The sequence below is a fragment of the Embleya sp. NPDC050154 genome (genome assembly GCF_044460165.1).
In the GTDB taxonomy this organism is placed as follows: Bacteria; Actinomycetota; Actinomycetes; order Streptomycetales; family Streptomycetaceae; genus Embleya.
This window is the reverse complement of record NZ_JBITJP010000004.1, coordinates 407,591-602,769: the sequence shown is the minus strand read 5'-3', so window position 1 is coordinate 602,769 and position 195,179 is coordinate 407,591. Positions and strand designations below refer to the sequence as shown.

156 protein-coding genes and 11 pseudogenes (1 of these 167 cut by a window edge) are annotated in these 195,179 nt (G+C 70.6%); 78 read left to right on the top strand and 89 right to left on the bottom strand.

The annotated features are described in order from the left end of the window. From ACIBSV_RS11955 to ACIBSV_RS11940, 4 genes are all read right to left on the bottom strand, one after another. On the bottom strand, positions 1-18,678 hold an 18,678-nt coding region (locus ACIBSV_RS11955), incomplete at its 3' end, for an SDR family NAD(P)-dependent oxidoreductase (protein ID WP_395861823.1). A gap of 172 nt (positions 18,679-18,850) precedes the next feature. After that, positions 18,851-19,045 carry a ferredoxin gene (locus ACIBSV_RS11950; protein WP_395861821.1) on the bottom strand — a complete coding sequence of 65 codons (195 nt, stop codon included), beginning with the start codon at positions 19,043-19,045 and terminating at the stop codon, positions 18,851-18,853. Positions 19,046-19,053: 8 nt separating this feature from the next. Continuing rightward, on the bottom strand, positions 19,054-20,244 hold the full coding sequence (locus ACIBSV_RS11945) for a cytochrome P450 (protein WP_395861819.1): 1,191 nt from the start codon (positions 20,242-20,244) through the stop codon (positions 19,054-19,056). 92 nt (positions 20,245-20,336) lie between these two features. After that, positions 20,337-20,726 carry a nuclear transport factor 2 family protein gene (locus ACIBSV_RS11940; protein ID WP_395861817.1) on the bottom strand — a complete coding sequence of 130 codons (390 nt, stop codon included), beginning with the start codon at positions 20,724-20,726 and terminating at the stop codon, positions 20,337-20,339. Between the two features lie 703 nt (positions 20,727-21,429). On the opposite strand from ACIBSV_RS11940, the gene ACIBSV_RS11935 reads away from it, so the two are divergent. After that, complete coding sequence (locus ACIBSV_RS11935; RefSeq protein WP_395861815.1) at positions 21,430-24,198, top strand: AAA family ATPase; 2,769 nt, start codon at positions 21,430-21,432, stop codon at positions 24,196-24,198. 100 nt (positions 24,199-24,298) lie between these two features. Here ACIBSV_RS11935 and ACIBSV_RS11930 read toward each other — a convergent pair whose 3' ends face one another. Together ACIBSV_RS11930 and ACIBSV_RS11925 are read right to left on the bottom strand one after the other, a co-directional pair. Further along, entirely contained in the window at positions 24,299-25,897 is a 1,599-nt protein-coding gene (locus ACIBSV_RS11930) for an ABC transporter permease (RefSeq protein ID WP_395861813.1), read from the bottom strand. Next, complete coding sequence (locus ACIBSV_RS11925; RefSeq protein ID WP_395861811.1) at positions 25,894-26,895, bottom strand: ATP-binding cassette domain-containing protein; 1,002 nt, start codon at positions 26,893-26,895, stop codon at positions 25,894-25,896. Before ACIBSV_RS11925 ends, ACIBSV_RS11930 begins: the two co-directional genes overlap by 4 nt. A gap of 68 nt (positions 26,896-26,963) precedes the next feature. Here ACIBSV_RS11925 and ACIBSV_RS11920 point away from each other — a divergent pair, with 68 nt between their 5' ends. Then, positions 26,964-27,500, top strand: a complete 537-nt coding sequence (locus ACIBSV_RS11920) for a GbsR/MarR family transcriptional regulator (protein ID WP_395861809.1) — start codon at positions 26,964-26,966, stop codon at positions 27,498-27,500. 835 nt (positions 27,501-28,335) lie between these two features. Here ACIBSV_RS11920 and ACIBSV_RS11915 read toward each other — a convergent pair. Then, a complete protein-coding gene (locus ACIBSV_RS11915; protein ID WP_395861807.1) occupies positions 28,336-28,494 on the bottom strand; it encodes a hypothetical protein in 159 nt (52 codons plus the stop codon). 189 nt (positions 28,495-28,683) lie between these two features. Here ACIBSV_RS11915 and ACIBSV_RS11910 point away from each other — a divergent pair, with 189 nt between their 5' ends. Then, complete coding sequence (locus ACIBSV_RS11910) at positions 28,684-31,899, top strand: transcriptional regulator (RefSeq protein ID WP_395861805.1); 3,216 nt, start codon at positions 28,684-28,686, stop codon at positions 31,897-31,899. A 121-nt stretch (positions 31,900-32,020) separates the two neighbouring features. Here ACIBSV_RS11910 and ACIBSV_RS11905 read toward each other — a convergent pair. The 8 genes and pseudogenes from ACIBSV_RS11905 to ACIBSV_RS11870 form a co-directional block, all read right to left on the bottom strand. Next, a pseudogene (locus ACIBSV_RS11905) lies at positions 32,021-32,234 on the bottom strand (NAD(P)H-dependent glycerol-3-phosphate dehydrogenase); the annotation flags it as partial. Positions 32,235-32,332: 98 nt separating this feature from the next. Then, a complete protein-coding gene (locus ACIBSV_RS11900) occupies positions 32,333-32,719 on the bottom strand; it encodes a hypothetical protein (RefSeq protein WP_395861803.1) in 387 nt (128 codons plus the stop codon). Positions 32,720-33,151: 432 nt separating this feature from the next. Further along, on the bottom strand, positions 33,152-33,649 hold the full coding sequence (locus ACIBSV_RS11895) for a GNAT family N-acetyltransferase (protein WP_395861801.1): 498 nt from the start codon (positions 33,647-33,649) through the stop codon (positions 33,152-33,154). A gap of 413 nt (positions 33,650-34,062) precedes the next feature. Beyond that, positions 34,063-34,206, bottom strand: coding sequence for a hypothetical protein (locus tag ACIBSV_RS11890; RefSeq protein ID WP_395861798.1), 144 nt, complete (start codon positions 34,204-34,206; stop codon positions 34,063-34,065). Then, positions 34,203-34,352: a hypothetical protein gene (locus ACIBSV_RS11885; RefSeq protein ID WP_395861797.1), complete on the bottom strand. Its 150-nt coding sequence runs from the start codon at positions 34,350-34,352 to the stop codon at positions 34,203-34,205. The genes ACIBSV_RS11890 and ACIBSV_RS11885 overlap by 4 nt, the downstream gene beginning before the upstream one ends. Positions 34,353-34,356: 4 nt before the next feature. Continuing rightward, positions 34,357-34,638 (bottom strand): hypothetical protein, encoded by a 282-nt coding sequence (locus ACIBSV_RS11880; RefSeq protein WP_395861794.1) that lies wholly within the window; start codon positions 34,636-34,638, stop codon positions 34,357-34,359. 807 nt (positions 34,639-35,445) lie between these two features. Continuing rightward, positions 35,446-36,504, bottom strand: coding sequence for a hypothetical protein (locus ACIBSV_RS11875; protein ID WP_395861792.1), 1,059 nt, complete (start codon positions 36,502-36,504; stop codon positions 35,446-35,448). 26 nt (positions 36,505-36,530) lie between these two features. Beyond that, positions 36,531-37,628 carry a serine hydrolase domain-containing protein gene (locus ACIBSV_RS11870; RefSeq protein WP_395861790.1) on the bottom strand — a complete coding sequence of 366 codons (1,098 nt, stop codon included), beginning with the start codon at positions 37,626-37,628 and terminating at the stop codon, positions 36,531-36,533. On the opposite strand from ACIBSV_RS11870, the gene ACIBSV_RS11865 reads away from it, so the two are divergent. Both ACIBSV_RS11865 and ACIBSV_RS11860 read left to right on the top strand, forming a co-directional pair. Beyond that, a complete protein-coding gene (locus tag ACIBSV_RS11865; protein ID WP_395861788.1) occupies positions 37,621-37,911 on the top strand; it encodes a hypothetical protein in 291 nt (96 codons plus the stop codon). The genes ACIBSV_RS11870 and ACIBSV_RS11865 overlap by 8 nt on opposite strands. A 276-nt stretch (positions 37,912-38,187) precedes the next feature. Beyond that, positions 38,188-39,633 carry a phosphotransferase family protein gene (locus tag ACIBSV_RS11860; protein ID WP_395861845.1) on the top strand — a complete coding sequence of 482 codons (1,446 nt, stop codon included), beginning with the start codon at positions 38,188-38,190 and terminating at the stop codon, positions 39,631-39,633. 73 nt (positions 39,634-39,706) lie between these two features. Here the strand turns inward: ACIBSV_RS11860 and ACIBSV_RS11855 are convergent, their stop codons facing one another. Beyond that, complete coding sequence (locus tag ACIBSV_RS11855; RefSeq protein WP_395861786.1) at positions 39,707-40,057, bottom strand: DUF1876 domain-containing protein; 351 nt, start codon at positions 40,055-40,057, stop codon at positions 39,707-39,709. Positions 40,058-40,575: 518 nt separating this feature from the next. On the opposite strand from ACIBSV_RS11855, the gene ACIBSV_RS11850 reads away from it, so the two are divergent. From ACIBSV_RS11850 to ACIBSV_RS11815, 8 genes are all read left to right on the top strand, one after another. Next, positions 40,576-40,848 carry a hypothetical protein gene (locus ACIBSV_RS11850; RefSeq protein WP_395861785.1) on the top strand — a complete coding sequence of 91 codons (273 nt, stop codon included), beginning with the start codon at positions 40,576-40,578 and terminating at the stop codon, positions 40,846-40,848. 941 nt (positions 40,849-41,789) lie between these two features. Beyond that, positions 41,790-44,021, top strand: coding sequence for an MMPL family transporter (locus ACIBSV_RS11845; RefSeq protein ID WP_395861783.1), 2,232 nt, complete (start codon positions 41,790-41,792; stop codon positions 44,019-44,021). 178 nt (positions 44,022-44,199) lie between these two features. Further along, positions 44,200-45,444: a sensor histidine kinase gene (locus ACIBSV_RS11840; protein WP_395861782.1), complete on the top strand. Its 1,245-nt coding sequence runs from the start codon at positions 44,200-44,202 to the stop codon at positions 45,442-45,444. Between the two features lie 53 nt (positions 45,445-45,497). Next, on the top strand, positions 45,498-46,190 hold the full coding sequence (locus ACIBSV_RS11835; protein WP_395861780.1) for a response regulator: 693 nt from the start codon (positions 45,498-45,500) through the stop codon (positions 46,188-46,190). A gap of 937 nt (positions 46,191-47,127) precedes the next feature. Beyond that, on the top strand, positions 47,128-48,285 hold the full coding sequence (locus ACIBSV_RS11830) for a glutamate--cysteine ligase (protein ID WP_395861779.1): 1,158 nt from the start codon (positions 47,128-47,130) through the stop codon (positions 48,283-48,285). Beyond that, positions 48,273-50,057: an N-acetylglutaminylglutamine amidotransferase gene (locus tag ACIBSV_RS11825; protein ID WP_395861777.1), complete on the top strand. Its 1,785-nt coding sequence runs from the start codon at positions 48,273-48,275 to the stop codon at positions 50,055-50,057. The genes ACIBSV_RS11830 and ACIBSV_RS11825 overlap by 13 nt, the downstream gene beginning before the upstream one ends. Positions 50,058-50,062: 5 nt before the next feature. Then, positions 50,063-52,123: a S9 family peptidase gene (locus tag ACIBSV_RS11820; protein WP_395861776.1), complete on the top strand. Its 2,061-nt coding sequence runs from the start codon at positions 50,063-50,065 to the stop codon at positions 52,121-52,123. A gap of 619 nt (positions 52,124-52,742) precedes the next feature. Further along, positions 52,743-53,063 (top strand): hypothetical protein, encoded by a 321-nt coding sequence (locus ACIBSV_RS11815; protein ID WP_395861774.1) that lies wholly within the window; start codon positions 52,743-52,745, stop codon positions 53,061-53,063. A 410-nt stretch (positions 53,064-53,473) separates the two neighbouring features. Here the strand turns inward: ACIBSV_RS11815 and ACIBSV_RS11810 are convergent, their stop codons facing one another. From ACIBSV_RS11810 to ACIBSV_RS11780, 7 genes are all read right to left on the bottom strand, one after another. Next, complete coding sequence (locus tag ACIBSV_RS11810; protein ID WP_395861772.1) at positions 53,474-53,971, bottom strand: hypothetical protein; 498 nt, start codon at positions 53,969-53,971, stop codon at positions 53,474-53,476. A gap of 168 nt (positions 53,972-54,139) precedes the next feature. Then, positions 54,140-54,298, bottom strand: a complete 159-nt coding sequence (locus tag ACIBSV_RS11805; protein ID WP_395861770.1) for a hypothetical protein — start codon at positions 54,296-54,298, stop codon at positions 54,140-54,142. Between the two features lie 287 nt (positions 54,299-54,585). Then, positions 54,586-55,026: a YdeI/OmpD-associated family protein gene (locus ACIBSV_RS11800; RefSeq protein ID WP_395861768.1), complete on the bottom strand. Its 441-nt coding sequence runs from the start codon at positions 55,024-55,026 to the stop codon at positions 54,586-54,588. 182 nt (positions 55,027-55,208) lie between these two features. After that, positions 55,209-55,622, bottom strand: coding sequence for a VOC family protein (locus tag ACIBSV_RS11795; protein ID WP_395861766.1), 414 nt, complete (start codon positions 55,620-55,622; stop codon positions 55,209-55,211). A gap of 157 nt (positions 55,623-55,779) precedes the next feature. Beyond that, entirely contained in the window at positions 55,780-56,445 is a 666-nt protein-coding gene (locus tag ACIBSV_RS11790) for a glyoxalase (protein ID WP_395861764.1), read from the bottom strand. Then, positions 56,445-56,966, bottom strand: coding sequence for a helix-turn-helix transcriptional regulator (locus ACIBSV_RS11785; protein ID WP_395861762.1), 522 nt, complete (start codon positions 56,964-56,966; stop codon positions 56,445-56,447). The genes ACIBSV_RS11790 and ACIBSV_RS11785 overlap by 1 nt, the downstream gene beginning before the upstream one ends. 307 nt (positions 56,967-57,273) lie before the next feature. Beyond that, on the bottom strand, positions 57,274-57,684 hold the full coding sequence (locus ACIBSV_RS11780; RefSeq protein ID WP_395861761.1) for a VOC family protein: 411 nt from the start codon (positions 57,682-57,684) through the stop codon (positions 57,274-57,276). Positions 57,685-57,976: 292 nt separating this feature from the next. Between ACIBSV_RS11780 and ACIBSV_RS11775 the strand changes: the two genes are divergently transcribed. The 3 genes and pseudogenes from ACIBSV_RS11775 to ACIBSV_RS11765 form a co-directional block, all read left to right on the top strand. Beyond that, positions 57,977-58,156 carry a hypothetical protein gene (locus tag ACIBSV_RS11775; protein WP_395861759.1) on the top strand — a complete coding sequence of 60 codons (180 nt, stop codon included), beginning with the start codon at positions 57,977-57,979 and terminating at the stop codon, positions 58,154-58,156. Positions 58,157-58,453: 297 nt separating this feature from the next. After that, on the top strand, positions 58,454-59,260 hold the full coding sequence (locus ACIBSV_RS11770; RefSeq protein WP_395861757.1) for a hypothetical protein: 807 nt from the start codon (positions 58,454-58,456) through the stop codon (positions 59,258-59,260). Positions 59,261-59,303: 43 nt separating this feature from the next. Beyond that, positions 59,304-59,486: pseudogene (locus tag ACIBSV_RS11765) on the top strand (Tn3 family transposase); the annotation flags it as partial. Positions 59,487-59,670: 184 nt separating this feature from the next. On the opposite strand, the gene ACIBSV_RS11760 reads toward ACIBSV_RS11765, so the two are convergent. Further along, complete coding sequence (locus tag ACIBSV_RS11760) at positions 59,671-60,237, bottom strand: hypothetical protein (protein WP_395861755.1); 567 nt, start codon at positions 60,235-60,237, stop codon at positions 59,671-59,673. A 238-nt stretch (positions 60,238-60,475) separates the two neighbouring features. Beyond that, positions 60,476-61,062, bottom strand: a pseudogene (locus tag ACIBSV_RS11755) (site-specific integrase); the annotation flags it as partial. On the opposite strand from ACIBSV_RS11755, the gene ACIBSV_RS11750 reads away from it, so the two are divergent. Then, positions 61,054-61,287, top strand: a complete 234-nt coding sequence (locus tag ACIBSV_RS11750; protein WP_395861753.1) for a hypothetical protein — start codon at positions 61,054-61,056, stop codon at positions 61,285-61,287. The pseudogene ACIBSV_RS11755 and the gene ACIBSV_RS11750 sit on opposite strands and share 9 nt — an antisense overlap. 245 nt (positions 61,288-61,532) lie before the next feature. Here the strand turns inward: ACIBSV_RS11750 and ACIBSV_RS11745 are convergent, their stop codons facing one another. Further along, positions 61,533-61,895, bottom strand: a complete 363-nt coding sequence (locus ACIBSV_RS11745) for a DUF4267 domain-containing protein (RefSeq protein WP_395861751.1) — start codon at positions 61,893-61,895, stop codon at positions 61,533-61,535. A gap of 43 nt (positions 61,896-61,938) precedes the next feature. Continuing rightward, complete coding sequence (locus ACIBSV_RS11740) at positions 61,939-62,595, bottom strand: TetR/AcrR family transcriptional regulator (RefSeq protein WP_395861749.1); 657 nt, start codon at positions 62,593-62,595, stop codon at positions 61,939-61,941. Positions 62,596-63,665: 1,070 nt separating this feature from the next. Here ACIBSV_RS11740 and ACIBSV_RS11735 point away from each other — a divergent pair. The 6 genes from ACIBSV_RS11735 to ACIBSV_RS11710 all read left to right on the top strand — a co-directional run bounded on the left by ACIBSV_RS11735 (position 63,666) and on the right by ACIBSV_RS11710 (position 68,736). Next, positions 63,666-65,405, top strand: a complete 1,740-nt coding sequence (locus ACIBSV_RS11735; RefSeq protein ID WP_395861747.1) for a TraM recognition domain-containing protein — start codon at positions 63,666-63,668, stop codon at positions 65,403-65,405. Between the two features lie 277 nt (positions 65,406-65,682). Next, positions 65,683-66,273 (top strand): hypothetical protein, encoded by a 591-nt coding sequence (locus ACIBSV_RS11730; protein ID WP_395861745.1) that lies wholly within the window; start codon positions 65,683-65,685, stop codon positions 66,271-66,273. Next, positions 66,266-66,799 carry an integrase gene (locus ACIBSV_RS11725; RefSeq protein WP_395861743.1) on the top strand — a complete coding sequence of 178 codons (534 nt, stop codon included), beginning with the start codon at positions 66,266-66,268 and terminating at the stop codon, positions 66,797-66,799. Before ACIBSV_RS11730 ends, ACIBSV_RS11725 begins: the two co-directional genes overlap by 8 nt. Then, on the top strand, positions 66,786-67,241 hold the full coding sequence (locus tag ACIBSV_RS11720) for a hypothetical protein (protein WP_395861741.1): 456 nt from the start codon (positions 66,786-66,788) through the stop codon (positions 67,239-67,241). The genes ACIBSV_RS11725 and ACIBSV_RS11720 overlap by 14 nt, the downstream gene beginning before the upstream one ends. Before the next feature lie 713 nt (positions 67,242-67,954). Further along, complete coding sequence (locus tag ACIBSV_RS11715; protein ID WP_395861740.1) at positions 67,955-68,416, top strand: hypothetical protein; 462 nt, start codon at positions 67,955-67,957, stop codon at positions 68,414-68,416. Next, positions 68,413-68,736: a transcriptional regulator gene (locus tag ACIBSV_RS11710; protein ID WP_395861738.1), complete on the top strand. Its 324-nt coding sequence runs from the start codon at positions 68,413-68,415 to the stop codon at positions 68,734-68,736. Before ACIBSV_RS11715 ends, ACIBSV_RS11710 begins: the two co-directional genes overlap by 4 nt. A 220-nt stretch (positions 68,737-68,956) precedes the next feature. Here ACIBSV_RS11710 and ACIBSV_RS11705 read toward each other — a convergent pair whose 3' ends face one another. Next, positions 68,957-69,565 (bottom strand): TetR/AcrR family transcriptional regulator, encoded by a 609-nt coding sequence (locus tag ACIBSV_RS11705; RefSeq protein WP_395861736.1) that lies wholly within the window; start codon positions 69,563-69,565, stop codon positions 68,957-68,959. Positions 69,566-69,769: 204 nt separating this feature from the next. Between ACIBSV_RS11705 and ACIBSV_RS11700 the strand changes: the two genes are divergently transcribed. From ACIBSV_RS11700 to ACIBSV_RS11690, 3 genes are all read left to right on the top strand, one after another. Further along, on the top strand, positions 69,770-70,594 hold the full coding sequence (locus ACIBSV_RS11700; RefSeq protein WP_395861734.1) for an EamA family transporter: 825 nt from the start codon (positions 69,770-69,772) through the stop codon (positions 70,592-70,594). 574 nt (positions 70,595-71,168) lie between these two features. Beyond that, positions 71,169-71,375 (top strand): hypothetical protein, encoded by a 207-nt coding sequence (locus tag ACIBSV_RS11695; RefSeq protein ID WP_395861732.1) that lies wholly within the window; start codon positions 71,169-71,171, stop codon positions 71,373-71,375. After that, positions 71,372-71,995, top strand: a complete 624-nt coding sequence (locus tag ACIBSV_RS11690; RefSeq protein WP_395861731.1) for a TnsA-like heteromeric transposase endonuclease subunit — start codon at positions 71,372-71,374, stop codon at positions 71,993-71,995. The genes ACIBSV_RS11695 and ACIBSV_RS11690 overlap by 4 nt, the downstream gene beginning before the upstream one ends. 238 nt (positions 71,996-72,233) lie before the next feature. Here ACIBSV_RS11690 and ACIBSV_RS11685 read toward each other — a convergent pair whose 3' ends face one another. Together ACIBSV_RS11685 and ACIBSV_RS11680 are read right to left on the bottom strand one after the other, a co-directional pair. Further along, a complete protein-coding gene (locus ACIBSV_RS11685; RefSeq protein WP_395861729.1) occupies positions 72,234-73,196 on the bottom strand; it encodes a GNAT family N-acetyltransferase in 963 nt (320 codons plus the stop codon). A 118-nt stretch (positions 73,197-73,314) separates the two neighbouring features. Next, positions 73,315-73,605: pseudogene (locus ACIBSV_RS11680) on the bottom strand (N-acetyltransferase); the annotation flags it as partial. A gap of 527 nt (positions 73,606-74,132) precedes the next feature. Here ACIBSV_RS11680 and ACIBSV_RS11675 point away from each other — a divergent pair. From ACIBSV_RS11675 to ACIBSV_RS11665, 3 genes are all read left to right on the top strand, one after another. After that, the gene (locus ACIBSV_RS11675; protein ID WP_395861727.1) at positions 74,133-74,585 is read left to right on the top strand and encodes a hypothetical protein; all 453 of its coding nucleotides are present in this window, start codon (positions 74,133-74,135) and stop codon (positions 74,583-74,585) included. A gap of 142 nt (positions 74,586-74,727) precedes the next feature. Further along, the gene (locus ACIBSV_RS11670) at positions 74,728-75,291 is read left to right on the top strand and encodes a transposase (protein ID WP_395861725.1); all 564 of its coding nucleotides are present in this window, start codon (positions 74,728-74,730) and stop codon (positions 75,289-75,291) included. Between the two features lie 283 nt (positions 75,292-75,574). Further along, on the top strand, positions 75,575-76,009 hold the full coding sequence (locus ACIBSV_RS11665) for a DUF6892 domain-containing protein (RefSeq protein ID WP_395861724.1): 435 nt from the start codon (positions 75,575-75,577) through the stop codon (positions 76,007-76,009). A 1,053-nt stretch (positions 76,010-77,062) separates the two neighbouring features. On the opposite strand, the gene ACIBSV_RS11660 is transcribed toward ACIBSV_RS11665, so the two are convergent. The 3 genes from ACIBSV_RS11660 to ACIBSV_RS11650 form a co-directional block, all read right to left on the bottom strand. Then, positions 77,063-77,434: a fic family toxin-antitoxin system, toxin component gene (locus tag ACIBSV_RS11660; RefSeq protein ID WP_395861722.1), complete on the bottom strand. Its 372-nt coding sequence runs from the start codon at positions 77,432-77,434 to the stop codon at positions 77,063-77,065. Positions 77,435-77,436: 2 nt separating this feature from the next. After that, positions 77,437-77,649 carry a hypothetical protein gene (locus tag ACIBSV_RS11655; RefSeq protein ID WP_331765759.1) on the bottom strand — a complete coding sequence of 71 codons (213 nt, stop codon included), beginning with the start codon at positions 77,647-77,649 and terminating at the stop codon, positions 77,437-77,439. A 340-nt stretch (positions 77,650-77,989) separates the two neighbouring features. Next, positions 77,990-79,261, bottom strand: a complete 1,272-nt coding sequence (locus ACIBSV_RS11650; protein WP_395861720.1) for an MFS transporter — start codon at positions 79,259-79,261, stop codon at positions 77,990-77,992. A 38-nt stretch (positions 79,262-79,299) separates the two neighbouring features. Here ACIBSV_RS11650 and ACIBSV_RS11645 point away from each other — a divergent pair, with 38 nt between their 5' ends. Further along, complete coding sequence (locus ACIBSV_RS11645; protein ID WP_395861718.1) at positions 79,300-79,926, top strand: helix-turn-helix domain-containing protein; 627 nt, start codon at positions 79,300-79,302, stop codon at positions 79,924-79,926. A 178-nt stretch (positions 79,927-80,104) separates the two neighbouring features. Here the strand turns inward: ACIBSV_RS11645 and ACIBSV_RS11640 are convergent. Then, positions 80,105-80,747, bottom strand: a pseudogene (locus tag ACIBSV_RS11640) (ATP-binding cassette domain-containing protein); the annotation flags it as partial. 108 nt (positions 80,748-80,855) lie between these two features. After that, complete coding sequence (locus tag ACIBSV_RS11635; protein WP_395861717.1) at positions 80,856-81,812, bottom strand: helix-turn-helix transcriptional regulator; 957 nt, start codon at positions 81,810-81,812, stop codon at positions 80,856-80,858. A 63-nt stretch (positions 81,813-81,875) separates the two neighbouring features. Here ACIBSV_RS11635 and ACIBSV_RS11630 point away from each other — a divergent pair, with 63 nt between their 5' ends. Beyond that, positions 81,876-83,138, top strand: a complete 1,263-nt coding sequence (locus ACIBSV_RS11630; RefSeq protein WP_395861715.1) for an epoxide hydrolase family protein — start codon at positions 81,876-81,878, stop codon at positions 83,136-83,138. Positions 83,139-83,754: 616 nt separating this feature from the next. Here the strand turns inward: ACIBSV_RS11630 and ACIBSV_RS11625 are convergent. From ACIBSV_RS11625 to ACIBSV_RS11580, 10 genes are all read right to left on the bottom strand, one after another. After that, complete coding sequence (locus ACIBSV_RS11625) at positions 83,755-83,910, bottom strand: hypothetical protein (RefSeq protein ID WP_395861713.1); 156 nt, start codon at positions 83,908-83,910, stop codon at positions 83,755-83,757. Positions 83,911-84,413: 503 nt separating this feature from the next. Next, a complete protein-coding gene (locus ACIBSV_RS11620) occupies positions 84,414-84,944 on the bottom strand; it encodes a hypothetical protein (protein WP_395861711.1) in 531 nt (176 codons plus the stop codon). A gap of 330 nt (positions 84,945-85,274) precedes the next feature. Then, the gene (locus ACIBSV_RS11615) at positions 85,275-85,541 is read right to left on the bottom strand and encodes a hypothetical protein (RefSeq protein ID WP_395861710.1); all 267 of its coding nucleotides are present in this window, start codon (positions 85,539-85,541) and stop codon (positions 85,275-85,277) included. Continuing rightward, positions 85,534-85,929 carry a hypothetical protein gene (locus ACIBSV_RS11610; protein ID WP_395861708.1) on the bottom strand — a complete coding sequence of 132 codons (396 nt, stop codon included), beginning with the start codon at positions 85,927-85,929 and terminating at the stop codon, positions 85,534-85,536. Before ACIBSV_RS11610 ends, ACIBSV_RS11615 begins: the two co-directional genes overlap by 8 nt. 1,434 nt (positions 85,930-87,363) lie before the next feature. After that, positions 87,364-88,653, bottom strand: a complete 1,290-nt coding sequence (locus tag ACIBSV_RS11605; RefSeq protein ID WP_395861707.1) for an FAD-dependent monooxygenase — start codon at positions 88,651-88,653, stop codon at positions 87,364-87,366. A 237-nt stretch (positions 88,654-88,890) separates the two neighbouring features. Then, a complete protein-coding gene (locus tag ACIBSV_RS11600; RefSeq protein WP_395861705.1) occupies positions 88,891-89,124 on the bottom strand; it encodes a hypothetical protein in 234 nt (77 codons plus the stop codon). A gap of 511 nt (positions 89,125-89,635) precedes the next feature. Continuing rightward, positions 89,636-90,217, bottom strand: coding sequence for a transcriptional regulator (locus ACIBSV_RS11595; protein ID WP_395861703.1), 582 nt, complete (start codon positions 90,215-90,217; stop codon positions 89,636-89,638). Between the two features lie 62 nt (positions 90,218-90,279). Beyond that, positions 90,280-92,754, bottom strand: a complete 2,475-nt coding sequence (locus ACIBSV_RS11590; protein WP_395861701.1) for a DnaB-like helicase C-terminal domain-containing protein — start codon at positions 92,752-92,754, stop codon at positions 90,280-90,282. A gap of 315 nt (positions 92,755-93,069) precedes the next feature. Further along, on the bottom strand, positions 93,070-93,507 hold the full coding sequence (locus ACIBSV_RS11585) for a hypothetical protein (protein ID WP_395861699.1): 438 nt from the start codon (positions 93,505-93,507) through the stop codon (positions 93,070-93,072). Positions 93,508-94,141: 634 nt separating this feature from the next. Continuing rightward, positions 94,142-94,441, bottom strand: a complete 300-nt coding sequence (locus tag ACIBSV_RS11580; protein WP_395861697.1) for a hypothetical protein — start codon at positions 94,439-94,441, stop codon at positions 94,142-94,144. 600 nt (positions 94,442-95,041) lie between these two features. On the opposite strand from ACIBSV_RS11580, the gene ACIBSV_RS11575 reads away from it, so the two are divergent. Together ACIBSV_RS11575 and ACIBSV_RS11570 are read left to right on the top strand one after the other, a co-directional pair. Continuing rightward, the gene (locus tag ACIBSV_RS11575) at positions 95,042-95,854 is read left to right on the top strand and encodes a hypothetical protein (protein WP_395861695.1); all 813 of its coding nucleotides are present in this window, start codon (positions 95,042-95,044) and stop codon (positions 95,852-95,854) included. Between the two features lie 859 nt (positions 95,855-96,713). After that, a pseudogene (locus tag ACIBSV_RS11570) lies at positions 96,714-97,031 on the top strand (alpha/beta hydrolase); the annotation flags it as partial. Between the two features lie 121 nt (positions 97,032-97,152). Here the strand turns inward: ACIBSV_RS11570 and ACIBSV_RS11565 are convergent. Next, a complete protein-coding gene (locus ACIBSV_RS11565; protein WP_395861693.1) occupies positions 97,153-97,338 on the bottom strand; it encodes a hypothetical protein in 186 nt (61 codons plus the stop codon). A 1,112-nt stretch (positions 97,339-98,450) separates the two neighbouring features. Here ACIBSV_RS11565 and ACIBSV_RS11560 point away from each other — a divergent pair. Beyond that, complete coding sequence (locus tag ACIBSV_RS11560; protein WP_395861691.1) at positions 98,451-100,031, top strand: hypothetical protein; 1,581 nt, start codon at positions 98,451-98,453, stop codon at positions 100,029-100,031. Then, positions 100,015-100,356 (top strand): hypothetical protein, encoded by a 342-nt coding sequence (locus ACIBSV_RS11555; RefSeq protein WP_395861689.1) that lies wholly within the window; start codon positions 100,015-100,017, stop codon positions 100,354-100,356. Before ACIBSV_RS11560 ends, ACIBSV_RS11555 begins: the two co-directional genes overlap by 17 nt. 196 nt (positions 100,357-100,552) lie before the next feature. Here the strand turns inward: ACIBSV_RS11555 and ACIBSV_RS11550 are convergent, their stop codons facing one another. The 4 genes from ACIBSV_RS11550 to ACIBSV_RS11535 all read right to left on the bottom strand — a co-directional run bounded on the left by ACIBSV_RS11550 (position 100,553) and on the right by ACIBSV_RS11535 (position 106,449). Next, positions 100,553-102,955: a patatin-like phospholipase family protein gene (locus tag ACIBSV_RS11550; protein ID WP_395861688.1), complete on the bottom strand. Its 2,403-nt coding sequence runs from the start codon at positions 102,953-102,955 to the stop codon at positions 100,553-100,555. Beyond that, complete coding sequence (locus ACIBSV_RS11545) at positions 102,952-105,330, bottom strand: dynamin family protein (RefSeq protein ID WP_395861686.1); 2,379 nt, start codon at positions 105,328-105,330, stop codon at positions 102,952-102,954. Before ACIBSV_RS11545 ends, ACIBSV_RS11550 begins: the two co-directional genes overlap by 4 nt. 403 nt (positions 105,331-105,733) lie before the next feature. Further along, the gene (locus ACIBSV_RS11540; protein WP_395861682.1) at positions 105,734-106,153 is read right to left on the bottom strand and encodes an HAD family hydrolase; all 420 of its coding nucleotides are present in this window, start codon (positions 106,151-106,153) and stop codon (positions 105,734-105,736) included. Continuing rightward, positions 106,150-106,449: a hypothetical protein gene (locus ACIBSV_RS11535; protein ID WP_395861680.1), complete on the bottom strand. Its 300-nt coding sequence runs from the start codon at positions 106,447-106,449 to the stop codon at positions 106,150-106,152. The genes ACIBSV_RS11540 and ACIBSV_RS11535 overlap by 4 nt, the downstream gene beginning before the upstream one ends. A 292-nt stretch (positions 106,450-106,741) precedes the next feature. On the opposite strand from ACIBSV_RS11535, the gene ACIBSV_RS11530 reads away from it, so the two are divergent. The 3 genes from ACIBSV_RS11530 (at position 106,742) to ACIBSV_RS11520 (ending at position 110,310) form a co-directional block, all read left to right on the top strand. Continuing rightward, positions 106,742-107,032 (top strand): hypothetical protein, encoded by a 291-nt coding sequence (locus ACIBSV_RS11530; protein ID WP_395861678.1) that lies wholly within the window; start codon positions 106,742-106,744, stop codon positions 107,030-107,032. A gap of 119 nt (positions 107,033-107,151) precedes the next feature. Next, the gene (locus ACIBSV_RS11525) at positions 107,152-107,472 is read left to right on the top strand and encodes a hypothetical protein (RefSeq protein ID WP_395861677.1); all 321 of its coding nucleotides are present in this window, start codon (positions 107,152-107,154) and stop codon (positions 107,470-107,472) included. Positions 107,473-109,290: 1,818 nt separating this feature from the next. Next, positions 109,291-110,310 carry a PQQ-binding-like beta-propeller repeat protein gene (locus ACIBSV_RS11520; protein ID WP_395861675.1) on the top strand — a complete coding sequence of 340 codons (1,020 nt, stop codon included), beginning with the start codon at positions 109,291-109,293 and terminating at the stop codon, positions 110,308-110,310. Between the two features lie 229 nt (positions 110,311-110,539). Here the strand turns inward: ACIBSV_RS11520 and ACIBSV_RS11515 are convergent, their stop codons facing one another. Together ACIBSV_RS11515 and ACIBSV_RS11510 are read right to left on the bottom strand one after the other, a co-directional pair. Then, a complete protein-coding gene (locus tag ACIBSV_RS11515) occupies positions 110,540-111,232 on the bottom strand; it encodes a response regulator (RefSeq protein ID WP_395861673.1) in 693 nt (230 codons plus the stop codon). Continuing rightward, complete coding sequence (locus tag ACIBSV_RS11510) at positions 111,229-112,488, bottom strand: sensor histidine kinase (protein WP_395861671.1); 1,260 nt, start codon at positions 112,486-112,488, stop codon at positions 111,229-111,231. Before ACIBSV_RS11510 ends, ACIBSV_RS11515 begins: the two co-directional genes overlap by 4 nt. A gap of 177 nt (positions 112,489-112,665) precedes the next feature. Between ACIBSV_RS11510 and ACIBSV_RS11505 the strand changes: the two genes are divergently transcribed. After that, the gene (locus ACIBSV_RS11505; RefSeq protein ID WP_395861669.1) at positions 112,666-113,280 is read left to right on the top strand and encodes a class I SAM-dependent methyltransferase; all 615 of its coding nucleotides are present in this window, start codon (positions 112,666-112,668) and stop codon (positions 113,278-113,280) included. A 198-nt stretch (positions 113,281-113,478) separates the two neighbouring features. Here the strand turns inward: ACIBSV_RS11505 and ACIBSV_RS11500 are convergent. The 3 genes and pseudogenes from ACIBSV_RS11500 to ACIBSV_RS11490 all read right to left on the bottom strand — a co-directional run. Next, positions 113,479-113,652: pseudogene (locus tag ACIBSV_RS11500) on the bottom strand (GNAT family N-acetyltransferase); the annotation flags it as partial. A gap of 304 nt (positions 113,653-113,956) precedes the next feature. Further along, positions 113,957-114,214 (bottom strand): hypothetical protein, encoded by a 258-nt coding sequence (locus tag ACIBSV_RS11495; RefSeq protein WP_395861668.1) that lies wholly within the window; start codon positions 114,212-114,214, stop codon positions 113,957-113,959. Positions 114,215-114,439: 225 nt separating this feature from the next. Next, positions 114,440-114,970: a hypothetical protein gene (locus ACIBSV_RS11490; RefSeq protein WP_395861666.1), complete on the bottom strand. Its 531-nt coding sequence runs from the start codon at positions 114,968-114,970 to the stop codon at positions 114,440-114,442. A gap of 173 nt (positions 114,971-115,143) precedes the next feature. Here ACIBSV_RS11490 and ACIBSV_RS11485 point away from each other — a divergent pair, with 173 nt between their 5' ends. Further along, positions 115,144-115,887 (top strand): SDR family NAD(P)-dependent oxidoreductase, encoded by a 744-nt coding sequence (locus ACIBSV_RS11485; protein ID WP_395861664.1) that lies wholly within the window; start codon positions 115,144-115,146, stop codon positions 115,885-115,887. Positions 115,888-116,230: 343 nt separating this feature from the next. On the opposite strand, the gene ACIBSV_RS11480 is transcribed toward ACIBSV_RS11485, so the two are convergent. Next, complete coding sequence (locus ACIBSV_RS11480; RefSeq protein ID WP_395861662.1) at positions 116,231-116,545, bottom strand: hypothetical protein; 315 nt, start codon at positions 116,543-116,545, stop codon at positions 116,231-116,233. 328 nt (positions 116,546-116,873) lie between these two features. Between ACIBSV_RS11480 and ACIBSV_RS11475 the strand changes: the two genes are divergently transcribed. The 3 genes and pseudogenes from ACIBSV_RS11475 to ACIBSV_RS11465 all read left to right on the top strand — a co-directional run. Beyond that, a complete protein-coding gene (locus ACIBSV_RS11475; RefSeq protein ID WP_395861661.1) occupies positions 116,874-117,461 on the top strand; it encodes a TetR/AcrR family transcriptional regulator in 588 nt (195 codons plus the stop codon). A 26-nt stretch (positions 117,462-117,487) separates the two neighbouring features. Beyond that, entirely contained in the window at positions 117,488-117,901 is a 414-nt protein-coding gene (locus ACIBSV_RS11470) for a hypothetical protein (protein ID WP_395861659.1), read from the top strand. A 134-nt stretch (positions 117,902-118,035) separates the two neighbouring features. Continuing rightward, positions 118,036-118,200, top strand: a pseudogene (locus ACIBSV_RS11465) (IS5/IS1182 family transposase); the annotation flags it as partial. A 98-nt stretch (positions 118,201-118,298) separates the two neighbouring features. Here the strand turns inward: ACIBSV_RS11465 and ACIBSV_RS11460 are convergent. Together ACIBSV_RS11460 and ACIBSV_RS11455 are read right to left on the bottom strand one after the other, a co-directional pair. Beyond that, positions 118,299-118,439 (bottom strand): hypothetical protein, encoded by a 141-nt coding sequence (locus tag ACIBSV_RS11460; protein ID WP_395861856.1) that lies wholly within the window; start codon positions 118,437-118,439, stop codon positions 118,299-118,301. A 416-nt stretch (positions 118,440-118,855) separates the two neighbouring features. Further along, complete coding sequence (locus ACIBSV_RS11455; protein ID WP_395861658.1) at positions 118,856-120,478, bottom strand: protein kinase; 1,623 nt, start codon at positions 120,476-120,478, stop codon at positions 118,856-118,858. 652 nt (positions 120,479-121,130) lie between these two features. On the opposite strand from ACIBSV_RS11455, the gene ACIBSV_RS11450 reads away from it, so the two are divergent. Both ACIBSV_RS11450 and ACIBSV_RS11445 read left to right on the top strand, forming a co-directional pair. After that, positions 121,131-122,054: an ArsR/SmtB family transcription factor gene (locus tag ACIBSV_RS11450; RefSeq protein WP_395861656.1), complete on the top strand. Its 924-nt coding sequence runs from the start codon at positions 121,131-121,133 to the stop codon at positions 122,052-122,054. Positions 122,055-122,078: 24 nt separating this feature from the next. After that, positions 122,079-122,459 carry an FtsX-like permease family protein gene (locus ACIBSV_RS11445; RefSeq protein ID WP_395861654.1) on the top strand — a complete coding sequence of 127 codons (381 nt, stop codon included), beginning with the start codon at positions 122,079-122,081 and terminating at the stop codon, positions 122,457-122,459. Positions 122,460-122,880: 421 nt separating this feature from the next. Here ACIBSV_RS11445 and ACIBSV_RS11440 read toward each other — a convergent pair whose 3' ends face one another. Further along, entirely contained in the window at positions 122,881-124,086 is a 1,206-nt protein-coding gene (locus ACIBSV_RS11440; protein WP_395861652.1) for a hypothetical protein, read from the bottom strand. 380 nt (positions 124,087-124,466) lie between these two features. On the opposite strand from ACIBSV_RS11440, the gene ACIBSV_RS11435 reads away from it, so the two are divergent. Continuing rightward, complete coding sequence (locus tag ACIBSV_RS11435; RefSeq protein WP_395861650.1) at positions 124,467-125,270, top strand: ATP-binding protein; 804 nt, start codon at positions 124,467-124,469, stop codon at positions 125,268-125,270. A gap of 13 nt (positions 125,271-125,283) precedes the next feature. Here the strand turns inward: ACIBSV_RS11435 and sigJ are convergent, their stop codons facing one another. Beyond that, positions 125,284-126,231, bottom strand: coding sequence for an RNA polymerase sigma factor SigJ (gene sigJ / locus ACIBSV_RS11430; protein ID WP_395861648.1), 948 nt, complete (start codon positions 126,229-126,231; stop codon positions 125,284-125,286). 169 nt (positions 126,232-126,400) lie between these two features. On the opposite strand from sigJ, the gene ACIBSV_RS11425 reads away from it, so the two are divergent. Beyond that, a complete protein-coding gene (locus tag ACIBSV_RS11425) occupies positions 126,401-127,390 on the top strand; it encodes an NAD(P)H-dependent oxidoreductase (RefSeq protein ID WP_395861647.1) in 990 nt (329 codons plus the stop codon). Between the two features lie 93 nt (positions 127,391-127,483). On the opposite strand, the gene ACIBSV_RS11420 is transcribed toward ACIBSV_RS11425, so the two are convergent. Continuing rightward, positions 127,484-128,728 (bottom strand): LacI family DNA-binding transcriptional regulator, encoded by a 1,245-nt coding sequence (locus ACIBSV_RS11420; protein ID WP_395861645.1) that lies wholly within the window; start codon positions 128,726-128,728, stop codon positions 127,484-127,486. 117 nt (positions 128,729-128,845) lie between these two features. Here ACIBSV_RS11420 and ACIBSV_RS11415 point away from each other — a divergent pair, with 117 nt between their 5' ends. Genes ACIBSV_RS11415 through ACIBSV_RS11390 form a run of 6 tightly spaced genes read left to right on the top strand, consistent with a single transcriptional unit; the run spans position 128,846 to position 134,858 of the window. Continuing rightward, positions 128,846-129,997 (top strand): glycosyltransferase family 2 protein, encoded by a 1,152-nt coding sequence (locus tag ACIBSV_RS11415; protein WP_395861643.1) that lies wholly within the window; start codon positions 128,846-128,848, stop codon positions 129,995-129,997. Further along, positions 129,994-131,256, top strand: coding sequence for an aminotransferase class III-fold pyridoxal phosphate-dependent enzyme (locus tag ACIBSV_RS11410; protein ID WP_395861641.1), 1,263 nt, complete (start codon positions 129,994-129,996; stop codon positions 131,254-131,256). Before ACIBSV_RS11415 ends, ACIBSV_RS11410 begins: the two co-directional genes overlap by 4 nt. After that, a complete protein-coding gene (locus ACIBSV_RS11405) occupies positions 131,256-132,290 on the top strand; it encodes a zinc-binding dehydrogenase (RefSeq protein WP_395861639.1) in 1,035 nt (344 codons plus the stop codon). The genes ACIBSV_RS11410 and ACIBSV_RS11405 overlap by 1 nt, the downstream gene beginning before the upstream one ends. Next, positions 132,287-133,564 carry an MFS transporter gene (locus tag ACIBSV_RS11400; protein WP_395861638.1) on the top strand — a complete coding sequence of 426 codons (1,278 nt, stop codon included), beginning with the start codon at positions 132,287-132,289 and terminating at the stop codon, positions 133,562-133,564. Before ACIBSV_RS11405 ends, ACIBSV_RS11400 begins: the two co-directional genes overlap by 4 nt. Next, positions 133,561-134,238: an HAD family hydrolase gene (locus tag ACIBSV_RS11395; RefSeq protein ID WP_395861636.1), complete on the top strand. Its 678-nt coding sequence runs from the start codon at positions 133,561-133,563 to the stop codon at positions 134,236-134,238. Before ACIBSV_RS11400 ends, ACIBSV_RS11395 begins: the two co-directional genes overlap by 4 nt. Then, positions 134,235-134,858 carry a DUF1349 domain-containing protein gene (locus ACIBSV_RS11390; RefSeq protein ID WP_395861634.1) on the top strand — a complete coding sequence of 208 codons (624 nt, stop codon included), beginning with the start codon at positions 134,235-134,237 and terminating at the stop codon, positions 134,856-134,858. Before ACIBSV_RS11395 ends, ACIBSV_RS11390 begins: the two co-directional genes overlap by 4 nt. A gap of 180 nt (positions 134,859-135,038) precedes the next feature. Here ACIBSV_RS11390 and ACIBSV_RS11385 read toward each other — a convergent pair whose 3' ends face one another. Then, positions 135,039-135,278 carry a hypothetical protein gene (locus ACIBSV_RS11385; RefSeq protein WP_395861632.1) on the bottom strand — a complete coding sequence of 80 codons (240 nt, stop codon included), beginning with the start codon at positions 135,276-135,278 and terminating at the stop codon, positions 135,039-135,041. Positions 135,279-135,982: 704 nt separating this feature from the next. Between ACIBSV_RS11385 and ACIBSV_RS11380 the strand changes: the two genes are divergently transcribed. Together ACIBSV_RS11380 and ACIBSV_RS11375 are read left to right on the top strand one after the other, a co-directional pair. Next, the gene (locus ACIBSV_RS11380; RefSeq protein WP_395861630.1) at positions 135,983-136,432 is read left to right on the top strand and encodes an SRPBCC family protein; all 450 of its coding nucleotides are present in this window, start codon (positions 135,983-135,985) and stop codon (positions 136,430-136,432) included. 229 nt (positions 136,433-136,661) lie between these two features. Continuing rightward, entirely contained in the window at positions 136,662-137,567 is a 906-nt protein-coding gene (locus ACIBSV_RS11375; protein WP_395861628.1) for an SDR family oxidoreductase, read from the top strand. Between the two features lie 338 nt (positions 137,568-137,905). On the opposite strand, the gene ACIBSV_RS11370 is transcribed toward ACIBSV_RS11375, so the two are convergent. Continuing rightward, complete coding sequence (locus ACIBSV_RS11370; RefSeq protein ID WP_395861627.1) at positions 137,906-138,295, bottom strand: VOC family protein; 390 nt, start codon at positions 138,293-138,295, stop codon at positions 137,906-137,908. A gap of 18 nt (positions 138,296-138,313) precedes the next feature. Here ACIBSV_RS11370 and ACIBSV_RS11365 point away from each other — a divergent pair, with 18 nt between their 5' ends. Next, the gene (locus ACIBSV_RS11365; protein WP_395861625.1) at positions 138,314-139,369 is read left to right on the top strand and encodes a YihY/virulence factor BrkB family protein; all 1,056 of its coding nucleotides are present in this window, start codon (positions 138,314-138,316) and stop codon (positions 139,367-139,369) included. A 264-nt stretch (positions 139,370-139,633) separates the two neighbouring features. Here ACIBSV_RS11365 and ACIBSV_RS11360 read toward each other — a convergent pair whose 3' ends face one another. Further along, positions 139,634-141,226, bottom strand: a complete 1,593-nt coding sequence (locus ACIBSV_RS11360) for a phytoene desaturase family protein (RefSeq protein ID WP_395861623.1) — start codon at positions 141,224-141,226, stop codon at positions 139,634-139,636. Then, positions 141,223-141,696, bottom strand: coding sequence for an SRPBCC family protein (locus ACIBSV_RS11355; protein ID WP_395861621.1), 474 nt, complete (start codon positions 141,694-141,696; stop codon positions 141,223-141,225). Before ACIBSV_RS11355 ends, ACIBSV_RS11360 begins: the two co-directional genes overlap by 4 nt. Positions 141,697-141,800: 104 nt before the next feature. On the opposite strand from ACIBSV_RS11355, the gene ACIBSV_RS11350 reads away from it, so the two are divergent. The 3 genes and pseudogenes from ACIBSV_RS11350 to ACIBSV_RS11340 all read left to right on the top strand — a co-directional run bounded on the left by ACIBSV_RS11350 (position 141,801) and on the right by ACIBSV_RS11340 (position 143,938). After that, on the top strand, positions 141,801-143,177 hold the full coding sequence (locus tag ACIBSV_RS11350) for an APC family permease (protein ID WP_395861619.1): 1,377 nt from the start codon (positions 141,801-141,803) through the stop codon (positions 143,175-143,177). Positions 143,178-143,232: 55 nt separating this feature from the next. Next, positions 143,233-143,487, top strand: a pseudogene (locus ACIBSV_RS11345) (hypothetical protein). Between the two features lie 130 nt (positions 143,488-143,617). Continuing rightward, on the top strand, positions 143,618-143,938 hold the full coding sequence (locus ACIBSV_RS11340) for a hypothetical protein (RefSeq protein ID WP_395861618.1): 321 nt from the start codon (positions 143,618-143,620) through the stop codon (positions 143,936-143,938). A gap of 330 nt (positions 143,939-144,268) precedes the next feature. On the opposite strand, the gene ACIBSV_RS11335 is transcribed toward ACIBSV_RS11340, so the two are convergent. Continuing rightward, complete coding sequence (locus ACIBSV_RS11335; protein WP_395861616.1) at positions 144,269-144,970, bottom strand: MerR family transcriptional regulator; 702 nt, start codon at positions 144,968-144,970, stop codon at positions 144,269-144,271. A 91-nt stretch (positions 144,971-145,061) separates the two neighbouring features. Between ACIBSV_RS11335 and ACIBSV_RS11330 the strand changes: the two genes are divergently transcribed. Continuing rightward, positions 145,062-145,538 carry a DUF6194 family protein gene (locus ACIBSV_RS11330; RefSeq protein ID WP_395861614.1) on the top strand — a complete coding sequence of 159 codons (477 nt, stop codon included), beginning with the start codon at positions 145,062-145,064 and terminating at the stop codon, positions 145,536-145,538. 181 nt (positions 145,539-145,719) lie between these two features. Here the strand turns inward: ACIBSV_RS11330 and ACIBSV_RS11325 are convergent, their stop codons facing one another. Continuing rightward, positions 145,720-146,628, bottom strand: coding sequence for a hypothetical protein (locus ACIBSV_RS11325; protein ID WP_395861612.1), 909 nt, complete (start codon positions 146,626-146,628; stop codon positions 145,720-145,722). A 396-nt stretch (positions 146,629-147,024) separates the two neighbouring features. Then, entirely contained in the window at positions 147,025-147,819 is a 795-nt protein-coding gene (locus tag ACIBSV_RS11320) for an MFS transporter (protein WP_395861610.1), read from the bottom strand. A 779-nt stretch (positions 147,820-148,598) separates the two neighbouring features. Between ACIBSV_RS11320 and ACIBSV_RS11315 the strand changes: the two genes are divergently transcribed. Next, positions 148,599-155,972: a LamG-like jellyroll fold domain-containing protein gene (locus ACIBSV_RS11315; RefSeq protein WP_395861607.1), complete on the top strand. Its 7,374-nt coding sequence runs from the start codon at positions 148,599-148,601 to the stop codon at positions 155,970-155,972. Between the two features lie 83 nt (positions 155,973-156,055). Here the strand turns inward: ACIBSV_RS11315 and ACIBSV_RS11310 are convergent, their stop codons facing one another. Continuing rightward, positions 156,056-156,229, bottom strand: a complete 174-nt coding sequence (locus ACIBSV_RS11310) for a hypothetical protein (protein WP_395861855.1) — start codon at positions 156,227-156,229, stop codon at positions 156,056-156,058. An 830-nt stretch (positions 156,230-157,059) separates the two neighbouring features. Here ACIBSV_RS11310 and ctaD point away from each other — a divergent pair. The 5 genes from ctaD (at position 157,060) to ACIBSV_RS11285 (ending at position 162,658) form a co-directional block, all read left to right on the top strand. Continuing rightward, entirely contained in the window at positions 157,060-158,781 is a 1,722-nt protein-coding gene (ctaD, locus tag ACIBSV_RS11305) for a cytochrome c oxidase subunit I (protein ID WP_395861605.1), read from the top strand. A gap of 156 nt (positions 158,782-158,937) precedes the next feature. Next, positions 158,938-159,282, top strand: a complete 345-nt coding sequence (locus ACIBSV_RS11300) for a hypothetical protein (protein WP_395861603.1) — start codon at positions 158,938-158,940, stop codon at positions 159,280-159,282. Between the two features lie 536 nt (positions 159,283-159,818). After that, positions 159,819-160,535, top strand: coding sequence for a neocarzinostatin apoprotein domain-containing protein (locus ACIBSV_RS11295; protein ID WP_395861601.1), 717 nt, complete (start codon positions 159,819-159,821; stop codon positions 160,533-160,535). Between the two features lie 596 nt (positions 160,536-161,131). Further along, positions 161,132-162,349: an aromatic acid exporter family protein gene (locus tag ACIBSV_RS11290; RefSeq protein ID WP_395861599.1), complete on the top strand. Its 1,218-nt coding sequence runs from the start codon at positions 161,132-161,134 to the stop codon at positions 162,347-162,349. Between the two features lie 126 nt (positions 162,350-162,475). Next, the gene (locus ACIBSV_RS11285; protein ID WP_395861597.1) at positions 162,476-162,658 is read left to right on the top strand and encodes a hypothetical protein; all 183 of its coding nucleotides are present in this window, start codon (positions 162,476-162,478) and stop codon (positions 162,656-162,658) included. Between the two features lie 134 nt (positions 162,659-162,792). Here the strand turns inward: ACIBSV_RS11285 and ACIBSV_RS11280 are convergent, their stop codons facing one another. Further along, on the bottom strand, positions 162,793-163,596 hold the full coding sequence (locus tag ACIBSV_RS11280; RefSeq protein ID WP_395861596.1) for an SDR family oxidoreductase: 804 nt from the start codon (positions 163,594-163,596) through the stop codon (positions 162,793-162,795). Between the two features lie 139 nt (positions 163,597-163,735). Between ACIBSV_RS11280 and ACIBSV_RS11275 the strand changes: the two genes are divergently transcribed. Continuing rightward, on the top strand, positions 163,736-164,086 hold the full coding sequence (locus ACIBSV_RS11275; protein WP_395861594.1) for a hypothetical protein: 351 nt from the start codon (positions 163,736-163,738) through the stop codon (positions 164,084-164,086). Between the two features lie 578 nt (positions 164,087-164,664). Here the strand turns inward: ACIBSV_RS11275 and ACIBSV_RS11270 are convergent. Then, on the bottom strand, positions 164,665-165,126 hold the full coding sequence (locus tag ACIBSV_RS11270) for a PH domain-containing protein (protein WP_395861593.1): 462 nt from the start codon (positions 165,124-165,126) through the stop codon (positions 164,665-164,667). 237 nt (positions 165,127-165,363) lie between these two features. On the opposite strand from ACIBSV_RS11270, the gene ACIBSV_RS11265 reads away from it, so the two are divergent. The 3 genes from ACIBSV_RS11265 to ACIBSV_RS11255 all read left to right on the top strand — a co-directional run bounded on the left by ACIBSV_RS11265 (position 165,364) and on the right by ACIBSV_RS11255 (position 167,445). Then, entirely contained in the window at positions 165,364-165,564 is a 201-nt protein-coding gene (locus tag ACIBSV_RS11265) for a hypothetical protein (protein ID WP_395861591.1), read from the top strand. A 737-nt stretch (positions 165,565-166,301) separates the two neighbouring features. Continuing rightward, positions 166,302-166,562: a hypothetical protein gene (locus ACIBSV_RS11260; protein ID WP_395861589.1), complete on the top strand. Its 261-nt coding sequence runs from the start codon at positions 166,302-166,304 to the stop codon at positions 166,560-166,562. 253 nt (positions 166,563-166,815) lie between these two features. Further along, the gene (locus tag ACIBSV_RS11255; protein ID WP_395861588.1) at positions 166,816-167,445 is read left to right on the top strand and encodes a hypothetical protein; all 630 of its coding nucleotides are present in this window, start codon (positions 166,816-166,818) and stop codon (positions 167,443-167,445) included. Between the two features lie 957 nt (positions 167,446-168,402). Here the strand turns inward: ACIBSV_RS11255 and ACIBSV_RS11250 are convergent. After that, positions 168,403-168,534, bottom strand: coding sequence for a hypothetical protein (locus ACIBSV_RS11250; RefSeq protein ID WP_395861586.1), 132 nt, complete (start codon positions 168,532-168,534; stop codon positions 168,403-168,405). Positions 168,535-168,806: 272 nt separating this feature from the next. Continuing rightward, positions 168,807-169,145 carry a MerR family transcriptional regulator gene (locus ACIBSV_RS11245; RefSeq protein WP_395861585.1) on the bottom strand — a complete coding sequence of 113 codons (339 nt, stop codon included), beginning with the start codon at positions 169,143-169,145 and terminating at the stop codon, positions 168,807-168,809. A gap of 1,374 nt (positions 169,146-170,519) precedes the next feature. Here ACIBSV_RS11245 and ACIBSV_RS11240 point away from each other — a divergent pair. Beyond that, positions 170,520-170,999, top strand: a complete 480-nt coding sequence (locus tag ACIBSV_RS11240) for an SHOCT domain-containing protein (protein ID WP_395861583.1) — start codon at positions 170,520-170,522, stop codon at positions 170,997-170,999. A 77-nt stretch (positions 171,000-171,076) separates the two neighbouring features. On the opposite strand, the gene ACIBSV_RS11235 is transcribed toward ACIBSV_RS11240, so the two are convergent. Together ACIBSV_RS11235 and ACIBSV_RS11230 are read right to left on the bottom strand one after the other, a co-directional pair. After that, on the bottom strand, positions 171,077-171,679 hold the full coding sequence (locus ACIBSV_RS11235) for a dihydrofolate reductase family protein (RefSeq protein ID WP_395861582.1): 603 nt from the start codon (positions 171,677-171,679) through the stop codon (positions 171,077-171,079). A gap of 108 nt (positions 171,680-171,787) precedes the next feature. Next, positions 171,788-172,378, bottom strand: coding sequence for a TetR/AcrR family transcriptional regulator (locus ACIBSV_RS11230; RefSeq protein WP_395861580.1), 591 nt, complete (start codon positions 172,376-172,378; stop codon positions 171,788-171,790). A gap of 331 nt (positions 172,379-172,709) precedes the next feature. Between ACIBSV_RS11230 and ACIBSV_RS11225 the strand changes: the two genes are divergently transcribed. Next, positions 172,710-174,050 carry a tetratricopeptide repeat protein gene (locus ACIBSV_RS11225; RefSeq protein WP_395861578.1) on the top strand — a complete coding sequence of 447 codons (1,341 nt, stop codon included), beginning with the start codon at positions 172,710-172,712 and terminating at the stop codon, positions 174,048-174,050. Between the two features lie 198 nt (positions 174,051-174,248). Here the strand turns inward: ACIBSV_RS11225 and ACIBSV_RS11220 are convergent, their stop codons facing one another. Together ACIBSV_RS11220 and ACIBSV_RS11215 are read right to left on the bottom strand one after the other, a co-directional pair. Next, on the bottom strand, positions 174,249-174,419 hold the full coding sequence (locus tag ACIBSV_RS11220) for a hypothetical protein (protein ID WP_395861576.1): 171 nt from the start codon (positions 174,417-174,419) through the stop codon (positions 174,249-174,251). Positions 174,420-174,782: 363 nt separating this feature from the next. Further along, the gene (locus tag ACIBSV_RS11215; RefSeq protein WP_395861574.1) at positions 174,783-175,601 is read right to left on the bottom strand and encodes a hypothetical protein; all 819 of its coding nucleotides are present in this window, start codon (positions 175,599-175,601) and stop codon (positions 174,783-174,785) included. A 197-nt stretch (positions 175,602-175,798) separates the two neighbouring features. On the opposite strand from ACIBSV_RS11215, the gene ACIBSV_RS11210 reads away from it, so the two are divergent. Together ACIBSV_RS11210 and ACIBSV_RS11205 are read left to right on the top strand one after the other, a co-directional pair. After that, positions 175,799-176,920 (top strand): IS630 family transposase, encoded by a 1,122-nt coding sequence (locus tag ACIBSV_RS11210; protein WP_395861572.1) that lies wholly within the window; start codon positions 175,799-175,801, stop codon positions 176,918-176,920. A gap of 155 nt (positions 176,921-177,075) precedes the next feature. Further along, positions 177,076-177,792: a VOC family protein gene (locus ACIBSV_RS11205; protein ID WP_395861569.1), complete on the top strand. Its 717-nt coding sequence runs from the start codon at positions 177,076-177,078 to the stop codon at positions 177,790-177,792. Positions 177,793-177,866: 74 nt separating this feature from the next. Here the strand turns inward: ACIBSV_RS11205 and ACIBSV_RS11200 are convergent, their stop codons facing one another. The 5 genes and pseudogenes from ACIBSV_RS11200 to ACIBSV_RS11180 all read right to left on the bottom strand — a co-directional run bounded on the left by ACIBSV_RS11200 (position 177,867) and on the right by ACIBSV_RS11180 (position 181,503). Beyond that, the gene (locus tag ACIBSV_RS11200) at positions 177,867-179,306 is read right to left on the bottom strand and encodes an IS701 family transposase (protein ID WP_395861567.1); all 1,440 of its coding nucleotides are present in this window, start codon (positions 179,304-179,306) and stop codon (positions 177,867-177,869) included. Positions 179,307-179,490: 184 nt separating this feature from the next. Then, positions 179,491-180,066 carry a hypothetical protein gene (locus ACIBSV_RS11195; RefSeq protein ID WP_395861853.1) on the bottom strand — a complete coding sequence of 192 codons (576 nt, stop codon included), beginning with the start codon at positions 180,064-180,066 and terminating at the stop codon, positions 179,491-179,493. 191 nt (positions 180,067-180,257) lie between these two features. Beyond that, positions 180,258-180,461: pseudogene (locus ACIBSV_RS11190) on the bottom strand (transposase); the annotation flags it as partial. A 222-nt stretch (positions 180,462-180,683) separates the two neighbouring features. Beyond that, positions 180,684-181,130 (bottom strand): DUF6210 family protein, encoded by a 447-nt coding sequence (locus ACIBSV_RS11185; protein WP_395861565.1) that lies wholly within the window; start codon positions 181,128-181,130, stop codon positions 180,684-180,686. Between the two features lie 181 nt (positions 181,131-181,311). Then, the gene (locus tag ACIBSV_RS11180; protein ID WP_395861563.1) at positions 181,312-181,503 is read right to left on the bottom strand and encodes a hypothetical protein; all 192 of its coding nucleotides are present in this window, start codon (positions 181,501-181,503) and stop codon (positions 181,312-181,314) included. A 37-nt stretch (positions 181,504-181,540) separates the two neighbouring features. On the opposite strand from ACIBSV_RS11180, the gene ACIBSV_RS11175 reads away from it, so the two are divergent. Then, the gene (locus tag ACIBSV_RS11175; RefSeq protein WP_395861561.1) at positions 181,541-182,023 is read left to right on the top strand and encodes a DUF4279 domain-containing protein; all 483 of its coding nucleotides are present in this window, start codon (positions 181,541-181,543) and stop codon (positions 182,021-182,023) included. A 1,104-nt stretch (positions 182,024-183,127) separates the two neighbouring features. Here the strand turns inward: ACIBSV_RS11175 and ACIBSV_RS11170 are convergent. Together ACIBSV_RS11170 and ACIBSV_RS11165 are read right to left on the bottom strand one after the other, a co-directional pair. After that, complete coding sequence (locus tag ACIBSV_RS11170; protein WP_395861560.1) at positions 183,128-185,299, bottom strand: zinc-binding dehydrogenase; 2,172 nt, start codon at positions 185,297-185,299, stop codon at positions 183,128-183,130. Continuing rightward, entirely contained in the window at positions 185,230-186,054 is an 825-nt protein-coding gene (locus tag ACIBSV_RS11165) for a hypothetical protein (RefSeq protein ID WP_395861558.1), read from the bottom strand. The genes ACIBSV_RS11170 and ACIBSV_RS11165 overlap by 70 nt, the downstream gene beginning before the upstream one ends. 1,111 nt (positions 186,055-187,165) lie before the next feature. Here ACIBSV_RS11165 and ACIBSV_RS11160 point away from each other — a divergent pair. Next, complete coding sequence (locus tag ACIBSV_RS11160; protein ID WP_395861556.1) at positions 187,166-188,497, top strand: hypothetical protein; 1,332 nt, start codon at positions 187,166-187,168, stop codon at positions 188,495-188,497. A gap of 354 nt (positions 188,498-188,851) precedes the next feature. On the opposite strand, the gene ACIBSV_RS11155 is transcribed toward ACIBSV_RS11160, so the two are convergent. Then, a complete protein-coding gene (locus tag ACIBSV_RS11155) occupies positions 188,852-189,274 on the bottom strand; it encodes a YidB family protein (RefSeq protein WP_395861843.1) in 423 nt (140 codons plus the stop codon). A 144-nt stretch (positions 189,275-189,418) separates the two neighbouring features. Between ACIBSV_RS11155 and ACIBSV_RS11150 the strand changes: the two genes are divergently transcribed. Beyond that, entirely contained in the window at positions 189,419-189,994 is a 576-nt protein-coding gene (locus tag ACIBSV_RS11150; protein ID WP_395861554.1) for a hypothetical protein, read from the top strand. 866 nt (positions 189,995-190,860) lie between these two features. Here ACIBSV_RS11150 and ACIBSV_RS11145 read toward each other — a convergent pair. From ACIBSV_RS11145 to ACIBSV_RS11130, 4 genes and pseudogenes are all read right to left on the bottom strand, one after another. Continuing rightward, positions 190,861-191,466, bottom strand: a complete 606-nt coding sequence (locus ACIBSV_RS11145; protein ID WP_395861552.1) for a dihydrofolate reductase family protein — start codon at positions 191,464-191,466, stop codon at positions 190,861-190,863. A 948-nt stretch (positions 191,467-192,414) separates the two neighbouring features. After that, positions 192,415-193,077 (bottom strand): hypothetical protein, encoded by a 663-nt coding sequence (locus tag ACIBSV_RS11140; RefSeq protein WP_395861551.1) that lies wholly within the window; start codon positions 193,075-193,077, stop codon positions 192,415-192,417. Positions 193,078-193,260: 183 nt separating this feature from the next. Beyond that, positions 193,261-193,462, bottom strand: a pseudogene (locus ACIBSV_RS11135) (DUF6009 family protein); the annotation flags it as partial. A gap of 362 nt (positions 193,463-193,824) precedes the next feature. Continuing rightward, positions 193,825-194,727: a LysR family transcriptional regulator gene (locus tag ACIBSV_RS11130; protein WP_395861549.1), complete on the bottom strand. Its 903-nt coding sequence runs from the start codon at positions 194,725-194,727 to the stop codon at positions 193,825-193,827. A gap of 187 nt (positions 194,728-194,914) precedes the next feature. On the opposite strand from ACIBSV_RS11130, the gene ACIBSV_RS11125 reads away from it, so the two are divergent. Beyond that, a protein-coding gene (locus ACIBSV_RS11125; protein ID WP_395861548.1) for a DUF1330 domain-containing protein crosses the window boundary here: on the top strand, positions 194,915-195,179 show its 5' portion. It continues 29 nt past the right edge of the window; only the first 265 of its 294 coding nucleotides appear in the window; the start codon lies at positions 194,915-194,917; its stop codon lies beyond the right edge, outside the window.

Below are 195,179 nucleotides of genomic sequence, written 5' to 3'. Positions count from 1 at the left end.
CAACCCCCACACCGCCGACCACGCCAGATCCGACACCACCGAACCCGGCCCGACACCCACCGCACCCCGCGTCACCACCACCAACCGCGAGGCGGCGAACCGCTCGTCGCCCAACCACTCCCGCACCACCGACAGCACTCCGGAAGCTGCGGCATGCACCCGCTCGGCCAATCGCCCGTCGTGGTCGGTGTCGTCCTGCGACGACCCGGCCCCGCACGGCAGCAGGACGACATCCGGTACCCGGCTCCCCGCGTCGATGGCCGCGCCGAGCGCCGCGAGGTCCTGGTGTACGGCCGGCGGCCCTGCGGCCGATTCCGCGCCGATCGCGGCGAGTACGGCCCATTCCTCCGGCAGCGACTCGCCCCCCGGGACAGCCGGGGCAGGCACCCAGTCGACGTGGAACATGCTCCGGTCACGGTCGCCCCGCGTGTCCTGGAACTCCTCGATCGAGACCGGCCGGACCACCAGCGAATCGACGGTCAGTACCGACCGCCCTGCCTGGTCGGCCAGTTCGACCGCGACCTCGTCCGGGCCGAGATGTGTCAGCCGTACCCGCAGAGCGGTCGCGCCGGTCGCGGTCAGGGACACGCCTGCCCAACGGCTCGGCAGCCGCAGGCGTCCGGCCGCGCCGTCACCGAGGGCGATGCCGTGCAATGCGGCGTCCAGCAGGGCCGGATGGATGCCGAATCGGGACGGACTCTCCTCGTTCGCGGGCAGCGCGACCTCGGCGTAGGTGTCCTCGCCGACGCGCCAGGCCTTCGACAGGCCCCGGAAGAGGCCCTCGTAGCCGTGGCCGGCCTCGGCGAGGCCGTCGTAGAAACCGTCGAGGTCGATCGGCTGTGCGCCGGCGGGCGGCCAGACCGCGAACTGCCCGGCCGCCCGGCCTGCGCCGGTTGCCAGTACGGCGGTGGCGTTTCGTATCCAGGGCTCGGTGGCATCCGCGTCGGCCGCTCGGGAGTGGATGCTCAGGTCGTACGTCCCGACGTCCGCCGACTCGTCCACGCGGATTTGGATGCGTACCGCGCCCTGGTCCGGCACGCGCAGCGGGGCTTCCAAGAGGAGTTCTTCCAGCCGGTCGCAGCCCACCTCGTCCGCGGCGCGGATCGCCAGTTCGGCCATGGCAGCGCCGGGGAGCAGTACCGAGCCGGCAACCCGGTGGCCGCTCAGCCACGGGTGCGCGGCCGACGAGAGCGATCCGGTGAGGACCAGGCCGTCGGAGTCCGCCAGCCGCAACGCGGCGCCGAGCAGCGGGTGATCGGCCGTTGTCAGACCGACCGAGCCGAGGTCGCCCGCGGTCGAACCGGCGGTCGCCGGCCAGTACCGCCGGCGCTGGAAGGCGTACGTCGGCAGGTCCACCGGCCCGGCGCCGCGGACGTTCGGCAACGGTCGCCAGTCGACCGACAGGCCCACGGCGAACGCCTCGGCGAGCGCCGAGGTGAAGCGGTCCGGACCACCCTCACCTCGGCGCAGCGTGCCCAGGGACACCGCTCGGGACTCGGCGGACTCGATGGTGTCCACGATCGAGCCGGTCAGGACGGGGTGCGCGCTGACCTCGATGAAGGTGTCGGAGCCCTGGCTCAGGAGGAGGCGGATCGTCTCCTCGAAGCGGACCGTCCGGCGAAGGTTGGTGTACCAGTAGGTGGCGTCCAGCGCGGTGGTCTGCAGCCGCTCCGCGGTCACCGCCGAAAAGAACGGGACGGTCGGCGCCATCGGTTCGATGTCGGCCAGTTCCGTCAAGAGCCGTTCGCGGATCGATTCGACCTGCACCGAGTGCGACGCGTAGTCCACCGGCACCCGACGCGCCCACACACCCCGCGCATCGCACTCGGCGAGCAACTCCGCCAGCGCGGCCGACTCACCCGCCACCGTCACCGACGCCGGGCCGTTCACCGCCGCCACCGACACCCGACCCTCGTAGCGCGCGATCAACTCCTCCACGCCGACAAGCGACAACGACACCGACGCCATCCCGCCGGAACCCGCCAACTCCAGGATCGCCCGGCTCCGCAACGCCACGACCTTCGCCGCATCCGCCAAGGACAACGCCCCCGCGACACACGCGGCCGCGATCTCCCCCTGCGAATGCCCCACCACAGCAGCGGGCTCCACCCCGAACGAACGCCACAACTCGGCAAGCGACACCATCACCGCCCACAACACCGGCTGCACCACATCGACCCGACCCAGCCACTCCTCCGACTCCGACCCCAGAACCGACGTCAACGACCAATCCACAAACGGCGCGAGCGCCCCCTCACACTCCGCGATCCGCCCGGCGAACACCGCCGACGAATCCAACAACCCCGCCGCCATCCCCAACCACTGCGACCCCTGACCCGGGAACACGAACACCGCGCGGCGCGCGCCCTGCGCAATCCCCTGCACCACATTCGCCGCAGGCACCCCCGCGGCCAACGCTGCCAGCCCGGCCGTCAGCTCCCCGAGGTCTGCGGCCAGGACAACGCTCCGGTGCGCCAGCACCGACCGCGAGGCGGCAAGCGAGAACGCCACCGCAGCCGGGTCCAGCTCCATCCGCCCGGCAAGGAACTCGGCCAGCCGGCCGGCCTGCGCCCGCAGCGCGGCTTCCGACCCGCCCGACACCACGAACGGCAGCGCAGCGCTCGACCGGGCCGTCTCCTCCGGAACGAAGGTCGGCACGACGGCCGTCGCGGGCACCTGCTCCAGCACCACGTGCGCGTTCGTACCGCTGATCCCGAAGGAGGAGACACCCGCCCGGCGCGGCCGGCCCGTGTCCGGCCACTCCCGTGCCTCGGTCAGCAATTCCACCGCACCAGCCGACCAGTCGACGTGCGAGGAGGGCGCGTCGACGTGCAGCGTGCGCGGAAGGATCCCTTCGCGCAGCGCCATCACCATCTTGATCACGCCGCCGACGCCAGATGCGGCCTGCGCGTGACCGATATTCGACTTCAACGACCCCAGGTACAGCGGCTGTTCGTCCCTCCGGTGCTGCCCGTACGTGTCGATCAGGGCCTGCGCCTCGATCGGGTCGCCGAGCGTCGTACCGGTGCCGTGCGCCTCGACGGCGTCCACGTCCTGCGCGCTCAACCCCGCATTCGCCAACGCCTGCCGGATCACCCGCTGCTGCGACGGTCCGTTCGGCGCGGTCAGTCCGTTGCTGGCACCGTCCTGATTGACGGCGGAACCGCGGACCACCGCGAGTACTCGGTGGCCGTTGCGCTCGGCGTCCGACAGCCGCTCCACCAGCAGTACGCCAACGCCCTCGGCCCAGGCCGTCCCGTCCGCGCCGTCCGCGAACGCCTTGCAGCGGCCGTCGTCGGAGAGTCCGCGCTGGCGGCTGAACTCGATGAACATGTCGGGGCTGGACATGATGGTGGCGCCACCGGCCAGGGCCATCGTGCACTCGCCCCGGCGCAGCGCCTGGGCGGCCAGGTGCAGCGCGACGAGCGAGGAGGAACAGGCGGTGTCGACGGTGACGGCAGGGCCCTCGAAGCCGAAGGAGTAGGCCAGCCGGCCCGAGGCGACGCTGCCGGTGGTCCCGGTGAGGCGGTAGCCCTCGACGGCTTCCGGCGTGCGGCTCAGCAGCGGCCCGTAGTCCTGCGACACGGCACCGATGAACACACCGGTCGCGCTGGCCTTCAGCGGCGCCGGGTCGATCCCGGCCCGCTCGAAGACCTCCCACGACGTTTCCAGGAGCAGCCGCTGTTGCGGGTCCATCGCGAGCGCCTCACGCGGCGAGATGCCGAAGAACTCGGCGTCGAAGTCGGCCACGTCGTCCAGGAATCCACCGGTACGGACGTAGGTCTTGCCCGAACTGTCGGAGTCGGGGTCGTAGATTCCTTCGAGGTCCCAGCCTCGGTCGGTGGGGAAGCCGGTGATCGCGTCGCGGCCGTCGGCCACCAGGCGCCACAGATCCTCCGGCGAACCGACCCCACCGGGGAACCGGCAGGCCATGCCGACGATCGCGATCGGCTCCTCGTCCCCGGCCGGGGACGAGAGCCCGGTCACGGCGGGCGGCGTCGCGCGCCGCTCGCTCAGGATCCGGGACCTGAGGTGCCGGGCCATCGCCGCGGGTGTCGGGTAGTCGAAGGTCAGGGAGCCGGACAGGTGCAGGGCGGTCGCGGCGTTGAGCCGGTTGCGCAGTTCGACCGCGGCCAATGAGTCGAACCCCGCCGCCTTGAACGTCTGTTCCGATGCGATCAGGTCCGCCGACGCGTGGCCCAGCACCATGGCGGCCTGCGTCCGTACCAAGTCGGTGAGCAGTTGGTCCTGTTCCGCGCCGGACAGCCCGGACAGCCGCTGCGACAGTGCTGATTCACCACCCGTCACCGTGGCCGCGACCTGTGCGGCACGGCGGACCCGGGCGCGGACCAGGCTGCGCAGCAGTGCGGGGGTCGCGCCGTGGGCGGCTTGGGTGCGCAGCGCCGTGTGGTCCAGCCGGACCGCGGCGAGGTTCGCGTCGCCGACGTGCAGGGCCGTTTCCAACAGGCCGAGGCCCTGTTCGGCCGTCAGCGCGGCGATGCCGGAGCGGCGCATCCTGGCGAGGTCCTGCCGGCCGAGTTGCCCGGTCATGCCACTCGCGTCGGCCCACAGGCCCCAGGCGAGGGAGGTGCCGGGGAGCCCGGCGCGCTGACGGTGGGCGGCGAGCGCGTCGAGGAAGGTATTCGCGGCGGCGTAGTTGGCTTGGCCCGGGGTGCCCAGCAGTCCCGCGATCGAGGAGAACAGGACGAAGGCGGAAAGGTCGTGGTCGGCGGTCAGTTCGTGCAGGTTGACCGCGCCGTCGACCTTGGCCCGCAGCACGCGTTCCAGTTGCTCGGGCGTCATGGACTCGATCAGCGCGTCGTCGACGACGCCTGCGGCGTGGACAACGGCGGTGAGTGGGGCGGCGTCCGGTATCCGCGCGAGGACTTCGGCGACAGCTTCCCGATCAACGGCGTCACATGCCTCGATGGTCACCCGGGCACCGAGATCGGTGAGTTCGGTCGCCAATTCGCCCACGCCGGGAGCGTCCGGGCCCCGGCGGCTCGCCAACACCAGGCTGCGGACGCCGTGTTCGGTGACCAGATGGCGAGCCACCAAAGCGCCCAGCGTGCCGGTGCCACCGGTGATCAGCACGGTCCCGTCGGGGTCGAGCGGCACCGGCATCCGTAGCACGAGCTTCCCGGTGTGCCGGGCCTGCGACATGAACCGAAACGCCTCCGGCGCGCGCCGCACATCGAAGGACCGCACCGGAAGCGGCGCCAGCACGCCCGACCCGAACAGCCTCAACACGTCGCCCAACAGCGATCCGATCCGCTCCGGCCCCGCGTCCAGCAGGTCGTACGCCTGATACGAGACCCCGGGATACCCGACCCGCACCGCCTCCGCGTCCCGGATGTCGGTCTTGCCCATCTCCAACAACCGGCCACCATCGGCCAGGAGCCGCAGCGAGGCGTCCACGAACTCACCCGCGAGAGAGTTCAACACCACATCCACACCACGGCCGTCGGTCGCGGCCCGGAATCGGTCCTCGAACGCCGGCGTCCGGGACGAAGCGATGTGGGCGTCATCGAGACCCAGCGATCGCAGAGTGTCCCACTTGCCCTCACTCGCCGTCGCGAACACCTCGGCACCCAGATGACGCGCGATCTGCACCGCCGCCATCCCCACCCCACCCGCGCCGGCATGAACCAACACCGACTCACCGGCCCGCAGACCACCCAGCTCGACCAAGCCGTAATACGCCGTCAGGAACACCACCGGCACCGACGCCGCCTGCTCGAACGACCAGTCACCCGGCACCGAAGCCACCGTCCGCACATCGGCCACCGCCATCGGACCGAACGACGGGAACATCCCGAACACCCGATCACCCACCGCGAACTCGGACACCCCCGGACCGACCTCGGCCACCGCACCCGCGCCCTCGCCACCCATCGACGCGGCACCCGGATACACACCCAACGCGATCAACACATCGCGGAAGTTGAGACCGGCGGCCCGCACCGCGATGCGCACCTGACCTGCCCGCAAGGGCTCCAGCGCCTCCGGAGCCACCACCAACGCCAAATCGTCCAGCGTCCCGCGCGCTACACCGTCCAGTCGCCACGCGCCGGATGGCGGCACCAACGTCCCGCCCCGACCTGCCCGGACGAGCCTCGGCACGAGTACGGCGCCCGCGCGCACGGCGACCTGGCTCTCGCCTGCGGCCAGGGCGATGCGCGCCACCTCCTCGGGGTCCGCCGCATCGGCGGCCAGGTCCGGGTCGAGGTCGATCAGCAGGAACCGGTCGGGGTGCTCGCTCTGCGCCGACCGCACCAACCCCCACACGGGGGCGTGCACGAGGTCGACGACCGGATCACCGGGGGCTGCCGCCACCGCGCCGCGCGTCACCACTACGAAGCGCGATGTCGCGGATTCGGCGGTCGCCGTCTCGGTCAGCCACGCCTGCACTGCCGTGAGGAGACGTACGGCCGCCGCCTCGGCGGCCCGCGCGAGGTCCGCGGTGACCACCTGTACCGGCGTGCAGTCATGGACGGTCACGTCCAAGGGAAGATCCAGGCCCGGTCCCGGGTCGGGGGTTTCGCCCGGTTCGGTGTCCGGCACGGGCCGGCCGACCGGTGTCCAGACCACCGGGTACAGGGAATCCGCCGCCGAGGAAGTGACGGCCGACCGTGCCGGGTCGGCTGTGCGCAGTTCGAGTGCCTCGGCGGAGAACACCGGCTGTCCGGTGCCGTCGGCGGCTTGGACCGCGATCGTGTCCGGGTTTCCGTCGACCATGGCCAGGCATACCCGGAGCGCGGACGCCCCGGCCGCGTACAGTTGCATGCCGCGCCACCCGAAGGGCAGCCGCATCGTCGGCTCCCGGCCCGGGCCGGCCGCGTCGAGATCATCCCCGACCAGAGCATGCAGGGCGGCATCGAGCAGGGCCGGATGGACCCCGAACCGGCCTGCGTCGTGCGTCTGTTCGGCGGGCAACTCGACCTCGGCGTACAGCTTGCCGTCCGGGCCCCGGTACAGCGTGCGCAGTCCCCGGAACGCGGGCCCGTAGCCGTATCCGGCTTCGGCGGCGCGGGCGTAGAAGCCGTCGATGTCGATCGGCTGTGCGCCGACCGGCGGCCAGCCGGCGAGATCGAACGCCGCTTCCGTGGCGTCCTCGGCGAGGAAACCGGTGGCGTGGCAGGTCCATTCGCCGTCCTCGCCCACCGCTTCGTCTCGGGAGTACACGCCGACTGCCCTGCGTCCGGCGGCGGTCGGCGGCTCCACCTGAACCTGGAGGGCGAGCGCGCCGTTCGCGGGGACCACGAGCGGTGCCTGGAGGGTCAGTTCGTCGACGCGGCGGCAGTCCATCCGGTCGCCCGCCTGGACGGCCAGATCCGCGAAGGCGGTTCCGGGCAGCAGTACCGTCCCCGCGACGGCGTGGTCGCGTAGCCAGGGCTGGGCTTGAAGGGAGATCCGGCCGGTCAGCATGACCGCGTCGGAGCCGGCGAGACGTACGGTCGCCGCGAGCAGGGGGTGTTCGGCCGCCACCAGCCCGAGTCCGGCGGCGTCGGCGGGTGCGCCCGCGGTGCCGTCGAGCCAGTAGAGCCGGCGTTGGAAGGCATAGGTGGGCAGGTCGAGGTGTCGGCGCGCGGCGGGCGTGAGCACCGCGGACCAGTCGGTCCTGTAGCCGCGCACGTGCGCGAACGCAAGCGCGGAGAGCAACGCGTCGCACTCCGCGCGGTCCCGGCGCAGTGCGGAGGTGGCCGCGATGTCGGCGGCGGTACCTTCCTCCGCAGCGGTCACCGAGGCAACGCAATCGTGGACCAGTGCGGTCAATACTCCCTCGGGGCCCAGTTCCAGGAAGGTTCCGACGCCGGCCGCGCGCAGGTGTTCCACGCCGTCGGAGAAGCGCACGGCCCCGCGCACCTGCCCTACCCAGTAGTCCGGGTCACTCAACTCCTCGATACTCGCGGGCCGTCCGGTCAGGTTGGAGACGATCGGCAGGGCCGGCCGGCCGAAGGTCACGGTGGCGAGGACGGCCCGGAATTCGGCCAGCATCGCGTCCATCCGCAGGGAGTGGAACGCGTGACTGACCGTCAGCCGCTTGGTCTTGCGCCCCCGCGCCGCGAAGTCGGCCGCCACCCGAAGCACCGGCTCCTCGTCACCGGAAAGCACGACCGAGGTCGGGCCGTTCACCGCCGCGAGACCCGCCGTATCGCCGACTTCCGCCGCCGCCAGCGCCGTCGTCACCTCGGCCTCGGCGGCCTGCACCGCGACCATCGCACCACCCGCCGGGAGCGCCTGCATCAACCGGCCCCGCGCGGCCACCACCACGGCCGCGTCCTCCAACGACCACACCCCCGCCACATGCGCGGCGGCCAACTCACCGATCGAATGCCCCAACAGGAAGTCCGGCCGCACACCGAACGATTCCACCAACCGAAACAGCGCCACCTCCACGGCGAACAACGCCGCCTGCGTGAACACCGTCTCGTCCAACAAACCCTCGGCACCCTCCGCACCGAACACCACATCCCGCACCGAATACGCGACATGCCCCACCAACCGACGATCCAACTCGACAACAGCGGCATCGAACGCCTCCGCGAACACCGGGAAGCGATCGTGCAGCTCACGCCCCATCCCGACCCGCTGGCATCCCTGCCCGCTGAACAGGAAGGCGAGATCGCCGGCGCCGAGGACCGAGCCGCGTACGACGCCCACCGCGGCTTCGCCCGCGGCGAGCGCGTCGAGCCCGGCCAACAGCGCGGCCCGCGAGGAACCGACCACAGCGGCGCGCTCTTCGAGAGCCGCACGCGAGGTAACGAGCGCCGAGGCGACGGCGGTGAGGTCGAGTTCGGGGTGGTCGTGCAGGTATCCGGAGAGGACGGACGCCTGGGCCCGGAGCGCGTCACCGGACTTCGCCGAGAGCAGCCAGGGCAGGACGCGCCCGTCGTCCGTCGCCTCCTCGTCGGCCTGCGCGAGTACCGGCTCGGGCCCCTGCTCCAGGACGACGTGCGCATTGGTACCGCTGGCGCCGAAGGACGAGACAGCGGCCCGGCGGAGGCGACCCGTCTCGGGCCACGCGCGGGCTTCGGTGAGCAGTTCGACCGCGCCCGCCGACCAGTCCACGTGCGGCGAAGGCTCATCGACGTGCAGCGTCTGCGGCAACACGCCCTCGCGCATCGCCATCACCATCTTGATCACGCCGCCCACACCCGCGGCGGCCTGGGCATGGCCGATGTTCGACTTCAGCGATCCCAGGTAGAACGGCGTCCGCGGGTCGCGGTCTTGACCGTAGGTCGCGATCAGGGCCTGCGCCTCGATCGGGTCGCCGAGTGTGGTGCCCGTTCCGTGTGCCTCCACCGCGTCGATGTCGGCGGCCGACAGTCCCGCACTCGTCAACGCCTGCCGGATGACCCGCTGTTGGGCGGGGCCGTTGGGCGCGGTCAGGCCGTTGCTCGCGCCGTCCTGGTTCACCGCGGTCCCCCGGACGACGGCAAGGATGTGATGGCCGTTGCGCTGTGCGTCGGAGAGCCGCTCCACGAGCAGCACACCGACGCCCTCGGACCAGCCGGTCCCGTCCGCGGCGGCCGAGAACGCCTTGCACCGCCCGTCCGGCGACAAACCGCGCTGGCGACTGAACTCGACGAAGACCTCCGGGGTCGACATCACCGTCACCCCGCCGGCCAGCGCCATCGAACACTCGCCGCCGCGCAGCGCCTGCACCGCCAGGTGCAGGCCCACCAGCGACGACGAGCACGCGGTGTCGACGGTGATCGCGGGGCCCTCGAACCCGAAGGCGTACGCGAGCCGGCCCGACGCGGCGCTGCCGGTGTTGCCCATCAGCAGGTAACCGTCGACGCCTTCGGGCACCTTCTGCATGCCCGACGCGTAGTCGTGGTACATCACCCCGACGAACACACCGGTTCGGCTGCCGCGCAGTGTGGCGGGGTCGATCCCGGCCCGCTCCAGCACCTGCCACGAGGTCTCCAGCAGGAGGCGCTGTTGCGGGTCCATCGCCAGCGCCTCACGCGGCGAGATCTCGAAGAACCCGGCGTCGAACTGCGCGGCGTCGTGCAGGAATCCGCCCTCGCGGGCATAGCTGGTTCCGGGGACCGCGGGGTCGGGGTCGTACAGGCCCTCCAGGTCCCAGCCGCGGTTCGACGGGAACGGCGAGACGGCGTCCCGGCCCTCGGCGGCCAGGCGCCACAGGTCCTCGGGCGACTCCACACCGCCGGGATAGCGACAGGCCATGCCGACGATCGCGATCGGTTCGTCGTCCGCCACCGGACCGGCCGCGGCGGTGGGGGTCGCGTCCTGGGCGCCGAAGAGTTCCCGCCGGACCTGGCGGAGCAGTGCGGTCGGGGTCGGGTGGTCGAAGACGAGGGTGGCCGGCAGGCGCAGGCCGGTCACCGTGTTCAGCCGGTTGCGCAGGTCGAGGCCGGTGAGCGAGTCGAAGCCGAGGGCCTTGAAGGTGGCGGAGACGTCGACGTCGGCGCCCGTGGGCAGGCCGAGTACGGCCGCCACTTGTTCGCGGACCACGTCCAGCAGGGCGCGTTCCCGTTCGGTGTCCGGCAGTGCGCCGAGCCGTTGGGCGAGGGCGGACCGCGACGGGGCGGCGGTCGCGCTGCCGGCGGTGGGGCGAACGGGCATGGGGACGAAACCGCGCAGCATCCCCGCCGGCGCGCCGTTCCCGGCGCGGGCGCGGAGCGCGGGTAGGTCCAGCGCGACGGGGACCAGCAGCGCTTCGGCCGAGCCGAGCGCGGCGTCGAACAAGCGCAGGCCCTGCTCGGTGGCGAGCGGCCCCACGCCGAGTCGGCTCATCCGCTGCCGGTCGGCGCCGCTCATCGCGCCCGTCATCCCGCCGGCCTCGGCCCACAGACCCCAGGCCATCGAGGTGGCGGGGAGCCCGTTCGCGTGGCGGGCGTGCGCGAGGGCGTCGAGGTAGGTGTTCGCCGCAGCGTAGTTCGCCTGTCCCGGGCCGCCCAGGATTCCGGAGACGGAGGAGAAGAGGACGAAGCCGGAGAGGTCGAGATCGCGGGTCAGTTCGTGCAGGTTCACCGCGCCGTCGACCTTGGCGCGCAGCACACTGTGCAACCGGTCCTCGGTCAACGCCTCGACCAAGCCGTCGTCCAGGAAGCCGGCGGCGTGCACGACACCGGTCAACGGAGTACGGAGGCGGGTCAATACGCCGCTCAACGCTTCCCGATCGGCCGCGTCACACGCCTCGACCACCACCGACGTGCCCAGTGCCGACAGCTCCGCCACCAATTCGGCGACGCCAGGGGCCTGTTCGCCCCGACGGCTGAGCAACACCAGGCTGCGCACGCCGTGGTGCGAGACGAGACGACGGGAGATCAAGCCGCCCAACAGGCCGGTGCCGCCGGTGATCAGGACTGTGCCGGCGCCGAAGGACAGCTCGGCGGGGGCAAGGAAAGCAGCGTCGACGGAGGTATCCGCAACGGCGGAGTCGACGGCGTGCCGGACGAGTCGCGGCACCAACACCGCGCCGCCGCGTATCGCCGTCTCCCGCTCGCCGCACGCCAGGGCGCCCGGCAACGCGGCTTGCCAGTCGTCGCGTTCGTCGACGTCCACCAGCACGAAGCGGTCGGGATGCTCCGTGGCCGCCGACCGCACCAGCCCCCACACCGCCGACGACGCGAGGCCGGACAACGCCGGCAACATCGACGCCGACGACGCCGCCGAGCCGGACGCGACACCCACCGCGCCCCGCGTCACCACCACCAACCGCGACCCGGCGAACCGCTCGTCGCCCAACCAGTCCCGCACCACCGACAGCACCCCGCCGGCCACCCGGTGGACCGCGGCGGCATGCTCCTCCTGCGGTCCCGGGTCGGCGAGGCAGGGCAGCACGACCACGTCGGGTACGCCGCCCCCAGCCACCTCCTCCAGGTCGGGCGCGTCGGCGTCCAGCACCCGAATACCGCCGATGCCGGCGGTGAAGGCAGCGCCGACCGGTCCGGCCGGAGTCCACTCGACGCGGCACAGGTCGTCCGCCGCGACGGGTCGGGTCGCCGTGAGCACCTCGGCGGCGATCGGACGCAGGGTCAGCGCCTCGATCGAGGCCACCGGTTCCCCCGTCGGGTCGGCCAGCGTCACGCGGACGGTGTCCGACCCGACGGACGACAGCCTTACCCGCAGGTGGGACGCGGCGCCCGCGAAGAGGGTCAGCCCCTTGAAGACGAACGGCAGTCGCACGTGCTCCGCCGCGCCGTCGCCGCCGTGCGCGAGAGCGGCGTGCAGCGCGGCGTCGAGCAGCGCCGGGTGCAGCCCGAAGCGGGCCGCGCTCGCCGCCGTGTCCTCGGGCAGCGCGACCTCGGCGTAGATGTCCTCGCCTACCCGCCAGGCGGCGCGCAGGCCCTGGAACGCGGGTCCGTACGCGTAGCCGCTCGGCACCAGGTCGGCGTAGAAGTGGTCGAGATCCATCGGCTCGGCACCGATCGGCGGCCAGGCGCCCGCAGCGAAGGCCACGTCCGGCGCCGATCCGCGCTCGGCCAGGATCCCGGCGGCGTGCCGGGTCCAGCCGAGTCGCGCGGACTCGTCCGCGCTCCGCGAGAAGACGCTCACGGTCCGGGACCGGTCGGCCTCGGCCGCGCCGACCACGACCTGGATCTGCGACGCGCCGTGCTCGGGGATCACCAGCGGTGCTTCCAGGGCGAGTTCGGCGATCCGGCCGCAGCCCACCTCGTCCCCGGCGCGGATGGCCAGTTCCACGAAGGCCGCGCCCGGCAACAGCACCGTCCCGGCGACCGCGTGATCCCTGAGCCAGGCGTGCGAGGACAGCGACAGTCGGCCCGTCAGCACCACCCCTTGCCCACCGCCGAGTTGCACCGCCGCGCCCAGCAGCGGATGGTCCGCCTCGGCCAGGCCCAGACCGCGCGCGTCACCGGTGGACGCCGTGCGTTCCAGCCAGTACCGCCGGCGCTGGAAGGCATATGTCGGCAGGTCGACGGCCACCGTGCCGTTGTCACGAACCCGCTCGGCCAACAGTGGGGACCAGTCCACGGCGAGCCCGCCGACATACGCCTCCGCCAGCGCGGCGGTGAACCGGGCCAGGCCGCCCTCCCCCCGCCGCAACGTTCCCAGAACCACCGCTGCGGCCTCGGCGGACTCGACCGTACCTTCGATCGGCGTGGTCAGCACCGGGTGCGCGCTCACCTCGACGAAGGCGTCGAAACCCTGGGTCAGCAGCAGGCGAATCGTCTCCTCGAAACGAACCGTCCGACGCAGGTTGGTGTACCAGTAGTCCGCGTCGAGCCGCGTCGTCCCCAGCGGTTCGGCCGTCACCGCCGAATAGAACGGCACCGTCGGCGCCTTCGGCTCGATACCGGCCAACTCGGCCAGCAGGCGATCTCGGATCGACTCCACCTGTACCGAATGCGAGGCGTAGTCCACCGGCACCCGACGCGCCCACACGCCTTGCGCGTCACACTCCGCGAGCAGTTCGTCCAACGCGGCCGACTCACCGGCCACCGTCACCGACGCCGGACCGTTCACCGCCGCCACCGACACCCGACCGTCGAACGGCGCCAGCAACTGCGCCACGCCGGCCGGGGGCAGCGACACCGACGCCATACCCCCCGAGCCCCCCAATGCGAGAATGGCCCGGCTCCGCAACGCCACGACCTTCGCGCCGTCCGGCAGCGACAGCGCCCCCGCCACGCACGCCGCCGCGATCTCCCCCTGCGAATGCCCCACCACGGCGGCAGGCTCGACCCCGAAGGAACGCCACAGCTCGGCGAGCGACACCATCACCGCCCACAACACGGGCTGCACGACGTCGACCCGGGCCGGCCAATCCTCCGACTCCGACCGCAGCACCGACTCCAACGACCAGTCCACGAACGGCGCAAGGGCCGCCGCACACTCCGCGATCCGCTCCGCGAACACCGGCGACGAATCCAGCAGCGCGGCAGCCATCCCCACCCACTGCGATCCCTGCCCCGGGAACACGAAGACCGTCCGACCCGAGGACCGCGCGCTATCCGGTACGGACTCCCCCTCGGCCAACTCCGCCAATCCGGACGCCAGCTCCGCCCGGTCGGCGGCCAGCACGACGCCCCGGCGCTCCAACACCGACCGCGACGCGATCAGCGAAGCCGCCAGGTCGGACAACGGGACTTCGGGCTCGTCCCGGACGAACCGCGCCAGTCGGGCCGCCTGCGCCCGCAGGCCGGGCTCGCCCCGCCCGGAGACGACGAACGGGAGCAGCGCGCTCGGCCCGCCCCGAGTCGGCTCCGTAAGGGACTTCGTCGCCGACTCCGTGACGGGTGCCGCCTCGGTGGCGGGTACCGGCTCTGCCCCCGCGACCGGCCGCGCGGGCTCGCCGTCCGCCTGCTCGATGATCACGTGCGCGTTCGTACCGCTGATCCCGAACGAGGAGATCGCGGACCGGCGCGGACGGTCGGTTGTAGGCCACTCCCGCGCCCGCGTCAGCACCTCCACCGCGCCCGCGGACCAGTCGATGTGCGGGGACGGCTCGTCGACGTGCAGCGTCTGCGGCAGTACGCCCTCGCGCATCGCCATGACCATCTTGATCACCCCGGCGACGCCCGCGGCGGCCTGCGCGTGACCGATGTTCGACTTCAACGACCCGAGATACAGTGGCTGTTCGTCGCGCCGGCCCTGCCCGTAGGTGGCGAGCAGTGCCTGCGCCTCGATCGGGTCGCCCAACGTCGTACCCGTTCCGTGGCCCTCGACCGCGTCGACGTCGGCGGCCGACAGTCCCGCACTCGCCAGCGCCTGCCGGATCACCCGCTGCTGGGAGGGGCCGTTGGGCGCGGTCAGGCCGTTGCTCGCGCCGTCCTGGTTGACCGCCGTGCCGCGTACCGTCGCCAGCACCCGGTGGCCGTTGCGCCGCGCGTCGGACAGCCGCTCCACCAGCAGCACACCCACACCCTCGGACCAGCCCGTACCGTCCGCGGCGGCCGAGAACGCCTTGCACCGACCGTCCGGCGACAGACCACGCTGGCGACTGAACTCGACGAACATGCCGGGTGTGGACATCACCGTCACGCCGCCGGCCAGGGCCATCGAACACTCGCCGGCACGCAGTGCCTGCACGGCGAGATGCAGACTCACCAGGGACGACGAGCACGCGGTGTCCACGGTGACGGCGGGCCCCTCGAAGCCGAACGTATAGGCCAGGCGTCCGGAGACGACGCTGCCGGTGTTCCCGGTGAGTAGATAGCCCTCGGAGCCGTTGGCGGCCTCGTCCAGCCGCGCGCCGTAGTCCTGGTTCATCGCGCCGACGAACACACCGGTCCGACTGCCGCGCAGCGCGGCCGGGTCAATGCCGGCCCGCTCGAAGACCTCCCAAGACGTTTCCAGGAGCAGCCGCTGCTGCGGATCCATCGCCAGCGCCTCACGCGGCGAGATCCCGAAAAAGCCCGCGTCGAAGTCGGCGACGCCGGCCAGGAAGCCGCCGTGCCGGGCGTAACTGGTGCCCGCCTTCGAGGAGTCCGAGCCGGAGTCGACCTCCGGGTCGTACAGTCCCGCCAGGTCCCAGCCCCGGTCCTCGGGGAACGGCGTGATGGCGTCCCCGCCCGCGGCCACGAGTCGCCACAGGTCCTCCGGTGAGCCGATCCCACCGGGCAGTCGGCAGGCCATGCCGACGATGGCGATCGGGTCGTCGTCGGTCGGCCGTCCGGCCGGGTGCTCCGGCCCGCTGTCGAGCCCGGGACTGTGGGCGGCGGCCGGGTCGACGCCCGGACGATCCCGCGCGGCGTCGACGACCAGCGCGACGAGGTGGCGCGCGACGGCGGCCGGCGTGGGGTGGTCGTAGGCCAGCGTGGTCGGCAGCCGAAGCCCGGCGTCGGTGTTGACCCGGTTGCGGAATTCGACGGCGCTCGGCGAGTCCAGGCCCAGGTCCTTGAACGTCTGCTCGACGTCGGCCGGCCCGAGCGCGGGACGCCCCAGCACGGTCGCGGCGTGCGCGAACGTCAGGTCGCGGACGGCCTGTTCCCGGCCCTCCCTGGGCAGCCCCGCAAGGCGGTCGGCCCACGCGGACCGTGTCGGCCCGGTGTCGGCGGGCGTCTCGGTCGTGCCGCCCAGCCAGTGGCGTTCGCGCTGGAACGCGTAGGTGGGCAGGTCGACCCGGCGCGCCCCGGCCCCGAGGACCGGGCGCCAGTCGACCGTGACGCCGCGCACGTGCGCTTCGGCCAGGGCGGTGCGGAAGCGCTCGGAACCACCGTGGTTGCGGCGCAGGGTTCCGAACGCGACGGCGTCCGACCCGGTGTCCTCGATCGTCTCCAGGATGCCCGTGGTCAGGACCGGGTGGGCGCTGGACTCGATGAAGACGTCGTGTCCCCCGGCGAGCAGGGTCCTGATCGCGTCCTCGAAGCGGACGGTCTGGCGCAGGTTGGTGTACCAGTACTGGGCGTCGAGGCGTGCGGTGTCCAGGAGTTCGCCGGTCACCGACGAGTGGAAGGGGGTGTGCGAGGTGCGCGGCTCGATCCCGGCCAGGGCTCGCAGCAGGGATTTGCGGATCCTGGAAACCTGGGTGGAGTGCGAGGCGTAGTCGACCGGGACGCGCCGTGCCCAGATTCCCTGTGCCGCGCAGATGGCGAGGAGTTCGTCCAGGGCGCCCGGCTCGCCCGAGACGATGACGGATGCCGGACTGTTGACCGCGGCGACCGACAGCCGCTTCTTGAACGGTGCGATCAGTTCGGTGATCCGGTCGGCCGAGACGCCGACCGACGCCATGCCGCCTCGGCCGGACAAGTCGAGGAGCGCCTTGCTGCGCAGCGCGACGACCTTCGCGCCGTCGTCGAGCGAGAGCGCGCCGGCGACGCACGCGGCCGCGATCTCGCCCTGGGAGTGGCCGACCACCGCGGCGGGCCGCACGCCGAACGAGGCCCAGAGCCCGGCGAGTGAGACCATCACCGCCCAGAGCACGGGTTGTACGACGTCGACCCGCTCCAGCCAGTCGTCGGACTCCGAGCGCAGGATCGAGGTCAACGACCAGTCGACGTACGGCGCGAGCGCCGCCTCGCAGTCGGCGATCCGCTCGGCGAAGACCGGTGCGGAGTCCAGCAGGTCGGCGGCCATCCCCAGCCACTGCGAACCCTGACCGGGGAAGACCAGCACCGTGCGGCCGGCGGATCGCGCCACCCCGGTCACCACGCCCGGCGCCGGTTCCCCGGCGGCGAGCGCGCTCAGGCCCTCGACCAGTTCGGCCCGGCCGCCCGCGATCACTACGCCGCGGTGCGCGAGCGGGGACCGTGCCGACAGGAGCGAGTAGGAGAGGTCGGGCAGGCCGAGTTCCGGCCGGTCCGTGACGAAGCGGGCGAGTCGGCCGGCTTGTGCGCGCAACGCCTGATCGGTGTGGCCGGAGACGACCAGGGGCAGGGCCCCCGCGGCCGAAGCCGGGACTCCGGCTCCGGTGCCGGTGGTTGTGTCCACCTCGGCCTCGGACAGCACGACGTGGCAGTTTGTCCCGCCCATGCCGAACGAGCTCACCCCGGCGATCCGCGATCCCGCTACGGCCGGCCACGCGGTCGGCTCCGTCGGCACCTTCAGGCGCAGTTCGGCCAACGGGATGTCGGGATGGGGCTCCGCGTAGTTCAGGCCGGCCGGGATTTCCCGGTGGGACAGTGCCAGGGCCGTCTTCACCAGGCCGATCACCCCGGCCGCGGCCTCCAGGTGGCCGACGTTGGTCTTCGCGGAGCCCACCGGCAGGGGGAAATCGGCGTTCCGGGCGGCTCCCAGGACGGCGCCCAACGCGGCGGCCTCGACCGGGTCCCCGAGCCTGGTGCCGGTTCCGTGCAACTCGACGTAGCCGACCCGGGCCGGGTCCACGTCCGCCTGCTCGTACGCCCGGCGCAGCACGTCCTGTTGCGCGGTCACGCTGGGCGCGGTCAGCGTCGCGCCGCCGCCGTCGTTGTTGACGGCGCTGCCGCGCAGGAGGCAGTGGATCCGGTCGCCGTCCGCGAGCGCGCGCCGCAGCGGCTTGAGCACCAGCACCGCGCCACCTTCGCCGCGGACGTAGCCGTTGGCCCTGGCGTCGAAGGTGTAGCAGCGTCCGTCCGGGGACAGCGCGCCGAAGCGCTCCATGCGGTCGGTGGACTGCGGGGTCAGGATCAGGTTGACCCCGCCGGCCAGGGCCGTCTCGGATTCGCCGGAGCGCAGGCTCTCGCAGGCCATGTGCACGGCGACCAGGGAGGAGGACTGGCCGGTGTCCACGGTCAGGCTGGGGCCGCCCGCACCCAGGAAGTAGGAGACGCGGTTGGCGATGATGCTGCGGTGCAGGCCGGTGGTGCTGTGCGCGGTCACCGCGTCCGGGCCGTCGGCCTGGAGCAGCAGCGAGTAGTCGTCGGAGAAGGCGCCCACGAACACGCCGGTTCGGGTGCCGGCCAGCGTGGCGGGCACCGTGCCCGCGTCCTCCAGGGCCTCCCAGCTCAGTTCCAGCATCAGGCGCTGGTGGGGGTCCATGGCGGCGGCCTCGCGCCCGGAGATGCCGAAGAAGGACGGGTCGAAGCCGTCGACCGAGGCGAGGAAGGACCCCCGGCCGGACACGCCGCCGATGCCCGGTCGATCCGCGGCGGGAGGCCCGATGGTGTCGGCGCCCTCGCGCAGGAGCCGCCAGAAATCCGCCGGCCCGTGCACGCCGGGCAGCCGGCACGAAATGCCGACCACGGCGATCGGCTCGTGCCGGCTTGGACCGGAATGCCCGTTCGCGGACGTTTCGATGCCGGGACGGTCCCCACGTACCATGTCAAGCCCCTCAGTTCTCAGCCGGTCGCGGTTGTGGCCCGCCGCAGGCCCGCCGGGTCCTCCCGGAGGCGCTTGCCGATCACTTCCCTGACGCACTGCCGTTTGGGCCGCGCCGTCGAATACGGCGATTCGCGGCGGCCCTGCCCACGACCCGCCCGATGGGGCCGGGGTTTTACTCGGCGAGCTCGACCGCCCCCGATGGGCAGAGCCTGGCCGCCTCGCGGACGGCTTCGTGCAGTTCGCCGGGCGGCTCCGCCAGGATCAGGACGACCAGGCCGTCGGTCTCGTCCTGATCGAACACCTCCGGTGCCTCCAGCGCGCACATCCCGGCGCCGCAGCACTGCTCGCGATCCACGTCGATTCGCATCGGCCCGGCTACCAGGCGACCGGCATCGAGGCGACGCCGTAGATCAGCATGGTGTCCCGCATCCGGACCTCTTCCTTCGGTACGGCCAGGTGCAGTCCGGGGAAGCGGTGAAAGAGGGCCTCGAAGCCGATCCGCATCTCGATCCGGGCCAGTTGCTGGCCGATGCACTGGTGGATGCCGTGTCCGAAGGAGAGTTGACCGCGGCCGCCGCGGGCGAAGTCGAGGCGGTCGGGGTCGGCGTAGTGCTTGGGGTCCCGATTCGCCGCGAAGGCCGACAGGGTGACCGTCTCGCCGGCCCGCATCGGACAGCCCTCGAACTCGAAGTCCTCGAGGACGCCGCGGATCGGACCGTAGTGATTGACCGTCAGGTAGCGCATCAGCTCCTCGACGGCGCTCTCCATCGTGGTCTCGCCCGCGCGCAGCATGGCGAGTTGATCGAGGTTGGTGAGCAGCGCGTAGGTGCCGAGCGAGAGCATGTTGGCGGTGGTCTCGTGCCCTGCGGCCAGCAGCAGGAAGCAGATGTTGGTGACCTCCTCCACGGTCAGCTCCTCGTGCGCGGCAAGACCGCCGAGCATGTCGTCGGAGGGCTCGGGGCCGCGGCGCCGCTCGACCAGTCCGCTGAGGTACTTCTGCATCGCCTCGAGTGCGGCGTAGGCCTGCTCGATCGGGGTGTTGGTGTCCTGGATGACGGTGGAGTTGTGCTGGAAGACGTCGCGGTCCTCGTAGGGGACGCCCAGGAGTTCGCAGATCACCAGCGACGGGACGGCCAGGGCGAAGGCGGGCACCAGGTCGACCGGCGGGCCGGCCTCCGCCATGGCGTCCAGCGCGTCGTCGGCGATCTCCCGTACGCGCTCGGCCAGTTGATTCATCCGGCGGAGCGTGAACAGGCCGGTGAGCAGGCGGCGATACCTGGTGTGCTCGGGCGGATCGGTGTAGACGAAGAACCCTGGTTTGGCCGGGGTGGGCTCCTGCGCCTGGATCGGCGAGCGCAGCAGGTCCTTTTGTGAGCTGAAGCGCAGGTCGGCCAGGGCCGCACGGACCTGGTCGTACCCCGTGATGAGCCAGCCCTCGCTGCCGTCGGGATAGCGCAACCGGTCGACGGGGCACGCGCGCTGACGCTCCAGCAGCTCCGGCGGCGGGTCCAGTGGCGTGGTGCGCGTGACGGGCAACGGCTGGGCCGCGGCCGGAACCTCGGTCATCTCGTGATCCTTCCTGTCGGCGGGGTGTCGCGGTCTCCGGCGATTGCTTCGCGGGTTCGCGCGTCGCGGGGCCGGGGTGGCCGGCGGCTCGGTCAGCCGAGCACCTTCATGTCCGTGTCGCCCCACAACGCGCGCAAGTCCTTGACCAGGCCGTCCTCCCGGAAGCGGACGATGCCGATGATCGAGATCGAGATCCGCTTCGGGTAGCTGCGCGGACGCAGTTCGACGGTGGCCGGCAGCACCACGGTCTCGCCGTCGTGGGCGGCCACCGGTGTGCCAGGGCGTTCCTGCGCGCGGTCGTCGACGACGGCCCGGGTGATGTGCGCGCGCAGCGCTTCCCGGCCCACCTGCTCGCCGGAGCCGACCGGGTCCTCGAACACCACGTCGGGGGCGAACAGTTCCAGGACGCCCTCGACATCGCCGGCGTTCATCCGGCGGCAGTATTCGAGCGCCAGGGCCTTGCGGGTCACCTCGTCGGGCACGCCGACTCCTTCCGGGCAGGGCAGCGGCGAAGTTGCGGGCGCGGAGACCGGACCGGTCGGCCCCTCGCCGGTGAAACGGTGCGGTCCGCGAGGCCGCGTCGCGCGGGATCGGCGGCTCGCCTGCGTCACCGCCGACCGTCGAACCGAGAAGCCGCTCTCACACGTCCCAGTGTTCGATCACCTGCCGATCGGGCACCACCCCTGTTTGCCACCCCTAACCACCCCGGGGCACACCGCGATGGGGGGTTGACCTGCACGGGAGCTCAAGGGGAGCAATGCGGGGGCGCGGTGGGACGGATGCCGCGCGCCGGTGACCGGCGGCGGCGCCGGACCGGCCGACCGGCCGGTGGAATGGGCGACATACCCGATCTGCGGACGTGTTTCGGCCCACATCAGGCTTACGTCAAGGAACCTCGAACGGCCCCGAGAGCCCTGCTACTGTGATCTCACGGTAACCCCCAGCGACCACAACGCGACCTCTGTCGAGGCAGTCGAGGGCCGGCTGCGCAGTCGGGCACCGGAACCTCGGTGCGGCAGCGTGGCACCCGTCGGCGTTTTCGTGTCCCCATCACTAGCGTGAAGGAAGGTACATGGAGACCATCGAGAGCCGATACACCCTGTGCGCGAGACTGACCCCGCTCATCAGAACCCGGACCCGAGACAGCCCCGTGTGGGTCCGCGCCGTCCGCGATGAGACCGGAACGTGAGCGCGCGGGAGCGTTCGGAAGCGAGCGCGATCATGGCCGGTCTACTGGCCGGATCGCTGGTCGGCGAAAGCGGGATCGCCGTCGTCAGCGGCCCCGTGGCCATGGGCAAGACGACACTGTTGGCCACGTTCACCCAACAGGTGCGTGCGGCCGGTGGGCTGGTGCTCCCAGCCGTGGCGTCCGAGTCCGAGGCCGGCATCCCATTGGGGGTGATCGCCCAACTACTCCAGGAAGCCTCGCCGTCGGCCCCGGTCGGCGAGCAGGTGAACCAGTTGCTGGCGATCGGCAGGGCGTACCTGACGGCCTCGCCGGGGGAATCGCCGGCGCGACTGTCCACGGTGGACGCCCAGATCGTCCAGTCCCTGTGCGGGGTTCTGCTCGGCCTGGCCGGACCCCGGCCGCTGGCCTTGGTGGTCGATGACGTCCAACACGCCGACCCGGCCTCGATCGCCTGTCTCGCCTATCTGGCACGCCGCATGCACAACACCCCGCTGCTCGCGGTGTTCAGTCACGGCGACCCTCCCGACGACCGATGCGCGGAATTCGTCGAGCAGTTGCTTCGGTTGCCGCACGCTCGCGAGGTCCGGCTGCCGCCGCTCGACCTGGATCAGGTGCGCGATACGGCGGCGGCCCGGCTCGGCACCGGCGTCGCGGAGCGGGCCGCGGTGTGGGCGCTGCGGGTGAGCGGCGGCAATCCGCTGCTGCTCGACGGGGTCCTCGAGGACTGCCGCCTCGGTGGGCACGCCGCGTCGACCGCGGGCTACACGCGGGCGATGCTCTCGTGTCTGCACCGGAGCCCGTCACCCGCCGAGCCGGTCGCCCGGGCACTGGCCGTGTTGGGTACGCCGGAGCCGATCGCCCGACTGTTGGGCCTGGAGGCGGGCGAGGTGACGCGGTGCCTGGCGGCGCTCGACACCGCGGGTCTGCTGGAGCAGGGTCGCTTCCGGCATCCCGGGGCGGCCTCGGCGGTGTTGGCGGACCTGGGCCCCGCGGCCACCGCCGCACTGCACCGGGACGCGGCCGAACTGCGCTACGCCGAAGGCGCGTCCGCCGCCGTGGTCGCCGAACACCTTCTGGCGGGACAGGGGTTGCGTACGTCCTGGTCGGTGTCCGCGCTCGACGCGGCCGCCTCGTCGGCGCTGTCCGAGGGTCGGGGTGTCAAGGCGATCGAATACCTGCGCCTGGCCTGCACGCTGAGCGGGAACCGGAAGGAACTGGCCCGGATTCGGGTGGCCTTGCTGCGCGTGGAGCGACGGATGGGGCCCGGCATCGCCGAGCAGCAGATCCCCGGCCTCCTGCAGGCGGTGCATACCGGCTGTCTGGGCAGCGGGGAGACGCTGGCCGTGGTCAGAGCGCTGCTGTGGGACGGTCGTTTCGAGGCCGCCACCGAGGCGTTGAAACATTTGACCGACTCGGATCGGTGCTCGGGCCCCGAGACGGTGATGGAACTGCGTGCCGCCCGGCTGTGGATGCGCTGTTCGTACACCCCGCTGCTGGGGCTGCTGCCGAGTACCGAGGAGAACCCGCAGGAACTCTGCGGCACGCCCTCCACCACCGAGAGCCGCCGCCGCTACGACGCGGCTACCGTGCTCGACTCGGTACTGACCCAGGAGGCTTCCCATCGCGCGGTACCCAAAGCCGAAAGGATCCTGCACGGCAGCCGGTTGCACGGCACCGACCTGGACACGATCGAGTGCGCGCTGCTCGCGTTGACCTACGCGGAGCGGCCCGCGCTGGCGCGGCCGTTTTGCGACGAGTTGATCGTCGCGGCGCAGGAGCGGGGCGAGCCGGGCAGCGAGGCCAGGCTGCACGCGCTGCGGGCGGAGATCTGCATCCGCCTGGGCGATCTGCCCGGAGCCGTCCTGCACTCGACCGCCTCCTTCGACGTCGTGCCCACCGGTGAGTGGGGACCGGCCGTCGGCTCTCCGCTGGCCAGCATGATGATCGCGCTCACCTCGATGGGGCGTGAGGACGAGGCCGCGGAACTGCTCTACCTGCCGATACCCGAGACCATGCTGCAGAGCCGATCCGGGCTGCATTACCTGCACGCGCGCGGGCGGTACTGCATGGCGGTCCGGGATTGGGACGGGGCACTGGCGGACTTCCAGAGCTGCGGTGAGCTGATGACGCGCTGGGGCATGGACGTGCCGGGTCTGATCGCGTGGCGCAACGACGCGGGCGAGGCGTGGTTGCGGATGGGTGAGCGGGACCGCGCCCGCGCGCTCCTGGAGGAGCAGTTGAGCCGCAGCGAGCGTGGCGGTTCGGCGCGCACCCGCGGGGCGACGCTGCGGCTGCTGGCGGCCACGCACGAGCCGCGCAGACGTCTGGTGCTGCTGCGGCAGGCCGTCGACGCGCTGCAAGAGAGCGGGGACCGCTACGAGTTGGCGCGGGCGCTGGCCGACCTCACCGACATGTACAACGCGGTCGGCGAGACGCGGCGGGCCCGGGTGATCGGCTCCCAGGCGCGGATCATCGCGGACAAGTGCCAGGCGGAGCCGTTGAGCAGGCTCCTTCCCACGGACCGCGACCAGCCCGACACCGAACCCAAGGCTCCGGCCGCGCTGCTCACCGATGCGGAACAGCGCGTCGCCGACCTGGTCGCGCTGGGGCATACGAACAGTGAGATAGCCAAACTGCTCTACATCACGGTCAGCACGGTGGAGCAGCACCTGACCCGGATGTACCGCAAGGTCGGAGTCAACGACCGGGCGCAGTTGGCCTCCGCGCTGTTCACCGGGCCGCACACGCAGGCGATCGGCGTGTAGGACGGACCGGCGGGCACCCGGCCGGGGTTCCCGGCCGGGCGCCTCTTGGCGCCGTGCTCTTTTCGAAGGGGAAGGGCTCAGGCGGGCTTCGGTATGCCGGTCACGCGAGCAGGTCGCGGCGGCGGAACGCGGCCAGGGCCGCGGCCAGTCCGACCAGCGCCAGCGCGCTCATCACCACCAGCGGCGTCGCGGCGACCGCGTTGCCGGGGAGTTTGGGCACGTGCGCGAAGGGCGAGATGTCCAGCACGTAGTGGCTGACCTTCAACTCCGGGCCGACCAGGGTCAAAAAGGCGAAGAGACCCAGGAGGCCCCACCCGACGCCGGTCCAGCGGGGGAACGCGGCGAACACCAGTACCGCGAGCGCCACGATCAGCAGGACGGCCGGGAGTTGCGCGAACACGGCGCCGAAGGTTCTGCCCGACATCCGTCCCACGTCGTGCGCGCCCAGCCCCGCGGACAGGCCCAGGCCGAATCCGGCGGCGGCCAGGATCACCACGGCGCCGGCCACCGCCAACGCCAGATGGCTCAGCAGCCAGCGCGCGCGACTCGGCGTGCCGGCGAAGATGAGCTCGATCCGGCCGGCGGCTTCCTCGCCGCGGGCCCGCACGATCACGCTGAGTGCGAAGACAGCCGCCATGATCGCGAACACGCCCACGACGGAGGACACATACGCGTCGGCCATGTTCTGCGAACCGCCGAGTTCGGACATGATCCGCTGCACCCGGTCACTGCCGGTGAGCACGTCCACGTCCCGGACGAAGGAGCCGAACACCAGCGCCGCCGTCAGGACGCCGATCGCCCAGCCCAGCAGGGCGCCGCGGTGCATCCGCCAGGCCAGACCGAAGGTGCCGCGGGTGTCGGCGCCCCCCTGGGCGGGTCCGGGTCGGGCGGGCAGTACACCGGAGCCGAAGTCCCGCCTATCCAGCAGCCGTAGCGCCAGCGCGATCAGCCCGGCGGCCGCGGCCGCGGGGACCGCCAGCACCTGCCAGCGGTCGCCCGCGTACGGCCGCACCTGCTCGGTCCAGCCGATCGGTGAGGCCCACAGCAGCCCGGTGGCGCCGTGACTCATGTCGGCCACCGCGCGCACCAGGTAGCAGACGCCGAGCAGAGTGAGCGCGACCGTGTTCGCGGTGCGCGAGGCCTCGAAGAGCTGGGCGCAGACGGCGGCGACGCCGGTGAAGACGATGCCGCACGCCGCCATCGAGAGGCCGAGGGCGAAGGCACCGGCCACCGGCAGGCCGAAGACGGGCAGGATCGCGCCGATCACCACGCCCACGCCGAGATTGACCGAGAGCACCAGCCGGAGCGCGGCGACCAGTGGCGCCTTCCGGTCCACGATGCCCGCGGCGACCAGTTCCTGACGGCCCGTCTGCTCCTCCGCCCGGGTGTGCCGGACGACGAGGAGGATGGACATCACCGCGGCCAGTACGGCGCCGAGCACCGCCGAGCGCCAGGTGGTGATGGCGCCGAGCGAGGTGTTCGTGATCCGCCCGTAGAGCGCGGCCGCTCCGGACGCGGCTCCGATCCCGTCGACGAAGGTCTGCCGCGACGCCTGGTCGGGGAACAGCCCCTTGATGCTGTACGCGGTGGAGGCCACGCTGCCGATCAGGGCGTACGCCCACAGGGGCAGGATGATCCGGTCGCGGCGGGAGGCGAGCTTGGACAGCTCGCGCAGGCCGGCCAGGCTGCCGCCGCTCACTGCTTGACCTCGGACTGCTGCTCGCCGCGCTGCTTTTCGACGGACTGCCGTTCCTCGGACTGCCGTGCCCCGGGCTGCCGTTCGCCGGGCTGCGCCTGACCGGACCGCTGCTCCCCGGAGTAGTAGCGCATGAACAGCTCTTCGAGCGTGGGCGGCCGGCTGACCAGCGACCCCAGACCCGCGTCGGTGAGCACGCGCAGCACCTTCTCCAGCGCGTCCGGGTCGACCTGGCAGCGCACCGAGAGCCCCTCGACCCGGAGGTCGTGCACGCCGGCGATGGTGTCGAGGCCGCTCACCGGCCGGGACACGGTCGCGGTGATGGTGGTGCGCGAGAGGTGGCGCAGCTCGTCGAGCGTGCCGGTGTCGACCCGGCGGCCTTCGCGGATGATCGAGACCCGGTCGCAGAGTTCCTCGACCTCGCTGAGGATGTGGCTGGACAGCAGGACGGTCGCGCCGCGGTTCTTGGCCTCGGACACACACGCGCCGAAGACCGCCTCCATCAACGGGTCGAGGCCGGAGGTCGGCTCGTCCAGGATGAGCAGTTCGGCCTCGGAGGCCAGCGCCGCGACGAGCGCCACCTTCTGGCGGTTGCCCTTGGAATAGGCCCGGCCCTTCTTCCTCGGGTCCAGCTCGAACCGCTCCACGAGCGCGTCCCGCCGCCCCTTGTCCAGACCGCCGCGCATCGAGCCGAGCAGGTCGATCGTCTCGCCCCCGCTCAGGTTGGGCCACAGGCTGACATCGCCGGGCACGTAGGCGAGTCTGCGGTGCAGCGCCGTGGCGTCCTGCCACGGGTCGCCGCCGAACAGGGTGGCAATGCCACCGTCCCGGCGCAGCAGGCCCAGCAGGACGCGAATAACGGTGGACTTGCCCGCGCCGTTGGGCCCGAGCAATCCGTGCACCTCACCCGGTGCCACCTGCAGGTCCAGGCCGTCGAGGGCGACCGCCCGTCCGAAGTGCTTCCGCAGTCCTGAGGTGTGGATCACATCGATTGCGTTCACGCCCCGGATGCTACAGTTACTTCACGTGTTTGTGAAGCTTCATAATGTAATGCACACAGGTCATCCGGATGGGTGTGCGAGAGTGGCGCACCACGACGGCGGAGGAGTTGGTGAGCGTGGCGGACGGCCGCGACGAGGAGGCCGCACGGCACTTCGTCGAACAGATGGCGATGCTGTTCGCCGACTGGGGCTTCCCCAGGATGAGCGCGCGCGTACTGATCACCCTGATGGCGGCCGAGGAGCGCGGGCTGACCGCCGGCGAGCTGGCCGACCGACTGGCCGCGAGCCCCGCCGCGATCTCGGGCGCGGTCCGCTACCTCACCCAGGTCGGCCTGGTCGCCCGCGAATCGGTGCTGGGCTCACGCAGCGACCTGTACCTGCTGCCCGACGACTCCTGGTACACCGGCACCGCGACCAAGCAGCACCTTTTCGCCCAGCTCATCGCCGCGACCGACAAGGGTATCGAACCCCTCGGCGGCCCCGACACGAAGGCGGGCGCCCGGATGGCGGAGATGCGCGACTTCTTCGCCTTCGCTCAGCAGGAGATGGCGGGCGCCCTGGCGAAGTGGAAGACCCTGCGCGGCCGGCCGCCGGCGCGGCCGTGACCCGACCGACCCCGCACGCGCACCGGATCGCCGATGCCGGGGCGACTCGATATGCACCAAGGCCCGGGACCGGTCCTTGTGTTCGTCCGTTGAGGTCGAAGCCGACCCGCGCCGGCTGCGAGGGTCGTCTCCTTGAACTTCGTCGAGCCGGTCTCCTCGGACTCCTCGAACTCGGTGCGTGGGCCACGCCTCGACGTCGGTGCCCATGGAAAATCGCCAGGTGGCGCCATACGCCTGGAGGGGTGAATCGACCGCCGATCGGTTTGTTGTTTGCTTCGGTGCGCGGTAGGAATTCCGCCCGGGGCGCGGCGTGTGGGACTCCTCCGCAGGCGCGTGCCCATATGAGGGGACGCGCTCGTGCCGAACTCGCCCGTGCGAAGCGCCGGTACAGCCTTGGAGGACGGGACGTTCGCGTTCTCGTTTCGCGGCGTGGGGATGACCGACGGTGCGGGCGAGTCCGCGTCCGTGCACCGATCCGGTCCTGGTGTTGAACAGCATCTGAGCAGTTCCTCCCACAACCGGGCGCTGGCGGAGGGAATCGCCCGATGGTCCGACGTGATGAGCCTGGTTGCGCGCCGCCGGCCGTCGACCACAGCGTTCCGTCACCGGCCCGCTCGCCGGGAACCGGCACCGGCACACACCCCGGAACCCACAAACCGACGACGAACGCGACCGGATCGCGGGGACCACCGGCCACATCCGCCAACGACAGCTCGGTGCGATGGTGAAGGTGTGAGGTTCGGGGTGAGATCGCGAGCCGGGGCGCGGGGTCGATTCCCCGCGCCCCGGCTCCCTCACCGAGTCGATACCGGTTCGACGGTGGTTCGGTGCCGGATCAGTGGTGGGTGATCCACCAGATGATCCAGGTGCCGGTGGCGCTGCCGGCACCGGTGGCAAGGCCGCGAGTGGCGCTTGCGGCGAGGGAGCGGGCGGCGCGCATCAGGCGGCTTCGGGTCGCGACGGTGGGGGCGTTGGTGGGTTGGACGTCGTTCACGGTGGTCTCCCCGAGTGGGTGTGAACCCCGGGCGGGTTCATGTCGCCCCATCGAGCACTCACGGACGTTTTTCCGGCGACGGTCCCCGGGCCGGTCGTCCGTCTCTAGGCTGCTGGGGCCGGGTGCGCGGGTTATCCGGTGGTCGTCCGGACCGGATCCGGACCGGACAACGCGAGAAGGTCGGGGTTCGTGGCGGGCGATGCGGGGGGCAAGGCGACGGAACTGGCGCGGTCGCTGTGGGAGTTGTGGAAACGGGCCGGGTCGCCCACCTACGAGAAACTCGTCCACCAGGGCGCCCTGCAACAGCCCGAGGTGGAGTTGAACACCACCTCGCTCGGGGACTGGTTCAACGGACGCGCCGTGCCCGCCGATCCGGTGCGGTTCGCGTTCCTGGTGACCTGGCTGGAGCACGAGGCCCGCGGGCGCGACCGCGCCTACGTTGCGACACCGGTCGCGGCGTGGGAGCGGCGGCGCGGCGAGGCGGTGCGCGAGCGCCGTCCCGCCGGACGCCCCCACACGACGCGCACCGTCGAACCTGCGTCCGGGGGCGGGGGTTTCGTGGGTCGGCCGGTTCGGGATTTCACGGACGCGTTCGCGTTGGAGGTGCACCGGGCGATCGACGCACCCGAGCACGCGCGGGATCGGTTGCCGGTGTTGCCGGCGTACGTCGCGCGCGACCACGACAGGGTGCTGGGCGAGGCGGTGCGGCGCGCGGCGGGTGGGGAGAGCGTGATGGTGACGTTGGTGGCCGGGTCCTCCACCGGCAAGACCCGCGCCTGCTGGGAAGCCTTGCAAGGTGTGCCGGACGGGTGGCGGTTGTGGCATCCCATCGCTCCGGGCCGTCCCGAGGCCGCCGTGGCCGAACTGTCCGCCGTAGGGCCGCGCACGGTCGTGTGGCTCAACGAGGCCCAGTTCTACCTGGAACCGGCCGGGATCGGCGAACGCGTCGCGGCCGAACTACGCGAACTCCTGCGCGACCGCTCTCGCGCGCCGGTCCTGGTCCTGGCGACGCTGTGGCCGGACCCGTACTGGATCACCCTCACGACCCGGCCCCCCACCGACCGGCCGGACCCGCACGAGCAGGCACGAGCCCTGCTCGAGGGCACCGACCTCCACGTCCCCGAGACGTTCACCGGTGCGGACCTGGCGGCCCTCCGCGCAAGAGCGAGCCAGGACCCGCGACTGGCGAACGCCCTCACCAGCGGGGACGACGGACGCATCACCCAGTTCCTCGCGGGCGCCCTTGCGCTGCTCAAGCGCTACAAGCTCGCCCCGGCCGGCGCGCGGGCCGTGATCGAGGCCGCCATGGACGCCCGCCGCCTCGGCCACGGACCCGCCCTGCGCCAGGCGTTCCTCGAGGACGCCGCCGACGCCTACCTCACCGACCACCAATCCGACGCCCTCACCGACGACTGGTTCGAACAGGCCCTCGCCTACGCGACCAACGTCGCCGGCGTCCACGGCGCGAGGGCGCCGCTGACCCGCATCCGCCCCCGACGCCGCACCCGCGACACCGCCGACGAAGGCGCGACCTACCGCCTCGCCGACTACCTCGAACAACACGCACGCCACACCCGCAGCCGCCTGTGCCCGAGCGCCTCGTTCTGGACCGCCGCCCACGACCACGCCCACACCACCGACGACATACGCAACCTCGCCGACGCCGCACGCGAAAGACTCCGGCTGCGCCACGCCGAACGCCTGTACCGCAAAGCCGCCGACGCCCGAGACCCACACGCTCTGGAACACCTGACCCAGCTGCGGGAGCAGGCCGGGGACCTGGACGGCGCCGAACGCATCGCCCACGAAGCCGCCGACGCCGGAAACACCACCGCGCTGACGCGGCTGGCCGCACTGCGGGCGAAAGCGGGGGACCGGGACAATGCCGAACGCCTGTACCGCAAAGTCGCCGACGCCGGAAACGCCTACGCGCTGACGACCCTGGCCCAGCTGCGAGAGCAGGCGGGCGACCTGGAGGACGCCGAACGCCTGTACCGCAAAGCCGCCGACGCCGGAGACACCTACGCGCTGACGCACCTGGCCCGGCTGCGAGAGCGGGCGGGGGACCGGGACAGCGCCGAACGCATCGCCCACGAAGCCGCCGACACCGGAAACACCTACCCGCTGACGCGGCTGGCCGCGCTGCGGGAGGAGGCCGGCGACCTGGACGACGTCGAACGCATCGCCCTCAAAGACGCCGACGCCAAAGTCACCGAGGCGCTTACGCGGCTGGCCGTGCTGCGGGAGCAGGCGGGCGACCTGGACGACGCCGAACGCCTGTACCGCAAAGCTGCCGATGCCGGAGACGCCGACGCGCTGAGGTACCTGGTGGAGCTGCGGGAGGCCGCGGGAGAGCGGGACAGCGCCGAACGCCTGTGCCACGAAGCCGCCGACACCGGACACCCCTACGCACTGGCGTACCTGGCCAAGCTGCGGGAGGCTGCGGGAGATCGGGACGGCGCCGAACGCCTGTGCCACGAAGCCGCCGACGCCGGAGACACCACCGCGCTGACGAACCTGGCCCGGCTGCGAGAGAAGGCCGGCGACCGAGACGGCGCCGAACGCCTCTATCGCGAAGCCGCCGACACCGGGGACACCGACGCGCTGACGCACCTGGCCAGGCTGCGGGAGGAAGCGGGGGACCTGGATGGCGCCGAACGCCTGTACCGCGAACTCACCGACACCGAAGACGCCGAAGACACCATCACGCTGGCGCACCTGGCCGGGCTGCGGGAGAGGGCCGGGGACCGGGACGGCGCCGAACGCCTGTACCGCGAAGCCGCCGACGCCGGAGACACCACCGCGCTGACGAACCTGGCCCGGCTGCGGAAGAAGGCCGGGGACCGGGACGGCGCCGAACGCCTGTGCCACGAAGCCGCCGACGCCGGAGACACCACCGCGCTGGCGGGCCTGGCCCGGCTGCGGGAAAGGGCCGGGGACCGGGACGGCGCCGAACGCCTGTACCGCGAAGCCGCCGACGCCGGAGTCACCACCGCGCTGACGAACCTGGCCCGACTGCGAGAGCAGGCCGGCGACCGAGGCGGCGCCGAACGCATCGCCCACGAAGCCGCCGACGCCGGATACCCGTACGCGCTGACGCACCTGGCCGAGCTGCGAAAGGAGGCCGGGGACCGGCACGGCGCCGAACGCCTGTACCGCGAAGCCGCCGACGCCGGAGACACCACCGCGCTGACGAACCTGGCCCGGCTGCGAGAGCAGGCCGGCGACCGAGGCGGCGCCGAACGCATCGCCCACGAAGCCGCCGACGCCGGAAACACCACCGCGCTGACGAACCTGGCCCGGCTGCGGGAGGCGGCGGGAGGCCGGGACGGCGCAGAACGCCTGTTCGTGTTGCTTCGTCGCGGTCTCGACGCCGACGACGACGTGCCACCCGTCGGCGGGTAGACCAGCGGACCGGGAGGGGGTGCCGTGGGGACTCCGGTCGAGACCCGATCGTCGGGGACAGCGAACCGACAACAGGCACCAGGAGGTGTAGGGCGGCCCCGACGCTCTCCGCCGGATCCCACGTACACCAGTCGGCGAGGTGGTGGCCGAAGGTCCGGTTACGCGACAGGGGCGAGGAACAGGTGGCGACCAGGTCGCCCAGGCCGGCGAGTCCGGCGGGAGTGGGCGCCCATATCGACGGCGAGGCGGGTGATCTCGGCGAGTCCGCGGGTGACGAGCATCGCGGTGGCGTCGTGGCCGGGGGCCATGCCGGAGGCAATGTGCACCGCCGGCGCGCAAGCCGGTTGTCATCGTGATTTGGCGGATGAGCGCTTCAGCCGGCGAACGGCCTGGCCCATCTGTCCGCCACGCCTTCTACCCTCTCCGCCATGCGCTACCTGGCAGATCCTTCGCCTGCGGTGCTTTGCGCCGCGGCCGGCCCGTCGAGCAGTTCCTCGGTCCGGTTCGAGCCGCCGACCGTTTGGGCATCCACTACGTCGAGATCCGGCCCGTCCGGTATCGATACGAGATCATCCTTCACGCGTGTGAGGACGTCGGCCACGAGAGCTTTTGTGATCCGGCGGAGTTCCCGTCGTTCCACGGCGAGGACGGCGAAGAGCACTTCGGGCTCGTGCTCGCCACATCCGACGAGCCTCTCGACGCGCTGAGGACCGCCGAGAACCTCACCGGTGCCGTTCGCGGCCGGTGGGTCAACGAAGGACTGGTCCAGGACGAATACCACGACTATCCACAAGCGGGACGCCCCGTGGACGCCGCGCACGACGGACACCCCTGGCCGAAACCACCGGCCGCTCCCCCGACACCTGTGACACGGACTTCGAGCACTTGATCTGGCGAACCCCGCCAACTGAAGTGCTCATCCGCCAACTCAAGCGCTCAGTCACACCGGTGTCACTCGCGGCGCAGGGCGAAGAGAACATGGTCCACGTCTGTGACTTCGACGGCCGACAGGTCGTCGGCACGGGTTCCACCATCCTGAATGTACGCCTCCTGCAAGCCGGCGGCGACGATGCGCTCGAGTTCGCGTTCGGAGGCTCGCCCGCCGGGCCTCGCGGTCCGGGGTCAACGCGGCGTGCTGTGGCGTCGGCGGACATGTGCCCGACCGCGTCGATCACCGTCGGATACTCCCACCCGAACGCGAGCTCGCCGAAGAGCGCGGTATGCGCGGCGCCGTAAGGGTCCGGGCGCACCCTTACGCGCACACGTCGAATGAGACCCATACGTCGGGTGGCAGGTCGGGCCGCCCGGGGACCGGCCTGCGATCCTCCGTCCACGCGTCGCCGGCGATCCCGGTCGCGACACGGCGCCAGAAGCGCACGGCGGCGATGTTGGCGTCCTGGAAGGCGACTTCCCACGGGCCCGGGTGCCTGGCGACCACCTCCCGAACGGCACGCATCCCGATCCCGGATCCCCGCGCCCCACGCACCACGAAGAAGCTGTTGAGCACGCGCGTGGGGCCGGTCAGGCCGCGGACGAGGGCGAGACCGACGGGGTGTTCGCCACTCGTCAGTAGGTACGGCGCCCAGTCGATGTCCTCGAAGGACGCCCGGAGCCGTTCGCTGCGAAACGTCCCGTCCGAGTCGGGAAACCTGCCGTCGAACTCGGACAAGTCATGGCGGAAGAACAGCCAGAGACGTTCCATCACGAAACGGTCGGCATCGTCCGCACGGCGCACGGATACCTCGGGCATGACACTCCTTTGCGCGACGAAGAACAAGGCTGTCGGCACCGCATGCCAAAACTGTCGGCACGCGGCGGCGCGAAACATGGACACCCATGCGGGCGGGAACACCGGCTCGAAGAACGAGGCGGGTCAGGACACAAAAAAGCCTCTCGGCCGGATGTGCACCCGAGCCCGAAAGGCTGATGACAGGATTATAGCAGGCGCCCTTTTACCCTCGCGTCACCGCCGAGGGAGACCCGGATACCTGATTCCCCGCGCGGGCTTCCGGGCCGGGCAACATCCTCTCGTCGACAGCGGCGCTCGACAGGTCCACGCGCCCGCGTGCTCCCGCTCGCCGCCGAGCCGACACAACGAACCGCTCCGCGACGTCTACGAGATCCTCGACATGGGCCTGGTTGGTCCTCGCTCGTGCGGTCCGATCATTCCCCGACGTCGAGGTCCCGTACGTCACGCCTGTGTGCCAGACCGGCGGCCAACTCCAGGAAGTCCTCGTGCAGTAGGCCGTTCGTGGCCAGGATCGTCATGTCGCCGGTCAGCACCGATTCCCCGTCGAGGTCCGTCACGCGCGGGCGGGTTGGCCGGCGGCGTCGGCGGCGGTTTCGATCGCGCGCAGCGCGGTGGGGCCCAGGCGGTTCGATCCGTGCCGCACCCCAGGCCGGAACACCGCACCCACACAACGCAGCCGAGACGACACATCCTCGGCAACCACCACTTCACGATCGCTGCTCCAATAGGGGACTTTCCAAAGGGATTTCGACCCAGCGGTTCGGCGGTCCCGTCACCTGGGCGGCCTCATCGATGGTGACGCCGCCCATGAAGGCCGCGTACGCGAGTTCGCAGGCCGGCCACATCCCGGGTTCGAGCCCCCGGTCCCAGAAGCGATAGAGCCAATGGCCCTCGGGCGACAAGTCGTGTGCGGAACGGCCGATCTCCTCGTCCAGCGACCGGACTCCGTCGACTGCCAGGTGGCCGGAGGAGCCGCTCACGAAGTCCACGTGGATCCCGTAGGCCCGCGTGCCCGCCCTGGCGCCGGGTGCCGGGCGCCGGGGAGGGTCGCGGTGCGGTGCCCGCCCGGTGGGCGGGAAGGGCGGGGGTGTTGACGGCGACAGCCTCGAAGAGCAGGGCCTTGGCCACCTCACGGGTCGGTCCAGGCATGGCGGTTAGTACCGCTTTCCCTGTTTCATCCTGCGAATTCGCCAGATCCCGATCGACAAGCTGATGACCGTGATGACGGTGAGGATGATCGCTCCCACCGGCCAGAAGGGAGTGGGGTCGTCGGCGGCCAAGTGGAGGGGCGGCATGGCGTGACCTCACTCGTCAGTCGTGCAAACGGCGCCGCCGGATGCGGCTCCCGGCGGACGACTGCCCGCGATCGACCCGGGCATGCTCGGGCTGCCCGTGCGAAGGTCTGCGGGTTGGTGCGCACCGACCGATGACGCGTGCGAGCGCACCCGGCCCAAGTGCGTGCGGTTCCCGATGCGCGCCGCGCCTGTCCGCAGCCGGATCACGGTGGGTGGTGTTCAGGCCGATGTGGGTGGTGTTGGGTTTTCCTGCGCGGGTGGACCAGCGCCGGGTTGTTGGAGTTGGTGTTGGCGGTCCGTAACCGCGAGGTGGAGGCTCCCGATCCGCTCCTACGTCGTGGCCCACGCCGAGCGGGAGGCGCGGCGCCGCCACCTCACCCCGAACCGCAGCCGCAGCCGGGCGGGATACGGACGGTACGCACCGATCGGCAGGTACGGCCCGACGAATTCCCGCTCCGTATCGGTCGGTTGTCCTCGCGTCACCACAGACGATCCACCGGATCAGGACTGCCCGGACGATGAATCCCACGGATTGTCCACAATCGGATACAAGTCGTGTTCGTTTCGGATTTGGTTGGCGCCTCGAGTGAACGCCGCGGCGAAATGGGTGTCCCCCAGGGCCGCCCGGGTGGCGGCCGAGATCCTGTCGATGTCGCCGCGCTCTCCGGGTGGCAATGGTGCCCTCACCGAAGCCCGGGTTTCGGTGGCCGCCCCAGGGAGCCGCGCTGCGTGCCCGTGTCTGCCGACGAGTGCCGACGCGCCCGCGAGCCCCTCCAAGGCCAGGGCCACGGCTCGCGGATCACCCGTGCGGCCGGCTGCTTCCAGGCCTTCGCTGTGCAACTTCATGGCCGTCTCGGCGTGCCCGCGCAGTTCGGCGACGAAGCCGAGTTCGGCCGGAAGCAGGGCTGTGCCGTTGTCGGCGTCGAATCGGTGGTTCCATTCCAACCGGGTCCGCAGATACTTTTCCGCGTCGTCGAGTCGCCCCTGCCGCCGAGCTCCCAGCGCCGGCCCCACTTCGGCGAATTCCTGGGCCGGTTTGTCGCCCTGTTCGAGGGCGAGCAGTCGGCCACGTTCGTGATACTGCTCGGCCAGTGCGTAGTTCTGCGTCAGCAGGGCGATTCTGCCGAGTTCGGACCATCGGGTCGACGCGTCGATCCAAAGGCCGAGGGTTTCGGCGATCCGCAGCCCTTCGCGATGCCACCGGCTTGCCTCGGAGTAGTCACCCGCGACCTCCGCGAGTCTGCCGAGCATCCCCATCGCCTGGAGCTGCCCCCACTCGTCGCCGATTTCCCGAAATGCGCGAGGCTCTCGTGGCCGTCGCGCCGGGACGCGGCGAGGTCGCCGCAGATGTGGCTCTGCGTGCCGGGTGGCCATGACCACGACGGTGCCCCGGTGGCCGGTGTCGGGCGCCAGGACGTTGCTGCCGCCGCCCAGGACCCAGGGGTGGTCGGGGAGTTCGGCGGCGAGGTCGGGCCAGGCGGTGGGGTCGGTGTGGATGCGGAGACGGTCGGCGGGGCCGCCGAGGCGCAGAGTGGTGTGGTCGGCGAGAAGGTCACCCATGGTGAGCCTCCGAGGTGGTGAAGGGGTCAGGTGGTGGTGAGGGTCTTGCGGGCGAGGGTGCGCAGTGGGGCGAGGCGGGGGCTGGGCGGGCCGTGGTAGACGGCGTTGGTGCAGATGGCGATGTAGCGGCCGGTGGTGGGGGCGAGGTACAGGCTCGTGCCGGTCCACCCGTGGTGGTAGACGACGTCGCCGTCGTCCGCGATGAGCCACGCGAGTCCTCGATCGAGGCCGGGTTCGACCGGTGCCTGGGGGGTGCTGGAGGCGGTGAGCCAGGCGTGGAGTGGGTGTTCGGGGTCGAGGAGGTGTTCGGCGTAGCCGGCGAGGTCTGCCGCTGTGGTGAAGACGCCGGCGTGGCCGGCGATGCCGCCGAGGAGCGCGGCGTTGTCGTCGTGGACGCCGCCCCAGATCCGGGGTGCCCCGGTGAGGCGCTGTTCGGTGGGTGCGACGTGTGGGCTCCGGGTGACGGGTCCGTAGGTGGTGTCGGTCATGCCGAGGTCGGTCCACAGTTCGGCGGCGAGTTCGTGCAGGGGTCGCCGATGAATGTGGGCGAGGGCCAGGCCGAGGAGGATGAAGCCCCGGTTGAGGTAGCGGTGGCGGCCCGGGAGTTCTTCCAGGGGTTCGCGGCACAGGAGTTCGGCGAGTGGGGCGGGGTTGCTGCGATAGCGGTCGAGGCGTGTTTCCGCGCGCAGTCCGCTGGTGTGGGTCAGGAGTCGGCGGATGGTGGCGCCGGCGCCGGGGGCGTCGCCGGTGATCGGGGGCAGGTAGGCGCGTACCGGGGTATCGAGGTCGAGGAGTCCGGTGTCGAGGGCGCGGCCGATCAGCGGCCAGGTGGCGACGACCTTGGTGAGCGACGCGGCGTCGTAGACGGTGTGTTCGGTGGGTGGGGCGTCGCCGCATTCGGGGGCGACGACGCCCGCGGTTGCCGTGTGCCGCTCCCCCGCGGCGGTCCCGCAGGCCTGGGCACGCGTCGGCGATCCACCGGCCACGGCGACCGAGGACCCCGCGCGGGACACGCTCCCGAAACTCGAACCGGTGGCCAGTGACGCCGATGGAGGAGCGGTGCTCGCGGATCCCGGCGACCCGGCACGCTCCACGTGCGCGCGGTAGGCGGCGTACATGTCCATCCCGGACACCGGCGCCGCGCCCGAGGACGGGCGGTTCGCGCCCGGCGCCCACACCACGGTGCTGCGTCAGGAGATCATCGGCGACCGGGACGCGCGGATCAGGCGGTCCGTCACCGTGACGGCGCGCGAGAATCGAATCGCGCCGGTCTTCCGCACCACGGCGGGCAGTTCGTTGGTGCCGTGTGCGCTGAACAAGATCGTCGAGACCGCGGTGACCGATCCCGAGGTGAAGCCGAATGCGGAGGGCCCGGACCTGGTGGCGTTGTTGGGGCTCCCCCGCTAATCTGCTCTGCTGGTTCGTGCGAATGGGCCGCCGACACGCCGGTCCGGGCGGGCGACCGCGGAGTCCAGATCGGAGCATCTCACGCCGTGCAGCCCGTCGATCCAGCCAATGTGAGAGCCCGGGTTACCCGGTTTCCGCTCTGCCCTCGGCCCACCATGCTGTCGTCGCGCACACCGCGCGCACCGCGCACACCGCGCGCACCGCGCCGGCGGGTGCCATTGTGCCTCCGGGGCCTGCGCGCCCACGTCGCACCCGCGCATGGGTTCGGTGACCACGATGGCAGGTGATCAGACGGCCGGGACCGGTCGGGGCGGCAGCGCGGGAGAGCGGTCGGGTGCGCACACCGGCACAACGACCGTTGCATGGCACAGTGCGTTGTCGGAGGCCGACATCGAGTCGATACACCGGCAGATCGATCAGGCGCGGACGCGCTGGTCGCCGGGACTCGACCGGGGAGCGGACGCGTCGACGTTCTTCACGCAACTACTGGACCGCTCGACGCTGCCGTCGAGCGTCAAGGACGCTGCGTACCGACGCGTGAGTCGGCGAGGAATTTTCCTGGACGGCTTGCGTCTCGGGCGCGGCGCCCAAAGCGCCGGCATTGTCGGGATGACCTCGATCGGTCCGGTTGTCGCACAGGTCCGCGCCGAGTACCACGAGCCCCGTGGACCGGTGCTCGCACCCTTCGAGATTCTCTCCACCCCGAACGCGCTGCGCCTGGTGAACGCTCAGTACCCAGGGCTGACGGCTCGGCTGCTCCACCACGAGGACGAACGTCTGATCGTCACGTCATATATCTCCGGTTCACATGCCGCAAGCAACGACGGAACGCGAGTCGACGCCTTGGCGCGTGCCACGATATTGAACAACTTGCCGCGCGCCCTCGCGGACTTGACCACGCTTCGCGTACCGGCGGAGGTACGTCGACATGGGCGCGTGGACTCGGTGGTCTCGGTGCTCGATCGGGCTGCCCATGTCCGGGCGGTACGGTACCCCTCGAACGATCCGCGGCTCGCCGAGTTCGGGATGACCACCTCCTTGTTCAGTCAACTGCGTGACGACGCGCGGGCGTTCACGAGGCGCAGACCGGGGATTCTGCACAATGACCTCCATTACGGCAATGTGCTTGTGCAGTTCGACTCCGCGGGTGTTCGCCCGACGGGCATCAAACTGCTGGACTTCCAGGGCTTGAGCGAGGGTGATCCAATCCAGGATCTGGCTCTTGCGGCAGTGAAATTCGGCTGCACGCCGAGCGAGATGCGGAGTCTGTCGGACGCTTGGAAGGCCGAAGTCGGGAAATCCGTATCCGCCGATGTCGACCGAGACTTGCCCATCGCCACGGCGGCGTACGGGGCTTCCCAGGCGTCGGTGGTGCTTCCGAATGCCGACCACGCCGTGCGGGGTACCGCCGTCCACCATCGAGCGTCGCTCGACCAGGTCATCGCCCGAAGTACCAGCATACTGAAGCCTCTGATCGGTGCGGTTCTCACGTACGCCGGCGAAACCGCGGACGTGGGGCGCTGGGTCCAGCACCGCTTGGAACGCGCGATTCCACCCAACGCCGCCTTCATCGCTGTCACCGGGATGCAGCCCGCCGTCCAGACTCGGCAGCAGCGTCGTCAAACGCCCGTCCAAGGCCCCGCGTCGATGCCGCCTCATGTGACCGAGATGAAGCGGGACAGCGAGAAGTCATCAGTCGTGCGGCGCTCACGCGAAGTGTGAACACCTACCTACCTGCCGGTGGAACTTCTCCCCGCCGTGGGCGCGGCGCGGCGGGCCCCTCGGGGGATCCGGTTCACCGCGCGGGGTCGACCCAACTCGCCGCCGGCTGCCCCGCCGTGGACTTTCCGATGACCGCCTCGATGTCCTCGGCAGCCGCGTGGAGCAGTTGGTGGGCGAGGTCCGACAGGGCCCGTGCCGCGGCGAGTTCGTCGCCGATCTCCGGGACATCCGGGTCGGCGGGGTGTTTGCGGGCGGCGCCACGGCCCCCCGGTCCGGTGGTGTCGTCGGTGCGCAGCCGCGCCTCCGCATGCGTCATTGCCGTTCCACCACCGTCGGGGTCGTCGACGGCCTTCTCGCTCAGGTAAATGTCCACGGTCCAGTGCCTGGTGGTGGCCATGACGTCCGCCTCCGTCCAGATCGGCATATGACTCGAGAGTCCACCGCGCTGGCGTGGGCTGCCACCGCTCGGTGGTACGCCGAGCCGCCGATCCACTCGGACAGTCGGGATGGGAATCCGGATGGTGGGGCAGGTCTGCGGGCGCACAAGCGGGCAGGCCACAGCCGGAGTCGAGGATCACCGTCTGCCCGTCCGCCCGGTGGCACGCTTTCGGCCGTCGGAATCCCGGGATCCGGCACCGATATCGCGCCGAAGGGCACCCGCGACCCTCCCGTCCACCGAAGAGGTAGATCACGCTTCGCCCTCGTGGACCCTGTGTGCGGTGGCGCGTGCCACGGCAGACCGGTGCCTCGCAGCGGGCACGAAACGCGGGGCCGAGCACGCTCGCCGGCTGGGGCTGGGACGAGGACCGTGTCGCGGCGGTCGTCCTGGTCGTCTCGGAACTGCTGACCAACGCGCACCTGGCACACCGACGGAGAGGTACGACTGGCCCTGCGCCGGCCCCGACGCGGCGTACGGCCGTCCGTCACCGACACCGTCACCGCATGCCGACGCGCCGCGACACCGGCCCCGACCACGAGGGCGGCTTCGGCCTGCACATCCTCGACACGGTCACCACCGGCTGGGGCGTCCGGGCACACCGAGCCGGCAAGACCGTCTGGGCCGACATCGACGCCCCGACCCCACCACGGACCAGCGCCCCGCGGCCGGTGCGCAGCCGATCCGGCGCCCCTCGATCCGAGCGACCCTACGCCGGGGCCACCCGGCCAGCCTGGCGGCGGCCCGCCGAGGGACGCGACCACGTCGATCGGCGGTAGGGGTGCGACGGCGGGTCGCCCCATCGGCGCGCGGGTGGGCGCCGACGAGGAAGCGGCGGCGAGTGCGCGAAACCTGTCCGACCACGGCGTCGAGCGGCTCGCGCAGGACCTCGCCGTGGTCGGCGACAAACCCCGCGAGTTGACCGCGCTGTGCGAGCGGCTCGCCCGCCTTCCCCAACCCACCATCGTCGTCCGAGCCTGGGACGACCGATACAGCGGACCCGGTCGAGGACCCGGGCCCGAACTCGGCTGGGACCAGGGCGGCCGGGTCGCAGCCCTGGCCCGACTCGCGGTGAACCCACACACCCCGCGCGACGCCGTCATCGGCGTCCTCGAACGACTCCACCCCGCGGAGACCGCCGCCCTCGCCGAAACCGACACCGGGCCAACCAGGTCGGCGAGCTGGTCTCGGCCGTTGACCGAGATGATCTGCCGGGGGCGGAGCAGGGCGAGGGCCTCGTCAATGCGACCCCAGCCCTCCAGCAACTCGACCGCAGCAACAACGGCCGTCCACCGCCCCGTTGCCACATACGGAGCGAGCACCTCCCACGCATCGGCTTCGCCGGTCCGGTCCGGACCGCCTCGCACCACCCGAACCCGCACCACGCGACTCCGGCGGGATCAGCAGCAACCGGCACCGGCCCACCCGCTATCACCGCGGGCTTCAACGCGTCCTCTCGCGCTCGACGAAAGACATAAAGTCACCCGTTTCCCACGGCTCCCCGCTCGCACCGCTACCGATCGGCCGTACTGACCCGGCTGTACCACGCGCCTCGTCGTAGTTCCCGGGGAGTACGGCCAGGTGCCATCCCGGGGCCGACGATCCACCGACCCCGATTCCGGGAATCTGGTGCCCGGCCCGGCAGCGCGGCCCCGCCCGAACCGCGAGTCCGGGCGTTTCGATCATCAAGCAGGTTGTCGCACAGGAGAGTTGGGTTTTCATGGCGCGAGGGAAGAAACAGCCTGCGAGCCGTGTGGGCGGTGGCCGGGCGATCGGCCGAGTGATCCCGTGGGCGGTCATAGGCCTGTGGGTGGCCGCGGTCGCCGTACTGGCACAGTTCGCGACCGGCCTGGACAAGGTCAAGTCCGACAAGGTCATCGACTATCTGCCTTCCGGGGCCGAGTCCACCACGGTCGCCGCGCTGGAGGACAAGCTCCCCGGCGGCGGGGTCAACGACTTCGTCGTGGTCTACCACCGGGCTGCGGGGATCACCGCCGAGGACCGCGCCACGGCCGAGCGTCACCTTGCCGTCCTCGATCGGAAGTACCCCGGCCCACCCACCGACAGTGCTCCGGGCACCCCGGCCGGTGGGAACGGCGCGCAGACCCTCGGCGCCGACGGCGACAAGACCACCGGTGAGGGTGACGGTTCGTCCGGTCGGGTCCAGGGCTCCGGGGACGGCAAGGCCCTGCTGTTCGCCCACTCGGTGGGCACGGCGTCCGGGCAGCCTCCCGAGTACCTGCCCGCGCTGCGCAAGCTTCTGGAGGACCGGCCGGCCGGCCTGGAGACCAAGGTCACCGGCCCGGGCGCCATCGAGGGCGACGTCGACGCGGTCTTCGACGGCATCGACGAAAAGCTGATGATCACCACCGTGATCGTGGTGACCGTCCTGCTCATCCTCATCTACCGGAGCCCGGTGCTGTGGCTGCTCCCGCTACTCGCCGTCGGCTGCGCCACGCTGATCTCGATGGCCGCCGTCCATCTGCTCGCCAAGAACTTCGGCGTGGTCGTCAACGAACAGAGCGCGGCCGTCCTGGTGATCCTGGTCTTCGGCGTCGGTACCGACTACGCGCTGCTCATCGTCGCCCGCTACCGGGAAGTCCTCCAAGCCGAGGCCGACACCGGCCGGGCCATGCTGGTCGCGCTGCGCAGCGCCGGCCCTGCCATCATCGCCTCCGCGGGCACCGTCGCGGCCGGCCTGCTGTGCCTGCTTGCCGCCGACCTCAACAGCACCAGCGGCCTGGGTCCGGTCGGCGCCGTCGGCATCGCCTGCGCACTGACCGCCATGTTGACCCTGTTCCCCGCCCTGCTGCTGGTGCTCGGGCGCTGGGTGTTCTGGCCGAGAGTGCCCAAGGTACTGGCCGCCGGCGTCACCGGCGCCGTTGCCGGGCAGGCCCGCTGGGACAGGTTGGGCGCATGGATCGCCCGCCACAAGGGCCTCGCCGCCGTCGGCTCGGTCGTCGTCCTCGGCGCGCTCGCGCTCGGCCTGCTCGGCGGACCCGGCCCCCTGCGCAGCCAGGACCAGTTCGTCAAGACGCCCGACTCCGTCAGCGGTTTCACCCTGGTCACCCGGCATTTCCCGGACATCGGCGGCCGGCCGATCACCGTCATCGCACCGACCGTCAAGAAGGACGCCGTGCTCGAGGCGGCCCAGGGCGTCAAGGGCGTCAGCCAGGTCGTTCCCGGGCGTTCCGGCGCCGAGCATGCCGAGATCACCGTCTTCCCCCAGGACGCTCCCGACAGCCCGGCCGAGCGGCGGACCATCAAGGCTCTGCGCGCGGCGGTCGACAGGGTCGACCCGGCGGCGGCCGTCGGTGGTCCGAGCGCGCAGAACCTGGACACCGCGACGACATCGGCCCGCGACGAGAAGATCGTCATTCCGCTGGTGCTGGTGGTCATCACCCTGATCCTCGGCGCGCTGCTACGAGCCGTCGTGGCGCCTGTGGTACTGATCCTCACCGTCGTGGTCTCCTTCGCCGCCGCGATCGGCGCCTCCACGCTGGTGTTCGAGCACGTCTTCGGCTTCAAGGGCATCGACCCCGGCCTTCCCCTGTTGGGATTCCTCTTCCTGGTCGCCCTCGGCGTCGACTACAACATCTTCCTGATGCACCGCGCCCGCGAGGAGTCCCTCCTGCACGGCACCCGCCGGGGCATCCTGGGCAGCCTCTCCTCGACCGGAGGTGTGATCACCTCGGCGGGCGTGGTGCTCGCCGCGACCTTCGCCGTGCTTGCCACCCTGCCGTTGGTGCCCATGGTCGAACTGGGCTTCCTGGTCGCCTTCGGCGTCCTGGTGGACACTCTGCTGGTCCGTTCGATCCTGGTCCCGGCCGTCGGCCTCCGGCTCGGCTCGAGCCTGTGGTGGCCGAGCGCCCTCGGTCGGCGTACGGACCCCGCGGACACCGACGGGCAGGCGTCCGCCCCGATCGGCCGGGAACGGCAGCTCCGGAACTGATCCGGAATCGAAAAGGCGGTCGAGGGCGTACTCCGGTGCCGCCCTCGATCGCCTTCGATCGCCCGAACGTGCCGGCCCCTGTCCCGAAGGCCCCACCACCGCACCATCCGCACCACCGAGAGCACCACACCACCCGCGTGCGCCGAGCAACCGGACCCGCCGACGGACGGAAGAGAAGATGACCACCGACTGGACCGGTCTGCTGCGCACAGCCTTCCGGCTGCGCGACATCGCCGTGGCCGCGGTACTGCTCGCCTACGCGGTCACCGCCCTCGCACTGTCCGATGGCGCGGCCGGCGCAACCCGCGGGCCCGACGTGCTCGCGCTCGTCGTGGTCGGGCTGATGACCGGGGCACTGGCGGTCCGCCGGCGGTTCCCGTTGCCCGTCCTGGTGGTCAATCTCGCCTGCGTGGCGGTCTTCCAACTGCGCGGCTACGCGGACGAACCACCGGTGGTCGCGATACTGATCGCGCTCTACACCGTGGCCGCGGTGGGTGAGCGGCGCCGCTCGGTGAAGGTCGGTGCCGTGGTCGCCGTCCTGGTGCAGGTCATGCTGGTCGGCACCGAACCCCAGATGCACTTCTCGGACGTACTCGACGCGGCGATGATGGTGGTGCTGGCGCTCGCGCTGGGCGAAGCCGTCCGCTACCAGCAGGCCTACCGGGCGGAAGTGGCCGAACGACACGCCCGCGAGGAGGTCCACCGGGCCGAGGAGGCCGAGCGGCTGCTCGGTGAGGAGCGCATACGGATCGCGCGCGACTTGCACGACGTGCTTGCCCACAGCATTGCCGCGATCAACGTGCAGGCCTCCGTAGCCGCCCATCTGCTGGGCCAAGACGCCGAGTTGGACGCGCGGACACGCACACTGCTGCGCAGCACCATGGACACCATCACCGAGATCTCCCGCTCCGGCGTCGCCGACCTGCGGGCCACGCTCGCCGTACTGCGCGGGCACGGCCCGGCCTCCCACGGGCCGTTGCCGGGGCTGGCCCGGCTCGGGGAGCTGGCCGACATGGTAACGGCCACCGGCGCCCGGATCGACGTGGACATCGTGGGATCGGCCCCGCCGCTGCCGGCCGGACACGACGTGACGGCCTTTCGGATCATCCAGGAGGCGCTGACCAACGTCGTCAAGCACGCCAGGGCCCGTAGAGTGCTGGTCCGGATCGAGTACGGCCACGGGCAGGTCGACGTGAGCGTCCGGGACGACGGGGTGGGCCGCGTCCGCCGGCGGGCGGACGCGGGCGCGGGCTTCGGCCTGTTGGGCATGACCGAGCGGGCGCACAGCGTCGGGGGGCGGCTCACCGCGGCCGACCGACCCGATGGCGGATTCGAGGTGGTGGCCGTTTTGCCCCTGCCCGACCACGAGCGGTACCGACCGGCGGCGGCCATGCCGCAGGTCGGATCGCCTGCCGCCGAATGACGCACCGACGCCCGCCATCGGCCGGGCGCCCAACAACCGAGGAGAGGCACGGCATGGACACCATACGAGTGGTACTCGCCGACGACCAGGTACTGGTCCGCGGCGCGCTTGCGTTGCTGGTCGACACCGCGGACGGCATGACCGTGGTCGGTGAGGCGTCCAACGGGCGAGAGGCCGTCGAACTCGCCCGTGCCAACAGGGCGGACGTCGTCCTGATGGATCTGCGCATGCCCGAGATGGACGGCATCCAGGCCACCCGCCTGATCGCCGCCGACGAGGATCTGGCGGGCGTCCGGGTGCTGGTGCTCACCACCTTCGAGACCACGGAGAACGTTCTGGAGGCCCTCCGGGCCGGCGCGAACGGTTTTCTCGCCAAGGACACCAGACCGGCCGAACTCCTCGTCGCCATCCGGACGGTGGCGCAGGGCGAGGCACTGCTCTCCTCCTCTGCCACCGCCTTCGTGATCAACCAGTTGCTCAGCCGCCCCGACCACGCGGCCCATCAGAGCGATCTGGCCGTCCTCACCGACCGCGAGCGCGAGGTTCTGGGCCTCGTCGCGGGTGGTCTGTCCAACCAGGAGATCGCCGAGAGTCTGGTGGTCAGCCCGCTCACCGTGAAGACCCACGTGAGCCGGATTCTGGCCAAGCTCGGCGCCCGGGACCGACCCCAACTGGTCGTCGCCGCGTACGAGTCCGGACTCATCAGGCCCGGCTGGACCAGGCCGGACGCCTCCAGGACGCCTTGAGCGGAGATCGAGCCCCGCCATGGAGGCCATCCATGGCGGCCCCACCGCCCCCTGCCGCCGCACCGACTGCCCACACCACCCCTGCCCCCGGCCGTCCCCGCGGCGACCGGGCCAGGCGGCAGCCCCCGCGCCACCCGGATCCAGGCGCCGGTCACTCACGCGCACGGCGACCCAACGTGTCGCCCGCGCGCCGTCTTGCCCGGGCAGAGGCCGAATACGGGGCCGTGGACGCCGGGTTCTGGACCGGCATGACGCTGGTCGGCTACCTCGGCCGCGCCGTCGTCACCCTGACCCACCCCACCTGCGAGGGTTGGGCTACGACCTGAACGCGCCCGTGATCGAGCCGTGCGGGCACTGCTGGGAATCCTGGGCTGGACCCAGCGCAGCGACGACCCTGGCGGATGACGGGTTCGGATTCGCCGGGGGTCCGGCGCTCATCGACACCTGCCCGACGTGACACTCTCGGCATCCGGTCGAACGCACCCAACCACCCCAGTCACAGGCGCTGATGAACTCGGTTGGAGCAGGGCACGGCCTGCACCTGAATCCCCCGAACTGCAAACCACCGGTGGCCCAACCAAATCTCACCCACGAATGAGCCACGGTGCTTCCACCTCGCGCCCTATGCGCGTCGCAGCCCGTGAACGAAGCACCTCCCGTCGCATGGCCCGGCACCCTCCGATCGGCCATCCCCCATTCGGGTGAGGCCCACGCGCTTCGTCACCGAGCCGAGGAGCACCTCGCCCTGCGGCCCGCCCGGTGCTGCGGTGCAGGTCACACGACTGGCGTGCGAGCAGGAGGCTTGTTTCCGTCGGATGCGGGCAGCAGGCGCCCACCACGAATCGCGCAACGCGAGCCCGGCGCGCGCGGACCCGCAGGGTTTATGCGGACACGACTGCGGTGAATCGTGCCGGTTATTGATGGCAAGGAGCTTCTGGTGCGTGTTTCGTTGGGAGTCGAAGAAGAATTCCATATCGTCGGAGCCGACAATCGAAGCCTGGTGCCGGAGGCGCCCGCCCTACTGGGGAAGTTGTCGAGCGACACCTACACCCAGGAGTTCCGGCGGTCCGTCATCGAGACGAACAGCGCCGTCCATCCGACGCTGGACGCGCTGCACCGCGACCTCAGCGAAACCCGTCGCACCCTCGCCGACGCGGCCGACGCCCTCGGTCTGGCCGTCGTGGCCGCCGGCACAGTGCCGCAGGCCCGCGTCGAGGACATCCAGGCCACCGACGAGCGCCGGTACACCGACATGGCCCGGGACTATCGGCTCGTCGCCGACGAGCAACTCATCTGCGGGGCCCAGGTCCATGTCGACGTGCCCGACCGGGACACGGCCGTGCGGGCGGCGGCGCTCGTGTCACCGTGGCTTCCGGTGCTGCTCGCGCTCACGGCCAGTTCGCCGTTCTGGCTCGGCGCCGACACCGGATACGCCAGTTGGCGCACGCTGTTGTGGCAGCGCTGGCCCACGGCGGGACCCATCGGCCACTTCGCGTCGGCCGCCGCATACGACGAAGCCATCGCGGATCTCGTCCGGTCCGGGGTCATCAGCGATCCCGGCATGGTCTATTACGACGTCCGGCCGTCCGCTCGGCAGCGCACCCTGGAACTGCGCATCACCGACTCCTGCCCACGCGTGGAGACCGTCGTCCTGGTCGCGGGCCTGTTTCGCGCCCTCGTCGTCGACGCGTGCGAGGCGGTTCGCGAGGACCGCACCGACTGGCCGATCGCCCGCACCGAATGGCTGCGCGCGGCAACCTGGCGCGCGGCCCGCTCCGGACTCGAAGGTGCGCTGATCGATCCGCTCACCCACGAACCGGCGTCCGCCTCCGATGTCGTACACAGCATGCTGACCCGACTGCGGCCCCGTCTGGAAGCCCTGAGCGACTGGACGACCGTGCACCTTCTGGCCCACGAACAACTCGCCCGCGGCAGTGAGGCCCATCGGCTGCGGCGCTACGCGCCCCGCGAGCGTTGGGCCGACGCCGTCGGCGATTTGATCGCCCTCACCCGCGGTGACCGCCCTCCGACCACACACCCGCGACCCGGAACCCGAGCGACCACGAACCGAGGAGACAAGCAATGTGCGGCCTGAGCGGCGAGATACGATTCGACGGCACCAGACCCGACCTCGCCGGCGTCCAGCGCATGACCGACCGCCTGGCACCACGCGGCCCCGACGGCCGCGGCATGTGGTGCCAGGCCGCGATCGCACTCGGCCACCGCCGCCTCCGGGTGATCGACCTGTCCGAACGCGGCGCGCAACCGATGACCGACCCGGAGACGGGCCTGACCGGCGTGTTCAACGGCTGTATCTACAACTACCGCGAACTGCGGGACCGGTTGCGCGGTTTGGGCCACCGCTTCTTCTCCACCTCCGACACCGAGGTGGTCCTCAAGGCGTATCGCGAATGGGGCACCGATTGTGTCGAGCATCTGTACGGCATGTTCGCGTTCGCGATCGCCGAGCACGCGAGCGGTCGCCTCGTGCTGGCCCGCGACCGCCTGGGCATCAAACCGCTCTACCTGGCCCAGGAGCCCGGTCGCTTGCGATTCGCCTCGTCCCTGCCCGCACTGCTCGCCGCCGGCGGCGTCGACACCTCGATCGATCCTGTCGCCCTACACCAATACCTGAGCCTGCACGCCACCGTGGCAACGCCGCACACCATCCTGACGGGTGTGCGCAAGCTCGCCCCCGCCACGATCCGCGTCGTCGAGCCCGACGGCGAGTATCGCGACCACCGCTACTGGCAACCGGACTACACCCGCCGCGCCGAGCACGCCGGCATGAGCGCCGCCGACTGGCGCGACGTTCTCCTGGACTCGCTGCGAACGGCCGTACGACGACGCACCGTGGCCGACGTGCAGGTCGGCGTCCTGTTGTCCGGCGGCCTGGACTCCAGCCTGATCGTCGCGCTCCTCGCCGAAGCCGGCCAGGAAAACCTGGCCACCTTCAGCGTCGGCTTCGAATCCGAGGGAGGTCAAAACGGCGACGAATTCCACTACTCCGACCTCGTCGCCCAGCACTTCGACACCGATCACCACCAACTGCTCGTCCCGTCCGACCGCTTGTCCGCCGCCCTGGACGGCGCCATCGCCGCCATGAGCGAACCGATGGTCAGCCACGACGTCGTCGCGTTCCACCTGCTCTCCGAACAGGTCGCCAAATATGTCAAGGTGGTGCAGAGCGGGCAGGGTGCCGACGAGATCCTCGCGGGCTACCGCTGGTACCCCGACCTCGCCGCCGTACCGCGTGACCACGAACCGCAGACGTACGCCGACGTCTACTTCGACCGATCACACGCCGACCTGTCCCACATGGTGCAACCGCACATGATGGCCAACCACGACGTCTCCACCGAACTCGTCACCACCCACATGGCCACACCGGGCGCGGAGACCGCACTCGACGCGGCCCTGCGCCTGGACACGCACGTCATGATGGTCGACGACCCGGTCAAGCGCGTCGACAACATGACCGCCGACTGGGGCCTGGAAGCACGCGTCCCCTTCCTCGACCACGAATTTGTGGAGCTCGCCGCAGCCTGTCCGCCCGAACTCAAGCTTGCCCAAGGCGGCAAGGGCATCCTCAAGGACGCCGGGCGCCGCGTTCTCCCGGTCGAGGTCGTCGACCGGCCCAAGGGCTACTTCCCACTCCCCGCCATCACCCACATGGCGGGCCCCGTGCTCGCGCGGGTACGCGACGCGCTGTCCTCGCCCCAGGCCGTCGAACGCGGCATCTTCCGTCCCGAATTCGTAGCCGAGCTGCTGACCGCGCCCGACACCCATCGCGCCCGTCGCGGAGCGAACACGCTGTGGCAGGTGGCCCTGTTGGAGATGTGGCTCCAGACCCACGGAATCGAGTGAACACGATGCGCGACCCGCACCGGCCCCGCCCAGGCGAGCGGGGCGGCGACCGGCTTGCCGGGCACGCGCCCGTCGCCATGGCGTTGCCCGACGCGGTCGGGGCACGCGACACCGCTCACCGGTGGACGCGGGCGCACGCCTGCGGCGGCCCGTCAGGTGACCAGACCGGCGAACACGTGGCGTTCGTGTGCGATCGGGCCGGGGTGCCCCAGGTGTGGACCGCGGCCGCCGACACCGACGAGCCGCACCTGCTCGACACCGGCTTTGACCCGGTGAACGAAGTGTCGTGGTCGCCGGACGGACGGTGGATCGCGTACACCGCGACCACCGGCGGAGGTGGACGCACGCGCGTGCTGTGCGTACGCCCGGACGGGTCGGGTCGCCGGGTGCTCGCCGACGCGCCCGCCGGCGGCTCCGCCTACCTGGGATGTTGGACACGCGACGGAAAGGCGGTAGCGGTCACCACCGAATCCGCCACCGCCGACACCCGGGCGGCCTCGGCCGCCTCGTCACCGGCCACGTCCCCCGGTGCCCGCCGCACCGGCGCACGACCGGCGCCCGGTCGGCTGATCCGGGCTCCCGCCGCCGAGCGGGGGGCAGGAGAACAAGCGGGTGAAAGCCTGTCGACCGCCTACCTCGTGGACCCCGACGGCGTCCGCTCGCCGACCCTGATCACCGCCGAGCAGAACGCGGCGACCCTGCGCGTATGCGACGTGTCGCCCGACGGACGCCTGGCCCTGCTGCGCCGCGGGCCGCGCGGGCGGCGCGAAGCGGCGATCGTGTCCACGTCCCGCGCCGAATCGGTGTGCGTCCTGCGTTCGGCGGACGGAGACCCGTGGATCGGCCGGTTCGCCCCCGACGGCCGCACCCTGTGGCTGCGCAGCGACGCCGACCGGGAGTTCGCGGCTTTGCTCCGCGTCGAACTCACCGCCACCGGTTCGCTCGCCCGTACGCACGTCGCCGCCGCACGCGAGGACGCCGACCTGGAGTTGCTGTCGGTCTCCAACGACGGCCGGACGGCTGCACTGTCCTGGAACGAGGGTGGCCGCAGCGAAGCCGAGATCGTCACGCTGCGACGATCGGGGGCCGTCACGCGCCTTCGCACCCTGCCCCTGCCGCACGAAGTGATCACCCGACTGGCACCGGCCGGCACCGACGGTTGGTGGATCGCGCTCTCCGGATCGCGGCGCCGCCCCGGCGTGTGGCGGCTTCGCGCCGAGGCGGTCGGCCCCACCCGCACTCCGTGGTCCTCGCGCGGTGCCGACGTCACGGGGCACGGCACGGCGCCGGTCGTGCCCCAACCGGTGCGGGTGCGCTCCCGGGACGGTCTCTCCTCCACCGGCTGGTACTACCGCGCCCCGGACCGCGACGAGGCCGGCGCCGCGCCGTGCGTGGTGTCGCTCCACGGCGGTCCCGAAGAGGAGGCGCGGCCCGTCTTCGACCCCCTGCATCATCGCCTGCTCGCCCGCGGCATCGACGTGTTCACGCCGAACGTGCGAGGTTCCGCCGGAGCGGGCCGCCGCTTCGTCGACGCCGACCTCGGCCGCGGACGATTCCGCGCCTTCGACGATGTCGCCGACTGCGCGGCACACATCGTCCTGGCCGGATGGGCGGACCCCAACCGGCTTGCGGTGATGGGTCACTCGTACGGCGGATACCTCACCTTCGCCGCCCTGACCTGGTATCCGGAACTGTTTCGCACCGGCATCGCGATCTGCGGCATGTCGGATCTGACGACCTTCTTCGCAGGCACCGAGCCGTGGCTCGCTCGCTCGGCCGCCGTCAAGTACGGTCACCCGCGACACGACCGAGAGCTCCTGCGGGAACTGTCCCCGATGAACCGCCTCGACGCCCTGCGCGTGCCCTTTCTCGCCGTTCACGGCGAACACGACACCAACGTCCCGGCGGACGAATCCCGTCGGATCGTGCGTGCGGCGCGCGAACGCGGCATCCCTGCACGGATCCTGCTCCTCCCCGACGAGGGCCACGAGTTCCTGCACACGGACAGCCGCGTGCGCGCGGGCAACGCCATCGAACACTGGATGTCGCGCCACCTGACGGCCTGAACGCCACCCGGAACGTCACGTGAGGAAAGGTCGCGGGAACCGGCGTGGACAATCCTGATCACTGAACCAATGACTTCAGGAGACTGCGGCACTGAGCGCGAATCGACGACACTCTCGTAGCCGTCGTCGTAGCCGTCGGAATCCATGACCTCCCGGCCCGGACTCGGCGCGGACCCAACGGGCGCATGCATCCGTCAAAACGGCGCCACGCACCGCTCCCGAATCGCACCGGGATCCACCTCTAGCCGGCGGTGCCGGAGAAGCCATCCCGACGGGGCGCTCAGCCTCATGTGGCCACTCGTCCTGCCCACTGTCGCCGAGGCGAGCCCCAGCGGGTGGGATGCGATATCGGCTTCCCGACGCCGGAGCTCGTGGGTTCCGCTACTTCCCATCGTGTCGGTGTTGACGTCGAGGACGCACTCGGTTCCGCGTTGAGTCTCGTGGTCCAGGATGGTGATCCCGGGTGGTGCCGGTCGAAGGCGGAACTTCGGAACCGGTCCGAGGCATGTCCGTGACTTGTGTGGCGGGGTGGGCAAAATGTCGCCCACTCAAGGAAGCGTCCGTAACCCCACGGGTCGTCGGCGGTGACCTTCTTGAAGACGCCCTGCGCGAGGCGGCGATGACACTACCGGTCAGCGACCTCGTGCTTCTGGCCGACCCGCTCAGCAACCCCACCCACGCCGATCAAGGCAGGCGCCGCGCCGAAAGAGGCGACCCGCACCGTCCGGACGTGGCGGCCGACCCGGGGAACACCGGCGCGTGGCCGCCCCCACCGCCCGCGTCCACCGCCCAGGCGTCACCGGAACGGACCTCCTCGACGGCCACGGACAAAGGCATGGCCACGGGTGCGGGTCTGCGGTGGGCCACCGGGGTCGGCCCGGCCGTATCCGGGCTCGCGCCGGGCAGCACGATTCCCGCGAGCGTCCGCACACCCCCGTGAGGGCAGCACCCGTGCGACCTGCAGCGGGTGGATCACCGACTACGCCTGATCGGAACCGCTCCGGACCCGCTCCGGCCGCACGCCGGCCGGAGCATCAGGACGCATCCCGCCGAGCGCGGACGCCGTCACAGGCGAACAGTTCCTCCACCGACTCCGTAGCCGGAAAGTCCGGGCATCGAGGGCCGTTGCAGTACGACGACCACCCATTGCCCTGCTTCGCCCGGGAGAAGCTCACATCGGCGGCGAGCACCCGGCGGCTTACAGTGCCGCGAGCGGACGAGTCCGGGTCCCGAGGCGCCACCGGACACGAGGGGTCCTGTAACACCGGTTGTTGAAGGCGGGCCATCCCGCTTTTTCCATGCCCGGTGGCGCTCTCGTGCGCTCCGCCTCGCTGCGTGGCAGCGAGCGCGTTACGCGACGCTGTACGGCCGTGGACCGCCGATCGCCTCGTTCATTCGCGCGGCCTCGTCGAGCGAACGCTGGACTCCCTTGCGGCTGAACACAGCGAGTTGGAGGGCGAGGCTGTAGACGGCCACGGTGTGGATGCGGTCGCGGATCTCCGTCGTGTTCGCGACCTCCTGCATCTTCACTTCGCCGTTGGCCAGGCGCAGGGCGGTGACGGCGACGGCGAACTCGTGCTCGGCCGGTGCGAGGCAAGCCACCGCCTCGACCTCCCGCCGCACGGTCGCCGGGTTGCACGGGCGCTCGGTGTCGTTCAAGACCTGGCGGGTGTCGTTGTACATCGTGATGAGCACGCCCGCGGCGTACTCCAGTTGGTCCGGCTCCAGGTTCGCGAGGTGCTCGATGATCGCGGCGCGGTCGCGGGCTGCGTAGGCGCGCATCAGGTCGAGTGCCCGCCACGCGGCCTCGTTCATCCGGGGGTCGGTGAGGTGCTGGAAGTGCTGCATCGTGTCTCCGTACGCGATCGGACGTCGGTGTCTGCCGGGGTTCGGGGTCGGGGCACGGCGGCGGTCCGCCCCGGGGCGAGGCGCTTGTCCGTGTCGAGGCGGAAGGTTCCGTACGGGTTGACGTTGGACCGGGACAGCGCGGCGGGGTCGCGCCGCGCTCCTCGTCGCTCAGCTTTTTCGCCCGGCCGGTTCGGCCGCGACCTGCTGCACCAACAGGTTGTCGACGCGCGCGAGCGCGCACCGGAGCGGATCCAGGGCCGGCACCGACGTCTCGGCGTGCTCCTTGCCCCGTCCGGTCAGGGCGCCGTCCCAGCCGTGGTGGAGCACAGCGTTCGCGCTGTTCCGGCTCTCGACGACCTGGGGCCTGCCGTGGATTGGCGGCGCGGGCCGGGGCCGGCCGGATAATCGCACGCGAAGCAGATCATCACGCCGTTGCCTCCGTAGCGGGCGTGGTACTCGGTCGATCATGAGGTCCGAGGACCAGGACCCGAACCTCTTCGAATCCGACGCGCAGACGGCGCCCCGTCCCACCAAGCGGTGTCGCCGGCGACGAAAGTGCCGTTGACCGGCCTGATGACGGCGGCCAAGTCCGGCGCAAGCTCGCTTCTCGGGTTTCAGCCCCGCAGAGTAACGATGGCCTTCTCGATGCGCCGACGGCGCGTCTCGGGCTTCTTCGCGCTCTCGATGGCGCGCACATGCTCGCGCTTGTGGCTGTACGCGAGGTTGTCGTACGCGGCGCGGGCGACCGGGTCGTCGGCCAGGGCCCGGGTGAAGTCCGCGTGCGCGACGACGACGCGCGGCTCGGCGTCGGGCTCCAACTCGACCTCGACCTCGGCCTCCTCGCCGATCGCGACACCGGCGGCCTGCCGGTTGGCGTTGCTCGGGACCGGCAGGTGGCGGCCTCGCAGGATGGCGACCCGGCTCTTCCAGGAATCCCCGTTGACCGTGATCGTCACCGGCGGCCGCACACCCCCGCCCAGCGCCGCTACCACCCCGGGCGGAACTTCCAGGCCCCGCATGGGCTCGGGTGGCTCGACGAGGGTGCGAAACTTCATGATCCTTCTCCTGTTGTTCTGCCGCCCCCTGCGGACGTAGTTCTGCCGGCCCACCGCGGATCCGGCCCGCCCGACTCCGATGGCCGCTCCCACTTCCCACACCGGGACCACCATCGCCGTACTCGGGACGGCTGCGGCACGCGCCGCGCCGTCCCGGACGGCTGTGAGGCAACAGATCGCGGCTATTCCGCGTAGGGCTGGTCGGTTCCCTCGGCGCTGTAGCCCAGGCTCCAGACGTAGCCGTCGGGGTCGGCGAAGGTGCCGCCGTATCCACCCCAGGGCAGGTCGCCGGCGGGCTTGAGGATGGTGGCCCCGGCCGTTGCGGCCTCCGCCATGATCTCGTCGACCCTCTCCTGGCTGCGGACGACGTAGGTCAGGACCAGTCCGCTGAAGCCGCTGCCCTGCGGGTCCGTACCCACCTGGTCGGCCAGACCCTCGCGGCCGTAGAAGCCGACCGGCGAGGCGCCGTCCGAGTCGAAGAACACCGAGATGCCGTAGTCGTTCCTGATCTTCCAGCCGAGGCCCTCGGTGTAGAACCGCTTGGCCCGGTCCATGTCCCGGACACCGAGGAGGATCGAGCTGACGTGCGCCTTCATGACATGCTCCTTGCACAGAGGGTGGATGGACGCGTGCCGGACATCCGGGCTGGGGGCCCGGCCGTCGCAGCGGCGCGTGTTCGCCGGTCGATGGGCACGACGGGGCGGGTCGAGCGGGCGGGAGGCGTGTCGAGCGGGCCGGGGTGGGGGCCGGGGGTCAGGACCGTGCGGGGGCGGGCGACGCGGCGGCCTCCCAGGCGAAGTCGTCCGCATCGGTGAAGGCGTCGGCGGTGCTGCCGAGGACGATGCGGTGCGAGCCGGTGCCATCGGCGGGGACACCGAGGTCCTTGGCGAGGGCACGGCGCTTGTACAGCGCCAGCGTGAGGGGACCGGCCCCGCCGGGGGTGAACTGGACGTACTTGCCGCCGAAGCTCTTGGCCACGGTCATGCCCCGGCCGACGTAGTCCCGCCTGGTGGCCTTGACGTCCTCGACGCCGATCAGCAGGACGACGTCGTCGACCTCGCGGGTGGCGGGGCCGGTGTCCTTCCTCGCCGAGGTCGCGATCTTCCAGATCGTCCCGTCCGGGGCCTCGACGACGCCGCTGTAGCCCCACAACGACTTCGCGGCGGGCTTCAGCACCGCAGCGCCGGCGTCCACGGCCGCGCCGACGAACGCGTCGACGGTGGACGGCCCGGACACCGTGAGCGCCAGGGTGAAACCGCGGAACCCGGTGGAGTACGCATCGGACGCCCGCAGGCGAATGTACGAGTCCACACCGAACGCACTGTAGAAGCGGCGAGCGGCCTCGAGATCGGCCACCTCGAGGGTGACGGACGCCAGGGACGTGTCGGCTGCGGGGGAAGCGGTGATTGCCATGACCATCACGCTAGGGGCCGCGCGGTGGCCGGGGCTTCTCGATTCCTGACCGGTCTCGCCACCTGCTTCGCCACACACGCCGGCATCCCCTCCACCACGAACGCCGACCCCCCGTCACCGACCGCACCCCCGGCATCGGCAGGGTCGGCCGCCGCATCCGCCGCCCGACGCCGAAAAGCCCCGGGCGGCATACCCACCAACTCGGTGAAACGAGTGGTGAACGTCCCCAGCGACGCACAGCCCACCGCGAAACAGACCTCGGTCACACTGACGTCACCCCGCCGCAGCAACGCCGCCGCCCGCTCGATCCGACGCGTCATCAGATACGAATACGGCGACTCACCGTACGCGGCCCGGAACTGCCGACTCAGATGCCCGGCGGACATGTTCACATCACGGGCGAGCGCCTCCACGTTCAACGGCTGCGCGTACTCCCTGTCGATCCGATCGCGGACGCGGCGCAACCGCGCGAGATCGGCCAGGCGCTGCGCCTGGACGCACGCACGCCGCCATTCAGGCTCACACATCAGACCCTCCCCCTCGTTCTTTCATTTCCCGTTGCCATCGACGTCTTCGAGCGTTCGGGGTGCCCGCCGAGGGGGGCACCCCGAACGCTCGGTGGTGTGGACCGGCCCGCCGGACCCTACCGGCCGCCGGTCGGACGACTGCCCAACGGCGGCGCGACGCAGTCCGGGCTCATGACCGATTCAACGAGACCCGCACGCGGCCCCGACGGGCGACCGGCAGGGCAGGCACATCCGCTCCGGTGCGCCGCCGCGTTCCTTATGGGTGGTCGCGATGTCGGCCACACGGCCACAGCAATACCCCCACAGCTCAGCGCAGTTCCTGGATGCGGACCAGGTTGCCCGCAGGGTCGCGGAACGCGCAGTCGCGGACGCCGTACGGCTGCTCGGTCGGCTCCTGGACGACCTCGGTATCACCGGCCTGCACCTTCTCGAACGTGGCGTTGAGGTCCGGGGTGGCCAGCAGGATCCAGCCGTAGGTGCCCTTGGCCATCATCTCGGTGATCGTGCGGCGCTCGTCCTCGGTGACACCGGGATCGGCGGCAGGCGGCGCCAGAAGGATCGACGTACCCGGCTGACCGACCGGGCCGACCGTGATCCAACGCATCCTGCCCTGCCCCACATCGCTGCGAACCTCGAAGCCGAGGACGTCGCGGTAGAAGGCGAGCGACGCGTCCGGGTCGTCGTGCGGAAGAGAAGTCGTGTGAATGGTGATGTCCATGGCGAGCAGGCTAGAGCCGGCTCCGTGGACCGCGCTTCTCGATCCCTGATCGATCAGGACACACCTGGACGCTCATGTCACGCGCAGCCCACTCGCTTCCCGCGACGGTGCACCCGATGCCCCGTCAGCCGTCGGCAGCAAGCGGTCCCTTCGAGCCCCGAGGGGATCTGATCGACGCGCGCGCCGCACCGCCGGCATCCCGACCGCCATCGCCTGGACGGCTCCCTCGACCACGAAAACGACTTCGCCAGCGGAGTCTGTTCTCATAGGAAGTGCTTTTTCGGCTCCGGGGTTGCTGTGCCTGGAGCAGCGGCCGATCCCGCTGCCCGGCGAGGACACCGCACCGACCGACGTCGACCAGGTCCTCGACGCCGCACGGCGCCTGGTCGCGGCCGGCGCGGTCGGCCACGACGACGAACACGGCGGGTACCTCATCGCCCGCTACGACCTCCCCGCCGCGTTCAGGAGATAGCCCCCGGGGCGCGTCGCCGGATCAGTATCGCGGCGAGCGACCCGGGACCCGGACAGCGCGAGTTCGGGTCCTGGCCTGTCAGGGTGGTCAGCAGTTCGATGATCCGGACGTTCGCGGCACCTGCGGCGCCAGGCGGCGCGTGTCGGGACGGTCCCGGATCGCGCGATCGTCTCGGGGAGGCACCGCCCCGTGGAACCCGTCACCGCGACCCTCGCCGTTCTGGGCGCCGCGGTCGCCCTCGCCGACCCGGGCCCTGCGCGGCCGACTGGCCCTGCGTCCGGAACGACAGCGCGAGTCATGCCGGCAGGCGCGCACGTTGCCCGACGGCAGCAGGCTGGTGGATCTGAGCACCGGACTGCTGATCGAAGTCGGTACGCCGCGTCCCGGGCCGTCACCGAATACTTCGCCTACGCCCGCGCCCACACCAACCCCCTCGACACCCTGTTCGCCCTGCACCCCACGGACCGCCCTTCGCGCATCCTGGATCCCGCGCCGTCCCGGGCGACCGCCGAAGCCTTCGACCACCGCGGCCAGGCGTTGCGGCTCCTCGGCTACCCCGCGAAGAACGCCCGTGCCCTCGACGCGATCGAGGATGCCTGGGACCGCAAGATCGGCCGCGCGAGCCGGATCGTCCTCGACGCCGGACGTCCCGTTCGCATCCTGCGGAACGGCATCGCGGGGGACGACCTCCGAGACAGAGCGGACGAGCCGGCGTTCGCCGAACTCGACTGGGCGGCGATGCCGTTCGACCACGTGGCCAAGCAGCGGAGCACCACCGAGGACCAGCCCCTGGGCGCCCTGCGCGTTCTGGCCCCGCTGCACCGCCACATGACCCGTCTGCGCGATTCCGCACAGCAGGCAGAGGGAATAGCGGCCAATCACGTGCGTCGGGCGTTCGAGCGAACCGTGGACGTCTCGGGCGAAGACCTCTCAGGGATGGAGTTCACCGACATCCGGGTGCTGGAGAACGTCCTCCGGACGGACGAAACCCGGTGGTCGCCCGTGGTCGCCCGCCTCGTCGGCAGGTCCTCCCGGCTCATCACCGAAGGCGTCTACCACGTGCAGTTCGACGGACTTCACGACCACGAACCCGCCTGGGCGTGACCCGACGAGCCGCCCACGCCTTCGCCTTGGGGTGGGGAACTCGGTGGACGCCGCCCTCACCCGGCTCCGCGCCGACGACTTCGAGGTCCGTGACGAAGACGTCGCCCGGCTCTCGCCGTTCGTGCGCCACCACATCAACGTGCTCGGGCGGTACTCCTTCCAACTCCCCGACCTGCCCGGCGGCCTGCGGTCCCTGCACGACAAGCACGCCACCGACGACGAGTGACCGCGGCCGGCCGGGGAAAGCCGCACCGGGCCTTCCCCGGACCTGGCTCGTTGACCAGCACAGACCGCACGGTGAACAGGGCGTCGGCGAGAGCGGGGAGAGGGAGATGAGAGAACGCGGAGCAGGCGACCACGGAGGCCCTCGACCCGGCCGATCGGGCGCTCTGCTTCTGGCCCCGATCTACTCATCCGAATTCGCATGTGACGATGACCAGGCAATGGCCTGCTCCCCGGCCGACGATCGCCGCGTCGGTGTCGGCGGTGGTGACCGGTACGCACCATCCGGCCCAGTGCCCGCCGGACAAGGTCAGCGACTCGTCCTCGGGGACAGGCCTTCCGCGTGGATCATGACGCAGGCCATAGCCGCCGTTGGATCGCCAGTCGGCGTCAGGGCCCAGCAATTCCGCCAAGTCGTGCGCCAGGGCGCCTGCTCTCGCCGCCCTGGCGTCCCCGTCGTCCTTCGGCGGCTTGTTGATCAACGTCGCCTGGATCCACAGGGCGGCGTCTTCGGCGGGGACCTTGCGGCCCAGTGCGGCGTTCATCGCGGCCGGGTTTCGCGGGCGGACGTCGTAGGGGTACTTGGAAGGCGTGCGCTGGAGCAGGCCGCTGGGTTGCAGTGCATCCCAGAGCGCCTCGCCGTGCGTTCGCGGGCCGTCCGGAAGCAAGGCGACGATCCGATGCGGTTCGTCTGCCCATGCGTTCAACCGCTCGCCTACCGCGGCTGCGGCCAGGGGTGTGCTCGGCTTGTCCATGAGTTCATCCTCCACCGCGGGCATCGTGGTGGGGTATCGCGGCGACGGGAGCCGGCCCAGTCCTGCGCGTTATGGATGCCGGACGGCTTGCTCACACCGGCCGCGACCACGGACGTCGTCGACCACGCGCGCATGTCCCGCATAGTCGCGGCACGGCGAACTCCGGCCGCGCATTCACAGACGGCTGCTGGTCCGCGGAGCTGATGGCGCTGCTCGACGAGGCCGAGCACCGGCAGGGTCAGCGGCGCGCGTCGCCGGGCGCGTGCAGGCTCGTCGGTTCCGCGATCGCCTCGGGGGACGGCTTGAAGTAGCGGCGGACGTTTTTCGGCTTCTTGTGCCGGGACTTCGCCATCAGCATCAGCAGGGAGGCGCCCTGCTCACCGAGACGGGTCAGGGGAATGGCGGTACTCGTGCAGGTCCCAGCCCGTTCCAGGACCGCGCGCTGCCGGTGTGCTCGTCCAGCAGGGCGCGAGCCTGGCCGTAGGAGGGGCGAGCCAGGCCGGTGTCCGGGCACACGTCGCGCGGGTTGACGACCTTCCGCAGGCCGGGGCGGCGGTGGGTCACGAATACCGGGCCGTGGGTGCGGCCGCGCAGCGGCCGGGGCAGAAGCCGGGCGGTGCCGGCGTCCCAGGAGACGGTCTCCAGCACACAATCCTCGCGTGCCTGGCCCCGGCGGCGAGCCTTGCTTCGGGCGCCCTTGGCCTTGACGGGGCAGCGGCGAGCGGCGAGGTCCAAGTCCTCGATGTCCGCACCGAGGATCTCCTCCGCCCGCCCGGCGGTTTCGTAGAGCATCCGCCACAGCGTCTTCTCCCGCAGATGGACCTCGCCGCCGCCGCGCTCGAAGACGGCCGGATCGACGACCACCTGCCACACGTCGCCGCCTACCTCACCGGCGTGGCCCTCGGCATGACCATGGAGGCCACGGGCTGGTTCGCCGACGGATCCCCTGCGGCCGAGCAACTGGTGATCGAGGCCCGACGGTTGCAATACACCGCCGCCCGACTTCGCGAACTCGCCCCCCGGGCCGCGCACGACGGTCACCGGGCCTGACCGCGACCCCGCGACCCCGCGGCCCGCCGAATCCTCGGCGCGGCCGCGCGGCGGGACGTCGGTCGACCACCCGTGCCGAGGACCGCTATACGGCACAGCCGCAGTGGGCGTACTCCCGAACGTCCCGACCGCCGGCGAACTTCCGGTCGGCGTCCGCGACGTCCCGTCCGGTGATCGACGCGCCGGCGTCGAGGGAACGCGTCAACGGCGGCGGTGGTTCGGCCGGCCGCCGGACGGAAGGCCCGTCACCGCGTACGCATCGACCATGAACGCGTACCCGCCGGGATCGCGCACCTGGTCCGATTGCACACGTATCCGCTCCTCCCAGCGTTGCACCTTGGGAGCCTGGCCCGGGGGGTCAACGTATGGGCCGGGACGTTCACGCGCGGGGTGGTCGGGGTGGGCGCGGGGGTGGTTGCCTGGGCCGGGCGTTCGCGCAGCAGCAGGCCGGCGGTCAGTGCCACCAGGCAGGCGGTCGGGCCGTGGACGCCGAGGGCCGTGGCGGCGGAGCCGTCGTTGCTCAGCACGATCGTCATGTCGCCGGCCGGGATGAAGGTCATGGCGAGCATCGTCCAGCCCAGTGCCCAACGACTTCCAAACCCAACCACCAGGGGTCACACCGTTCTCTTTTACAGACCCCGGGGCGCCGGGTCAGCGGCTTGAGTGCGGGGCCTGTGTGCGCGTTGCCGTGGTGAAGGTGTCGGTCAGTATTTGGAGGAGATCGCGTCCGCGGGCGGGGCCTCCTTTCATGCGGCCGTCGAGCATGAGGCTGACGAGGCCGTGCATCTGGGCCCAGAGCAGGTCGGTGGCCGCGTCGTCGTCGTAGGCGGTGGCGGGGTGGTCCGCTGCCGCCGTCTTGACCGCGGTCTTGAGGACCTCGAAGCATCGGGCCGCCGAGGGTGGGGCGTCCGGGGTCCCGAACGGGACGTCGGGAAGGCTGTGCATGAGCCGGTACAGGTGCGGGTTGCCGGAGGCGAACTCCCAGTAGGCGGCGGCGATCGGGCCCAGTGCGCTCGTGCTGCCGTGTGGGAGTTCGGGGCTTTGGGCTCGGCCCAGGCGGTCGGCCAGTTCGGCGAAGCCGACGTCGAGGAGTCCGATCAGGAGCGCCTGCTTGTTGGCGAAGGACTGGTAGAGGATCGGTGCGGTGTAGCCGACCCGGTCGGCGACCGCGCGCATGGTCACCTTCTCGAAGCCGCCGGACTCGTCTGCGATCTCCCGGGCAGCCGTCAGCAGTTCGGTACGCAGTTGGTGCCTGGCCCGGGCCCGCTGGTCCGCCGTGCCCTTGATCCTGTACTGCCCCGCCGGCATTCGCTGCTCCTCGTCCTCGCTTTCCAACGATGTTAGACAAGCCGGAGAGGATGATCTACTCTCGAAATCTAACGTTGTTAGAAAACGGGGGAACCATGCGTGCACTCGTCACCGGTGCGTCCGGAACGATCGCAAGCGCGTCACGCGGTCACTGCTGCGGCAGGGCCACGCAGTCGTCGGGACCACCACCTCAGGTGGCCGTTCCCCCACGCCGGAAGGCGTCGAGACGTTCACCGCGGACCTCTTCGAGGCCGGTGCGCCGACCGATGGGCAGCGTGGACGCCGCCGTGCACGCGGCGTCGAGGAACGACGAACGGGCGGGCGAACTCGACCGAATAGCGGTCGGCGCCCCGGTCGAGGCGTTCACGGGAACGACAGGCCGCTGGTCTACACCGGCGGCCTGTGGCTGCGCGGGAATGTGGGGTCGACGCCGTTGACCGCGGACTCTCCGCTCGCCCCGCCGATGGTGGTGGCCTGGCACCCGGCGCTCGAGGAGATCCTCGTCGAGGCTGCGTCGAGGCGAGTGCGTACCGTCCGGATCCGACCCGGCCTGGACTACGGCGGGGCGGGCTACGTTCCGCTGCTCCTGTCCCCCAAGCCACAGACGACGGAAGGGTCGTGCGGCACTTCGGCGACGAGTCGAATCGATGGGCGGTGGTCCACGCCGACGATCTCGGCGACCTGTACGCCCCGGCGGTGGAGCGCGCCCCGGCCGGCTCCGTCCACCTCGGCGCGAACGAAGAACCCGTGCCGGTGCGGGACGCCGCCAAGGCCGCGGCCGACAAGCACGGCGCACAGGTTCAGCACTGGAACCCGGCCGACGCACAGCGGTGTTGGAACGTCATGGGCGAGGCACTCATGGTGGACCGGGCCGCGAGCAGCGCCAAGGCGCGCGCCGAACTCGCATGGGACCGACCCGGCACAGCCTCCTCGACCAACCCACCGCGGCATGACCACATCCACACCCTGCCGCCGCGACCTGCGTCCCGTGCCGCCCGCGGAAAGGCGACACGACACATGAACCACCGACCGGTACCGCCATCGCCGCATTCCGGATCAAGGGGTAACGCATGAGCGCCACACAAAGGCGTAGAGGGCCCAACATCGAACTCGAGGCGTTGGTCTTCCTGTTCGGCATCGTCATGTTGGTGGCGCTGCACGTGATGGCGTGGTTGGCGGCGTCGTGGGGTGGGGGGCCGTCCGAGCATCCCGGTCCGAATCCGCTCGTCCTGGGCGTGCGTCTGATCATCGGCGACTACCGATGGCCGGGTGCCCTGGCGACTGTCTTCCTGCTCGTCGAGGTCCTCGGAGCACTCGTCCTGGCGATGATCGGGTGGTCGGTGCGGAGCAAGTCCAGGGGCAGTCGCGAGCGGATCGACATGGCCAACCGCTACCTGGCCTCGCCCAAGGAACTACGACCGTCCCTGACGCCTCAGGTGAGGCGTACGGCGGAGAAGCTCGGCGTCGCCAAGGGGACCACGCCGGGTGTGTTCATCGGCCGGACGGTGCGGGGCGGGGACGAACTGTGGGGTTCGTGGGAGGACATGCACGTCGACATCTGGGGTCCGCGTACCGGTAAGACCGCAACCAGGGCCATCCCGAACATCGTCGCGGCGCCGGGCGCGGTGGTCGTCACCTCCAACAAGCGCGACGTGGTCGACGCCACGCGTGGCATTCGCGAGGCCAAGGGCACGGTCTACATCTTCGACCCGCAGAACCAGGCGGGCGGCAAACCGGTGTTCTGGTGGAACCCGCTGTCCTACGTCGAGGACAGCATCGTCAAGGCCGTCAAACTCGCCGCCCGCTTCGTCTCCGCCAACCGCCAGGACCACGCGCGCAGCGACGCCTACTTCGAACCCGCCGCCCAGGACCTGTTCGCCAACCTGCTCCTGGCGGCCTCGATCGACAGGCGTCCGATCACCCAGGTGTACGTGTGGTTGACCCGCCCCACCGACGACACACCGGTACGGATCCTGCGCGACGCCGGCCACCGTCTCCCGGCGGAGGCCGTCGAGTCCGTGATCGGCCAACCGGACCGGCAGCGCGCCGGGGTCTACGGCACCGCGATCCAGATGGCCTCGTTCCTGGTGGCCGAGAACATCAACGAATGGGTGACACCGGGCAGCGACCCCTCACGACCCGAGTTCGACTTCAAGGCGTTCGTCCGCTCGCCCTCGGACACCCTCTACCTGCTGTCCGAGGAAAGCAACAAGATCGCCTCCCCGCTGGTGATGGCGCTGACCACGATCCTGGCCGAGGAAGCCGGGAACTACTCCCGCGACTCGCCCAACGGGCGGCTCCCGATCCCGGCGCTCTTCGTCCTGGACGAGGCCGCGAACGTCTGCCCCTGGAAGGCGCTTCCCGACAAGTACACCCACTTCGGTTCGCGTGGCGTCATCGTGATGGTGATCCTCCAGTCCTGGGCCCAGGGGGTCTCGGTGTGGGGCGACAACGGCATGCAGAAGTTGTGGGGTTCGGCGAACATCCGGGTCTACGGAGGCGGCGTCTCCGACGTGTCGTTCCTGGAGAACCTGGCCAAGTCCGCCGGTGTCTTCGAACCGCGAACGACCAGCACCAGCCACAAGTTCGGCGACCACCGCGGCATCAGCCGGGCCTCCCGGCCGGAGGCCGTGCTGGACGCGGCCGACCTGATGTCGATGCCCCGCGGCCGGGCCTTCGTCCAGATCAGCGGCTCGCGCCCCACACTGGTGCGCACCGTGCCGTGGTGGGAGACCGAGTACGCGGACGACATCCGCCGCTCCATCGCCACCTACGACCCGGCACACGCACTGGCCACCACGCCGGCCTAGTGCCAGGTTCCGCTTTGGGCGGGTAAGCAGTGGTCAAACAGTGGTATTTCGGCTGCCCGGGGGCGAGTGTGGTGCCGAAGTTTCTGATGGCCCGTCGACCCGTGGACGGGGACGAGGAGAAGAGGGTCCAGCGGTTGGGCCCGCTTCGGCGCCCCGAGTTCACGGTCTCGGCGGCGTTTGGGTCGGACCGGGGAGGTTGGACACACCTGCGTCGGGCGCGTGGTGGGATCGGTGCGGGTCCTGTTGCTACGTCCCGACGCGCTGCGCCACGCCGCTCATGACGTTCCACGAACACCTTCGACGTTCAGCCGGCCAGGCAATCGCCGCCGTCCCCATCGCCGAGACACGCGAGATCTACGCCGTCTCCTTCTACATCGACCACGAGCGGGACGATCCCCGGCGACCGATCCTCACGATCGGCTACAACACCGAGACCCAGGTCGAAGCAGTCAGCAATCAACCAGCCGGCCGCCCCTCCGACTTGGCCGAAGCACGCTGGAACTATGCCTTCTGGCTCCAGAACGAGCTCGCCGTGATCGGCGACAGCTCCCACGATCCCGCTGGGGCGCGTGCGCGCGAGGACTGGATCAGGGAAGCCGGACTTTGGTACGCCGAACCCGCCGTCGCAGCTGACTGGACGACCGCCGCCGAGCGGCTCGCCCAGCAGATCGATGCACGCTTCAACGAAGCCTGCATCGACCTCGCCGCCGAACTCCACGCCACCGGCGTCATCCAAGAGTCTCTGGGCCGCCCAGTGCCTATCCTCATCCACGAACTGGAGTACTACGACGACGTTGCGCGGTGGACAGAACACGCCAACCCTCCCGACCTGGCCAACGAGTTCACCAACTGGGTCCGCAATGGCTGAGGTATTCGGAGAGTTCCAATATCTGACTCCACCGTTAGCCGTCTATCCGGCCGAGTCGATCAAGGCGCACCGGGCCTTCATCGCCCGCCGTCGGGCCACCCGGCCCAGCGAGGAGTACCGGATTCCCACCGAGGAAGAATGGGTCGCCTTCCTCACGCACTTCGAGAAGCGCACGGTGTCCATCGGTACCTGCGTCCGCGCATTTTCAACCCCTTGTGTTCATGAGCACGCATGTGTCAAATGTTCACTCCTCCGTCCGGACCCAGCCCAACGCGGCCGGCTGGTCGAGATCCGCGACAACCTCACCGACCGCATTGCCGAGGCCGAACGCGAAGGCTGGATCGGCGAGGTGGAAGGTCTCCGTGTCAGCCTGGCCGGCGCCGAGGACAAGCTCACTCAAATGGACCGACGCACTGTCAACGCCACGGCGATCAACATCGGCATGCCACGCAGAACCCCAGCTCAGCCAATCCGGGCGGAGGAAGGAACAGCTGCGCCGGGACAATCAGTGGATGACCACCAATGAGATCCGGTTCGACTGCCGACGAAAGCAGCGTGGCGATGGCAGCGTGCTCGTGATCGTCCCCCGCATCGACGGAGCACCACTCACCGAGCTGATCGACAGCTTCGAGATCGCTGCCGGGATGACGCCCGCAGGGAACGCATACGGTGGTCTGATTCCGCAGTTCTACCGGTTCGGGCCGATGGAGGACCACTTCCGCGGACTGTCCACCGACGCGATGGGGCCGGGGACGCCTCTGCTCGGCTGTGAATGCGGAGAGTGGGGCTGCTGGCCACTCATGGCCCGCATCACCGTGACAGCAGATCTCGTGATCTGGGACTCCTTCGAGCAGCCCCACCGCAAGACCCGCGACTACACGGCGTTCGGCCCGTTCCGGTTCGAACTTCGCCATTACGATGCCGCCTTGGACGCTCTAATATCGGCAATCGGCTCCGACACCACATGATCTGGACCTACCAGCGCCAGCGGTGGTTTGTTGACAGCTGGTCGGGTCGCGGTAGGCCGATGGGAGAGGACATCGCCCGCGCCTCGGGGTGTGATGACCAAGCGTCGAACACCGCCGTTCCTCTTCGGTCAACGCCGCGAGTTCGGCGTCGAGCCCGGGGGTGGGCGTTGCCGGGTGGCCTGAGTGCCGACACCATCCAACCTCCGACGTCGTCGGACGATCCCTCGGCGACGAGGCTGTAGTACGCGAAACTGCGGAAGTAGTACCGGAAGGCCTCGGGTCGCAGAGTGTTGATGTCGATGCGGATTCTCTGAAGTTCCCCGGGCCGACCTCCCACCACGCGTCGGAAGCCGCGGACGCTACCCGCCCGCCCCGACACGTGGCCCGCGTCGGGACGTCGACGGAACCGATGGGCGCGGCATCGGTTCTCGGGATGAGACGACCCGCCTGTCGGTTCGGCGGCACGAACCCGCCACCGAGGCCGGGACGCTCGTCGTGCCGACCGCGGAGGTCCTGGCGCCCCCCGTCGCCGACCCACATCACTCCCGACGTTCCATCCCCGAGCCACCGGAAGCGGGAACGAGCGGCGCCGATTGCGCGATACCGGGGCCGCCCGGCGGCCTCGGACGCCGATTCGCCCGTCTGATGGCCCTTGACTTTCCCAGTGGGAAAGTCGGATGCTTACTTTCCCACCAGGAAAGTGAGGTTCCATCATGACCGACACCGCTCCGGAGCAGGCCCGCGCCGCGCTGGACGTCGTCGACCGTGCCCAGCGCCGCGTGGCCGACGAAGTCGGCCTGCCCCGCGGCTACTGGTGGGCGATGGCCGCCGCCTGGACCGTGCTGGGTGTGCTCGGCAGCGTATGGCCGTGGCTGGGCGGAATCGCAGCCGCGGCCTTCGGCACGGGTCACGCGATCGTCGCGACGCGCCTGCTCGGCGGACGCCGACGCACCGGCCGAGTGCAGGTGAGCGCGGCCGTCGCCGGGCGCCGCACCCCGCTGGTGGTGATCGGCATGCTGGTCGTGCTCGTCGGCTCCACCATCGCCGTCGCGCTTGCACTGGACGCCGACGGCGCGGAGCACGCCGGCATCTGGGCTGCGGTGCTGGTCGCAGCCGTCATCGGCTTCGGCGGACCGGACATCCTGAGCGTTCTGCGCCGGTGGGCACGGGCATGACGGCGCCGCGGTTCGACGAACTGATCCACCCCAGCACCCGGTTGACGCTGGTGGCGACGCTGGCCGCCGCCGACTGGGCGGAGTTCGCCTACCTCAAAGACCGACTGGGGCTCTCCGAATCGGCGCTGTCCAAGCAACTCGCCACCCTCGAAGAGGCCGGGTACGTAACCACCGAGCGCCGCCTCAGCAGCGGTCGCCGCAAGGTGCGCGCCCGCCTGACCGGTGCCGGCCGGGACGCCTTCGACGGGCATGTCGCCGCGCTGCAGGCCATCGTCGCCGGCGCCACAACGCCCACCGAGAGTCCCGCTACCCGCTCCTGACGCGGGCGCGGCCACGTATTCGGCGCACCACGCGCCCGACGCACGCCCTGTCGAACGGCTCCGGTCGAACGCGCACCCGAGTCCGGCGGCCGTGGGCGCGGTGGATGAGCCTGGAGGCCATGGCGTTCCCGCGTCCTGCCGCGACCATGGCGCTCTCGTCCGGCACGACGCGCAAGGCGTCGCTATCCGCGCGCCGGCCGCGCGCCGGCTCCGCTCGCCATCAGCGGCCGTTCGCGATCAGTCGGGCCGCCACGGCTCGGCCGTGGGCGAGCGGGTCCGTTTCCCACCCGCGCAACAGGCCGGCCATTGCGCCGTCGTACACGAGCAGTACATCCGCGGCCAGGGCGGTGGGGGCCGGGCCGCCGACCGCGTTCGCGAGCAGGGTCAGCCTGGTGCGGAGCAGCGCCGACTCTGCGGCGAGTACCGCATGGGCCGGGTGCTCCGGCGACGGGAGTTCGGTGCCCGTCGCGAGGAAGGCGCAGCCGCGTGCGGGGATGTGGCGGTTGCGGTAGGTGGCGACGGCGTCGAAGAGTGCCAGCAGCTTGCCGGTGGGCGTCTCCGCGGCGTCGACGGCCTCCTGCCAGATCCGGTCCCAGCGGTCCAGGCGGCGTTGCAGTGCGGCGGCGATCAGACCGTCCTTGCCGCCGAAGTGTGCGTAGAGCGTGCCGGGTGAGACGTGCGCCTGCTCCAGGACTCGGTCGACGCTCGTTCGAGCGATGCCGTCGCGGTAGAAGAGTTCGTCGGCGGCGTCGAGCAGTCGGGTTCTGGGGGGCGCGTCCGGTTTCGGTGCGGGGTCGAAGGCGGGGTCGGGCCGGGAGTCCTGTGCCATGCCTGTACCATAACGCTCGTTACACTGAAACGATCGTTACAGTGGCAGGGCGTCGAGGTCGAGTCGGGTCGTCGCACCGGCCGAGGGGTGGATATGGCCGGCACCTCGGGAGCGGAAACAGGCGCGGAAGCAGGAGCGGGGTCGGGATCGGGAACGAGGAGGTCGCGGTCGGGTTCCGCTCGGCGGGGTCCGTTCGTCGGCGCCGTGTTGGTGCTCGTCAGCTGTCTGGGAGTGCAGACCTCGGCCGCGCTGTCGTCGGGGCTCTTCGGCGCGTTGAGCGTGCCGGCCGTGGCGGGACTGCGTCAGGCGACCGCCGCGCTCGTCCTGTGCGTACTGGTGCGGCCGAGGGTGCGGGGGCGTGGTCGGGGCGAATGGGCGGGGATCCTCGCGTACGGATCGGCGATGGCCGGCATGAATGTGGCGTTCTACGGTGCGGTGGACCGGCTGCCGCTCGGCGTCGCGGCCGCCTTGTTGTTCCTGGGCCCGTTCGCGGTCGCGGTCTCGTCGGTCCGGACTCGGCGTGACGCGTTGTTTCCCCTGGTCGGCCTGGTGGGCGTCGTACTGGTCACTCGGCCCGGCGGGAGTGTCGAGTGGCTCGGGATCGGTTTCGGGTTGCTCTCGGCACTCGCGTTGGCGCTGTACACCGTGTTTGCGCAGCGAGTCGGCCGGGCCGACGCGGGATTGCATGGCCTCGGCCTGTCCGTGGCGGTCTCGGCGGTGTTGTTGCCCTTCTCCGGGCCCGCCGTGCCGCGGGTGGAGGCAGGTCAGTGGGTCCTGGTCGGCCTGTCCGGCGTCCTCGGAGTGGCTCTGGCCTTCACTCTCGACTTCACCGCCGTCAGACTCGCCGGCGCCACGGTGGTGGCAGTCCTGTTCGCCCTCGATCCGGTGGTGGGGACCCTGGTGGGCGTCATAGCCCTCGGCGAGGGCCTGCCCCCGTCCGCACTCGCCGGTATCACGTTGATCGTCGCGTCCGGTGCGGCGGTCACCTGGCGCGCGGGGACACCGCCGTCGGCCGACGGGAACGCTTGACGGCGCCGCCTGCAACCAACCCGTCCGCCGCTACGGCGAGCGCCGCGACGTCGAGTCAGCGATCTGTGGCGGGTGTGCCCTGTGCCGGTCGGGTGCGGAGGGCTTCGGCGAACTCCTCGGCGCGGCCGAGTTGTGCGTGGAGCTTGTCGACCTGTGGGTGGTGGTCTGCTCGTAGGTGCGTACGCGTTCGAATGCGCCTCGCGGTCGTCGGCGCCCGTGGTGTCGGCGTGGCCGTTCGGCGTCTGGGCGGTCGGTGGCCTCCAGCAGGTCGCGCGTCTGTTCCGGAGCTGGGCCGAGCGGCTTCGTCCGACGGATGACCGCGCGGCGGGTCCGCCGCCCGGGCCGGCGTCGGGTCACCAGGTGACGGGCAGCATCAACCCCGGAGCCGGCCTCACACGAGCATGCGAACCTCACGCATCCGCGCACCGGCACTTCGGCCCACCGACACGACGCTCTCGCCGCCATCGCCCGAGAACCCGAGAACCCCGCCCCATGATCGGGAGGAGCGGTGGGGGCTGTGATGGTCGTCGACCACGGGGCGGCATGCGTCCGCGGGATCGAACGCGATGCGCACGTGGTTGATGACGCCGGCCGTGATCCGCGGGTGGTGGGCATGGAGGGGCGGCCCGTGCGGCTGCCGTGGCGCGACGCGGCGGACGGGCGGGTGCGGTCGTGGGTCCCGCAGGTGTTCGTCCGGTACGCGGACGGCACCGCACTGTTGGCCGACTGCCCGAGCCAGGCCAAGGCCGGAGGGGAGCGGGTGTCGAAGCCGCAGCGGTGACAGCAGCGGCGTACGAGGCCGTCGGCTGGTCATATCGGCGGCTCGAGCCGTCGGATCCGGTGTCGGCGGCGAACCTGCGGTGGCCGGCCGGGTACCGGCATCCCCGCAACGGGAGTCGGCCCCGGCTGACGGCCTCGGTACTCGAGGCGTTCACACGGGCGCGGCCGCTGATCGAGGGCGTCGAAGCCGTCGGCGACCCGATCGAGGTCCTCCCCTGCGTCTTTCACGCCCTGTGGCACTCGCGACTGTCCGTGTCCTTGGACGAGCCGTTGCCCGAACACGTCTTGGTGCGTATGTCGGTGGCGGGCGCCGAGGGCACCCCTGCGTTGTGGGGAGGCGGGGCGAACGGGGCACGGCGGGGCGGCCGGTGGTCGCGGTGGGGGCTGGGGGCGCGTGTGCGGTTCCGCGGAGCGCGGCGGCAGGTCGTCGGGCTGTCCGGGCAGTGCTGCGTCCTGGTCGGCGAGAACGGGATCGACGAGGTGGCGTTGGCCGGGTATCTGTTCACCGGTCCGGACTTCGCGGTCTTGGGCGCGGAGGTTCGGGTCGCAGGCGGTGCCGGTGGGGCTGCCGGCATGAACGCGGATGGGTTCGTCCAGTGGTGTCGGCCGGACGGTAGGTGATCGCCGATCGCCGACGCCGCCGGGCGTCGTGGCAAACGGATCCGTCGCCCGCCGCGTACGGCTCGGCGGATTCCCCGAGCGGGGGACGGCGACCCGCCGGCTTTCGGAGCAGCGTTCTGGTCGGGTCAGGTGAGCAGTACCCGTTTGTGTGGCGGTTTGGAGCCGGCACGGCCGAACAGCCGGTGCCTTGAGCAACTCGGGGATGCCGTCGCGTTCGATCCGGCGGGCCGTTGCGGCGTCAGGGAGAGTCGATGACCTCGTGGCCCGCGGCGCGCAGGGCGGCGAGGGCTTGTGTGCGGTGCGGGTCGGGCACTAGGAGGAGGTCCGCGTGGTACGTGGAGCAGACGAACACCGGCACCGCGGCCTCGGCGAGGGGTTGGACGAGGGAGGCCAGCAGCCCGGGCACGTCCAGGCCGTGCTGTGCGTCGGCGTCGTACAGGCCGATCCAGCGCTGTGCCGCGGGGGTGTCGGCGGAGGCGTTCCGCACGACGGTCAGCCCCTCGGGCGCGCGGACCAAGGCGTGCCACGCGTCGTCGCGGGGTTCGCGGTCGTCGGCGAGATGCTCCAACGCGAACACGTGGTCCAGGACGGTGAGCCGAAGTACGGGACGGGGGCGGGTGTTCGCGTCCGTCTCGGCGGTGTTCGCGTCCGTCTCGGCGGTGTCGTCGCCGGTGCTGCCGGTTTCCCGGTGCCGCGTCAGGTCCAGGATGAACGCGACCCGGTCGAGACCGGGGCCGTCGTAGTCGGGTTGGACGGGTGAATCGCCGGCGTCGGACAGTGTCTCGAAGCCGAGCCGTTCGTGGAATCGTCGGGAGCCCTCGTTGCCCGGGCTGGTGACACTGTGCACATGCCGCCGCCCGCTTGCGCGGGCTTGGTCGAAGAAGCCCAGGTACAGGGCCTTCGCGATCCCGCGTCCGTGCCAGGCGGGGTCGACGCCCACGAAGTGGATGTACGCCACATCGGGTCGGCTCTGCGAGTGGAACCCCACAAGGAATGCCACCGGTTCGCCCTCGCGTTCGACGAGGTAGCTGGTCGTGGCGAAGTGCTGGAAATACAGCCGGGGCAGGAGCAGGGCGCGTTCTCGGGAGCCCGCCTCCCCCTGGAAGCCGCCCCACCAGGCATCGAGCACCGCCAGGATCCGTGGCTGATCCTCGGCGACCGGATGGCGGACGGTCAATCCCCTTGGCAAGTCGTCGATCATGGTCGAGATGATGTCAGGACGTCGTCGGTCGGCCCAGCGAATTGTCCGCGGCCGTTCGCGCCCGCCGCGTCGGCGCGGCACGCGTCGTATTCGACGTGCGTGCCCGCTACTCGTCCTGGACGCAGCCGAGCAGGGCCGTGCCCACGTCGTCGAACAGCGCATGGTTGAACGACTTGTGGGCCGCGATCTCGTCCACGTGCCGGACCAGGTCCACCCGGTCCTGCTCGAACGTCACCGTGGCCACCGGCCAACCCCAGGCCGCGCCGCAGATGGACCACAGACCTTCCCGCGAGCCCATCACGGCCGGGTGGTCGAGCTCGGCGTCGGCACCGCTGATCGGACGCAGGAGATGATGGCCGGGCAGCGCCACGCGGACCGGATGGACGAAGTCGACAGGCAGCCACGTCATGAGCCGCAGGCCGGCAGCCAGCGTTGGACGAACCGGGTGAGGACGTCGCGTCGGTGTTCGGTGGGGTGTTCGCCGCACCACCAGTCCGCGTATGAGGTTCGGTTGTGGTGTCGCTGGGATGTTCGGTTTCGTGTGTCACTGATGTGTGGATGTATCAGTCCGACACAGCCGATTCGCCCCGGATCGACCATGCTCGCCACGTCGGCCGTTGCCCGCCTCCGGCGAGGACGACGTTCGCTTGGGCGCAGCATTTGGATAGAGTGCCGCCGCCGACCGACCCCACGTTCCACGGAGGCAACTTGTCCAGCCAGCCGGGAAACCACGGGCCCTATGGTCCCCCTCACCCTCCGCACCCCAGGTGGGCCTGGTGGGTCGTGGGCATCGCGATCCCACTGATCGGCATCATCGTCACCATCGCCGTCAGTCGCGGCGGCGGCTCGGACGCCGGGTCCTCCTCGGCGACCACGGGCGGCGCGCCGGCCCCACAGCTTCCGCCGGCAAGCACATCCGTTCCACAGCTTCCGCCGGTGAGTACCCCCTCGAGGTCGGGGTCGGGAGCATCCGCGCCCGGGACGGCGGGGCCCGCCGCCCCGGCCCCCCGCATCGCTTTCGGCCCCGGTACGGTCACGGTCGACGTCTCGACCAGCTACCTCGACCTGGACACCAGCCCCCCGCTGGCCACCCAATCGAACAAGGCGGCGGACATCGTGTTCGCTTACAGCGTCGGCGCGCCCAACCTCCTGACCACCGGATCCACCCCGACGCTGGCCGTGCTCCCCGTCGACGCCGCCCCTCCCACCCCCGCCCAATGCAACGATGCGATCGGCAAGCGCGGCACACACACGGGAGGTAAATCCGTCCTGGGGTCGAGTTTTTGCGTCCTGACCGACGAAGGGCGCACCGCCTACCTCCGGCTGACCACACCCCCCGCCGTGGGCGCACCCCTACGCATGCAGGTCACCGTGTGGGAGGCCCCCTGAGCTTGTGCTCTATGGTCTGATCTCGAACGATGCCTCGAACGGGGTCACTCGTCCGGGAGTTCGCCGGACGAGTGACACGGTCTTCGTCTGATCGTGTGCTCCGCCCAAGGACACACGCGATCGATACGAAGGCCGTGGGGGAATGAGTCTGCTGTACCACGAGGTTCGGAGCGAGCCGTTCGCGCAAGCGCCACACTTCCGGGAGGACTTCTTCGCGTGTCGGACCGCGCGGCGTGACGAACTGCGCGAACTCACGGGCGCGTTGCTGTGCGCGGACGGGCCGGTGACGACGCCGGTGGAATCGACGCTGCTTGCCGAGCACCGCCGCGGGCACGGCGCGCGGTACGACGCTCTCAACCGCGGCCGTCTCGACACCGGCAGGTTGCGGCGGAACGCTTGCCGCGCTGCCCCAGCCCAGGGCCGCCCACGACCGGCTCGCCCTGGCCGTGGACGTGGCAACTGGCTGCGGCCGGACGCCCCCACCAGCGCGGACAGGCTGTTCTGCCACACCTGTGGCCGCGGCCGGGACCAGCACCTGATGATCCCGGGCCGGCCGAGGCTGTTACAGAGCATCACCAGGACCGCCCGCCCCCGCCGAGGGCAGCGGACTGTGACTGCCGTGGTTCGCACGCCCGGGTGGACTACACATCCCGACAACGGTCGGGCCGTTCGGCCCCGGCCCATTGCCGGCCGGGCACGACGGTGATGCCGAAGTCGAAGCCGTGGAGACGGCGTTCGTCATGCCATGGCAGGGCGGCATCGACCTCGTCCCACAGTCGGCGTGGCCCGCCCCGGACGGCCTTGCCGATTCCGGGTCGGTCGTCGGCCAGCGCCCAGGAACGTCCTCGGTCCCAGAACTGCCACGCTGTCCCGACGAAGGCGGCGGGCCTGAGCGGGCCGGGCCGGGGGACGGCTCGGTCCGCCGCCTTTTCCACTCGGCCGGAGGTCGGGTGGGGGCCCGTGTCGTACCTCCGTGGTACTCAAGCCCTATGAGTCAGTTCCGCGATTTCAACTTCAAGCTGCTCGTCATCGACAAGCTCATGTACGGCCGTGAGCGGCTTCTCCCGGTCTACGACCTGCCCGGGCGGCTGGCCGAGCGTGGGATCCGCGACGCCGCGTCCTACGTGCTGAGGAACGGCCTTTACGAGGAGGTGCTGCCGGAGTCCCGGGCTCATTTCGAGGCCCTGGAGATCCCGGCCGAGCTGCTCGCCCGCGTCGAGGAACTGTGCTTCGACGCCGGGGCGGACGTCTTCCGGCACTGTGCCCCCGCCTGGGACGGCGAGGACGATCTGTTCGACGTCCGTTCGCTCGACGACCTCGACCTGCTGCCCAACCTGCGGGCGGTCACCTTCGTGCGGGACGGCGTCCTGGCGGTGCCGGACGCGGCGGAGGTCTTCGCCGCGCGCGGCATCGACACCGACTGAGCCCGGCACCCATTCGTCGCCCGCCGCCTCGGCTGAGGCCCTCAAGGGCCCCAGCCGAGGAATACCGCGCACCGACGTCACGCGGGCGCCTACGGCCGCTCCGGCGCCCCCGACGGCCTCGGCCACGCCTCCCGGCCCGGCCGTGCCCGTGCGGCCGGTCGCGCCCGTGGCCGTGTCACCGACCGCCGTGTCCACAGCGCCGGTGCTGTCCGCAAGTCGACGCTGGCCGCGCTGATCGCGGGCATCGGCACACCGCAGGCCGGGTCGGTGTGCGTGGGGTCGGTGGGTGTCACCGTGGCGCAGGGTGTGCTTTTGAGTCTGGCGTCGATACGGGTGGCGACCACCGCGCAGTTGCACCGGTTCGGCAACCCGCATGCCGTGTCCGCCGACGTCGTGCGCCGCGAGGCCTGTGCCCTGCGCGAGCGGAGCCTGGTCGGCGGCGTGGCGGGTCGGGAACTCCAGTCGGTATCCGATGGCGGCGGTGTCGTGGAGGTTGGCCGGGTCGAACATGATCCAGTCGTTGTCGCCCGAGATGGACCCGTTCCGTCTTCCCCGATTCCCGCTCGCCCTACTGCTACTTCGGTCTGGCCCCGACGCTGTTCGACTCCCCGGTCCGGCTCGACCGCAGGCCGATGTCCTGGCTCGCGCACACCTTCCTGGCCTGGACTCCGATCACGGAGACCATCGAACGCCACGTCGTTCCGCCGGTCGGCTTCGCCGGGGCTTCGACATCGACGCCACCGGGGACGTCCCGATCCACGAACCCTCGCCCCTGCCCGACACGGCCTGGACCGGCCACCTCCGCTTCCTCAATCGCGGAACACCCGGCATGGGCCTTCGCTCGACAACCCGCCACGCAAACCGATGCCGGGTAGCGCACGTCCACATCGGAACAGCGCGCGTGATCGCAGAGCGGGGTCGTTCCAGCGCGACGAACTCTCGTCCGGCACCGCGTTCACCGTGCCGAAAGCCTCGCCCGGGAACTCCTCTCGCAGGTAGCTCCCAGCCCCGACCCACGCGCCGACATCGCCGAAGGCACGTGGGCCCAGGGGCTCAGTCGGCGGTGTCCCAGGACTTGAGGACGGCCGCGACGCTCGCCGCGGTGGAGGAGGCGCGGGTCAACTCGTCGGCGAGTGCGGTGACTCCGGCCTGGGTGAGCTTGACCGGCACGCCGCACGCCGAGAGGTAGCCGTGCGCCACCGCGACGGCCACCCGCAGGTTCGAGCGCTCCAGCCAGCGCATCCGGCCCAGACTGTGCGCCAACGCGGCGGCCTTGGCGTAGGTGCCGTGGTAGACGTCCTGTCCGGCGATCACCGCCCGATGCCGCTCCACGGCCGCGACCGGCACGCCGTAGTCGTCCGGGGCCGGGTCGTCGCGCCCCGCGCGGCGGGCGACCTCGAGGATCCACGCCAGATCGACACTCACGCTCACCCGCGCGCCTCGATCTCGTCCAGGAGGTCACCGTAGCCGTCCAGGACCTCCTGCGCGCCCGCGAGGAACGTCTCGCGCAGACGCTCGTTGTCCGTGCGGATCAACTGTTCCACGTACTCGTTCACCGGAATGTGCCGCGTCTCCGCCGCCTGGCGCGCCATCTCCGCCGCGGCCTCCTCCAACCGGAGATTCACCTGAGTCTTCGCCATACCCGGCAAGCTACCACCTGATAGCAGCACAGGGAATCGAGGACGAAACGGGCAACGGCGAGACACCGATCCCACACCGGAGCTCCACCTGCTTCCTCCTGCGGATCGTCGTCGAGTCCGGCCTCGTGGAAGCCGCTCCCGTCCGGCATGAGGAGACCGGCCCGGGTCATGGCGGGCACGAGGCGGGGGGTGTTCGGTGAGCGGGGCGTTCCGAGGAACGGTGATCCCGAAGCGGGCCTGATCCATGCGTGCTCCTTCGCGTACTCTCGCACGTACTCCCGAGACGGTCGTGGTGGTTGATCAGGACCGGCGCAGCGCGGCCGTGCGCACGACGCGCCGCTCAGGCTTCGCGCGCGTCGGCGGACGAGCGGTCGGGCGGGAGGCGGACGAACAGCGTGCCGATGCCCGCGCTCGCGAACAGGGCGGCCAGTACGCCCCATCCGACGCCGCCCACTGCCTGGAGCAGTGCGGTGATCAGGACCGGGCCGAGTACGTGGCGTCCGACCGAGCGACCCATGCCGAACGCGGCCAGGTATTCGGCCCGGCGGTCGTCCGGCGCGACGGCGTAGGACAACGTCCAGGCGGCGGACACCGCGATCACCTCGCCGCAGGACAGCAGCACCACGCCGATCGGGAACACCACGGCGGCGGGGGCCCATTCGGCCGACCACAGCAGTACGCACGCCGCCGCGAGCAGCGCGCCGGCCGCCACCTGGCAGCGCCGCGCGGCCCGCACCGAGACCGCGAGCCGCGCGGCCGGCATCTGGCACACCACGCCGAAGACGGTGTTGACCGCGTACAGCGCGCCGAGCCAGGCCGCGGACAACCCGCCGCGCGTGGTCAGCCACAGCGGGATGCCCAGATTGAGCACCGGCAGCCAGAGTTGGAGCAGCGTGTCGATCGAGGCCAACCCCCACACCCGCCGATCGCGCAGCGCGCCCCATCCGGACACTCGCGTCGCCGCGCCCCGGGCCGGCGGCACCGGAATCGTCGCGAGCAGCCCGGCCACCAGCACGAACGCGGCGGCGTTGACGAGCACGACCGCGCGGAACGCGGCCGCGTCGCCCAGGCCGACGGCCAGGCCGCCGAGCGGGGCGCCGAGGCTGATCCCCAGGTTGGCCACCGTGCGGTAGGCGGCCAGGGTGCGCACCCGGTCGGCGCCGTCGGCGAGTTCGGCCACGAATGCCTGGGTGAGCGCGGACACGCTCTGGTCGGCCGTGGTGACCACGGTGACCGCGACGAGGAAGCCCCACCACTCGCCGACGGCCGCGTAGCCGGCGGTGCCGGCCGCGCGGGCCAGGTGCAGGGCGACCAGGGTGTTACGTACCCCCACGAGGTCGGCAAGCCGGCCGATCGGCACCGCCGTACCGAGGGCGATCAGTCCGGCCAGCCCGAGACCCAGGCCAACGCCGCCGGTGGACAGGCCGACGATCCGGGTGAAGTAGACGGCGGAGAACGCGACGAACAACCCCACGCCCAGGTAGTCGACCAGCCCCACCCCGAGCAGCCGCCACACCCGACGCCGCCCCCGGACGTCGGCGTGGCCTCCGCCGATCTCGACCTCGGTCGCGTCTTGCCCGGCGCCCCGCCCGTAACCATTATCATGTGTCATAGACACAGTATTTTGGACCTTGAGGACACGATCACGCCATGACCGATCCCGCCGAAGCCGTCGGCTCCACCCTCGCCGCCAATCTGCGCGCCGCCCGGCAGGCCCGGGGCTGGCGGCTGGAGGAACTCGCCGGGCGCTCCGGAGTGAGCCGCAACATGCTCCAGCAGATCGAGACCTGCCGAACCAACCCGAGCATCGCCACCCTGGCCCGGATCTCGGCCACTCTCGGCATCCCGATCGGTCGGCTGGTCGAGCCGCCCGAGGAACTGGGCCACGTGGCCCGCCGCGACGACGCGCCGACCCGGCCCGGCGGCCGGGAGAGCGTGTTCCGCCTGCTGATCAACGACACCACCGTGCCGTTCACCGAGCTGTGGGAACTGTGCCTCGCGGCCCACGACGAGGTGTCCGCAGGCGCGCACCCGGCCGGTACGCGCGAACTTCTGCACGTGCACGAGGGCACGGTCACCGTCGAGGTGGGCGGCGCGACGTTCGCCGTCGGCCCCGGCGACGCGCTGCGGATGCGCGGCGATCGGCCACACGTGTACCGCAACACCCGCGCCGAGCCGGCCCGGTTGACCATGACCGTGGTCTACGCGGGTGTGTCCGACCCCCGCTACCGGGAAATCGGCGACGCCGCGTCCCAGGGCGGCACCGTGGCCTGGTAGCCCGCGAACGGCGTCGCGCTGCGCGAGGTGCTCGGCGCGCTCGATCCGGCGAACCCGCAGTGCACCTGCGCCCTGGTCCTGCCGGTCCCGGGCAGCCGACCCGCGGACGCGCCCGCCGCGGCGCCCCGCCGTCCCGGTCGGGGCGCCGCGTCGCGTGACGGCGCGCGTCAGGCCCGCACTACCGGGGATCCACCGCCGTCAGCCCCCGCTCGTCGAGGTTCAGCCACCGCGTGATGCCGAGCCGCGCAGGAACGACACATCGTGGCTCGCCACGATCAGCGCACCCCGGTACGACTCCAGCGCGGTCGTCAACTGCCGCACGCTCGCCATGTCGAGGTTGTTCGTCGGCTCGTCGAGCATCAGCAACCGCGGCGCGGGCTCGGCCGGCAGCAGCGCCGCCGGCGTGGCCCGGAACCGCTCGCCGCCCGACAACGAGTCCGCCCGCTGGTCGGCCCGCCGTCCCCGAAAGAGGAACCGGGCCGGCCGCGCGCGGATCTCGTTGTCGCTCGCACCCGGCGCGAAACGGCCGACGTTCTCCACCACGGTCAGGTCGTCGAACAACAGGTCCAGGCGCTGCGGTAGGCAGCGCATCGGCACCTCCCGCCGCACCTCGCCGGTGCGCGGCTCGGTAAGCCCCGCGATGCTCCGCAGCAGCGTTGTCTTGCCCGCACCGTTGCGGCCGAGCAGCGCGATGCGCTCGGGACCGCGTACGTCGAGCTTCACGCGCGGCCCGACCGAAGCCCGACGCCCGGCAGCGCCACGACCTGGCGGCCCTCCGGCACCTCGGCTTCGGGGAGCCCTCGGAGGTCGAGGCGAACATCTTGGCGCGCACCCGGTATGTCGGATGACCCACGCCTCGACCATCGCCTCCTCGGCTTCCGGCGACGCCCGCACGCGACGGCGACCGCCCTCCGGAGGTGATCCCGGCGCTATCGCACCGCGCGTAGGCAGCGCTCGCCCTGGCTGCGGAGCGCGTCGGCGACCTCGGACGGCGCCTCGTCGAGGGTGAAGTCGACGTCCACCGAAGTGATCATCCAGGCCAGGTCCCGGGGGGTTTCGGCGCCCAGGCGCAGCAGGCAGTTGCCGTCGTCGAGCGGTTCGACGACGCCCATGCCGGGCCAGATGCGTCGCAGGATCGTCTCGGCGGACTCGTGCAGCGTGACCGTCGCCTGACAGGGCCAGGTTCGCCAGGACAGTCGATGTGCGAGGTAGGTGGCCACGTCGCCGTCGGGCGGGTCCCGTGGCGCGAAGCGCGGTCCGATCGGCGTGCGCGGGGTGAGCCGATCGACGCGGAAGGTGCGCCAGTCCCGGCGGTCGGTGTCCCAGGCGACCAGGTACCAGTACCTGTCGAAGTTGACGAGGCTGTGCGGTTCCGTGGTTCGGATGGAGTCGCCGCCGCGTGGGCCGGCGTAGTCGAAGCGCAGTCGTTCGTGCCGGCGGCAGGCGTCGGCGATCGCCATCAGCGTGTTCGGCGACACTTGCGGCGTGGGAGCGACGCCGGCCCGGATCGTCGCGGCGTGCAGGGCTTGGACGCGGTATCGCAGCCGGGATGGCAGGACCTGCTCCAGTTTGGTGAGCGCCCGCAGTGAGGTCTCCTCGATACCGGCCACGGATCCGCCCGCCGCGGTGCGCAGTCCGATCACCACCGCGACAGCCTCGTCGTCGTCGAGGAGGAGCGGCGGCAGCGTCGCCCCGGCACCGAGGCGATAGCCGGCGGTCCCCCGGGTGGCGTGGACCGGGTAGCCGAGTTCGCGCAGGCGTTCCACGTCGCGGCGGACCGTGCGGGGGGTGATCCCGAGGCGTTCGGCCAGTTCGGCGCCCGACTGGTGGCGGTGGGTCTGCAGTAGCGACAACAGTTTGAGCAGTCGCGCGGAGGTCTCCAACATGAGGACAACACTGCCCGAAGCTTAGGAACAGGATCGTCCCAAGTGGGTCGTAGCGTGATCGGCATGACGACGACAGAGGGCGTACGCCCCTTCCGCATCAACGTCCCGCAGACCGACCTCGACGATCTGAACGCGCGTCTGGCGGCCACTCGTTGGCCGGACGAGGTGGCCGGGGTCGGCTGGAGCCGAGGAGTGCCGGTCGGGTATCTGAAGGAGCTCGCCGAGTACTGGCGAACGTCCTACGACTGGCGGGCGCAGGAGGCCGCGCTCAACGAGCACCCGCAGTTCGTCACCACCGTCGAAGGGCAGAACATCCATTTCCTGCACGTGCGTTCGCCCGAGCCCGACGCGCTGCCGCTGATGCTGCTGCACGGCTGGCCGGGCGGGGTGGTGGACTTCCTCGACGTCTTCGGGCCGCTGTCCGACCCGCGCGCGCACGGTGGTGACCCGTCCGAGGCGTTCCATCTGGTCGTCCCGTCACTGCCGGGGTTCGGTTTCTCCACGCCGCTGGCCGGACCCGGGATGGGTGCGGCCCGGATGGCCGCCGTGCTGGCGGGGCTGATGTCCCGCCTCGGGTACGCGCGCTACGGGGTCCAGGGCTACGACACCGGCGCGTGGGTCGCCCCCGCACTGGGCCGGCAGGACGCGGAACACGTCGTCGGGATCCACGTCAACGCCCTGATCACCTTCCCGATCGGTCTGGAGGGCGAGACGGAGGGCCTCACCGACGTCGAACAGCGCCGTTGGCAGGCGATGCAGGACTTCAACGACGGCTACCTGCAGTGCAACGCCAAGCGGCCGCAGACCGTCGCGTACGGCCTCAACGACTCGCCGGTCGGTCAACTCGCCTGGATCGTCGAGAAGTTCAAGGAGTTGACCGACCCGGAGGACGGCCTGCCCGAGGACAGCGTCGATCGCGACCGCATGCTCACCGATGTGGCGCTCTACTGGTTCACCGGCACCGCCGCGTCGGCCGCGCAGGTGTACTACGAGGAGATCTCCGCGAACTCCTGGAGCGGGGACGGCGACTGGGAGGCCGAGTCGGGCAAGGAGACCACCTCCTGGGGTGCGGTACTCGACGACCCGGCCGAAGAATACGACGACGGGACGGACGGCGGCAGCGAATCCCGGCCGGCCGCCGAGCGTGGCACCGTACCGACCGGCGTCCTGGTCTCCGCCCACGACGTAAGCATCCGCCGGTGGGCCGAACGCGACCACAATGTGGTGCACTGGAAGGAACTCGACCGCGGAGGCCACTTCCTGTCCATGGAGGCCCCAGACCTTCTGGTCGCCGACGTCCGCGCGTTCTTCCGGAAGCTCCACTGAGGCAGTCGTGGAACGTCACCCGGTGCCGGCAGGTGCCGAAGCGCCGAAGCGCATCGGATCGGCCCGGAGTTCAGGATGCGGATCGCGGTGCCGGATTCAGTCCCGGTCGACCACGACGATGCCGGTGCCCGAGGACAGCAGCCTGCCGACGTTGAGGCCGAACATGGCGCGGAAGCTGTCGCTGAAGTGCGACGGCGCCGCGAATCCGGCGCCGACGGAGGCAAGCCGTGGTCAGATCCTGGCCTCTGGCCACGGCGGCCGCGACGTGCATCATGCGCGTCCACAATCGGTACCGGCGAAAGCTCGTCCGCGCGTTCTCGGAAAAGAGATGGAGGAACCGACCCGGGAGGTCGACAGATGCACCGAGCGGGCGGTGTCGGCCGCGCCCCAGTCGCCTTCCGGCCGCTTGCGCATGGTGTGCAGGGCTGCCCGGATCCGTTCGTCCATCGTGTCGGGGCCGCCGGCGAAGTCGGGCCGGTCTTGGCCGGACGAGCGCGGGCGGCCACGACGACTGGCCGGTCGTCCCGGACACCCGGCGTTCGGTCGCGGCCCGACCCGCGCCGCCGCGCCCGCGGCGGTTCCCCCCGTTCGAGGCGTCGGCCGCGTGCCCTTCGGGTCAGCGCTTGCGCTTCTTGAGGAAGCGCGGGATCACGATGATCGCGAGGACCACCCACAGCGCCACGAACGCGTACGGGAACCAACTCGGGCCGTCCGGTCGGCTCCCCGCCGACAACGCACCGTGACCCGCGATCGCCGCTACATCGAAACCCATGCCCATCCCCTTCGCGCAGGCGGTCACCGGACCGCAATCCGAGCGCGCCGCCGGGTCCTTCCGTCGACGCGACCGGCGTCTACCCCGTTTTCCACGGAACGTGCGAGGACCGAACCACGAGGCGGACCGCCGCCGTTTGGCTTCTCCGGAACGGGCCCGCCACTCGGCGGTGGTCCCCGGCGTGTCCGACGTGACACGCCGCGTGCCCTGCGCGAACGGCCGACCGCCACCGCCACATTGCGCACCATCGGAAGCCGGACCCACCTCGTGGGTCCGGCTTCACCCGCGCCCGGACGCGAACGACTCGGGCGGATCACGAGGACCCGAGGCCGCCCGTGCGCATGCCACCCGCGCCCGCCCCGTAGGGACCGGTGTGGGGCGTGCTCACGTCGTGCGGGCGGGCTGGTCGAACCATGCCGTCACGACCGCCGTCGAAGTCGCCGAAGGACGGACGCGGCGAACGTCCGCGCCGGGCGCGTCATCGACACCGACCGGGCGTCGGGTCAGCCGCCGACCTGTTGCAGGCCCCAGTAGTGGGGCTCGATGGGGGCCGCTTGCACGACGATGCGACCGGTGACGTCGGGCAAGTCCACGACCTTCCCCCACGAAGGGGACTGGTCGTGCGGGGTGTGTTCGATGTCGGCGTACACGATGCCGCCGGGCTTGTCGGTGCCGTAGGACACGGTCCAGTCGGCGTACCTGTCGGCGTCGCAGTTGTCGTTGACCGCCAGCCTGTGGTTGTCGTTGACCTTCATGCACCTGCGGGGGTCGGAACCGGCCTTGGAGATGTCCATCGTGCCGTTGGGTCGCCGGCGCACCTGCCAGTCGGGCGAGGTGGAGGCGGTCTCCGTACAGGCGCCCAGTGACACCGTGCCGGGACTCGTAACCGGCTTGTACCAGATCAGGCACTTGCCGTCCCTGAGGGCCGGAAACCGGTATGTACCGTCGCCGAGCGGCGCGGCCTGGGCGGGCGGAGCGAGTGTCGCGACGGCCGCGACCGCGGCGGCGACGACGGCGATCAAGCGTGCACGCATGGGATCGAACTCCTCGAAGCAATCGGGGGCGAGCCCATCACGCAACGGGCATGTTGCCGACACCCCGGCCACCGGGTCGGCGGCCACCACCATCCTGGAACGCCGCCCCGATGCTGCGGGCCCCCTACGACCGACCACCACCCGAACGGCCCAGTCGCATGGGGCGCCGTCAGTGGGCGTACGCCTCGCCGGCGGCGAGGACACGTCCGCCTTCGCAGCGGGCAGCCCGATGGCCCGCCCTCCTCCGACGATGGCCGGCGCACGAGGTGCAGTAGCCGCGTCGGTAGCGGAGTTGGCCGGGGCGGGCGGTCACGACTACAGAAGGCGGTGTCAGAGTCCGAGCCAGGTGACCTGGGTGATGGAGATGCATTCCTGGCGGGGGACGGTGAGGTATTCGAAGAGGAGGTTGCGGGCCGGGTCGCTGTGGGTGCGAATGCCCGGGCCGGTGCTCTGGAAGTCGACACCGTCGAGATAGACCATGGAGTTGACCGTGGCCAGGTCCGCGGCCGCCTTCTCGACGGCGGACAGCACCTCGGACGGCAGACCCGCGGCGACCTCTTCCAGGCTGGGCAGCCATTCCCAGGACCAGTCACCCACCGGCGATCTCGCGGTGCGCCTCGGCGCGCAGGCGGGCGATCTCGGTCCCCGCGGTCCGGATCTCCTCGGGATCGTGCGACCGCGCCACGACGCGCTCCAACTCGCGCAGACGCCGCACGAGGGCGGGGCGGCGCTCGATCGCCACGAACACGGCCCATTTGCGCAGGAACAGCCGGACCGCGTTCGGCTGGAGCTTCTCGGCGACCCAGTCCAGCGCCTCGTCCTCCTCCTGCTGGAACTCGGGCAGGTAGGTGGGGCTCAACACGGCCACCGCCTCCCGAAGCGCCCGGATCTTCAACGGCGGCATCGGAATCAGCGGCTCGTCGCCCCACTCGGCATGCCCAGCGGTCGTGGTCTCCTCCTCCACCGCCCAGTCAACCAGAACCATCCGACCCTCACCCCCACCACCACGGACCTGCCGAGAACAACAGGCCCGGTCAGGCCAAGCCGGTGGGCCGGCGGAACGAGTTGTCGATGCTCGGTCCGGAGCCCCGTCAGGCGCGGCGGGGGTGTCGCCATCGAAAAGGGGCCCGGCAGCCGGTGGCGCAGAGGTTGTCGAACTCGGCCTGGCTCAGGCCCGAGGCCCCGGGAGCAGGCATTCCAGACCGCGGCCCGGCATCACGACAACCCATGGGAACGGGTTCAGGCCAGTCCGCCGGCCCGAGGATAGTGGCGGCGCAGCGGAGGGACTATCGGGGACTCGGCTCAGTGCTTTGTCGTCTCGAGACGATCCGCCTGTGTGGCATCGATGCGCGCTTGCGCTTGGCGGAGCATCCCAGGGCGGATCCGCCCCATCATGCCAATGCGGCCGAGCACGCCGGGCACGACCGGTGCTCCGCTGCGCGCCTCCGCTCGCACCGTGGGGGATTCCGTCTTCCTCCGCGGCGCGGTCCTACCGTGCACGGGCGTCACGAACGGTATCCGCGCCGCCGGAGCGTTTGCTCCGCTCGAGTGGTGTCGACCGCTGCGAAGGAGCCGACCGTTATGGGTGATCTGGGTGATCACTCCGGCCCCAGACAAGGGCGGGAACCAGCCCGGCCGCCCGGTACCACCGCCGATCCTGCCCGACAAACCGCCGAATCCCGGAACTCCCCGAAAGGGACAGGTGAAGCTTGAAGCAACGGAGCAGGCTCCAGCCGTCCTGCACCGTTTTGTGGAGGGAGCCAAGGGCCCGCTTCCGGCCCTCTTGCGCCACGCGTCGGGTTCCGCGTGCCGCGTGCATGTGGTGGTGAACCGCGGTGTCGAGTGGGGGTGTTCGCGTTCGGTGGGTTAGAGGTTCGCACTGAGATTCGAGGGGTGTGGTGGCGAGGGGCTTCGGGTCGCTCCGGGCGGGGCCCGACGAAGTGGTCGTTCATGGACCGGGTCGCCGGGTGCTACGGCCCGGCGCCGATGCCCCGGCGGCTCACCGGCGTTGGCTCAACCGCCGCCCCTGTAGGCCATGCTGCCGGGGTCGGTAGTGGCCATATGGGGTGTGGTGCGGGATGACGTCCTGGACCTCGTCGGGGGGCGGGCTCGGTCGGCGAAGCCGGACGTCTGGGCGCGCCTGACGCGATACACGTCGCCGACCGCTACCTCCTCTGGAAGAACCTCGCCGAGGCCGTCGAGAAGACCGTGATCCAGCACCGTGCCCTGCTGCCCGAGCCCGCACCGGAGCCCGAGCCCGCAGCAACGCCGGTGACAACGTTGCTGCCGCAGCCTGCTCCGATGCGGACCACCGGGCGCCCGGCCAACCGGGTTCCACGCACACACCTGCCGGCACTGAGCGGAGGTCGTCCGGCGGTTTCCTACCGAAGCGTGGTCCCTCTGGACACGTGTGTGACGCCTACGGTTTGGCAGACGTGGTGATCGCCGATCCGGTCGGGGCTGCGGAGTCCGGCACCCCCGCGTAGTCGGGCAGTTCGACGCCGTTGATCGCGCGCCCGACCAGCTCCGTGAACCATTCGCCGGCGAAATCGGGGCCCGGCTCGGCGTCCGGCCCGGGAACCTCGCGGCTGCGGGCGTTCAACCGGCCGATCTCCTGGTTGGCCTCGACGAACGAGCGCATCCGCGCCTCGTAGCGGGCGAACCCCGCCTCGGGGTCCCATCCGGCAGCGGCCAGCTCTCCGGCCAGCAGGTAGGCACCGACCAGGGCCAGCCCGGTGCCCTGTCCGGACATCGGCGACGAGCTGAACGCCGCGTCCCCGAGCAACCCCACCCGTCCGCTCGACCAGCGGTCCATCACCACCTGCGCGACCTGGTCGAGGTAGAAGTCCGGGGTGTCGTCCAGGTGCGCGAGGATGTCCGGGGTCAACCAGCCCAGGCCCGTCATCCGCTCCCGCAGCAGGACCTTCTGGGCCGCGACGTCACGGTGGTCGACGTCGAAGTCGGCCGACGCGAAGTAGAACATGGCCATCGCCCGGGTGGCGTCCTGGATGGGCCGCAGGAGGGCGGAGCGCCCGGACTCCTGATCCTGGTACTCGAGCAGCCGGCGGTCCAACCCGAACTCGTTGGGCACACTGTAGAAGGCCAGCACGTGCCCGAGGTGGCGGAGAAACCGCTCATGCGGCCCGAAGACCATCGCTCGCAGCTCCGAGTGCACCCCGTCCGCCCCGACCACCAGGTCGAAGCGCCGCCGGTTGCCGCCCGCGAAGACCACGTCGACCCCGTCCGCGTCCTGGGCAAGATCGGCGATTCGGTCGCCGAAGACGTACTCGACGCCGTCGCGGGTGTCGTCGTAGAGCACCCTGGACAGGTCCCCGCGCAGGATCTCGATGTCCGCGATGAACCCGTCGCCACCGTCGTCGTCGGCATCGAAGGTCTCCAGCACCCGCCCGTCCGCGTCCACGGTGTGCGCGCCCGCGGTGTCGGTGCACGCCGCGCGCACCGCCGCGGCCAACCCCATGCGCCCGATGACCTCCCTGGCGACCCCCCGCGCGTCCACCGCCTGCCCGCCCGGACGCAGCTCGGGAGCCCGCTCCACCACGGTCACCTCGGCCCCCCGCCGGCGCAGCCAGTGGGCCAGCGCGGGTCCCGCGATGCTCGCCCCCGCCACCAACACCCTGGGACCGCCCGCCCGCGTCCCCTGCCCGCCCGTCCGGATCGCGTACCCCTGGTCGGAGTCGTCGACGCTCATCACTGCCTCCATGTGCTTTCGCCCGCGCCGGCACGTTCCCGGCACAGGCCCATCGCCGTCGGTGTATCCAGCCGTATCGACCACGGATCCGCACGAAACTCATCGGTCACGGCAGACATCGATGAGAAACGCCCACTCCGATGAGACTCACATCGACCCAGAGTGGCGTAAATTAGCCTGTCAGCCGGGCCGCCTCCCGAGACTTCGCCAGATCTGCGCGCAACGCACCAGGGGGCGCTACTCGTTGCGGTCCCGGAGGTGTGCGTCCCATCGGGCCCGGAGCTTGTGGAAATTGTCGGCCATGAACGGCGCAAGGTGGACACCGGCGGCCTTCCGCATCACGTCAAGCGCGTGGTCCGGTCCCGTGAGCCACATGGCGAGGGTTCCCTCGCCTGCGTCGTGCACCGCGATTCCCTCGGTCGCGCGGAGCTCGGCGAGCATGGCCACCAGACGGCCCTCGAAGTCAGCCACGATACCCCGTCTCCCGTCAGGCATTTGAGCGATCAACGTAGCGTCGAGGCCGGACAGTCGATGCCCTGGTTGTTGCTCGGACGTTGCCGGCGGCCACCATACGAAGACAGGAGCCCCCACGAGGGCCGAACACGCCACAACCGCCCGCCCGAACGTCGACCGGGACGTGAGCAAGGCGTGCCCTCCCGGACACGCCCTCGTCACCGACCCACTCGGGCGCGATGACGGCGTTGCGGAGCCGATCGTGCCAACGAGTGGTCGATGCGCGGGACGACCGGACGTGCGTCGCCAAAGGCAGTGGAGCGCCCGCTCGGTCGATCCCTACGCTCGACCACCTGGCGCACGACCGGCGTGACGAAGAGGTCGCACGACCGGAAGTGGCTCGGGCCCTCGGCGTCGAGGTCGCACATCCGGCGTACACCGCAGTCCGCTGCCCTGCGTCGTCTCGGTTCGATGCCGCGTTCGATACCGAAATCGTGAGATGCCACGGAGACTGAGACCCTACAGTTGGCTAGGCTGCGAATCCGACCCCGGAGGCGAACTCGAAGCCGCCCCAGTCCGAGCCGAGATCGGCCAACACCTCGTCGGTCCACAGCTCGTCGAGCATCCGTTCGTCCCCGGCCGCCCAGGCGCGCACGATCGCGTCCCAACGGCGGACGTTGACGCTGCGGTGCCCGGCCACGCCCGCTCGGCGGTGCGGCTCGCGTACACCGGACTGGTCGTGCGGGTGCAGTTCCACCCGGGTGCCGCGGCCGCCGTTGTTCAGGCGACGGGTCAGCGACCGCGCCACGTTGCGCCGGCGCAGGTCGCGGTACGCCGCGTCGATCCGGCGCAGGTTCGCCCGGTTGGGGGTCTGATCCTCGGCGAGCCAGGCCGCGAGGGTGCGGGGCGTGACGGCGATACCGGCGGTCTCCATAGCCTCGTAGCCGGCTCGCGAGGCGGTGAGGTAGCGCAGGCGGGCGGCGAGGCCGCGTTCGGTGTCGACGGGCGAGCTGACGCCGTCGGCGAGTTCGTCCAGCCGCTCGGCCGCCAGGGCGGAGGCGCGCATGCCGCGCATCCCGTATTTGCCGGGCTCCAGGGAGCGGTACGGCATACGCGGTCAGTTCCTCTCGGTCGAGGGGGCGGCGGGGTCGGTGGGGTCGGTGGGGTGGGCCGTCAACTCTTGTCCTTGGTCTGGAGAATGTAAGTGTCCTTGATCTTGACGTCGCCCACCCCGCGGCCCTCGGCGAACACGGTGCGCCAGTCGCCGCCGGTGAGGTGGAGTTCGTCGGTGCCCATCACCCGCACCACGGCGAGGCCGCCCCGGTGGGCCTTGAAGGCCTTGACCCACAGGTTGGAGAACGCCTGGGAGCGGATGATGTGCATCCAGTCCGGGCGGTTGATCTCCCGGTTGTAGTTCGAACCACCCATCGTGGACACCAGCTTGGCGTACATCTGCTTCACGTAGTCCAACGTCACGTCGTCGCCTTCGGCGATCGCCGCGTCGCGGGCGTCGCGCAACGCGGTCCGCAACCGCTCCAGGAGGTTCTCGGTCGCCACCGCCGTCCAGGACTCGAGGATCTGCGGTTCCTCGCACAGGGTGCCGTACGCGGGCGAGGCGCAGCGCAGGAGGAGTCGCAGGGTGGGGTCGGTGATCCACAGCGGGCCGGGCTCGTCCCGGTCGCCGAGCGGGTTCGGGAGATCGTCGTGCTCCCACGTCGGGGGCTCGACGAGGTAGATGCCGGCGCGGCGGCGTTTGCGGCCGCGCGGTCCGTCGAAGTCGTCCAGGTCGGGGCCGGCGCGGTGTTCGAGCGGGCCGATGGGCAGGTGGGCCTTGAGCGCGGACAGGTAGGCGGCGTTCATGTCCAGGGCGGTGACCTCGTGATCGCCCGGGGGCAGGTGCCGGTTGCGCCACTTGGGGCGGGCCTCCCACACCGCGTCCGACTCCTCCTTGCTCCGCTTGCGCAACAACTCCGGCAACGGCGGATACCACGTGTGCTCGTACCGGGACCCGGCCCGCGACAGCCGCAGGAGCTCCATCACGTCGGGGATCGCCCGGCGGGCCAAGGCCTCGCTCGCGGCGGTGATGTCGCCCTCGGCGGCCGCGAGTTCCTCGGCGACCGCGCCGGCGATCGCCCCGGGCAGCGGGTCCTCGTCGGCGTCCATCACAACCCTGCGCGCCTTCGACGCGGCCGGGGCTTTCGGCGCGGCGGAGGTGGGGCGGGCGCCGGCGCGGGCGGGCGTGGTCGAGGGGCGGGGCGCGGTCGCCGGTGCGCCGGCCGCGAGCCCATCCTGTCGGCCCTCGGTTCGTTCGCGAGGAGCGGGAGCTAGGGGTTCGGTGCTGTCGGCGGAGGGCACCTCGGCCGGGCCGGTCTCGGCCACGGCGGTCGAAGCCGGTGCGGGGTCGGTGAAGCGGACGTGGGCCAAGTCGGCGTGCAGCGCCGCCTGAGCGACCGGGCCCAGATCGCGTTCGGCGACGATCGCGAACGCCTGCTCACCCTCACGCGTCAGATGCACCACGGTGTCCGCGTCGCCCAACGCCGCGACGATCTCCGGCGGTTCGCCCACACCTGTCTCCCACACGGCCACCACCGGCACGTCCAGATCCGCCGCCAACCGGCGCAACGCGGCCACACCATGGCGGATATCGGGACCGGCAACGCCGGCCGCGCCGGGGAGGAGGTGGTTGAGCGGGTCCACCGCGACCAGGCGCAGGCCCGCGATATCCGCTGCGGTTTCCCGGAGCAGGTCCAGGGTGAGGTCGGCGCCGTCGTCCAGGAGCAGTCCCCCGGCCGCCAGGCGCGCCGACGCGGCGTCGGCGGCGTGGCGTTCGGTCTCGGTGAGGGTGTCCGCGCGCAGCCTGCGGTGGTCGACTCCGGCGGCGGCTGCGGTCAGGCGGGCGGCGATGTCGGCGCGGGGGCGGCCGGGCGTGCACGAGAGCACCGCGTTCGACTTGTCGGGGTCGTCGGCCGGGGCCAGGGTCGCGGACAACACCGTGCCCGCCGCCAACAATCCGGCGCCGGCTCCGGGCGCACCGACCACCAGCACCAGGCGGCCGGGCAACGCGCCACCGCCCAGGGCCTCGTCCAAGGCTGTGGGGCCGAAGGAGATCGCACGGCGGCGGGCGGTGGTCGCCTCGCCCAACGCCGTCGCGAACCCCGCCACACGACGACCCGCCCCCGAGGAAGCGGCAGGGGTGATCGGAGCGGCGGGTGGCGGGGGCGCGACGTCGGGGGCGTCCGGTCCGGGCATCGCCCGCGTCGCCGGCACGGCGGTGCCGCCGCCGCTGGTTGTGGTGGCGGTGTGGGTGATCTGGGCGTAGACGCGGCGGTAGCGCAAGACCAGTTGCGGGGTACCCGCCGCGGCCGCGCGCACCAGGTTGCCCAAGCCCTGCCGGGCCGCGGTCATCGTGAACGCCGGCAACTCCCCCTGCGCGGCCAACACATCCGGCGTCGGCGGACCCAACACCGCACGCACGCCGTGGGGAGCGTGGATCACCACCTGGATGCCGTCTGCGGCGTCGGCCACCACCCGCGCCCACTGCCTGCGGACCTCCTCTACCCCGAACCCCGGACCCGGACCCGGGCCGACCGCACCGCGCGCAATCCGACCCGAGGCGTCCCCGTCCGGTGTCCGCTCTCCGTCGCTCATCCGCCCGACCTTTCCCACACGGACACCGACCCTCTCGATCCTACCGTGATTCGACGCGAGAATCTGCCGAATCGCCAGGAAGTCGAGTCGGAGTGAGGGGTGCTCTCGTGTGTCGGAGCGGCTTCACCGCAATGCTCATCGGGCGGAGCGATATCCGTCCGGAGGAGCGTTCGCCGTGGTCGGCCGGCACAACCGAGGGCGCGGGCTCTGGACCGGGAAGAGCGACGGCACGTCGTGGCCTCACACCGCGAAGGAGGGTGCAGCCGCCGGGCACCCGCGCGAACCGCGCGCCCGGAGACCCCAGCGTGCCAGGCGTCAGGCGGCGGTGCGGCGCGCTTCGCCGAGGCGGCGTAGCCCGTCGTCGAGTTCGGCTTGGGCGTGGTCGAGCCAGGTGGTGGTGATGTCGGTGCCGGCAGTGCTGTGGTCTGGACGCCGGTGCAGACGGGGCTCTTCGCCGGGTTCGGCGGCGCGGGCGTGGGTGATGGCGTGGCCGGCTCGGGCGGCGGCGGCGAGTTCCTCGCCGGCCGCGTCCAGGTACGTTCGGGTGGAGGGGTCGGTGACCTTCGCGAGGTTGGCCGGGTCGGTCAGGGCGCGCGCGATCGCCTCGAGGGTCTTGCCGGTGAGTTTGCGGGCGGTCAACGCCGGTGGCAGGCCCGCAAGTTGTGTCAGGTGCGCGAGGGCTGTGCTCTCCAGCAGGGCCAGGGAGTACGTGAGTCGTCCGAGTTTCGACAGGTAGGTGTCATCGGGGAACATGCGGGCCATTGTGCGGTACCGGTCCGACGTGATCGACGTGTTTTCCGTCCGTCGAACGGGTGGCTCTGCGATCCGGGAGGCGGGTGCTCGTCCGCTCCGTTCGGGGCGCCCCGTCCGCATGGCGTGGCGCCGGGTGTCGCCCGCGCGGGGCGGATCTCGACGTGACCGTCGGAGCGCGACGCAGCTCGCCGACTCGCGTAGGCCTCCGATTGCCGATCACTCCGGCGGCCTCGTGCACGGTGATGTGGTCCGTCGAACGGAACCTGAACCCGAAGCCCGGGAAGGTACACCGGACAGGGAAGATCGTGCAGACGCTGTCGGCAGCGGCAGCATCCCCACCAGGTGTTCGGGCCCGGTGCGCTCTCGGCGCGTCGGGCTCCCTGTCGCGGTCAGTCCCACCAGCCGTCGCCGGCGTGCCGGCGTCGAACCCATTCCGGGAGGCCGAAGGCTTCCGGCCCCGGATACCGGTAGGCGCCCGTCTCGCCGACCAGCCAGACCCTGCCCCGTGGGGCCCCTTGACGACGAGCAGCCGGTAGGAGAGTTCATCGTCGGTGCCCAGCACGACGGAGCCGTGGTTGCAGACGTCGGCGACGCGCTCGTCGTGGTCCGCCGCGAAGGGCTCGCCCTCCCGGGCTCAGGTCTCCCGGAGCGGGAACGGCGCGGCGGGATCCCGGTTGACCCAGTGGGACCAACCCGGCGTGAGTCGGCCCAGGGGCGGCGGGCCACCGTCCTCCGGCAGCCCGAGCGAGGACCCGTTGGAGATCTCCGCGACCGGACTCCGGTACGGCTCCGGAAGCACCACCCCGTTCTCGTTCTCCCACGCCGTGACGGCCTCGTATCCGAAAGCCGGCTCCCGCCACGCCGGTTCGAACGCCGAGCGCAGGAATTCGAGAGCGGCCTCGTCGGGACGCTCGTCAGGTGATGCCATCGTCATGGCGACACACTCGCAGAGGGGACCGACCGAGCCGCTGCGAGTGTCCGAAGCAGGTTCGGGGGTCGTGATGGTCGAGCTCCGCCCGCCGTGGGATGCGCCGCGTGTGAGGATCCTGGCCGCGCGGGGCGTGACGACGGCGTGGTGTTCGTCGACGTCGACGAGGACATCGAGGTCGTCATCGACGGCGTGATCCTGGACGACGACATCTACGACGCCTGCATCGACGAAAGCGGCCGTGTTCGCCTGGGCGAATGAAGTGAGCCGATTCATGGGCCAATTCGTCGTGGCCCCCGGTTGATCCCCCCCGATCACGCTTCCGCGAGGATGGGCCCGGTTGTGGTCGGTGGGGCCCAGCCGGGGGATGGGAGTCCTGTGTCGAAACGAACGCGATCGGTTTCGAGGCGGTCCGTCCGCGAGAGCGCGACACTCGCGGCGGTGCCGGCGCGGTCTCCGCGAGGCGGGGCCTCCGACGAAATACCGGGCCCGTACCGGAGTTCGGGCGTCGAGATGACGAGGGTCGTGTCCGGTCGGGGCTCGGTGTCCTACGACCGCCCGCCGTCCGCGGGAAGTCGTCGCCTTCTCCAGTCGGCACGAACGACCGTGCTCCGGCGATCGACAGCCGTGGCGGCGGCGCTGGTCGTGCTGCTCGCGACGGGCTGCTCGGTGGTGGGCGTACTGGACGAAACGAGCTCGGAGAGCAGCGACAACTCGGCCCTTGGCGACGCGAAACTGCGTGACCGGGTCAGGGCCCTGGTGGAACGCGCCCGCTCCGTCCACGTCGTGGTCGACGCCATCGGGAACGGCGAGCCCGATACGCACACGGACATGCGACTCGACGCCAGGACCGGGGACTTTACCGCCCGCATGGAATCCGGCGACCTGGTCGTCGAGGTGATCAGTGTCGGTTCCGACGTGTACGTCAGGGCGACCCGCCTGTTTTGGGCGGACGCACTCGGCTACCTGGACCCCCAGGACGACGCGTTGATCAACGACCTGTACGGCAAGTACGCCCACCTCGTGAGCGACGACCCGCTGCGCGCCGACGTCCTGACCACCTCGAAGTCCTACGATCCGCGCGGGTTCGTCGGGGTGCTCGCCCAGGCCACCCGTAGGGCCGGCCCCGCGCCGAACGCCCACCCCTCGATAGTGTTCGAGCAAACCGGCCCGACCGGCACCACCCACGTGTACATCCCCTCCAAAGGACGACCGCTCCCCGAACTTGCGATCCTCACGGGAGCACCCACCCACTCGCGGACCATCGCCTGGTCGGACTACGACGCCCCCACGCGCGTCCTGCCGCCGACACCGGACCTCATCCTCGAGATGCCCTACGGCGTGAACCGATCACCGTCGATCACCGCTCCCCCGCCCGTCGCTCATGGCGCGTCGCCGGCCGGCGATAATGTTCGATGACGAACTCCCCATCCCTGCTCGCGTCAAGCCGAATGATTTCCGACCGGCGCATCCAGGATTTCGACGTCGTCACCGTCGACGGACGACCCTTGGTGGTCTGCGTCGACTCTCGTGGCCGGAACGCGTTCGACCGGGATCCGGCCGATGACCATTGGACCGAGCACCGGTTGCACAACCCGCGGGGGCCGAACAAGGACGATTCGTCTGCGGATTGCCTGCTCACGATCGAGGCCGCGGTTCTCGACGGACGGGTCGTGGTCGGCGGAGGCGGATACGAGCAGTCGTTCGCTCAGTGCGACTTGCTCTCCGGGGCGGTGCGGGCCGGTTGGGGGTGTCATGACCCAGGGTGTCCGTGTCGGAATGCGCCACCCGCGTCGACCGCGCCCGCGTCAGTGCCCTGCAGTCGGCCGCGGGAGGAAGGCGGTTGTTCAGCGTGAGTCGCGTTCGGAGAGCGCTTCCGCCGGGAGGCTGCGCCAATGTCGCCCGGCCCCGGGACCGGGCGTTCCACGGAGGTAGGCCGGGACGTCGAGCGGGTTCTCCCGGTCCACCGTGAGGAGACGGCACAGGAACTCGACCATGCCGCGGTCGTAGACGCGCCATTCGCTGCCCCGGTCCCCCACGAGCGTCCTCCACGCCTCGGGATCCGGGCCGTCCACGAGCCACCCCGGAGTGTCGCCGCCCCCGTCGCGCCCCACGACCGAAACGCCCAACCGCGTGTGACCAGGTCGGGTGGACCGGTCCTGTCCCAGACGTCGCGCATGCCCTCGGTGGCCGTCTCCACCGTGCCCGCACGAATGCCCCGGCCGCCCCGGGGGACGATCACTCCTCCCGGGCCCCGGGCGCCGCGATCTCCGGCACCGCGTTCGGGATGCCCACGCACGACGACGGCTCACGTGACGATCCGCTGCTGTCCCACCGGTCATGGGCGGTCAGCAGCTATCGGCCGGATGCCGACGCGATCGCCGCTTCGCCGACCCGCATCGTGATCGCCGTGGGCGAGGAGTCCGAAAACGTGCAGACCGGACGCACCTCCGTCGCGACCGCCGAACTCCTCGGGCAGCGGGTGACCGTGTTCCCGAGCCATCACGGCGGGTTCTGCGACGGAGAGTTCGGATATCCGGGGAAGCCGGACGAGTTCGCGCACCACCTGCGCCAGGTCCTTGACGGCACCTCGTAAACCGATCGCCGACCGGGTGGTTTTTTCACGCCGGGTGCTCCGGCCCCGAACACCCTGAGAGCGGGAAGACACTCCCCGAACACCATGCGAGCGGGAAGACTCTCGCACCGCCGCATCCGGGTCACTCCCCGAGCGTCGGGAACGCCGGTACCCGGTCGCCGTCAGAGGGGGCAAGATGGTGTCGTGAACCCCAGGTGTCGCCGTGATCCGGCTCCACGGCGCGGGTTCGGGCGGCCAGGTCTTCTTCGAACAGGGCGATCGCCTCGTGGTGTCCGGGTGTCGGCACCTCACCGCCAACCGAGGCCATCAGGGTATCCGCGCCGGCGAATGGGCCCCGCTTCGGCTGCCCCGTCGACGGCACCGGATAGCCGCTGTGGACCGAGAGGTGAACCTCGCGCCCACCGCGTGACAACGGCCGGCCCACCCCGCCACGGGGCGGGCCGGCCGCACCCGTTCCACGTCACACCGTATCGGCCGCACGCACCCACGTCCGGCACACGCCGGACCCGGACGGGCGGGCCGGATCGGAGCCGTGTGCCCGGCGACTCCCCCGGTCTGCTCCCCCGCGGGGTGCCGGCGTGCCGCGGGGCCGTGGCGGCCGAGACAACAGGCCGGCTCCGGTTACTTCAGGTCCACCTCGGCCATTTTCCGTAACGCCACGTCGTCTCCCTTGTCGTCGGGTGCCGCACATCGGCGCGCCGGCCAGTGGGCATCGCGCCGCGACTGTACGGTGGCGGCCGTTGAAGGATCGCCCACGCCGGGTCCCGGCGTCCCGGCGTCCCGGACATGGGCAAACGGCCGGAGCACCGATACGTGCCACACCACGGCGGATCCCGGCCTTCGCCCTTCCGGCGGCACCGGTGCACCGCGGCCGCCCGGCCCTGACACGCGAAACCCGCCGCCGGCCCGCCGACGACACCGCGCGGCCGACCGGGAGCCGGCAGGGCACCACGTCCCACCCAGTCCTCGCGCTCACACTCGCTGCCCCCGCCGTGTCCCTGCGCCGTCCTACTATAGGGCCGCCGGCCTCCCCTCGATCGAGCCCGGTCCGCCCCCGAGCGCCACACGGCGCGCCTGGCCATTAGTCTTCGTGCGTCATCCTGATGCCTGAGCAGGCTCCGCATCCGTCGAGCGGTTGTGGAGCCCATTTGTGCCTGTGAGGAACCTGTCATGAGCGAGCCGCGCGGGGGCGACGGCCGGAATCATTTCGCTCCACTGCGCCGCCTGCGGTGGGGTCCATGCCCGCGTCGGTCGGCGTTCGGGCGCGAGAGCGAACGCATCGTGACGGCGGTCGTCGGCGCCGCCTCCGGCGAACGGCGCGGTGGTCGCCCGGGCCAGGCGACCGGCGGGCGTCGCGGCGGGGACCCCGAGCCCGCGAAGCCGTCCGATGTCTCCCCGCCCCGGTGGCGGATATGTCATGTGGCGGTTGCGCTCGCACTACCCCTGTATGTGGGATGGGGTCTCCTGCTGGCCACCGGTGGCGGTGATCTCGCGGCTCAGTACTCCTGGGCGGAGTTCGCCGTGCGGCATCCGGGTACACCGTACGGCCTGTTCTGGTTCGGCGGGATCGACGTCGGCAGCTACAGCGTCCTCTCGCCGCCGTTGATGGCGTTGCTCGGGGTCCGCACCCTCGCCGCCCTGAGTGGGTTGACCTCGACCTGGCTGTTGGCCGCGCTGTTGGTGCGCACCACCCGGAGAGTGCCGACGTGGCCGGCGCTGATCGGGGCGCTGGCGGTGTGGGCCAACGTGGTCTCGGGCCGCGCCACATTCGCTCTCGGTGTCGCAAGCGCGCTGGGCACCTTGCTGGTCCTCGTCGGGCGGCACACACCTGTGTGGCGGCTCGTCGCGGGGGTCGTGGGGACGGGGCTGACCGTGCTGTTCAGCCCCGTGGCCGGTCTGTTCCTTCTCGTGGCGGGCGCGGGGTTCCTGCTCGACCGGCAGTGGGCGAGAGGCCTGGCCCTGATCGTGCCGACGGGTGTGGTCGGCGGGTTGGTGAGCGCGCTGTTCCCGTCCCACGGCCAACAGCCCATGGGAGCCGAGCGGATCATCCTGCCGGTCCTGGCCGGCGTCGTGGTGGCGTTGACGGCACCGCGCGACTGGCGCGAGCTGCGGGCCGGTGGTGCGGTCTACGCCGTCGGTGTGGTGCTGACCTGGCTGATTCCTTCGCCGGTGGGCACCAACGTCGAGCGCCTGGGCACGCTTCTCGGCGCGCCTGTGCTGCTGGCAATCTGGTTCGAACGGAGACGGCGAGGCCCGCAGCCCGGGAGGTTCTCGCTCCGAGTCGGTGGTGACGTGTCCTTCCGCTCGCGCTTCTGTGCAGCGGGGCTGGCGATGTGCGTGATCTGGACGGCGGTGGTGGCGGTCCGAGATGTGCAGGCGCATACGGAGGTGCCCGACTGGTCGCGGCACACCGCCGGGGTCATCGCCGAGTTGGACCGGCTGGGCGCCTATCGCGGCCGTGTCGAAGTGGTCCCCACCGGCTCGCACCGCGAGGCCCGGGTGTTCGCCCGATATTTCCAGGCGGTGCGCGGCTGGAACCGCCAACTCGACATGGAGCGCGGCCGGTTGTTCTACTCCGAGGAGCTCGACGAGGCGCGCTATCGGGCGTGGCTGAACGATTGGGCGGTCGGCTACGTCGTCCTGCCGCACGCCCCACCGGACGGCTACGCCAGGACCGAGGCCGCGTTGATCCGGTCCGGACGCCTGGGCTCCTGGCTGGAGCCGGTCTGGAACGACGCCTATTGGACCGTCTTCCGCGTCCGGGACGCCGTGCCACTGGCCACCGCCCCCGCCGAAGTGCTCCGTGCCGGCGACGCCGACATCGTGCTCAGGATGCCCCGCCCGGGAACGGTCACCGTGCGTGCCACCTACTCGCATTGGCTGTATTCCGACGGCGCCTGCCTGCGCGCGAGCGGCCCCTGGATACAACTGACCGCTTCGCGCCCCGGGATCTACCGGATCACCTCCAGCTACTTCCCCCCGGATGGCTGTCGAACATGAGGTTCGCGGCCGGGAGGCACTGACGCGGTCCCACATCCCCGAGGCCGCTCAGCCTTTGCCGGCATCGGCCCAGCCGGGCAACACCGTGCACGTCTCCGAGATGTTCCGCCTCGTACGCGGCACCGGGCGCATCCTCGACGTGCTCGACGTCCTGCACCGCGACCGCCTCGGCCGGCGCATCCACGACGGCACGTTCTCCGCGATGGACCTCACCGCTCGCCACCCGCGCACCGGCGAACTGCTGTCCACGGTGAACGCGGTGAGTTCGTGGGTGTGGTCCGAGCCCACACTGCTTCGGTCGGCGGCCTGCGCGTCGATCCGGTGACGACAAACGTGCTTCGTCGGCAGGAAAAGACAGCTCGGTGCTCCCGTGAACGGGGACAAGGGCAGGGGATGTGAGGTGTGTGCCTCGACGCCGAACGGTACCCGGCGGGGCAGCTTTCGGCGCCCCCGTCTGACCCCGGGGCAACTCGCGGCGGTCGTCCGTCATGGACTCGTGGCGAGGTCGGCTCATCGTCCGGTCACGGTGTGGGAGGCCGGTCGGATTCGGCTTCCGACGCGTTTCGGGCCGCGGCGAGTGCGGAGTCCACCTCCTTCAGCGAGCCGCGCAACGTGTGGGCGCGATCGAGCATCGCGCGCGTGGCGCCGACGAGCGCGGCCGCGTCGCGGTAGCCGCGTCGTTGCAGTTCCGACAGGCGCGCGGGTCGAAAGTCCAACAGCGCGCCCAGGTTCCCCAGTCGTCGATCGGGGTGCTCGACGATGTCGTCGGTGGGCCGGATCTCCAGCGGGGCACATCCCGGATAGGCCGCGCCGTCCCAGACCACGCCGTTGCCCAGGTGGACGACCACGGCGTTGGTGCAACCGCTGTCCGCCGCCAAAGGGTTCAGCGGCACGTTGTCACCGAGGCCGCCGTCCCGGTAGGGGCGGCCGGCGACCCGGCGCGGCGGGAAGACGAACGGCAACGCCGCACTGGCCAACAACGCGTCGTGCATGTCGTGCTCGGCCAGGTCCTGGACGCGCAACCAGGTCGCGGAGGCACCGGCGGCGGAGCGCCCGAGGTCGACCAGCCACCCCAACCCGGACCAGCCGGCCATCGCGGGGAAGACCGAGACCCACAGGTCCGGACCGCGCCCGAGAGCCGCCGGATCCACCCAGCGTTCCAGCAGTCCGCGCAGGAACTCGGTGCGCAGGATCGGACTGTGCCTGCGGCGGTGGAGCTCGCGCAGACCCGCCGGTGGACCGGACGCGTTCTCGGGCACCGGGACGTGCGCGAGTTCGGCCCGCACGCCCGCGCCGACGCCCGCGCCGCGCTCGTTCTCGGCGGCCTGGTACGCCGTCCCCAGGGCCTCCCAGACCACGGCCAGCCGAGCGGCCCCCTCGGCCAACGAGGGCGAGGAGGCGACCACGGCCGCGTTCAAGGCGCCGATGCTGGCACCGGAGATCGCGCGCGGTTCGAGGCCCTCCTCGGCCAGTCGGCGCAATACGCCGACCTGATAGGCGCCCTTGGCCCCACCGCCGGCCAGTACCAGTCCCCAGACCGACGCGGCGGAGCCGGCGGACAGCGGTCGGGGCACGGCCACGATGTCGGTCGACCGAGGCTCGGCGCCGCGGTGTCGACCCGGCGCGGTGGGAGTCGGACTCGTGCTCGTGGTGGGCACCGGAGCCGAAATCGGCCGCGTCGGACCGGTGTCGGGCACGGGGGTGGCGGGCGGCTGTGGGGATTCGGCAGCCGGCGCCCGCTCACCGCTGGATCCAGGACCCCGAGAAGGCTCGGAGGCGCATTCCGCCTCTGCCTCCGCGGACGCCTCGGCGCCTCGCGCCGACCCCACGACGGGTCCCGCATCCGCATCCGCGGACGCCTCGGCGCCTCGCGCCGACCCCACGACGGGTTCCGCTTCCACGCCGGGCCCGGGGCCCATCGCCGGCTCCGCGGGAGAGAGCATCCGACGGTCGGCGGCGACCACCGCGGCCGTGCTCGCCACCACCTGGCGCACGAACGCCCGCGGGTTGACCGTCCGCCCCGGCCGGATGTCGTACCGTGCCGCGTCCTCGATCGCCCGGTGGACCACGTCCTGGACCGGACCCGCCGCCTCGGCCGCCAGCACCAGACATCGGCCGACCACATACGGCAGCGGAAGCAGCGGCACGTGACCGTCCACGAGCCGGGAGTAGGAACGGACCAGGTCGGCGAGCATGGGGATGTCCGCCGGTGATTCCAACCGCAGACACGGGGCCAACAACTCGTCGTCGAGCAACAGCAGGCGGGGCAGTCGCGTACGGCTGCCCGCCAGGATCTTGTTCGCCAGCAGATCGCGGAACATCGGGTCACCGCTTTGGAATTCGTACTGGCCCACCGGTCCGCGATACGCCTCCTGGGCGAGCAGAACCACCTGCAACGCCCAGGGCAGCCCGCGATAGGTCTGCTCGGCCGACCACGCCGTGATCAACATGTCGAGGTGGTGCATCGCCTCCAGGCGGCCGGTCAGCAGTCGGTGCTGATCGGCCCAGCCGGCCTGCAGCCGGGTCAGGGTCGCGTCGAGCGCCGTCCGATGGTCGCTCTCGTCGGTGGTCAGCCGGTCCAGGTCCTGCCGGGTCCGGGCGAGGAGCCGACCGGCCTGAGCCAGGGCGAGGTTGGACACCGAGCCCTGGCCGGTGAGTTCCTCGATCCGCTGCAGCAGCAACCGCTGTGCGTCGACCACGTTGCGGTTGAGCAGGGATTGCGCCTCTCGCCCCACGGTCCGGGCCACGAACGCCTTGAAGAACCCGCTGTGCCGGGGAAGCCGGGTCAGATCGGTGGCGACCTGGAGGCAGTTGACCAGTTCGAGCAACAGCGCGTCGCTGACCAGCGGGATGCTCCGGGCCAGTTCGGAGACCCGGGCGGGGGCGATCTCAAACTCACCGGTCGGGCCGGTCGGGTCGCTCATTGCAGGCCGTGCAGGGAGGTGATCGGCTGGAGGCCGTCGAGGAAGTCCTCGGCGATCAGCGTCTCGGCCCGCAACTCCTCATGGAAGCGGCCCACCCGCGCCTCCCACTCGCCGAGTGATTCACGCTTGCGCTCGCGATCCTTGAGCGATTCGGCGAGCGCGTCCCGGTAGCGCTGGAGGTATCTACGCAATTGCGCGTAGTAGTTCTCCACGTGTCGGGACAACTCGCTCGTCAGGTAGGCGTGGAACTCCTCGCGCATCGCCTCGATTTTGCGGTCCAGGTCGCCGATCATCCGCTCGCGTACATCGTCCAGGCCAATCCGGTGGAACGACTTCTGCTGTTCCTCGCGATGTTGCTCCCGGAATGTGCCCCAGCCGATCCACACCTTGTACCAGACGCGCCGGCGCAGGGTCTTCTCCACCAAGATCTCGATGGTGCGCTGTTCGCTGCGCAGCGGGATCGCGGCCCAGTCCTCGGTGTCGTCGGAGAGTTCGGCCGGCGGCACGTCGAGGGTGATCCGGAACTGGGTGCGCAGGCGTCGGTGCGCCTCTTCCAGTACCGGCTGGAGCCGAGCACCGTGCCGGTCCACCTCGCTGTTGATCCGTTCGACGAAGGTGCGTGCGGCCGTGCTCTGGGCCGCCTTCAGCGCCTCGTCGATGCTCTCGATCACGGGCCGGGTGAGCAGGCTCAGGAATGCCTGCGCGTCCTCCACGGTGTCGAATTCGACCGCGTCCACGGCCGGCACCTGCTGATTGGGCCGAAGCGCCTGGGAGATCAGCCGGGCCTCCCCCGCGATACCGGCGGGCTTGTCCGTCACCTCGATGTCGCGGATGGCGCGCAGGCTCCTGCCGCGCGTGCCACGCAGGATCTTGTCGACGTCGGAGCGCAGTTGGTCGGCGACGTCGGTATTGCTGTCGAGTTCCTCGCGTATCTCGCCGATCCGGCGCAGGTCGTTGTCGAGCAGTTCGATCTCGGTGGCCACCGCCTCACGACTGCTCTTGAGTGCGCCGCGCCGCAGTTGCACCTCGTTTGCCAGTCCGACGATGCCCGCGACCGTGCGGCGCAGGGCGTTCTGCATGACCCGGGAGCCCGCCTGGGTACGCAGCGTGGCGATCGCCTGGCGCAGGAAGTCGTCGAGGCCGGAGCGCGAGCGGGCCTTCTCCGCGAGTCTGCGCACGCTTTCCGTGGTCGCCTCGCCGAGTTCCTCCTCGGCTTCGATCGTGTAGATCAACTCGTACAGCGCCCGCGTGGCCGGTCCGCTCCGAGGCTGGAAGCTGCCCGGTCGGGTCGCCTCGGCCGCCTCGACCTCGTCGAGGCAGCGGACCGCCTGGAGGGCCCGGATCGCGACGAGTTCGAAGACCCGGTCACTTGCGTCGCCGTCCACCAGACGCAGGTCGTCGATCACGAACCGGCGGAGTTCGTCGCGTTTCATGTCGCCCTGTCGGCGCTGGTCGACCTTGTTGACCACGGCGAACAACTGGTCGCGTCGGATCACCGCGAGCGCCGGTTCCATCGTGTCCTTGATGGTCGTCGCGGCGGTGCTGTTGAGCTTGGTGAAGTCCAGGACGACCAGGATGACCGAGCACTTGTCGAGTTGTTGGCGCAGTACGTCGGACAGGCGCAGGCCGCTGTTCGCCTCGTCCGGGCCGGGGGTGTCCACCAGCACGAGGTGGCCGAACGCGGTCGTGTCGTCGGTGGGAGCCCATCGGTGCGAGGCCACGATGCGGGGCACGGCGTGCAGCCGGTCCGCCAGGTGCACGGGATTGCGCAGCCCCGCCGCCAGGCGTGTCAGGTCGTTGAACGCGGTGAGGGCGCCGCGAATGTCGTCCAGGCCGGTGAAGGTGGTGCGGTTCCAGCGAGCGAGCCAGTCGTCCTGGATCTGCCGAAGGAAGTCGGCGAGGTAGGGGTAGCGGCCGGTCATCCGATCCCGATAGCCGGGATCGGCGCTGTCCGGGGCCAGTTCGTCGGCGATCCGGCGGATGGCCTCACGAAAGAGTTCGTGGTCCCTGGGGTCGATCTGCAGCGTCGGGCGAAGCCTGTCGTCGGGCTGGGAGAGCACGATCTCGGTCGGTAACGTGGTCATCGCGGCGGCCCGGCTGGGCACCAGGTCGTAGCCGACCAGCGAGTTGACGATGGTGGATTTGCCGGCCTTCATCGGCGCGATGATCGCCATCCGAAGTTCCAGGTTCTGCACGGAGGTTCGCGCCTCGGTGACCAGATCGATCAGTGCCTGGGTGGCCTTCTTGCGATTCTTCGTGTCCTCCAGGTGCGGATCCGCTTGTGCGAGCAGGGATTCCACCCGGGCGAAGAACTCCAGCACGTCCTGGTGCAGCGCCGCCAGTCTCCTGGGCAGCATGGGATCCGTGTACGTCATCGCTCACCCCCGGGCGGCGCCGGGCAGACGCCGCCGAATACGTCGCGTACCGACCATGATTCCGAACCAGGCTACGCACTGCCCGCCCCTCCTCGCAGTCGATCGGGATCGCCGCGGGGATCGCGTCGCCCCCGGCCGAGGCGTCACGCCGCCGCGGCCAACCGACGCACCGGTCCCGGACGAACTGCGCACCGCGCTGGACGCGTGCGCGAGCGAGACGATCGCCCAAGTGATGGCACCGCTGCCCTGGATGCGCGCGATCGACTGCACCGGCCACACCGCACTCCACCGCTGCCTTCGCGCACTGCTCCACATCGAAGACCCCGAACCGCGACCGGACAACCCGTGGAATCACCTCCGCAGCCCGGTCGGACCGCCACGAAACCCGGGAAAAGCACCCGGCTCACGGCCCGTTGGGCGCCTGCCGGTCGTCGAACCGGCCCATCACCCGCGTTCGCGGGGAAAGCCGGGACGCCACGGATCGGCGTGTGTCGGTGACCCCCGTGAGGTGCCGCCGCACATCGGTCACACGCATGCCGGCAGCCAGGGCGGCGGCGATGCCGGTATCGGCATCCTCGAAGACCACGCAGCAGCGGGCCGGGACCCCCAACAGTCCTGCGGCGCGGAGAAAGATGTCGGGGGCGGGCTTGCCGCGCGCGACGTCATCACGGACAACGACCACGTCGAACACACGGGCCGGCTTTGCGGCGTCCCAGTCCCGCCCGGACGAAACGGCGACTGCTGCCGGTGGCGATCGCAGCAGGGACGCCGGGACCCCGGCCGCGGGCCAACCGCGCCGCCGGCTCGATGACGCGCACGTCACCGACCCGCCGCTTCGAGCGAGGCCGTCAGCTGCGACGCCTCGGCGTCGTGGGCGAACACACGCCACTCCACAGGTTCCACACGCTCGGCCGCGCTCTGCCGCACTTGCGCGGCAAGCCGCGCGACCGGGGTCGAGGCGTCCAGAGCGAGGTGCTCGACGATGCAGTGGGTACCGTAGTGAGTGAGGGTCAACGGTCCGATCCGCTCGACCACTGTGCCGAACCGCGGATGCGCCGAACCGGAGCCACGCAGGATGCGATCGTGCGCTGCAAGCAGTTCCCCCACGTCCAAGACCACCGCGGCATTCAAGCACTGCAAGTCCCGCGAAACCATTGGTTGGATGCGAACGGGCCCGTCGAACGAATGTGATTCTTCTCGGCCGGGTTGATCGACCCTGCACCGGCGGTGCCTCCGACGAAGCCCGCGAAGCCCGCGAAGCCCGCGAAGCCTTCGCACACAACGCGTACCGCCGGGTGTGCCGCTAGGGAGCGGATCGCGTTCTCGGTGTCCCGACGGTGTGCCTGTACTGGCCCCACACGGGGGGGTGTGGACGATCCTCGCGCACGAGTTGCGGTGGCTCGAGGAGTGGGTGAGGACCGTCGCGGTGCCGGTGTTGCCGACCGGACGCCACGACGTTTCGGTGTTGCCACCGCAGGTGCACATCTCCACCGGCTACGACGACCTGCGAGGACGACTCGCCGACGCCGGTAGCGCCCAGGCCACCGAACACTCCCGGGCCCGGCTCGACGACGTGGTCCTCGACGTGGTCCATCGCGGCACGCCGGTCGCCCGGTGGGTCGTCCCGGCAGAAAGCCGCCTGGGACACGCTCACCAGCCACCAACGCGAACGAGTGGGCGTGTGCGGGTCTTGATCGGATAGGCGGAGAGTGCATCGGGTCGTACCCACCTGTCCGGGCCCTTGTCGGCGGTGGCGTCGGGTCTCGTAGGCGCCCGCAAAATGGCTGGTCACAGGTGCGGCCTGTGCAGGACCCTGAACGTATGCCTCGACGTCTGATGTTCGTGCAGTTGAAGACTGGTTACAGCACCGACCGCGGACCCTCGTGGATCGGGTGGGTGGACTTCTCGAAGACTTGGAGCACCGCGTACTTTCACGGCAGGACACTGCGCCGTGCAGGGGGGATGTCCGACGCGAACTTCTACGACGTGGCGACCGGTGAGGAGTTCTGGGTCTCCGGGCCGAAGCGGGACCGCACCGACACCCGCTACGGCCCCTCCAACTCTGAAATCGAGCCGGGCGCCGTCGAGACCTATCACGCCTTCCTGGACGGTGCGCCCCTGCCAGGCCGGGAAAGCGGCTGACCTCGCGCCCCTGCCAGGGGGTGCGTCCGGGTCTTGCTCAGATACACAGAAAGTGCTTCCGACCTGCGTCTATTGGACTCCGGTTCGGCGGGTCGGGGGCCCTCATCCCCGACCGCACCGTCACCTCACCGTCCGGCGCACCGGCGGGCGCACCGGGGTCACCGGGGTCGGCGCAGGGTCGCGAACGCCTTCCCGTCGATCGGGCCGTGGGCGTGGAGGCGGTCGACGGTGGTGGCCTGTACCTCGAGGACGAAGGTGGCACGGAGGTGGCACGGCCGCGTGGTACCGCGCGGGGGCGTCCGGCGGGCGGGCCCGGCGCGCGACCCAGGGGCCGGCGAAGTCGTTGAACCCGCGTGAGCACCTGCTCGCCCCGCCCCCTCGTCACCGCCACGCTGTCTGCCACCCGTGCGAGGACCGGGCCCCGGCCGACGACACACCGGCCGTGCGGAAGCAACAGGAAGGCGACTCGGCGGAGTTGCGCCCCTTGGGTGGGTGATTTCCCTATCGCGGTCGACCGGTTCGGCGATGAGGATTCGCGGACGGACACAAAGGTGGGGCGCGCATGGGCGGCGGCGACGACGGTGAGCGGAAGACGTGCGGGTGCTGCTCGAGGAGCACGACGCCGCGCTGCGCGAGGTCGATCCCGGCGACACGGGGTCCGTCCTGCGGGCGGCATGCCAGGGCTTTTGCCCGGCGGGAGCGGCGGGCAGTCTCCTGGCGCTGTGCGCGGACCGGGAGAGATCCTCCCCGCGTTGTGGGACAACGCCTCGCCGGTCCTGGCGGCGGCGCTCCTCGCGCTGCAGGGCGCGCCGTCCCTGGCGGGAGGGCAGGGGGCCCGGATCCCGCGGGCGGCCCGGCGAGGCGATCGGCGACGACGAGGCCGAGGAGGTACGTCATGCAATCCTCCGGCTCGCGCTCACCCTGAACACCGTGCTCCCGGCCGCCGCCGACCGCGCCGGCGCAGTAGGCGACCGGGACGCGTGCCGCCAGGCCGCCCTGCTCGCCCACGAACCGTCCGACTGCTACGAAGGCCGTTTCCGCGGCCGGCGGGTGGGTCGACGCGGTCGGCCGGTTGTCTCCGGGAGCGTAGGCGTCACTCGGCGGCCGGTGGGTCGTTGTGCCCGTCCCGTCGTGGTGGTCCGGCGTCTCCCCGTCGCCGGGTCCCGCCGCGGCCCTGCGGTCCCTGCCCCGAGGCCGCGGGGTGGGCGGGCGCTTCGGTGCCGGCAGGCGTGACGCCGGCACCGACCGCGCCCGGGACACGATCGGCGTCACCCGACCGAAGCTCGCGCCGCGCCTGCGAAACGTCGCCGCTGTGGGGGCGGGCCGTCGATCGTCCAAAACCGGTGAGGGTGCTCGACGTACGAAGCCGGATCCACCGCGCCCCGGGCCCGCCGCCGCCGTCGTGCCGGCCAGCAGCGGCCCGAGACCGTACTCCCTCGAACGCCCACTGTCGTGCCGGCCGGTTCGGCCGGAAGAGCGATCACGCGCGCCGTCGGCTATGGTGCCCGTGCTCGGACGGGTCGAAGACCTGTGTCGGACGGGGGAGTTGGTGTGCTCATGAGGCGTGTGGTGTTACTCGCCGTCGGTGTGGCGTCGAGCCTGGCAGTCGCGGGATGCGTTGATTCCGGCGGCGGGAGCCCGAAGGGCCCGGATGGCGGATCCGCCGCAACGGCGGCCGCTTCGGGCGGTGCGGGGCGCCGGTCCACGGCGGCCGCGTTTCCCGGGGAACCACCGGCGGGCGTACGCGGCGCACCGCTCTGGTCGGCGCAACTGACCGGCCGAGGAGCGAGCGCCGCACCCGTCGGCGCGAGCGTCGCCTTGATCACGCCGCACGGGGACGGCGGGGACGGCAGTGGTGTGGAGTTCCGCGACGCGGCGACCGGCGCGAGTCACGCGAGCGTCGAAGTTCCCGGCAAGCCGGTCGCGGGCACCTGGCACGGCCGTCCCGCGCTGGTGAGCGAGAGCGTGAAGAAGACTCCCTCCGACGGGATCTCGCCGGCGAAGACGGCCTGGGTGGTCGACGTCTTCGACGAAAAGGGGCAGCGCATCGCCCACAAGGAATACCCGGGCCAGGACAAGCCCTTCATCGTCGACGGCAGGCGCATCGTCACCGAGCACGGCAGGGGAAGCGACGCCGGGGCCTTGGTGATCAGCGACGCCGGCAGCGACGCTCCCGGCTGGCGGATCCCCTGCCAGGACCGGGTCTGCATGGACGAGAGCGCCACCGTCGCCTCCGGGGTGATCGTCCACCGGCGCCGCGACTCCAAGTCCGTGGACCTGCACAGAGCGGAGACCCTGGCCGGGTTCGATCCCGCCACCGGGGCCACCCTGTGGACGCCGCAGAACCTCGCCCGGCCGGCCGGCGCAGCCGCCACCGTGGATCCCGAACTCGTCGAACAGGACGGCGACAAGCTGGTCATCGCCTGGTACGACTACGGCGCAACGCAGTCCCACGCCATCGCCTACAGTGTCAACAACCCCGTCACCGGCAGGCTGCTGTCGACCGGCCCGACGCTTTCGGGCACGCACAAGTCCGGGCTCTCCAACCCTCAGGGATCCGTCGTCGTGGTCGCGACGACGAACACCACCGCCGCCTGGGAGACCGACACCGGGAAACTGCTGTGGCAGCAGGCCAAGGACGAGGTCCGCCTGGCCCCGGTCACCGTCGTGGGCCCGGTCCTGTACTCCGGCGAGAACCCCTCGATGGCCGTCGACCTCCGCACCAAAGCAGTCCTCCAACGCACCGTCTCGGACATGCCCCTACCGGTGGGCACCGGCCACGCCGTGATCACCCGCAACCCCGGAGTCGCATACGTCTTCGCCACCCGACAAAACTGACCGGTACGCACGGCTGCACACCGAGAGCGGCGGGTGGTCGAGCGCGGCGTCGGCACCCCTGACCGGACGCAGGAGATGATGGCCGGGCAGCGCCACGCGATCCGGATGGACGAAGTCGACAGGCAGCCACGTCATGAGCCGCAGGCCGGCAGCCGACGGGCCGCCGCCCCACACCCGGTTGCACCCCAAGGACAAAGGACGTCTGGCGGACGGTTTCCGCGATGGGGCATCAGCGCGTCGCGAGGCCGCATTCGTAGGCGAATACCACGGCCTGGACGCGGTCGCGGAGGTCGAGCTTGGTGAGTACACGTCCGATGTGGGTCTTGACGGTGGTCTCGCCGAGGTGGAGGGCGGCGGCGATCTCGCGGTTGCTGAGGCCGCGGGCGACCAGGCCGAGGACTTCGCGTTCGCGGTCGGTCAGCAGGTCGAGGCGTTCGCGGCCGACCGGTGGGCTGCTGCCGGTGACGTAGCGGTCGATCAGGCGCCGGGTGACGGAGTGGGAGACGAAGGTGCCGCCGCGCAGTACGCCGCGTATCGCCACGAGCATTTCGTCGGCGGGTGCGTCCTTGACCAGGAAGCCGCTCGCGCCTTCGCGCAGGGCTGCGTACGCGTACTCGTCGAGGTCGAAGGTCGTGATGACCAGGACGCGCACGCCGGGCAGTTCGCGGACGATACGACCGGTGGCCGCGACGCCGTCCAGTACGGGCATGCGCACATCCATGAGCACGAGGTCCGGGCGCAGCGCCGCGGCGAGTTCCACGGCGCGGCCGCCGTCCGCGGCCTCGCCGACGACCGTCAGGTCATCCTGGCTGTCCACCACCATGCGCAGACCGACGCGCATCAGTTCTTGGTCGTCGCAGAGCAGGACGCGTGCCGGGGACGGTTCGCCGGAGCGGATCTCGGCGTCGAGGGGGCCGGTCATCGTGCGACCGCCGCATCCTGGATCGGGGCGTGGTGGAACGCCGAGTCGGGGAGGCGGAGTTCCGCACGGACGCGGTATCCGCCCTCCGGGGTCGTGCCCGCGTACACGGTGCCGTGGAAGAGCGCTGCGCGGGCCCGCATGCCGGCCAGGCCGTGCCCTGCCACCGCGGTATGGGCGGGGCCGCTCACGAGGGTTTCGTGCGTTTCGTCGACACGCTCTGCCGCCCGGGGGCGATGGCCGGCGGTGTTGACGACCTCGACCTGCGCCACCCTTCCGGGGCCCGGGTCACCGAAGTCCACACGGACATGCGCCGACGCGTCCGGGGCCGCGTGCTTGAGGAAGTTGGTCAAGGCCTCCTGGACGATGCGGAAGACCTGTAGGCCGGCGCTGGCCGGGAAGGCGTCCGGGCTGCCGTGCAGCGTCAGCCGTACCGGGCGCTGCTCGGTGCCGGCTTGCTCGACCAGGCCGCGCAGGTCCTGGACGGTGGGCTGGGGCTCGCGCTCGGCCACCACGCGGAGCAGGCGGCGCAGATCGTCCAGGGCGGCGCGGCCGGTCGCCGAGATCGTGTCGAGGGTGCGGCCGACCACCTGCGGTTCCTTGTGCCGGGCCAGCCGGGCGCCTTCGGCGTGCACGACCATCACGCTCACGCTGTGGGCCAGGACGTCGTGCAACTCGTGGGCGATGCGCGCCCGTTCCTCGGCCGCGGCGGCGCGGGCGTGGGCCCGGCGCTCGGACTCGGCGTGCGAGGCGCGCTCCACGACCTCGGCCAGGTAGGCGCGGCGGGCCAAGACGTACTCGGCGAGCATCCACGAGCTGCCGAACATCAGCGCGACCAGCAGCGCGACGTTGGACCAGTTCACGGACTCGTCCAGGTACCAGGTCAGCGCGTACGCGGTGAACCATGCCGCGACCGCGAGGCACATCGCGGCGGCGGCACGCCGATGGCCGCGGACCACCAGCGTGTAGATCGCGACGAACAGTACGGCGTCGCACAGTCGCGGCTCGCCGCGCCATGGGTGGACGGCGTACTGCAGCCACGCCACCGCCACGACCCAGGCGGCGAAGGCGCGCGGGAACCGGCGGCGGACGAGCAGCGGCAGGAGCAGCGCCGCGGTGAACGTGACCTGCACCCACACCGGGCGCCAACCCGGTCCGTGCAGCCGGTCGTTGGGCGAGGCCAGGACGACGATCAGCACGGCGTCGACCGGCCACCGGTGGTGGCGCAGCCACGGAATCAATCGATGGAGGCGGGGCACGCTCCCCAGGCTAGGTTTCGGCCCCGTCCCGGCGCCTCGTACCGGGGAGGGGGATGGCGGCGGCACCTCAGGATGACGGTCCGGTCCGCGAGGAGGACACCGCGGTGTCCTGCGGGACGATCATCCGCGACTCACCGGGGGACGTGCGGCGACGGCCCGCGTTCCTAGCTTTTCGGCATGTTCTTCCGAGAGTTCCTCCGCCACCCTCTCCGTACCGGCGCCGTCGCGGCGAGCTCGCACGGTTTGGCCGACTGCCTCACCGACGGCATCGGGCTCGGCGACGCCTCGCTTGTCGTCGAGTTGGGGCCCGGCACCGGCGCGGTCACCGATGCGCTGCTGGCCCGCATGCGGCCCGGTGCGCACCTCGTCGCGATCGAGGTGAACCCGCACCTTGCCGCCGGCCTTCGGGCCCGGTTGGCCCGACGCGCCGCGCTGGCGGCGGCCGGCGCCGGGGCGGCCCTCCCGGACGCCCGGGTGGACGTGGACGTCGTCGACGGGTCGGCCGCGGACCTGTCGCGGCTGGTCCCGTCCGGCGGGGTGGACGCCGTCGTCTCGGGCCTGCCCTGGGCGGTGATGCCGGTCGGCGTCCGCCGGGAGATCCTCGACGCGGTCACCGGCGCGCTGACACCGGGCGGGTGGATGACGACGTTCGCGTACGGGCACGCCGCCTGGATGCCGACGGCACGCCGCTTCGCCGACGAACTCTCCGATGCCTTCGGCACCGTCGAACGCACCCGGACCGTGTGGCGGAACCTTCCGCCCGCCTTCGTCTACCGGGCCAAGACGGCGTAGGCGGCGTACCTTCCTCCCGCCGCAAGGCGATGTTCGCCGCGCTGCCACCGGGATTCGGCCGGCGCCGTGGGTCGGCGTCTCGCCGCCCGCGTCGACGACCCGGGCGGGCGGGTGTAGCAGGCGCTGTCGCTGCCCTCGTCAAGGACACCGCCGGTGGTGGCCATCCACTGAACATCCCACCCGCCGCAGGAGTGAAGGTCAGCAGTTCGTCGGATGTCTTTCGACAGGCTTGATGTAGCGGTGGCAGGGGACGAGGACGGGGTCCGCGGCGCCGTCCGCCGGATAGGCGAACGGGCCTTCGTCGGTCGAGCCGTTGCGTGCGTAGAACCTGCGGGCCCGGGCGTTGCCGCCCACGACGGCCAACCACGCCCGACACGGGTGCGGCACCCGAGGCACCGATTCCCAGTGATGATCCCAGCGCGACGGCTGCCGACGTCCGGCGTATGCGCATTGATTCCCGACTCCCTGCGATTGTGGGTGCCGTCATCGAAATAACGGACGCCGACGGCGTGTGTCCAGATTGCCGGGGAGCCCGAGCACTCGCCTTGTACGAAGGCGCACTCTCCAAGCAAAGCCGGCCAACGCGTCCGGCAGCCGCCCCGACATTCGGGCGGCCGCACCGCGACGACGGCGAACGACATGAGGGGTTGCCGCTTCGTCCCCACCCGCTGCCTGATCACCCGTGGCGGTTCGCTCTCGGCGTCGGCATGCCGAGCGCGACTGGCCCGCCCGATGCCGCCGCATCGATCTGGCCGATCCTGGATTCCGCACCGGCGACGCTGACGCGGAGTCCCTCGATCTCGCCGCGCCGGCCTTCGCGCTCGGCTTCGGCGATCCGGTCGAGCAGGTTGTCGCGGATCTCCACGAGCCGGCCGCGCTGCGCGGGGTCGGGGCGCAGCGGGGAGCAGCGGACGCAGACGTGTCGGCCGCCCATGGCAGGTCATCGCCCCCGCGCCTGTTCCGCAGAGCGAGTCCCCCAACGATCCCAGCGTCGCCGCCTGCCACAGCGTTGCCGAGTTCGTCACCTGCGCGGAGTCCTACCGTCCCACTGACGGCATCCGGAGCTGGATCCATGACTATGTCCCGGGCTCAGCCTCCGTATTGCTCGGGGGCAGCGCCTTTGAGGAGCACCCGCGGTAGACGAATGAGTCCGATGTGATCAATCGTTGTCGATGAGGTTGAGGCCGTGGTTGAGGTGGGCATGGAATGTGGGCCTGGCGCCGGTCGGACCGCTCAGGACGAATTCGTAGGCGGCGTCGTCGGGGTCGTCGGGGTGCAATCGGTGTCCGTGGACTTCCACTTCGTACCAGCCGGGTGGTACGGAAATGCGCCGATGCCGGGGATGGTCGGGCGTCCACTTCGTGAGGTAGCCCAGGCCGCACAGCAGCAGTTCTCCCGACCGGACGTGCAGAACCCACCCGGCGGATGTCACCTTGGGGTCCTGCCACGGTGAAGGGCTGCGGGCGTGGCGTACGAGCACGGTGTAGAAACCGGGATCGATGTTCTGCGCGGGAATCGCGATGCCGTCCCGTACGACCCGATCGCCCTGCTCACTCGTGCTGAACAACTGCAGCAGATTCCTGCCGACAGGGCTGCCGACACCGAGATCGTCGAGCCCTGTGGCATCCAGCAGCACGAAGCCGAAGAGCTCGGGAAAGCATCCTTCGAACCGCTCGCTGGGAAATGTCATGGCCGCACGGTAACGGGTTGCGCCTGCACGCAGCTTCCCGCGGAGCGGGGTAGCCGCGTTGCGGTTGGCTGTGCGTCCACCTTGCCAACGCGACGTCCGAATGTCGCCAGACTCCCGACTGGAGACCCACGAGCATCGACATGTCCACGAACGCAACACAGAGACGAGCGAACATGACTGCGGTGCTTCAGGGCAAGGTTGCATTCGTGACCGGCGGTAGCAGGGGGATCGGCGAGGCGGTCGCGCTCAGGCTGGCCGAGGACGGAGCCGATGTCGCGCTGACCTATCAGCACAATGCCGAGCGCGCGGCGGACGTGGTGGATCGGATCAAGGCACTGGGCCGCCGGGCCTGGGCGGTACGGTCCGACAGCGCGGACCCGGCGGCGGTGCGCGAGGCGGTGGATCGGGCCGCTGCCGAGTTCGGTCGGCTCGACATACTGGTCAACAACGCGGGCATCGGCGTCCTGGGCCCTGTCGAGGAACTGTCGCAGGCGGACATCGACCGGGTCCTGAACGTCAACGTGCGGGCGCCCTTCGTCGCGTCCCAGGCCGCGATCCGGCACATGGCTGAAGGAGGCCGGATCATCAACATCGGCAGCTGCATGGCCGAACGCTCCGCGTTCTCCGGCGGTTCCCTGTACTCGACGAGCAAGACCGCCCTGATCGGCCTGACGAAATCGTTCGCCCGCGAGTTGGGCCCCAGAGGAATCACCGCCAACCTGATCCACCCCGGGCCCATCGAGACCGACATGAACCCCTCCGACGGCCCGGGCGCCGACACCCAGAAGGACCTCACCGCCCTCGGCCACTACGGACAGCCCTCGGACGTCGCCGCGACCGTCGCCCACCTCGCGGGCGAGGGCGGCCGATACATCACCGGCGCCGCCATCGCCGTGGACGGAGGCTTCGCCGCCTGAACATCGGTGGCCGGCCGCACCACGCCGCCGCCGGCCACCCCCGAACGGCCGCTACGCCGGCCCGCTGATGCTCGACGCGCCGCGCGCACGGCGGACCGGCACGACATCGACCGCTGCTCACCCGATCAGGCAAACGCGCCGCCCCTGCCCCGCCCCCGGCCTCGTGTCTCCACCGGGGGCGTCCGCCCCGGCGGAAGCCCGTCTCGCTGCGGACGCGTGCGCGTTCCCGGGGTCCAGTAGTAGGCCTACAGCCGTCGGCGCCGAGAATGGTCTCGTTGGCTCGCCCAGCCCTCTTGCGCCGAGGGGACGCTGAGCACTTTCGTGCGGTGGGGCGGCATCGGGATCACTCGGCGTTTCCATCCCGGGTCTGCGCAAGCAACCGAACCATGACGTCGTCGGAGCCGTTCTCGGCCTGCCAGGCCAAGTCGTCCGGCACGCGATCGCCGTCGAGGACTTGCCGGGCGAACCGTTCCATCGACTCGGCGCTGGTGCCGCTGCCCGCACCGGTGATCCGGGCGGGGGCAGGGCCGGCGCGGGCCGACGAGGTGGGCGTCGGTGGGTGCGCCGGCTTCCTCGGCTTCGGCGAGGGCCGGTACAGGGAGGCGATCGCGGGGTGCTTTCCCGCGTTCTTCCCGACCTTGATCGGCACGGTGTCCACGTCCCGCTCCGTGGCCGCGGCCCACCGCAGGAACATCTCCGGGAACGGACGCCGCCAACACCGCGCGTCACGTGCTCGCCCCACCGTCGCCGTCCCCCGAACCGGCGAAACACCGGTGGGCAACGAGGACTTCGATGCGGATCGCCCCAGTCCGTTGACTGTCCGCATCTTCCGGAACCGGCGGACGAACACTGGTACCCGAAGGTCGAAGCGACGGTCGACGAGAGCAACTGCGTCGCCGGCGCTCGAACCGTTGCGCCCGAGGCGAAGAGGAGGTTCGGTTCGCCCGCCCGTTGTTATCAAACGGGTCGACCCGTAAGGTAAGGCCATGAGTTCCTCTTCCTCCCCCAAGGGGCGTCCCAGGGATCCCCGTTCGCACGCGGCGATCATCGGCGCGACCGGGGCTCTGGTGGTCGAGGTCGGCTACGCGGCGACCTCGATCGGGGCCGTGGCAGCACGTGCCGGGGTCGGCAAGGACAGCATTTATCGGCGGTGGTCGGGGAAGGCGGAACTGGTCTTCGAGGCCGTGTTCACCACCACCGACGACGCCCCGATCCCGAACACCGGCACACTCACCGGGGACCTGACCGAGCTGCTCGAATCCCTGATCGACGAGTTCCGCACACCGGCCGGCAGCGCGGCGCTGCCGGGGCTGCTCGCCGACTTCGCCGCCGATCCGGTCCTGAGAACACGTATCCGCACGGATTTCCTGGCTCCGTCCAAGGACCGACTGGCGGTCGTCTTCGACCGGGCCGCGCAGCGCGGCGAGATCGCCACCGACAAGCCGGTCGACCTGGTCCTGGACACGTTGGCCGGAGCGGTGTTCTTCCATGTCGCGCTGGTCGGCGAATCCCCGACGCCCCGGCTGGCCGGCCAACTGGCCGCGATGATCTCGCGCGGCATTGAGATCCGATGAACACCCGCCCCACACCGGAGGTTTCCGTGTCAAGCACCGCCATCATCACCCCCACGACCGCGGCCGGCCGCCGTTGGCCGCTGTGGACCGCCGCCGCCCTTGCCGCGGGCATCACCGGACTTCACCTGTTCGGCACCTCCGAATTCGTCGACCCCCTACTCGGCGCCGACGACCTCGACGACTCCGTCATCCAGCTCTTCCGCGTGCTGTGGCACCTGTGCTCACTGCTGCTCGCCGCCCTCGCGGTCGCCCTGGCCTGGGCCGCACGCGCCGAACGAACGGCCGCACGGCCGGTTCTGGCTCTCGCCTGGTTCATCGCCGCCGCGTTCACCTGCGTGTTCTTCACCGTCAATGTGGCAGCCTTCGGCGGCGCGGTGTTCACCCTGCCCCAGTGGACTTTGTTCGTACCGCTGCTCGTACTCATACCGCTGTCCCGCTGACCGGGCCGCCGGAACGGCACACGTCGCCGGGGGCGCATCAAGCACGACCCCACAGGCAAGGATCCACAGCGGCAACCTGCCGGACCCCGGGGCGAGTCGGGCGAGTCGGGCCAGCGGAGCGAGGAACATGTGGACGTACGCACGCCCGGCGGACCGCCTTTCACCGCCTCGCCCGCTGCTCCGAGCAGCGCACCGCAGTCGTCGACGTCTTCTTCGACCACCCACGCCGCGACTCCATCATCACCGTCCGACGTCTGATCCGCCGGGCGTGGACCACTCACCGCCGGCGCACCCGGCCCCAAGGCGCCGGCACTCCCCCGGGCGGCCGGCCTGCGCACGGCGGACACCGGGGCGCGCCGTGCGGGAATACGGTCAGCGGCATGCCGGCACCGCGACCTCACAGCCGAAGGTCACCGCCGGCCGGCCGGCCGTCCGGCGCCACCGCCACGCTGCTCACCGTCATGGGAAACACCGACTCCCCCTCGGCGCCGACGACCTCGACGACTTCGTCATCCAGCTCTTCCGCGTGCTGTGGCACCCGTGCTCACTGCTGCTCGCCGCCCTCGCGGTCGCCCTGGCCTGGGCCGCACGCGCCGAACGAACGGCCGCACAACCGGGATGCCGGATCGCCGGTGGGCCGCGGGTCTCGCCTGTGCATCTTGCCGGGACGAACTCGCGGCCGGGGAGCGGGGCTTCGCCGGGCCCTCCGCGGTGCTGACCGGCGGGGCGGCCGGAATCGGGTTGGCGACCGCTGCATGCTGGTCGCGCGGTGCGCGGATGGCCGGCGTTGTCGGCATGTCGGCGTTCGCTGCGGACCTGACCGATGCCGCGTCGGTCGTCGAGACCCGGGGTGGTGCGTCCGCGCTGCCGGGTGGGCATCGACGTCTTGGTGAACAACGCGGGGTCGACCGCCATCGGGACGAGCGCTGGAGTCGACACCCCCGTGGTCGACGCTCACGCGATCCGGCGCTCGTCGTCCCCGGCCGGTCGTCGGACCGCGCCCCCTTCCCGGAGATACGGCGTGTGACCGAGTTCCGGACGCCACCGGGCGCCGGCGTGGCGGGTGAGGGCCTGAGTGAGCTCGTCGTACTCCTGTTCGGTCAACGGGCCCAGGATGCACAGGGGGATGCGGCCCACCGTGCCGGAAGCAGCCTTGTCGGGGTAGAACCAGCCCGCGGGACGTAGGGGAGTGCCACCGGCGTCATCGACGAAGTGGACGTACAGTCCGCGATAGGCGTACGGCACGGGGGCGACGACGACCTCCGTGGTGACCGTCTCGACCTGGTCCCAGGTGACGGTGCGGCGGAAGCCGTCGGTGGTGACGATGCCCTGGGGGCCGACGTGGAGGGACCAGGGCGCCCTGTTCGGGAGCGCGTGCCGGTGTCGTCCGTTCGCGCGCACCCCCATCTGCAGAAGGATGAGGCTGATGAATAGCCAGATTGCGGCCAGGATCCCCACCGCGTTCGGGATCAACCAGATGTAGGAGTCTTCGCCGTCGTCGAAGCCGCCCGTGACGCTCACGCCGAAGAAGGAGGCCACCGCGACCGCCAAGGTGATCACGACACGAAGCACGGCGGACTGGGAGGTGTCAAACCTCGAAGGTGCGTAGTCGGTGATCGGTTCCCGGCCGGTCCAGGAGATGTCGAAGGCGCCGTCGTGAGCCGGCGGGCGTTGTGTGTGCGGTGGGGTCGTTTTCGGGGATCGTGGGGCAGTGACGGTGGTCGCGGCGGACGTGCCGGGGGCGGCGGAGGCGGTGCCGAGTCGGCCGAGGCGTTCGTGGACCTCTTCCGCGCTCTGGGGGCGCCGGTCGGGTTCGCGTTCCAGGAGTGCGGCGACCAGTTCCGTCAGGGCGGGTGGCAGGCCGGGGCGGAGGGTGTCCAGGTGTGGGGCGTCCTCGGTGAGCTTGCGTTGCATGATCGCGAAGCTGGTGTGGCCGGTGAACGGTGGTCGGCCGGCGAGCAGGGCGAACAGCACGCTGCCGAGGGCGTACAGGTCGGAGCGGGCGTCGCCGCGTTCGGCGAGGAACTGCTCGGGCGCGCCGTACTGCGGGGTGCCGGCGGGGGCGAGTTGGGAGGAGGCCGCGAGGGTGAAGGCGGCCTGGAGAAAGCCGGCGATGCCGAAGTCGACGACCTTCGCGGCGCCGTCGGGGGTGATCATCACGTTGTGCGGCTTGATGTCGTAGTGGACGACGCCGGCCCGGTGCGCGGCGGCCAGTGCCGCGCAGATCTCGCGCGCGATGGCGAGCGCGCGGTCCGTATCCACGGGTTCCCCGTCGCGCATGTGCGCGGCGAGGTCGGCTCCCTCGACGCGTTCCATCACCAGGAACCACAGGTCCTCGTGGATCCCCCGGTCGTACAGGGCGACCACGTTCGGATGGTTGATCTGCGCGGCGGCCACCGCCTCGCGTTCGAACCGGCGCGGCAGGTCCGCGTGCACCGCCTCGTCCAGGACCAGCATCTTGACCGCCACGTCCCGGTGCAGCACCCGGTCCCGCGCCGCCCACACCTCACCCATCCCGCCGCGGCCGAGCCGTTTCAGCAACTCGTAACGCCCCGCGACCAGTTCCCCGCGTTCCACCCGTCACCCCCGATGACAAAGGCCACACCGACTCGTAGGGTACGGCTCACCGCCCGGCCGCAAGGAGACCTCGGGCCCCGCGATACCGGCCTCTTCCTCCCCCGCGCAAAACAGTCGGACCCGACCGCGGAAGCGGCGGCCGCCGCCTGGGACGCGGCGGCAAACACCGGCGCGACCGAGCCGCCCAACAGCGGCGCGGTGTCGACAGCCGCGATCGCGATCGCACGACGAATACGCGTGGATCTCTCCTTCGGTAGGAACACCGAGTTCGTGCCTTGCCTTGTCCTTCTCGCCTACGAACGCGGAACGGCATCCGCCCTGAAATCCGAGGGCTGGGCCCCGAGGCGACCGAATTCACCCGCTTGTCACCGCGAGTACCTTGTTGCGGGTCACCGCGTGTTCCGAACACGTTGCCGCGAATCGTCAGGGGCGCGGGACGGGAGGCTTCATGCCTCGCGCCTGGGTAAAGCCTCTTCGGTCGCACCGATCGCGACAACAACTTTCGGGCGTGACCGAATATCACCGGCCGCCGGGCTGCGGCGGCGGGTAAACCGACAATGGGGGGCACATGTTACGTATTCACTTCACGGCTCGGGATCTGACGGGGGTGGCGTTCGCTCACCACCGCGCGCTTCCGATCAGCGAGGCGGTGATGAGTCTGCAAGTCCTGCGCCGGGGCTCCGTCCCGCTCTTCCGTGCCTGGCGGAGTCACGTGCTGGAACGGCTGCCTCCTCGCGCGTCGTTGCTCGGGTCGTTGGTCCCGGCTGTCGGCTGGGTACCGGACTTCCTCACCCCCAGCGCGCCGGCGTTCCCCGGCACGGGGGTCTTCGAGGCGATACGGGCCACGCCACGCGAGCGCCTCGCAACCGATGTACAACGCCTGTCATCGCACCGCCGCCCGCCCGCGTGGGTGCGGCAACTGGCCGACGGAGACCGAGACACCCTGGACACGGTGGCCGACACCCTGGCGGCCTATCACGACATCGCCGTAACGCCCTTCGCCGACCGCATGCGCGCCGTCTTGGACGCCGACCGAGCCCGGCGTATCGACATCATGGCACGCGCCGGGATCGGCGCTTTGCTGGCCGGACTGCATCCGCACGCGCACTGGCGCGAACCGGTACTGGAGCTTCCCGGCCTCCCCGGAGAGGGTGACGTCGACTTCCATCTGGAGGGTCGCGGGCTCCTCCTGTGCGGGCACGTCTTCTGCGGCCCACGCCCTCGGGCACTACTCAACGACGTCGACACCCCCGTACTGATCTACCCGCCGCTCCGGGATCCACGGACGAACGACCTCGTCCGCGAACCGGCTCCTGCGCACGCAGCGAAGAGCCTGGCGACGCTCCTGGGCCGCACACGAGCGGCCGTCCTGCAGGCGCTCGCAGACCCGGGCGGTCACACCACCACACAATTGGCCCGACACCTGGGAATCTCCAACGCGTCGGCCTCCCAACACGCCGCCGCGCTCCGGGCCACCGGCCTGGTCACCAGCCTCCGCCAAGCCAACACGGTTCTGCACACCACCACCGCCCTGGGAACCAGCCTCCTGTCGGCCCCGCAGAACTCGTCCGCGTGAACCGACTCGTCGACGGCGCGGGTTGTGGGATGCGCGGGTCCTCGATCTCAGGTCTTCCGGACGACATCAGGCTCCCGGCGCGGCAGCTTCCAAACACAGTCCGGGGAACCTCCGTTGAGCGGACGGAAGGGATCTCCAAGCACGGCCCGGCCCTTCCCAGCGGCTTCAGTCGCTGGGCGCCGCCGCGAGTTCGCGCTCCACCGGCTCGTCGGAGCCGGGAGACGCCGAGTACTACGCGTGGTGGCGGCCGAGGCAGTCGTCACCTGGGCGGCCGGCGTCATCCTCGGCACCCGCCGTCGGCGCCTTGACCTTGGTGCCCCTGAACATCAGCGTCCTGGGCGCATCGCTCCCGGCCCGGGTCGCCCGCCGTATCGTTTGCCGTGGCCGGTGGCGCCCTGGCACTGACCCTCCCCTCGCGACTCTCCTGCCTGCGGTAGCACTGCCGCGTGGCAACCCCGGCGCGCCCGAAACGGCCACGGACCAGCATCCGGGCGGTTGCCGGTCGCCCGGTCGCCGATCGGCGGCAGACGGCAGACCGCAGACGGCAGACGGCAGACAGGAGGCAACAGGCAGGCCGATCGTTTCCGACACGAAGCGACACGGTAACGACGCGCGTACGGCGCCGGGTGTCACGCCGGGGTCCGGCGGGGCCGGGATCGCCGGGCAGAGCGTGTGATGCTCCGGGCGTCGGCCGGTGGTCAGCACGTCGTGCGACGCGGCGCCGACCGCCGACCGCCGATCGGAATCGATCGGCCGCGTTCCCCGCACCGGCTACGTGCGGATCCGCGTGACCACCGCGTGCGGACACGCACCAGGCTACGTGCGTCTACCTGGTCATTCGGGCGGTTTGGGCGCGGGTGGGGATGCGTGTTTCGCGGGTGGTGTTGACGGCGGCGTCGCTGCTCCCCGGACCGATCGCGGGAGGTGGTGCGGCCGACAGGTTCTTGTCCACCGCCCGCATGCCGATGGCGGCAACGTGGTGGGCGGGCGTCGGGGACGAAAAGGTCGCGCTCTTCGCGCCCGGTGCCGGGGCCCCCGGTTCGACCCTGTTGACTTCGGCCGGTGCGTTCGAAACGCGGCCCGCCACCGGGGCGCCGTCGGCATGCCGGGCACCTGTCTTCGCCCTCGCTCCGACTACGGGCACCGGACGACCACCCGCGGTCCTGTCGGGCAACTCCCCGGACTGTGCCACGGATTGCCCCTGCCCACGTGGGGCGTACATCCGTGCCACGCCGCCGGCGACGCCCTCCGCGCGTGCGGGCAGGTAGTCGTCGCGCCGGGCGACGAACACCTCGGTCGTCTTGTCGAGGAATTCGGCGGTCGCCTCGATCATCCACCGCGCAACCCAGGTTTCCGCGGCCAGTTGCGGCTCAGAGGCGCGCTCACGGACTCGCCAGGACGGATCGCGAGACATGCACTCGGCCTCGACGTACATCTCGATGGCGTACCGGAGCGGGCGGACGTCCTTCGCATGTTCGGGCCGCCTGGCCGCGCCTACGGCCACCTCCAACAGCTGCCAGGCCATGGGATGGGCGCCCGCGTCGTCCATGGGCACTTGGTCGGCGATTCCCCGCGCTCCCCGGGCGAGTTGATCAGCGAGGACCACTGCGGGCGGGTCGGATTCCAGCGTGGGTACATCGGCGCGGTCCGGGACGGTGGACACGTGGTCCGGCAGGAACCTGAGGATATCGACCACGCTCGCCGGACGGCCCGAGGCGACCTCGACACCCGCGGCACGCTCCGCGGCGGCCCCCACCTGCTTCGCGAGTTCCTGGTGGACCACCGACAGAAGTCGTCTGCTTCTTCGTCGGGTTTCTTCGAAGTAGGCGGTCGGCCCGTGCACGCCGTTGTCCAACGACCTTGCCATCGCTATCTCGCCGAGAACGGACATATACCCTTGAAGAGCGTGGCCGAGTTCCTCCGCCAACGACTGCGCGTGGTCGTCCTCTGTCACGGGCGTCCCTTGACGAACGGCGATAGGGAGTAGGCAAGTTACCAGTCGGCCGGCGGGCGTGAAAAGTGGCCGGGACATCGCGCGCGATGCCGGCCCGACGCGGACGGAGCGGATTCCGCACCACGGCGGACCCCGATTTCCGGTGGCCCGATCGCGGGACGACATCGCTCCCGTGACGGCACGCCACGCGCCGCCGGTCGCCGCCCCGGCAGGGTACGGGCAGCGGGACCGTCGGGCGTGCTCAGGCGTTTCCCAGCGGATGGAAACGAACTGTGTCGTCTCGTTTGGTGGTTTCACGAGTTCGCCGTCGGCGGTCGGGGTGGGGTGAGGGTTGGGGTTGGGGGTGGGGGCGGGGGCGGGCCGCCATCGGTGATTCGGCGGCGCAGCACTGCCCTGGGGTCGGTGCCGCGGTGTCACCCCCTCGGGGGTCGGGACCGATATAGATCGCGAGCCTCGCCATGTTCGTCCCACCGGACGCAACGCCGCCGGCCCAGACCGGAGAGCTTCGCCACCGGACACCGTCACCGACCACCACGCAACCACCCCCACCCGGGGCCCCGCGCCGGTGCGCCGCCGCGGCCCTGCCCGCCCGGGAGTGCCGGGTCTCCGACGCCCGCCGATTCGCCCGCGCCCTCCTGGCCTCCTGGGGTGTGACCGGAGACGACCTGGACTCCGCCGTCCTGATCGTCGGCGAACCGGCCGCCAACGCCGCCCGGCACGGCCGCGCCGACATGGCGATCATCCTGGTCCTGACCGACCGTGTCCTGAGCGTCGGGGTCGTCGACTCCGGCGAGCCGAACGAGCGCCCTCCCCCCATGCGCCGACGGCGAACCCGGTCGAGGCCTGGCCATCGTGGAACACCTCGCCGAAAGCGTCGACATCCGAGAGGAACCGCGCCACCACACCACACACGTCACCCTGCGCCTCGTGTGATTCGGATACGCGTCGAGCCGACCCCGCCCGACACGAGGAAGCGGGCGTCGTGCGGTGTCCACCAGGGTTTCGGCCCTGTCGTCTTCCTCGAACCAGGCATCCGTCGCCGACGACACCGGCTGGGTCGGCGGGCCGCACTCGCCGAAGCAGACGGATCGTCCGGCGCCCTCCGGGTCGGGCAACGTACGTCGTCGCTCTCGTCCACGACGGGAGAGGCAACGCGTCGGGGACGGGTGCGTCGTTCGGGGCTCCGACGAACGTCCGTGTTCGGATGGTCATGGAGGCGAACTGTTGGGACCGGCAACTTCGCACACCAGCCCCGACTTTGAACCGGTCCTGCGGTCAGCCCGCCGTCCACGGGTGGAGTTTGTCGGGGTTGCGCACCGCCCAGATGCGCGTGATCCGGTCGTCCGCGACGTCGAACGCGTACACCGCCACGATGACGCCCTCGTGCTCGATCACCAGTCCGGCTCGACCGTTGACCGTGCGCTCCAGGACCATCAGGCCGCCGGATGCCCGGACGGCGAGGTCCGCGAGGTACCGCGCGATCCCCTCGCCGCCCTCGATCGGGTGGAGTGCGGCGGCGACCACGCCGCCCCCGTCCACCGTGAAGGTGGCGCCGGGGGCGAGGAGGCCGACGAGGGCATTGATGTCCTGTGCGTCCCACGCCCGCTTGAAGTCCGCGACGAGGCCCGCCTGGTGGGCCGCCGGAACCTCGGGGGGCCGGGAGGTTCGTACACGGCGCCGGGCGGAGGAGGCCAGTTCGCGGCACGCCGCCGGGGTACGGCCGGTGATCACGGCGATCTCGGCGAACGAGAAGCCGAAGACGTCGTGCAGGATGAACGCGACCCGCTGGGCCGGGGTCATGGATTCGAGGACGACGAGAAACGCCATGCTCACCGACTCGTCGAGCGTGACCCGGTCGGCCGGGTCCGCGGGGTCGGTCGCGGCGGTACCCGGGCGCCCGCTGATCCAGTCGGTCCGCTCGGGCAGCGGCTCCGGGATCCATTCGCCCACGTAGCGCTCGCGCCGCACACGTGCCGAGCCGAGGAGGTCCAGGCACACGCGGGTGGCGACCGTCGTCAGCCAGGCGCCGGGCGAGTCGATGGCGTCCTGCCGCTGTCGGGACATGGCGTACCAACGGGTGTAGGTCTCCTGGACCGCGTCCTCGGCCTCGGCCAGGGAACCGAGGAGCCGGTAGGCGAGACCGATCAGCCGCCGCCGCTCGCTGATGATCGCGCCCAAGCCCGCGTCCGACTCGTCGTGCCGTGATGCCGCGTGATCGGTCATGGTTTCGATGGCTCCCCAAGTTCGGATCGTCCCTCACCGGTCCGACGAGAGAGCACGTCCGATTGTCAGGTCCACGACTCCCCCTGACGTTCCGCGGGGCCGCGTCGTCGTACTGCTCACAGACACCACCGGCCCGGAGAGCCCGGGCAGGACACCTCGGGAGACAGCGATGACCAGGATCGGAATACTCATCGGCAGCACCCGCCCCGGCCGCAAGGGCGACCAGGTCGCCCGGTGGGTCCACGAGCGGGCGACCCGCCGCGGCGACGCCGAATTCGAGGTGATCGACCTGCTCGACCACCCGCTGCCGCACCTGGACGAGCCGCTGCCCGCGCTCGCCGGGCGCTATCGGCACGGGCACACCCGGGCATGGGCGGACACCATCGCCCGCTTCGACGGATTCGTCATGGTCACCCCGGAGTACAACGCCTCCATCCCCGGCGTCCTCAAGAACGCCATCGACTACCTGTACGCGGAGTGGACCCACAAGGCCGTCGGGTTCGTCTCCTACGGCGGTGGGGGCGGCACCCGCGCGGCCCGGCAGCTGCGGACACTGTGCGAGCTGCTCCACATGGGTGCCGTGACCCCGCAGGTCTCGCTGTCCCTGCACACCGACTTCGAGGACCACGCGACACTCGCCCCGGGCGCCCACCACGTCAGCGCCCTGGACACACTGCTGGACCACGTCGTCGCCCACAGCACGGAAGGACGGACAGCCACACCCACACAGCGCGAGACGGACGAAGCCGCCATCCGCCACCACATCGGCCGGATCGTCGACGCGATCCGGGCCAAGAACCTCGAGGGCCTGAGGCGGCTCTACTCCGCGGACGTCGTGTCCTTCGACATCGATCCGCCGCTCCAGCACGTGGGGATCGACGCGAAACTCAAGAACTGGGCGAACGTGTTCACGTTCTTCCGGGAGGTGACCTACGAGCTGCGCCACCTGATGCCCACAGTGGGCGAAGACGTGGCGTTCACGCACGCCTTCGGTCGCCTCAGCGGCACACTGCCCGACGGGACGGCAATGGGCGGCATGTGGGTCCGGGTCACCTTCTGCTTCCGGAAGATCGACGGCGATTGGCTGATCACGCACGACCAGGTCTCCGTGCCGCTGGACATGCCGGGCGGCAGGGGGGTCGTCGACCTCGAACCGTGACGCCCGGGCGGGCCCGTCGACTCCCGGGCTGGACCGCGGGCAACCGCGCGAGTGGCCAACAGGGCCGGGGCCTCGAGTTGCGGATCGGTGTGCTCATTCCCCCACGGTCGAGCGCCTGACGACCAGGGTTGGTGCGATCACAGCGGTGGGCTCGTCGGCGGACCCTCCGATCGCACGCTCCACCAGGCGCACGGACTCCCGCCCAAGTCGTCGCAGGTCGACGCGCAGCGTCGTCAGCGGCGGGTCCACCAGGTCTGCGACGTCCAGGCCGTCGAAGCCGACGATCGCGCAGTCTTCGGGTATGTGAAGCCCTGCGGCCATCACGGCACGGGCGGCTCCGATGCCGGTGATGTCGTTGTACGTCATGATCGCGGTGATGTCCGGGTGCTCGGCCAGGAGTCTGCGGGCGCCTTCGGCCCCGGCTTCCACGGTCGATTCCGCGGCTGTCCCGAGGGCGATATCGAACTCGGCGTCCACCAGGTCGAGGAGGGTCGCGGCGCGTGGACTCGGCTCGCCCGGTGCGGACTGCTTGCGCACGTCAAGGAACCCGATCCTCGAATGGCCTGTCTTGCGCAGGTGTCCCAGTGCCAAGCGCATCCCGTGGCGGAAATCGACGTCTACGCGGGCGAATCGCGGGCCGGTGATCCTGTAGTCCTCTCCACCGAACAGGACGAACGGCATATGGCATTGCTCGGCCCGCACCAACGACTCCCGGTGCTCCAGGTACCCGACGAACGCGTCGGCCTGCCGCTGGATCGCCGCCAGAGCCGAGCGCTCGCCCTCGACCGTCGACCGGGTGTGGTGCACGACCACTGTCCACCCGAGTTCGGCTGCGGAATCCACCACACTGTCGGCGACTTGGGGAAAGTACGGGTTCCGTAGATGGGGAACCAGTAGCCCGAGGGTGATGCCGGCGCCCGACACCATGCCGCGCGCGAACCTGTTGGGGCGGTAGCCCAGCCGTTGCGCGGCGTCGAGGACCCGCGCGCGCGTTTCGGGGTCGATCTCGCCCTTGTCGTTGATCGCGCGCGAAACCGTCTGTCGGGAGACGCTCGCAGCGCGTGCGACGTCCTCGATGGTGACGCGCGAACCGCCGGACTTCCAGCCGTGGTTCTGCATGTGGCCGTCCCCTCGCCCGACCATTGCCGCGCATCGCCGAATCCGAATCGTGTGCGCGATTCTAGCCGTTTGCCGTGTCCGCCCTTCGTGCGCTGTCCGCGGCGCCCCGGCATCCGCGCTCCGCGGACGAAGTGGTGGAGCAGTCTCGAGGGTTGACAGTGAAAACCGGGTGCATGGAGACTCGTGAACGTTCACGTGACCGTTCACGTGAACGTTCACGGACCGCCCGGCAGCTCTCGACGGAGGTCCAGCTTGGTCGCGTCTGCCGCCGTGCCGCCGACGCGTCAGCCTGGCCTGCGGGTCGGTATGCGTCGTCGGGATTCTCTAAGGAGATCTATGCGCAGCAGTGTCATCGTGCCCGTGTTCCAATCCCGGAACGTGCTGGCTCTCTTCCTGGAGTCGATGCGGCAGACGGTCGAGCCGGATACCCAGTTAATCGTTGTCAACGACGGCTCCGGTACGGAAGTAGGCGAGCAGATCGAGGAGTTCGGCCGGGCGATCAAGGCGGAGCGGGCCCATGCGATCACAGTGACGACGCTCCACAACGAGAACCCGCGCGGTTGCGGACAGGCCTTGAACCAAGGCCTTGCCCTCGCGGAGGGCGATCACATCTTCTTCGTCGACTCGGATCTGATCCTGGAACCGGGTTGGCAGTCCGGAATGCTGCGGACGCTGAGCGACAACCCCGACGCGGGCATGACCGCGGGCGTGCTGCTGTACCCGCAGACCGGCGGCGTGCAGCACTGCGGCATCTCGTTCGGAGAGACCCTCGGCAGACACCTCTACCTCAACGCCAGGCCTGCCGCTCTGCCGCAGGACCCGTACACCGTCCCGATGGCCGCATTCGCGCTCTTCGCCATGACCCGGCAAGTCCGGGACGAGGTGGGCCTGCTGGACGAGCGCTACTTCAACGGCTATGAGGACTTCGACTACCAGATGCGGGCGCGGCGGCTCGGCTACCGCACGATGATCGACCCGAGGGTCACCTCGTACCACTGGGAGCGGCGCAACGGGGTGCACCGCGACGGAAATCGGAAGAACAACCTCGCGCGGTTCTGGAAGTCCTGGGGCGCGCAGATCGACAACGACATCACCCCTCGGCTCCTCGCCGGCCTCGCGGACCGTACCGTGGACGTGCGCGACCGCCTGTTACTCGACCTCGCGGAAACGCGCACGGACGCCGACGACTTCTGGCGAGCGCTTGCCGACGCATCGGGGATCGACCGGCACGACATCCTGGACTACTCGACGCGCGTCGACGGCGGGAGCCCCATCCTGCTTCCGCAAATGCTGCCGAGAGAACTCCTGACCGAGCCGCGGCCGATGCTGATCCTGGTCGAGAACTTCGTGCGGTTGCTGGACAACGGCATGTGGTTGACCCAGCGCCTGGAGACGCAGTCGGCGGACGTCGTCGTCGACCTGTACGGCAACGTGCAGAGTCTGGCGGACTTGACCGCCGGCTGCTGGCCGGGAGCGAGGGTTCGGTGACGGCCACGCCAGGAGGCCCCGCTTCGCATACGCGCAGTCTCGCGTGGCTCGCCGAGGTCGAGAATGTTGTGCCGGCCGGGTGCAGCACGCTGGCCAAGACACCGCACCGACTGCTGCCGGGGCGCGGTGCGATCGCAGCGGCGTACGCGAAGGATGCCGAGTTCACGGATGTCGACGGCCGCACCTGGCTGGACTGCGAGATGGCCATGGGCACGGTGACATGGGGGCACCGGCGTCCCGAGGTCGAGGAAGCCGTGATCACGCAACTGCGTCGCGGTACCTCGTTTTCCGTCGCTGATCCGCTCGAACTGACCTTGGCGCAAAGGCTCCTGGCCCGGCTCGGGGTGTTCGAGTCGGTCAAATTCGCCAAGAGTGGTGCCGACGCGGTGAGCGGCGCGGTGCGCATGGCCCGAGCGGCGACCGGACGAGACCTCGTGGTTGCGACGGAGTACCACGGTTGGCACGACTGGGCCGCGTCGGCGCATTATGCCCAGGGCCCCGGGGAACTCGGCATCCCCCGCTCCGTGGCGGCGCTGACCCTGGTCGGCAGACCAGGTGACATCGAGCGCGTGGTCGACCTGGTGCGCGGATCCCAGGGCCTCCCCGCAGCCGTGGTCTTGTGTCCGAACCGCTGGTCTGCGGGCGATCTGCGGACCATTGCCGAGGAAGCCCGGTCCCGGGGCGTTGTGGTGGTCTTCGACGAGGTCACCTGCGGAATGCGCATGGGCCCTCGGGGCGCGTGCGGCGAAGCCGATGTCTGGCCGGATCTGTTGTGCATATCCAAGGGCATGGCCAACGGCCTGCCGCTCGCTGCCGTCCTCGGCGACCGCCACCTGGTCATGCGTGCCGCGGAAGTCCGCATGAGCAACGCCCATTCCAGCGAGTCGCTCGCGTTCGCGGCCGCCCTGGCCTGTGAGGACCTGCTGGAACAGGCGCCGGAATGGCCGTCGTGGCGGGCCCGGGCCACCACGATGATGGCCGACTGGCGCTCCCGCATCGCCGAACTGGGACTGGTCGGCAGAGTCGAAGTCCGCGGCGACTACTCCAGCTTCTCGCTCGGTACCCCCGGGGCGTCGGACTTCTGGACAGACCCGGTCCGCTCGCACCTGATGACCGCGCTCGCCGACCAACAGATCTTCACCAAGGGCTACTTCGTCTTCTCGGACCGACACACACCAGCGCATTTCGACGACGTGGAGCGGTCCGTCGTCGCGGCGCTGGCCACCTACCGGCAATACGACGGAACGGAGCACTGCTGATGCGGGCACTTGTCTACGCGGGCAAAGGACGGATGGACCTCGTCGATGTCGAGGAACCGCGTCTGACCGCTTCCCACCAAGCCAAGGTGCGGATCGCCATGACCGGCATTTGCGGCACCGACCACAAAATCCTCGCGGGCAAGCTCGATGTCGCGGACGTGGGCACCGTGCTCGGCCACGAAGGAGTGGGCACTGTGGTCGAAGTGGGCGACGCTGTGACCCACCTGAAAGTCGGCGACCGCGTCGTCGTCAATCCCACGCAGTCCTGCGGGACATGCCGCAACTGCCGGCTGGGCGCCTACTGCTACTGCTTCAACTTCGACGACCACCAGGTGGGCTTCACGCTTGCGGGCACGTTCGCCGAGTACTACGTCGGCAGTGCGCAGTACCTGTACCCGATACCCGAAGGCATGAGTTGGCGGGTGGCAAGCCTGATCGAACCGCTGGGATGTTCGCTGAACAGCGTCCTCAAGTCGAACCTGCGCCCGCACGAATCCGCGTTGGTGATCGGGTCCGGCGCGATCGGGCTGCTGTGCCAGACGATCACCCGCAGGCTGTGCCGGCTCACCGTGGCCACGGAACCCAACGCGTTCCGCCGCGACTTCGCCGCCGGCGTCGCCAACCACGCGCTCCATCCCGCCGACCTCACCCCGGAGACGGTTGCGGAGCTTACCGGCGGCAGGAAGTTCGACGTGGTGATCGACGCGGTCGGCAACCAACTGGCCACGGCGCTGGAGGTCGTCGCAAAGGGCGGCCGGGTGGTGCCGATGGGCTATGACGACACCTACCGCGTCGAGGTGGCACCCACGCGGCTCATCGACGACGGGCTGAGCATCGTCGCAGCCGTCCCCGTGCACGACGCGATCGGCCCGGCGTTGGACTTCGCCGCGGATACTCCGGCCTTGGCGGACATGGTGACCACCGAGGTCGGCATGCCCGACTTCCGCCAGGCCTTCGAAGCCACCATGGGCGTCGACCTCGCCACCGGGCGGGCGGTCGAGGTGAAGGCCGTCAAGGCCGTGATCCGGTCGTGATCCGCCGGGGTTTCGTCGGGGACCTCGACCGCAATGCGCGGTACTGCATCTACACAGAGCCGTTCTGGGCAATCTTCGGTACGGCCGCGCTGTACTACGCGACTCTGTACATGGAGAGCGTCGGCCTGAGCACCGTCGCCATCGGCGCCATTCTCTCTGCCAACCTGTACGTCGCGTTCATGTTCCAGCTCGTCGCAGGCGCCCTGACCGACCGGATGGGGCGACGCCGGGCCACCTTCTGGTTCGACGTCACCTCCTGGGTCGTCCCGATGTTCGTCTGGGCGTTCAGCCACAACACCTGGATGTTCCTCGTCGGCTACCTGCTCAACGCCTCCTCCAAGATCGTCAACGTGTCGTTCTGGCTCCTGGCAACGGAGGACAGCCGGGAGGAGGACCGGCCGCGTATCTTCGCGGCCATCAAAGTGGTGATCATGTTCGCGGGGCTGCTGGTTCCCGTCGTCGGGCTCTTCATGGACCGGTACGGCACAGTGCCGACGCTGCGAGTCCTGTTCTTCGTCGGCGGACTTGCCATGCTCCTGCACAACTTGCTCCGCCATCGGTACACCGTCGAGACGCGGGCCGGCTCCGAGGCGATGGAACGGCACGCGGACACCAGGCTGCTGCGCAGCGTGCTCGACGGGGGGAAGCTGCTGCGGGCGGCGGGCCGACACGCCGCGCTGCGCCGTCTGATCCTGATGTACGTGTCGAGTTTCGTCGCCTTTCAACTCAACATCTTCCTGGCCGTGTACCTTTCCAAGAACTTGGGGTACGGACACCTCGTAGTCGGCGCGGTCCCGGCTGTGGGGGCGCTTGCCGCGCTGTTCTGCTACACCGTCGTCATGCCGCGGGCGTCCGGGAGGATCCCGGCAGCCGCAATGGTGCGTTGGTCACTCGTCACCAGCTGCGCCGGCTGGGCGCTGTTCCTGCTGCTGGGCCGGGGCGAGATCGTGCTGCTGTGCGTGTGCGCCGTGCTTACCTCGGCAGGACCCTTCCTGGTCGAGTCCTACCGGGATGCCATCGTCGTGAGCTGCGTCCACACGGGCGAACGCGCCGCGTTCTTCGCCGCGGTGCAAACGTTCACCGCCGTGGTGTCCATCCCGACCGGCTACCTCGCAGCGGTCGTCTTCGACGTGCGGCCGCTGCTGCTGTTCGCAGCGATCGCTGCGCTCTACGCCTTCGCCGCAGCGTGTTCATTCGGCCGATCCGCGTCGTACCGGACGGACATCCGGCTCGTTCCCCGCAGCGATTCCTCGGACACGGTGGGGACTTCATGAGTAGGCGACGCAAGGCGCTGGTACTTGATTTCGACGGCCTGGTCGCCGACACGGAAGTACTGTGGCTCGCGGTACTGCGCCGGCTCTACCGGACGTACTTCCAGGAATTGCCGTACGCCTCCGTCGTCGAGTCCGTCGGCGGAACGCTGCACGACTTCGATCCGTTCACGGACCTGTCCGCCCGGTGCGGGAGCGTGGACGCGAGCGAGTTGGAAGAGCAGGCGGAATGCCTTTTCAGAGCGTGGATGGCATACGAGGCGCCGCTGCCCGGTGTGCGGCGTCTGATCGCCGAGGCACAGTTGCGCGCCGTGCCGCTCGCCATCGCGTCCAGTTCCCGCGAGGCATCCGTGGTCCCCTACCTGGACCAGTTCGGGCTGCGCGATGCATTTTCCGTGGTGGTCACCGCGGACGATGTCGTACGTGTCAAGCCGGCACCGGATCTGTACCTCCTCGCTGCGCGGCGGCTCGGGACGGAACCCGAGCACATCGTGGCCTTCGAAGATTCCGGGCGTGGGGTGCGGGCGGCCAAGGCCGCCGGCGCCCTGTGTGTCGCGGTGCCGCACGTGCTGACCCGTTCGCACGACTTCGACGCCGCGGACATCCGGCTCGACTCGCTGGCACTGTGCGATCTGGAGGACCTGTTGAGCCACGACCCCAGTGAGGTGCGCCGATGAATCCCGAGGCCGTCCGGCTGCCAGGGCTGCCGTTTCCGTTGACTGCCGGCGGCCCGGACGGAGCGCGGTGGAGGACGGTTCCGGACGGCACACTCGAAATCGTCGCCGCCGAAAAGAGCGACTTGTTCATCGACCCGACCGCCGGGCCCGGGCAACCGCCCTCTGCCCTGACCAGGCTCACCGGAGCCGTCGCCGGGCCGTTCCAGCTGAGCGCCCGTGTTCGCGTCGATTTCCAGCACACCTTCGACGCCGGCGTACTGGTGGTGTGGGCCGACGAGACGACCTGGCTGAAGCTGTGCTTCGAGTTCTCGCCCGCGGGCCGGGGAAGCGTCGTCTCGGTCGTGACACGCGGGGCGTCCGACGACGCGAACTCCTGGGACGTAGCAGGGGATGCCGTATACCTGCGCGTTTCCCGTATGACCCACGCGTTCGCCCTGCACAGCTCTGCCGACGGCCGGACGTGGCACCTGGTACGCGTATGCAGCCTGGGAACACCGATCGACATGCCGGTCGAGGTCGGATTCCTCGCGCAGTCACCGAACGGCCCCGGATGCCGGACGACCTTTGCGGACGTGACGTTCGCACCCGACGAGGCGGCCGATATCAGGGACAACAGCTGACCCTGTCGGCGCCACCCCAACCGCCTCGACCATCCGCCGCAGGGCCGGGTGCGCCGCTGATACCGCTCGGTCAGCCCTTCGACCTGCTCGACGAACGTCGTCTTCACACAGTCCGGGTTCTCGCCGTACAACCGACGCACCGACAACTCGGCAACAAGCCCTCCACCTCGATGACACACATCACCAGCCTGCCCCCGACGACCGTGCCACGTCATCGGAGTCCCAACCGGCCGTCAGGGGGCGGGGGTCCGTCGTGGTGTCGCACCAGTCGGCGAACCGGACGAAGTTGTCCTCGAGCGCACCGATCCCCGCGTTCATCCAGTCCCACGGGCCGCGCAGGTTCTGGTGATCCATGTTGCCGTCGCCGACCAGGGCGCGCACCCGACGGGGGAACGTCTGGGCGTAGAGCTGGATCGCCAACGTTCCGTAGGAGTACGGTCGGGCGTCGACGGGCGAACCCCTGGATGTCTCCCACCAGGGTGCCGACGTCGCGCTTGTCGAGAAAGTCTGCCGCGCGGCGCCCGCTGTCTGCCGCCTGGGTGACGAGGCTGCGAGCCGGGGAGTCGCCGGGGGCGTTCTTCGCCATCCCGGCCAGGTCGTCCACTGGATGGGCGCCACTATTCCCGCCCCCACCGCGCGACCAGCCATGGCCGGCCTGCTGGAGATCGACCCCGCCCATCCGTCGCCGGAGTAGGCCCTGGTGGATGCTGCTCGCTACGACGGCGCCGTTTCGGACTCCCTCTGGAGTGCGATGGATCCCGTCAAGGCACTGGACGACGTGGAAGGGCCGGCAGACCGACGCGGCTTCCCTTGGTCGGCCCACACACCGGCCGGGCGTCGGCGTCCAAGCGCCGACCCCACGCAAGCACCGTCACCGGCCACGCCGTCCGGTCGCCCCCGGGCGACCCGTACCACGAGGCCGCAACGGCGTCGGCACTCCCGAACGGGCGCCGCCGCAAGCAACCAAGACATCCTCCGAAGCCGCCCACGCGTGACCGCCGTCGAAGCGGGTGACCGCAGGTGGGTCCGACGCACGGGCTCCTCCACGGCGTGAAGCGTGTCGGGCGGGAGAAATCGGGCAGCGGTCCACCGTCACACCGACGTCATCGAGGAAGGTTGGCCGCGTGTCCCAGATCGAGGAATCCATCGAAGTGGACGTTCCCGTGTCCGTCGCCTACAACCAGTGGACGCAGTTCGAGGACTTCCCCCAATTCATGGACGGCGTCGAACGCATCGAGCAGCGCACCCCCACGCTCACCCACTGGACCACCAACGTCCACGGCGTCAAGCGCGAGTTCGACGCCGCCGTCACCGAGCAGATCCCCGACGAACGCGTGGCCTGGACCACCGTCGAGGGCGAGGTGCACCAAGCCGGCGTGGTCACCTTCCACCGCTTGGGCGACACCCACACCAAGATCATGCTGCAACTCGACCACGACCCCCACGGCATCGCCGACACCGTCGGCGACAAACTCGGATTCGTCCGCCGTCAGGCCAAGGGCGACCTCGAACGCTTCAAGACGTTCATCGAATCCCGAGGCACCGCGACCGGCGCCTGGCGGGGCGAAGTCTGACCGATCGACCCGAGAACCCCACGACGGCGGGACCGGCACCCATCGCCCCGGCGAGAGGTGCCGGCCCCGCCGTCGAACCACGCCCGAACGAGGGCACGGTCGCCAAGCGGTGCCATGCCGCCGCCACCGGGACTCGACGGCGCCCGGGTTCCCGGCCCCGGCCCCCGCCCGGAACGGGCCTCGCGAGAGCCGTGTGGCCCGCGAGACCTCGTCTACGTAGGCTGGCGGGATGTCGGTAATCGGTCGAAAAAGGGCACGACCCCTGGCTGGGCGCGTCGCCGTCGTAACCGGGGCCGGGCGCGGCTTGGGCGCGGCCGTGGCCGTTGGACTGGCGGAGCGTGGCGCGGTCGTGGCGCTGCTCGGGCACAACGCGCGGTCCCTGGAGCGCGTCGCGCGGTCCCTGCCGGGGCGAGCCGACTGGTGGGAGGTCGATGTCACCGATGATGCGGCGATGCACCGCACCGCCGCACAGGTGCGCGAGCGGTTGGGTGCGCCGTCGGTGGTCGTCGCCAACGCCGGAGTGGCCGAGGGTGGGCCGTTCGCCGAGTCCGACCCCGCGACCTGGCGGCGTGTGATCGAGGTGAATCTGATCGGCAGCTCGATCACCGCCAGGGCGTTCCTGCCCGACCTGCTCGCCTCCCGGGGCTACTACCTGCAGATCGCATCCCTGGCGGCCATGGGCGCCTCGCCCATGATGACCGCTTACTGCGCGTCCAAGGCCGGTGTCGAATCGTTCGCCCACGCCCTGGGAGCGGAACTCGCCCACGAGGGCGTCGGAGTGGGCGTCGCCTACCTGAACTGGACCGACACCGACATGATCCGAGACGCCGACCAGCACCCGGTCCTGCGGGAGTTGCGCGCGCACATGCCCCGGCCGGCCCGCAAGGTCTACCCGGTGCGCACCGTCGCCTCCAGGATGGTGCGAGCCGTGGAACGACGCTCCTGCGCGGTCTACGCCCCCGCATGGCTCAGGGCACTGCAGCCGGTCCGCGCCGCCCTGCCGCCGTTGGTCACCCGCCTGGCCCGCACCGAACTTCCGCGCCTCGCCGCGCACCACACGTTCGACGCGACCGGACTGCTCGGAGCCGGCGGCCGCGACGACACAGCCCCCGGCACGCAGGACCGGTACCGGTAGCGCTTCGTCGAGGGGACCGGGGTTGGGGGCCTGGGCAAACGCTTGGAACCGAGGGCGGCCGGGGGCCGGCGGGGTGGCGGGCCGATGACTGGGCTTGGGGGTGCCGTGTCCGGGCGGATGCGGTTCTCCGGGCCCGGATTCGGCGATATGCCGTGGCAGCGCGCGAGAACCCACCGACGAACATCGCAACCAGGCCGCCGGCGGCCGGGCCGGCGCCGAGAACGCGGCTGGTCCCGACCGGGGGCCGGTCAGGCGACGAAGATGCGGAACGGATACCCAGAGGGGTCCGCGAACACATACAGCGCGGTTCGTCGGGGTCGTCGGGGTCGTCGTGCTCGTCAGGCAGGAACCGCGCCCCGAGACTGCGCGCGCTCACGCTGCGTATGCAGATCGGTCGTGCCCGGGACGGCGAGATCCAGGTGCATCTGCATCAGGACGTCGTGCCGAGGCCACGTCGTCCGCGTCAGGTGATCGCCGTGTCGAAAGGCGAGCTTGTTCGTTCCGTCGGCATCGCGCAGGACGAGCCCGTCGGCATCGTCGGACGCCCCCTCCACGGGGGGTTCGTCGCCGGGTCGATACGACAGTCCAAGCAGTAGACGGTAGAACTCCACCAGAATTCTCGGTTCGGTGGTGTCCAGGACCGTCTGCACGAGCTGCGGATGGTCGTCCATGGCGGACTCGGACCCGAGCCCCATCAGGAATGTCAAAATCGGCATGCGGGCCGCCAAGACGGAAACTCGTCAGGCATGACACACGCACCGCGGCCGGGACACGAGGACGACCACAACCGTGACGACGCCGAAGGCCGCCCCGAGGACGTGGGCCCGTCCGAGCAGGTCGAGGAACGCGCACCCGATCAGCCGAGCGAGTTGCCCAAGCGGGCCTGGCTCGCGGTGCTGCGCGGCACGGTCAATGAGTTCAAGGACGACGAACTCGCCGACCGGGCCGCGGCCCTGACCTACTACGGCGTACTGGCACTGTTCCCCGCCCTGCTGGTGTTGGTCTCCCTGTTGGGTATCGCCGGCGAATCGACCACCGACCGGGTGCTGGACAACCTGAACAAGTGGGCCCCCGGCTCGGCACGCGATGTGATCACCGACGCGGTGCGCCAGTTGCAGAACAACGGTGGCTTGGGCTCGCTCCTGGCGGTGGTGGGCCTGGTGGTCGCCGTGTGGTCCGCCTCCAGCTATGTCGCCGCGTTCATCCGGGCCTCCAACGCCGTCTACGACATGCCCGAGGGCCGGCCGGTGTGGAAGGTCCTCCCGCTGCGCCTCGGCCTGACCGTCGTGCTGATGATTCTCGCCTGCGCCAGTGCGCTGATCGTGGTATTCACCGGTTCCCTGGCGCGACAGGTGGGCACCGCACTGGGTATCGGCGACGGCGCGCTGACGGCGTGGTCGATCGCGAAGTGGCCGGTCCTGGTCCTGCTGGTGACGATCATGGTCGCGATCCTGTACTGGGCCGCGCCCAACGCCGAGGGCCGCGGCTTCAGATGGATCACCCCCGGCAGCTTCCTCGCCCTGGCGATCTGGATGCTCGCCTCCGCCGGCTTCGCCTTCTACGTCGCGAACTTCGCCTCCTACAACAAGACCTACGGGACACTCGCGGGAGTGATCATCTTCCTGGTGTGGTTGTGGATCACCAACCTCGCCGTCCTGCTCGGGCTCGAATTCGACGCCGAACTCGCCCGCCGACGCGCCATCGCCGGCGGCCTCCCCGAGGACGAGGAGCCCTACGTCCGGCCGAGGGACACCCGCAAGTGGAGTGCGAAAGACCACCGCCGACTGAATGATTCGTCCTGAGCCCACGGGGGACCGCGACCGAAACGCGGATGCGCGTGAGGCGCCCGAACGCGGCCGTGCGCGGCCGTGCGCGGCGGCGGCCCCGAAGCGCTCATGGGCCTGCTTGTCACCGAGACGACCGCGGCCCCGCAATCCCACCGGTGGCAAGCGGCAACCCATCGGGGCTACGCACGCACACACCTTCCTCGGCCGACGGTACCTCGAGACCGCCCGTCGACATCGATCACGAAGCGATCGAGCGCTCGACGTTCCCGGCGGGGGCGATCAACAGCCGATGACGCGGGTGATCGCCAGGCGGTCGGCGCGCAGCGCGGCGCGGGCGGCGTTCGCGCCGCAGGCCCCGTGCACACCGCCTCCGGGGTGAGCGGATGCGGAGGCCAGATACAGCCGGCGGACCGGCGTGCGCGATCCGCCCGTGCCCGGGACGGGCCGGAAGACCAACTGCTGGTGCAGCGCGGCGGATCCGCCATTGAGGGCGCCGCCGACCAGGCTCTCGTTCGCCGCCTCCAGGGCGAGCGGGGACATGATCCGGCGCGCGGTGATCCTTGCGCGAAATCCCGGCGCGAAGGACTCGACCCGCGCTTCGAGGCGATCGGCGTACGCTTCCGTCTCCGCGAGATCCCAGCGTCCGGTGAGGCGGCCGTCGAGGTCCTCGGTGACGTGCCTGGGAACGTGTGTGTAGGCCCAGGCGGATTCCGTTCCGGCCGGGGAACGGGTGGGGTCCGTCGTGGTCATCTGTCCCAGCAGCAGGAACGCGCGGGCGGGCAGTCTGCCCGAGGCCACCTGTACGGCGTAGTCGGAGAGTTCCGCGAGGTCGCCGGACAGATGTACGGTGCCGGCTTCGGACGCCGCGTCCGCCGTCCATGGGATCGGCCCGTTGAGGGCCCAGTCGACCTTGAACGTCCCCGGGTCCCAGGCGAACCGGCGCAGGTCCTCGCGCAGCCGCGTGGGCAGGTCGTCCCACGAGACGAGCCCGCCGTACAGCGCCGGCGCCGGGACGTCGGCCAGCACTGCCCGGCGCGCCCGCACCGCCGCGCCGTCCGCCGTACGTACGCCCAGAGCCGCACCGCCGCGCACGACGACCGACGTCACCCGCGTGCCGCAGCGGACGTTGCCGCCCTTGGCGGTGAGGCGTCGGACCAGCGCGTCGGTCAACGTGCCCGCGCCGCCCACCGGCACGGGCCAACCGTACTGTTGGCCGAGCATGGCCAGGAGCCAGCCGTATGCCGCGCTCGGGGCGGCCTCCGGCACCAGATCCGCGTGCAGCGCGCAGCCGGCCAACAGCATCGTGGCGCCGACGTCGGAGAACTCCTCCTCGCCCAATCTGCGCACCGACAAGGCCATCATGCGCGCGAACCGTAGGCCGTCCGCCGGCCCGAGTCGCGCCGCGAGCGCCATCCCGGAACGAATCGGCGGGAAGGGAGTCAGAAGCGCGTTCACCAGATGCGGGTCCAAGCGGTCCCACAGCGCCGACAGCCTGCGCCACCCCGCCCCGTCGTCGGTGCCGAAGTCCGCTGCCAGCCCTGTGGCCGTGGCATCGACGCCGCGCCGCAGGACGGCACATCGTCCGTCGGCGAGGGGGTGTGCCAGGACCGAAGGGGCGTGACTCCAACGAAGTCCGAACTCGTGCAGGTTCAGTGCGGCGATCGCGGGCGAGGCAACGGCAAGGGGATGGAAGGAACTGAAGGTGTCGCTCACGAAGTCCGGATGCACCTCGCGATCGCTGTGCACCGCGCCGCCGGGGGCCTCCCGGGCTTCCAGCACCTCGACCCGCCATCCGCGATCCGCGAGGATGTTGGCCGCCACCAGCCCGTTCGGGCCGGCGCCGATGACGACCGCGTCGGCCTCGTCGGTCATCGGGGGCCGGCTTCGGGCGCCGGAGCGTACTCGCCCTCCGACGGTTCCTCGGCGACCCGGGCGAGGTTGCGGAGCATCCTGCGGTTGCGCAGGTGCAGAAGGAACTCGCCGGGTGGGCCGTGCAGACGCGCGGCCGGGCCCCGGAGCGGATGCTCGTCCACCAGGACCAGGGTGTCGGTGTCCCACGGCAGCAGTTCGATGCCGATGCGAGCCGTCCCCAACGGCGAAGCCACCGCCTCCAGCTCCAGGCGTCTGCCCGGTTCGCAGAGCCGGACGATGCACTCGTCCCGAAACGTGATCGGCCCGAACCCGATCGTGTACACCAGACGCGCCCCTTCGCCGGGCCACGCGTCATCGGCGCTTTCGACGCGCTTGGTGCCCACGACCCACTCGGCATAGCGCCGCGCGTCCGCGAGTACGTCCCAAACCCGTTCGGCATTCGCGTTGATCAACTGCTGTCGTCGAGCCATGCGCGGCGACTACCCGAACCTGGCCGTCTCGTACCCGAAACGCTCGACGTACCTCTGCCCCCGTGCCGCGTCTGTGAATCGATCTTCGGGGCATACGGGTGCGCATGACCACATCGCAGACACCGATGGTGCCCTCCGTCGCGGCAGCCGGGCCCGGACTCAAGAAGACCTTGACGACGCCGTTGCTGTTCCTTTTCATTCTCGGCGATGTGCTCGGCGCGGGCGTGTACGTCCTGGTGGGCCAAGTCGCCGGCGAGGTCGGAGGGGCGGTGTGGGTGCCGCTGGTCGTCGCGTTGTGTCTCGCCCTGTTGACGGCGGGTTCGTACGCGGAGTTGGCCACGAAGTACCCGCGGGCGGGCGGTGCCTCGCACTACACGACCCTCGCGTACGGGCCGTTCGTGGGCTTCGTGATCGGGTTCTGCATGCTCGCGGCGGGCATCGTGTCGGTCGGCGCGTTGGCGCGGGCCTTCGGTGGCGACTACCTGACCGAGTTCGTCACGGCCCCCATCGCACTGGTGGCGGTGTTGTTCCTGATCGCCCTGGCCCTGCTCAACGCACGCGGCATCAGCGAGTCGATGCGGGCGAACTCCGTGGCGACACTGATCGAGGTGGGTGGCCTGATCCTGATCATCGGCCTGGGGGCCTGGGTGATGCTGCGCGGCGACGGCGACCCTTCGCGACTGACCCGGCTGGGCGTCCACGACAAGGGGCCGGCCGGCGCGGTGCTGAGCGGTTCGGTACTCGCGTACTACTCGTTCGTGGGGTTCGAGACCTCGGTCAACGTCGCGGAGGAGACCAGGAACCCTCGACGCTCCTACCCGCGCGCCCTCTTCGGGGCTCTGGTCGTGGCCGGCGTGATCTACGCGCTGGTCGGCATCGTCGCGAGCGCCGTCGTACCCACCGACCGGCTGGTGGCGTCCAGCGGCCCACTGTTGGAGGTGGTCGAGATCGCCGGTGGCGTACCCGAGTGGCTGTTCAGCGCCATCGCTCTGGTCGCCGTCGCCAACGGCGCCCTGTTGACCGGCATCATGTCCTCGCGACTGACGTACGGCATGGCCCGGGACGGCCTGCTGCCGGCTTTCCTGGCCCGCGTCCTGCCGGGCCGCCGCACGCCGTGGACCGCGATCGCGACGACGACCGGACTGTCCCTGCTCCTGGCCCTCACCGGTGACGTCGCCACCCTCGCCTCGACCCTGGTCCTCCTGCTTCTGGTGGTCTTCCTCGCCGTCAACGTCGCGGTACTCGTGCTGCGCCGCAATCCCGGGGAGCACGAGCGGGAGCATTTCCGCGTCCCCACCGTCCTGCCGATCCTGGGCGCCGCGTCGTGCGTCCTGTTGTCCACCCGCGTCGAAGCCGACGTCTGGGCTCGTGGGCTGCCGCTGATCGGCGCCGGGATCGTGCTCGGCCTGCTCTCCGCCGTACGCCGCTCCCGGCAGCGCCCCGGCGAAAACGAAAGTCACACCAGTGGGCCCGTGGTCTGAACGCGCATACACCAGAGCGCTCCGAGGTGACGAGGGATGCCGGAACACGGGCCTTATCCGGAACCGGGTCGGGCGCGTACCCACGACCGAGACCGGCAATATCACCGGGACCAAGGACGAGGACTACAACATCATCTGGCTCACCGAGGAATGATGCCTGAGCAACGCCCTACGCCTGCAGACCTACATCCAGGACGCCGAACGCGACGGCGACAACGAACTCGCCGAATTCTTCCGACGCGCCCAGGGCGAAACCCGCGAGGGCGCCGAACAGGCCAAGACACTCCTGCGCGCACGACTGGGCAATTGACCCCGGAACCCGAAGGCCGCCGATGCGTTCCCCCGGCGGGACGGTCCCAGGGGAAGACGCCGGCGACCGACCCGACCCAGTACGGCACGGATTCTCGACCCACACCACAACGACGGAGGCAGGGACAACGGTGACCGACGACGGCGAAGTCCGTGTGCGCGTGATCGACGACGGCCGGGCGCTGGTGACACTCCCCCGGGTGGTGGACGCGACGGTCGCCCACGGCGTGCGCCAAGCCCTCCTGCACGGCATCAACGCGCTGCCCGACCACGTCGTCGACGTCGACTTCGACCTCTCCGCAACTCTGCTCCTGGACGACGCCGGCACTGCGGCCATCGGCGCCGCCCGCCGCCACGCGTTGCTACTCGGACTACGCCCGGGGCACCCCACCGCGAAACACCACACGAGCCAGGCCCCGGTCGACCCCGGGGAAACACCGCTCCGGCGGTGAACGCCCGACGCCGTCGAGCATCGTGAACACCGCCGGGTCAGCCACGTGATCGCGTGAATGGGTGGCTGACCCCCGTGTTCTCCCCGCCGCCGTACAGTTCGCCCTCGGTGCCGACCGCGAGTTCCCCGCGTCGGCGATCACCACGCTCACCCGGCCGGACCGACCGGCTCGCCCACCGGCCGGTGCAGGTCGCGGTCGAACTCTCCGCCGTCCAGGCCCGGCACCGAGGATCTGGTGCAACCGGGTCGTCTCGTCAAACCAGGGTGCGCCCGGCCGCGTGCCTTCGTGTCGTTGTCGGCCGTGCCGATCAAGTGGCTTGCCAATCCCGGATCAGGCCGTTTGCCGGTGAATGGAGAGCACGGCACTGAGTGCGGCGGCACCGTCGAGGAGGGCCTTGGATCGAGCAGTGATGCCGGCGTCCCTGGCAGCCAGCGCCGAGACGACATCCTCCGATCGGCGGGCGCGCCGCAGCTCCGGCATGAGGGCCCGCAGGGGCGTGATGCGGTATCCGGCCTTGCGCAGTTGGTGAACGATCCGCGCATCCTGCACCTGAGTCGGTGTGTATCGTCGCGATCCGCGCACGGGGTCGCGGTCCGGGATGACGAGAGCCTCCGCATGCCAGTGCCGCAACGTCGAAGGGCGCACACCGAGGGCGGCGGCGAGTTCGGAGACGCTCATCGAGTCCGACGCGCGCACGTCTTCGATCGACTCGCTGGAGATCGCGTGGGCGGCCTCCTGAGCGCGCCTCAGTTCCGCGCGCTCTGCATCGAGCCGGGCGTGCGCCGTGTCGAGAAGGGCAAGCGCCTGCGAAGTGGGAAACCGGTGGAAGGCCCGAACGATCTTCTTGGCCTCGATCGGCCCCACGCCCGCGGCGAGGGCTCGGTAGGCCATTGCGGACTGCAGATGTACCTCCCCATAGATCCGGTAGCCCGCGGCGGTGCGCATCGCGGGCGGAAGTACACCGTCGTGCTCGAGATTGCGAACTTGCTGAACGGAGTACCCAACGCGTCGCGCGACATCAGCGGTACGCACGCATATCCCCTGATTTGAGACTTGGCATCCCGGCATCCCTCGATCTCGGCCTCAAAGTCTCCACAAGCACTTCAATGCAACGCTAGAGCACATGACCATCGACGAGATCATCAGCTTTGTGGGCGACCTCGACGGCGTCCTGATCATCAGGCCCGCACCCGGCGACGGCACGCCGGAAATCAGCTGGGGGGACACGTTCTTCTACTACGCACCCGACGGTGCCACTCCGACGAGGGCCCAACCGTTCGCGACTGTCGTGACCAAGGACTACCCCGGCGACGAGGCATCGCGTCTGGACCGGCTGGACACCTTCCGCGTGAATATTGCCGCCGGGAAGGAAGCGTTCATCCACTGGACCGGTCACGCAGCACACGAACCAGCCTCCGCCGAGGTCGACCCCAGTGCCACCGACACCGTGATCGCCCACCCCGTCTACGGCACCGCCGGCTGGCTGGCAGTGGTGAATCCGGGCGAGCGCACCGAAGCACCGACACGCGAGCTGCTGCGTGCGGCCCATCACCTCGCGCGCTCACGCCATGAGCGACGCGCCGACTCGACAACGCGATGAGGCTAGGAATCGAGCCGACGGTCGCCCACTTCGCGTGCCATCCGGTTTCCCCGGTCGGTGGCCGCCGGCCGTTGCCCGGTCTCCTGCGCGGCTGCGCTCTGGCCCGGTTGGAGCGGTTCCCGCCCTCGAGTGGCCGCGGCCTGGGATGCGGAGAGCTGCCGGGCCGGCGGGAAGCCCCTGGTCAACGCAATGTGCGGGCGATTGCACACGTCACGGGAGGCGGTCGTGGATCTCCGGAGCTGGGCCGCGGCGGCGGTGAGTCCGGGGGCCGCGCCTTGGATCGCCGCGGCTTGCTCCGTGCCGACGATCGCGCGGTGGTCACGACGACGCTCAGGCGGTCGGTGTGATTGCCCAGTTGATGGACACGTTGCCCGCCTATGGCGGTGAACTCCACGGTGTCGTGCGCCGCGCTCTTGCCCATCACGGGCTCGACGATCTCGGGTGTGATCAGCCGAAGGTCGGGCTGTGCCCGGTAGAGGGACCGTACCCTCCAAGGCACGGCGGGCGCTTGCCCTCGGGACGGAAACGCGGCCGCGTCGCGTTCGGCTTCCGAGGACATGGCATCGGCGCGCAGGATGTCGGGCACTCCCCGCCCGTACTGCCGGACGATTTGATGGTGCCGGACGATTTCCAGTTCGTGGAGCGTCACCCCGACGATGCCGAACATCACGGCGTCGGGCCCTCCGCCCTCCTTCTGAATGAGCGCCAGGGCATCGTCTGTTCGGCCGTGCTTTTCGCCTGTCGTGGTGAAGAACCGCGAATCCAGGACCACCCTGTTCCCCCGGACCTCGGCCAACGTGTTCGCCCCGGTGGGCATGTCGCACGAGAAGCCGTCGATCTCGACATCGTGATTGACCCGGGCGAAATGCACACTGCCCAGGGCGACCGGCCGCAGGTCGTCGGCGTGGACGGACAGCAAGTCCATTGCGGTGCCGCGCTGTCCGGCTCGCTGCAATGCCTGGTCCACCAATTCGAGGACGTCTTCCGTTGTCGTCGCACGGGCAAGGTTCCGTACGAACGGATCGTCGGGGCTCACGCCCCGCACGGCACGGCGGAGCGGAATGCTCGCCCGCTTACGTGCGTCCGCCACCGCTGCTCCTCATGTGCTCGTCTTCGAACCGGCCGCCCACCGGCCGAACGGCTGCGGGCTTACCCGGTCCGGCAACCGCGCATTTCGCTCACGCAGCCGAACGCGGCCCGTCAGGCTCCGGGTTGGGCGGCCCCGGGCACGCACGCGTGCACGGGGCCCGTGGATCGACCTCAGAGCGGCCCCGACGGAGTTGCACCAGCCGCGTCAGCACGATCATTGCCCGACGAAAGCGCACCGCACCGGTCGTTCCCCGACAGACGATCGCCTGCAGTCGGCGGCCCTCATGGTCACTCAACCACCGCACCACAACTCTCTCGGCACATGAACCACATGGTGGCCGGCGATCACAGCACGCGCAGGCGGGATTCTCCGATCACAGCCCAACCGTCCCCCACCTCACCCCCACCGGCGTCGGCGCGTGGTGGCGAGCAGGAACAGCCAGGCCGTCACTGCGATTGCGGCCCCCACTCCGTACATCGTGGCCGCACCGCCGTGTCCCAGGGCGATGCCGCCGATGCCGGAACCCAGCGCGATGCCGAGGTATATGCCGGACGAGTTCAACGAGACCACCAGAGGGACCTCCTGCGGTGCGGCCTCGATCAGGCGATGCTGCTGCGCGGGGGTCTGCGCCCAGGAGGCGGCGCCCCACCCGAACAGCAGCGCGCCGACGAGCAGTCGGGGCGGATCGCCCGCCGCCGGCCCGGCGAGCAGCGCCAGGGCCGCGGCCATCGCGGGATAGGTCACCGCGAGCACCCGCACCGGGCCCCGTCGGTCGGTGGCCTGCCCGGAGCACAGGTTGCCGAACACCGCACCCGCGCCGTACAGGACCAGCATCCACGCCACCGCCGAACCCGTGACCCCGACCGCCGCCAACGCGGGCGCGCTGTACGCGTATGCGGTGTACGCGGCGGTCATGCCGAGCACGGTCAGCGGCAGCACGCCCGGCACGCCGGGTCGGCGCAGCACCGCCAGTCGCGCCCGCAACGGCACCCGGTCGGCGCCGGGCAGTGCGGGCATGATCATCCGGATCGCGACGGCGATCACCAGACACAACCCCGCTACCACCCCGAGTGCGACCCGCCAGGTGGCGAGGTGGCCGACCAGCGTGCCGAGCGGCACCCCCAGCGCGGTCGCCGCGGTGAGTCCACCGATCACCACGGCCAGTGCCCGGCCTCGGAGTTCGGGCCGCACCAGCGCGGCGCCGACCGCACCCGTCCACCCCCGTCCTCCCCGTCCTCCCCGACCGGATCGATGACGAAGACGTGTGTGAGGTGAACGGCGCCCCTCGAAGCAGCCGGCCATCCGGGTGCACCCGATCACGATCGCCGTCGCACCGAAGAAGCACACCGTCGGCATCTCCCCACCCGCCCCGATCGCCTCGAACTCCACCGCCGGGACGCGACCAGCACGACCAGGTCGGCCTTCGGGATCGCCCACCCGGCCATGACGTCGGCCAACACCCGGTCGTCGGACCACAGTTCGTCCGGGCCCACCCCGTCCGCCCGGACCAACTCGTCGAAGGTCCGCCTGCCGCCTCTTGAAGGTGAGCCACGCGGGTGGCCGCTGGATCACCCGCCCAGCCTGGCAGCGTTCGCAGACGCACCACACGCACCAGGCGCCCCACGCGCACTAAGCGCAACAAGCGCACCAGGCGCGGCCTCTCGCAGGCAGGAGTGCGTGCGTGTGTGCGCGGTTGTGGGGATTTGGTGAAGGCGCCGGGTGGCAGCGGTCCCGTTGATACGTTCCATGCACGAACCACCTTGCTGTGTAAGGGCTTTACCGTCCGTCGTTGACGTGGGGCCAACACGGGGTTCGGGGGCGCCGGGCCTCCCGCCCGTCGTCGCACGGGTGCGGCAGCCGATGGGCTGCGTCATTTCCTGGATGGCTGTAGGGGCCGGTGACCCGTGTGGTCACCCGGTGTCGATCAGCTGTGGTGTGGACGCCGCTTGCCCGAGTAGGGCGGTGGCGCGGTGTTCGAGTTTCGCGAACTGGCCATGGCCCGCGTGGGTGCGGGCACGACGGGTGGGGGTTTCGTGGCGCACGACGAGAGCTTGACGAGGGTGTACAGCGACCGGAAGTACGTGTCGACGACGATGGTGCGACACTCGGGTACGACCGTGGCGTTCGCCATGGACGCGGACCGCAGGATCGTCTACAGCGTGTTGGACCTGGAGCAGGCGTCGGCGAAGCGCGGTCCGCTGGACGCGCGGTACTGGAACGAGGAACCGGCGGTAGTGCCGTTCCCCGGCGAGCTTGTGGAGGTACCCGCGCCGGGGGCGTACGCGGCGTCGGGTGTACTGCGGATGCCGTGGGTACGGGCCGGGGGACGTACCGAAGCGGTGGCGGGTGTGCCGCTGCCGGTGGAGGAGCGTGACCCGTTCTTGTCGACGACGGCGCGGCTGAGCGCGCCGGCACCGTTCCAGGTCGTTTCGGACGGCCGCTACATCCTGCTCTTTCGCCAGGGAGTGGACGCGAACCACAAGGATGTCGTGTTCTACGCCGAGGGCGGCACGGTGTCCGGTGATCGGGCCACCGCGGCGGCGGGCACGAAGGCGACGGCGACCGCCGTGGTCGACGGGTCGTTGCTGTGCGACCGGTTCGTCCTGGTGGGGTCGGTGCTGAAGCCGGTCGTGGAGGTGCGGTACCAGCGGTCGCGGTCGAAGCTGCGGGGCGCCTCGGAGAGCGACACGTTGGGCACCCGGGACATGGAGGGGAACCCCTTCTTCGAGCCCACCGCGAAGCTGTCGTTCGTCGCGCCTCTGCAACGCGGCGCGTTCACCGTGCTCTTGCTGCCGACCGCGGTCGTGGGTGAGTCCCGGTGGCAGGTGTTCGCGGCGAACAAGGCGACGGGACGCGTGGAGGGCTACAACTGCGCGCAGGGCTCGGACGGCTTGTTCGACGTGGTGGGCGCTCAGCTCTACACCAGTCCGGACCCGAAGTTCGCCTCCTCGGTACTGGAGCGCGGGCCGGGGACGTGCCCGCACACCAAGAGGCCGCTTGTGCCCGTGCCGGCGACCCGCGACCGGGCCGGTACGGCGATGCGGTTCGACCCGGCGAAGAACACGCACGTGCTGCTGCCGGCCGCGCCGCCCGGGTCCGCGACGGTTGCGTCGTCCGGTTACACGGTGGAGGCGTGGGTACGTCCGGCCGCGGCCTCGGGGACCATCCTGGCGCACCATACCGGGGCATCGCCGACCAGCACGTTCGCGCTGGAGTTGGACGCGGACCGGAAGCTGGTGGCGGACCTGGGTGGAACCCGTGTGGTGTCGGGCACCGCGGTGCCCGTGAACGCATACGTGCACGTCGCGGCGGTGTTCGACGGCAAGAACGCGGCCGTGTACGTGGGCGGGGTGCGGACGGGCGTACGTGCGGTCACGGCGGTACCGGACGCTCGGTCCGCGGCGAGCGTCGGGACAAGGCTGGCCTCGGGCGTGCCGGAGGCCGGGTTCAAGGGCGACGTCGACGAGGTGCGGATCTGGGAACGAGCGCGGACCGAGGCCGAGTTCGGCGATCGGGGGCTGCGTCTGTCGGGCATCGAGCCGGGCCTGGCGGTGTACTGCCGCTTCGACGAGGGGGCCGGGACAGTGGCCGGCGACCACACCAGGGCGATGCGCGACGGCACGGTGCACAACGGCGCGGTGTGGGTGGCTTCCGACGCTCCGGTGGGTGACGGGCCGGGACTGTCGCGGGACGTGTTCGGCTTCGCCGGCCGCGCCGTGTCGACCGGGCTCGCGGCGGTCACCTATTCCCAGCAGGAGCCGGCCACGACCGGGTACGGCACGGCGGTGGGGCACGAGAAGCGGCAGACGCGGGTGCTCGTGGCGTGCGGGGCCTCCGGCCCGGCACCGGCGGGCGGCGCGGCCAATCGCAGTTACGTCGCCGCGGTGGACTTCGCGGTCGCCCGGGACGGTCGTCTCGCGGCGATCCCGTCCTTGGTCTCCTTGGCCGAGGCGGGCAAGTCCGGGGCGGTGGGCGACGCGGCGGCGGTGGCCGCCGCGCAGGCGGCCGTGGACGCCGCGCGGGCGAGTCTGGACGCGGACCGGCAGCTGGCGGCGCAGGTTCAGCAGACTCTGGCGGCCATCGACTCCTACGACCGGATGTTCGGCCCCTCGTTCGCGTCGATCTTCGGCGTGCACAGACGGCTTCAGGAGCAGCAGGCCGCGCAACAACGGCTGGGCGCGCGTCAGGCGGCCGTGGACGCCGCGGAGGACGCGTTGATGACCGTGTCGGGCGGTACCCGCGGCGGCGGCGACACCGTGGTGGCGATGCCGGTGGTCTCCACCGACCGGCAAGGACTGACGGTCTACGGGGCGTTGCTGGCGTTCGCGTGGACCGAGGACGCGCCGTTCGTTCTGGACGGCGCGGGCGGCGACGTCGTGCTGTACTTCCGGGGCGGGGCCGGGCAGTTCTTCTCGGCCTACTACTCCACGCTGGTCACAAGGGCGACCCGGAGCCTGGGCGCGGGCTCGGACCGGCTGGAGTTCGTCGCGCGCGACACCGCCACGCGCGCCAAGGACTTCACCGTGCAGGTCACCGCCGATGCCGGTTCGGCCGCGGACCTGTGCACGGTGACCGTGACCTGCGGGTCGCGTACCGAGACGTATCTGCGGGTGCCGCGTGCCGCGGCCTCGCTGGCCGCGGTCCTCAACGGCAACCCGCCGGCCGGCACGCTGCTGGGCACCGTCCTGTCGGTCAAGGACCGGCTCGTCGAACTGACCGCGCCGCTCCCCGCACCGCTCGCGGTCGGCAGCCGGGTCCTCGTCGGCGGGAGAGTACGCAAGGTCGACGCCGCCGCACCGGCGAGCGCGACCACGTTCACCGTCTCCGGCGACGCGGTCATCGCCGCGGCCGGATCGCAGGTGACCGCGGTGCTCTACGACTACGCCGACGCCACCGGCAGCGTGACCGGCACCGACCTGTCCTCGGGATCGCGGATCGTCGCGGTCACCCGCGTGGGTTCCACCACCGCCGTGGTCGCCGACGGCGACGCGAAAGACGCCGGCGACGGGGTCGGGCCGCACTGGCGCGGTCACGCCCCGGGCCGCGCACCGGCGTTCGACGGAACCACGCAGTACCTGACCGCCGTGGACGGGGCGGACTTCGCCACCGATGGCGACCTGACCCTGGAGGCGTGGCTCAACCCCGCCTCCGCGACCGGCACCGTGCTGCGCGCCGCCGGACCTGCCACCCCCTACGGCCTGGCCCTGCGCGGCACCACGTTGTTCAGCGCTCTCAGCCTCGAAGAGGACAACGTCGTCGAATGCGGCGACCGGCTCACGCTGACCGGGACCAGCTTCACCATCGAGATGTGGGCCCTTCGCCAGGCCACCAACCGCGACGACCTGCTGTTCAGCACAGGATTCGGCCTGATGGTCGGGATCGACTCGAACAACCGCTTCATGTTCGGCGGAGACGTCGGCATCCCCGGCCAGGCCGACCTCACCTGGGCGATGACCACCGCCACCGTCCCCGCCCAGGAATGGCACCACTGGGCGGTGGTCCACGACGCCTCCGCCGGAACCCGCCGCGTATACCGGGACGGCGTGGAAATGGCGTGCACGTCCGAAACCGGTGGCGCGGTCGCCGCGGGCACGTTCGGTGGCCAGAGTATCGCCGGCTCCAACGATTCACGCACCGTCAGGCTCGGGTACCGTGCCCAGGGCGGCAGCATAGGATCGCGCGTCTGCCTGGACGAGGTGCGCGTGTGGGGCCGCGCGCGGACCGCGGACCAGATCAAGGAGACGATGCGTCGCCGACTGCGCGGCCGCGAGGACGACCTGCTGGCGTACTGGCAGTTCAGCAACGGATCGACACTCGACCGCTCCGGCCGCGGCAACCACGGCACCCTGGTGGGCCCGTTCCGGTCGGCGGCCTCCGGACTGGACGGCTTCGCGCCCGTGGCCACCGTCGGCTCGCAGACCTTCGCCCTGTCGGAAGGGGTCGCGATCGGCGACTGGAGCCACGTCGCGCTGGCGTTCAAGCAGCACTGGGCCATGGCGATGGACGGCGCCGGCCACCTGGACGCGGGCGGACCCGAGGGGCTGAACCTGCTCGGCGACCTGACCATCGAGGCCGGCGTACGCCTGGACGCGCTCGGCGTCGTGCACGGCCTGGTGGGCAAAGGCGTGGTGGAAGGCGGGGCGGCCGGCACGGCGGTGCCGTACGCGCTGCTCGTGGAAGCGGACGGCCAACTGGCGTTCATGTTCGAGAAGGGCGGCGGCGGCAAGGACAGCCTGGTCACCGTCCGCTCCGGGACCAAGCTCCAGGCCGGCGTGTTCACCCGGGTCGCGGTCACCCGCAAGGGCGGTCACAACGACAGGGGCGGTGTGGCGATCCGCCTGTACATCGACGGCGCCCCCGTCGGGCACAAGCCGTTCGTGTTCGAGGGCGCCGCACCGGTGGGCAACGACGACAACTGCGAGCTGGGCCGCCTCCGCCAGGGCCGGACCACAAGTCACCTGCGCGGTTCCCTGACCGACGTACGGATCTGGAACGTCGCCCGCGACGAGAAGCAGATCGGCGCCGCGATCACCCCCAAGACCCCAGGGCTGACCGCGTGGTGGGCCTTCCCCGAGAAGGAGGGCGCCGTCACCGCGGACGCCTGCGACACCTTCCCCGCCAAGGTGCGCGGCGCCCGCCGCGTGCGCACCCCCGACCCCAACGGCAACCTCGCCACCTTCTATGTCGACGGCAGCCCGCAACCGGCCTGGATCGCGCCCATGCACGCCCAACCGACGTACCCCGGCGAGGCACACGCCACCATCGCAGGCCGACGCCACAGCGGAACACTGGCCAACGGGTACACCGGGACCATCGACGAGGTACGGATCTGGCGGACCTGCCGCACCCGGGAGCAGATCCTGGACAACATGTTCGCCCGACTGCGCGGCGAGAAGAAGGACTTGGTCGCCCACTTCCCCTTCGACGGCGCCTCCACCCAAACCGGCGCCACCGTCAAGGACTTCGGGCCGCGCGGCAACGACCTGAACCCCTCACCCGACGCACCGCGAAACACCATCTCCAGCGCACCCATCTCCGCCGACGCCGCGGAAGTCCGCTCCGCACTCACCGGAATCGGCAGCACCTTCAACGCCCGCATCGACGCGCCCCCCGCCGCCTCCGAGTACGGAGACCTGCAAGCCGACGCCGACGGACGCGCGTTCGGCGTCATGAAACGCGCCTACACCTTCGTCCGGCACGGCAGGTGGGAGCTGCACACCGGCTTCAAGACCGGGGAACTGACGAGCACGTGGGTCGGGCAGGCCCAATTCGACCCGCAACTGGTCGGCTTCCTCGAAGGCGCCCCGCCGATGCCCTCGGAGAACATGGTCTGGGGAACCGCCGGCGACTACGCCGAGAAGGCGTCCGTGTCCTTCATCCAGGCCGACTCGGTCACCAACACCATCTCCAACGACGAGAAGCGCAGCCTGGACGCGTCCGCCAAGGGCAAGGTGGAGTTCTGGGTCAACGACGACACCTCCATCGTCGTCGCGCCCCTCGGCGTCGGCACCGCGAAGGAGGCCGTCAAGGTCAAGGTGGGCATGACCGTCGAGGCCGAGATCAAGTTCTCCAACGGCTGGGCCACCAACCTCGCCGTGTCCCAGAGCACCGAGACCACCCGCACCAGCGGCGTCGTGCTGACCGGCCAGTGGGAGGAGGACGCCCGGACCGGCCAGGTCAACCCCGACGCCGGCCGGCGCTGGGTACCCGCCAACACCGGCTTCGCGATCGTCCAGTCCGCCACCGCCGACCTGTACGCGCTGCGCCTGGCCCACACCGGCGTCCTGGTCGCCTACCGGATGATCCCCAACGCCGACATCCCCCGCGACTGGAACATCATCGCGTTCCCCATCAACCCCCGCTACACCAAGCAGGGCACCCTGGACGGCCTGGTCGGCTTCGCTCCCAAGGGCAGCTCCGGAGCGCTGCAGCCCTTCCCCGACCCCGCGTTCCCCAACGCCGGGGACGGCGGCGAACACAGCTACTACCGCCCCCGCGAGGCGTACGCCATCAAACGACGCATCCAACGCGAGGAGCAGCAACTCCAGAGCTTCTACGAATCGGTGTCCACCGAGAGCGCCACCTTCGCCGCCCACAACCCCGTCCGCGACCAGGCCAACCGGGTCCTCGGCGGCATGATGGGCGGCACCGGAACGGGTCTGACCCCGGACAAGACGAACCCGGCCGAAGTCCGCAAGGCCGCGAACAGCGCGTCCCGCCGCCACATGGTCAACACCTACGTGTGGACCGCGGCCGGCGGCCTGTTCTCCGAGACGATGTCCACCACCGACCAAGTCACCCAGGTCACCACCGGCGACTACACGGTCAGCAGCAGCCTGAGCGTCGGCGGATTCGCCGAAATCGAAGCGGGCCCGGTCGGCGTCAACCTCTCCGGCAGCGTCACCCTCGGCGGCGGCTACGCGGTCACCCGCAGCAAGACCAAGGAAGCCAAGCGCACGTTCAGCCTGGAAGTGAAGGCCGAACCCGCACGCGACCTGCAAAAACGTGAAGGCGACAAGCCCGTCTTCGACATCGCGCGCAACCCGGTCCTGGTGCCCGGCCGCGTCGACGCCTACCGGTTCATGACCTTCTACCTCGACAGCTCCACCGACAACTACGAGGACTTCTACGGCAAGGTCGTCGACCCCGAGTGGCTCGACCGCAACACCGGACCGGACGCCCGCGCGCTGCGTCAGACCCGGCAGGGCGACCGCAAGCCCCCGTGTTGGCGCATCCTGCACCGCGTCACCTTCGTCAGCCGCGTCCAGGACACCGCCACCGCGACCCCGTCCCTGGCCAAGGCGATGGGCACCCTCGGTATCACCAGCGACTACCACCTGATGCGGCAGCTCGAACCCCACCTGGTCGGCGCCACCACCGACCGCGCCGCACTCACCGCCGCCGCCAGGACCACCCTCGCCACCCGGTTCCCGGCACTCGCCCCGTACACCGACGCCATCGCCGAACGCCTCACCGCCTATTACAACCTCCCCGCCGAGACGACACCGACGCTCACCCCGGCCACCCCTGCCCCGCCCTCGACGCCGGCGGCAACCAGCACCCTCACGACAGCCGCCTCCACCATCGCCGCCGGCGGCACCATCACCCTGCGCTACTCGACCCCGGCCGCCACCCTCGCCGCCACGAACTGGATCGGCCTCTACCGCGACGGCACCAGCCCCACCAACGGCTCAGCCACCGACTGGAAGTACGCCCCCGACGCCGACGGCAGCCTCGACTTCCCCGCCGGCGGCAAGCTCACCCCCGGCAACTACCGGGTCTGGTACCTCCACAACAACGGCTACACCGCACTCGCCGGGCCGATCACCCTGACCATCACCTGACCCACCCAAGCATCGGCGCATCCTCGGCTGCACCACGGCAGAGCAGCAGAGCCACACGCACGCACCCGCCCCCGTCGCACCCTTCACGCGACGGGGGCGACCGGGTCTGATCCGTGCGTGTCGTCGGCCCCGTTGCGAAAGCCGGGCAGGTCGCCATCGGCGCCGCATTCACGGGTGTTCTGTGCGGTGGACTGGCCGTTCATCGAATCGACGTTGGAGCCGGGCTGTCCGTCACAGTCGAACGATTCCTTGAGCACGGCGGGCGGCCGTGGCCGTGCACAGCCGGGCATTTTCCGTCCAGATGGCTGGTACCCGGTCCGCCGTGGGCGATCACGCTCAGCGTGTGGTCCTCCTCGGCTATGGCGTGCGAGTCCCCCACGGCGCGGCGATCCGGTCCCGGCGTCTCACGTGCGACCCCTCCTCATGCGCCATGTCGGCGAGGCTACGCGTGCGCACGGGCCGCATACCGCTCCGCCTTGCTCCCGCGCCGCGATCGACCGTTGCGCCATTGACACCGAGGAGTTCGGGGCGGGTGCGCACCGCTCGACCCGAGGTCGCCGCTTGCGACGCCTTCGAGAGCGAACCCGACTGTGCGGTAGGACCGGACGGGTGAACTCCGCTCGCCGGTGCGTGGATCGGCGGCTTCGCGGGCAGGGGCCGCGCGTTTGCCGTGACGCGTTGTCGCGGTGCTACGAGGAGAAGGCCATGGATACCGGAATCCTGAGTAAAGGCGAACGGCGGGCGTGGTGCGCCCTCGTGGCGGAACTCCGCCTCGGCGTGTGGGCGCATGGACCTGTGCGGGCCGGCGCCGCACCGCCCGCACCGAGGCTGCGGATCGTCGCAGCCGTCATCGTCCTGGCTCCCGTGGCCGTGGCGTGTGGCGTGGTGGCGGCGACGAGGCTGTCGCATCCGCTGGTACTGGTTCCCCTCGCGTCGCTCGCGGCACTGGGAGCACTGCCCCTGCCGGCATGGGCCTCCCGGCATCGGCATCGGTGTCGGCATCCGTGAACGACGTCCTCACCCGTCGAGCGCAGCGATCGACCACCTCGTTCCGGTACCGCCTTACGACCCTTCCCGTGGAGCACGAATGACCGACGTCCAAACCCCCTTGGCGCCTTTCCCACCCGACGCGGCGGCTCCGCGCTCATCTCGTCGTGGGACGATCGTGGTGAAGTGGTTGACCACCACCGATCACAAGACGATCGGCAGTCTCTACCTCACGACATCGTTCCTGTTCTTCCTGTTCGGCGGGATCCTCGCGCTCGCGATCCGGACCGAACTGGCCCGGCCGGGGACCCAGTTGCTCTCGAATGAGCAGTACAACCAGGCATTCACCATGCACGGAGCGATCATGCTCCTGATGTTCGCCACGCCCCTGTTCGCCGGCTTCACCAACTGGATCATGCCGCTCCAGATCGGCGCCCCGGATGTGGCGTTCCCCCGCCTGAACATGCTCGCCTACTGGCTTTACCTGTTCGGTTCGCTGATCGCGGTCGCCGGGTTCCTCACCCCGGACGGGGCAGCCGACTTCGGCTGGTTCGCCTACACCCCGCTCAGCTCGGCCGTGCGCTCACCCTCCATCGGCGGCGACATGTGGATCATGGGCCTGGCACTGTCCGGATTCGGCACCATCGTGGGCGCGGTCAACTTCATCACCACGATCATCTGCATGCGCGCGCCCGGCATGACGATGTTCCGGCTGCCGATCTTCTGCTGGAACGTGCTGCTGACCTCGGTCCTGGTCATCATGGCGTTCCCGGTCCTGGCCGCCGCGCTGTTCGCGCTGGAGGCCGACCGCAAGTTCGGCACCCACGTTTTCGACCCCGCCAACGGCGGTGCCCTGCTGTGGCAGCACCTGTTCTGGTTCTTCGGCCACCCGGAGGTCTACATCATCGCGTTGCCGTTCTTCGGCATCGTCACCGAGATCCTCCCGGTCTTCTCGCGCAACCCGGTCTTCGGTTACAAGGGTCTGATCGCCGCCACCATCGCCATCGCGGGCCTGTCGGTCACCGTCTGGGCCCACCACATGTTTCCCACCGGTGCCGTGATGCTGCCGTTCTTCTCCTTCATGACGTTCCTGATCGCCGTCCCCACCGGCGTCAAGTTCTTCAACTGGATCGGCACCATGTGGCACGGGTCGCTCTCCTTCGAAACGCCCATGCTGTGGTCGATCGGCTTCCTGGTCACCTTCCTCTTCGGCGGCCTCACCGGCGTCATCCTCGCGTCACCCCCGCTCGATTTCCACGTGACCGACTCCTACTTCGTCGTCGCCCACTTCCACTACGTCGTCTTCGGAACCGTCGTCTTCGCCATGTTCGCCGGATTCCACTTCTGGTGGCCCAAGTTCACCGGAAAAATGCTGGACGAGCGGCTCGGCAAGATCCACTTCTGGACCCTGTTCGTCGGCTTCCACACCACCTTCCTCGTCCAACACTGGCTCGGTGCCGAGGGCATGCCCCGCCGCTACGCGGACTACCTCGCCTCCGACGGCTTCACCACGCTCAACACGATCTCCACCATCGGCGCCCTCCTCCTCGGCCTGTCCACCCTTCCGTTCCTGTACAACGTCTGGAAGACACACCGGTTCGGACGCGAGGTGATCGTGGACGACCCCTGGGGCTACGGACGCTCACTGGAATGGGCCACCTCCTGCCCGCCGCCGCGGCACAACTTCACCAGGCTGCCCCGGATCCGTTCCGAATCGCCGGCCTTCGACGTCCGCCACCCCGAGATCGCCATCCTGGACTACGAGACCCAACGCGGAAAAGAGCACATCCTCGATGTCAACCCCGACAAAATTGGCAGATAGGAACAACAGGCCAAAAGCCCCGACCGATGACGACCACCCACCCACCCACCCAGCGGCGGGCCGTCGCCGACCCGACCCCGGCGCGGCGCGGAATACAGCGGGCCGGGGTCGCGGGATGCCGATAGAAGGGACCGCCGTCTGCGCCTCGGGGTTGCGATGACCAAGCGTGTGCCCTGTCCGCCCGCACCCGGGCCGCTGGAGGCCTACGCCGCGCGGTTCGACGACCTCTTCTCGACGTTGGCGCAGCGGCGCGGGTTCCGCGAGTACCCGGCCGGGCCGTTGCTGCCGAGGGACCGCAACAAGACGCCGACCTGTCTGGTCGGTGCGGAGCCCCTGATCGGTGCACGGCATCCGGCGGTGCAGCGGCTCCGGTTCCTCCTGTCCGGGCCCACCTGGGACCTGTCCGAGCCCACCTGGGACCACAAGCGGATCAACGCCCGCCGCGTGAAACTGTTGCCGGCGGATCCGGCCACCACACCGCACGCGGGCGGGTCCTGGTGATCGACGACTCCGGCGACCGACCCTGGGCCTCCTGGAATCCCTCGGCCTGCACGCCGAAGTCGTCGCCCGCCGCCTCGAACCCTTCGGCCCGGTCCTGACCGCCCGCGCGACCTTCCTGGAACAGCGCGGCCTGATCGCACCGGGCCAACGTCAAGAGGAACTCGTGGTCATCCGCGCCGACGCGCCCCAGACCCACCACCCATCCGCCACACGATCGTGACGCCGAGCGCACACCGAGAACGAACGCCCATCGGGCCATTTCCACCGTCAAACGCACGCGGATGACGAGATGCGGATCTGGATCGGTCCGGTCCCCCGATTTCTCCCGGCCTCGCGTCCCCCCTCCGGCGGATCCGCCCGCGACACCACGCGTGTCGCGGATGACCGCGCCGCCTCCGGGTATCGGCAGAAACCGAAGCGATCAACACTTTCGCGTTTGCACTCCCGGAATCGGGTTGACCCGGCAAACAGAACAAGGCACCGCCATGCGCCCACGGGCCGACGGCGAACTCGGAACGATTGGAAGCATCATGGTCATGCCCTCGACCGGCAGTCCCCTTCGAGCCGCCCTCACCCTCACCGCACCCATCCTGATGTGGACACTCGCGAACTCGCCGGGACTCGCGCACGCCTCCCCCGTCCCCACGAACGACGGTCGACCGACCCTGACCGCCGACCGCACGGGCTCACTGGACCCCGCCGGCGATCGCATCACCGTGACAGGCCGCGGCTTCCGGCCCGGCAGCGAGGTGCGCGTCAAAACGTGCGACCCCGCCCAGGGGCCCGACGCGGCATGCGACACCGACCTGGGTGAAGAGCCCGTTCGGGTCGACACCGACGGCACCTTCACCCGGGAATTGCGCGTACGCGCCGCGTTCGGTCCCGTCGACTGCCTGCGCACTCGCTGCGCCGTGGCCACCACCAAGGTCGGCGGCGGTGGGGACCGCAGCCAGGAGAGCTACCTCTCGATCGGGTTCCGCGGCGAGGTCCCCGGACTGCCGGCCACCTGGGCACCAAGCCCCTCGGCCACGCCCGGCAGCGACGGCGCGACGGCCGCACAGCCCTCGCCGGCGAGTCCCTCGGCCCCCACCGACTCGGCGCCCCCGAAGGCGCAGGACACCGACACCGACGAGAACCCCTGGGTACTCCCCGCCGTCATGGCAGGCGTGATCGCGGTCATCGCCGCGATTGTGGTGTTCGTGGTCCGCAACCGACGCCAGGCCGGTACGGGACGAGGCAGCGGCGACAAGTAGATCCGAGACCGGGCATGGACCACGAGACTTGGGAATCGGGGCATAGGCGTGGGACCGAAAAACGGCGCGTCGCGTGCGCGGACGTGATGAGGCCTTCGGCCGCGAGTGTCGCCGTCGCCACACACGCCGGTGTCGCGCAGCTGATGTACGGAGGGTTCCTCATCGACGTTCGCGCGCCTGTCGATGAGGTTCAGGGCGCTGGGCAGATCATGCGGTCGGCCGCACCAGTGCCGAAATGCTCACGTCCTACCCCCCCCGGGTATCCCCGCCGCCCTGCCCGGCGAGGGGCTCACGGCCCCGGTCGTGGACTCCCTGACGTCCGGAGTCCGGGCCGGCGTGGTCGTCCCGGACGCGGTGGACCCCAAAGTCGGCAGCGTCCGTGTGGTCGACGAAGAACTCGACGAGTGAGCGCCGATCAAAGGCGAACACGTGCGGGCAACGGCTGTTCGGCTGCGAAACCCACGTGCCCGGCGGCTCGTTTGTCGAGTGTAGGTCTCCGTTGTTCGAGTTCCCGACCGTCGCCCGCGCCGAAATAGCCGAGTTCCGCCAGACACAAAAGCGGGTGTCAAATCGGGACAGCGGGACAGGCTCGGGTGATGTCATCTGTTTCTTGGGGGCGACGTCTTCGTGGCGCGCCCGCGGTGGTCGGGGCCGAACTGCGGGGGATCGGGCGGTCGGCGACCCGTGCGTGGCGAGGTCCGGGGCGCGAGCGGGATCTGGTCTGGCAGTCGGCCAAGGCCGCGCTCGCGGCGGTGCTGAGTTGGGCCGTGGCAGGGTGGTGGCTGCGGGCCCCGATGGCCATCATGGCGCCCTGGGTGGCGATCGTGCTCGTTCAGGCGACGGTGTACCGATCGGTGGCCCAGGCTCTCCAGGTCCTGGTGTCGATGACCTTCGGCACATTGATCGCCGCCCTCGCCTGGGTGATGTGCGGCAGCACCATCGGGGCGATGGCGGCGGTGCTGCCGATCACGATGCTGATCGGCAACTGGCGGCGGTTCGGGGACAAGGGGATGTACAGCTCGACCAGCGCGCTGTTCGTGCTGTCCTACGGCCCGGTCACCGGCGCCACCATCGGACACCGTCTCGGGGAGGCACTCCTCGGAGCCCTGATCGGACTCGCGGTGAACTTGCTGATCCGGCCGCCGATGCACCTGCGGGACAGCCGCCGCGCCGCGCTCGACGTGGCGGACGAGGTCGCGGAGATCCTGGCCGAGTCGGCCGCCGGGCTGCGCGAGCAATGGGACGCAGCGGCGGCGGACGAACGGTATCGGCGGGCGCTGCGGGTCTCCCGCCGGTGGGAGGACCTGCGGGCGGCCACCGAACACGCACGCGAGAGTGTCCGGATGAACCCCCGCCGGCACCGCCATGGTCCGGTACCGGAGATCGAGCACGGCTTCCTGCCCACGCTGCAGGACCTGGTGGCCCGCACGATCGCGATCACCAGGACCATTCGGGACACCGCGCGAGCGGACGGGGTGGACCTGACCCCGGACGGCAGAACGTTGGCGCCCTACGCGGCCTTCCTGGAAGCACTGGCACGAGCGGTGCGCGAGTACGGACGGGCCGTGGCCACGACCGGCACATCGGCGCGGCCGGACGCGGCAGGCCCACCGAACGCGCGACTGCGCCGCGCCCGGGACGAGTTGGACCGAGCCGCCGAAATCCACTCCGTACTCGCCGAGCGCTTGCCCGAGGCGGCGCGGTCGGGACCGGTGACAACCGCGCTGTCCGGTTCCCTGCTCGCCGAGGCGGGCCGGCTGCTGAGCGATCTGAAGGTCGACCCGGACAGCGGTCTTCACCGGGTCGGAGACTGAGCAGCGTCGCGCCAGAGCAGTCATGTCGGCTCGGCTACCCCGGGGAGATCTCACGGGTGGACGCACCATCGCCGGGCCGGGGCGATCGACGACGAAGGCCGGGTCGGCAAGATCGACGGCCTCCCAATGAAGCTCCTGGCCGCGAAGTGGGAGGGGGCAACGGCGTTCGTCCTGCCACGTGCCGAATACGCCGAAGCCGATCGAGCCGCATGCGGCGGACTGCGGCTGGTCCCCGTCGAAACCCTCTCCGACGCGGTGAACGCGTGGAACGCACTCGGCACGGGACGCGGCAAAGTGCCGTCGTGCTGACACGGCTTCGGCGAACCCGGTCGTTCGGGCGAGCGTTCCCGGGCCCCGTTCCCGGCGCGTCCGCGATCGGCTCGCGTCGGAAACGGGAGCGAGGAGGAGTCGGACGATGTCGGTGGCCGCAAGCGAGTGGCGCGTCAGCCCGGGAGGGTTTCACCTCCGATGGGAGCCAAGACCTCGCCGGAGTAGTAGCCGGACAGACGATTCGACGCGAAGAACACGTACGAGGGGGCGATCTCGTCCGGCTGAGCCGCGCGCCCCATCGGAGCCTGCTGCCCGAACGTGGCGACCTTCTCCGGTGGGAACGTCGCGGGGATCAGCGGGGTCCAAACCGGGCCCGGGGCCACGCAGTTGACCCGGATGCCGCGTTCCTGGAAGGACTGGGCCAGGGAATAGGTCAAGGCGAGGATGGCGCCCTTCGTGGCAGAGTAGTCGATCAAGGTCTTGTTGCCGCGCAGTCCGTTGATCGACGAGGTGTTGATCACCGATCCGCCCGACGGCAGGTGCGCCAGGGCGGCCTTGGTCGTCCAGAAGAAGCTGTGGATGTTGACCCGGAAGGTGTACTCCCACTGCTCGCTGTCGAGTTGCTCCAGATCGTCCACCGGGTTCTGGGTTCCGCAGTTGTTGACCAGGATGTCCAAGCCGCCGAGGTCGCGGGCGGCCCGCGCGACCACGTCCCGACAGTTGAGCTCCACCGACAGGTCGGCGCGAAGAACCACACAGGTGCGCCCGGCTCGCTCGACCAGCCGCGCGGTGTGTGCGGCGTCCTCATCCTCGCGCTCGGACAGGTACGCGATGGCCACGTCCGCGCCCTCCTTGGCGAACGCGATCGCCACCGCGCGACCGATGCCGGAGTCCCCGCCCGTGATCAGCGCCCGACGACCCTCGAGCAGGCCGCTGCCGAGATAGTCGCGCATCTCGTCCTGCGGCGTGGGATCCATGGCCGACGTGGTGCCGGGGCCCGCTGCTGCTGCTGCGGCGGCGGGTTCTGCTCGGACGGGGTGCTCATCGCTGCTCCTGTCGTACCACCGGTTGTCGCGTCCGGCACGTGGCCCGGTCGGGAAGTGTCGGCACGAATCGTTGACCGCTACCCGCCCGATCCGCCCGTACTCCCGCGCGCCCGTTCCGCCGCAGGGTGGGAACCATGCCCGCGATCTCCCCGTCCTCCAGCGGCCCCCGAACTCCCACGGCGGCTACGGACGAGTCACCGCCGCCGAACTCGTCGAGGGACCGGCGTTCCGCACCATCGACCGGGTCGACCGGATCGGCCGGATCGGCCGGATCGGCCGGATCGGCCGGATCGGCCGGATCGGCGACAGCCCGTCCCCGAACGGCTGTTGCGCGGTGATCACCCGGGTCGCCGAACGCGCCGGGCTCCCCGTGCGCCTGGCCGCCCACTCCGGTCGTGCCGGCCGCCATCCGCGCCGGTGACCGCCCCGACGAGGTCCGCGAGATCAGCCGACACGCCTCCGGCTCCGCGCGCCGCACAGCGGCGGGCGTGTCGGTCCTGTGGTGTGCTTCGGCCGCGCCGTCGCTCGCGTGATCGGCTTCGCCCGCTCCGTGCTGTGGAGCCGGCGATGGCCGGTGGTCACAGACGCTCCAGGAACAGCGACATGAGCAGTCGCTCGACCGTGCGGACGAGAGTGCGGGCGGTGGTGATGTCGCTGCGGGAGGCGTGCTTGAGCTCGGCCACTGACAGTCCCATCCGGTTACGTCGTCGCGGACGAACCCGGCGATCTTCCCGATGCGTTGGCGGTCGTGTGCCGGTTGGGCCTCTCGTGTCCGTCGCGCCCGGTCTGCTCGCGCAGGTGAGCCACAGCGACGGGGAGGCAACCGTCGCCTTCAGCGCACTCGACCGCGAGGCCCCGGTGCGCGAGCGCAAAGTGTTGACGGGTCCCGAGTCCGGGGGCGGTCGATCCGCACGAATCCGTGAATACGGGGCCACCCCCTAGACCTCGAACGCTACGCGGCACGACCGAAACATACGCGATCTCGCGTACGGGGTCGACTCACCTTCCGCGGTCGCGCCTGATCCGGGCCGCCACCTCGGGGACGGACGCCCAATGCTCGCCCCGGCGTCGTACCCATGTCTCCCGCAGGGCGTTCACCTCGTGGTTCAGGTCGTCCGTGCGGAGGTCGTCCATGTTGGGAAGGTCGTATTTCCGCCCGGTCGAGTCGTACAACACGGCCGCCCGTGTCGGCTGGTCCTCCAATCCCCAGGGCAGCGTCTCGATCTCGATGCCCTGCACGTCCCGCCACTCCACCACGCGGGTACGAATCACCCCGCGAAGCGTCACGCCGTGCCCGTCGACGACCGTTGCCCTGATCACGTGCACACGGAAGAGCTCGAAGGACATCAACACGGGGAACAGCCCCATCAGCAGCGGCCCGAGGGAGAACCAGCCGGTCTCCGAAGCGATCCCCACCGTGGCCACGACACCGATGCCGAGCACGAAGACCATCGGGAGCATGCCCGATCCGAGGCCCAGCCGATATTCACGCCACTCCGAGGGATCCCCACGCCCGCAGGACACGACCATCAACTCCGGTGGTTCGACCGGCGAACGAAAATGCGTACGAACTAATCTCCGGACGAGCCAAGCACACGAAGCCCCCGCGCGGGAGGGCGCAATGGTTGCCGGCGTGCGCAGGAACGGTGTCTCCCACATCTGCGTCGCGGCGCGATTCCTACCGGAGGCATATGCCCAATGGGAGGCGAACGTCGGGTGGGTCGCCGGTGTCGGGCGGCCGAACCGGTCGACCTCCGGCTGTTCCCGGACGCCACCCCCAAGTGCAGCATCCTGGAGGTCGCCCAGGCCATCGGCCGCGCCCTACGCCAACACCCCGGCGAAGGCCGCACCGCCACCGCAAAAACCCCGACCGATGGCGCGAACGCCGGCAGCGACTGACCGAGATCGACCCCGACTGGAACCCCACCGGACGGCCCGATCCGGCGCAGCGGTGGTCGCTGGACTGGCAGCGCATGCTCATCGACCACCCCCGCGCGTAACACCCCCGCGGCCCGCCACTGGGCCACTCGCCCACGCCGTCCGCGTCGCGCGCGTATACCGCAGGGGGCCGCCGCAAGCACACCCTGCGGTCGGGCCGAGCGCCACAGGAACGTGCATCCCCACGACAGCCACGCCACACATGCGCCGCCACCCTTGGGCGGGCCACCACAGCAGATCGGTCACACAAGCCTGCCCCGGTGACAAACCAGCGTGCTTCGGCACAGCAACGCCACCGACGGACTCGCCACCAACCGAACGAGGCGCCCAGCTCCGGGAGCCCGATCCCGACCCGACCCGACACATTCGCGGCGGACGACACTGCCGGGGAACGTATCCGCTGCATGGCAATAGGGCACCCGTGCACCATTTTCCCTTCGCCGTTGGGTGCTTGAGCACTATTTCCCTTCAGGCAGCGCAACTGATGCACCATTTCCCGCTGACAAGAGGCTGCCGATGCACCACGGTTGAGGAATTCTGCCACCACTCGCGTGGCGAATGCGCGCACCGTACGGCGACGTCCGCGACTATCCGAAAAGCGCGGCGAATGAATGCGGTCCGTGGTTGGCGGCCCCGTCGGTTCCGACCGGAGACCGGCCCCGATAACCCGTCCCCGGAAAGGAATACCCCTGCGCGCCATGAACAGACGCGTTGCCAAGTTCTGCGTGGCCGTCGCGCTCGCATTCACCACCGTCGTCTCGACAGCCGGCCGGGGCCGAGGCAATCGCCGCCACGCATTTCATCCCGCGCTCCACATCGGCAACGCGGCAACGCACCGGGTGCACGCGCACCCCGACATCGTGGACAACGACGACGGCCCGTTGGACGTGCGGACCGACGGCTACGGCGTGTCCATGCAGCTCCGGGGCAAGGCCAACGGCGTCCGGAGCACGCGATGACCCTTACGGCTCGGGCAACATCCGCACGCGCTCGTGCCGAAACCGGGCGCCGGACGTGCGCGCCACCCGGAAGTACGGCACGGCTGATCCAGGAACGACCGCCGGCACGTCGGACCGGGGCAGCCGAAAGGCCCGGGTGGCGAATGAGCCACCACGTCGAATCTCCATGCGGGCTTTAGAGAGACGCATCACTTTACGCTCCACCGTAATGCGTTTCCGGTGTCGAGCCCGAGCCGATGACATAGTTCGGACATTGCAACAAGTCTTTCCGTGGCCGCGCGAGCGGCAGATCATCACCCGCATCGCCCGACCCGATATCGCCGGCAGCAACCGAGAAACGGCGTCATCCACAAAGCGCCGATCCACGCTGCGCACGAGACAGGAGCAGGGCTTCGGATCTACGGTGGTCGCTCCAATCGGCCAACATTTCAAGAGGACACCTATGCCTCCCACCGGTGAAACCCCGGTCACCAAGCGCTCCCGTCGCGTTCGTCGCACCATCGGCGCTCTGGTGGGCGCAGCCGGACTGGCGGCGCTGACCGCCGTCGCCGCGCCGCCCGCCTCAGCCGCCGACGTTCCGGACGGCATCGTGTGGGACCACGTGTACCGCGCCCCCGGCGTCACGGTCTACGTCGAGGAATACGGGGACATCGTCTCCGTCTGCGATTCGGCCGGCAACGGCAAGCCGGCTACGGTGTCGGTCACGGACAGGAGCTCTGCCAGCTACACGATCACGGTCACCAAGGGCTACGGTTCGTGCGTCACGCGCGGGGTCAGCGACGGCAGCTGGTACAACCTGGCGGAGGGCGCACGTATCGACCTCACCTACCAAGGCGCAGGGGGCAGCACTTACTACCGGGCGAGCTACATCAACGACCACTGACGGCCGCCCCGGCCCGATGACGACTGGGTTACGGCAGCGCTGCACTCAGATGCACCGACCTGTCGATCACCTGGTTCCCGACGCCTGCCCGAAGTCCTGCCGGAGTATCGGCGCTCCGGCAGGACTTCGGCGTATTCCCTGGTCAGGAGCAGTGAAGCAGGCATCGAAAACAAAAAGAGCCAGTGTGATCGTCCCGAACACCGGGAAACGGCCCCCGGCCCGGAGTTCCTCGGCGGAGGTCCACCCAGGTTCTCGCGGACAGTGCCACCCGTACCAGTGTCGGGGGTGGGGCGTGGGGGGTGTCGTCGGTCATGTGGCGACCGTAGTCGTCGGGGTTGGTGTGCGGCCTCGGGATCGGGTGTCTCCGCTGTCTCACGCGTCCTCGGGGAGGCCGGTTCGGCTTGTTCGCCCGGTCGGGCGCGGGCTCGTTCGTCTCGTTCGGGTGAACTGCCCGCGCTGGGTGCCGGGTTGGCGCGACTGTCGGCGGGTGCCTTTCGCGGGGTCCACACATTCGCCTTCGGCGTGTTGTGCGGGCTGTGCCCCGCGGAGGATGACGGGGAACGGCTCCGGTCGCGGCAACGCGTGGATGCCGTCGGCGAACTCCCGAACCCCGCCGACCCGATCGCGGCCACCTGCGGTGAAGCCGCTCCGTTCGTCTCGTTCCGGCAGGGGACGAATTCGCCAACGGCATCCGCGGCAACGCGCGGTCGCAGCCGTTCTCGTTCGTCGCGCGGGCCACCGGTGGAGGGGATCACCGGTGGCCCGCTGACGGGTCATCCCGCCTGGCCTCGCCGGATCCGGTCGGCGATCGTTTCGATCTGATGGTCGAACAGGCGGTCCATGCTCGCCATCGGCTGCGGACCGGGTCCGGGCGCAGCAGGCCGGGCGCGAGGTCGTTCAGGCCGATGTGGCGGCCGGGGTGTAGGAGTCCTTCGAGGCGTTCGAGGACAAGGGCGTTCAGGTTGGTGTCGCGAGGGTGCGGTTGACGGGTTCCATCGCGGGGTCGGGCGGGCGGTGGGTGGCGAGGACGCGGCGGTACATCGCGTGGTGTTCCTCGTCGGGTCGGGCGGCGGCCTCTTCGGTCGTCACGGCCCGGCAGGTGACACCTTCGTCGTTGGTGAATTCCCGACACACATGTCGGGGACCTCCCAAGATCAACGGACCGGGAACGGCACTCCGCCGATCCGACGAGGGGAAGAGAATGTCTCGGGCCGGGGTGGTCGAGGGGTGTGCTCGCGCGTGGGTTCTCGGCCTCGTGGCCGCAGCGGGTGTGCGGTCGCCCGGAACGCTGTGCGTCCCGGGCGGTAGGTGTACAGGCGGGCAGCCGTAAGGCTCCTGCGGTTTGCTGGACTCGGCCGTTCTCAGGCCGCGGCCGTGGGGTTCGCCGGTTCGGTGTCGGGGCGGTGTTCGGTGTTGACGCGGTGGGCTTGCTCGAGCCTGCCTTCGAGCACGGCGATGCGGCAGGCTGCCTCGATGGAGGTTCCGTGGTCGGCGAGTTCCCGGGCGCGGGCGGCGATGCGCAGTTGGTGGCGGGAGTAGCGGCGGTGTCCGCCGGTGGAGCGCTGCGGGGTGATCAGGCGGGCTTGTTCGACGGCGCGCAGGAAACTCGGGGTGGTGCCGAGGAGTTCGGCGGCCCGGCCCGTGGTGTAGGCGGGGTAGTGGTCGTCGTCGAGGCGGCCGTGCGGGTCCTCTGCTGTCATCACACCTCTCTGTGGAACGCGTTGAGGGGCCCTGGTGCCGTTGGCACCAGGGCCCCGAAGGAACTGCTACACCATCCGCCGGCCCTGACACTGCGCCGGCCTGTCGTTCCGCAAACCCGACCGAACCGCAGCCGGGGGTTGCGGGGATCGCGGATTCGTGACCGGAGACCACCTCACCAACGATGTCCTGCGGTACCCGGGTTGGAGACTTCCGCCCGGGCGATCCCGATGGCGCTTCCACTCCTTCGTTCTTCCTCGGTGACCAGATTGCGTACTGCCGGTACTGCCCTATCGGTTGCTGCGTACTGCTCTCTTGGGTTACTGCGTACTGCCGGTGCTGCCTTCTTGCGTGCCGCGGGTAATGCGTACTGCTCGGTGGCCCGTGACGGCGCCACCCCTGCTTCGCCAGCCGGCCCCGATCGCCCGTTCTGCGTGTCGCTTGGCTTGGAACCCCACTGCCGAACCTCCCGGTGCGCGCGCCCGCAGCCGACGCCTTCACCGAGGTACCGCTCACCTACTCCACTGCGACCTGCACTTGCCGGTACCGCCACCGCGTGAACCGCGGTACTGCTCACGGCGGCCCTGGTCACTGCGGACCGCCCGGTACGTCCGTCAGTCCCGTCGCCGTCCTGCGACAACCCTGGCTTCGGGACACCACAAGCGCACCGTCCTGCACCTGCGACCTCATGTACTGCGCACTGCGACTACGGGTACTGCGACCGGCAGTTCGTCTCTGCCAGGTCCTTCGGTCTCTCTGGGCTACGACAGAAACCATAGCCACACCCCCACCTGATGTCTACTGCGGCCACGATAGATTTTCGCGCGCCGGGTGGTGAGGTAATCGGCTTCGAGCGGATGGCGGGCGCGTGGCCCTCATCCCCGAGGACGGCGTCGTCCACTCCCGGCGAGACGCCGCCACCGGCGCCGACCTCACCAACACATCACGACCCTCGAGAACCGAACCACCCACCCCGGGTGACGACCGAGCGCGCAAGGAATCGCCCCGGCAACACGGCGCCGCCGGTGCGCTACGAGGCGATTCGGGTCGCCAACCCCGAGAGTCCGGGGACGGGGTTCCTACTGTTGGTGGTGCCGCGCAGCCCGCACAGCCCGTACGGCCCGCACGCGGCCGCGTGTGCTGCGCGCGGCCGGAGCCGGCGCCCGGTGGTTCGTGAACTCAGCAGATGGGACGCGGAATTCGAGTTGAGAAAGAAAGGTGAAGGTCATGGACTGAGGTGACCCCGCAGAGATGGCGCTCGATCAGATGGACCGGGCGAACACCGTGACGTGGGCCGTCGACGACACCGCCGTGCCCGGCGAAACCTCCGTACTGGCGACATCCGCCCGCGCCCGGCAGGGACCAACGGAACCCCGGTGCTCACCACCCACCGCCTGATCTACGCCAAGGAGGGCCGGCCCACCGTGGCGGTGCCCCTGGCGGGCATCACCGACATCACGACCACGCGATCACGGCTCACCGGGCACGTACTCAAGATCGTCGCCGTCGGCGGTGCGTACGGTTGGGAGAACCTCGCCCGGGCGGACACGTTCGTCGATACGCTGCGCAACGCCGTCGCCGCCGCGGTTGCCACGGCCGCGACAGCGCAGCAGGACACTGGGGAACCAGCCGCCCCTCGGCGGCCGGACAGCCCGTCGATGCTCGACGAACTCGCCCGGCTCGCCGTCCTGCACCGGCACGGCGCACTGACGGACGACGAGTTCGTCCGGGCCAAGAGGCGAAGCATCGGCGGCCGACGACACCGGAGCGGGGCCGATCCCGGCCGTTGCCGGTGCGGCGGACGGCCGGGCGAAAGGCTCTGCGCAACGCCGGCCAGGGCGCGTTCGAGGCCCTGAGCCACGAACCCGACATCCCGACCCGCCGTCGCCCTCCGCACGGCCATGGGTGCGGAGGGCGGTCACCCGGCGGAGGATCACGCGATTCCGGGCCCCCGGTCGTAGGTGAGGAAGGCCGCGCCGCCCTTGAGGATCGTGTGGTCGACGAGCTCCCAGGCGTTGGGTGCGAATATCGCGGTCCGCCCGAAGAGGGGAATGCCGGAACCGATGGTGAGCGGGCTGAGTTTGACGATCACCCGGTCGATCTCGCCGTAGAGGGCGCCGGCCAACTCCCCGCCGCCGACGAGCCAGATGTCCTTGCCATCGGCGCGCTTCAGCTCCCGGATCTTCGACACCGGGTCGTCGGCGACGAGTTCGACGCGGGGGTCCGTGCTTTCGGTCAGCGTCCGGGAGAAGACCAGGTGCCTGAGGTGGGGGTAGGCGTCGGTCACGCCGGCCGCGAGGCCGACCGCGTAGCTGTTGCGACCCTCGACGACGGTGTCGAAGCAGGTGCCCTCGGCAGTTACGCCGAGCGCGGTGCGGGCAGGCCCCGGCAGGGTCTCGGGGTACTCCTCGACGAGGTGTCGGATGTAGTCCTCCGACGGGGACCAGAAGCCCCCGGGGCCGGTGGGGTCGGAGCCGTCGGGCCCGGCGATGAAACCGTCGAGCGTGGCGGCGATGAAGTATACGAGCTTGCGCAAAATGGGTCCTTTGTCGATCTGTTGCGGTGTGGTACGGGACGGCGCGGTGCGGTTGCGATGAAGTGCGGAGTCGGCGGGCGCTGTTCGGGAGCGGACGCCGTCGCGGGGCTATTTCGTGGTGGTGGGGAACGGGGTGACGATGCGCTCCACTGCCCGGGTGACGAGCTCGTCGCGCTCGGCGTCGGTGAACACGTCCGGCAGCGTGAGTTGCTCGACGATCAGCCAGTTCATGGCCAGGTACATCAGCAGAACGGCGGTCGCGCCGCCGGGCAGACTCGCGGACTCGTGTCGGCTGACGTTCTCGTCGATGTCGGCGCGGACCCGCTCGGTGAGCAGAGTGCGCAGCTCCGGCCTGCGGGTGGCCTCCAACCGCAGTTCCAGCAGCGCCAGATGCCCGGAGGGGAAGGCGGTGATCCTGCCGAGGCTCTCCCGCAACATCGCGCCGTACGACGCGGCATCCCGCGCCTGGTCGAACATCTCGGCGAGCGCGCCCTCCTCCGGCCTGAGCCGCTCGTAGACACGGGCGCCGGCCTGGACGAGCAGGTCGTCGCGGTTGCGGAAGTAGTTGGACGCGGTGCCGACGGGCACCCCCGCCTCCTTGTCGACGGCGCGCTGGGTCAGGCCCCGCGCCCCTTCGCGGGCGAGAACCTCGATGGCGCCGTCGAGCAGCGCGGCCCGACGGGGTGAGTTCTGACGCATCTCGCACACCCCTCTTCGATCTGAAGTACACCGAGAGTGAAGCACTTCAACTGAAGTACGTCAAGTGAAGTACTTCAATCTAAGTACGTCAGATGAAGTGCTTCAAAGGAAGTGGTCGGAAATGGGTGTAAGACAGGCGCACCCGAAGCACCGCGGGCGATTCGCGGAAATCATCCGATCTTCCGGTGGCACGCGGTCGGGGGTCGTCGATGTTCGTCGTGGCTCGGATCCGCCTCGCAAAGCACCGCGCTGACAGTGCCGAACTGTCGGCGTGGCGTGGCGTGGCGTGGCTCGGCGCCGGCTGTCGGGCCTGGTCTCTAGGGTGCGGCGGGTGAACATCGACGAACTCGACCGCCAGGAACGCTTCTTCGACGGAGTGCCGCCGCGCACCGTCGATCTCCTGCTTGAACAGGGCCACTTGGACGTGGTGGTGGACACGGCGCGGCTGGGCGAGTGGTGGTGTGCCCGGGGTGCGGTGAAGCATTTTCTGGCGTGTGGCGAGTACGAGGCGGCGTGGGAGGTAATCGCCCCGTTCGCCGAGACGGGGTGGTGGCCCGCCGTCGAGGAGGCCGCCCGGGTCTTGAACACCCGGGGTCGGGGCGAGGAGGCGATCGCGCTGGTGCGGGCCCGGGCCGAGGACGGCGAACGCCTCGCCTGGACTCCCCTGGCCCGGCTCCTCGCCGACAACGGCCGGGTGGACGAGGCGATCGAGGTACTGCGCCCGCGCCTGGGCGACTGGTTCCACCGCGACGCCCTGGTCGAAATCTCCGACGGTCACGGCCGTGATGCCCGGGTCATCGACCTCCTGCGTCGGGCCAACGGCAGGGGTGGGCCGTGGAACACCGCGGTCATCATGTTGGCCCGGGTACTGGAGCGTGGCGGGCGGGTGGACGAGGCCGTCGAGGTGCTGCGCACGCGGATCGACAGGGCGCGGCACACGTCGACGAACGACGTCGAGGAGTTGACAGCGATCCTGGCTCGGCACGACCGCTTCGACGAGTTGCGTCTGCTCGCCACCGGGCCGCACGCTCGCTGGGCGGTCGCTTCCCTGGCGGAGAGGTTGGAGCAGTCGGGTCGCGTCGACGACGCCGTTGCGGTGCTTCGCTCGGCCGTCGAGGCGGACGTGCCGTGCGTCGCGGACCGGTTGGCGCTCCTGCTGGCTCGCAGCGGCCGCGTCGACGAGGCGGTGGAGGCGGTGCGTCCGGAGTTGGATCACGCGGACTGCGCTTGCCTGATGGTCGAGTTCCTCGAACTCCTGATCGCTGCCGGCGGTGCGCGGACGGCCCTCGACCTCGCGGCCGAGACGGCGGAGCGGAATACGCACGTCGCGGAGTACGTCACGGGTCTGCGTCCGTGGTTGTTGTCCGAGACCGGGCGAGGAGACGAGGCGATCGCCGAGGTCGCCGCCCGGATCGAGAACGACGACGACCGGCGCGGCGTCGAGCAGTTGGCCGTGCTGTTGGAATCGGAGGGCAGGGTCGACGAGGCGATCGCCGCGTTGTGGGATTACGCCGCCGAAACCGGCTACGGTCGTTCACACTTGGCCCACATGTTGATCGGGCAGGGGCGGGTGGAGGACGCGATCGCGGTCCACCGCCTGCCGAAACCCGCGCCGTGCGATCCGGTGGATGATCCGCGGGCCGACGTATCCGCAGAGCCCCCATCCCTGTGATACGCGGCACCGAAGCCGGCGTGGGATCCGGTTCATCACCTGACACCGCGCGGCCGGCCGAGTAGCCGGGGGCCGACGCCCTCCGTGGGGGTGTGGTTCGTGGCTCCTCGCGGTCCTGCTCGGCGCCCGCCGAGGGCGGGGTCGGGCGGCAAGTCGCCGTCGTACGCAAGCGCGTCCTCGGCGGCGGCCTCGTCGCGTTCACCCCCGGGGTTCGAACAGCGGCTCAGCCCGGGCCTCGAACTCCGGGGCCAGGACGGCGCGCAGGCGGCGAATGCCTGCCCGCCGCTTCGGGCCGTCGGGGGTCTCGTCCCACAGTGCGGCGAACTCGGAGTCCTCGGCGATCACCCGGTCGAGCGCAGCGACGGGCAAGACCCCGAAGATCGTCCGAGAAGATCGGGAGGGCTTCGGCGGGACCGTGGACCGTGCCGATCGGGTCGCCGCCCGGGCAGTGTGCCGCGACGAGCGCGGCGGCCACCACCTCCTCCCGCCCGGGCTTCGGCAGTTTCGGGCGCGGTCCACGCGGGTGGGCGCGGCCCGCACGAGCGCCTCGCGCCGGTCCAGGGACGCCTCGCCCAAGGTGAGGGCGAAGTCGGCGGCCATGTCGTACTCGAAAGGCTCGATGTCCCACGTGCCCAGGGTGTGCTCCGTTGGTGTCCGAAGTGGGGGTCCATCGACAGGTCCGCCACGACGCGGGAGGCGTCGCTCCGGGGTCCGGACCGGCAATGGGCGGGTTTATGCCGACTGGCGTTTGACCACGGCGTCACCCGCAGCTGCAGCGGCGACGAAGAACGTTGCGAGACGAACGAGTCCCTTGTGCAACGCCCGCCTCACGTCGTCGTCCCACGGCATCAGGAGGTCCAGCGGCGAGTCCTCGTCGTCGGTGAACACCGATTCCACCTCCCGAACGCGCTGCGCGACGTCGACGCCGCGCAGGAACCACGCCGCCTCGCGAACCTGCGGAGGCTCGAGCACCCACACCACGGCGCCGAGGAACCCGTACTCCGGGTGTTCCTCTCCCTCCTCGCGTACCTCGCCTCCGTAGACGGGGAGTTCGCACGCCCCTTCCTCCCGGTCGTCGAAGGTGAGCACCGCGTGCATCACGTCGCCGATGCGCTCGACCCCCAGCACCATGCCCGCATCCCGAAGCGAAGCGAACTCCCGGTCGTGCCAGTACGGCACCATCTCCTCCAACTCCCGCGCGGACCCACCTGCCACCGTCCCACCGGGCAACCGCCGCCAGAAGAAGCTCACACCCACCACGCCCCCCGGCCGCGATGTCCACGCCATCCAAAGGAGCCATGGCACCTGCCGGACCAGGGCGCCGTGTTGCTCGATGCGAGGGTCGCCGAGAAGGGCGCGGAGTTCGTCGGAGACGGGGTCGTCCACCAGGCACAACCGAGCGAGACCGTCCCCGACGAAGTGCGGGAACCGGTGCCACGGGAGCGCGTCGTGGGGGAACCCGTCCTTGTCCTCCTGCGACATCGCGCCCATGGCGGTGCGCACGGTGCCCACCCCCGCCTGCGGCCACCCGGGCCGGCGATCGTCCTTCACGGTCACGCCTTCGGACACCGCAACGCTCCCCCATCAGCGACCACGCGCGGCGTGGTCTCTCGTCGTCCGTCGCCTCACCGATCGCCCAACCGCGATCAGGACGAACGGAGCCTAGTGCTCTGACCGGGAAGGTTCGCCGGGTTGGTGGTCGGGGCGGTTGGATGGCGGTGACGTCCGTTCCGACCGCTGGAGGTGTGGTGGCCGAGCCTGTGCGAGTGCGCAGACTGACCGACCAGGAAGGGCAGAAGCTGCAGCAGATCGTCCGCCGGGGCAGTACCCGTTCCGTGCGCTACCGACGGGCGATGATGCTGCTCGCCTCCGCCGGCGGGAACCGCGTCCCGGTGATCGCCCAACTGGTCCAGACCGACGAGGACACGGTGCGGGACGTGATCCACCGGTTCAACAAGATCGGCCTGGCCTGCCTGGACCCTCGATGGGCGGGAGGCCGTCCCCGCCTGCTCACCCCTGACGACGAAGACTTCATCATCCAGACGGCCACCACCCGTCCCACCAAGCTCGGCCAGCCCTTCACCCGCTGGTCGATCCGCAAACTCGCCGCCCACCTGCGCCGCGTACACGGCCGCATCATCCGTATCGGCCGCGAAGCCTTACGGTGCCCACTCCGGCGCCGCGGCATCACCTTCCAGCGCACCAAGACATGGAAAGAGTCCCCCGACCCCGAACGCGAGGCCAAGCTGGACCGCATCGAAGAGGTGCCGGAACGCTTCCCCGACCGGGTCTTCGCCTTCGACGAGTTCGGCCCCCTCGGGATCCGGCCCACCGCAGGCTCCTGCTGGGCGAAGCAGAGCAAGCCCGAACGGCTGCCGGCGACCTACCGCCGCACGCACGGCGTCACCTACTTCCACGGCTGCTACTCCGTCGGTGACGACCGTCTGTGGGGCGTCAACCGCCGCCGCAAGGGCACCGCCAACACCCTGGCCGCGCTGAAGTCGATCCGCGCCGCCCGACCCGACGGCGCCCCGATCTACATCATCCTGGACAACCTCTCCGCCCACACCGGCGCCGACATCCGCCGCCGGGCGAAGAAGAACAAGGTCGAACTGTGCTTCACCCCGACCTACGCCTCCTGGGCCAACCCGATCGAGGCCCACTTCGGACCGCTGCGCCAGTTCACCCTGGCCAACTCCGACCACCGCAGCCACCCCGCACAGACCCGGGCCCTGCACCGCCACCTGCGCTGGCGCAACGCCAACGCCCGCCACCCCGACGTCCTGGCGGCCCAGCGCAAGGAACGCGCCCGTATCCGCAGCGAGAAAGGCATTCGCCGGGGCGGACGCCCTCCGACGGCCGCAGCCTGATCCAGACCGGCGAAGACTGGACACGCCCGCGAAGGCTCGAATCGGTGCGGTAGGGCCCGGTTTGCTGCCGTCCCTGCTACGCAGCGCAGCCGAAAATCTCTTGCGGAGTCGTCTGAGCACTCGATACCCAGCATCGAGACGACAAGGAGCACAGGATGACGACCCGTCTGGGTTCATTGAACGAGTTCTGCTGGATGGACCTCAAAACCCGTGACTTGGCCAGCACCGCCACCTTCTTCTCGAAGACGCTGGGCTGGCGCTTCGCGGTGGACGGGAAGGACTGGCGAAAGGCCACCAAGATAGCCATCGACGGCCACCTGATCGGTGGCGTGAGCGACCTGGCGAACCCGGTCTACCCACGGGGAACACCCGCCCACATCGCCTACTACCTGGCAGTCGACAACGTCGACCGTCGCGCCGAAGGGGCGACGGTGAACGGCGCTCGTCTCGTCGTACCTCCCTTCGACGCGGGCGATCAGGGGCGCATGGCGACATTGATCGATCCGGTAGGTGCCGCCTTCTCGCTGTGGCAGCCGCGCAACTTCACCGGATGGCACTTCCCGTCCCACTTGGCGGGCGCCCCGCACCGCATGGTCCTGACGTGCGACCAGCCTGAGAAGGCCCGGCACTTCTACGACAGGACGACGGGGACCCCTCTGAACCGCGCCGATTTCATCGCTACACGTGGACCCAGTGCATCCGTTCCGCAGTGGGAACTTGCGCTCAACGTCGAGGATTTGGACAGCGTCGTCGTACGCGCACACGAACACGGCCATGACTTGGCCACGTGGTCCGAGAAAACCGGTCGTCGTGTTGTGCGGTTGAGCAGCCCGGAGGGACTGACATTCCTGGTTCGCTGCCTTGAGCAGTGACTCGGCCGTCGACCAGGCGCGGTGGTGGTGGGTCGCAGCCTGGACCAACCCGGCGGACCTATTCGGTCACAGCACTACCGGTGGTTTGTTAGACCGGGATGTAGAGGTCGATGGGTCTTCCTGCGCCGAGGGCGTTGATCAGGGTCTGGAGTTCGGTGGGCGGGGGCTCGGTCGACCACGCCCGCCAGTAGCGTTGCAGCGTGGTCCAAGGCGCCAACCAGCCACGGACGGCCCGGATCGCCCGGGGCCAGGAGGCCGTTCGGGGCTGGTGGGACGCGGGAATTCCCCCTCTCCGGGCCGTGCGGTTCCAACTCCTCGGCATCCACGGACGGGAGCGGGGGTGGGGCGAACCAGGCGTGCCGGCAGAACGAGAACGCGCAGTTGACCAGGGTCTGATGGCGGCGGATGGCGATGTCGGAACGAACTTGGAAGTCGGCCCATCCGAGTTCGTCCTTGACCTGCTTGTAGCTCTGCTCGATCCAATGACGGATCCCATGGACGCGCACGATCTCGGCGAGGTCGGCCGCGGGGTGCCGGCTTTCGTCCTCGCGCGGCCCTCCCGGACGGGGCAGGTTGGTCGCGAGATACCAAGTGGCCTTGGCCGGCAGTGTCGCCGGGTCGGCTGTGGCCACCACCAGGCGTGTCGTCCCGTCCGGTCCCCACCATCCCGGGGTCGCGTCGGCGGCCCACCAGGTCTCGGTGTGTCCGTCGCGGAAGGTTCGGGGCACCGCGTGCCAGTCGCCGGGATCCCACGGACCGCCCCAGGCCAGGACGCGGGCGGCGTCGACCGGGGTATGGGCCTGGTCGCCCCGGGCCCGGATCCCGTGGCGCGGCTTCAGCGCCATCACGAACGGCAGTCCGGCGTCGGCGAGTTCGCTGCGGAAGCCGTCCTGGTCGCCGTAGGCACAGTCTGCGGCCACCGCCCGAAAGGACACGCCCGCCTGTTTCGCTTCCCGGGCCAGGGCGGCCCCGATCCGCAGTTTGGTGCGGAAGTCGGGGTCGTTCCTGCCTTGTGGGAAGTGGTGGGCCGGTGTGTAGGGAACGGCGTGCAGGGAGTGGTAGAGGCGCTCGTCCGCCCAACACGTGGTCACCGTGACGACGCCGCGGTCGATCTTCCCGACCGATCCCAGGTACTGCTTGCCCACGTGCGCGGTCGCCGTGCCGTCCTTGCGGTCGCCGGAGTCGTCGATCACCAACACCCCGCCCGCGTGCGGTGCGGTCGCCGGATCCGCGAGCAGCAGTTCCACTCGGCGGGCGTTGATCCGCTCGTGGTCCCAGGTCGACTCGGACAGAAAGAACTGCAGCCGCTGCACCGCCGGATGCTGTGCACCGACCACGGGTTCCGTCCCTGCGAGGCAGGTCAACGTCTTGTTGCGGTCCCTCGGCAGCAACAGCCCGGCCAGGTACTCGCGGAACCCGCGGCGCTGTGCCAACGTCGAGAAGAGGTCGTCGAACCGCGCGGCGTAGGCTTCCAACGGCCCCGGAGCAGGCGGACAGGGCACACGCTTGGTCATCGCAACCCCCCGAGGCGCAGGCGACGTTCCCTCCTATCGGCATACCGCGACCCCGACCCGCTGTCAACAAACCACCGGTAGTGACGGACCGACAGCGGCCGCCTTGGCGGCTGCATCGGCCTTCGAAACAGCTCCGTTCATGCTCACGCACCGGGAAACACCAAGATCACCGACAGAGTCGAGGTCAGGCCGACGCCTCGCGCGCGGCCGCCTCGTCGTGCGGGTCGACGAACGGGGTCTCCGGCGCCACACGGGCGACCGTGTCGCGCAGGCGGTGGAGCTCGGCCTCCGACCCCTGCCACCGCGTGACGGTCCCCATAACCGGCATGTGCATGCCCACGGCCTGGTCGAGGAACCGGTTGACCCGCATCTTGTCCAGGCCGTGCCGCGCGCGGAACGCCGGGGACGCCGCGATGCCGACCCAGTAGGCGTCCCGGCCCTTGCCGGCCTTCCAGCACACCACCGCGTCGATGTCCCCCCAGGGGACGGCCCGGCCCCACCCGCGGCGCTCCCGGCCCTCCGGACCCAGCGTCACCCCGACGGCGTCGAGCCGCAGCAGCGGACGCCTGCGACCCTGTACGAACCTCCACACCCCCAGCGCGAGCAACAGCACACCCACGGCGCCGCACCCGGCCACCGTGGCGGTGTCGCCCCGGGCGAGCACCGCGACAACCAGAAAGCCGACGCCCACCAGCGGGGCGGGCAAGTCGTCGAGCCTGGGACGCTGCCACAGCTCGAAGGAAGATGTCGTGATTCGCACGGCGTCATGATGGCAGCGCGCCAAGGGCGCGCGCTACGGGTCATCTCGCGCCCGAACATCCGCGCGGCCACATGCCCACCGCGCGAATCGGCCTCTCTCCGCTGACCGCTCGGTTCGACGTAACCCCACGCGCCGGCCGGCCGCCAGTCATTTGCGGTCGCGGTGCCGTCCTTGCGGTCGCCGAAGTCGTCAATCGCCAACACCCCGCCCCTGAGCGGGGCCGTCGCCGGATCGGCGAGCAGCAGTTCGAGGCGGCGGTCGTCTACCCGCTCGTGGTCCCAGGTCGACTCCGAGAGGAAGAACTGCAGCCGCTGCACCGCCGGATGCTGTGCACCGACCACGGGTTCCGTGCCGGCCAGGCAGGTCGGCGTCCTGTTGCGGTCCCTCGTCAGCAACAGCCCGGCCAGATACTCGCGGAACCCACGCCGCCGTGCCAACGTCGAAGATCGTCGAACCGCGCGGCATAGGCCTCCAGCGGCCCCGGCGCAGGCGGACAGGGCACACGCTTGGTCATCGCAACCCTCGAGGCGCAGGCGACGTTCCCTCCTATCGGCGGCATACCGCGACCCCGACCCGCGGTCAACAAACCACCGGTAGGCGTGCCGGCTGACAGTCGGTCAGTCGGAGTTGGGCCACACGAGGATGCCGTTTCCGAACTCGGTGGTCACGGGGATCCACGCCTCCGTTGCCTCCGCCAGGCGGGATTCGTCGACCTGCACGGGTGTACCGGGGTGGCCGAGGTCGAAGAAGGCCGGGGCGGTGCCGAGGGGGAGCCTGATCGGGGCCACGGCCGCGCGGAGTGCGGCGAGGTCGATCTGGGTCCAGGTCCTCGGGCCGCCGGTCCCCGCAAACTCCCGCACGAACAGGTCGTTCAGGGCCGCATACGAGTCGGGGGCCTGCACGGGCACCAGACTGCCCTCGACCTCGCTCTGCACGCACGAGGTCCCGCACGTCTGAAGGTGGTAGACCGTACCGGTAGGGGCCTCCAGCACCACGAACAACCAATCGTGTTCGAGGAGGTCGAGGTGATCGAGATCGACACGAAGCGCGCGGCGTTGTTCCATCACCGCATGCTGCAATCCCGCGCCCGCGGTGTCTCCGCGTTTTCCGTGGCTACGCTCCTTCCACGCGTGGCGTTCTCGGCACGGCGGTCGTCGACAGCTATCCCCCGTACGGCGTGATGGTGCGCCCGCCCGTGAGTTTCCGACTGCCGGTGACCTTGCCGCCTGGGACCTCGGGGGGTGCTCAGGGGGCGGTCGGCCACCTCTCCATGGCCGTGACGGTCTCCATCGGATGGGCCTCGAAATCGGTCATCCCGAGTTCGCCGCCCTGCCCGCACGCCGGCCACAACCCGACGAGCCGCTCCTCCCTCTGCGGGCTCAGCCCGGCGCACAGGCTGCCGGGGAAGGCTCCGACGCCGTGGGTGAGGCCACACACGGCAACCGGGGTGAGGTGCGGCCCCTATTCTTCCCCCGTGCCCGTCAACCAGTACGTCTACTTCGCGCTGTCCAGCCGCTACACGACCGCTGCGGAGATGACAGCCATTCTCGGTCTCGAACCCGACGAGACCACGGTCCGCGGAAGCCGCACGACCGACCCCAAAGCCATTCCGGTGCTCCACCGTTGGAAAGTCGTCTGCCGCGAACCGGGCCTACGTGTCGACGAGCAGATCACCCGCGTGCTCGCACGCCTCGCTCCCCGCACCGAAGCCATCGCCGCGCTCGCACGCCGCTTGGACGCCGAAGAGCGGGAAGGCCCCAGCGCCGTCCTGGAAGTCGTCCGACGTTTCAACGACGAACCGGGTCCCCCCGGTCATCCCGACAGCCGGGACGGCGGGACCCCACCGAACCTGTTCGGCTGGCATCTCGACCGCGAAGTGCTCGACTTCCTGCAGACCACCGGAACCGTCCTCGACATCGACGAGTACGACATGACCCCGGACCATGCCGAAGACTGAGCCCTTTCAGCCGCTCCGACCAACCAGCTCTGCCCCCACGCTCGGCATACTCGCGGGTTCGGCGGAGGTCGACCTATGCGGAAATCCGCATGGGTCTACGAACTCGGCTGGCTGCCGCTGCCCGAGGACGGCTCCTCCGCGCTGTTCCAGGTGATCAAGGCGGCATTTCCAAAGCGCACATGTTCCGGCGCATGTGTGCCGGACGGAGCCGTAACCTCGAGGGTTCGACCTGTGTAAGGTCCGGAAGTCTTGGTACTCGTCGCAGACGATGCCCTGGTTGACCCAGCGCTCCGGGTCGGCGGCGAGATCGCCCTCCGCCGACTGGACTGCGTCCTCGGGGGTGGGCAGGACGGCGACCTCCCGACCCAAGCTGGTGGTCTCCATGGGCGCGACGCTCGTCATGAGGCTTCTCGCTCTCCGTCGATCCCCGCGTTTCGGTGGTCTGCGGGGCCCAGGACTTGCGGCTGCCGTTCCGGGTGTTCACGACCTTGTCGCCGACCACGATCTGGCGCCGGCAGGCACGTCGACGTTCGCCGAGTTCCGCGGTCTCGCGACGACCGAGTTCCGAGAGCCGGCCGGGGAACCAGCCGGTGGCGAAGCCCGCCTCGTTGTCGGTGGTGGTGGCGTGCGTCTCGTAGGCGATCTCTACGGCCATCGCGGGGATCCTGGGTGCGGGGCCTGGGTGCCCGGGCACCCGGGAACCCGGGCACGCGGCGCTCGCGGCATTTGGTTCGACCGGACCCGGACCCGGCGGGAGGCGATCTCACCCTCTCGACACGGACCCCGGCTACCCCCGGGAACAACAGTCCGGCCCAGCCGGACCACGTGATCTCCATGCCCCGACCGTGCGGACGAGACGGCACCGAGACGAGCTCCGGGAAGAGAGTTGACGGAGCGTCAGGCCAAGGGGCGTACGGACCGGACGTACTCTGGCGCCCACAATCGACGCGCGCGCCGCTGCCCCGCCCCGTCACTCACCGTGGCAAATCCCGGAAAGTGACGCAAACCCGATGAACGTGCGGAGTGATGGGGCTCGTGAAAGGTCCTCCCGCTCGGGGATTCCTCGGAACCCCCAGCACTTGAGCCGGAGATCGGGATGCCGGGTCAGAAGACCACGGCGATCTTTCCTGCCAAGCCGCCCTGGAGAAAACGAGCGTGTGCTGCCTGGATCTCTTGGAGGCCGAAAACGGAGGCCATGCGCGGCCGCAGGGAGCCGTCGTCGACGAGCCTGGCCAGTTCGTCCAGCCCCGTGCCGTCCTCGTGCACCTGGTTGACGGTGGTACGCACGCTGCGGGAGGACATGTCGGGGACTGGGCCGGCCTGGGTGGCGATCGACGCGTATCGGCCTCCGTCGGCCACCGCTTCGGTCACGAATGCCCCGAAGGTGTCGAAGACTGCGTCATAGTGACGGTCTTGCAGAGTATTGCGGTCGGTGGTGACGAAATCGGCACCGTGAGCGCGTGCGAAGGCTCCCTGCGCATCCCGGGAGACCAGCGCATCGACCCGGGCGCCGCGTGCGCGGGCGATTTGCAAAGCCAGTCCGCCGACCGCCCCTGCGGCGCCGGCGATCAGCAGCCGCTCACCGGACTTGAGGGCCAGCCAGTCCAGCGTCTGCAAAGCTGTGAGTCCGGGCAGCGGCAGCGTGGCCGCCTGGGCCAGACTGACCGACCGCGGCGCGGCGGCGACTGCCGCGAGTACGCCCGCAGGCGGGCGTCCTTCCTTCAGCGCCTCGACAGCTACGCGCTGGTGGCGGCTCAGCTGCACCCATCGACGATCGCGCAGATGGGATGCACACTGGTCGTCGCTCGCGAGTTGGTCGGCCCACTCCGGATCCGGCGCGCCACGCTGGAAAGCGTCGTGAAGCTCGTCCCAGGCGAACGCGAAGCCTTCCGCCCGGAGGATATTGAGATCACTGCCGGAGGTCCGGAACCGGGTGAGCAGTCCTGCCGTCGACTCGCCGTGCGCGGTGGCTGCGCGCAGCCGTTCGAGAGCGGCGTCCGTGTCCTCTTCGGCCGGCAGTCCGCGTACCAGGGCGAGTGCCTTGTCGTCGAAGGAGTCCGGCAGCCAGTGTTCCGGTTCGTGCCGCAGCAGCTCCGGGCCGTTGCGCTCCCACAGTCCCAGGGCCACACGCAGTTGCAGGGACGGTGAATGCTCGGCCCAGCCCGATGCGAGACAGTGTGCGGTCAGACGCGGGTCACCGCTGCCGAACGCCGGGAGCAGGTCCGTCCATGTGGTGGGCTCGTCCAACAGTTCGGCGCGTAGTGCCCCCGAAAACGGTACATGTCCGCCCGACTTCGCTTGTGGCCCCAGCGGTACGCCGGCCGGCACGGCGTCGCGCAGCTCGCGCGGGAGGTTGGATTGGTAGATCAGGGCGGCATTGACCGTGGGGTCGTCCAGCCTGGCGAGGTCGGCGGCCACCTCGGGGGACAGCGGCCTGCTGGGCAGGCTGGTGGCGCAGAAGTTGCGTATGACGACCTGCCTGTTCATCTGGTGACGGGCGATCAGCACGCGTTCGCGGCCACCGGGTTCGCACGCTCGCGCCCAGGTCGTCCATTGCGGCCGCCATGTGCCCAGGGCCGGCAGGTCCGAGGCGGTCTGGTCGTCGAGGTTCCGCAGCAGTTCGCGCTGTACCGGCGTTGCCGCCGCGTTCGTCAGTGCCACGAACGCGGCACGCTCGCCCTTGAGCACGTGCCAGGGGCCGGTCAGCTCGGGTATGCCGTCGCGGCCGCCCGGCCACGTCCCCTCGCCGGACTCGCTCTGTCCGCGGCGTGTCTGCGCCACCGCTTCGTCCGCCAGGTCGACGATCGTGCCGGGGTACTCCTTCAGCATGCCGCGCATCGTCCGCCAGGCACCGATGTCCGCGCCGCGACGGTCCGCGAGGAGGTCGGCCGGCCGGGCATTGAACCGGTCCCATTCGCGGCGCTGCCGCGGGTCGACGTCCCGCACGCCCTGGGCGACCTCCAGTACCAGGGTCGCCGGGCGGACGACGCGCAGCAGATCGTCGCCGGTCACGGTCCGCGCGAGGCTGCGGTCGAGGGTGGCGAGCATGGTGTCCAGGTCCAGCCCGGCCGGTTGCACGGCTCCCAGGAGCGCTGCCGGGGCGGGCCGGTGCAGTTGCGCGAGCAGTCGGGTCGGCTCCGGATGCGCCGCGGCGAGCGGCGCGAAGGCGTGCGCGGGGCAGTCGTCCCTGGTCGGCAGTCCGTCGATCAGCCCGGGCGGGAGCGGCCGCCGCGCGTGTGTGCGGCCAACAGCGCGGACCAGTCCAAGGGGTTCCACGGGTTGAGGTAGTCCTCGGTGAGCCCGTCGGGGACACCTTCGGCGGCCGCGACCGCCCGGCGGAGTGCTTCGACCCCGCGATCGGGGTCGCCCAGGGCCCAAGCAGCGAGTTCGGCGGCGTCGTCTGCCTCACCGTCGTCGGCGTCGGTGTGTGCGGTACCGGCGTGCCTGCGCAGCTCGCGTGCGACGTCCGGGTCGGCGAGGGCCGCGCACAGGGCCTTGGGCCCGCCGAAGGCGTACAGCGACAGCAGGCCGCGAAGCTGCTCGGCACGGTCGAGAACGTCCGGGGACGCGAGCGCCGCCGTGACCAGCTTGGGGAATGGGGCGACCACGGTGGCACGCAACAGGGCAACGGCACCGAGCCGGCCCTCGTTCTCCCGGGTGCGGGTCAGGGCGCGGAGCCGGGACAACCGGGGCTTCCAATCCGGGTCGGCACCGTCGGCCGCGGCCGGCAACACCCGCAGATCGACGCTGTCCCAGGGCCCGTACTCGTTCTCGAAAACGGCCCGGGCGACCAGCGGGTGCCCGGTGCCGGCGAGCCGCCGACGGAGGACGGGGTCCTCGGCAACGGCATCCGTATTGCGCGCCAGCGCCCCGATCCATTCGCCGCCGACCGAGATCGCGGCGTCCGAAAGCGGCTGTGGGACGTGCGGCGCGTGCCGAATCGCGTCGGCGAAGGCCGACGGATCCCTCCTGATGGCCGCCTCCACATCGGCCTGCCTGCCGAGGGCCGCCAGACACTCGATTACTGGCATGCGCGGCATCTTTGCCATGCGGTATTCCCCCGTCCGACCGACCGCGGCTCCGCCCGGCCGACGCCATTGCGTGGCCAGGGACACTAACAGCGCACACCGACGGGACCGGATCCAGCGGCGGGAGGCCGGTGAACCGCAACGGTCAAGCCTCCGCCAGGAGAACATCGACACCAAGATCAATCGTTGGCTTTCGATGCTTCAGTCGTCCCTGAGACCGGCGAACCGGAAGTCGTGCGTTGCCTGAACGAGTTCGGTCGCTCATCCTCCAACTCCTCCCTCGTCCGGTCAGTGAGCCGAAGGCGGCGGCCGACACAGGAATCCCGACCGTGAACCCCGTCCTCGCCGGCGCACGACCAAGCCGCTGGGCGCGAGGTTCCACTGTCCCGGCCGGTATTCTGGAGAGCACACGCAACCACCGCCAGGTCATACGGTCGAGACAGGCGGTTGGGGATCGCAAACGGACAGGAGTCCCGTCCCCGTGCAGAGACCGAGGGCCGGTGCCCCACGGGCCGGCCCATGGACTACTGCCTGTCCCCGGACTTGCGCACAGGTGCATCCTCGCGACGGCGATGTCCTGGAATCCGGCGAGGCGGTTACGGACGGAGTCGGCCACGTAGTCCTCGAGCGACACCGCGAGCCCGAGCCCGATCAAAGCCCGTACGCGTTCCACCGTCTCCGGGGACAGGCTGACCCGGACCTCGGCCCCACCGGTACGAGTTGCCTCCGCACTCATCCGACGGACGCTACCGCCGACCACCGACACACCGCCCGCGTCCGATCCGAGCAGGCCACCGCGAGGACGGCATCCCGGCCACCGAGGTCGAGCCGATTCGGACCGAGCCGACGGTCGTGCTGCGGGAAGGCCGGCGGCCGCCATGTCGCGCCGTCCGGATCCCGAAGGATGCCTGGGCGGCGAAGCGGATGCTCCGCGCGAACCTCCGCCACAATCGGTAACAGTTCAGTTACATTCGATCACTGTGAGGGCAGGCAGCGAATCCCATCCGCTGCCGGAGGTGTGACAAATCCGCGCACCGATCGCCCGCTCGCACGTGATCGCGACGGCCTTTGGGGGCCCCGTGAACAACATCTACGCAGAGGTGGTAGCTGTCCCATGACACAGGAAGCCAGGATCGACGTCGAACTGACGTGGAAGCAGGACGAGGAGAAGTCCTCGGCGGACCAGGTGGCGGAGTTCGCCGGGAACCTGCCGCAAGGCCCTTGGTTCGGCACCCCGATGGCCGTCGCGCGCGACGGCGACCGGAAGCCCAAGCACATTTGGCCGCTCCGGTCCGCCCGACCGTACCGGCGGGAGGTGGCCGTCGGCGAAGCCGCGGTCTACCTCGCCGACGGCCACAAGGAGTTGCAGCGGCCGTTCATCTTCGCGGACGGTTTCAACTACGGCCGCAGTGACCTCCCGGGACTGTTCGCCCACTTCAACGCGCCCTACCCGGGCAGCAGCGTGGGGTTCCTCGAGCAGCTGCTCACCGCGGGCATCGACGTCGTCCTGGTCGGCTTCGAGGAGCGGCACACCTACATCCAGGCCAACGCCGGGGTGGTGATCAGCGCCATCAACAAGGTCATCCAAGAGAGGCAGGGCAGTGAGCCGCTGATCGTCGGCGGAGTCAGCATGGGCGGCATCATCACCCGCTACGCCCTCGCCGAGATGGAGAGCCGGCAGCAGGACCACCAGACCGCGACCTATCTCTCCTGGGACTCCCCCCACAACGGCGCCTGGATCCCGCTGATCCTCCAGCAGATGGCCTACTTCTTCGAGTCGCTGCCGGCCGCGCCCGGCAAGGTCAAGGAGGCCGAGCTGATCAGGAGCCCTGCCGCGCAGCAACTGCTGTACGCATGGGTGCCGGACGCGAAATACGAAGGCCCCGTCGCCACCTCCAGCGAATTGCGCACGCAATTCCTGGCCGAGCTGGAAGACCTCGGCCGGTTCCCGCAACGTCCGCGCAAGCTGGGCGTGGCCAACGGCACCGGCGACGGCACCGGCCGTGACCTGCCGGCGGGCACGGAGGTGTTCAAGCGGCAGGTACCACTGATCGTCTACGCCCGGGCGAACTTCCAGCCCGACGGCGGGACGCGCGAGCCGATCGGTGAGATGCGGGCCGTCGGCCAGGTCCGACGGGGCTTCACCTCGCACGTTCCCGGCCTCGACGGCGCCCCCGGCGGCACCCTCGACTCCTTCGGCAAGATCGCCGCCGCACTCGGAGCCGACCTCCCGGAAACCTACAAGTTCAGCTGCTTCGTCCCCTCGGTGAGTGCGGTCGCTCTGGACTACGACCCGGCCCGGTGGGACGTCAACCCGTACGAGAAGGTCGAAGCGGCCGACGAGAAGAGCGCACTCGACGAGTTCAAGTGCGACAGGGAGAACACCGTGCACAGCCAGGTGACCAAGACACTGGTCGACTGGATCGTGGAGCGAATCGTCCACTGATACCGACGAATCGGACAGCACGGGACATCGGCCGCCCGCGGATCGCCGCGCGGCGGCTTGTTCCCAAAGGGTGCGGGGACGGGCCGCAGGTCGGCGGCGTCCCCGGCCCCGGCCCCGGCGGCAGCAGGACGGAGACGCAGAGGATGTCGTCGACGTCGCGGTTCGCCGGACCCGCCGCGTGGATTCTGTTGCTGCCATGAGTGCTTCGATCCGCGGGCACGGTGTCGTCCTCGGTGGCTTCTCCGCACGAAGACACGGTCGCCGTCGTTCCTCACAACTTCCCGACCCGCCGATCGAGAAGCGGTGAGCCCGACGGGGGCGAGCCCCGTCGCCATCGTGCAGGGTCCGACGAGATTACCGGCCGCGGCCGCCCCAGAAAGCGACCCCAGCCGGAGCGGCGGTCTCGATCCGCCGCAATTCCCGGGCGCCGCCTCCAGAGGTACTTGACGTCGATGGTCGACAGGCCGTCGATCGGCACCTCGTTGGACAGGTCCAGGCTGTCGCCGCCGTGCTGGAGGCCCAGCGGATCCGGGGACCGGGGAACCCACCCTCGATGTCGGCGGTGGCCGGGGTGTCGGGCGCGGCAGCGTCGACGAGCCCGGGGAGGCGGGCGGCGAGGTCCACGGCCGACTCCCCGGGCCGCCTCTCCAAACTTTCGGCGGCTCGGGCGAGTTGGTCCTCACCGACGACCGAAACGATCCGGTCGGCTGTGATCGCCTCGTTGGGGCCGTCGCCGACCCACGACCGAACCCGAGACTTCAGGCCGGCTTCGGCCAGGCTGATGGCCGGGCCGACGGTGCTTGTACGGCTTGCTGCCCTTCGTTGCGGAGGATGATGGCCGAAAGGTCAGAAAGCGCGGACCTGGGACAGTTGGCCGTCACCGCACCGCCCTCCGCATACTCTGGCGGCAGGATTGGGCCCATGGACGAGTCGAGCACGCTCCCACCGGATGCGGCACATGTAGGCAAGCGACTGAGCGAATGGGCCGACGACGATGAGCGGGTCGGCGCGATGATGCCGGACGGCCCGCGAAGCCACGGCGAGGCATGTTGGGGCGTCCTGGAACCCACGGGACTGGTCCATCGTCAGCCACCCGGAGACGCCCATGACGGCCCGCGAGACCCCGCTGAACTGGATGCGGCCCTGCGCCTCAGGCTCACCGTCGACAGCGCACCCTTGTGGATCATGGCGACACTGACCCGTTTTCTGGCGATGGACGGGGGCCCACCCGAGGAGTTCGTTGCCAGGGCCCGCGCGTTGGCGGATGACTTGGTCGAGTTGCTGGGCCCCGAGGGTGACTGGCGGGCGAACGGTGACTATGTCGTGCGGGGCGTGCGGGGCGAAGGCTATCCACCCGAGCCGTTGTCGAAGGCCCCGGAAGGCGCGCGTTGGTCGCCCGGCGGAATATGGGTACCCGTAACCGTTGCCCCCTTCGATGCCGCAGTCGTCGGCCGGGGCGCAGGCCATTGCGTAGTCATCGTCAGAGCGGAAGCCTGAGACGATACCGGCGGCTTCGAGGTCGCGCGCCCGCCTGGCCGAGGAAAGACTCGACCACTTCGCCGACTACCCCAAGACGGACGCCGTCGTCTACGCACTGCTGCCGATCTCGCTCCGCCTCGCCCGAACTGCCCGACACATCCCGCGAGCTGGACTTGATCGACGGCCGCCTGCCGGGGATTGCGGAGAGAGTCAGCACGATGGCCTACAAGGACTGGTCTCACGAGAGCACAGGGGGGCGGCATGGCGTTCCAGGCCGCAGACAAACAATGGGGAACCGTTACTCCCTCCACCCGCCACGTGGTCGCCACGGGCAGGCGGAGGCTACCCGTCCCCACCGGTGTGCCCATGTCGCGGCTGCCGGTCGGAACGCCCGCTCCATCGAAGGCGACACGCACCGGGACGGGTGCAGGTCGTTCCGCACGACCTGTGTCGGGAGTTCGCTCCCCTTCAAGGTGTACGGATTGCGCGCGGCGCGCCGACCCCCGGCAGTTCAGGCGGTCGCGCGCGAACGGCCGAGGCGGTCGCGTACCACCACCCGGCGACGAGTTCCGATGCAATCGCTGCATGCACAGGTTCGTCACACGCGAGCCCATCCAACCGACCATCGCGGCGCCGGCCCGCCGCGAGTCAACCGCACACCGCCCTGCGGTCGCGGTGTGCGGTTGGGGCGGACCGCAGGGCGATTCGGACCAAGTCCTGCGGACGGACGTCGTGCGCCCACCCGGTCAGGCGCACGGTGGTCGTCGTCGCCGGGCGCAGCGCGAGGTCGACCAAGTCGTGCCCGTACAGGGGCCGGTCTCGCCGGTTCGATCAGTTGGAAGAGGCTGCGGGCGGTGGCGTTCGACGCCTCGGACGGAGTGACGTCACGCAGGGGCGCCGAGCGGCGGGTGTTCGAGCACGCGTGGCTTGTACTCGACCAGTTGGATGCGGCCGTCGAAGGTCCGGTGCTCGATCATCTCGAGGGCGACGTCCGGGTAGCCGTCGTAGATGCGTTCCGCGCCCGTGGCCCCGGTGATCACCGGGAACATGCCGACCCGGAAGCGGTCGACGAGTCCGGCCCGCAGCAGGGACCGGCACAGGCTGAGGCTGCCGATCGTGCTGAGGAGCCCCGAGCCGTTCTCCTTCATGGCGCGGACCGTCTCGACGGCGTCGTCGCGAACGAGCGTGGAGTTGGCCCACGTCAGTGGCTCCTCGAGCGAGGACGAGAACACCACCTTGGACGCTTGCGTGAGCCCGTCGACGGACGCCTCTTCCTCGGCCCTGAACTCGTCCTGACCATCCGGGACCTCGCCGGCGGCGAAGCCCGACATCTGGCGGTAGGTGTTCGCTCCCATCAGGTAGGTGACCTCGGGCTGCTCACCGAGCCAACCGAGGTACTCCGGGCCCTCGAGACCCCAGAACCCGGGCCAACCCTCCCCCGACGCGTAGCCGTCGAGCGAGGTGATGAAATCGACGAGAAGCTCCGACATGACGGTGTCCTTTCCTCGGGTGTCACGAGCTTGGACCGGCCGCGGGCCACAAACTCATCGGTCCGTCCGAATGTTTCGATGACAGGCTCAAAATCATCACAGTCAGTAATCGGAGAACTGTATACTGTGGTGCGGGCCTTGCCCTGACACCCTCACCGGACACCACGACCGCACGCTCATCCTCGCCGCCGTGCACTACGCCGCCCGCGCCCAGGACCCCGCCGGACTTTTCGCCCGCGACGTCGCGCCCCACCCGCGCGGCCTGGTTCGTGTGACCACTCTCACCGGCAAGACGAAGCACTCGGTCCGCGACGCGCGGATCCTGCGCCGGCGCGAGCCGGAGGTCTGCCCCGTGCGGGCCTGGCAGACTCAACGGGGCCCGCACGCCTGGCCGCCGACGCCGCGCCCGAGTGGTCCGCGCCCGGTGCCCCGGCGCTTGTCGGCATCGACCAGTGGCGCACCGTCACCGGCGCCCGGCGCTGGGTGGCAACCCGGCCCGGGCCGACGCGCGCTCGGTGCGGCTCTTCAGCGCGACGGCGTCCAACGACCGTGCTCCCGAGCGCTGGAAACTTACGGGCGCGGCTCCCCCGTCCACCCGGTGGGAACGCCGAAAAGACCGCCACGCTCAGGCGGTTCGCCGATTCGTGTCGCGACCGAGGTGGACGTGGCCCGGCGGATCGTGGGCGTGGCGGAGACCAGGACGCCGACGAGGACTCGGCCCGGCCGAGTCGACGCGGGGCGTCCGCGGTGTGGACAAGGCGTTCGCCGAGTCCCACGGCCGATCGCGTGGCGCCCGGGGCACTGTGGTCACCTCGATGCCGCAGGAAGGTTGTCCGGCTCGGGCAGGAGCGCCGCGGGGCGTCGAGGCGTCGAAACGGAACCGGCGCCAAGCCTCCGTCGGCCGCCGGTGGGCGGCCGACGGAGCGTCGGCTGCGTGGGGTGTGCCGCTCAGTTCGTGAGGAAGGCACCTTCGCGGCAGTCGCGGCAGACGAAGACGTAGCCCAGTTGGCCGCCGAGGTTCATCGCGGTCTGCGCGGAGATTCCCTCCTCCAGGTGTGCCGCGAACTCCATCGTGCCGGTGCAGGAGGGGCATGCGGGCAGTCGGTCGTCCTCGAGGTAGGAGGGGCTGCCTCCGAGTGACCCGAGCACTTCGCGTTGCCTCCCGAATCGTTCTTCGGGCTCCCGTTTCCACCCCGAGCGGGCGAGGTCGTACGCGTCGGGCGCGACTTCGTCGTCATCGCCGTCATCCCCGTCCTCCGCGGGGTCGAGCGTCACGACGTGGGTGCGGATGGCCGAGACGGCGGGCAGCAGCGTCACACCCGTCGCGGGCACCTCCACCGGCCGCAGTTCCTCCCGGGGAAACAGATGGACCCGGTTCCCGCCGGACGTCGCGTCCCAGAACTCGCACGCGCCGGGATCGTTCTGACACACGAACACCGACAGAACGCCGTACTCGACGGGAAGATGCGCGAAGAACTGCAGCGGCCCGCCGCAAAAGGACCCGCATATGGGCCAGCTGAATCCCGCAGGAGCCAGCGGCACTCCCCCGGTCCGCAGGACGCCGGAATCGGCCGGTACGGTGCCGTCGTAGATCATCAGAGTGGACTGCATGGTGAGAGGCTACGGCCGAAAACGTCTTGCACCACGGCCGAGAACCCATCGTGATCTCCACACCACCGCACCTGGTGGACAAAACGCTCTCGACTGCTCCCGCACAGGCCTTCCTCGGACCGGGAGTGTGCCCCCCTCGTGCGGGCTTCAGCGGCCGGCCGGCGCTATCGCGGCGGAGCATCGCTAAGAGCGGGTGGTCTTCTCGCCGAAGCGCCTGGGGGCGATGGTGCGCGGGTCCGACCGCCTCTCCGGGCGCGCCTGCCTGGTAGGGGCCCTCGGGCTCGCTGTCCCGGTCGTGTGGGAGGAGGAAGAAGACCCTGCGCAGTTGCAGGCCGCTGTCGGGGTCGACTTCGGCGGTCTTGTCGAGTTCGATGTACCCGACCATGCTTGCGGGAAGAACGACTCGGGCCCGTCGCGATCGGGAGCCGCACACCATGGGCCCGGTGGAACGCGGGCCGTTCCGCCGGGAAGTTCGTCGCTGCGGAACGATCCCCGCGTTCGCGGGGCCGATGAGGTCGTGCCCCGTGTTCGCTCCCACGAGATCTCGGGCTGGGCGAGGACGTCGCCGCGGTGTACGACTCGGACCGGACCCGGGGCCATCGCAGGATGCTGATCCGCCGGCGTGGCGAAGTCGTGTCGGACATTCGGCAAGACCGCCGTCGTCGTCGTGATCACCGCGAAGTCCGCCGGGCGCAAGGTCTTCGGCCTCGCCACCGCAGGCGTGCGTCTCGCTCGACCTCTTGCGCGTCAGTCCGGCAGCCAGTGCAACTCGTGCGCCAGGGTTTTGGCGACGGCACGGATGCGGCGGTGTAGCGGCGACTGCTCGCGTGGGAGGACCAGGTGGATCGTCAGGCTTGGCGCGCCTCGCAGCGGTCGCCAGGTGAGACCGGCCGGTTGTGCCGTGGCCGCGGCTTCTCCGGCCGGGGCGAGGGTGACGCCGTCGCGCAGGTCGCGCTGAGACATGTCGAAAGAGACTGCGGGCGTGTGGAATCGGGGGTGTGGTCGGGTGTCTCGGAACAGTGCGGACAGTTGATCGTGGATCACGGGGTTGGCCGCACGGTCCGGGAGTCGCAGCGGATACGCGGCCGCGTCGGCGATCTCGATCTCCGGGTGTGCGGCCAGCGGATGGTGCTGCGCCAGTTGGACCCCGACGCGCTGACGCCGCAGCAGGAACCGGCGCACGCCACGGCCCGGTTGTTCACCGCGGGTGATCCCGGCATCGATGCGGCCGTCGGCGACCGCGGGGGAGATCTCCGGTGTCGCCATCGGGACCGCGCCGACCTCGAGTCCGCTGTTGCCGCGAATCAGCCCGTCCACCAGGGCCGGTGCCGTCTCGGCCCCGGTGCTGAGGCTGTATCCGATGCGCAGCGTGCCCAGTTGGCCGGCCGCCGCGCTCCGGGCGGTGTCCCAGGCCCGGTCCAGCGCCGCCAGCGCGGGCGGCGCGGACTCCGCCAAAGCCGCACCGGCCGTGGTCAATACGACGCTGCGCGTGTTGCGGACCAGCAGGGCCGTACCGAGTTCCGCCTCCAGTCGGCGCATCCGGGCGCTGAGTGCGGGCTGTGCGATACCGATCCGTGCGGCCGCGCGGGTGAAGTTCAACTCCTGCGCCAGCACCAGGAAGTACCGCAGGCTCACCGTCTCCGGCGCCACGCGCCCTCCCTGCCGATTGATAACGATCCGTTCTGAGTCTATCCCGTATCGGTCTTTCCCTCGACCGCACATCCAGCCCTAGCCTGCGCATATGACGATCCAACCGACCGCAGTACCGGTCGCCGGATCGATCGATCCGAGTGTCGATTCGAAGTCGGACGTATCCGGCCGAACACAGGAGGTTTCCATGGCCAAGGGCTACTGGGTCAGCGTCTACCCCGCCATTTCCGACCCCGAGGCGCTGACTGCCTACGACAAGCTGGCCGGTCCCGCCGTCCGGGCCGGGGGCGGACGCACCCTGTCCGTCGGCGGTCGAGTCGTCGCCCACGAGGCCGGAATCACGCAACGCGTCGTTCTGATCGAGTTCGACAACTTCGAACAGGCCGTCGCGGCATACGAGAGCGAGGCATACCAGAAGGCGCTGGTGGCTCTCCCCGACGGCTACGAGCGCG

Bases quoted from the DNA above. Each gene is read 5' to 3' on its own strand.
- ACIBSV_RS11950 (WP_395861821.1), bottom strand. From the start codon at position 19,045: ATGCGAATCGACGTGGATCGCGAGCAGTGCTGCGGCGCCGGGATGTGC.
- ACIBSV_RS11945 (WP_395861819.1), bottom strand. From the start codon at position 20,244: ATGACCGAGGTTCCGGCCGCGGCCCAGCCGTTGCCCGTCACGCGCACC.
- ACIBSV_RS11920 (WP_395861809.1), top strand. From the start codon at position 26,964: ATGGGTGTGCGAGAGTGGCGCACCACGACGGCGGAGGAGTTGGTGAGC.
- ACIBSV_RS11895 (WP_395861801.1), bottom strand. From the start codon at position 33,649: ATGCCCGAGGTATCCGTGCGCCGTGCGGACGATGCCGACCGTTTCGTG.
- ACIBSV_RS11875 (WP_395861792.1), bottom strand. From the start codon at position 36,504: ATGGGTGACCTTCTCGCCGACCACACCACTCTGCGCCTCGGCGGCCCC.
- ACIBSV_RS11865 (WP_395861788.1), top strand. From the start codon at position 37,621: ATGTCCATCCCGGACACCGGCGCCGCGCCCGAGGACGGGCGGTTCGCG.
- ACIBSV_RS11870 (WP_395861790.1), bottom strand. From the start codon at position 37,628: ATGGACATGTACGCCGCCTACCGCGCGCACGTGGAGCGTGCCGGGTCG.
- ACIBSV_RS11860 (WP_395861845.1), top strand. From the start codon at position 38,188: ATGGCAGGTGATCAGACGGCCGGGACCGGTCGGGGCGGCAGCGCGGGA.
- ACIBSV_RS11855 (WP_395861786.1), bottom strand. From the start codon at position 40,057: ATGCCGATCTGGACGGAGGCGGACGTCATGGCCACCACCAGGCACTGG.
- ACIBSV_RS11850 (WP_395861785.1), top strand. From the start codon at position 40,576: ATGCCGACGCGCCGCGACACCGGCCCCGACCACGAGGGCGGCTTCGGC.
- ACIBSV_RS11845 (WP_395861783.1), top strand. From the start codon at position 41,790: ATGGCGCGAGGGAAGAAACAGCCTGCGAGCCGTGTGGGCGGTGGCCGG.
- ACIBSV_RS11840 (WP_395861782.1), top strand. From the start codon at position 44,200: ATGACCACCGACTGGACCGGTCTGCTGCGCACAGCCTTCCGGCTGCGC.
- ACIBSV_RS11835 (WP_395861780.1), top strand. From the start codon at position 45,498: ATGGACACCATACGAGTGGTACTCGCCGACGACCAGGTACTGGTCCGC.
- ACIBSV_RS11825 (WP_395861777.1), top strand. From the start codon at position 48,273: ATGTGCGGCCTGAGCGGCGAGATACGATTCGACGGCACCAGACCCGAC.
- ACIBSV_RS11820 (WP_395861776.1), top strand. From the start codon at position 50,063: ATGCGCGACCCGCACCGGCCCCGCCCAGGCGAGCGGGGCGGCGACCGG.
- ACIBSV_RS11815 (WP_395861774.1), top strand. From the start codon at position 52,743: ATGACACTACCGGTCAGCGACCTCGTGCTTCTGGCCGACCCGCTCAGC.
- ACIBSV_RS11810 (WP_395861772.1), bottom strand. From the start codon at position 53,971: ATGCAGCACTTCCAGCACCTCACCGACCCCCGGATGAACGAGGCCGCG.
- ACIBSV_RS11800 (WP_395861768.1), bottom strand. From the start codon at position 55,026: ATGAAGTTTCGCACCCTCGTCGAGCCACCCGAGCCCATGCGGGGCCTG.
- ACIBSV_RS11795 (WP_395861766.1), bottom strand. From the start codon at position 55,622: ATGAAGGCGCACGTCAGCTCGATCCTCCTCGGTGTCCGGGACATGGAC.
- ACIBSV_RS11790 (WP_395861764.1), bottom strand. From the start codon at position 56,445: ATGGTCATGGCAATCACCGCTTCCCCCGCAGCCGACACGTCCCTGGCG.
- ACIBSV_RS11785 (WP_395861762.1), bottom strand. From the start codon at position 56,966: ATGTGTGAGCCTGAATGGCGGCGTGCGTGCGTCCAGGCGCAGCGCCTG.
- ACIBSV_RS11780 (WP_395861761.1), bottom strand. From the start codon at position 57,684: ATGGACATCACCATTCACACGACTTCTCTTCCGCACGACGACCCGGAC.
- ACIBSV_RS11770 (WP_395861757.1), top strand. From the start codon at position 58,454: ATGCCGGCAGGCGCGCACGTTGCCCGACGGCAGCAGGCTGGTGGATCT.
- ACIBSV_RS11760 (WP_395861755.1), bottom strand. From the start codon at position 60,237: ATGGACAAGCCGAGCACACCCCTGGCCGCAGCCGCGGTAGGCGAGCGG.
- ACIBSV_RS11750 (WP_395861753.1), top strand. From the start codon at position 61,054: ATGGACCTCGCCGCCGCCGCGCTCGAAGACGGCCGGATCGACGACCAC.
- ACIBSV_RS11740 (WP_395861749.1), bottom strand. From the start codon at position 62,595: ATGCCGGCGGGGCAGTACAGGATCAAGGGCACGGCGGACCAGCGGGCC.
- ACIBSV_RS11735 (WP_395861747.1), top strand. From the start codon at position 63,666: ATGAGCGCCACACAAAGGCGTAGAGGGCCCAACATCGAACTCGAGGCG.
- ACIBSV_RS11730 (WP_395861745.1), top strand. From the start codon at position 65,683: ATGACGTTCCACGAACACCTTCGACGTTCAGCCGGCCAGGCAATCGCC.
- ACIBSV_RS11725 (WP_395861743.1), top strand. From the start codon at position 66,266: ATGGCTGAGGTATTCGGAGAGTTCCAATATCTGACTCCACCGTTAGCC.
- ACIBSV_RS11720 (WP_395861741.1), top strand. From the start codon at position 66,786: ATGACCACCAATGAGATCCGGTTCGACTGCCGACGAAAGCAGCGTGGC.
- ACIBSV_RS11715 (WP_395861740.1), top strand. From the start codon at position 67,955: ATGACCGACACCGCTCCGGAGCAGGCCCGCGCCGCGCTGGACGTCGTC.
- ACIBSV_RS11710 (WP_395861738.1), top strand. From the start codon at position 68,413: ATGACGGCGCCGCGGTTCGACGAACTGATCCACCCCAGCACCCGGTTG.
- ACIBSV_RS11705 (WP_395861736.1), bottom strand. From the start codon at position 69,565: ATGGCACAGGACTCCCGGCCCGACCCCGCCTTCGACCCCGCACCGAAA.
- ACIBSV_RS11685 (WP_395861729.1), bottom strand. From the start codon at position 73,196: ATGATCGACGACTTGCCAAGGGGATTGACCGTCCGCCATCCGGTCGCC.
- ACIBSV_RS11670 (WP_395861725.1), top strand. From the start codon at position 74,728: ATGAGTCTGCTGTACCACGAGGTTCGGAGCGAGCCGTTCGCGCAAGCG.
- ACIBSV_RS11665 (WP_395861724.1), top strand. From the start codon at position 75,575: ATGAGTCAGTTCCGCGATTTCAACTTCAAGCTGCTCGTCATCGACAAG.
- ACIBSV_RS11655 (WP_331765759.1), bottom strand. From the start codon at position 77,649: ATGGCGAAGACTCAGGTGAATCTCCGGTTGGAGGAGGCCGCGGCGGAG.
- ACIBSV_RS11650 (WP_395861720.1), bottom strand. From the start codon at position 79,261: ATGACACATGATAATGGTTACGGGCGGGGCGCCGGGCAAGACGCGACC.
- ACIBSV_RS11645 (WP_395861718.1), top strand. From the start codon at position 79,300: ATGACCGATCCCGCCGAAGCCGTCGGCTCCACCCTCGCCGCCAATCTG.
- ACIBSV_RS11635 (WP_395861717.1), bottom strand. From the start codon at position 81,812: ATGTTGGAGACCTCCGCGCGACTGCTCAAACTGTTGTCGCTACTGCAG.
- ACIBSV_RS11630 (WP_395861715.1), top strand. From the start codon at position 81,876: ATGACGACGACAGAGGGCGTACGCCCCTTCCGCATCAACGTCCCGCAG.
- ACIBSV_RS11625 (WP_395861713.1), bottom strand. From the start codon at position 83,910: ATGGGTTTCGATGTAGCGGCGATCGCGGGTCACGGTGCGTTGTCGGCG.
- ACIBSV_RS11620 (WP_395861711.1), bottom strand. From the start codon at position 84,944: ATGCGTGCACGCTTGATCGCCGTCGTCGCCGCCGCGGTCGCGGCCGTC.
- ACIBSV_RS11610 (WP_395861708.1), bottom strand. From the start codon at position 85,929: ATGGTTCTGGTTGACTGGGCGGTGGAGGAGGAGACCACGACCGCTGGG.
- ACIBSV_RS11605 (WP_395861707.1), bottom strand. From the start codon at position 88,653: ATGAGCGTCGACGACTCCGACCAGGGGTACGCGATCCGGACGGGCGGG.
- ACIBSV_RS11595 (WP_395861703.1), bottom strand. From the start codon at position 90,217: ATGCCGTACCGCTCCCTGGAGCCCGGCAAATACGGGATGCGCGGCATG.
- ACIBSV_RS11590 (WP_395861701.1), bottom strand. From the start codon at position 92,754: ATGAGCGACGGAGAGCGGACACCGGACGGGGACGCCTCGGGTCGGATT.
- ACIBSV_RS11585 (WP_395861699.1), bottom strand. From the start codon at position 93,507: ATGTTCCCCGATGACACCTACCTGTCGAAACTCGGACGACTCACGTAC.
- ACIBSV_RS11580 (WP_395861697.1), bottom strand. From the start codon at position 94,441: ATGACGATGGCATCACCTGACGAGCGTCCCGACGAGGCCGCTCTCGAA.
- ACIBSV_RS11565 (WP_395861693.1), bottom strand. From the start codon at position 97,338: ATGGCCTCGGTTGGCGGTGAGGTGCCGACACCCGGACACCACGAGGCG.
- ACIBSV_RS11555 (WP_395861689.1), top strand. From the start codon at position 100,015: ATGGCTGTCGAACATGAGGTTCGCGGCCGGGAGGCACTGACGCGGTCC.
- ACIBSV_RS11550 (WP_395861688.1), bottom strand. From the start codon at position 102,955: ATGAGCGACCCGACCGGCCCGACCGGTGAGTTTGAGATCGCCCCCGCC.
- ACIBSV_RS11545 (WP_395861686.1), bottom strand. From the start codon at position 105,330: ATGACGTACACGGATCCCATGCTGCCCAGGAGACTGGCGGCGCTGCAC.
- ACIBSV_RS11525 (WP_395861677.1), top strand. From the start codon at position 107,152: ATGCCTCGACGTCTGATGTTCGTGCAGTTGAAGACTGGTTACAGCACC.
- ACIBSV_RS11515 (WP_395861673.1), bottom strand. From the start codon at position 111,232: ATGACCGGCCCCCTCGACGCCGAGATCCGCTCCGGCGAACCGTCCCCG.
- ACIBSV_RS11505 (WP_395861669.1), top strand. From the start codon at position 112,666: ATGTTCTTCCGAGAGTTCCTCCGCCACCCTCTCCGTACCGGCGCCGTC.
- ACIBSV_RS11495 (WP_395861668.1), bottom strand. From the start codon at position 114,214: ATGGGCGGCCGACACGTCTGCGTCCGCTGCTCCCCGCTGCGCCCCGAC.
- ACIBSV_RS11490 (WP_395861666.1), bottom strand. From the start codon at position 114,970: ATGACATTTCCCAGCGAGCGGTTCGAAGGATGCTTTCCCGAGCTCTTC.
- ACIBSV_RS11485 (WP_395861664.1), top strand. From the start codon at position 115,144: ATGACTGCGGTGCTTCAGGGCAAGGTTGCATTCGTGACCGGCGGTAGC.
- ACIBSV_RS11475 (WP_395861661.1), top strand. From the start codon at position 116,874: ATGAGTTCCTCTTCCTCCCCCAAGGGGCGTCCCAGGGATCCCCGTTCG.
- ACIBSV_RS11450 (WP_395861656.1), top strand. From the start codon at position 121,131: ATGAGTCTGCAAGTCCTGCGCCGGGGCTCCGTCCCGCTCTTCCGTGCC.
- ACIBSV_RS11440 (WP_395861652.1), bottom strand. From the start codon at position 124,086: ATGTCCCGGCCACTTTTCACGCCCGCCGGCCGACTGGTAACTTGCCTA.
- ACIBSV_RS11435 (WP_395861650.1), top strand. From the start codon at position 124,467: ATGTTCGTCCCACCGGACGCAACGCCGCCGGCCCAGACCGGAGAGCTT.
- sigJ (WP_395861648.1), bottom strand. From the start codon at position 126,231: ATGACCGATCACGCGGCATCACGGCACGACGAGTCGGACGCGGGCTTG.
- ACIBSV_RS11425 (WP_395861647.1), top strand. From the start codon at position 126,401: ATGACCAGGATCGGAATACTCATCGGCAGCACCCGCCCCGGCCGCAAG.
- ACIBSV_RS11415 (WP_395861643.1), top strand. From the start codon at position 128,846: ATGCGCAGCAGTGTCATCGTGCCCGTGTTCCAATCCCGGAACGTGCTG.
- ACIBSV_RS11405 (WP_395861639.1), top strand. From the start codon at position 131,256: ATGCGGGCACTTGTCTACGCGGGCAAAGGACGGATGGACCTCGTCGAT.
- ACIBSV_RS11395 (WP_395861636.1), top strand. From the start codon at position 133,561: ATGAGTAGGCGACGCAAGGCGCTGGTACTTGATTTCGACGGCCTGGTC.
- ACIBSV_RS11390 (WP_395861634.1), top strand. From the start codon at position 134,235: ATGAATCCCGAGGCCGTCCGGCTGCCAGGGCTGCCGTTTCCGTTGACT.
- ACIBSV_RS11375 (WP_395861628.1), top strand. From the start codon at position 136,662: ATGTCGGTAATCGGTCGAAAAAGGGCACGACCCCTGGCTGGGCGCGTC.
- ACIBSV_RS11365 (WP_395861625.1), top strand. From the start codon at position 138,314: ATGACACACGCACCGCGGCCGGGACACGAGGACGACCACAACCGTGAC.
- ACIBSV_RS11360 (WP_395861623.1), bottom strand. From the start codon at position 141,226: ATGACCGACGAGGCCGACGCGGTCGTCATCGGCGCCGGCCCGAACGGG.
- ACIBSV_RS11355 (WP_395861621.1), bottom strand. From the start codon at position 141,696: ATGGCTCGACGACAGCAGTTGATCAACGCGAATGCCGAACGGGTTTGG.
- ACIBSV_RS11350 (WP_395861619.1), top strand. From the start codon at position 141,801: ATGACCACATCGCAGACACCGATGGTGCCCTCCGTCGCGGCAGCCGGG.
- ACIBSV_RS11330 (WP_395861614.1), top strand. From the start codon at position 145,062: ATGACCATCGACGAGATCATCAGCTTTGTGGGCGACCTCGACGGCGTC.
- ctaD (WP_395861605.1), top strand. From the start codon at position 157,060: ATGACCGACGTCCAAACCCCCTTGGCGCCTTTCCCACCCGACGCGGCG.
- ACIBSV_RS11300 (WP_395861603.1), top strand. From the start codon at position 158,938: ATGACCAAGCGTGTGCCCTGTCCGCCCGCACCCGGGCCGCTGGAGGCC.
- ACIBSV_RS11295 (WP_395861601.1), top strand. From the start codon at position 159,819: ATGCCCTCGACCGGCAGTCCCCTTCGAGCCGCCCTCACCCTCACCGCA.
- ACIBSV_RS11290 (WP_395861599.1), top strand. From the start codon at position 161,132: ATGTCATCTGTTTCTTGGGGGCGACGTCTTCGTGGCGCGCCCGCGGTG.
- ACIBSV_RS11285 (WP_395861597.1), top strand. From the start codon at position 162,476: ATGAAGCTCCTGGCCGCGAAGTGGGAGGGGGCAACGGCGTTCGTCCTG.
- ACIBSV_RS11280 (WP_395861596.1), bottom strand. From the start codon at position 163,596: ATGGATCCCACGCCGCAGGACGAGATGCGCGACTATCTCGGCAGCGGC.
- ACIBSV_RS11270 (WP_395861593.1), bottom strand. From the start codon at position 165,126: ATGCTCCCGATGGTCTTCGTGCTCGGCATCGGTGTCGTGGCCACGGTG.
- ACIBSV_RS11265 (WP_395861591.1), top strand. From the start codon at position 165,364: ATGGGAGGCGAACGTCGGGTGGGTCGCCGGTGTCGGGCGGCCGAACCG.
- ACIBSV_RS11260 (WP_395861589.1), top strand. From the start codon at position 166,302: ATGAACAGACGCGTTGCCAAGTTCTGCGTGGCCGTCGCGCTCGCATTC.
- ACIBSV_RS11245 (WP_395861585.1), bottom strand. From the start codon at position 169,145: ATGACAGCAGAGGACCCGCACGGCCGCCTCGACGACGACCACTACCCC.
- ACIBSV_RS11230 (WP_395861580.1), bottom strand. From the start codon at position 172,378: ATGCGTCAGAACTCACCCCGTCGGGCCGCGCTGCTCGACGGCGCCATC.
- ACIBSV_RS11205 (WP_395861569.1), top strand. From the start codon at position 177,076: ATGACGACCCGTCTGGGTTCATTGAACGAGTTCTGCTGGATGGACCTC.
- ACIBSV_RS11200 (WP_395861567.1), bottom strand. From the start codon at position 179,306: ATGACCAAGCGTGTGCCCTGTCCGCCTGCTCCGGGGCCGTTGGAAGCC.
- ACIBSV_RS11185 (WP_395861565.1), bottom strand. From the start codon at position 181,130: ATGGAACAACGCCGCGCGCTTCGTGTCGATCTCGATCACCTCGACCTC.
- ACIBSV_RS11165 (WP_395861558.1), bottom strand. From the start codon at position 186,054: ATGCCAGTAATCGAGTGTCTGGCGGCCCTCGGCAGGCAGGCCGATGTG.
- ACIBSV_RS11160 (WP_395861556.1), top strand. From the start codon at position 187,166: ATGACACAGGAAGCCAGGATCGACGTCGAACTGACGTGGAAGCAGGAC.
- ACIBSV_RS11150 (WP_395861554.1), top strand. From the start codon at position 189,419: ATGGACGAGTCGAGCACGCTCCCACCGGATGCGGCACATGTAGGCAAG.
- ACIBSV_RS11145 (WP_395861552.1), bottom strand. From the start codon at position 191,466: ATGTCGGAGCTTCTCGTCGATTTCATCACCTCGCTCGACGGCTACGCG.
- ACIBSV_RS11140 (WP_395861551.1), bottom strand. From the start codon at position 193,077: ATGCAGTCCACTCTGATGATCTACGACGGCACCGTACCGGCCGATTCC.